The 226,854-nt window shown below is 69.2% G+C and carries 204 protein-coding genes, 3 tRNA genes, 9 pseudogenes and 1 riboswitch (2 of these 217 only partly in view); of the genes and pseudogenes, 127 read left to right on the top strand and 89 right to left on the bottom strand.

Annotation, left to right across the window (positions count from 1 at the left end):
• Positions 1–1,469, bottom strand: the 5' portion of a protein-coding gene (locus DK412_RS11480; RefSeq protein ID WP_109972053.1) for an acyl-CoA synthetase. 145 nt of this gene lie to the left of the window's left edge; only the first 1,469 of its 1,614 coding nucleotides appear in the window; its start codon is at positions 1,467–1,469; its stop codon lies off the left edge, out of view.
• Positions 1,470–1,667: 198 nt separating this feature from the next.
• On the opposite strand from DK412_RS11480, the gene DK412_RS11475 reads away from it, so the two are divergent.
• Positions 1,668–2,132 (top strand): NUDIX domain-containing protein, encoded by a 465-nt coding sequence (locus DK412_RS11475; RefSeq protein ID WP_109975205.1) that lies wholly within the window; start codon positions 1,668–1,670, stop codon positions 2,130–2,132.
• 26 nt (positions 2,133–2,158) lie between these two features.
• On the opposite strand, the gene DK412_RS11470 is transcribed toward DK412_RS11475, so the two are convergent.
• The 3 genes from DK412_RS11470 to DK412_RS11460 all read right to left on the bottom strand — a co-directional run bounded on the left by DK412_RS11470 (position 2,159) and on the right by DK412_RS11460 (position 3,131).
• The gene (locus tag DK412_RS11470) at positions 2,159–2,353 is read right to left on the bottom strand and encodes a hypothetical protein (RefSeq protein WP_109972052.1); all 195 of its coding nucleotides are present in this window, start codon (positions 2,351–2,353) and stop codon (positions 2,159–2,161) included.
• Positions 2,354–2,513: 160 nt separating this feature from the next.
• On the bottom strand, positions 2,514–2,807 hold the full coding sequence (locus DK412_RS11465) for a hypothetical protein (RefSeq protein WP_109972051.1): 294 nt from the start codon (positions 2,805–2,807) through the stop codon (positions 2,514–2,516).
• Between the two features lie 138 nt (positions 2,808–2,945).
• Positions 2,946–3,131 (bottom strand): DUF1508 domain-containing protein, encoded by a 186-nt coding sequence (locus DK412_RS11460; protein ID WP_093569369.1) that lies wholly within the window; start codon positions 3,129–3,131, stop codon positions 2,946–2,948.
• 243 nt (positions 3,132–3,374) lie between these two features.
• Between DK412_RS11460 and DK412_RS11455 the strand changes: the two genes are divergently transcribed.
• From DK412_RS11455 to DK412_RS11430, 6 genes are all read left to right on the top strand, one after another.
• On the top strand, positions 3,375–4,070 hold the full coding sequence (locus DK412_RS11455; protein WP_109972050.1) for a L,D-transpeptidase: 696 nt from the start codon (positions 3,375–3,377) through the stop codon (positions 4,068–4,070).
• A 111-nt stretch (positions 4,071–4,181) separates the two neighbouring features.
• Complete coding sequence (locus DK412_RS11450) at positions 4,182–4,931, top strand: SDR family oxidoreductase (protein ID WP_109972049.1); 750 nt, start codon at positions 4,182–4,184, stop codon at positions 4,929–4,931.
• A gap of 15 nt (positions 4,932–4,946) precedes the next feature.
• Positions 4,947–5,399 (top strand): cupin domain-containing protein, encoded by a 453-nt coding sequence (locus DK412_RS11445; RefSeq protein ID WP_109972048.1) that lies wholly within the window; start codon positions 4,947–4,949, stop codon positions 5,397–5,399.
• A gap of 59 nt (positions 5,400–5,458) precedes the next feature.
• Complete coding sequence (locus tag DK412_RS11440) at positions 5,459–6,358, top strand: sigma-70 family RNA polymerase sigma factor (RefSeq protein ID WP_109975204.1); 900 nt, start codon at positions 5,459–5,461, stop codon at positions 6,356–6,358.
• A gap of 195 nt (positions 6,359–6,553) precedes the next feature.
• The gene (locus tag DK412_RS11435; protein ID WP_109972047.1) at positions 6,554–6,955 is read left to right on the top strand and encodes an STAS/SEC14 domain-containing protein; all 402 of its coding nucleotides are present in this window, start codon (positions 6,554–6,556) and stop codon (positions 6,953–6,955) included.
• Between the two features lie 132 nt (positions 6,956–7,087).
• Positions 7,088–8,320 carry an ABC transporter substrate-binding protein gene (locus DK412_RS11430; RefSeq protein WP_109972046.1) on the top strand — a complete coding sequence of 411 codons (1,233 nt, stop codon included), beginning with the start codon at positions 7,088–7,090 and terminating at the stop codon, positions 8,318–8,320.
• An 11-nt stretch (positions 8,321–8,331) separates the two neighbouring features.
• Here the strand turns inward: DK412_RS11430 and DK412_RS11425 are convergent, their stop codons facing one another.
• Both DK412_RS11425 and phnF read right to left on the bottom strand, forming a co-directional pair.
• Positions 8,332–8,571, bottom strand: a complete 240-nt coding sequence (locus DK412_RS11425; protein ID WP_109972045.1) for a hypothetical protein — start codon at positions 8,569–8,571, stop codon at positions 8,332–8,334.
• A gap of 285 nt (positions 8,572–8,856) precedes the next feature.
• Entirely contained in the window at positions 8,857–9,621 is a 765-nt protein-coding gene (phnF, locus tag DK412_RS11420; protein ID WP_109972044.1) for a phosphonate metabolism transcriptional regulator PhnF, read from the bottom strand.
• A 100-nt stretch (positions 9,622–9,721) separates the two neighbouring features.
• On the opposite strand from phnF, the gene phnG reads away from it, so the two are divergent.
• From phnG to DK412_RS11370, 9 genes are all read left to right on the top strand, one after another.
• Positions 9,722–10,195, top strand: a complete 474-nt coding sequence (gene phnG / locus DK412_RS11415) for a phosphonate C-P lyase system protein PhnG (protein WP_109972043.1) — start codon at positions 9,722–9,724, stop codon at positions 10,193–10,195.
• Positions 10,195–10,782 (top strand): phosphonate C-P lyase system protein PhnH, encoded by a 588-nt coding sequence (gene phnH / locus DK412_RS11410; protein WP_109972042.1) that lies wholly within the window; start codon positions 10,195–10,197, stop codon positions 10,780–10,782. The genes phnG and phnH overlap by 1 nt, the downstream gene beginning before the upstream one ends.
• 5 nt (positions 10,783–10,787) lie before the next feature.
• Positions 10,788–11,900, top strand: a complete 1,113-nt coding sequence (locus tag DK412_RS11405; RefSeq protein ID WP_109972041.1) for a carbon-phosphorus lyase complex subunit PhnI — start codon at positions 10,788–10,790, stop codon at positions 11,898–11,900.
• On the top strand, positions 11,897–12,784 hold the full coding sequence (locus DK412_RS11400; RefSeq protein WP_109972040.1) for an alpha-D-ribose 1-methylphosphonate 5-phosphate C-P-lyase PhnJ: 888 nt from the start codon (positions 11,897–11,899) through the stop codon (positions 12,782–12,784). Before DK412_RS11405 ends, DK412_RS11400 begins: the two co-directional genes overlap by 4 nt.
• Positions 12,785–13,242: 458 nt before the next feature.
• Positions 13,243–14,016: a phosphonate C-P lyase system protein PhnK gene (gene phnK / locus DK412_RS11390; RefSeq protein WP_109972039.1), complete on the top strand. Its 774-nt coding sequence runs from the start codon at positions 13,243–13,245 to the stop codon at positions 14,014–14,016.
• Positions 14,016–14,732, top strand: coding sequence for a phosphonate C-P lyase system protein PhnL (phnL, locus tag DK412_RS11385; protein ID WP_109975203.1), 717 nt, complete (start codon positions 14,016–14,018; stop codon positions 14,730–14,732). Before phnK ends, phnL begins: the two co-directional genes overlap by 1 nt.
• A gap of 18 nt (positions 14,733–14,750) precedes the next feature.
• A complete protein-coding gene (locus tag DK412_RS11380; protein ID WP_109972038.1) occupies positions 14,751–15,887 on the top strand; it encodes an alpha-D-ribose 1-methylphosphonate 5-triphosphate diphosphatase in 1,137 nt (378 codons plus the stop codon).
• Positions 15,887–16,420 (top strand): phosphonate metabolism protein/1,5-bisphosphokinase (PRPP-forming) PhnN, encoded by a 534-nt coding sequence (gene phnN, locus DK412_RS11375; protein WP_109975202.1) that lies wholly within the window; start codon positions 15,887–15,889, stop codon positions 16,418–16,420. The genes DK412_RS11380 and phnN overlap by 1 nt, the downstream gene beginning before the upstream one ends.
• Before the next feature lie 148 nt (positions 16,421–16,568).
• A complete protein-coding gene (locus DK412_RS11370; RefSeq protein ID WP_109972037.1) occupies positions 16,569–18,107 on the top strand; it encodes a CHAD domain-containing protein in 1,539 nt (512 codons plus the stop codon).
• 30 nt (positions 18,108–18,137) lie between these two features.
• On the opposite strand, the gene rlmB is transcribed toward DK412_RS11370, so the two are convergent.
• On the bottom strand, positions 18,138–18,971 hold the full coding sequence (rlmB, locus tag DK412_RS11365; RefSeq protein ID WP_109972036.1) for a 23S rRNA (guanosine(2251)-2'-O)-methyltransferase RlmB: 834 nt from the start codon (positions 18,969–18,971) through the stop codon (positions 18,138–18,140).
• A gap of 128 nt (positions 18,972–19,099) precedes the next feature.
• On the opposite strand from rlmB, the gene DK412_RS11360 reads away from it, so the two are divergent.
• The 6 genes and pseudogenes from DK412_RS11360 to DK412_RS11340 all read left to right on the top strand — a co-directional run bounded on the left by DK412_RS11360 (position 19,100) and on the right by DK412_RS11340 (position 25,459).
• Positions 19,100–19,175 (top strand) — tRNA-Glu (locus DK412_RS11360).
• A gap of 96 nt (positions 19,176–19,271) precedes the next feature.
• Positions 19,272–21,092: a site-specific integrase gene (locus DK412_RS11355; protein ID WP_204165551.1), complete on the top strand. Its 1,821-nt coding sequence runs from the start codon at positions 19,272–19,274 to the stop codon at positions 21,090–21,092.
• Positions 21,093–21,524: 432 nt separating this feature from the next.
• A pseudogene (locus DK412_RS11350) lies at positions 21,525–22,094 on the top strand (transposase); the annotation flags it as partial.
• Between the two features lie 176 nt (positions 22,095–22,270).
• Positions 22,271–22,433: pseudogene (locus tag DK412_RS30935) on the top strand (IS66 family transposase); the annotation flags it as partial.
• Between the two features lie 1,001 nt (positions 22,434–23,434).
• Complete coding sequence (locus DK412_RS11345) at positions 23,435–23,872, top strand: hypothetical protein (RefSeq protein ID WP_109972034.1); 438 nt, start codon at positions 23,435–23,437, stop codon at positions 23,870–23,872.
• A gap of 372 nt (positions 23,873–24,244) precedes the next feature.
• Positions 24,245–25,459 carry an HNH endonuclease gene (locus tag DK412_RS11340; protein ID WP_109972033.1) on the top strand — a complete coding sequence of 405 codons (1,215 nt, stop codon included), beginning with the start codon at positions 24,245–24,247 and terminating at the stop codon, positions 25,457–25,459.
• Between the two features lie 1,016 nt (positions 25,460–26,475).
• On the opposite strand, the gene DK412_RS30175 is transcribed toward DK412_RS11340, so the two are convergent.
• The 3 genes from DK412_RS30175 to DK412_RS11330 form a co-directional block, all read right to left on the bottom strand.
• Entirely contained in the window at positions 26,476–27,864 is a 1,389-nt protein-coding gene (locus DK412_RS30175; RefSeq protein WP_162596185.1) for a hypothetical protein, read from the bottom strand.
• Between the two features lie 179 nt (positions 27,865–28,043).
• Positions 28,044–28,259 (bottom strand): hypothetical protein, encoded by a 216-nt coding sequence (locus tag DK412_RS30930; RefSeq protein WP_245447586.1) that lies wholly within the window; start codon positions 28,257–28,259, stop codon positions 28,044–28,046.
• Positions 28,260–28,941: 682 nt separating this feature from the next.
• Entirely contained in the window at positions 28,942–29,490 is a 549-nt protein-coding gene (locus DK412_RS11330) for a hypothetical protein (protein ID WP_109972031.1), read from the bottom strand.
• Positions 29,491–29,945: 455 nt separating this feature from the next.
• Here DK412_RS11330 and DK412_RS11325 point away from each other — a divergent pair, with 455 nt between their 5' ends.
• The 3 genes from DK412_RS11325 (at position 29,946) to DK412_RS11315 (ending at position 36,112) form a co-directional block, all read left to right on the top strand.
• Positions 29,946–31,880: a glycogen-binding domain-containing protein gene (locus tag DK412_RS11325; RefSeq protein ID WP_162596184.1), complete on the top strand. Its 1,935-nt coding sequence runs from the start codon at positions 29,946–29,948 to the stop codon at positions 31,878–31,880.
• A gap of 836 nt (positions 31,881–32,716) precedes the next feature.
• Positions 32,717–34,156 carry a lecithin--cholesterol acyltransferase gene (locus DK412_RS11320; RefSeq protein ID WP_109972030.1) on the top strand — a complete coding sequence of 480 codons (1,440 nt, stop codon included), beginning with the start codon at positions 32,717–32,719 and terminating at the stop codon, positions 34,154–34,156.
• Between the two features lie 3 nt (positions 34,157–34,159).
• A complete protein-coding gene (locus tag DK412_RS11315; RefSeq protein WP_109972029.1) occupies positions 34,160–36,112 on the top strand; it encodes an ATP-binding protein in 1,953 nt (650 codons plus the stop codon).
• Positions 36,113–36,124: 12 nt separating this feature from the next.
• On the opposite strand, the pseudogene DK412_RS11310 reads toward DK412_RS11315, so the two are convergent.
• Positions 36,125–36,585 (bottom strand): annotated as a pseudogene (locus DK412_RS11310) (IS630 family transposase); the annotation flags it as partial.
• Positions 36,586–36,676: 91 nt separating this feature from the next.
• Between DK412_RS11310 and DK412_RS11305 the strand changes: the two are divergent.
• Positions 36,677–37,960, top strand: a pseudogene (locus DK412_RS11305) (IS66 family transposase).
• Positions 37,961–38,805: 845 nt separating this feature from the next.
• On the opposite strand, the gene DK412_RS30170 reads toward DK412_RS11305, so the two are convergent.
• Positions 38,806–41,586, bottom strand: a complete 2,781-nt coding sequence (locus DK412_RS30170; RefSeq protein WP_162596183.1) for a hypothetical protein — start codon at positions 41,584–41,586, stop codon at positions 38,806–38,808.
• A 293-nt stretch (positions 41,587–41,879) separates the two neighbouring features.
• Between DK412_RS30170 and DK412_RS11295 the strand changes: the two are divergent.
• From DK412_RS11295 to DK412_RS11270, 6 genes and pseudogenes are all read left to right on the top strand, one after another.
• Positions 41,880–42,508, top strand: a pseudogene (locus tag DK412_RS11295) (helix-turn-helix domain-containing protein); the annotation flags it as partial.
• Positions 42,509–42,665: 157 nt separating this feature from the next.
• Positions 42,666–43,934 (top strand): annotated as a pseudogene (gene istA, locus DK412_RS11290) (IS21 family transposase).
• A pseudogene (gene istB / locus DK412_RS11285) lies at positions 43,931–44,665 on the top strand (IS21-like element helper ATPase IstB); the annotation flags it as partial. The pseudogenes istA and istB, both read left to right, overlap by 4 nt.
• Positions 44,666–45,055: 390 nt before the next feature.
• Positions 45,056–45,592 (top strand): hypothetical protein, encoded by a 537-nt coding sequence (locus tag DK412_RS11280; protein ID WP_109972027.1) that lies wholly within the window; start codon positions 45,056–45,058, stop codon positions 45,590–45,592.
• Positions 45,593–45,625: 33 nt separating this feature from the next.
• Positions 45,626–46,809 (top strand): IS3 family transposase gene (locus DK412_RS11275; protein WP_109970320.1). Its coding sequence is split into 2 segments (ribosomal slippage): positions 45,626–45,890 and positions 45,890–46,809, totalling 1,185 coding nucleotides; the frame shifts between segments, so codons are not numbered across the junction.
• Positions 46,810–47,079: 270 nt separating this feature from the next.
• The gene (locus DK412_RS11270; RefSeq protein WP_162596182.1) at positions 47,080–48,723 is read left to right on the top strand and encodes a pilus assembly protein TadG-related protein; all 1,644 of its coding nucleotides are present in this window, start codon (positions 47,080–47,082) and stop codon (positions 48,721–48,723) included.
• Between the two features lie 64 nt (positions 48,724–48,787).
• On the opposite strand, the gene DK412_RS11265 is transcribed toward DK412_RS11270, so the two are convergent.
• The 3 genes from DK412_RS11265 to DK412_RS11255 form a co-directional block, all read right to left on the bottom strand.
• Positions 48,788–49,297, bottom strand: a complete 510-nt coding sequence (locus DK412_RS11265) for a MucR family transcriptional regulator (protein ID WP_109972025.1) — start codon at positions 49,295–49,297, stop codon at positions 48,788–48,790.
• Positions 49,298–49,449: 152 nt separating this feature from the next.
• On the bottom strand, positions 49,450–49,914 hold the full coding sequence (locus tag DK412_RS11260) for a hypothetical protein (protein ID WP_245447584.1): 465 nt from the start codon (positions 49,912–49,914) through the stop codon (positions 49,450–49,452).
• A gap of 175 nt (positions 49,915–50,089) precedes the next feature.
• Positions 50,090–51,862, bottom strand: coding sequence for a flagellin (locus DK412_RS11255; protein ID WP_109972024.1), 1,773 nt, complete (start codon positions 51,860–51,862; stop codon positions 50,090–50,092).
• A 382-nt stretch (positions 51,863–52,244) separates the two neighbouring features.
• On the opposite strand from DK412_RS11255, the gene DK412_RS11250 reads away from it, so the two are divergent.
• Entirely contained in the window at positions 52,245–52,904 is a 660-nt protein-coding gene (locus tag DK412_RS11250; protein ID WP_204165549.1) for a hypothetical protein, read from the top strand.
• A gap of 254 nt (positions 52,905–53,158) precedes the next feature.
• Here the strand turns inward: DK412_RS11250 and DK412_RS11245 are convergent, their stop codons facing one another.
• The 5 genes from DK412_RS11245 to DK412_RS11230 all read right to left on the bottom strand — a co-directional run bounded on the left by DK412_RS11245 (position 53,159) and on the right by DK412_RS11230 (position 55,315).
• A complete protein-coding gene (locus DK412_RS11245) occupies positions 53,159–53,566 on the bottom strand; it encodes a MucR family transcriptional regulator (protein ID WP_109972023.1) in 408 nt (135 codons plus the stop codon).
• A gap of 207 nt (positions 53,567–53,773) precedes the next feature.
• A complete protein-coding gene (locus tag DK412_RS11240) occupies positions 53,774–54,040 on the bottom strand; it encodes a hypothetical protein (RefSeq protein ID WP_109972022.1) in 267 nt (88 codons plus the stop codon).
• Positions 54,037–54,297 (bottom strand): hypothetical protein, encoded by a 261-nt coding sequence (locus DK412_RS30165; RefSeq protein ID WP_162596181.1) that lies wholly within the window; start codon positions 54,295–54,297, stop codon positions 54,037–54,039. Before DK412_RS30165 ends, DK412_RS11240 begins: the two co-directional genes overlap by 4 nt.
• 133 nt (positions 54,298–54,430) lie before the next feature.
• Positions 54,431–54,661, bottom strand: coding sequence for a hypothetical protein (locus DK412_RS11235; RefSeq protein ID WP_109972021.1), 231 nt, complete (start codon positions 54,659–54,661; stop codon positions 54,431–54,433).
• A gap of 396 nt (positions 54,662–55,057) precedes the next feature.
• The gene (locus DK412_RS11230; RefSeq protein ID WP_109972020.1) at positions 55,058–55,315 is read right to left on the bottom strand and encodes a hypothetical protein; all 258 of its coding nucleotides are present in this window, start codon (positions 55,313–55,315) and stop codon (positions 55,058–55,060) included.
• 79 nt (positions 55,316–55,394) lie between these two features.
• Between DK412_RS11230 and DK412_RS11225 the strand changes: the two genes are divergently transcribed.
• From DK412_RS11225 to DK412_RS30160, 4 genes are all read left to right on the top strand, one after another.
• Positions 55,395–55,676 (top strand): helix-turn-helix transcriptional regulator, encoded by a 282-nt coding sequence (locus tag DK412_RS11225; protein WP_109972019.1) that lies wholly within the window; start codon positions 55,395–55,397, stop codon positions 55,674–55,676.
• 9 nt (positions 55,677–55,685) lie between these two features.
• Positions 55,686–55,919 (top strand): hypothetical protein, encoded by a 234-nt coding sequence (locus tag DK412_RS11220; RefSeq protein ID WP_093570756.1) that lies wholly within the window; start codon positions 55,686–55,688, stop codon positions 55,917–55,919.
• A gap of 571 nt (positions 55,920–56,490) precedes the next feature.
• Complete coding sequence (parA, locus tag DK412_RS11215) at positions 56,491–57,153, top strand: ParA family partition ATPase (protein WP_109972018.1); 663 nt, start codon at positions 56,491–56,493, stop codon at positions 57,151–57,153.
• Positions 57,150–57,464: a ribbon-helix-helix domain-containing protein gene (locus DK412_RS30160; RefSeq protein WP_162596180.1), complete on the top strand. Its 315-nt coding sequence runs from the start codon at positions 57,150–57,152 to the stop codon at positions 57,462–57,464. Before parA ends, DK412_RS30160 begins: the two co-directional genes overlap by 4 nt.
• 172 nt (positions 57,465–57,636) lie before the next feature.
• Here DK412_RS30160 and DK412_RS11210 read toward each other — a convergent pair whose 3' ends face one another.
• The gene (locus DK412_RS11210) at positions 57,637–58,407 is read right to left on the bottom strand and encodes an SDR family oxidoreductase (RefSeq protein WP_109972017.1); all 771 of its coding nucleotides are present in this window, start codon (positions 58,405–58,407) and stop codon (positions 57,637–57,639) included.
• A gap of 102 nt (positions 58,408–58,509) precedes the next feature.
• Here DK412_RS11210 and DK412_RS11205 point away from each other — a divergent pair, with 102 nt between their 5' ends.
• The 3 genes from DK412_RS11205 (at position 58,510) to DK412_RS11195 (ending at position 61,859) form a co-directional block, all read left to right on the top strand.
• Positions 58,510–58,944 carry a helix-turn-helix domain-containing protein gene (locus DK412_RS11205; protein WP_109972016.1) on the top strand — a complete coding sequence of 145 codons (435 nt, stop codon included), beginning with the start codon at positions 58,510–58,512 and terminating at the stop codon, positions 58,942–58,944.
• Between the two features lie 373 nt (positions 58,945–59,317).
• The gene (locus DK412_RS11200; protein ID WP_204165548.1) at positions 59,318–60,259 is read left to right on the top strand and encodes a DUF2971 domain-containing protein; all 942 of its coding nucleotides are present in this window, start codon (positions 59,318–59,320) and stop codon (positions 60,257–60,259) included.
• A 151-nt stretch (positions 60,260–60,410) separates the two neighbouring features.
• Positions 60,411–61,859 (top strand): IS1182 family transposase, encoded by a 1,449-nt coding sequence (locus tag DK412_RS11195; protein ID WP_109972015.1) that lies wholly within the window; start codon positions 60,411–60,413, stop codon positions 61,857–61,859.
• A gap of 772 nt (positions 61,860–62,631) precedes the next feature.
• Here the strand turns inward: DK412_RS11195 and DK412_RS30155 are convergent.
• From DK412_RS30155 to DK412_RS11175, 5 genes are all read right to left on the bottom strand, one after another.
• Positions 62,632–62,949 (bottom strand): hypothetical protein, encoded by a 318-nt coding sequence (locus DK412_RS30155; RefSeq protein WP_162596178.1) that lies wholly within the window; start codon positions 62,947–62,949, stop codon positions 62,632–62,634.
• A gap of 76 nt (positions 62,950–63,025) precedes the next feature.
• Positions 63,026–63,262 (bottom strand): hypothetical protein, encoded by a 237-nt coding sequence (locus DK412_RS11190; protein WP_109972014.1) that lies wholly within the window; start codon positions 63,260–63,262, stop codon positions 63,026–63,028.
• 305 nt (positions 63,263–63,567) lie between these two features.
• Positions 63,568–63,939 (bottom strand): DUF4145 domain-containing protein, encoded by a 372-nt coding sequence (locus DK412_RS11185; RefSeq protein WP_162596177.1) that lies wholly within the window; start codon positions 63,937–63,939, stop codon positions 63,568–63,570.
• A 797-nt stretch (positions 63,940–64,736) separates the two neighbouring features.
• Positions 64,737–65,282 carry a recombinase family protein gene (locus DK412_RS11180; RefSeq protein WP_109972012.1) on the bottom strand — a complete coding sequence of 182 codons (546 nt, stop codon included), beginning with the start codon at positions 65,280–65,282 and terminating at the stop codon, positions 64,737–64,739.
• A gap of 502 nt (positions 65,283–65,784) precedes the next feature.
• A complete protein-coding gene (locus DK412_RS11175) occupies positions 65,785–66,042 on the bottom strand; it encodes a hypothetical protein (protein ID WP_204165547.1) in 258 nt (85 codons plus the stop codon).
• 320 nt (positions 66,043–66,362) lie between these two features.
• On the opposite strand from DK412_RS11175, the gene DK412_RS11170 reads away from it, so the two are divergent.
• Both DK412_RS11170 and DK412_RS11165 read left to right on the top strand, forming a co-directional pair.
• Positions 66,363–67,565 (top strand): caspase family protein, encoded by a 1,203-nt coding sequence (locus DK412_RS11170; RefSeq protein ID WP_109972011.1) that lies wholly within the window; start codon positions 66,363–66,365, stop codon positions 67,563–67,565.
• Entirely contained in the window at positions 67,562–68,890 is a 1,329-nt protein-coding gene (locus tag DK412_RS11165; RefSeq protein ID WP_109972010.1) for a hypothetical protein, read from the top strand. Before DK412_RS11170 ends, DK412_RS11165 begins: the two co-directional genes overlap by 4 nt.
• Before the next feature lie 98 nt (positions 68,891–68,988).
• Here DK412_RS11165 and DK412_RS11160 read toward each other — a convergent pair whose 3' ends face one another.
• Together DK412_RS11160 and DK412_RS11155 are read right to left on the bottom strand one after the other, a co-directional pair.
• A complete protein-coding gene (locus DK412_RS11160) occupies positions 68,989–70,458 on the bottom strand; it encodes a C25 family cysteine peptidase (protein WP_109972009.1) in 1,470 nt (489 codons plus the stop codon).
• Between the two features lie 9 nt (positions 70,459–70,467).
• A complete protein-coding gene (locus tag DK412_RS11155; RefSeq protein WP_109972008.1) occupies positions 70,468–71,781 on the bottom strand; it encodes an alpha/beta hydrolase in 1,314 nt (437 codons plus the stop codon).
• 166 nt (positions 71,782–71,947) lie between these two features.
• Here DK412_RS11155 and DK412_RS11150 point away from each other — a divergent pair, with 166 nt between their 5' ends.
• The 3 genes from DK412_RS11150 to DK412_RS11130 all read left to right on the top strand — a co-directional run bounded on the left by DK412_RS11150 (position 71,948) and on the right by DK412_RS11130 (position 79,728).
• Positions 71,948–72,574, top strand: a complete 627-nt coding sequence (locus tag DK412_RS11150) for a hypothetical protein (RefSeq protein WP_204165546.1) — start codon at positions 71,948–71,950, stop codon at positions 72,572–72,574.
• 1,944 nt (positions 72,575–74,518) lie between these two features.
• Positions 74,519–79,369, top strand: coding sequence for a PAS domain S-box protein (locus DK412_RS11135; RefSeq protein ID WP_109972006.1), 4,851 nt, complete (start codon positions 74,519–74,521; stop codon positions 79,367–79,369).
• A complete protein-coding gene (locus DK412_RS11130) occupies positions 79,366–79,728 on the top strand; it encodes a response regulator (RefSeq protein WP_109972005.1) in 363 nt (120 codons plus the stop codon). The genes DK412_RS11135 and DK412_RS11130 overlap by 4 nt, the downstream gene beginning before the upstream one ends.
• Here the strand turns inward: DK412_RS11130 and DK412_RS11125 are convergent.
• Entirely contained in the window at positions 79,701–80,795 is a 1,095-nt protein-coding gene (locus tag DK412_RS11125; RefSeq protein ID WP_204165545.1) for an HWE histidine kinase domain-containing protein, read from the bottom strand. The genes DK412_RS11130 and DK412_RS11125 overlap by 28 nt on opposite strands.
• A 90-nt stretch (positions 80,796–80,885) precedes the next feature.
• A complete protein-coding gene (locus DK412_RS11120) occupies positions 80,886–81,605 on the bottom strand; it encodes a Crp/Fnr family transcriptional regulator (protein ID WP_109972003.1) in 720 nt (239 codons plus the stop codon).
• Positions 81,606–81,762: 157 nt separating this feature from the next.
• Here DK412_RS11120 and DK412_RS11115 point away from each other — a divergent pair, with 157 nt between their 5' ends.
• Positions 81,763–82,296, top strand: coding sequence for an EAL domain-containing protein (locus DK412_RS11115; protein WP_245447580.1), 534 nt, complete (start codon positions 81,763–81,765; stop codon positions 82,294–82,296).
• A gap of 173 nt (positions 82,297–82,469) precedes the next feature.
• Here the strand turns inward: DK412_RS11115 and DK412_RS11110 are convergent, their stop codons facing one another.
• From DK412_RS11110 to DK412_RS30925, 5 genes are all read right to left on the bottom strand, one after another.
• On the bottom strand, positions 82,470–83,984 hold the full coding sequence (locus DK412_RS11110; RefSeq protein ID WP_245447578.1) for a carboxypeptidase M32: 1,515 nt from the start codon (positions 83,982–83,984) through the stop codon (positions 82,470–82,472).
• Between the two features lie 22 nt (positions 83,985–84,006).
• Complete coding sequence (locus DK412_RS11105; RefSeq protein ID WP_109972002.1) at positions 84,007–84,573, bottom strand: ATP-dependent Clp protease proteolytic subunit; 567 nt, start codon at positions 84,571–84,573, stop codon at positions 84,007–84,009.
• An 87-nt stretch (positions 84,574–84,660) separates the two neighbouring features.
• A complete protein-coding gene (locus DK412_RS30150) occupies positions 84,661–84,954 on the bottom strand; it encodes a hypothetical protein (protein ID WP_204165544.1) in 294 nt (97 codons plus the stop codon).
• 163 nt (positions 84,955–85,117) lie between these two features.
• On the bottom strand, positions 85,118–85,243 hold the full coding sequence (locus DK412_RS31370) for a hypothetical protein (protein WP_280953981.1): 126 nt from the start codon (positions 85,241–85,243) through the stop codon (positions 85,118–85,120).
• 502 nt (positions 85,244–85,745) lie between these two features.
• On the bottom strand, positions 85,746–86,078 hold the full coding sequence (locus DK412_RS30925; protein ID WP_245447576.1) for a hypothetical protein: 333 nt from the start codon (positions 86,076–86,078) through the stop codon (positions 85,746–85,748).
• Between DK412_RS30925 and DK412_RS11090 the strand changes: the two are divergent.
• The 15 genes and pseudogenes from DK412_RS11090 to DK412_RS11020 form a co-directional block, all read left to right on the top strand.
• Positions 85,960–86,307: pseudogene (locus DK412_RS11090) on the top strand (hypothetical protein); the annotation flags it as partial. The gene DK412_RS30925 and the pseudogene DK412_RS11090 overlap by 119 nt on opposite strands.
• A 175-nt stretch (positions 86,308–86,482) precedes the next feature.
• Entirely contained in the window at positions 86,483–87,994 is a 1,512-nt protein-coding gene (locus DK412_RS11085) for a HAMP domain-containing sensor histidine kinase (RefSeq protein WP_109972000.1), read from the top strand.
• Positions 87,964–89,385 (top strand): sigma-54 dependent transcriptional regulator, encoded by a 1,422-nt coding sequence (locus DK412_RS11080; RefSeq protein ID WP_109971999.1) that lies wholly within the window; start codon positions 87,964–87,966, stop codon positions 89,383–89,385. Before DK412_RS11085 ends, DK412_RS11080 begins: the two co-directional genes overlap by 31 nt.
• Before the next feature lie 99 nt (positions 89,386–89,484).
• Entirely contained in the window at positions 89,485–90,255 is a 771-nt protein-coding gene (locus DK412_RS11075; RefSeq protein ID WP_109971998.1) for a hypothetical protein, read from the top strand.
• Positions 90,256–90,390: 135 nt separating this feature from the next.
• Positions 90,391–91,715: pseudogene (locus tag DK412_RS11070) on the top strand (MFS transporter).
• A 116-nt stretch (positions 91,716–91,831) separates the two neighbouring features.
• Positions 91,832–92,920 (top strand): metallophosphoesterase, encoded by a 1,089-nt coding sequence (locus tag DK412_RS11065; RefSeq protein WP_109971997.1) that lies wholly within the window; start codon positions 91,832–91,834, stop codon positions 92,918–92,920.
• 278 nt (positions 92,921–93,198) lie between these two features.
• On the top strand, positions 93,199–94,470 hold the full coding sequence (locus DK412_RS11060; RefSeq protein WP_109971996.1) for an arsenic transporter: 1,272 nt from the start codon (positions 93,199–93,201) through the stop codon (positions 94,468–94,470).
• A gap of 26 nt (positions 94,471–94,496) precedes the next feature.
• Positions 94,497–95,423 carry a DMT family transporter gene (locus DK412_RS11055; RefSeq protein WP_245447574.1) on the top strand — a complete coding sequence of 309 codons (927 nt, stop codon included), beginning with the start codon at positions 94,497–94,499 and terminating at the stop codon, positions 95,421–95,423.
• 20 nt (positions 95,424–95,443) lie between these two features.
• Positions 95,444–96,832: a TAXI family TRAP transporter solute-binding subunit gene (locus tag DK412_RS11050; RefSeq protein WP_109971995.1), complete on the top strand. Its 1,389-nt coding sequence runs from the start codon at positions 95,444–95,446 to the stop codon at positions 96,830–96,832.
• A gap of 224 nt (positions 96,833–97,056) precedes the next feature.
• Positions 97,057–98,049 carry a hypothetical protein gene (locus DK412_RS30145; protein ID WP_204165543.1) on the top strand — a complete coding sequence of 331 codons (993 nt, stop codon included), beginning with the start codon at positions 97,057–97,059 and terminating at the stop codon, positions 98,047–98,049.
• A gap of 286 nt (positions 98,050–98,335) precedes the next feature.
• On the top strand, positions 98,336–99,550 hold the full coding sequence (locus DK412_RS11040; RefSeq protein WP_109971993.1) for an ABC transporter substrate-binding protein: 1,215 nt from the start codon (positions 98,336–98,338) through the stop codon (positions 99,548–99,550).
• Between the two features lie 64 nt (positions 99,551–99,614).
• Positions 99,615–100,487: a branched-chain amino acid ABC transporter permease gene (locus DK412_RS11035; RefSeq protein ID WP_109971992.1), complete on the top strand. Its 873-nt coding sequence runs from the start codon at positions 99,615–99,617 to the stop codon at positions 100,485–100,487.
• 77 nt (positions 100,488–100,564) lie between these two features.
• A complete protein-coding gene (locus DK412_RS11030; protein ID WP_109971991.1) occupies positions 100,565–102,619 on the top strand; it encodes a branched-chain amino acid ABC transporter ATP-binding protein/permease in 2,055 nt (684 codons plus the stop codon).
• A 4-nt stretch (positions 102,620–102,623) separates the two neighbouring features.
• Positions 102,624–103,346, top strand: a complete 723-nt coding sequence (locus DK412_RS11025) for an ABC transporter ATP-binding protein (protein WP_093569400.1) — start codon at positions 102,624–102,626, stop codon at positions 103,344–103,346.
• Between the two features lie 90 nt (positions 103,347–103,436).
• Positions 103,437–103,655: a DUF333 domain-containing protein gene (locus DK412_RS11020; protein ID WP_109971990.1), complete on the top strand. Its 219-nt coding sequence runs from the start codon at positions 103,437–103,439 to the stop codon at positions 103,653–103,655.
• A 177-nt stretch (positions 103,656–103,832) separates the two neighbouring features.
• Here DK412_RS11020 and DK412_RS11015 read toward each other — a convergent pair whose 3' ends face one another.
• Positions 103,833–105,191: an esterase-like activity of phytase family protein gene (locus tag DK412_RS11015; protein WP_109971989.1), complete on the bottom strand. Its 1,359-nt coding sequence runs from the start codon at positions 105,189–105,191 to the stop codon at positions 103,833–103,835.
• A gap of 100 nt (positions 105,192–105,291) precedes the next feature.
• Positions 105,292–106,950 carry a histidine kinase famiy protein gene (locus DK412_RS11010; protein ID WP_245447572.1) on the bottom strand — a complete coding sequence of 553 codons (1,659 nt, stop codon included), beginning with the start codon at positions 106,948–106,950 and terminating at the stop codon, positions 105,292–105,294.
• Positions 106,951–107,268: 318 nt separating this feature from the next.
• On the opposite strand from DK412_RS11010, the gene DK412_RS11005 reads away from it, so the two are divergent.
• The 4 genes from DK412_RS11005 (at position 107,269) to DK412_RS10990 (ending at position 109,193) form a co-directional block, all read left to right on the top strand.
• A tRNA-Pro gene (locus DK412_RS11005) sits at positions 107,269–107,345 on the top strand.
• A gap of 88 nt (positions 107,346–107,433) precedes the next feature.
• Positions 107,434–107,510, top strand: a tRNA-Pro gene (locus DK412_RS11000).
• Between the two features lie 298 nt (positions 107,511–107,808).
• Entirely contained in the window at positions 107,809–108,291 is a 483-nt protein-coding gene (locus DK412_RS10995; RefSeq protein ID WP_109971988.1) for a MucR family transcriptional regulator, read from the top strand.
• Between the two features lie 71 nt (positions 108,292–108,362).
• The gene (locus DK412_RS10990) at positions 108,363–109,193 is read left to right on the top strand and encodes a class I SAM-dependent methyltransferase (protein ID WP_109971987.1); all 831 of its coding nucleotides are present in this window, start codon (positions 108,363–108,365) and stop codon (positions 109,191–109,193) included.
• Positions 109,194–109,227: 34 nt separating this feature from the next.
• Here DK412_RS10990 and DK412_RS10985 read toward each other — a convergent pair whose 3' ends face one another.
• Complete coding sequence (locus DK412_RS10985; RefSeq protein ID WP_109975193.1) at positions 109,228–109,812, bottom strand: HupE/UreJ family protein; 585 nt, start codon at positions 109,810–109,812, stop codon at positions 109,228–109,230.
• 383 nt (positions 109,813–110,195) lie between these two features.
• On the opposite strand from DK412_RS10985, the gene DK412_RS10980 reads away from it, so the two are divergent.
• Positions 110,196–112,253, top strand: a complete 2,058-nt coding sequence (locus tag DK412_RS10980; RefSeq protein ID WP_109975192.1) for a M23 family metallopeptidase — start codon at positions 110,196–110,198, stop codon at positions 112,251–112,253.
• A 366-nt stretch (positions 112,254–112,619) separates the two neighbouring features.
• On the opposite strand, the gene efeB is transcribed toward DK412_RS10980, so the two are convergent.
• Genes efeB through efeU form a run of 3 tightly spaced genes read right to left on the bottom strand, consistent with a single transcriptional unit; the run spans position 112,620 to position 115,883 of the window.
• Positions 112,620–113,897 carry an iron uptake transporter deferrochelatase/peroxidase subunit gene (efeB, locus tag DK412_RS10975; protein ID WP_109971986.1) on the bottom strand — a complete coding sequence of 426 codons (1,278 nt, stop codon included), beginning with the start codon at positions 113,895–113,897 and terminating at the stop codon, positions 112,620–112,622.
• 9 nt (positions 113,898–113,906) lie between these two features.
• Positions 113,907–115,031 carry an iron uptake system protein EfeO gene (gene efeO, locus DK412_RS10970; RefSeq protein ID WP_109971985.1) on the bottom strand — a complete coding sequence of 375 codons (1,125 nt, stop codon included), beginning with the start codon at positions 115,029–115,031 and terminating at the stop codon, positions 113,907–113,909.
• Positions 115,032–115,043: 12 nt separating this feature from the next.
• Positions 115,044–115,883 carry an iron uptake transporter permease EfeU gene (efeU, locus tag DK412_RS10965; RefSeq protein WP_109971984.1) on the bottom strand — a complete coding sequence of 280 codons (840 nt, stop codon included), beginning with the start codon at positions 115,881–115,883 and terminating at the stop codon, positions 115,044–115,046.
• Between the two features lie 322 nt (positions 115,884–116,205).
• Here efeU and DK412_RS10960 point away from each other — a divergent pair, with 322 nt between their 5' ends.
• The 3 genes from DK412_RS10960 (at position 116,206) to DK412_RS10950 (ending at position 119,503) form a co-directional block, all read left to right on the top strand.
• On the top strand, positions 116,206–116,859 hold the full coding sequence (locus DK412_RS10960; RefSeq protein WP_109971983.1) for an ABC transporter ATP-binding protein: 654 nt from the start codon (positions 116,206–116,208) through the stop codon (positions 116,857–116,859).
• 97 nt (positions 116,860–116,956) lie between these two features.
• Positions 116,957–118,198: a capsule biosynthesis protein gene (locus tag DK412_RS10955; protein WP_109971982.1), complete on the top strand. Its 1,242-nt coding sequence runs from the start codon at positions 116,957–116,959 to the stop codon at positions 118,196–118,198.
• 78 nt (positions 118,199–118,276) lie between these two features.
• On the top strand, positions 118,277–119,503 hold the full coding sequence (locus DK412_RS10950) for an MFS transporter (RefSeq protein WP_109971981.1): 1,227 nt from the start codon (positions 118,277–118,279) through the stop codon (positions 119,501–119,503).
• Between the two features lie 13 nt (positions 119,504–119,516).
• Here DK412_RS10950 and DK412_RS10945 read toward each other — a convergent pair whose 3' ends face one another.
• From DK412_RS10945 to DK412_RS10935, 3 genes are read right to left on the bottom strand one after another with little or no spacing between them, the layout of a single operon-like run.
• The gene (locus DK412_RS10945) at positions 119,517–119,861 is read right to left on the bottom strand and encodes a helix-turn-helix domain-containing protein (RefSeq protein ID WP_109971980.1); all 345 of its coding nucleotides are present in this window, start codon (positions 119,859–119,861) and stop codon (positions 119,517–119,519) included.
• Positions 119,834–120,112 (bottom strand): BrnT family toxin, encoded by a 279-nt coding sequence (locus DK412_RS10940; protein WP_109971979.1) that lies wholly within the window; start codon positions 120,110–120,112, stop codon positions 119,834–119,836. The genes DK412_RS10945 and DK412_RS10940 overlap by 28 nt, the downstream gene beginning before the upstream one ends.
• Positions 120,113–120,154: 42 nt before the next feature.
• Entirely contained in the window at positions 120,155–121,579 is a 1,425-nt protein-coding gene (locus DK412_RS10935; protein ID WP_109971978.1) for a TAXI family TRAP transporter solute-binding subunit, read from the bottom strand.
• Between the two features lie 99 nt (positions 121,580–121,678).
• Here DK412_RS10935 and DK412_RS10930 point away from each other — a divergent pair, with 99 nt between their 5' ends.
• Together DK412_RS10930 and DK412_RS10925 are read left to right on the top strand one after the other, a co-directional pair.
• A complete protein-coding gene (locus DK412_RS10930) occupies positions 121,679–122,221 on the top strand; it encodes a regulatory protein RecX (RefSeq protein WP_109975191.1) in 543 nt (180 codons plus the stop codon).
• 89 nt (positions 122,222–122,310) lie between these two features.
• Positions 122,311–122,736, top strand: coding sequence for an OsmC family protein (locus DK412_RS10925; protein WP_093567496.1), 426 nt, complete (start codon positions 122,311–122,313; stop codon positions 122,734–122,736).
• A 240-nt stretch (positions 122,737–122,976) separates the two neighbouring features.
• On the opposite strand, the gene DK412_RS10920 is transcribed toward DK412_RS10925, so the two are convergent.
• Positions 122,977–123,978 carry a D-glycerate dehydrogenase gene (locus DK412_RS10920; RefSeq protein WP_204165542.1) on the bottom strand — a complete coding sequence of 334 codons (1,002 nt, stop codon included), beginning with the start codon at positions 123,976–123,978 and terminating at the stop codon, positions 122,977–122,979.
• Between the two features lie 329 nt (positions 123,979–124,307).
• On the opposite strand from DK412_RS10920, the gene DK412_RS10915 reads away from it, so the two are divergent.
• Positions 124,308–124,835, top strand: coding sequence for an SH3 domain-containing protein (locus DK412_RS10915; RefSeq protein WP_245447742.1), 528 nt, complete (start codon positions 124,308–124,310; stop codon positions 124,833–124,835).
• 129 nt (positions 124,836–124,964) lie between these two features.
• Here the strand turns inward: DK412_RS10915 and DK412_RS10910 are convergent, their stop codons facing one another.
• The 4 genes from DK412_RS10910 to DK412_RS10895 all read right to left on the bottom strand — a co-directional run bounded on the left by DK412_RS10910 (position 124,965) and on the right by DK412_RS10895 (position 128,054).
• Positions 124,965–125,222 carry a hypothetical protein gene (locus tag DK412_RS10910; RefSeq protein ID WP_109971976.1) on the bottom strand — a complete coding sequence of 86 codons (258 nt, stop codon included), beginning with the start codon at positions 125,220–125,222 and terminating at the stop codon, positions 124,965–124,967.
• A gap of 161 nt (positions 125,223–125,383) precedes the next feature.
• A complete protein-coding gene (locus DK412_RS10905) occupies positions 125,384–126,178 on the bottom strand; it encodes a MetQ/NlpA family ABC transporter substrate-binding protein (protein WP_109971975.1) in 795 nt (264 codons plus the stop codon).
• 33 nt (positions 126,179–126,211) lie between these two features.
• A complete protein-coding gene (locus tag DK412_RS10900) occupies positions 126,212–126,877 on the bottom strand; it encodes a methionine ABC transporter permease (RefSeq protein ID WP_109971974.1) in 666 nt (221 codons plus the stop codon).
• Positions 126,867–128,054 (bottom strand): methionine ABC transporter ATP-binding protein, encoded by a 1,188-nt coding sequence (locus DK412_RS10895; protein ID WP_109971973.1) that lies wholly within the window; start codon positions 128,052–128,054, stop codon positions 126,867–126,869. Before DK412_RS10895 ends, DK412_RS10900 begins: the two co-directional genes overlap by 11 nt.
• 292 nt (positions 128,055–128,346) lie before the next feature.
• Between DK412_RS10895 and DK412_RS10890 the strand changes: the two genes are divergently transcribed.
• The gene (locus DK412_RS10890; protein WP_109971972.1) at positions 128,347–129,186 is read left to right on the top strand and encodes an aldo/keto reductase; all 840 of its coding nucleotides are present in this window, start codon (positions 128,347–128,349) and stop codon (positions 129,184–129,186) included.
• 105 nt (positions 129,187–129,291) lie between these two features.
• Here the strand turns inward: DK412_RS10890 and DK412_RS10885 are convergent, their stop codons facing one another.
• Complete coding sequence (locus tag DK412_RS10885) at positions 129,292–129,795, bottom strand: MarR family transcriptional regulator (RefSeq protein WP_109971971.1); 504 nt, start codon at positions 129,793–129,795, stop codon at positions 129,292–129,294.
• 213 nt (positions 129,796–130,008) lie between these two features.
• Here DK412_RS10885 and DK412_RS10880 point away from each other — a divergent pair, with 213 nt between their 5' ends.
• Complete coding sequence (locus tag DK412_RS10880; RefSeq protein WP_099954895.1) at positions 130,009–130,434, top strand: organic hydroperoxide resistance protein; 426 nt, start codon at positions 130,009–130,011, stop codon at positions 130,432–130,434.
• A gap of 91 nt (positions 130,435–130,525) precedes the next feature.
• On the opposite strand, the gene rdgB is transcribed toward DK412_RS10880, so the two are convergent.
• The 3 genes from rdgB to DK412_RS10865 form a co-directional block, all read right to left on the bottom strand.
• Positions 130,526–131,158 (bottom strand): RdgB/HAM1 family non-canonical purine NTP pyrophosphatase, encoded by a 633-nt coding sequence (gene rdgB / locus DK412_RS10875; RefSeq protein ID WP_109971970.1) that lies wholly within the window; start codon positions 131,156–131,158, stop codon positions 130,526–130,528.
• A complete protein-coding gene (gene rph / locus DK412_RS10870) occupies positions 131,158–131,871 on the bottom strand; it encodes a ribonuclease PH (protein WP_109971969.1) in 714 nt (237 codons plus the stop codon). The genes rdgB and rph overlap by 1 nt, the downstream gene beginning before the upstream one ends.
• 140 nt (positions 131,872–132,011) lie before the next feature.
• Positions 132,012–132,347, bottom strand: a complete 336-nt coding sequence (locus tag DK412_RS10865; protein ID WP_245447570.1) for a hypothetical protein — start codon at positions 132,345–132,347, stop codon at positions 132,012–132,014.
• 217 nt (positions 132,348–132,564) lie between these two features.
• Between DK412_RS10865 and hrcA the strand changes: the two genes are divergently transcribed.
• Together hrcA and DK412_RS10855 are read left to right on the top strand one after the other, a co-directional pair.
• Positions 132,565–133,668 carry a heat-inducible transcriptional repressor HrcA gene (gene hrcA / locus DK412_RS10860; protein ID WP_109971968.1) on the top strand — a complete coding sequence of 368 codons (1,104 nt, stop codon included), beginning with the start codon at positions 132,565–132,567 and terminating at the stop codon, positions 133,666–133,668.
• Positions 133,669–133,791: 123 nt separating this feature from the next.
• Positions 133,792–135,642 (top strand): DEAD/DEAH box helicase family protein, encoded by a 1,851-nt coding sequence (locus DK412_RS10855; RefSeq protein ID WP_109971967.1) that lies wholly within the window; start codon positions 133,792–133,794, stop codon positions 135,640–135,642.
• A gap of 235 nt (positions 135,643–135,877) precedes the next feature.
• Here the strand turns inward: DK412_RS10855 and DK412_RS10850 are convergent, their stop codons facing one another.
• From DK412_RS10850 to DK412_RS10840, 3 genes are all read right to left on the bottom strand, one after another.
• Positions 135,878–137,362, bottom strand: a complete 1,485-nt coding sequence (locus tag DK412_RS10850) for a heme biosynthesis HemY N-terminal domain-containing protein (RefSeq protein WP_109971966.1) — start codon at positions 137,360–137,362, stop codon at positions 135,878–135,880.
• Positions 137,363–137,509: 147 nt separating this feature from the next.
• Complete coding sequence (locus tag DK412_RS10845; RefSeq protein WP_109971965.1) at positions 137,510–139,882, bottom strand: hypothetical protein; 2,373 nt, start codon at positions 139,880–139,882, stop codon at positions 137,510–137,512.
• Positions 139,883–140,003: 121 nt separating this feature from the next.
• The gene (locus tag DK412_RS10840; protein WP_245447568.1) at positions 140,004–140,789 is read right to left on the bottom strand and encodes a uroporphyrinogen-III synthase; all 786 of its coding nucleotides are present in this window, start codon (positions 140,787–140,789) and stop codon (positions 140,004–140,006) included.
• Between the two features lie 133 nt (positions 140,790–140,922).
• Between DK412_RS10840 and tsaD the strand changes: the two genes are divergently transcribed.
• Genes tsaD through DK412_RS10825 form a run of 3 tightly spaced genes read left to right on the top strand, consistent with a single transcriptional unit; the run spans position 140,923 to position 143,917 of the window.
• On the top strand, positions 140,923–142,044 hold the full coding sequence (tsaD, locus tag DK412_RS10835) for a tRNA (adenosine(37)-N6)-threonylcarbamoyltransferase complex transferase subunit TsaD (protein ID WP_245447565.1): 1,122 nt from the start codon (positions 140,923–140,925) through the stop codon (positions 142,042–142,044).
• On the top strand, positions 142,041–142,925 hold the full coding sequence (locus DK412_RS10830; RefSeq protein WP_109971963.1) for a GNAT family N-acetyltransferase: 885 nt from the start codon (positions 142,041–142,043) through the stop codon (positions 142,923–142,925). The genes tsaD and DK412_RS10830 overlap by 4 nt, the downstream gene beginning before the upstream one ends.
• On the top strand, positions 142,922–143,917 hold the full coding sequence (locus DK412_RS10825; protein WP_109971962.1) for an NAD(P)H-dependent glycerol-3-phosphate dehydrogenase: 996 nt from the start codon (positions 142,922–142,924) through the stop codon (positions 143,915–143,917). Before DK412_RS10830 ends, DK412_RS10825 begins: the two co-directional genes overlap by 4 nt.
• A gap of 161 nt (positions 143,918–144,078) precedes the next feature.
• On the opposite strand, the gene DK412_RS10820 is transcribed toward DK412_RS10825, so the two are convergent.
• Positions 144,079–145,755, bottom strand: coding sequence for a formate--tetrahydrofolate ligase (locus tag DK412_RS10820; protein WP_109971961.1), 1,677 nt, complete (start codon positions 145,753–145,755; stop codon positions 144,079–144,081).
• A 275-nt stretch (positions 145,756–146,030) separates the two neighbouring features.
• On the opposite strand from DK412_RS10820, the gene DK412_RS10815 reads away from it, so the two are divergent.
• The 3 genes from DK412_RS10815 to DK412_RS30140 all read left to right on the top strand — a co-directional run bounded on the left by DK412_RS10815 (position 146,031) and on the right by DK412_RS30140 (position 147,645).
• Positions 146,031–146,369 (top strand): hypothetical protein, encoded by a 339-nt coding sequence (locus tag DK412_RS10815; RefSeq protein ID WP_109971960.1) that lies wholly within the window; start codon positions 146,031–146,033, stop codon positions 146,367–146,369.
• Positions 146,370–146,631: 262 nt separating this feature from the next.
• Entirely contained in the window at positions 146,632–146,862 is a 231-nt protein-coding gene (locus DK412_RS10810) for a hypothetical protein (RefSeq protein WP_109971959.1), read from the top strand.
• Positions 146,863–147,042: 180 nt separating this feature from the next.
• Positions 147,043–147,645 (top strand): hypothetical protein, encoded by a 603-nt coding sequence (locus tag DK412_RS30140; RefSeq protein WP_162596173.1) that lies wholly within the window; start codon positions 147,043–147,045, stop codon positions 147,643–147,645.
• A gap of 10 nt (positions 147,646–147,655) precedes the next feature.
• Here DK412_RS30140 and DK412_RS10795 read toward each other — a convergent pair whose 3' ends face one another.
• The 4 genes from DK412_RS10795 to dgcN form a co-directional block, all read right to left on the bottom strand.
• On the bottom strand, positions 147,656–147,937 hold the full coding sequence (locus DK412_RS10795; protein ID WP_109971957.1) for a hypothetical protein: 282 nt from the start codon (positions 147,935–147,937) through the stop codon (positions 147,656–147,658).
• A 111-nt stretch (positions 147,938–148,048) separates the two neighbouring features.
• The gene (locus tag DK412_RS10790) at positions 148,049–148,366 is read right to left on the bottom strand and encodes an EthD family reductase (protein ID WP_109971956.1); all 318 of its coding nucleotides are present in this window, start codon (positions 148,364–148,366) and stop codon (positions 148,049–148,051) included.
• A gap of 106 nt (positions 148,367–148,472) precedes the next feature.
• A complete protein-coding gene (dgcA, locus tag DK412_RS10785; protein ID WP_109971955.1) occupies positions 148,473–149,453 on the bottom strand; it encodes an N-acetyl-D-Glu racemase DgcA in 981 nt (326 codons plus the stop codon).
• Entirely contained in the window at positions 149,450–150,460 is a 1,011-nt protein-coding gene (gene dgcN / locus DK412_RS10780) for an N-acetyltransferase DgcN (protein WP_109971954.1), read from the bottom strand. Before dgcN ends, dgcA begins: the two co-directional genes overlap by 4 nt.
• Before the next feature lie 313 nt (positions 150,461–150,773).
• Between dgcN and DK412_RS10775 the strand changes: the two genes are divergently transcribed.
• From DK412_RS10775 to trpC, 10 genes are all read left to right on the top strand, one after another.
• Positions 150,774–151,703 (top strand): amino acid ABC transporter substrate-binding protein, encoded by a 930-nt coding sequence (locus DK412_RS10775; protein WP_109971953.1) that lies wholly within the window; start codon positions 150,774–150,776, stop codon positions 151,701–151,703.
• Positions 151,704–151,887: 184 nt separating this feature from the next.
• Positions 151,888–152,607, top strand: a complete 720-nt coding sequence (locus DK412_RS10770; protein WP_109971952.1) for an amino acid ABC transporter permease — start codon at positions 151,888–151,890, stop codon at positions 152,605–152,607.
• A gap of 28 nt (positions 152,608–152,635) precedes the next feature.
• Complete coding sequence (locus DK412_RS10765) at positions 152,636–153,328, top strand: ABC transporter permease subunit (RefSeq protein ID WP_093567525.1); 693 nt, start codon at positions 152,636–152,638, stop codon at positions 153,326–153,328.
• Between the two features lie 143 nt (positions 153,329–153,471).
• Positions 153,472–154,200 carry an amino acid ABC transporter ATP-binding protein gene (locus DK412_RS10760; protein WP_109975188.1) on the top strand — a complete coding sequence of 243 codons (729 nt, stop codon included), beginning with the start codon at positions 153,472–153,474 and terminating at the stop codon, positions 154,198–154,200.
• A 168-nt stretch (positions 154,201–154,368) separates the two neighbouring features.
• Positions 154,369–154,950, top strand: coding sequence for a sigma-70 family RNA polymerase sigma factor (locus DK412_RS10755; protein WP_109971951.1), 582 nt, complete (start codon positions 154,369–154,371; stop codon positions 154,948–154,950).
• 29 nt (positions 154,951–154,979) lie between these two features.
• Positions 154,980–155,759, top strand: coding sequence for a zf-HC2 domain-containing protein (locus DK412_RS10750; protein ID WP_109971950.1), 780 nt, complete (start codon positions 154,980–154,982; stop codon positions 155,757–155,759).
• 34 nt (positions 155,760–155,793) lie between these two features.
• Positions 155,794–156,504, top strand: a complete 711-nt coding sequence (locus tag DK412_RS10745; protein WP_099954738.1) for a Bax inhibitor-1/YccA family protein — start codon at positions 155,794–155,796, stop codon at positions 156,502–156,504.
• A gap of 156 nt (positions 156,505–156,660) precedes the next feature.
• Entirely contained in the window at positions 156,661–157,296 is a 636-nt protein-coding gene (locus tag DK412_RS10740) for an aminodeoxychorismate/anthranilate synthase component II (RefSeq protein ID WP_109971949.1), read from the top strand.
• A gap of 47 nt (positions 157,297–157,343) precedes the next feature.
• Positions 157,344–158,357, top strand: coding sequence for an anthranilate phosphoribosyltransferase (trpD, locus tag DK412_RS10735; protein ID WP_109971948.1), 1,014 nt, complete (start codon positions 157,344–157,346; stop codon positions 158,355–158,357).
• 183 nt (positions 158,358–158,540) lie between these two features.
• Complete coding sequence (trpC, locus tag DK412_RS10730) at positions 158,541–159,389, top strand: indole-3-glycerol phosphate synthase TrpC (protein ID WP_245447561.1); 849 nt, start codon at positions 158,541–158,543, stop codon at positions 159,387–159,389.
• Positions 159,390–159,498: 109 nt separating this feature from the next.
• Here trpC and DK412_RS10725 read toward each other — a convergent pair whose 3' ends face one another.
• On the bottom strand, positions 159,499–160,395 hold the full coding sequence (locus DK412_RS10725) for an alpha/beta fold hydrolase (RefSeq protein WP_109971946.1): 897 nt from the start codon (positions 160,393–160,395) through the stop codon (positions 159,499–159,501).
• Between the two features lie 633 nt (positions 160,396–161,028).
• Entirely contained in the window at positions 161,029–162,003 is a 975-nt protein-coding gene (locus tag DK412_RS10720) for a PfkB family carbohydrate kinase (protein ID WP_245447559.1), read from the bottom strand.
• A gap of 65 nt (positions 162,004–162,068) precedes the next feature.
• On the opposite strand from DK412_RS10720, the gene DK412_RS10715 reads away from it, so the two are divergent.
• A complete protein-coding gene (locus DK412_RS10715; RefSeq protein ID WP_109971945.1) occupies positions 162,069–162,848 on the top strand; it encodes a GntR family transcriptional regulator in 780 nt (259 codons plus the stop codon).
• Here the strand turns inward: DK412_RS10715 and DK412_RS10710 are convergent.
• From DK412_RS10710 to DK412_RS10695, 5 genes are all read right to left on the bottom strand, one after another.
• Complete coding sequence (locus DK412_RS10710; protein ID WP_162596172.1) at positions 162,824–163,519, bottom strand: helix-turn-helix transcriptional regulator; 696 nt, start codon at positions 163,517–163,519, stop codon at positions 162,824–162,826. The genes DK412_RS10715 and DK412_RS10710 overlap by 25 nt on opposite strands.
• A gap of 306 nt (positions 163,520–163,825) precedes the next feature.
• Entirely contained in the window at positions 163,826–163,957 is a 132-nt protein-coding gene (locus DK412_RS31365; RefSeq protein ID WP_280953980.1) for a hypothetical protein, read from the bottom strand.
• 127 nt (positions 163,958–164,084) lie between these two features.
• Positions 164,085–165,212, bottom strand: coding sequence for a hypothetical protein (locus DK412_RS10705; protein WP_109971943.1), 1,128 nt, complete (start codon positions 165,210–165,212; stop codon positions 164,085–164,087).
• Between the two features lie 2 nt (positions 165,213–165,214).
• Complete coding sequence (locus tag DK412_RS10700) at positions 165,215–166,870, bottom strand: acetolactate synthase large subunit (protein ID WP_109971942.1); 1,656 nt, start codon at positions 166,868–166,870, stop codon at positions 165,215–165,217.
• Positions 166,871–167,028: 158 nt separating this feature from the next.
• On the bottom strand, positions 167,029–168,252 hold the full coding sequence (locus DK412_RS10695) for a patatin-like phospholipase family protein (RefSeq protein WP_109971941.1): 1,224 nt from the start codon (positions 168,250–168,252) through the stop codon (positions 167,029–167,031).
• 487 nt (positions 168,253–168,739) lie between these two features.
• Here DK412_RS10695 and DK412_RS10690 point away from each other — a divergent pair, with 487 nt between their 5' ends.
• Positions 168,740–169,795 (top strand): CoA ester lyase, encoded by a 1,056-nt coding sequence (locus tag DK412_RS10690; protein WP_109971940.1) that lies wholly within the window; start codon positions 168,740–168,742, stop codon positions 169,793–169,795.
• Positions 169,796–169,930: 135 nt separating this feature from the next.
• Positions 169,931–170,296 (top strand): heat shock protein HspQ, encoded by a 366-nt coding sequence (gene hspQ / locus DK412_RS10685; RefSeq protein WP_109971939.1) that lies wholly within the window; start codon positions 169,931–169,933, stop codon positions 170,294–170,296.
• Positions 170,297–170,503: 207 nt separating this feature from the next.
• On the opposite strand, the gene DK412_RS10680 is transcribed toward hspQ, so the two are convergent.
• Entirely contained in the window at positions 170,504–171,250 is a 747-nt protein-coding gene (locus tag DK412_RS10680; RefSeq protein WP_109971938.1) for an invasion associated locus B family protein, read from the bottom strand.
• 304 nt (positions 171,251–171,554) lie between these two features.
• Between DK412_RS10680 and DK412_RS10675 the strand changes: the two genes are divergently transcribed.
• Together DK412_RS10675 and DK412_RS10670 are read left to right on the top strand one after the other, a co-directional pair.
• On the top strand, positions 171,555–172,931 hold the full coding sequence (locus DK412_RS10675) for an AMP-binding protein (protein WP_245447557.1): 1,377 nt from the start codon (positions 171,555–171,557) through the stop codon (positions 172,929–172,931).
• Between the two features lie 195 nt (positions 172,932–173,126).
• The gene (locus DK412_RS10670) at positions 173,127–173,471 is read left to right on the top strand and encodes a hypothetical protein (RefSeq protein WP_093567539.1); all 345 of its coding nucleotides are present in this window, start codon (positions 173,127–173,129) and stop codon (positions 173,469–173,471) included.
• Between the two features lie 98 nt (positions 173,472–173,569).
• Here the strand turns inward: DK412_RS10670 and recG are convergent, their stop codons facing one another.
• A complete protein-coding gene (gene recG / locus DK412_RS10665) occupies positions 173,570–175,684 on the bottom strand; it encodes an ATP-dependent DNA helicase RecG (protein WP_109971937.1) in 2,115 nt (704 codons plus the stop codon).
• A gap of 183 nt (positions 175,685–175,867) precedes the next feature.
• On the opposite strand from recG, the gene DK412_RS10660 reads away from it, so the two are divergent.
• Both DK412_RS10660 and mfd read left to right on the top strand, forming a co-directional pair.
• Positions 175,868–176,164 carry a succinate dehydrogenase assembly factor 2 gene (locus DK412_RS10660; protein ID WP_093567541.1) on the top strand — a complete coding sequence of 99 codons (297 nt, stop codon included), beginning with the start codon at positions 175,868–175,870 and terminating at the stop codon, positions 176,162–176,164.
• Between the two features lie 150 nt (positions 176,165–176,314).
• Positions 176,315–179,917 (top strand): transcription-repair coupling factor, encoded by a 3,603-nt coding sequence (gene mfd / locus DK412_RS10655; RefSeq protein ID WP_109971936.1) that lies wholly within the window; start codon positions 176,315–176,317, stop codon positions 179,915–179,917.
• A gap of 98 nt (positions 179,918–180,015) precedes the next feature.
• Here mfd and DK412_RS10650 read toward each other — a convergent pair whose 3' ends face one another.
• The 3 genes from DK412_RS10650 to DK412_RS10640 all read right to left on the bottom strand — a co-directional run bounded on the left by DK412_RS10650 (position 180,016) and on the right by DK412_RS10640 (position 184,637).
• Positions 180,016–181,092 carry a fatty acid desaturase gene (locus tag DK412_RS10650; RefSeq protein WP_245447555.1) on the bottom strand — a complete coding sequence of 359 codons (1,077 nt, stop codon included), beginning with the start codon at positions 181,090–181,092 and terminating at the stop codon, positions 180,016–180,018.
• 297 nt (positions 181,093–181,389) lie between these two features.
• A complete protein-coding gene (locus tag DK412_RS10645; protein ID WP_245447741.1) occupies positions 181,390–183,489 on the bottom strand; it encodes a TonB-dependent siderophore receptor in 2,100 nt (699 codons plus the stop codon).
• 368 nt (positions 183,490–183,857) lie between these two features.
• A complete protein-coding gene (locus DK412_RS10640) occupies positions 183,858–184,637 on the bottom strand; it encodes a DUF502 domain-containing protein (RefSeq protein ID WP_109971933.1) in 780 nt (259 codons plus the stop codon).
• A gap of 87 nt (positions 184,638–184,724) precedes the next feature.
• Between DK412_RS10640 and DK412_RS10635 the strand changes: the two genes are divergently transcribed.
• Positions 184,725–185,624 (top strand): hypothetical protein, encoded by a 900-nt coding sequence (locus tag DK412_RS10635; protein WP_109971932.1) that lies wholly within the window; start codon positions 184,725–184,727, stop codon positions 185,622–185,624.
• 90 nt (positions 185,625–185,714) lie between these two features.
• On the opposite strand, the gene DK412_RS10630 is transcribed toward DK412_RS10635, so the two are convergent.
• The 4 genes from DK412_RS10630 to serS all read right to left on the bottom strand — a co-directional run bounded on the left by DK412_RS10630 (position 185,715) and on the right by serS (position 190,301).
• Positions 185,715–187,355: a peptidoglycan DD-metalloendopeptidase family protein gene (locus tag DK412_RS10630; protein ID WP_245447553.1), complete on the bottom strand. Its 1,641-nt coding sequence runs from the start codon at positions 187,353–187,355 to the stop codon at positions 185,715–185,717.
• A 164-nt stretch (positions 187,356–187,519) separates the two neighbouring features.
• Positions 187,520–188,227: a protein-L-isoaspartate O-methyltransferase gene (locus tag DK412_RS10625; protein WP_348629384.1), complete on the bottom strand. Its 708-nt coding sequence runs from the start codon at positions 188,225–188,227 to the stop codon at positions 187,520–187,522.
• A complete protein-coding gene (gene surE / locus DK412_RS10620) occupies positions 188,224–188,985 on the bottom strand; it encodes a 5'/3'-nucleotidase SurE (protein WP_109971930.1) in 762 nt (253 codons plus the stop codon). The genes DK412_RS10625 and surE overlap by 4 nt, the downstream gene beginning before the upstream one ends.
• On the bottom strand, positions 188,985–190,301 hold the full coding sequence (gene serS, locus DK412_RS10615) for a serine--tRNA ligase (protein WP_109971929.1): 1,317 nt from the start codon (positions 190,299–190,301) through the stop codon (positions 188,985–188,987). The genes surE and serS overlap by 1 nt, the downstream gene beginning before the upstream one ends.
• Positions 190,302–190,514: 213 nt before the next feature.
• Between serS and argS the strand changes: the two genes are divergently transcribed.
• From argS to tatC, 8 genes are all read left to right on the top strand, one after another.
• Complete coding sequence (argS, locus tag DK412_RS10610) at positions 190,515–192,272, top strand: arginine--tRNA ligase (protein ID WP_109971928.1); 1,758 nt, start codon at positions 190,515–190,517, stop codon at positions 192,270–192,272.
• A gap of 182 nt (positions 192,273–192,454) precedes the next feature.
• On the top strand, positions 192,455–193,819 hold the full coding sequence (locus DK412_RS10605) for an SPOR domain-containing protein (RefSeq protein ID WP_109971927.1): 1,365 nt from the start codon (positions 192,455–192,457) through the stop codon (positions 193,817–193,819).
• 271 nt (positions 193,820–194,090) lie between these two features.
• Positions 194,091–195,101 carry a beta-N-acetylhexosaminidase gene (gene nagZ, locus DK412_RS10600; protein ID WP_109971926.1) on the top strand — a complete coding sequence of 337 codons (1,011 nt, stop codon included), beginning with the start codon at positions 194,091–194,093 and terminating at the stop codon, positions 195,099–195,101.
• Positions 195,102–195,114: 13 nt separating this feature from the next.
• Positions 195,115–195,885, top strand: a complete 771-nt coding sequence (locus tag DK412_RS10595; RefSeq protein WP_245447551.1) for a ScpA family protein — start codon at positions 195,115–195,117, stop codon at positions 195,883–195,885.
• Positions 195,886–195,902: 17 nt separating this feature from the next.
• Complete coding sequence (gene scpB, locus DK412_RS10590; protein ID WP_245447549.1) at positions 195,903–196,535, top strand: SMC-Scp complex subunit ScpB; 633 nt, start codon at positions 195,903–195,905, stop codon at positions 196,533–196,535.
• A gap of 187 nt (positions 196,536–196,722) precedes the next feature.
• Entirely contained in the window at positions 196,723–197,058 is a 336-nt protein-coding gene (locus DK412_RS30920) for a twin-arginine translocase TatA/TatE family subunit (protein ID WP_245447547.1), read from the top strand.
• A gap of 234 nt (positions 197,059–197,292) precedes the next feature.
• Positions 197,293–197,862: a Sec-independent protein translocase protein TatB gene (gene tatB / locus DK412_RS10580; protein WP_109971923.1), complete on the top strand. Its 570-nt coding sequence runs from the start codon at positions 197,293–197,295 to the stop codon at positions 197,860–197,862.
• On the top strand, positions 197,859–198,662 hold the full coding sequence (gene tatC / locus DK412_RS10575) for a twin-arginine translocase subunit TatC (RefSeq protein ID WP_109971922.1): 804 nt from the start codon (positions 197,859–197,861) through the stop codon (positions 198,660–198,662). The genes tatB and tatC overlap by 4 nt, the downstream gene beginning before the upstream one ends.
• A gap of 79 nt (positions 198,663–198,741) precedes the next feature.
• Here the strand turns inward: tatC and DK412_RS10570 are convergent, their stop codons facing one another.
• From DK412_RS10570 to cobU, 3 genes are all read right to left on the bottom strand, one after another.
• Positions 198,742–199,524, bottom strand: coding sequence for a prephenate dehydrogenase/arogenate dehydrogenase family protein (locus tag DK412_RS10570; RefSeq protein ID WP_204165541.1), 783 nt, complete (start codon positions 199,522–199,524; stop codon positions 198,742–198,744).
• Positions 199,525–199,736: 212 nt separating this feature from the next.
• Positions 199,737–200,342, bottom strand: a complete 606-nt coding sequence (gene cobO / locus DK412_RS10565; RefSeq protein WP_109971921.1) for a cob(I)yrinic acid a,c-diamide adenosyltransferase — start codon at positions 200,340–200,342, stop codon at positions 199,737–199,739.
• Positions 200,339–200,851, bottom strand: coding sequence for a bifunctional adenosylcobinamide kinase/adenosylcobinamide-phosphate guanylyltransferase (gene cobU / locus DK412_RS10560; protein ID WP_245447737.1), 513 nt, complete (start codon positions 200,849–200,851; stop codon positions 200,339–200,341). The genes cobO and cobU overlap by 4 nt, the downstream gene beginning before the upstream one ends.
• Positions 200,852–200,979: 128 nt before the next feature.
• A riboswitch (cobalamin riboswitch) is annotated at positions 200,980–201,181 on the top strand.
• A 29-nt stretch (positions 201,182–201,210) separates the two neighbouring features.
• Between cobU and DK412_RS10555 the strand changes: the two genes are divergently transcribed.
• The 10 genes from DK412_RS10555 to cobJ all read left to right on the top strand — a co-directional run bounded on the left by DK412_RS10555 (position 201,211) and on the right by cobJ (position 211,580).
• A complete protein-coding gene (locus DK412_RS10555; protein WP_109975183.1) occupies positions 201,211–201,387 on the top strand; it encodes a CbtB domain-containing protein in 177 nt (58 codons plus the stop codon).
• Between the two features lie 88 nt (positions 201,388–201,475).
• Entirely contained in the window at positions 201,476–202,222 is a 747-nt protein-coding gene (locus DK412_RS10550) for a CbtA family protein (RefSeq protein ID WP_109971919.1), read from the top strand.
• Positions 202,219–202,596, top strand: coding sequence for a DUF1636 domain-containing protein (locus DK412_RS10545; RefSeq protein WP_109971918.1), 378 nt, complete (start codon positions 202,219–202,221; stop codon positions 202,594–202,596). Before DK412_RS10550 ends, DK412_RS10545 begins: the two co-directional genes overlap by 4 nt.
• Positions 202,593–203,627: a cobalamin biosynthesis protein CobW gene (gene cobW, locus DK412_RS10540; RefSeq protein WP_109971917.1), complete on the top strand. Its 1,035-nt coding sequence runs from the start codon at positions 202,593–202,595 to the stop codon at positions 203,625–203,627. Before DK412_RS10545 ends, cobW begins: the two co-directional genes overlap by 4 nt.
• Before the next feature lie 352 nt (positions 203,628–203,979).
• Complete coding sequence (locus tag DK412_RS10535; RefSeq protein WP_109971916.1) at positions 203,980–204,570, top strand: Uma2 family endonuclease; 591 nt, start codon at positions 203,980–203,982, stop codon at positions 204,568–204,570.
• Between the two features lie 6 nt (positions 204,571–204,576).
• Positions 204,577–207,861: a cobaltochelatase subunit CobN gene (cobN, locus tag DK412_RS10530; protein ID WP_109971915.1), complete on the top strand. Its 3,285-nt coding sequence runs from the start codon at positions 204,577–204,579 to the stop codon at positions 207,859–207,861.
• Positions 207,858–209,408, top strand: a complete 1,551-nt coding sequence (locus tag DK412_RS10525) for a nitrite reductase (RefSeq protein ID WP_109971914.1) — start codon at positions 207,858–207,860, stop codon at positions 209,406–209,408. The genes cobN and DK412_RS10525 overlap by 4 nt, the downstream gene beginning before the upstream one ends.
• The gene (locus tag DK412_RS10520; protein WP_109971913.1) at positions 209,405–210,037 is read left to right on the top strand and encodes a precorrin-8X methylmutase; all 633 of its coding nucleotides are present in this window, start codon (positions 209,405–209,407) and stop codon (positions 210,035–210,037) included. Before DK412_RS10525 ends, DK412_RS10520 begins: the two co-directional genes overlap by 4 nt.
• Positions 210,037–210,828: a precorrin-2 C(20)-methyltransferase gene (locus tag DK412_RS10515; protein ID WP_109971912.1), complete on the top strand. Its 792-nt coding sequence runs from the start codon at positions 210,037–210,039 to the stop codon at positions 210,826–210,828. Before DK412_RS10520 ends, DK412_RS10515 begins: the two co-directional genes overlap by 1 nt.
• On the top strand, positions 210,825–211,580 hold the full coding sequence (gene cobJ / locus DK412_RS10510; RefSeq protein WP_109971911.1) for a precorrin-3B C(17)-methyltransferase: 756 nt from the start codon (positions 210,825–210,827) through the stop codon (positions 211,578–211,580). The genes DK412_RS10515 and cobJ overlap by 4 nt, the downstream gene beginning before the upstream one ends.
• On the opposite strand, the gene DK412_RS10505 is transcribed toward cobJ, so the two are convergent.
• Entirely contained in the window at positions 211,553–212,308 is a 756-nt protein-coding gene (locus DK412_RS10505; protein WP_109971910.1) for a cobalt-precorrin-6A reductase, read from the bottom strand. The genes cobJ and DK412_RS10505 overlap by 28 nt on opposite strands.
• Between DK412_RS10505 and cbiE the strand changes: the two genes are divergently transcribed.
• From cbiE to cobM, 3 genes are read left to right on the top strand one after another with little or no spacing between them, the layout of a single operon-like run.
• Positions 212,307–213,551 (top strand): precorrin-6y C5,15-methyltransferase (decarboxylating) subunit CbiE, encoded by a 1,245-nt coding sequence (cbiE, locus tag DK412_RS10500; RefSeq protein ID WP_109971909.1) that lies wholly within the window; start codon positions 212,307–212,309, stop codon positions 213,549–213,551. The two genes, DK412_RS10505 and cbiE, sit on opposite strands and share 2 nt — an antisense overlap.
• Positions 213,530–214,039, top strand: coding sequence for a cobalamin biosynthesis protein (locus DK412_RS10495; RefSeq protein ID WP_109971908.1), 510 nt, complete (start codon positions 213,530–213,532; stop codon positions 214,037–214,039). Before cbiE ends, DK412_RS10495 begins: the two co-directional genes overlap by 22 nt.
• Positions 214,036–214,839, top strand: coding sequence for a precorrin-4 C(11)-methyltransferase (gene cobM, locus DK412_RS10490; RefSeq protein WP_109971907.1), 804 nt, complete (start codon positions 214,036–214,038; stop codon positions 214,837–214,839). The genes DK412_RS10495 and cobM overlap by 4 nt, the downstream gene beginning before the upstream one ends.
• Before the next feature lie 37 nt (positions 214,840–214,876).
• On the opposite strand, the gene DK412_RS10485 is transcribed toward cobM, so the two are convergent.
• A complete protein-coding gene (locus DK412_RS10485) occupies positions 214,877–215,695 on the bottom strand; it encodes a transglutaminase family protein (protein ID WP_109971906.1) in 819 nt (272 codons plus the stop codon).
• A 245-nt stretch (positions 215,696–215,940) separates the two neighbouring features.
• Positions 215,941–217,044, bottom strand: a complete 1,104-nt coding sequence (locus DK412_RS10480) for a cobalt-precorrin-5B (C(1))-methyltransferase (RefSeq protein ID WP_109971905.1) — start codon at positions 217,042–217,044, stop codon at positions 215,941–215,943.
• A 68-nt stretch (positions 217,045–217,112) separates the two neighbouring features.
• Here DK412_RS10480 and DK412_RS10475 point away from each other — a divergent pair, with 68 nt between their 5' ends.
• On the top strand, positions 217,113–218,438 hold the full coding sequence (locus DK412_RS10475) for a cobyrinate a,c-diamide synthase (protein ID WP_245447545.1): 1,326 nt from the start codon (positions 217,113–217,115) through the stop codon (positions 218,436–218,438).
• Positions 218,439–218,453: 15 nt separating this feature from the next.
• Here the strand turns inward: DK412_RS10475 and DK412_RS10470 are convergent, their stop codons facing one another.
• Positions 218,454–218,870, bottom strand: a complete 417-nt coding sequence (locus DK412_RS10470) for a helix-turn-helix transcriptional regulator (RefSeq protein ID WP_109971903.1) — start codon at positions 218,868–218,870, stop codon at positions 218,454–218,456.
• Between the two features lie 657 nt (positions 218,871–219,527).
• Between DK412_RS10470 and DK412_RS10465 the strand changes: the two genes are divergently transcribed.
• Positions 219,528–219,848: an antibiotic biosynthesis monooxygenase gene (locus tag DK412_RS10465; RefSeq protein WP_109971902.1), complete on the top strand. Its 321-nt coding sequence runs from the start codon at positions 219,528–219,530 to the stop codon at positions 219,846–219,848.
• An 84-nt stretch (positions 219,849–219,932) separates the two neighbouring features.
• Here the strand turns inward: DK412_RS10465 and DK412_RS10460 are convergent, their stop codons facing one another.
• Complete coding sequence (locus tag DK412_RS10460; protein WP_109971901.1) at positions 219,933–221,210, bottom strand: MFS transporter; 1,278 nt, start codon at positions 221,208–221,210, stop codon at positions 219,933–219,935.
• Between the two features lie 282 nt (positions 221,211–221,492).
• Here DK412_RS10460 and DK412_RS10455 point away from each other — a divergent pair, with 282 nt between their 5' ends.
• Complete coding sequence (locus DK412_RS10455) at positions 221,493–223,004, top strand: undecaprenyl-phosphate glucose phosphotransferase (RefSeq protein WP_109971900.1); 1,512 nt, start codon at positions 221,493–221,495, stop codon at positions 223,002–223,004.
• 70 nt (positions 223,005–223,074) lie between these two features.
• Here DK412_RS10455 and DK412_RS10450 read toward each other — a convergent pair whose 3' ends face one another.
• Both DK412_RS10450 and DK412_RS10445 read right to left on the bottom strand, forming a co-directional pair.
• Entirely contained in the window at positions 223,075–223,527 is a 453-nt protein-coding gene (locus DK412_RS10450) for a BLUF domain-containing protein (protein WP_109971899.1), read from the bottom strand.
• Positions 223,528–223,683: 156 nt separating this feature from the next.
• Positions 223,684–224,214, bottom strand: coding sequence for a Fur family transcriptional regulator (locus DK412_RS10445; RefSeq protein ID WP_109971898.1), 531 nt, complete (start codon positions 224,212–224,214; stop codon positions 223,684–223,686).
• Between the two features lie 167 nt (positions 224,215–224,381).
• Here DK412_RS10445 and DK412_RS30135 point away from each other — a divergent pair, with 167 nt between their 5' ends.
• From DK412_RS30135 to DK412_RS10435, 3 genes are read left to right on the top strand one after another with little or no spacing between them, the layout of a single operon-like run.
• Positions 224,382–224,540: a hypothetical protein gene (locus tag DK412_RS30135; protein WP_162596053.1), complete on the top strand. Its 159-nt coding sequence runs from the start codon at positions 224,382–224,384 to the stop codon at positions 224,538–224,540.
• On the top strand, positions 224,537–225,418 hold the full coding sequence (gene aztA / locus DK412_RS10440; RefSeq protein ID WP_245447543.1) for a zinc ABC transporter ATP-binding protein AztA: 882 nt from the start codon (positions 224,537–224,539) through the stop codon (positions 225,416–225,418). Before DK412_RS30135 ends, aztA begins: the two co-directional genes overlap by 4 nt.
• Before the next feature lie 38 nt (positions 225,419–225,456).
• Positions 225,457–226,281: a metal ABC transporter permease gene (locus DK412_RS10435; RefSeq protein WP_177303147.1), complete on the top strand. Its 825-nt coding sequence runs from the start codon at positions 225,457–225,459 to the stop codon at positions 226,279–226,281.
• Between the two features lies 1 nt (position 226,282).
• Here the strand turns inward: DK412_RS10435 and DK412_RS10430 are convergent, their stop codons facing one another.
• A complete protein-coding gene (locus DK412_RS10430) occupies positions 226,283–226,468 on the bottom strand; it encodes a DUF2256 domain-containing protein (RefSeq protein WP_204165540.1) in 186 nt (61 codons plus the stop codon).
• A 4-nt stretch (positions 226,469–226,472) separates the two neighbouring features.
• Positions 226,473–226,854, bottom strand: the 3' end of a protein-coding gene (locus DK412_RS10425; protein WP_109971897.1) for a formyltransferase family protein. Its footprint extends 485 nt past the window's final position; the window shows 382 of its 867 coding nt (coding positions 486–867); its start codon lies beyond the right edge, outside the window; it ends in the stop codon at positions 226,473–226,475.

Here is a 226,854-nt window from a genome sequence, read left to right as displayed (position 1 = left end):
TCCGGCGTGCCCGCGACCCCGCCCTTCAGCACGATGAAGGCCTTCACCGTCTCGGTCCGCACCGGGTCCGGCACGCCGACGACGCCGCACATCGCCACCGCCGGGTGGCGCAGCAGGCAATCCTCGATCTCGCCTGGGCCGATCCGGTAGCCGGCCGAGGTGATCACGTCGTCGTCGCGGCCGACGAACCACAGGAAGCCGTCCGGGTCGCGCCGGCCGAGATCGCCGGTGATCAGCCACTCGCCGATGAATTTCCGCTCCGTCGCCTCCGGGTTCTGCCAGTAGCCGAGGAACATCACCGGGTCGGGCCGGCGCACCGCGATGTGGCCGGTGGTGCCGTCGGGGACCTCCTGCCCGTCGCCGTCGACGATGCGCACGTCGTGGCCGGGCACCGGCCGGCCCATCGCGCCGGGGCGGGCGGGAAACAGGTCGGCGCAGGAGGAGACGACGAGGTTGCACTCGGTCTGGCCGTAGAACTCGTTGATCGGCACACGGAGCACCGCCTCGCCCCAGGCCAGCATCTCCGCCCCCAGGCTCTCGCCGCCGCTGCCGACCGAGCGCAGATTCAGGCCCGGATAGGGCGTGGTGCGGGCCTGGCGCATCAGCTTCATGGCGGTGGGCGGCAGGAAGACGTTGCGCACCTCGTGCTCGGCCATCAGCCGGAACGCCGCCTCGGGATCGAATTTCCTGGCCCGGTGCGAGACCACCGGCACGCCGTGGTGCAGGGCCGGCAGCAGCACGTCGAGGAGGCCGCCGATCCAGGCCCAGTCGGCCGGGGTCCAGAACCGGTCGCCCGCTTGCGGCAGGAAGCGCTGGGGCATCTCGACCCCCGGCAGGTGGCCGAGCAGCACCCGGTGGGCGTGCAAGGCTCCCTTCGGGTCGCCGGTGGTGCCCGAGGTGTAGATGATGACCGCCGGGTCGTCGGCGGCCGTGTCGACCGGCGCGAAGGCGTCCGAGGCCCGGGCGCACAGGGCGTGGAAATCCTCCGCCCCGTCCGCCGGTCCGTCGATGCAGTAGACCCGCTCCAGGGCGGGGAGCCCCTCGCGGATTCCGGAGAGCAGCGCGGCCCCGGCCCGGTCGGTCACCACCGCCTTCGCGCCGCTGTTGCCGAGGCGGTAGGCCAGCGCGTCGGGCCCGAACAGCACGAAGAGCGGGATGGTGATGAGCCCGGCGCGAAAGCCCGTGATGTGGGCGACCGCCGTCTCGGGCGATTGCGGCAGCAGCACGCCGATCCGGTCGCCGCGCGCGAGGCCGTGCGCCGCCAGCACGTTGGCGAAGCGGTTCGACAGCCGGCGCAGGTCGTCGAAGCCGTATCGCCGGACCGAGCCGTCGGGCTCGAGATGGATCAGCGCCAGGGGATTGCCCGGGGCGCGCCGGTCGCAGACGTCGGTGCCGATGTTGTAGCGGACCGGAATCCGCCAGCGGAATTGCGCCACGAGGTCGGCGTAGCTGTCCGCACGCTGCAGCATCGGCGGTTCCACCCGTGATCGTTCGTGGACCGTCGGGCGGTCCTTCGATTGAAACGATCGTTCATTCGTTTTCAGGTGTCAACACGGGTCGTGGCGGCCCGTGGTGCGGCCTTTCCCGAAACCCGTTAAGGCGTCCGCTCCAGCTCTCCCATGCGAGGTCGTGCGATGGACGGACGTGACACGGGATCGACGGTGCCCTTGCGCGAACGCCCTGCCGCCCGCCTCCTGGTGCTCGACGGCGATGACCGGCTGCTGCTGTTCCGCTTCGCCTTCCGCACCGGCGCGCTCGCCGGGGAGGTGTACTGGGCGACGCCGGGCGGCGGCGTCGAGCCGGGCGAGAGTTTTGCTGAAGCCGCCGTCCGGGAGCTGCGCGAGGAGACAGGCCTCCCCTGCCCTGCGACGGCGCCGATGCTCGGCGAGCGCCGTTTCGCGATGAGGATGCCCGACGGCGAATGGGTCCGGGCGCGGGAGCGCTTCTTCGCCGTGCGGGCCGGGAGCGATCCCCTCTCCCGCGACGGCTGGACGCCGCACGAGGTCGAGGTCCTGGCCGAGCACCGCTGGTGGCCGCGGGCCGAGCTCGCGGCGCCGGGCGTGCAGATCTACCCGGAGGACATCGTCGCGTTCTACGACGCGGCGCGCGACGCCCTGAAGGGTCCCGCGTGACGCCGCGGGACCGGGATCGATTGCCGTTAGAGGTTGGCCAGCGCGGCGTCGAGCGACGCCAGTTCGGTGCGCGCGTCCGAGATCAGACGGGCGTGCTGGAGCTGGAGGGCGCGGCTGTTGGCGCCGAGGCCCGCCGAGGAGCGGATCTCCGCCAGGATCCGCTCGTAGTCCTGAAGCTGCGCTTCGACGCGCCGGCGACGCTCCGCGATGGTGTGCGGCATTCCGGTTCCCCTTGGTTGTGGGGCGGGGCCGCCGCTTGAGCGGACCCGCCATGAGCCAAGCCCGGCCGCCGGAACGGCCAGGCCCTTACAGCCAAGGTCATAGATGCGGCGAGATTGCGGCACGGCCGCCCCGGATGGGGCGGCCGGCCGTCGAAGCGGGTCAGAACCCGCGATAATAGCCGCGCGGGCCGTGGCCGAAGCCGCGGGGACCATAGTGGCGGCGGAAGCCGTAGGCGCGGCCGTAGGGCGGGCCGAAATGGCGGCGATAGCCATAGCCGTAGCGAGGGCCGAAGTGGCGGCGATGGCCGTAATAGCCATATTGCGCCCAGGTCGTCGGCAGAGCGTCCGTCGCCGAAGCAGCGGTCTCGGTCAGCGGAGCGGCGGTGGCGCCCTGCGGCAGAGCGGCGGCGCCGCCCAGGATCAGGCCAGCGGCCAGCATCACGGTCTTCAGCACGTGGTCGGTTCCTCACTCGTGCGGGCCTCCGGAGGGAGGCATGGACCGCGGAAACGCACGGAGTCGGGAAACCGTTGCGCGTCGTACGTCACAGGGTGAACGAGGCGTGTCGAAGGCGCAGGGGGCGAGTGCCGTCTGTCACGCCATCTTGAGCGTCATGTCGACCACCCGGGCGTTGGCGGCGCCCTTCACCAGGGCGATGCCGTGCTCGCAATCCTCGCGGCGGACGTAGCCCTCGCCCGAATCGGCCACCACCTCGCCGTTCTCGGCCCGCAGGCGCCAGCGCCACTCGCCCTTGCCGTCCCGGTAGAGTTCGAAGCGCATCGCGAATTCTCCTGCAGTGTTGCTCTCCGACGACAGATGGGGCCGCGCGCGAGGGCGGCAACGCCCGCGGAGCCCGCCCCTAGCCGGGACACCTCCATCCGCGACGCGTCGGACGGGCCGGACGGGCCCTTGCCAGCTCGGCCATGGGGCGGCAGGGTCCGCCGGGCGATCACGACGGTCGGTGGCCTTCGGGCAGCAATACCGTCTCCTCGTCCGGCAACGGGATACGGGAAGTCCGAGATCATGATCGTGAGGACGGGAAGCGCCGGGGCCGGCGCGCGTGAGGACGGCGTACCAGGGCAACTGCACCGCCGGTCGTTCCTGCTCGGCTCGGCCGCGTGCCTGGGCGGCCTCGGTCTCGCCGGCTGCGCGACCACCGACGGGATGAGCCTCGCCGACGCCTCGGCCCTCTACGGGCCGGTGCCGACGGAGAAATTTCCGATCCCGGCGGTCGACGTCAGCAAGGTCAACCCGAAATACTACCGCCGGACCGTGCAATACGCCTCCAAGGAGGCGCCCGGCACGATCGTGGTCGATCCGGCGAACTATTACGTCTACCGGATCGAGGAGGGCGGCCGCGCGACCCGCTACGGCGCCAATGTCGGCCGCGACGGGTTCCGGTGGAGCGGCGACGCCTATGTCGGGCGCAAGAGCGAGTGGGCGACCTGGACCCCGCCCAAGGAGATGATCCGGCGCCAGCCGGAGGCGGCGAAATACGCCCGCGGCATGCCGGGCGGCCTCGACAACCCGCTCGGCGCCCGCACCCTGCACCTCTACCAGAACGGCGCCTACACGCTCTACACGATCTACGCCAGCAGCGACCCGGAATCGATCGGCTCGGGCATCACCAGCGGCTGCGTCGGCCTGCTGAGCCAGGACATGATCCACCTCTACAACCAGACGCCGGTGAAGACGAAGGTGGTGGTGCTGCCGGCCTGAGGCCGGCGCCGGCCGGACTTTTTTTCCCGGCCGCGTGTCACGATCCCTACCCCCTGCCTCGTCCTGTCGTCGAACGGGTGATCGCCCGTTCCACGCGAGGAGACGGGTGTCATGAAGATCGTTGTGATCGGGGGAAGCGGGCTCATCGGCAGGCAGGTGACCGCGAAGCTTCGGGACGAGGGGCACGAGACGGTCGCCGCCTCGCCGAGCACGGGGGTGAACGCGCTCACGGGGGACGGCCTCGCGGAGGCGCTCGCCGGGGCCGCGGTGGTGGTCGACGTGGCGAACGCGCCGTCCTTCGAGCCCGCTTCGGTGCTCGACTTCTTCGAGCGGTCGAGCCGCAACCTGCTCGAGGCCGGACGGCGGGCGGGCATCCGCCACCACGTCGCCCTCTCGATCGTCGGCACCGACCGCCTGGAGGAGAACGGGTACTTCCGGGCGAAGCTCGCGCAGGAGCGGCTGATCGCGGCCGCCGGCCTGCCCTACACGATCGTGCGCGCGACGCAGTTCTACGAGTTCGTCGCCACCATCGCCGAGGCGGCGGTCGCGGGCGACCGGCTCGTCGTGCCCGACGCCGATTTCCAGCCGATCGCCGCGGCCGACGTCGCGGCCGCCCTCGCCCAGGTGGCGGTCGCGGCGCCCGCGAACGGGACGGTCGAGATCGCCGGGCCGGACCGGGCGCCGTTCCGCGACTTCGTCGCCCGCCGCATCGCCGCCGCCGGCGACGGCCGGACGGTGTCGGCCGACCGGGCGGCGCGCTATTTCGGCGCCAGGCTGGAGCGCGGATCCCTCGTTCCCGCCGACCCGGCCGCCTCGCGCCTCGGGCCGACGCGGTTCGAGACCTGGCTGGCGGCGGCCTGACCGACGGAGGATCCCATGCGCCGGACGCTCATCGGTTTCCATCTTCTCGCCGGGCTCTTCGCCGGTTCCCTGGCCGGCATTCCCGCCGGGGCCGCTGCCCCGGCCGCCGCGGCGGAGTTGCGGGCGGGCGAGGCCCGCGTCACGACGGTCTTCGACCATCCCCTGCCGACCGTGCCCGGCAAGAGCCTGCGCGGCGTCCTCGTCGAATACGGGCCGGGCGGGTCCTCCCCCGCCCACCGGCACGCGGCCTCGGCCTTCATCACCGCGACGGTGGTCGAGGGCGCGATCCGCAGCCGCGTCAATGACGGGCCGGAGCGGGTCTACCGGGCCGGCGAGAGCTTCGTCGAGCAGCCGGGCGACCATCACGCCGTCAGCGCCAATGCCAGCGCCACGGACACGTCCCGGCTGCTCGCGGTCTTCGTCGTCGACACGGAGGATCGCGCGCTGACGGTGCCGGACCGGCCGTGACCGCCCCCTCGCCCCCGTGCGAGGATCCCGCCGTCGCGGGATCGCGCCGCCCCCGCGCCCTGTCGCAGGCCGACACGGCGACCGCCACCTTCGAGGCTCACCGGTCCCGGCTCCTGCGCATCGCCTACCGCATGCTCGGCGCGCGCAGCGAGGCCGAGGACGTGGTGCAGGAGGCCTGGCTGCGCTGGGTCGCCGCCGACCGGAGCGCGGTCGCGGCGCCCTACCCGTTCCTCGCCCGCATCGTGACCCGGCTCTGCCTCGACCAGATGAAGTCGGCCCGCGCCCGGCGGGAGACCTATGTGGGCGCCTGGCTGCCCGAGCCGCTGATCGAGCCGGAGGCGGAGGGCGTGGACGAGGACGACCTCACCCTGACCCTGATGCTGGCGCTGGAGCGCCTGTCGCCGCTCGAGCGCGCGGCCTTCCTGCTCCACGACGTGTTCGACCTGCCGCTCGGCGCGGTGGCGGACGCCCTCGGCCGCGAGGCCGCCGCGGTGCGCCAGCTCGCGGTGCGGGCCCGCCGCCACGTGCGCGCGGCCCGGCCGCGCTTCCCGGTGGCACGGGAGGAGGGCGAGCGGATCGCCCGCGCCTTCTTCGACGCCTCGACGAGCGGCGACGTCGCGGCCCTGCGTAGCCTGCTGGCGCGGAACGCGGTGCTGCACTCCGACGGGGGCGGCAAGGTCCTGGCCTTCCGCAACCCGATCGCCGGGCTGGAGCGCCTGCTGCGCCTCTTCGCCGGGGTCCGGTGCAAGTGGGGCCCGGACCGGGCCGCACTGGTCGCTCCCCTCTGGATCGACGGGCTGCCGGGCTATGTCAGCCGCGAGCGCGGCGGCCTGGTCCAGACGACGGCGCTCGCCATCGAGGAAGGCCGGATCACCGCGATCTACGTCACCCGCAACCCCGACAAGCTGCGCCACGTCGCCTCCGGTCTCCCCGGGCCCGGCGCGGGCGCACCGACCTGATGCGGCGCAGGAGCGCGATCCCGTCGCGGCCGACCTCCCCCTGCGCGCCGGGCCGCCCCTCGCTAAGCCTCCGGGCGGCCGATCCGCGCGGATCGGGACCGCGGGTCGCGGGATCGAAACGCCCGAAAAACCGTTCTCCCGCCACGCGCCGCACTCGTCCCGATCGTCTCTTGCGCGCGGCGTCGCGAGGTCGTCATGAATGCAAGCCCCGACGGGTCGGTCGTCCGGCGCGAATCCCCGCGGCCCGACCTCATCGCCTTCGAGGTCATGGACCGGATCACCAAGCCGGACATCGAGTGGATGTCCTCGATCACCGACGACGCCATGAAGACGTACGGCACGATCGACATGCTGCTGGTCATGTCGAACTACGAGGGCTCGGATCTCGGCGCGCGCTTCGACGGCTACGCCACATCGGTGATGGCCCGCTCGGTGGCGCATATCCGCAAATACGTGGTGGTCGGCGCGCCGGCCTTCGCCCGCGCGATGATCAACCTGTCCGGGACGGTGCTGCCGGTGGACACGAAGACCTTCGACCTCGCCGACGAGGCGGCGGCCTGGGCCTACCTGGCCGAGGCGGGACCGGCCAAGGCCTGAGGAGGCTCGCGGGCGCAAGCCTGTCCGCTCGGTCCCGGGGCTTGCGCGCCGCCGCCCCGCACCCTCTCATGGCCCCCGGGCGCCACGATCCGCTCGCCGAGAAGCGGCACGCGCGCCCGGGAGAACGCCCTGATGCCCGCCATCCCTTTCCGCACCCTGCTCCTCGCCGCCGCGTCCCTGGCGGCGCTCGCCGGCCCCGTCCGCGCCGCCGAGCCGCGGCTCAGCGACGGCAAGGTCAAGCTCGCCGTGCTCAACGACATGTCGAGCGTCTACGCCGATTCCACCGGCCGCGGCTCGGTGATCGCCGCCGAGATGGCGGTGAAGGATTTTGGGGGCACCCTCGACGGCAAGCCGATCGAGGTCGTCTTCGCCGACCACCAGAACAAGCCCGACGTCGGCTCCAACATCGCCCGGCAATGGTACGACCGCGAGGGCGTCGACGTGATCCTCGACGTGCCGACCTCCTCGGTGGCGCTCGCGGTGCAGCAGGTCGCCAAGGAGAAGGGCCGGCTGCTGATCGTCTCGGGCGGCGGCACCTCGGACCTCACCGGGCCGCAATGCTCGCCCACCGGCATCCAGTGGACCTACGACACCTACGCGCTGTCGCACGTCTCCGGGAACGCCGCGGTGAAGAAGGGGCTCGACACCTGGGCCTTCGTCACCGCCGACTACGCCTTCGGCCACGCGCTGGAGCGCGACGCCATCGCGGAGGTGAAGCGCTCCGGCGGCAAGGTGGTCTCCACCGTCCGCGCGCCCTTCGCCACCGCCGACTTCTCGTCGTTCCTGCTCCAGGCGCAGGCCTCGGGCGCCAAGCTCGTCGCCTTCGCCAATGCCGGCGGCGACACCGTCAACGCCATCAAGCAGGCGCACGAATTCGGCATCGTCCAGGGCGGCCAGACCCTGCTGGCGCTCCTCATCAACATCGACGACGTCCACAGCCTCGGCATCGAGGTGGCGCAGGGCCTGCTCCTGACCACCGCCTTCTACTGGGATCGCACGCCCGAGACCCGCGCCTTCGGCACCCGCTTCAAGGAGAAGGCCGGGCTGATGCCGACGATGCACCAGGCCGGCGTCTATTCCTCGGTGCTGCACTACCTCAAGGCCGTGCAGGCCGCCGGCACCGACGACGCGAAGACCGTGATCGCCAAGATGCGCGAGACGCCGGTCAACGACATGTTCGCGACGAACGGCCGGATCCGCGAGGACGGCCGCATGGTCCACGACATGTACCTGATGCAGGTGAAGACGCCGAAGGAATCGACGGGCGAGTGGGACCTCTACAAGCTCGTCGCCACCGTGCCGGGCGACGAGGCGTTCCGGCCGCTCACCGAGGGGGGCTGCCCGCTGGTGACGGCGGTGAAGTAGGGCCGCGCCCGTCAGCGCACCATGTTGCGCAGGCGGCAATACCCGCCGTTGTCCTGGTAGCCCGCCGGGCAGCGCCGCACGCAGGCGCCGGCCGCGAATTTCAGCGGCGGCCGGCAAACCTGGCCCCGGCCGAGCTGCCGGCGCTGGTACTGGTAATCCTGCGCCGGCCCGGCCTGCGCGGAGGCGGGCCAGCCGAGCGGCACCGCGGCGGCGAGGAGGAGCAGGGCGGCGACGGTCGGGCGGGTGGGCATCGGGGGCTCCGGCGTGACGTTGCAGCGATAACCTCCGCTGCGGCAGGAGGTTCGGGACGGGTGCTCGTGCCCACCGGTCGCTTCTCCCGCGCTCCCCTTTCCCGGACGACTGAAGCGACAGCGGTAAGGAGATCCGGGATCCCGCATAAGAACTCGCGAAGCGACCGTTCGTCTGCAACGGTGCAGCGTATGGAGCCGCTTCGCGGCACCTCTCTCCTGGATCCCGGATCTCCTTCCACGTCGTTTCAGTCGTCCGGGAAAGGGGGCGGGCTCAAGGGTGGACGCCTACCCCTCGACCACCAGCTCCACCCGGTCCGCCGCGAACAGGCTCTGCGTCGCCTGGATCGGGACGCCCGCCGCATCGACGTTGACGCTCGAGAGCACGATCAGGACCCGGCCGGGCGCGAGGTCGAGGCGGGCGGCCTCGTCGGCGGCGGCCGGGCGGGCGGTGATGCGGGTGGACAGGCGGGTGTAGTCGGCGATGCCGAATTCCGCGTAGGCGCGGGTGAGCGAGCCGAGGGCCGCGTAGGCCGCCGCGAAACCGTCGAAGCGCGGCAGCGGCAGGCAGGTGCGGGCGGTCGAGAGCGGCGTGCCGTCGGCGCGGTGGATGGTCAGCAATGCGAGCATGGCCGAGCCGGGGGCTACCCCCAAGGCCTCCGCGGTACCGGGATCGGCCGGCACGCTGTCCGCCGCGATCAGGTCCCCCCAGGCCTCGCGGCCGGCCTTGCTGACGATCTCCGAGAAGCGGGTGCGCCGGCCGATCGGGTAGGCGAGCCGCGGCGTCTCCACGAAGGTGCCGCGCCCCTGCGTCGCCCGCACCAGCCCGCGCTCGGCGAGCGCCGCCAGCGCCCGGCGCACGGTGTGGCGGTTGACGCCGAACCGCGCCGCGAGCGCCGCCTCCGTCGGCAGCTGGCTGCCGGGGCCGAGGCGGCCGGCCTCGATGTCGGCAGTCAGCCCGTCCGCGATCTGGCGCCACGCCGCCAGGCCCTCGCCCCGCGCCAGGATCGTCACCGTGCCGTCCGTCACCGGACCGTCGCTCCCTGCGCTCATACCGTCATCCAAGTTTCATTTGCTCCTCGGTTGTCGGTTGTCTATACCATTAGACAACCGCGAGGCCATACGACAGCACGGAAGCCAGCAGGCAGACCCGATGCCCGACCATACCCCATCCCCCGATGAAACGCCCGATCTCGCCGCCCGCCGCGCCGTGATGGCTCTGTGCGGCGAGGCCCGCGCCGAGGAGCTGCGCGACGCTCTCTCCGTGCTGGGCGACGTCGAGCCGACCGAGGACCTGCGCCCGCCGGAGACCGGGTTGGTGATGACCCGCGGCCGCATCGGCGGCGACGGGCAGCCCTTCAACCTCGGCGAGGCGACGGTGACCCGGGCGGCGGTCCGCCTGGGGACCGGCGAGACCGGCTTCGCCTACCATCTCGGCCGCGACCGGGCGAAGGCGCGGCTCGCCGCGACCCTCGACGCGCTGTGGCAGGTCCGGGAGCGGCGCGCGGCGGTCGAGGCGGCGCTCCGCCCCGTCGCGACCCGCCGGGCGGAGGAGCGCTCGGCGGAAGCGCGCCGGACCGCGGCGACGCGGGTGAACTTCTTCACCATGGCTCGGGGAGAAGACTGATGCTCGCCCGCGGCTTTGCCGATCCGGTCCATGACGCCCAGGGCGTCTTCCGCGCCGTGATGGACGCCCTCGCGCGCCCCGGCACGATCCAGCCCCTCGTGACGGAGCTGGCACCCCCGGCGCCGCTGACGCCCGAACTCGCCGCCATCGCCCTGGCACTCACTGACGCCGACGCGCCGCTCTGGCTCGACGGGGCGCTCGCGAAAAACCCTGCCGTGGCGAGTTTTCTCCGCTTCCATACCGGCGCGCGCATCACCGCGGATCCGCTTGACGCCGCCTTCGCGCTGGTCTCCGACCCCGCCGCCTGCCCCGATTTCAACGCCTTCGCGCAAGGCACGCCGGCCTATCCCGACCGCTCCGCGACCCTGGTGCTGGCGGTCTCCGACCTCTCGGACCGCCCGGGCTGGCGCCTCGACGGGCCGGGCATCAAGGGCAGCGCGACGCTCTCCGCCGCGCCGTTGCCGGCGGACATGCGCGACCGGCTCGGCCGCAACCACGCCGGCTTCCCGCAAGGGATCGACCTGATCCTCGCCGCGCCCGGCCGCCTCGCGGCCCTGCCGCGCTCCACCCGCGTCACCGGAGGCTGATCGCCATGTACGTGGCCGTGAAGGGCGGCGAGGCCGCCATCGCCAACGCGCACCGGCTCCTCGCCGAGACCCGCCGGGGCGACGCGCGCGTCCCCGAGCTCTCGGTGGCGCAGATCCGCGAGCAGATGGCGCTCCTCGTCGACCGGGTGATGACCGAGGGCTCGCTGCACGATCCCGACCTCGCGGCGCTCGCCCTCAAGCAGGCGCGCGGCGACCTGATCGAGGCGGTGTTCCTGGTGCGGGCCTACCGCACCACCCTGCCCCGCTTCGGCGCCTCCGAGCCGGTCGAGACCGGCGCCATGACGTTGCGCCGCCGGATCTCCGCCACCTACAAGGACCTGCCCGGCGGCCAGGTGCTCGGCCCGACCTTCGACTACACCCACCGGCTGATCGATTTTTCGCTCGCCGCCGCGGGCGAGGCGCCGTTGGCCGAGGAGGCCGAGCCGCTGGCGGATGCCGCCCACGCCCCGCGGGTCACCGATCTGCTGGGCCAGGACGGCCTGATCGAGCCCTCCGCCCCCGACGACGGCACCCCACCCGGCGACCTCACCCGCGAGCCGCTCGATTTCCCGGCCGACCGGGCGCTCCGGCTCCAGGCGCTGGCGCGGGGCGACGAGGGCTTCGTCCTGGCGCTCGGCTACTCGACGCAGCGCGGCTACGGCCGCACCCACCCCTTCGTCGGCGAGATCCGGGTGGGCACCGTGGCGGTCGAGTTCGTGCCGGAGGAGCTGGGCTTTCCGGTGCCGCTGGGCGAGGTGGCGCTCACCGAGTGCCAGATGGTCAACCAGTTCCACGGCAGTGCCGAGGTGCCGCCCCAGTTCACCCGCGGCTACGGCCTCGCCTTCGGCCAGAGCGAGCGCAAGGCGATGGCGATGGCCCTGGTCGACCGGGCGCTCCGGGCGCAAGAACTCGGCGAGCCGGTCGGCGCCCCGGCCCAGGACCAGGAATTCGTGCTGGCCCATTGCGACGCGCTCCAGGCGACCGGCTTCGTCGAGCACCTGAAGCTGCCCCACTACGTCGACTTCCAGGCCGAGCTGGAGCTGGTGCGGCGCCTGCGCGCCGAGCACGCCGCGAAACGCGCGGCGCCCGAGACCGAGATGAAGGAGGCCGCGGAATGACGACCGCCGACCCCGAGACCGGCTACAACTTCGCCTATCTCGACGAGGGCACCAAGCGGATGATCCGCCGGGCGATCCTCAAGGCGATCGCGATCCCCGGCTACCAGGTGCCCTTCGCCTCGCGCGAGATGCCGATGCCCTACGGCTGGGGCACCGGCGGGGTGCAGGTCACCGCCGCGATCCTGGGGCGGGCCGACGTGCTCAAGGTCATCGACCAGGGCTCGGACGACACCACCAACGCGGTGTCGATCCGCGCCTTCTTCGCCCGCACGGCGAACGTCGCCGTCACCACCCACACCCGGGAGGCCACGGTGATCCAGACCCGCCACCGCATCCCGGAGGCGCCGCTGCATGAGGGCCAGGTCCTGGTCTACCAGGTGCCGATCCCCGAGCCCCTGCGCTTCCTCGAGCCGCGGGAGACCGAGACGCGCCAGCTCCACGCCCTGTCCGAGTACGGGCTGATGCACGTCAAGCTCTACGAGGACATCGCCCGCCACGGCCACATCGCCACCACCTACGCCTACCCGGTCGAGGTCGCGGGCCGCTACGTCATGGACCCCTCGCCGACCCCGAAATTCGACAACCCGAAGATGGACGACAGCCCGGCGCTGCAAGTGTTCGGCGCCGGCCGCGAGAAGCGGATCTACGCCGTGCCGCCCTACACGACGGTGCGCAGCCTCGATTTCGAGGACCATCCGTTCCGGGTCCAGCGCTTCGACAAGCCGTGCGCGCTCTGCGGCGCCGAGGGCGTCTACCTCGACGAGGTGCTGCTCGACGACGCCGGCGGGCGGATGTTCGTCTGCTCGGACACCGACCATTGCGAGGAGCGGCGCGCCGACGGGCATACCGGGACCGGCGGCGTCGAGGAGGCGGCGCGTGTCTGACTTCGTCGTCCGCCGGGCGGAAAAGCCCGACCTGCCGGCCGTGCTCGGCCTCTACTCCGAGCTGAATCACGGCCGGGTCGCCCCCCTGCCCCAGGCCGAGGCCCTGCTCGCCCGCCTCGACGCCTATCCCGATTACCGGCTCTACGTCGCGGAAACCGGGGGCCGGATCGTCGGCACCTTCTGCCTCGTGATCCTCGACAACATCGCCCATTGGGGCATGCCCTCCGCCCTCGTCGAGAGCGTGGTGGTGGCGGAGGTCGAGCGCGGCACCGGCCTCGGCCGGCGGATGATGCGGGAGGCCGGACGGCTCGCCGCCGAGAAGGGCTGCTACAAGCTCGCCCTGTCCTCGAACGTCGACGCCAAGCCGGCCCACCGCTTCTACGAGAGCCTCGGCTTCGAGGCTTATGGCTACAGCTTCCGGCTCGATCCCCCTTCACCCGCGACGCGGAGGAGACCGCATGAGCGACGCCCTGCTCCAGGCCCGCGGCCTGACCAAGCATTACGGTGCCCGCACGGCCTGCGCCGACGTCTCGTTCGACCTCGATCCCGGCGAGGTGCTGGCGATCGTCGGCGAGTCGGGCTCCGGCAAGTCGACGCTGCTCTCGCTCGTCGCCACGGAGCTTTCCCCGGATTCCGGCACCGTCTCCTACCGGATGCGCGACGGGGTCATGCGCGACCTTGGCGAGTTGAGCGAGGCCGAGCGCCGGGCCCTGATGCGGACCGATTGGGGCTTCGTGCGCCAGGACGCGGCCAAGGGCCTGCGCATGGCGGTCTCGGCCGGCGGCAATGTCGGCGAGCGGCTGATGGGGGCGGGTGCGCGCCATTACGGCCAGATCCGCGGCACGGCGCTCGACTGGCTCGCCAAGGTCGAGATCGCCGCCGACCGGGTCGACGACCCGCCGACGCGGTTCTCCGGCGGCATGCGCCAGCGGCTCCAGATCGCCCGCAACCTCGTCACCGGCCCACGCCTGGTGCTGATGGACGAGCCGACCTCGGGGCTCGACGTCTCGGTCCAGGCCCGCCTCCTCGACCTGATCCGCGGCCTCGTCGCCGAGCTCGGCCTCGCGGTGATCATCGTCACCCACGACCTCGCGGTGGCCCGCCTCCTGTCGCACCGGGTGATGGTGATGCGCGCCGGCCGGGTGATCGAGACCGGCCTCACCGACCAGGTGCTCGACGATCCCGCCGAGCCCTACACCCAGCTCCTCGTCTCCTCGGTGCTCGCCGCATGATGCCCGATCGAACCCTCCCCGCCCTCGAATTCCGCGACGTGGCCAAGACCTTCACCCTGCACCTGCGCGGCGGCGTGCAGCTGCCGGTGATGGCGGGCGCCGACCTCGCGGTGTATCCGGGCGAGTGCGTGGTGCTCGGCGGGCCCTCGGGCGCCGGCAAGTCCTCGCTCCTGAAGATGGCCTACGGCAACTATCGCTGCGACCGGGGCGAGATCCTGGTGCGCGACGGGAAGGAGCGCATCGACGTCGCCTCCGCCTCGCCCCGCGAGGTTCTGGTCCTGCGGCGCCGCACGATCTCCTACGTGTCGCAATTCCTGCGGGTGATCCCGCGGGTCGGCGCCCGCGAGGTGGTGGCCTCCGCCGGCCGCGAGGGCGGCCTCTCCGCCGATCTCGCGCTCGCCCGCGCAGAAGAGCTTTTGTCCCGCCTCAACCTGCCCGAGCGCCTGTGGGACCTGCCGCCCGCGACCTTCTCGGGCGGCGAGCAGCAGCGGGTCAACATCGCCCGCGGGCTGATCGCCGAGCGGCCGGTCCTGCTCCTCGACGAGCCGACCGCCTCCCTCGACGCGCGGAACCGCGCCGTGGTGGTGGAGCTGATCCGCGCCCGCCAGGCCGCCGGCGCGGCTTTGCTCGGCATCTTCCACGACACCGACGTGCGCGAGGCGGTGGCGACCCGGGTGGTCGACGTCACCGCCTTCGCGCAGAAGCGCGCGGCCTGATCAAGTAAGGGGACCTCCATGGAAGACCGGATCCTCGAGAACGCCACCCTGGTGCTGCCCGACTGGGTCCAGCGCGGCTGGCTCGCCATCGTGGATGGCCGCATCGCCGAGATCGGCGAGGGCCGCGCACCCGAGCGCGGCCTCGACCTTCACGGCGACCACTTGATCCCGGGCCTCGTCGAGCTGCACACCGACCATCTCGAGAGCCACTACGCCCCCCGCCCGAAGGTGCGCTGGCACCCGCTCGGCGCCGTGCTCGCCTACGACGCGCAGATCGCGGCCTCGGGCATCACCACGGTGTTCGATTCGCTGCGCGCCGGCAGCGATCCGGACGGCAGCGGGCTCGGCCCCGAGCTGATGCAGCTCGCCGGCGCGATCGCGACCGCCAAGGGCGCCGACCTCTTTCGCGCCGAGCACCTGACGCACTTGCGCTGCGAGATCCCCTCCGCCGACCTGATGGACACCGTGCGGGACTTCACCGCCCGCTACCCCGTCGGTCTGATCTCGCTGATGGACCACACGCCGGGCCAGCGCCAGTTCCGCGACATCGAGAAGTACTACACCTACGCCACCCGCGGCGGCCGCTCGATCGTCGAGATCCAGGCCAACACCGCGATGAAGATCCGCGACGGCGAGGCCTTCAACGCGATCAACCGCCCGGCCCTCGTCGCGCTCGCCCGCCAGCAGGGCATCGCGCTCGCCAGCCATGACGACACCACGCTGGCCGACGTCGCCATGGCGAGGGGCGAGGGCGTGCGGCTCGCCGAGTTCCCGACGACGATGGAGGCGGCGCGAGCCGCCCGCGAGGCCGGCATCACCGTGATGATGGGCGCGCCGAACCTCATCCGCGGCGGCTCGCATTCCGGCAACGTCGCGGCGGAGGACCTCGCCCGGGAGGGCCTGCTCGACGTGCTCTCCTCCGACTACGTCCCGGCGAGCCTGATGATGGCGGCGCTCAGCCTGCCCGAGCGCGTCGCGTCGATCACCCTGCCGGAGGCGGTCGCCACGGTGACCGCCAACCCGGCCCGGGCCACCGGCCTCGACGACCGCGGCGCCATCGCGAAAAACCTTCGCGCCGACCTCGTGCGGGTGCGCCTCGCCGAGGGCGTGCCGGTGGTGCGGCAGGTGTGGCGCCAGGGCAGGCGGGTGGCGTGATGGGCACCGGCGGCTTCGTCCTCGTCGTCGGCCCGAGCGGGGCCGGCAAGGACACCCTCCTGCGCCTCGCCCGCGAGGCCCTGGCGGGCGAGCCCCGCTACGTCTTCCCGCGCCGCCTCGTGACCCGCCCGCCCTCGGAGCACGAGGACAACGAGCCGATCGGCGAGGACGAGTTTCGCGCCGGCGAGGCGGCGGGCCGCTTCGCCCTGTCCTGGCGCGCCCACGGCCTCGGCTACGCGCTGCCGGAATCGACCGCTTCGCTCGCCCGCGCCGGGCACGTGGTGGTCTGCAACGTCTCGCGCCGGGTGGTGGCCGAGGCGCGAAGGCGCCTGCCCGGCGTCACCGTGGTCGAGGTCACGGCGCCGCCGGAGGTGCTGGCCGCCCGCCTCGCCGCCCGCGGCAGGCCGGAGGACGGCGACCTCGGGGCGCGGCTCTCGCGCTCGGCCCCGGTCACCGCCGACCTCGTGGTGATGAACGACGGATCGCCGGAAGCCGGAGCGGACAAGCTCCTCGCCCACCTGCGGGCGCGCTGACGGCTCCCGCCCGGGCGCGCTTTCGCGCCCCTGACCCACGGATAACGGGCGGTTTGCCGCGGCCTTTGCGAAACTTTTCGGCCTCGTCCATGATTTCCGCTGCACTCCCACCCGCTGGGAGTCCGAACGGGAGATCAGGACCGCCGTGATGAGCGAACCGCGCGAGACCGAGCTAAAGCTGGATGTCGAAGCCTCCGACATCGCGCGCCTGCGGGAGCATCCGCTGCTCGCCGGAGATTGGGCCGAGACCGAGCTGACCTCGACCTATTTCGACACGCCGGACGGCCGCCTGCGCGAGGCCGGCTACACCCTCCGGGTGCGCCAGGACGGCGACCGCCACATCCAGACCGTGAAGGCCCGGGGCAACGGCGCGGTCGGCCTGTTCGACCGGCCGGAATGGGAGAGCGCCGTCGCGGGGCCGAATCCTGAGCCTGCGGCCTTCGCCGGTACCCCGATCGCGAAGATCCTCGACGGCGCGACGGAGCTGGCCCCCCTCTACACCTCCACGGTGACCCGCAGCGTGCGCTGCCTGGCCGAGACCGGGCCGGCCGGCAGCCGCATCGAGGTCGCCCTCGACCGCGGTCGGGTCTGGGGTCCGGACGACCGCGTCTCCCCGGTGAGCGAGATCGAGTTCGAGCTGACCGGCGGCGCGCCCGGGGCCCTGTTCGACCTCGCCCGCGCGCTCGGCGCCGACGTGCCCCTGCGCCTCGGCGTGCTGAGCAAGTTCGAGCGCGGCGACTTCCTGATCGGGGGCCGGCTCGGGCGCGCCGTGAAGGCCGAGCCGGTGCCGCTCGATCCCGACATGAGTGCCGCCCAGGCGTTCCAGGCCGTGGCGCTCGCCTGCCTGCGCCAGACCCGCCTCAACGAGACCGTGCTGCTCGCCCGCCGCGACGTCGAGGCCCTGCACCAGCTTCGGGTATCCTTGCGCCGCCTGCGCTCGGCCTTCTCGCTGTTCGGCGGCGTGATCGAGGACCGGCGGGTGCCGGCGATCAAGGCGGAGCTGAAGCGCCTGAGCGAGCCCTTCGGGCATGCCCGCAACCTCGACGTCTATCTCGGCAAGACCCTGCCGCGGGAGCGCGAGCGGCGCCCTGACGAAAACGGTCTCCTGATCCTGGAACGCCACCTCGAGACCGAGAGGGCGGCGGCCCACGATGCGGTGCGGGCGGTGCTGGAGAGCCGCGAGTGGCGCGACTTCCTCCTCGACCTCGTCGCCTGGATCGAGGCCGGCCCCTGGCTCGGCCCCGACAACCCGCACGCGGCCCGCCGCGACGGCCCGGCCAAGGCCTTCGCCACCGAGGAGCTGGAGCGCCGCCGCCGCCAGGTGAAGAAGCGCGGCCGCCACCTCGCCGAACTCGATCCGGAGGCGCGCCACCGGGTGCGGATCGCCGCCAAGAAGCTGCGCTACGGCGCGGAGTTCTTCGCGGCTCTCTACGCGGGCAAGAAAGCGGGCAAGCGCCACGCCGCCTTCGTCGAGGCCCTGGCCGACCTGCAGGACCATCTCGGCGACCTCAACGACATCGCCACCGCCCACACCCTGGCGGCCGAACTCGCCAAGGGCGCGCCGGAGGGCGCGGTCTTCGCCGCCGGCCTCGCCACGGCCGACACCGAGGCCCGCACCGAGCACCTGCTCGCCGAGGCCGCGACGGCGCACGAGGCTCTGATCGACGTCCGTCCGTTCTGGCGCTGACGCCCGGGAGCGTCCCGCGCCTCTGGATTCTCAGGCGCGGGGCATCAGGGCGTAGAGGGTGATCGCGGCGGCGTTCGAGACGTTGAGGCTCTGGATCGCGCCGCGGAACGGGATCCGGGCCATCACGTCGCAGCACTCGCGGGTGCGCTGGCGCAGGCCCTTGCCCTCGGCCCCGAGCACCACCACCAGCGGCGTCTTCGGACCGACCGCGTCGAGGGTCTCGGGCGCCTCGGAATCGAGGCCGACCCGGGTGAAGCCGCGCTCGCCGAGCTCGATCAGGGCCTCGGCGAGGTTGCGCACCACCACGAACGGCACGTGCTCGAGCCCGCCCGAGGCGGATTTGGCGAGCACCCCGGTGACCGTCGGCGAGTGCCGGGCGGTGGTGACGATGGCGGTGACGCCGAAGGCCGCCGCCGTGCGCACGATGGCGCCGACATTGTGCGGATCGGTGATCTGATCGAGGGCGAGCAGCACCGCATCGTCGGGCAGCGCGTCGAAGGCCGGGCCGGCCAGGGGCTCGGCCTCGAGATAGAGGCCCTGATGCACCGCATCCGGCCCGAGCAGCCCCGTGATGGCGCCGGGCTTGACGATCTCGGGGGTGATGCGCAGCTCGCCCACCTCCTCCGCGAGGCGAACCGCCGCATTCTCGGTAGCGAGCAGCCGGCGAAACTCCCGCTTCGGGTTGCGCAGCGCCTCGGAGACCGGGTGCCAGCCGTACAGCACCGTCACATCCTCGCGGTCGTTCCGCGCCTCGTCCCCGGATCGGCGACCGGACCCGCCTTTGCCGAAGCCACCTTTACCCGGCCCGCCCTTGCCCTGGCTGCCCTTCCAACCGCCCCCGCGCGGCGCCTGCCTCGTCGTCATCCGTCGTCCCGCCCGCGTTCAAGGCCCAACCTAGCGCCGACAAGACCGAGCCCTCGCCCCCCGTCAAGTGCATCAATCCGGTTGCCCTGCCGACAGAACCCCACTATAGCTCCCTTCGCCCCGCACCGGCGCCCTTCGTCTAGCGGTCTAGGACGTCGCCCTTTCACGGCGAAAACACGGGTTCGAGTCCCGTAGGGCGCGCCATGCGGTGGCTAAGTCATTGCAATCCCAGAATCTGTTGATTTTCAGGTGCTTACCCTTCAGCGCGTGCTACACTCGCGTGCTACGGGACCAAGTACGATGGGCCGCATGAAGTTCGTTCAGCGCCGCGCCGGCCGTTACGAGTTTCGCTTTCCCCTCCCCGACGATCTCGCTGGCAAACCAGCCCCGCCTCTCTGGCCGGAGGCGCTGGCGGCTCTCGTCAATGCGCGGACCGGCCGCTTCAAGACCGAGGTCATCCGCTCCCTTCAGACCAATGACGGCCCGACGGCCGACCGGCGGGTGCTCACCCACATCGCCGAAGCGCACCGGCTCGTCGATCAAGCGCGGCGCTTGCTCAACGAGGGGCCGGAGGTAGGAATTAGCGCGGACCAGATCGCTGCTCTGGCGCGCGACCACGAGATCCATCTCCTCGGCACGGACGAGGTGATCCGCACGAGAGGCGTCGGGCTCGATATGGCTCGCGAGGACGGCCAGGGCCCTCACGACGGGCTCGGCATGACGCTCGACGATCTGCGGGCATACCGGATGCTTATCGAGGAATTGGACCGCTACACGCGTCAGCAAGTCGCGCAGATGCGACCGGGCGAGTCGACGAGTTCCTTCGTCAATCGCGCGGTCGAGGCTCGTGGTATCGCTCTGGCGCCCGATGATCCTGCCTGGCGGGAGCTCGAACTCGCCTTCGCCAAGGCTCAGCGTGATGCCCTCGCCGGCATCCGGGCCCGCCTCAAGGGCGACGATGTGGCGACCCCAGAGCGTCCGTCTGAGCAGCGCTCATCTGAGCCGGCTGGCTTGGCGCTGTCCGCCGCTCTGGGGCTATGGTCGGAAGCCGGTGGCACTGGTGCAAGAAGACCTCAGCCGTCCTCCATTGCCGAGGCCGAGCGGGCCGTGCGACGCTTCATCGAACTCATTGGCGACCTGCCAATCACCGCGATCTCTAAGAACCATACACGCGCCTTCCGTGATGCCTTGGTCCGCCTGCCGAAGGCGCTCCCCACCCGGCTCGGCCGCCTGCCTCTGCCCGAGTTGCTGAAACAGGATCTAAGCAGTTACCCACGGCGCAACGCGCAAACGGTCAACAAGACTTTGGCCCTTCTCAGCGGCGTGCTTGCCCGCGCTGAACGTGACGGGCACTTCGAGGCGCTGCCAGCTTGGTCGAACCCGTTCCACATCGGCTTCGACGTCGCGCCCGCCGAACGTGAACCCTACGAGCCATTCAGCGCGGCTGAGCTCCAACGGCTGTTCGCCTCGCCCGTTTACGCGCGCGGTGAGCGCCCCCTCGGCGGTCAGGGTGAAGCGGCATACTGGTTCCCACTGATTGCCCTCTTCAGCGGCGCGCGACGCACTGAGATTGCACAGCTCAAAATCGGGGATGTGCGCCAGGGCGAGAATGAGATTTGGTATCTCGACATCACCAACGAGGGAGCTGACCAAAACCTAAAGACCGCCTCATCGGCTCGATCAGTGCCAGTCCATCACGAGTTGATCCGGCTCGGTTTGTTAGAAGTTGTAGCAACTCAAGCGAAGCTGCATCCACTGACTGCGCCCCTATGGCCTGCATTTGCCCCGCCTATCGACGCGAAAGCTAAAGCGTGGACCAAGTGGTTCGGGCGCTATCTTGGGGTACATGTCGTGGATCACTCGGCTAAGACGTTTCACTCCTTCCGGCACACCTTCAAGCGAGCTTGCCGTGAGGCTGGCTTGAGTGAAGAGGTCCACAATGCATTAACTGGCCATGCGGGCGGCGGCGTCGGGCGTCGATACGGGCGCGAGCGACGAGTTGATGGAACGCTCGATTGCGGTATCCCGCTGGCTCGGCTGCACAAAGACATCGACAAAATCGCCTACCAAAACCTACAGCTTCCTGTTTTAAATGAGCAAAGCATCAAATATAAGATGTAGTTCATCTATTGGATATTTCAATTTGAATCATTATCATAGGAAAAACGTAATCATAGACGCAAGTCACTCTGAAGGGGTACGAGGCTGACGCTCGAATTTGCAACGATGCCTGGGAATGGGCCGCTGTGGGTTCGAATCCCTCCGTCTCCGCCAACATTGTCCCTAAGTGGCTGAAGCGTAAGGGAAATTAAGGTGGCGTTGGTTTAAGACCAACAATTCACCCAACATCAGCCAGCGGCATAGCCCGGAATTCTATGGACTGATCCAGGCCTGAGGGCGGCCACGCCGTGGGGGAGCAACACCTTATTGGGTGTGCACCAATCCGGCGCGCACCCGACGGCGTGCTGATGGGCATGCACGACCGTCACATCCACGAAGTGCAGATCCCAGTCGAGGTCGCCGACGCATCCGCCTGCGCCTGAAGACGCCGCCACCCCGACGCTGCGCCGGCACGTCACGGCGCTGGAGGCGAGCACGGCAGCCCGTCACGCCGCCCGACCCGATCAGAGTAAGCTGCGCCGCTACAAGGCGTTCTTCAACGGCGCGCGGAGTTGGTCCCGCGTCGAGCGCGTTATCGCCTACGTCGAGGCCGGACCGCAGGGCACGGACACCCGCTTCATCGTCACGAGCCTCACCGGTGGCGACCCGCGCAGGATCTACAAGGAGGTCTACTGCGGGCGTGGTCAGGCGGAGAACCACATCAAGGCGTGGAAGCGCCACCTCGCAGCCGACCGCACCTCGTGCATGAAGGCGACCGCCAACGCGTTCCGCCTGATGCTGCACACGGGCGCTTACTGGATCCTGTGGTCGCTGCGCAGCCTCATGCCGAAGCGCTCCACCTGGCGGGTCGCGCAGTTCGACACCCTCCGGCTGCGGCTCGTGAAGCTCGCCATGCGGGTTGTCACGTTGAAAACCCGCGTCACGCTTCATCTGCCCAGCGCCTGTCCCGATCAGGCGATCCTGCGCCTCGTTCTCGACCGCCTGCCGCGTCTCACCTGTTGAGCTGTGGGGCATCTGCCCCGGTCGAACCCCCGCGTTGCAACCCGCCAGACCCGCGATCAGCACCCGATCCCCGGCCAACAGCACGGGCGCCGATCTCGCGCGTTTGCACAACCACCCGGCGAGGCTTCGCCAGACGCAGAAAGCCCATCACCGCAGTCGTGAATGATCCGGGCTAGAGCCTTTCCGCCATGCGCAGGATGCTGGAGCCGCGGCTATCGAATCCTCGCCATCCCGAGCTCGTGCGACCTGACAAGCGCGTTGCAAAACAAAATTGGACGAGTCCGGGAACAGCTCTTGGCATTCATCGACCTTCCCGGCCGTGTGATGGTCACGAATAACGAGCGTGAGCCATTTGCGTCCCGCTGAAGTATTTACAAAGTGATAGACAACTATTAGGCAAGATGTACAGTTTACAACTAGGCTGCAAGCGTGATATCTCGACTCTACAGTCTGTCGAAATGTGCCATTCCTACCGCTAAACTGGACGATACCGAGACTGTGAACAACTTGTTATTTTCTGGATAAATTCCATTTACGCCTATTTATGTCCTAGAAAATGCTGCCGCGTTGGATTTTAAAATTGCTTGGAAGCGGCCATACCACGCATCTAGGGCTTGCGAAGCAAGTTCTATTCTAGAGCTTCTCGTATCAATTCCTAATTTGTTATTGATAAACACTATTTCTATTGCAGGCTCGTGAATATCATTAGTGTAAATTTTCAGGGAAAGCTTACACGTCCTCTCGATATGCCTTTTTGCGCCTGTCATGCCTCCTAACACGAGTCCAACGGGCCCGAGTAGCGCAGCGCCAACGACTGAGCCGGCAAATTGGCTGTTGCGATCTGTCTTCGTTAATGAGCAACCATTCCGCGATATCTCGACGGACATAACTTGTTCAAAGCCGTATAATTTTACACGTCCATCTCTTAACACTGCAAATCGAAATGAATGAGGATCAAGTGCAATCCCAGATCTTCTGAATTCCCAGAAATATGACACGACTGGCGAGAAACCAGTAATTTGATCCAGTCCAACTTTCTTTTTTCTTTTTGCGATCCTTTCTGCCGTCGTATCTATAAACCAAAATAATCCGATGACAGCTAAAATAGTTGAGATAACTAGCACTGACAACACCTATAAACGACGTTCGAGATGCGTAATAGTACATGCGCCGCTTTCATAATGTATGAAATAAAATGCTATATTTTTGATCAAAAACATACACGCAATTCGTCAGACATAACATTTTAGTGCTGGGCATGCAAGAGAATGTAATTAAATCGTTCGCGCGGACGGCAGAGCGCGTGCTAGTAACGCGAGTCTCAGAGGAAGACCGGCTACATGGGCAAACGAATACCACTCCCTGCGCCTGTCGCGCGAATCTATGACGCCGTTGCCGAGCTTGAGATGGCTTACCCAAGGCGGAAGTTCACCCCTGATGGACACCTAGTCGGCTCTATTGGTGAGGTGATCGCAGCGCAGGCGCTCGGATTGACACTGCACCCAGCGTCTTACCCAGGTCACGATGCATTTGATGAGCATGGAGACGTGCAAATCAAGATGACTGGCGAGAGGGGTAAAAGCATTGCTCTCTACGCTACCTGCGTCCGCCTCGTTGTGCTCAAAATTCTCTCTCGCTACGAAGCTGAGATCATCTATGATGGTCCTGGTGAGCCCGCATGGATGGCCGCAGGAGCCATGGGAAAGAACGGCCAGCGCGTCATCAGTCTTTCCCGCCTGCGGTCGCTCGCCTCTGCACAGGATGCGCAACCTACCTAATGCATGCACGAGGGCGGCTCTGCAAAGAGGTCGCACGTGCGAGATGAGCGCCCATTCATGTGGTCCTGATGCGACGCTTTGAACTGAACGACGCGCAATTAGAGCGGATCGCCCGGCTGCTACAGCCGCAGCAGGACGGGCAGCGCACCGCAAACCGCTGATGCTGGGTGACGATGGATGTCACATCGGACAACTCGATCCGCTCGCAGACGCTGATCGACACGCTCAAGCGGATCGGATGGGAGCCGCGAGCCAGCTGATTGGCATTGTCCCGGGTGCAATTCTCAACAGCGGTGGCTGCACCACTCCAAATTAAACCTTCAGGAAATGAAAATTATATAGCGCCTCAGAGGTACAGGCTGGAGGATCGCAGTGGTCGCTGAGACTGAATGGACGGATGCTGAGCTGCAAGCTACCGTCACAGCCTACCTGGACATGTTGCGCCTCGAGCGTGAGGGAGCTTCGTACTCGAAGGCTGAGATCCGCCGCCAGCTTCGTGCCGGCCCTCTGGCAAGTCGCAGCGATGGGTCAGTCGAGTACCGTATGCAGAATATTTCGCGAGTGATGGAAATGTTGGGCCGGCCCCGTATCGCCGGCTACAAACCAGCGAGCAACATCGGTTCTGCGAATGAGACCCGGCTGCGCCGCATGATCGAGGCAGCGGGTGGCATGCTCGAGTCTTCGCGCTCGAGAACGCAGCTCAGCGATGTCGCGCTATCCGCGGACGCGATTATGGGAGTCAAGGCCGTGTTCGGACCCCTTGGGTCTCACGTTCTATGCTTCGGCGCTCGCGGCAGCATCAACGAAAGGAGCTACTTTCAGATCGCGGCAGGTGCGGCGCGCCGAGCTGAGGCAAGCCCCTTCGTGGTCACCATTGGCGGTGGGCGCGACGTTCGCGATGGCTTCGAGGGCCGCGTGCTGAACGTCGCGAAGGTCGCACAGGTCTATGGGTTGACTAGAACCTTGGTCACCGATCCTGAGGAGGTCGCTCGCCTCACCCAATGGCCCGTAGCTATCGCGCTCCACGATGTTTGGCGCTTCGTTGGAGCGCCACACCTCGTTGGGGACCTGGGCTTTCCAGACCGTACCATCCTTGCTGGGTCGCAAGATGGAATCGTGCATCCAGATGCGGCTATGGAGCGCCTGTGGGAGGCGTTGCGCGAATGGCCGCTTGAGAGCGTAGCACTTCCGCTACCCGGCAACTTCTACGATCCCAGCAAGCCCACCTTGGTCACTGCGAAGCTTCCCAAGATCCCAGCCGCCAACGCCGACGAAGGCGAACGTGTGTTGCGGCTGCAGCTGGCGATCGAGCGGAAGGGGAAGGTCGCCAAGGAGGCTAAACGACTCAACAGGGAGCGGTATGGAGTGTTCACGTGCGAAGCGTGCAGCTTCGCTCACAGCGATGCTGGGATGTTCGATGCGCACCATCAAACGCCCTTGGCCGTCGGCAAACGGACAACTCTTCCAGAACACCTTCTCGTCCTTTGCCCAACCTGTCACCGACGTGCGCATCGGAACAGTTCGGACCCGCTTGATCCCTACACGCTTGAGGAGCTCAGGGCGTGGGCTGCAGGAGGTCGTACCTGAGCGAGGATGTCAGGTATCTTGGCCGACAGGGGTTCGGCACACGTCAAAGGAGAGCGGCGGGTTTGACGCCGTCGACGGCAAGTTCGACACAGGGCTATGGGATGCCCTGTAAGAATGGAGTACGACAAGCTGGAACAATCGGCTCCAAGAGCGCTCCGCCGTTATGATCCCGTCCACCGATCTTGAAATTCGTTCTCCGCTGTTCTTTTTCGCCCCATCTGTTTTCTCACATACTGAAGTTGCGGCGTTTTCCGGGACGGTGGATCACCGTCATCCCGCTTCATATCGGCCGATCCCAACGAGTTGGGTAGCAATTTCGGTAGTAGCGGAACGCGGTTTGTTCTCGCGTGTCGGCTGGCGCTCAGGCGGGCCGATCGTGGGTGGCCTCTTGGCCGGCACAGCCCTTCCGGGACGTCGGATCCGAGTCGCCCTCGTCGTCGAGCAGCATGAGGATATGATCCACGACATCGAGGGCGAGCCCGGTATCCCTTCTTCAAGGGAGACGGCCTGAATGATGTTTACCGGAACTTGAATAAGCAAATCAGCTAGTAATCTACTCAGATATCAGTGAATTGGGGCGGGCAATGACTTCCCCAATTTGTACAAGGCAGATTTTCTTCGGCGCAGCCGGCCAAAAATATCAAATATCTCTAAAATAATACCCTGAACTGATGGCGAGGGTATTATGGAACAAATTGAAGTTGAGCGCTTCAACGCTACGGACGAAGCGGGCGCAGTTTATATGATGGTAGTGTATCTGACAGTCAGCGAGTGCGGCGGCTTGCAGGGTACCAAGACGGTAAAAGGGCGTTTTGAGGTAAGAAAGTGATGGATACGGCGTTAACGAAAACAGAAATGGCACTTACACTATTGTGAGTACCGGGGAAATATTGCGCCGTATGCAATAGAAGCGTGGGCGCGCATCTAGCCCGCCCCGCTCCCTCCAGTGTCGTCGCCAACGCCCAGATTAGCAGTTAGCGGCCTTGAGCCTGCTGCTATTACGTGGGCACCAACAATCACCGCTCTGATGATGTCAGAGGGTAATTGCGGGAGGGGAAGTTAGGTGTTGCATAATCTGTGAAGCTTTCTGTAAATCCAATAACTGAGAATATTATGTGATACATTAGCACTGTTTCTCTGTAATATTGCGCTAATGTAATATGAACTTTTCTTGCTCCTTTATAGTAAGACTTCGAATATTTTGGATGAACAAACTTATTTCTGACGTCCGACCAAGCTCTTATGTCTGACGCATAAGCCTTATGGACATTAGCGAGATAATAGACTTTATCCTGAACTCTAGTATTAAATAACATTCCAAGTAAGTTATCAATTCTATCTTTGTAAATTCTCAATTCACAGTGCCCATCGATATGTGAAACAATCGAGTCTCTCAATTTTTCCAAATGTTCTCGCTGATTTTTGTCAAATGGTTTCTGTACAAGACTTGCCAGTCCTTCAATTGCTACACTCATACCAATAGCTGCTGCATCTAACGATGCTTGACTGGCTTCGAGCGCATTGTCGAGATGGTACGAGGAGTAATTTACAGCGCTACCTTTAGTACTATTTACAGTATAATCCAAGTATGGTACAAATAAAGGCCATGCGCTATTGTGCCAAGCCTCAGTATAAGGACAAACCGGTGGATACATCATACGGCGACCGCGATACATCTGCGGATCCGAATAAAGAGTTACCCGACGCTCGGTGTCGCCTTCTTCTATAACGATGCGAGGCCGATGTGGCATTGCTGTCAGGAAACGGATCGCTTCGGATACTCGCATTTCGAAATGATCTGGCAGCTGCTCGTCGGAGATTGCGCGAATAAGTAAATAATTCTCATATTTCCGTATCAAAAATTTTACCCCGACCGCTTCAAAACGACTTGTATTTCTGACATGTCTTTCCATATCGGGAGTGACGATCTTGGACATCTCAATTGATGGAACTTTTACATCATCCATGTATACTAAATCCATAGAATAACGATCGCTCAATTTCTCTGCGATTAGGTCCAATTTCCTTAAACCGCCGATTGCAAAAACGATGCTGCCATCAGCCCAGTCAAATTTAGGGAAAATATCAGTTGCAAGGAACAACTCGCCACCCATCGACCTTGCAGTTAATGAAAAGAAGACCCCTTCCGGAATCATCTCTCCAGATTTTACTCCCATCCATTCCTGCGATAATGCAATTTCATCCACATTTGTGTGTGTAGAAAATACTTGAAAAAGGTATTTGCCATCATCATCGCAGCGAATAAAGCCCGGACCTTCAAAAAATTCGGCATTGTTATTCTTATTTCTAAATAATCTGATTTTTGTACAATTGATATAAACGTTTTTTTCTGCGATAAAATCAACAATTTCAGCTATGTCGGTAGGAATTCGCCGAATATTCATTTTGAAATCCCATCAAGCGAGTCGTGCAAAACTAGATAGCACCGACCAGATTGGATGCATACTCGCAATGACGAATGAGAAGGTGTGGTTTGTCTTTCGCTGGTTAGAGCTGAGCCGCCAACGTGTAGTTTCGCAGCCTGGTCGCCTGCTGGATGCCTTTGGATCTATGTGGTGCGCCCTCAAGCCTGCCCATAGTTCGCCGCCGCCGCGAGTGAGCGCCTCTTCAAGGCATCCTCCATGTCCCGGGAGATGCCCTCGGCGTCTTTCGCGCCCGTGTGGACGTGCATGCTGCCGATGTAGGTGCTGTTCGTGGTGCTGGAATTGGATCGGTTGTAGTTCGAGATCCGCGCCATCTGCGCAGCCTGGGCATCGTGAGCCTGGGTTGCGTAGGCCATGGCGTTGGGAGAGCCGCGCCACCACGCTGTGCGCCCCGGGACGGCTCCGGCCTCCGGGATCGGCTTCGGCGCGATCGGCGACCGCGGCGCCAGCAGGGCTTTCGGGTTGATCAGCCCACCCTTCGCGTTGCGGGCCTCGAAGTGCAGGTGTGGTCCGGTCGCACCGGGGATCGTTCGCCCGGATATGCGCGATGATCTGCCCGGCCGCGACCTGGTCGCCCTCCTTAACGCTCGGCAGCACGTGCCTGTAGGTGGTCGAGGAGCCATCGGTGTGCCTGATGGTCACGTCGCCGCTGCGCTCGAGGCTGATTGCGCCAGGTGCTATGGCCTGAACATTGGTGCCAGCGGGCACCGCAAGGTCGATGCCCTTGTACATCCACTGGTCGCCATGGATCGGGTGCGTCCTGAACCCGAAGTCGGAAGTGAAGCGCCCGCCGCCGCCAAGCGGGTAGATGCCGCCCGCGACTTCCTTCGTTCCCGCGAAAGGGCCCGCAGGCGTGGCAGCGCTAACGCCAGCCCGCCCGCCGATTCCAGCCCAGTACGGGATGCCTTTGTTGCGCGCCCCGTGCCAGTTGCCCTAGTGCACTGACGCCTTCAAAAGATACACTGCGCGCGTCAAAATCCTTCGTGTTTGCAGATGGTTGACAGGGAAGTGCGTGGCACGTTCGTCGGTGTCAGTGCACTAGCCGTTCCTGGCGGCATGCTTCAGCGCGAAATCGACCTGCTCCTTCCACGTGCTCTTATCGCTGGCGTGCTTGCCGGTCGCCTTGGTGAAGTCATCACCCATGCCCGCGTTGGTCAGGCCGGGGATGTTCGAGCGGTAGTGCAGCTGGTAGGAGCCGAAGCTCGTGCCCTGGTCGCCGCCGCGATCGCGCTGCCTGTCGAGACGATAGCCGCGCAGGCCCTCCGTACTCGCCACGGCGATCGCGTTGCCTGGGTCGATCCGGAGCGCGGCGGCGCACCCGCGAATGTAAGAAACCACCTCCGGAGAGGCGCCACCGGAGTTGAGCAGCCCCGGCCGACCGCGCACCCCGGGGCTCACCCCCGCCGCCCGCGCCCGCAGGCCGGCCCGCTCGGGCCGGATCTGCCGTCGCTGAGAGCCGGCGTCCGAAAGCCTCCAGGGAAGGAAACCGCGGAACACCAGGCTGCATGTGCCGGACGAGCTATGGAGATTGAGCGCGGCGTCCGGGCTGCCGGCTACAGCGTGCATGACGCCGAAGCGGCGCCCCACTTCGGCCCCGCGCAGGCGTCACTCCGTGACCGAGCCCACACCCTGAGTAATTACCCGGATTCGGCTCTCAACGGAAAGTGCGTTGAGTACATGAACCGGGCGCACCGGCGGACGTGGCGCATATTGGCCGTTATGTCCGACCAAAACTGCGGATCTGATTTCAGCCTTGCCGGGCAGCCGGACAATTTATCTAAACCGAAGAAATGCCTTGTGAGCCAAGCCTAATAGGCATTAGATACTTATCGGTGCAATTTTTATAATCGCATGAGGCAAACGTGTCTTATCAAAAATCGGGCATAAAGGATTGCGGATCGCCATTGCATGCGTGGAGTAATCTCAGTTTTTACGAACGGCGATACGTAGTGTCGCATCTCGTTGAATTAGGTATGTTTAGACAAGCGCAGAGGCTGATTTTCGATCTCGGATTTTGCTGGATATTCATAAGAACAGTTGGTTTGACCGACTTTCTGTCGACCCTAAAGGATGTTGAAAATGCAGTCCCCGAAGAGGCAATATTCGCGACGCAGATTCGGCAAATTCGCCTCATTCTCCCGTATGAGGCTCAAGAGATTGAACGGGTTTGTGCTGCAAACAGTTATGGCGGATTCGTTAATCACTGGCATATCGCTTTGAGGCGATTAGGCGACAACTCTTTGCGAGATGCATTCCTCTCTTGCCGTGGTGATTTCGGCCAGGATGGGTGGATTTCAATGGAGGGAGTTTATGGCGCTAGCAAAATCAAGCAAGCGTTGCGATTCCACATGCCGGCGGAGCGTTCTGCACACGCCATAGACGACTATGGTGCTGGACCTATGGGTTCAGCATTCGCATTTCACGTCGATTTGGAAAATATGCGCGTCAAAGGTGAAAGCATAGACTATTATTCGCTGAGAGATAACGATGTATGGCCGTCTCGCTATCGTTGGAGAACATGGGATATTCGAACAGGCTCACTTCTGGACGAGCAAAGCCACAGCAATCGCGATGAAGTTCCTTATTTTGGTGACGCTCGGCCTGATTGCTTCAGAAAAGGGACTAATCTCGCGCTGTCTCAATCGTCACACCTCACGTGCATTAACGGTTCGCGAAAGATGAGTCATGAAGTTGCCAAAAAACTGGTTCCGCAATATGTTGAACCCATAAGATTGATGAATATTGACGGTCAATTAGCGATATTGGGATATGATGACAACGGAAATCTCTATCGCGTAGATGTTGCCGCAGATCATGCCGATACAAATCAGGGTGACGATATTAGATTTGTTGATTTTCCTGCGTTAGAATTTGTAAGATGGTTTAGTTTATCATGCAGGTACGAATATTCAATTCGGACAGGCGGTATATTTATATCGAATCTTCAGAGTAACGAATTTGATGTTAAGTGCAAGGAAGACAAATCACGTATATTTAGCAAGGCCAAGGTTACCCAAAAGGCGCTGAACGGAAGTAGTTATGAAAATACGGAATTCAAGCATCTCGCAACGGGTGAAAAAGAGTTATCTCCAAAAGGCGGCCTAGCAATCCTCCGTTCGCGAACAACTGTTGCTGTTTGGGATCACATGACGGGACGGTGTGTTGGCTTATGCAAATTAGATAATCATTGGGGGCTCATCAGATTCATCATTGTATCACCGAATGATAAACATGTCCTTGCAATTACGGGAAGTAACGAGTTCCTGGTGTGGAATTTAGAAGAGTTTCGCGGACCGGTCGTCCGCGTAGGACCACAGCCGCCACACTGGCGACTCTCAAATATCATAATTGATGACCCTGTAAGACAAGCTACTTTTCTTTTCGGTGGAGCATTGGTAGCAGTCATCACTGAACAAAACGAGTTGCTTGTCGTTAAATTTTGGCAAGCCTCATCGATTTGCGCCCGCCTCGGGCTAGATGAACGCACCGACTTTATTTTCGCGGCCGGCTGCGGGGACAGCATCTTCTGCCTTGGCGCCTCGGGTCGGTTGAGCCACTACCGATTTTCATATATTTGTTGGGAGAATGTCACGTATATGAGTGGCAACAGGCTGATAGTGCGGCTTCTTTGCCCTGGAGCACGTACCGTGGAGCTTGCGGGCAGCTTCACTGATTGGAGGCGGGTTAATCTTCGGCAGAATGACAATGGTGTTTGGTGTGGCGAATATTGCTTACCTTACGGTTTTCACGAATACAAATTTGTTGTAGACGAAAAAAAGTGGATTACTGATCCACATAATGCAACCATTCCTGGGCCATTCAGCGAGAACAGCTACGTAGTTGCATCGGAGGGCTTCTACGACACGGATCCTGTTCGTGGCCGCGGGTGGGTTATGCCCGGTATTGCGGGACAACTCGTCGGACGCATTTTAATTCATCAAGGCCAGAAGTCAGGCTTCGCCGTTGAGCCCGGTTAAGCCCGTTCTGAGCACAACGGCCGTAAGTCGAGATGCCTACTGGGGGTGTAAGCGCTGCCGGGTCGGGCTCGGCTACGAAGTCGGGATCGCTCGCCACTTCTACAGCGTGCCTTTTGCGCTGCTGCGGCAGGAGGTCGGGGCCCGAATTACCACGAGCACCGTCGAGCTGTTTCATCGCGGCAAGCACGTCGCCTGGCATCTGCACTCGACCCGTCCGCATCAGCAAACCACCCTGCCTGAGCACATGCCTGGTGCAGAGACGCCGACATTCGCATCAGGTGCCTGGTTGCTAAACTGCTGAACCTCAACTGGAAACCGATCCGCGCGGCGTACCATTTGAAGGCGTCAAAGCATTAGTTCACAACGGCGCTATCGCGCCTGGACGCTGGACCGGATCCCCTTGCGCGCGCCTGTCAATGCGCCTCAAATCTTCCGTAATTGTGGATCGTTCGACTCCCAAGCTGACGGGAGGGGACATGTCCGGTGATCAGCCAGTGGGCGTCGGTGGAGGGTTAATCAGCGCTTTCGGGCGAACATGCTCGGGATCCTCCTTGACCTCGTACCAGGCGTTGTGCTCCTGCTTCGTTTCGTGCGACAACTGCCGGTGGAGATATCGCACGCGCGATAAAGATACCAAATGCTTGCGCAAAGCTTGAGCTCATAATCGGAGAAGCACGGGGACGAGTTTGCCAGCATCTGAGCCTTGCTGTACCGATAGCTGCGACTGGTCGTTCGCAACACCTGCTGCCGTCAATGTGAAACAGTAATATTGACTTGCATCAGAGTTGCCGTAAATTCGCTGTTCTTTGTTTCGGGAACGCTGAGGAGACTCGGTTATGATCCGGAAGCCGCTTCGCGACATGGTCGTCCTGCTACCCGGGATAACCGGCAGCGTCCTGGAGACAAATGGCAAGGACATATGGGCCGTGTCGGGGCAGGCGGCATGGCGGGCACTCACCAGCCTTGGGGAGAGTCTTCAGGAGCTCCGGCTTGAGGGCGACGACCCGGGTGGGATCGTCGCTACGCGCGTGATGCAAGACGCGCACCTCGTCCCCGGGCTCGTGAAGATCGACGGATATTCTGTCGCGGCCCGGATGATCGCCGATGCTTTCGACGTCATCAAGGGCTCGGTGCACGACGAGCGTCCGGCTAACTATATCGAGTTTCCCTATGACTGGCGGCTGGACAATCGGGTCAGCGCGCGACAGCTCGAGGTTCTTGTGGATGATCGGCTGCGGCGGTGGCGCGAGTTCAGCGACAATCCGAACGCCCGTGTCATCTTCGTCGCCCACAGCATGGGGGGCCTCGTTGCGCGGTACTACCTCGAGGTGCTTGAGGGCTGGAGAAAGTGCCGGGCGTTGGTTACCTTCGGGACTCCCTACCGCGGGTCCGTGAGCGCCCTTGACTTCTTAGCCAACGGGTACAAGCGCCTCTTCGTCGATCTAACCGAGGTGATGCGTTCCTTCCCTTCGGTCCATCAGCTGCTGCCGATTTACCGCGCGCTGCGAATCGGTGACGAGTACATGCGCGTTGCAGAAGCCGGGCATGTGCCCGGAGTCGATGCAGCACTAGCGGCGGACGCGTTGGCGTTCCACCGGGAGATCGAGGACAAGGTCGAGGAACACCGCCGGGACGCGGACTACAGGGATAAAGGCTACGTTATTCTGCCAGTCGTTGGCACGAGGCAGCCCACCAGTCAGTCCGCCGTGCTCAAAGACAGGCGTGTGGCCGCCAGTCTCGAGGTGCCGTCATGGATGGATCCGACTCTCGCTGACGGTGACGGTACGGTCCCGCGCGCCTCGGCGATCCCGATTGAGCTGTCTGACGCCTACCGCGACAGCTTCGTACCTGAGCGGCACGGTTCCCTTCAGTGCAATCGGTCCGTGCTGGACGATCTGCGAGGTAGGCTCGAACAGACACAGGTCCGGGGCCTGCGCGAGATCCGCGCCCCGGTGGAGAGCTCGGTCGCAGCGGAGCGGCCGGGCCTCGCGCTCGAGCTGGACGACTTATACCTGGCCGACGAGCCCGTGACGTTCCGAGCGCGATTGGTCAACACTATGCAGCCGCTCGGGCCACTCCAGGCTATAATTGAGCCCGTAGATGCTCCGGCTATAGCTGCGAAGCAGACCCTCGACTTCGCGGAGGCGGCTGACAGCTGGACCCTCACCGTCGAGGGGCTGCCGCCCGGGCTCTATCGCTTGCGAGCCCGCACTACGAAGGGTGGCCCATTCGCTCCGCAGCCGGTGCATGACCTTTTTGAGATCGCGGGGAGATAGCCGATGCCGGAGATGACGGCGCACTTGCTGGCGTGGCCGCAATGGTCACGGAAGGACGATCGTGGGCTGGCCCGCTTCGCCACGCCGCTGGCGAGCCGCTGGCTTCCGCTTCCTGTGAGCCGGTTCGACCTGAGCAAAGAGGTCGGATGGCAGCTGCAAATCGTTAAGGCCATCTACGACGCGCTGAAGGAGCGCGGCATCCGCTACGCGCTCGAGGCGTACCACCCTTCACAGGCGATGCAGACCATCCGCACGCCCCCCGAGATCCTCGATTCGCCGCGCGAGGGGACCTGTCTCGATCTGTCCTTGCTATTCTGCGGCCTGTGCTTAGCCTACGAACTGCTCCCGATCTTGATCGTAATCGATGGCCACGCTCTTGCTGCCGTGTCGCTCACCCATGGACTTCGCGACTGGAACGGGTACAGGCCGGGCGCTGAACTGTTCGCCGACGGCCCTCTCGTCGAGGCAGCACCGCTGCGAGGCTGGATCGATGGCGGAGACTTCCTCGCCGTTGAATGCACTGGCTTCGCCCAGACCACCCAGCTCGGTGGAAGCTCCGCCGAGAAGCCGGAGGCGCGGCACCGCACCAACGGAGTGCTTTCCTTCGAGCAAGCCACAGCAGCGGGCCGCGAGCAGCTCGACAGGCCGGACCGCCCGTTCCGGTTCGCGCTGGATCTCGCCGTCGCCCACTACGGCTGGCGCGTCGAGCCCCACCCGTTAGAGCCACTTCCCGGCGCCTGGGTGACCAACATCTTCCGGCTGCTCGAGAAAGCCCCCGCACCTCTGTCGTCCAACCTGAAGGTCCTCGACTTCGAGCGTTTGGTCGAGAATCGCACACGTAACTTCGTCGGCCGGGACTTCATCTTCCGCGCGATCGACGGGCTGATCGCCGACACCGAGTTCGAGGCCGGCTACATCCTGATCCGCGGCGAGCCTGGGATCGGCAAGACCGCCCTGATGAGCCAGATGGTCAAGACGCGGGGGTACGTGCACCACTTCAACATCGCGCCTGAGAACATCCGGTCGACCCGCACCTTCCTGGAGAGCGTCTGCGCGCAGCTGATCATCCGCTACCAACTCAATCATAATGCCTTACCTCCAGAGGCCGCCCAGGACAGCGCGTTCCTCAGCCAACTCCTCGCCGAGGCCGCCCAGAAGGTGGACGGCAAGCCCATCGTCGTGCTGGTGGACGCGCTGGACGAGGCTGAGGACGCTGGGCTTACGCCCACCGCCAATCGCCTCTACCTACCTCAATCGCTCCCAAAGGGGGTATTCTTCGTGGTGACCTCGCGCGAGCAGTTGGACTACCGGCTCGACGTCCGCCCTCGCGAGGACCTCTACCTCCGGGACGACGACCCACAAAACCTCGACGACGTGCGGCAGTACATCCGGAATTTCCTGAATGTCCACCGGGACGACATGACGGGCTGTATAGCGACTTGGAACATTTCGGAGGCCGACTTCGTCGAGCTGCTCACGGCGAAGAGCCAGGGCAATTTCATGTACTTGGTCTTCGTCCTTGAGGATATCCGAACCGGCAGGCTCTCGCCCGAGACAGTTGACAACATCCGAGACCTCCCGAAAGGCCTGCGGGAGTACTACGAGCGCCATTGGCGCACGATGCGGAACCGCGATCAGGAGCGCTTCGAGCGCATCTACGAGCCAGTGCTGCGGATCCTCGCGACCGTGCGCGAGCCCGTGACCGTCTCCGCCGTGCAGGAGTGGACGAAAGTGGAACCGCCGAGGATACGCGACGTCGTCCGTGAGTGGCGGCAGTTCTTGAACGAGGAGCCATCACCTTCCGGCGAACCGGTGTACCGCGTTTACCACGCAAGCTTCCAGGACTTCCTCGCCGAGGAGGGTATGGGACTCAAGCCCATGCACCGGCGAATTGCCGAGACAGCGCTGGCCAAAATACCAGGATTTCTAACGCAAAACGAAGAATCAAGGGACTAGAGCAGGGCCCGATCAGTTTGAGGCACAAGCGTCATCGTCGTAGCCGGCGGACGTGAAGTAGTTGCCGCACTCCTCAGGCGAGAAGTGCGTGAAGGCGTGCCGGATGGCCGCCCACAGATCGGCGACCGTGCGAGCCGCCGCGCTGCGCAGCAAAGCTTTCAGTTTAGCGAAGGCGCGCTCAATGGGGTTGAACTCAGGCGAATACGCGGGAAGGTAGAGCAGTCGCCCCCAACCGCCTCAATGGCCTCGCGCACGCCCGCCACCTTGTGAGCGCCGAGGTTGTCCAGGATCAGCGTGTCGCCCGGCCACAAGGTCGGGACCAGCGTCTTTGCCACGTAAGCGCGGAAGCGCTCACCCGTCACAGGCCCGTCCAGCAGCGCGATCGCCTCAGGCCCGCTTGTCCTCAGCCCGGCGATGAAGGTGGTGGTTTTCCAATCACCAGCCGGCGCGGCGACGCGGCAGCGCGCGCCGCGCGTAATTACCTAGGGGGTGTCGGAACGGCGCGGCTCGGTCGCGTCGGGTGCCCCCCTTGCCGGAACGCGGTTTGGCTGATTCGTTATCGGGATGAGCCGCAGTGACCTCGAGCGCCTGAACAAGGAGGAACTGATCGAGCTGGTGTTGAAGCTGCACCGGCCGGAGAAGACGTCGCGTACCTCGTCCAAGCCGCCGGCGAGCGACCGCAAGGAGCGGCGTGAGAAGGCCCGGCCGGGCGGCGCCAAGCCCGGGCATGAGGGCCACAAGCGGGCGCTGACCGCCGATCCGGATCAGGTCGTGCAGCATCGGCCGGCCTCATGTTCGGCCTGCGGCGCGCCACTGCCCACCGACCTGCCGGCCGAGGTGATCAGCGTGCATGAGCGGATCGACCTGCCGCTCGTGCGTCCGGTGGTCGAGCAGCACCGGCGTCTGTGCGTGACCTGCCCGGCCTGCCGGACCCGGGTCGTCGCCCCGCGGCCGGCAGGGGCCGACGCGACACCCTTCGGGCCGCATCTGCACGCGGTGGCGACGTATCTGAAGACCTTCCAGGCGCTGTCCTACGAACGGTTGGAGGCCGTCCTGGCGGACCTGTTCGGGCTCAGGCTGAGCCAGGGCGGGCTGATGAACCTGCTGCGGCGTGCCCAAGGCTGCTTTGCCGAGGGTCGGGACGCGGCGCTGACGCGGCTGCGGCAAGCCCCTGTGGTGGCCTCGGACGAGACTGGGGTGCGCATCGAGGGCGCCAACAGCTACCACTGGGTGTTCCGCTGCGCAGACGCGGTGGTGCATCACGCCGCCCCGAGCCGGGCGGCGGCCGTGGTCGGCGAGGTGATGGCCGGGCACCGGCCGGCGGTATGGCTCTCCGACCGGTAATCGGCCCAGCAGGGGCACGGCGCGCGCCAGCAGACTTGCCTGGCGCACCTCGCCCGCGACGTGGCCTACGTGGTCGAGGCGGGCGACGACCTGCTCGCGCTGCGGCTCAAGTGGTGGCTCGACAAGGCCTTCGGGCTGGCCCGCGGGCTGACCGAGTTGGCCGCCTCGACCCTGGCGCGCAAGCGGCGCGAGTTGGAGCAGGATCTCGATGCCATCCTGAAGGCCCCGGCGGCTTGCGATCTGGCCCAGGCGCTCCAGACTCGGATGCGTCGGGCGCGCGATCAACTCCTGACCTTCTTGGCCTTCCCGGGGCAGGTGGACGTGACGAACAACGCCTGCGAGCGCGACCTGCGGCCGGCGGTAGTCCAACGCAAAATGACGAACGGCTACCGGGCGATGTGGGCGGCCAAGGGCGAGGCGGACGTGCGCACTGTCGTCGCCACCGCCGCACTCAGGACCAAGGCCACGCCCTTCGCCACCCTGCTCACCACCATCACCGCCTGATCACCACCCCCCCGCCATTCCGATCAGGGCGGGACGACGAACGCCCGTGCCAAAAACACCCCGTGGGTAATTACCACCGCCACCGCTGCTAAAATAAAGGAGCAACGAGGCAGAACTATCGGCCTTCCATGTCGTTATGTGTTGATTGCCTGAACAACAAGCACGGTTGGTGATAGGATGCCACGGCGTCTCGTGGAACACTTAGTAGGCAATGGATTATGGCCTGATCAACAAGCTCTCAGCTACATCCGGTAGTCGCCTGACCTGACCGGTATTTTGGACCGAGCCGATCTAGAGACTACTGCATGGTGGCGGCCATGGGTAGCCAGGGGGACAGATCCGGGATGGCAACGGGCGCGGGCGGCCGGTAACCTAGTGCACTGACGCCTTCAAAAGGTACAATACGTGCGTCGAATTCCTTTTTAAATGCAGGCGGTTAGCTGGGGGGCACGTGGCACGTTCGTCGGTGTCAGTGCACTAGCAACGAATGCGGCCGAACGCGGTTGTCGGTGTTCTGCCAAAGCCCGATCATGGCCACCGCCTCCCTCAACGAGTAGAAGATCTCCCGCCTCCGGCACTCGTCCCGATAACTCTGCTCGTAGATCTGCGCCTCCTTGCACGCGAGCGCCAAGCTCTTGCTGTGTGCCGTTTGTGCCTCGATCTAGCGCAGCTTCAGCACGACCTATTCTGCACTCGTTTTCTGATCTCGACGCATGACCCACTCCTCCGGTCCAGGCCGATCCTATCAGTCAGCCCGGTCCAAAGCCAGCGGATCAGGTCACTCCTCGATCGCCCAACGCACCTGACCCCAATAACGTTCCGCAACCAATCGGCTAGGTTCATGTCTATGAAACGCTGGTACGCCAATGATTGTAGATCTGACCACGACTCGCGATATTTGGCAGCGCTTTAAGAAGTTCGGTCGCAGATTTGCGATCGCCCTTTTCAGCATTCTCCTGTACGCGTTTTAAGTGCGCGGCGACGTTCAGGTATTCTTGCACAAGAAGGCCCGAGCTCCTGTCGGCAATCGTGTCGAGCGCCGCGAGGTCGCCAACGAGTTGATCATATCCCTCAATCTTCCACACATGTGCCTCACCGGAACGATCGACGACGCAGACGGCCCGTCCGTCTGCTAGAAATCCCGCGAATTTCGGCTCAACATCGATGAACGTCCTTAACAGCTGCTGACCGCTTAAATAGCGCCATACTATCAAGATGCCGTCGCGCGATACCGAACAGGCCAGCCCTTGTTGTTCAGCGCATCCGACAGCTATCACAGCTACTTCGTGCCGTATGGCTGCGATCTCTTGCCAGCTTCCATCGAACCGCCAGGCGCTGGCTTCGTTGTCATCCGTCCCGACAATAACTACGCCATTCCGCGTCGCACAAAGCGCGTGGACGGAGCCGCTGAATCTTTGCTCAATCGAGTGTTCGGCGGTTTCGCAATTCCATAGACAGAGCTTGCCGCTGATACGAGGATGATCTTCGGTATCTGCGTATCCGCAGAACAGTGCGGCGCCGCCAGGCGCGACAGCCGCCGATTCACAGGGCGCGCTCAGCATACCGATGCGCATCACTGTGATCTCCCTCTTCGGCACTGCTTCGCGGTCGTAAGGCAGTAGGAAGGGGCGGCCGTATGCCATGATAGGGGCGAAGAGTGGGTATTCAATCATCCCCCTGGGCGAACCGACCTGAAGGTGGACAGCACCTTCACTCACTCGTAGGAGAAGCCGGCTTAGGTAGTCTGATTGCTCGGAACCTGTTAAGGCACCTTGCGGAAGCGGAACCTCACCCGGGATGTTTTGAGTAAGGATGATTTTTCGGCTGTCCAAATCGACGATGTGGATGAAAAAATTTACCTCCCGTGCTTCGCCCAAGGCTCCCCCGGAGAGAACGACACCGAGTGAGCCGTGCGAATCAAAGTCGACTCCGATCTGTCCATCCGGCATATTGATATATTCTACAGCATCTTCTGCCCCATCGAGAGGCATAGCCATCAGGCGATCCCGATAAAGAAGCAACAGTTTGTTCCCGACGATGCGCGTCGCGCTCGGCTCCTCTCGGTGGCGACATTCGAAAACCAATGAAGAGCTATGCTGGTCGTAAACTGCGATTTGACCGGCAGCGTCGCCGACAGCGACCCGGTTGCCGGATTGCGAAAAACACATCGCGGTCACGGGATAGCTTCCCGTGTGGATCTGCTTCGGAGACCCGCCTCCTTCGGTCATCGTTATGAGTTCAGCCTCACCATGAGCGGTGCCAAAGGCCACGCGGTCGGAATCGCCTGGCTGAACGGCAAGGCAATTTACATGGAATCCCCGCTTCAAGGCCTCTGGATTAAACGCCAGGCGGCCGCTCCTTCCCCGATCAAAGTCGAAAAGATAGATGCCGTCCGGCACCATCCTGTGAAAATGAAACATTTCGGGAGGGACTGGTGGTTCGCCTAGAACGCAGATCGCGTTCCGGCCGATGGTTTGCGCTGCCTGAAAAAATCCGAACGTCCCTGTACAAGGCGCGCAAATCCTGGCTAGGATCGGACGCAGGGCGTCGATTCGGTCGTCGAATTCGATCATCCGGGCATGGGTTTGTTCCGGATCGTGCTCTCTTTCAAGATAGATTTCGGAAAAGATTTCGTTGGTCTTTTCACTGGTTATTGGGACGTGCTCTGGCGTCAGATAGCAAACGACACCATCCATGCTGAGCATCATGATGTGGTCGTCCCGGCCAGGAACGGGATCCCATGTAAGCACAAGGGGACGCGAGGCCAGTTGCTGGCCGATTTCGGTGTAGGTCCCGGCTGAAAGGCTCGCCAACCAAAGCGTACCGATTGCCTCCGAACCCGTGGGCAAGCCGGCTCCCAGGATCAGATGATCATTGGATCGCCAGCGGAGGTGATAGACAAATTGATCAAAGCCGTACGTTCTGTACATGCGTCCGGTTTGGCCCCATACGATCGCTCCGGATGCGTACGGTGTCGGTTCTGCTGCGCCGAAGCCGGCGGCAAGAAACCTGCCGTCCGGTGAGACCTCCAGCGATTTGGCCGCGGAAGGCGGCGTGTCGCAGCGTCGGGAAAGCTCCCCCCGGACCAAGTCCCAGATCCACACTTCACGTCCAAGGCTGGAGACCGCCAGGTATCGGTCCCCGCCCCAGAAGGCCATCGAGATCACCTGTCCGGTGTGCTGGGGGTGGCGTGCGCCCTTCGTCTTGAGCAACCACGGTCGTTGCGACGTCACGACTAATGGCAACAGAGCTGCGGCTTCTCGGATGGTTTCGTCGCTAGTGTTGGCGGCCTGCTGGTAGAGAGCTGCTGGCGCTGTCAGGAGAAAATGCGCTTCGCGCGAGACGAACCGGTCAAACGCCGCGGTCCGTTGATCTTCATGCCAGCGATTTCCGAGGGCTAGGCGGGTTATTGCGTAGTCCTGCAGCAAGCCATCAACCATTCCGGTTTCTGTTTTAGCGCCTAAGAAAAGAAGGTCGGTGAGAAGACGCTCAAGCGGCGTCCAGGCCTCTAGCATGCAGAGATGGTGCGAGAGATGAGCGAGTTCGTAGCTGGTCAACTGCTCGAAGGGATTGCGTCTCCCTTCACCATCACTCGCGTTGCGGACGAATGGACTGATTTCGGGCATGAAGTACCTCCAGCGACAGTCAGCCAACTACAGTTTTATTCCGTCGTCTTAGTCCATCACGACATTGCATCGGAGTGTTCATTCCAGTTTTCTCGGAAACAGAGCTTTCGTCAAAGCCAATTATGAATATATGCAACCATCAAGCGAGATCTAATTCCCTTTACAGTTCATATCTCCCGCAACTATATCGAAGAGAGCTGCCGAAAACCCCAGCTTGTGGATTAAGCTACAAATTTTGCGCCTTGACGCATACGGAGGACTCACGGGAGACATAGGGCGTGCGGGTCTGAGCTATGGCTCAAACTGTCTGTGTAATCCCGAGTGCCACCGACCGGATGCGCCTGTCCGCCATCATCACCGATCGGGCGCGTCCCCTCAAGCACATCCAGCGGGCCCGCAGCATCCTGCTCTCGGCCGAGTGCCACCCCGTCCTGGTCCTCGCCCAGCAGGCGGGGGTCAGCCGGCCGTCTGGCGCTGGCAGTTGCGCTTCGCTGAAGAAGGGGTCGACGGCCTGCTGCGCGACAAAACCCGTCCCCCCGGCAAGCCGCCCCACTCAACCAGCACCGTCGCCGGAGTGCTGGCCCTCACCTGTTCCGAGCCGCCCGGCGAAGTCACTCACTGGACCGGTCCCGCCGTTGCGGCCGCACCGGCATCTCGCTGCGCTCGGTCCAGCGCATCTGGTAGGAGTACCGCCTGCAGCCGCACCGAGTGCGCACCTTTAAGCGCTCCACCGACCCGGCCTTCGCCGAGAAGGTGGAAGACATCGAAGGCCTCTCCATGGAGCCGCCCCGCCATGTGGTGGTGTTGTCCGTCGACGATCCTTCGACAGGCCCAGGATGAGGAGAGCCAGATCCAGGCCCTCGAACGCACCCGGCCCGACCGTCCGCTCGCGTCAGGACGGCCGGCGACCCGCACCCACGACTATGTGTCAGCGGGCGTTGAATACTCCCTGATTGCGGGCATCGAAAAATCCCGGGTCGGTGCCCTGGCCCGCGGAGGCGGGACGCCCCCCGCACCCTCGGGCTTGTCCATCCTCAGCCACCATGCCCGCCGACGCGTATCGGTCGGGAGTGACGAGGATGGTCCTGCTGGGAGAACTCCTCATGATCCTGGACCTGCACCGACAGGGCCTGTCCGTCACCGCCATCGCCCGCCGGACCGGGCGCGACCCGAAGACAGTCCGCAAGTACATCGAGCGCGGCCTGGAACCGCCGGCCTACGGCCCTCGCCAAGCCGGACGTCCGAGCAAGCTCGCACCCTATCTCGACTACCTGCGCGAGCGCGTCGCGGCCTTCCCCGATCTGAGCGCGGTTCGCCTGACCCGCGAACTGCGTGAGCGCGGCTATACATGAGCCTACACCGCTGTGAAGCGGTTTGTGGCTGCGATCCGGCCGGCCGAGGCCAAGCCCTACGAGGTCCGCTTCGAGACGCCGGCCGGCCAGCAGGCTCAGGTCGACTTCGCGCGCTTCGTCGTCATCTTCACGGACGCACCGGATACGGCCTGCATCGTCTGGCTGTTCTCGCTGGTGCTCGGCCATTCCCGGCACATTGAGGCGCGCTTCGTCCTGCACCAGGATCTGCAGACCCTGCTGCGCTGTCACATGCAAGCGTTCGCCGCGATCGGCGGCGTGCCGATAGAGATCCTCTACGATCGCATGAAGACGGCGGTCACCGGCGAGGATGCGGGCGGCCACATCGTCTACAACCGATCTTTGCTAGCGCTGGCCAAGCACTACGGCTTCCTGCCCCGCGCCTGCCGGCCCTACAGGGCAAAGACGAAGGGTAAGGTCGAACGGCCATTCTCCTACATCCGCCAGGACTTCTTCCTGGCGCGCTCCTTCCGCGACCTCGACGACCTGAACGCCCAGCTGCGAACCTGGCTCGACTCCGTCGCCAACGTCCGCCTGCACGGCACCACGCAGCGGATCGTCTCGGAGACCTTCGCCGCCGAGAAGCCCGAGTTGCAGCCGCTGCCGGCCGTGCCCTTCGATGCCCTGCTCAAGCTGGAGCGGCGCGTCAGCCACGACGGCCTCGTCTCGATCGGCGGCAACTATTACAGCGTGCCTGATCGGACCCGGCGCGTGGTCGAGGTGCATCAGCTGCCCGACACGATCCGCATCCTCGACAGCGGCCGCCTCGTGGCGAGCCATCCGATTCTGGAGGGGCGGCGCCAGTACCGCGTCGATCCCGACCATCGTCAGGGGGCGGCGGCGCGGGCCATGCGCCACGGCCATCCCGACAGCCTGACGGTCGGCCGCCGCGGCGATCACGTCGCTCGGCGCTCGTTGGCCGTCTACCAGGCGATCGGCGAGCGGCTCGCCGGCACCGGGATCGGAGGCCGCTCATGACCCGCGCCGCCGCAGCCTGTGCCGCCGCCACCCTCGACAGCATCAAGCGCAGCCTAGTCGGCCTGCGGATGCCGCGCGCCCTGGAGGTGCTCGACGCCACGGTCCGGCGCATCGAGCAGGGCGAGATCGATGGCCTCTCTGCCCTCGACGAGATCCTGACCGAGGAACTGACGCTGCGCGAGAGCAGTCGCGTGAAGACCGCCTTGCTCGTGGCGCGCCTGACCACGGTCAAGACGCTCTCCGGCTTCGACTTCACCTTCCAGCCCTCGCTCGACCGGGAGCGCATCCTGGCGCTGGCCGAGCTGACCTTCATCGACCGATCCGAAGTGGTCCATCTGCTCGGCCCGCCCGGCACCGGCAAGAGCCATCTCGCTACCGCGCTCGCCCTCGAGGCGGTCAAGGCCGGGCGCAGCGTGGTGTTCTCGACGCTGGCCGATCTGATCGCCTCACTCGCCAAGGCTGAGCGCGACGGCACGTTGCGCGAGCGTATCCGCTATCTCTGCCGGGCCGCGCTCTTGGTCGTGGACGAGATCGGCTACCTGCCGGTCGTGCCCGGCGGCGGCAACCTGTTCTTCCAGCTCGTCAACGCCCGCTGCGAGCGGGGCGCGATGATCCGAAATACGAACCGCGGCTTTGCGGAGTGGGGTGAGGTGTTCGACGATCCGATGGTGGCTACGGCGCTCCTGGACCGACTCCTTCACTACGCCCTGGTGGTGCAGATCTACGGCTTATAATACCGTTTGCGCCAATGCACCGCGTTGTCGCTGGTTTCCCTACCAATCGCTACTATCTGATAAGAAACATTCCATTTTTTGGCTGCCATAGTAATTGGACAACGATGGATACGATGTTGAAATCTGCCTCACTGGAAGATTGACTGCGCCTCGTGAGACTGCGATTCTGTGTTGGGCGACGCTCACGTCCCGCCTCGTGACTCCGGTTGTCCAATGACGCACGCGCCCATGCAGCCTGTTGCCCGGCCACCTTCGGCAGCAGAAGCTGCCGCTATCGAACATGCCAAGGTACGTCACCGCCAACGGCCTAGGCGCCCAACGATCAGGGCTCAGCCTGCCGGTGCGCCGGCTCGCTTCGAGGCCGAGCACAACGATACCCGCGGCTTGATGGGCATGGTCCTCGATGCCTTCGCAACCACCTCCGACGACTTTGGGCAGCTCGGCATCAATCAGCTGCTTAACGCAATGTCGGATCCTACGAGGTCGGCAGTTCAGGGCCTGAACGCCGCTCTCGCCGTGGTCGCCGGCATTGAAGCTCGCAACGAAGCCGAAGCGCAGCTTGGCATCCAGATGGCTGCGACCCACGAGGCAGCGATGAAAATGCTTCGTGTTGCGGCCAGCGGTAGCGACCCGAAAACGACCGAGGTGTACGGTAATCTCGCGACGAAGCTGCTGCGGACGTACACGGCGCAGATTGAAGCGCTGGCGAAACTCAAGCGTGGTGGCGAGCAAACGGTGCGGGTGGAGCACGTTCACGTGCATGCTGGTGGCCAGGCCATCGTCGGCAACGTCAGCACCGGTCAGGGAGGGGGGGTGAGATATAGCGAAACCAACCCCATGCACTCCGTCGAGAGGCAGCCCCTCCCCTTTCGATCGGCTCTACGCTGCGGTGTGGTCAGCCCCCATCGGAGTGGTCCGCCCTGAAGTATGGCACTGAGCCGACGGAGGACGGACGCGATGGGAACGAAGAAACACAAGCCGGAAGAGGTCGTGGCCAAGCTGCGGCAGGTGGACGTGCTGGTCTCGCAGGGGCAGAGCGTGGCTGATGCGATCCGCGCCATCGGCGTGACGGAGGTCACGTACTACCGCTGGCGCAAGGAGTTCGGCGGGCTGAAGTCCGACCAGGTGCGCCGGATGAAGGAGCTGGAGACCGAGAACCAGCGGCTGCGCAAGGCGATCGCGGATCTCACCCTCGACAAGCTGATCCTGCAGGAGGCCGCCCGGGGAAACTTCTGAGCCCCGCGCGCCGGCGCGCCTGCATCGAGCATGTCCGGGACGTCCTGCACGTCTCTGAGCGCCGCGCCTGCCGGGCGCTTGGCCAGCATCGCTCGACGCAGCGCAAGGTGCCGCGGGGGAGAGACGACGAGGCGGCGCTCCTGGCCGACCTGGTCGAGCTGGCGCGCCGGTATGGCCGCTACGGCTACCGCAAGATCGCCGCCCTGCTGCGGGCGGCGGGCTGGCTGGTCAACGACAAGCGGGTCGAGCGGATCTGGCGGCGCGAAGGGCTGAAGGTTCCGGCCCGCCAGCCCAAGAAGGGCCGGTTGTGGGACGGGGATGGCTCCTGTGTCCGGCTGCGGCCCGAGCACCGCAACCACGTCTGGTCCTACGACTTCGTCGAGGCGCGCACGCATGACGGGCGCAAGGTCCGCCTGCTGAACGTCATCGACGAGTTCACCCGCGAGTGCCTGGCGATCCGGGTAGCGCGCAAGCTCAAGGCCCCGGACGTGATTGATGTGCTCTCGGACTTGTTCATCCTGCGTGGCGTACCTGCGCACGTTCGCTCTGACAATGGACCGGAGTTCATCGCCCAATCTGTGCAGAAGTGGATCACCGCCGTGGGCGCAAAGACGGCCTACATCACGCCTGGCTCACCGTGGGAGAACGGCTACATCGAGAGCTTCAACGCGAGATTGCGGGACGAGTTGCTGAATGGGGAGATCTTCTACTCTCTGCGGGAGGCGCAGATCCTGATCGAGAGCTGGAGGAGACACTACAATGGGGTTCGGCCGCACGCCTCACTCGGCTACCGCCCGCCGGCCCCGGAGGTGTTCGTCCCAGCCTTAACCGCTTGGCCGGCTGCGCTCACCCGACCGGCTCCGCCGGCCAAGCTACCCGTGGTGGAAAGGCCCACGGTCCACTAACATTCCACTCGGGCCACCTCGTGGGGGCTGATCAGATCCTAGCGAAAGGGTGTCGCTAGCTACCGTAGCGGCTCAACGTAACGTTGTGGCTAGTTCGTTGCTGAGCGCCAACGTGGTTGTTATCGAAGCGGGACCGGACATGGACGATCCTGATCTATTCGTTGTCACCCTGCGATACGATCTCAAGAAAACTTGGCTTAATTTGATCCCACGGGTAGCGGCCGTGCCACAAAACCTTTCGCGCTCTGCCAGCATCCGTCGGGGTGGGTTGTGAAAGGTAAGACCTTGCTCCGGCGCCTCTACACTGATGAGACTGGCGCGATCCTGCCTCTGGTTGCCATCATGATGACGGTCCTATGCGGCTTCGCTGGACTTGGGATCGATCTCGGTGCGGTCTACCTCGAAAAGCGTCGCGTTCAGACCGTTGTTGATTTAGCTGCTCTTGCGGCGGCTCGGTCTGGCAACAGTCCGAAAGCTGTGTACCGCTCACTATCGGATAACGGCTATCCCAATACAGATAGTTTTACTATAATTCCTGGTGTCTACACAGCCGATCGGAACATTCCTGCCATAAGCCGCTTCAATCCGAGCGGAAATACTCCCAACGCGACGCGTGTTCGCTTAGCCAGTACGGTCGGGACAGCCTTTATCCGGATAGTTGGCGGTCCAGCACGGTATGCGGTCTCCGGCGAGGCCACCGCCATGCGCGCCGACCTTGCCTCGTTCGGCCTTGGATCCCGGCTCTTCAACCTCGATGCGGGCATCGCGAACGCGCTGCTATCGCGCCTCCTTGGCACCCGTGTTTCGCTCACGCTCATGGATTACCGCGCCTTGGCTACCCTGCGGGTCGACGCCCTGGGATTTCTGCGCGGAGCGGCTCCTCAACTCGGCCTCCAGGCCGCCACATACGATGACGTCCTGAAGACCAGCCTGCCAGTGGCAGACGTCATGGCATTGATCAATCGGGCGTCCGAGCCGAGCAGTGCGAGTGCGTTATCCAGGTCGTCTCTGACTGCGCTAACGTCAGCTCTGAGCGGTGCTGGTTCCTCCGTCCGCTTGGCAGGGTTGTTGACCGCGGGCGAGTTAGGCGCATCCCCAGTTTCACAGACGGGCGAGGCACTCTGGGTCAATGCGCTCGACATGATCACTGGGGCCGCCTTCCTGGCGAACTCGGCCAACCAGGTCAGCCTAGACCTTGGCGCCTCCATACCGGGACTTGCCCGCGCCCGGATCACAATGCGCATTGGTGATGCGTGGCGTACCTCCGGCTTCTTGGGTGTCGGCGGCAGCCTGAGCACGGCTCAGCAGCGTATCCTAGTCGAGTTATGGGTTGCCGGTCCGGTCGGACTCGTCGACCTCTACCTGCCGATCTTCATAGAGCTAGCGCCAGCCAGGGCCGTACTGCGCTCGGTCGTCTGCCCGTGGAGCGCTACGAGCGAGCGGTTGGTAGGCCTCGATGTCACGACCGGTATCGCTGCTCTGTCGATCGGCGCCGTCCCGGCCAACGCGCTCGACCTTGGAACCCCGCGGCCAACCCCCACGCCGGTGACGATCCTCAAGGCGCCGCTTGTCGAGGTCGCCGGGGTCTCAGTTATGCAACTCGGCACAACGACTCGGTCCCTGACCTTCACCGATGCCGACATCCGGGCCGGGCGTCTGCAGACGGTATCGACCACCAACCTCGTCACCTCGGTGACAGCCTCGCTGCTGACCAATCTCGACCTGCAGGTGAACGGTCTCTCCCTTTCCGGTCTCATCGATCCGAAGAGCCTGATCGTCACGACCCTCGGCACCGCCGCAGGACCGATCGATAACTTGCTGTTCTCGATCCTGGGCCTAGCGGGCGTGAAGCTCGGCGCCGCCGACGTGGCCGTAACTGGCACGCACTGCGGCGGCGCCGTCCTGGTTCAATGACATCGCCATATCAGCCGGGCGGCGGCGCGAGTCACCGAGCGCTTTCCTGACACGCCAATTGCTGTCACTCCGCTGCGGTTTCAGCCTTCTTCGGCCGGCCGCGGCGCGCCGGTGCAGCAGGTTCACCCCCTTGCACTTCAGCGTCCGCCTTCCGCGCAGATGCCCGATCGCGCCGGATTTGGCCTAGGCCCAGGCTCTTGGCGAGCTCCGAGCGCTGAGCCGCATACGTCGCCGCGACCATTGGGTAATCGAATGGCAGACCAAATTTCTTGCGATACTCGTCCGGTGTGTAACCCTGCGAGTTGAGGTGACGCTTCAGCGACTTGTACGGCTTGCCGTCCAGGAAGCTCGTGATGTGGTCCGGCGTCACCGACTTGCGGATCTGCGCCGCGGTGACCTTGTGATCCTCCTCCGGCGCTGCCACCGGCTGGCCGAGGCTACTCAAAGACGCGTGCACGGATGCAATCAGTCCGGGTAGCTCGGATGCCGGAACGTTATTCCTCGTGACGTAGGCGCCAACGATATCGGCAGCAAGGCCGATCAGATCGGTGTCGTTCTGTGCGATGTCATCCATGTGTGAGGCCCAAATCACTTGTTATTCTGCAAGCGCAGGATAGCAGAAAGCGTGATAGATAGGTCAACCCTTATGACAGAGATAGAGCGCGCATATTTTCTGCGAACAAGTCTGCACGGGCCAGATATGTTCAGTGGTTGACGGAGCCTATGTCATGCAAGGCGGACTTCAAAAAAGTCGAGTTGCTGAGAGTTCGCACGCCGTCGGCCGGGTCTTCGAGGAGCGGGCTGAGGTCTGGTAAATGGTGGCAGCGCCTCGCGCGGCTTCCCGTGCAGCACGGCCCCGACGATCCGGCCGCTCTCGCCATGGTGGAGCAGGTAGAGGACGTGGGTCGGTGTTCGCAGGATCTCCTGGCGCAGCGGCACACCGGTCGGCAGACGCGCCAGGGCTGTCATCAGGCACGGCAGCCCGGCCGAGGCGACCTGCAGTGCCTCGAACTCGATTTCGCGGAGGCCCCAGCGCTGGCGGGCGGCGCCGGCCGTCGTGGACGGAAACGGGTTGGCGGCGACCGCGGTCGCCTCGTCGAGGATGAAGGCTGCGAGACGTTCGCGGTCGATGATGGTGCTGGCTCGCAGCCCATCGGCGAGCCGGCGCTTGTCCCCTGAGATGTCCAGCAATTCGATGGCCCTATGACAGGAAGTGGCTGTTCCAGACCGCTGGCTCGAAAGCGCGACCACATGGTGTCCGGCCTCCCTACCGTTGTGGGCGCCTCTACTCAACGATTTCAGATCTGGGCTTACGCGCACCCGAATGCGGGCTTGACCGCTTTTCTGCGCATGAGAGGGGCATGGCTTAGCGGAAGAGTGAGAGGAGGTTCTGGCTCGACGAGTTGGCGATCGAGAGCGCTTGCATGGCGAGCTGCTGCTGCGTCTGTAGTGCCTTCAGTTTCGTCGACTCCTCCTCAATATCAGCGTCCACCAAGACGCCGATTGCGCGGTCGTTCACCTTGATCAACGTAGCAACAAAATTCTTTTGACCTTCGATCTGCGTTTTATTAGCACCCAGCTTTGTTCCGATATCAGTAACGCTAGATATGGCTTTATCGATCTGAGAAATAAGATTTGCCATGACTTTGTCGCCGGCAATGCCGGAGAGCTGCGATATATCAATTGTTGCGATTGACATGCTTGTTGCTCCATCAATGGTATCTAAAATGCCTTTTCTAAGTGAAATTGCAGATGCGGTCCCGCTGCTCACATGTGGTATTGCAGTGCCAGCCGTAGCGGCAGTACCGTTCGCGGATTGCCCAGCTATAAAACCAAGCTGAGACACGTCGGCATCAACCCACACACTCGCAGATGATCCAACCTCAAATGTCGAAATAACAATTTTTCCTCCTATAAATGATGCTGACGAGTGGCTTATGCCCGTAGATGCGAGGCCTTTTGTTATAAGTGCTGCCATATCATTTCCATTTATGGCGCTTGGTCCAACAGATGTTTGCGGAGATAGATTATAATAGTCGTACGGAGTTATCGAAATATATACATCTGAGAAATTGTCATGCACACCCACAAATATTCCACTGGCTAGCAGATTAACATCAGAGTATTGCGATAATGCGCTCAACCTAGCCGGCCCAGGCGGGGTTGGGATAGGAACTCCGAACCCAACATCAACAAGCGTATTTCCGTTCAGAGATGATGTGCTCGCTAGTGCTAATGATATTCCCGGGCCGACGCCTACTGATTGGAATGTGACGCGCCCAGCGCTATCGAGAGATGCCACTATTTTGCCAGCGCCAAAACTATCTGCGATCTGATTGTTGATCACAGCCACCAAATCGTCGGTAGTAACCTTGGTCAGGTCATTGACTGCAGACTGCATGGTCACTTTGTTGATGACGATGTTGGCTGTTGATGTGGCGCCATCGACGAGAGTGAGGCTGAGCGACACCTCGTTGGTCCCGCTAAAATCTGCTTTGCCCGCGTTCGCCGTACCAGGCCGGAACGCTGCTGTGCTGGCCAATGCAGTCGAGCCGACGATCCGAGCACTTGTGGCGACAGCGGTAGCGCCATTTATGTTAGTGTCGTATAGTTTGATTGAATTGACATCGACGTCGACCGTCGAAAAAGCGATATCACCCTTGGTCCCGCGCGAGAAGCCAGCCACGATCTTTTGGATCGCTTGATAGTTGGTGTTAGTGGCGCTTGAGTCGACCGAGAGCCAGTTCTGGCCACTGGAGTTGGACGAGTCGGCGATCGCCTTCATCTTCGATTGAATGGCCGAGATCTCAGTCTGGATTTTGGCGCGGTCAACGCCAGGCGTCATCGCGCTCTGCAGCTTGGCGCGGATGTTCTGGAGGTCGGTGATGACCGAGCTGAGGCCGTTATAGGCGGTGTCGACCGCCGACGAGCCCAGGCCGAGAGCGTCCTTGACAGCTCCGAGCGAGGCGTTGTCGGTGCGCACGGTAGTGGCGATCGACCAGTAGGCGGCGTTGTCGGATGCGGCGGCAACGCGCTGACCGGTCGAGACGCGGTTGCTGACATTATCGAGTTCGCGACTGATGCTCTTGAGTGTGACAAGTGCCGTCATCGCAGAATTATTAGTGATTAGGCTAGTCATAATCTAGACATTTGCCTTCATACTAAGAAAATTACGTGTTATATTGCCGCATTCTCGTTGAATTTTGTAAGACATTGATGGTTAGTTTTTGGTTAATGATGTAAAAAATTTGGGATTACGATTGACGTTTATTCGGGAGGAACACTGACACGCAACCTCACGCTCTCTCTGCGCCGAGACATAGTCGTATTATTGGGTTGGTTCAGCATTGCGGAGCCTAGTAGGCAATCGGCATGTCGCGGATCTCCGTCACATGCCGCCCACTGGGCAGGTTATGAGAGAAATAAACCGATTTCTGTAGTGAGATGTGTGGTAGTTCTATATGAAATACGCCGTGATTATGCTATGCACGAGGTCCGATTTGCTCAGTCATGAGGCATCAATGACCCGGCGCCGGAAGTCTGGAGACGATCTCCTCGGCGTAGCCCGCATCAGGGCTGAGGAGAGAGGCGGAACATCTGGGATCGCTGATCGGTACGAGGAGGCTGCTCGTGCGCCCCTACCAGTCGACACGCGGCGCGCTGCCGGCGGCGAACTGCTGCCCGCCGAGGACTTCGCAGAGAACACCCTGCCGGCGATCCTCGACACCCTGGCGAACCCTGACGCCGTGGCGGCCGATGCCAGCCGCGACCGTCTCGACCTCGCCAAGAACGCCGGCTCCCTGGAGATGGCCCTCGACACGGCCGACAGCATCCAGGCTGCTGACGGGCTCGAACGGATGCTCGCCCACCAGCTCGCGACCGCCCACGTCGCGGCGATGACAGCGGCGGCGCTCATGCAGCAGCAGATGACCGAGGCCAGCCGCTCCCTCGGGGCCAGTCGGCAGGCGGCATGCGTCGAGGCCGAGCGCATGTCCCGGGCCTTCGTGCGCCTGACTGGCTCATATCAGGCCGGGATGCAGACCTTGCAGCGGATGCGATCGGGCGGGCGGCAGGTCGTCGTAGTCCAGCACAACCACATCGGCGAGGGCGCGCAGGCCGTGGTGGCAGGGAGCGTGACCGGGGGGCTCGGGCTCGCAAACGGGTCGGGGGGTAGAGGGTGAATTCAGCCGATGCGCCGCCCGGACCTCAAGCTCAATCAGCCGGCGGATCGCGTGCTCGGGGATCATCGCCTTCAAGCTGGCCGTGATGTTCTCGACGACGCGGGCCACGGCAGCGTCGATGACCTGCTGCCGGCTGTCAGTCGGCTGCGGCAGGACCTGGGGCGGACGACCAGGAGGACGATGCACGGTGGTGCTCCTCTAGGCTCAGGCGGTACATAATCGGCGCCGCCTGAGCCTGAGTAGCTACCCCGCCTTTAGGCTGCCTTCCGACCGAGACCGAAGCTTTTTGCCAGCTCGGAACGCTGGGCGGCGTAGTTGGCGGCGACCATCGGATAATCCGGCGGCAGGCCCCACTTAGTGCGGTACTGCTCAGGGGTGAGCCCACGCCCTGCCAAGTGGCGCTTCAGCGTCCGGTACTGGCGGCCATCCTCAAGGCTGATCAGATAGTCCGGGGTTACCGTCTTCTTGATCGGCATCAGCGGGGCGGGCCGCTCTTCCTTCGCGGGCTCAGCCGGCCCGCCGAGCTTGGTCAAGGCCGAGTGCGTCGAGGCGATCAGCGCGGGCAGCTCCCCGACCGGCACGCTGTTCCTCGTCACATAGGCGGACACGATGTCAGCGGCAAGGCTGACCAGCGATGAACTAAAATCGTTCTTTTTACTCACTTACTAATCTCCGACCAGACATTAAATGCTCATACGCTCCCGATGATATTTGCAAATCTATAATATGGCAAGCTTCATCGACCGTCTCTGGCGTTACAGTGCTGTAATTTTCGTTTTTGATCGCTGTGTCGCGAGTGGCCATTCGGCGCTGCGTGATAATCCCTATTTGCTGCGCCTTGGGCGGCCTGGGCTGATGAGCCTCGTATCTCAGGCAGGCCATCCCGGGATGGTCGACCATGCGGCATCGATCACGCTGGCGTGATCCGGCGAGGCGGCAACGGCAGCGGTACGGGCCTCGCGAAGGGCCTCGACGCCACCGGCGGCAGCCAGGTCTTCGCCACGGCGGCGAAGGGCGGCGGTATAGGCGGCACCGGCCGGCGAGCCCGGGGGCGTACCGTCCAGGGCCACGAGAAGGGATAAGACCCCAGCCTTGATGCTGGCGGCGTCCTGCGGCTTGCGGACCGAGGCTTTCATGCTTCACCTCCAACGGCGTGAAGGAGTCGGGAAAGAGCAAGCGCCCCCCATTTGCGTTCGGCCTCTTTGTCAGACCCGAGCATGCCGAGATGGTAGTTCACGAGCTGCCGATCGTGCTCCGTCGTCAGAACAGCCTGAAGCCGATCCCGCGTGATGCCGCGACGCTCGGCTTCAGCCAGCCCTGCCCGTAAGGCGGCATTCTGGAAGGTCTTGTCGATGGCGCGCACTCTCCCAGGGAACGCGATCACGTTGGGCATTTCAAAGGCGCTCAGCTGCAGGCGATGGACTTGTTGAGGGCAGCGTAAGAGGTCCAAATGTGCCGCTTGTCCATGGTCTGCATGGAGTTGACGGCCTTGGCAGACTCAGGGTGCGGCTGGCGAAGGACAGCTTTCACGGTGCGTCCTCAACAATCGAGAGAGCGGTGCGGCCAGACGTAGTGAGCGTCAGCGTACCGAGTGAGGGGTGGTGAGGGTCGATCGTCCCGAAACCGGCCTTCACGATCTCGTCGGCTCGGCGCCAGGACAGGTCGCTTGGCACCAAGCACTTGCCGGTGCGGATCAGCATCGACGGCGGGTCCCACGCGAACAGCCAGCGCGGCGCCGTATTGGTTTTAGCATTCATGGTCGAGCTTCATGTGAACGGGTGGGCGGTTGAGGCTGGCGAACGAGGTGAGAACCTGCCGGCGTTCGAGCGGCGCCAGAGCATCGAGAGCACGTAACGCGACGGGCAGATGACTTGGATCGCGCTCGGATCGGTGTAGGGCGCTGGCAAGATTGTTGCCGCGAGGCCCCAGGCAGAACCGCTGCGGCTGCGGATTTCGCGACCGGGGCAACGAAGGCCGCGATGCTCGCCACGAAGGCGCGACGGTGAGGAAGGACGGTGAGCAGGGCGAGCGTCAGCGATACCATGAGCGGAGCTCCTGATTGGAAGTCGTCGGGTTGTGGTGGGTGCGTGATCCGGGGTGCCGCCCCGGGCGGATCAGTGCGCCTTGGCGGCGCGGGCGGCCTTGGCGAGCGCCTAGGTGGCCTTGAGGGTGACGGACAGGGCCTCGCCCCAGGTCGAGCCGGTGCGGCCCTGATGGATGCGGGCGGCGGCGATGGCGGCCGACATGATGGCCGCGCGGTCGTACTCACCAGCGGCGACGAGAGGGCGGCGCTTAGCGGTGGTGGCGCGGATGAGACCCTGGGCGGCGAGCAGGCCCGCCGGGCGGTGGGTGCGGGCCGCAGCGATCTCCTTCATCGCGAGCGACCAGTGGAGGGAGCGGGTAGAAGCCATGGGGTGATCCGTTGACCGTGTGGCTCGTTGTGATACTTATGGATCACAGAACGCCATACGTCAACATCTTTGGATCGATATGAGCCAAAAAGATCATTCGGTTGTGACGGGGCGCCAGATCGCAGCCGCAAGAGTGCTTTTGGGCATAGGACAGGCCGAGCTTGCCGAAGCGGCTACCATCTCCGTTCCAACCTTGAAGCGAATGGAGGCAAGCGAAGGAGCTGCGGCCGGCATGGCAAACAACGTTCGCGCAGTCGTCTCTGCCCTTGAAGCAGCGGGTATCCAGTTCATCCCCGAGAACGGCGGCGGTGCGGGGATCCGCTTCCGCAATCGGGCGGATGGGACGCGCGATGAGCACTGAGGGCGCGCTGTGAGCCTGATCCACAACGAGCGGGCCAAGCTGTCTGCGACGTTCCTCAACAACATCGCTGTCGCAGTGATCGGTAGCGGCCTGATCGCCCCGTTCTTCGTCGCCCTCTATGGGCTCGGGAACCTGACGGCCGAGCAGATCCGTTTCTTCGGCCTAGCGGCCCCGGGTTGGGTTCTCCTCGGGGTGGGCCTACATTTCCTGGCGAGGGCCGTTTTAGGAGGGCTCAAGGAATGACGTGGTTCGAGCTCTACGCATTGGCCGGCGGCCCCCTGGTGATCATCGCCGTGGGCGCTTGGCTCGCTTATGACGCCAACCGCTGGCGGTGGCATCGGCAGTGACGGACATTCAGGTCCTGGCCTTCGTCGCCGTGCCGGTCGTGGCCGTCGCGTTTGGCTGGAGCGTCGCCTACTGGGCGCGGCACGCGGCATGAGCCCCGTAGGAAGCGCCCTGCCCCTATTCGTTGCCCCCGCCGTAGTCTGGGCCGTTGCGATCTTCGTCTTCTGGTTCACCGGCTGGTAGGACCAGAGGCACCCACCCGGCCGGTAGCCGACTCCGGAAGGAAGGAGCGCCATGCCTCTTCTCTCTCAGGAGCAAGCGCACCTGAAGACCTGCCTTGTTGCCACCTTGACGGCTTGTGGGCAAGCAATCTTGCCTTTGTGTGGTCCTGCCCTCCGGCCTGCTTGCCGGCAAAGCTCAACCGGATCTTAGGGCTTGCGGTCAAGGTTGTAGTCGTTGAGCATTATGGGGGCGAGTCGCCATGCGGGCCTGTGGGCAGGCCCGCGAGGTGTCATGCGGGAGAGCAGGCGTGCGGACCATCGCCATCATCAGTCAGAAAGGCGGCGTCGGGAAAACAACCATCGCCGTGCATCTCGCCACGGCGGGCGCGCTCGCCGGCTACCGCACGGCCTTGGTCGACCTCGACCCGCAGGCCAGCGCCCGGAAGTGGGGCGACAAGCGAGAGGCAGCCGAGCCAGAGGTGATCGGTGATCACGCCGAGCGGCTGCCGAACCTGATTGAGGCGGCCCAGGCGAACGGTGCGGATCTCCTCGTCATCGACACGGCCCCGAACGCGGACCGGGCTTCGCTCGCTGCCGCGCGAGCTGCGGACCTCATCCTGATCCCGTGCCGGCCTGCTGCGTTCGATCTCGACGCCATCGAGGCGACGCGGGATCTCGCGACGATCGCCAAGAAGCCGGCGTGGGTGGTGGTGTCGTCGGCGCCGGTGCGAAGCGCAATCGTGGACGAGGCCCGCAGCGGCCTTGAAGGGCAGGGCGCACAGGTCGCGTCTCAGGTGATCTACCAGCGCGTCGCCTACACGTACTCGGTCATAGACGGGCGCACAGCCGGGGAATACGAGCCCGGCGGCAAGGCGGCAGAAGAGATGGCATCCCTATTTGCGTGGGTCTGCAAACAGGTGGGCTTGCCAACAGGCAATCAGGACAACAGGACGGCAGGGGGACAAGCGTGACGAAGCGACCGAGCCTGTTCAGCGCGAAGACGGCGGCACCAGCTCAGGAAGCCGAGCCTCCGGCAGTGGCCGTTGCGTCTGCCCCCGAGCCCGAGAGCCGCGCGGCTCGACCGGATCCGGCGCCGGCTCCTGCCCGCTACCCGAAGGCCAGCACGCGCGAGGGCAAGCGGGTGGTAACCGCCTACATCTCGCCCGAGGCGTTCCGGCAGTTGAAGCGGATCGCGGCCGATGAGGACCGGCAGCAGCAGGATCTTCTCTTGGAGGGGATCAACGCCGTGTTCGAGAAGCGCGGCCTATCGCGGATAGCGTGAGGGGGAGCGGGCCTTACGGTCTCACCCCGGCTCTGGGGTTCAACCCTAACTGACCTGACCGCACGAAGGACTGCTCGGGGTGGGAAACAGTCCTTGCTGGCGCGGCCGAAAGAAGACCTCGCTTCGCCGGGACAAACGGTGGAGCATGGATCGTCGGCCGCGCCCTTCGTTCTTATTGCTGCGCCTCGCGGGCTTTGCGGGCCATCTCGTTGAGTGTGGTCACCGCGTCGTCGAAGCGGTGTTCGGCCTCGGCGTTGCGCTGGAAGCCGACCCGCTGCACCAGGATCTCGCGCGGGGTCGGCTGCTCTTGGAACAGTGACATCACCTCGTCGATGAAGTCGGCCAGCGGCAGGTACCCCTGGCGGGTCGCCTGTCCCGGGGTGAGGTCTGTCTGCACCGCTGGCGGCACCAGCTCGATGACCTCGACCTTGCCTTTGAGCGCCTCGCGCAGCGCGACCGTGTAGCTGTGCAGGGCTGCCTTGGTCGCCGAGTAGGTCGGGGCCGACACGAGCGGCACGAAGGCCAGGCCGGAGGTAACGTTCACTAGGGCAGCATCGGGCTGCCGGCCGAGATGCTCGATCAGGGCGTCGGTGAGCCGGATGGGACCGAGCAGATTGGTGGTGACCGTTGCCTCCGCGTCCGAGAGGTCGCGCGGCTGGTCCAGTGCCTCCAAGCGCATGATCCCGGCGTTGTTGATGACCACGTTGAGGGCCGGGTGCTCGGCCGTTACGCGTCGTGCAAAGTCGGCTACGTCCTTGGCGCTGTCCGCATCGAACGCCATGGCATGCATGTTCGGGCGTCCCGCAATCGTCCGCTGCAGCGCCTCCGTCCGCCTGCCGGCGACGATGATGGTATTGCCGAGGTCGTGGAAGCGTTGCGCGAGGGCTTGGCCGATGCCGGAGCCGCCGCCGGTGATGAGGATGGTGTTCCCTGACGTCTTCATGTGAGCGACCTTCGTTGTTGTCGCTCATGAGGTTATGGCTCATGCTCTCCGAACCGAAGTAGGCACCGAAAAGATTTATACGCACCAAACGGAGAGTGTCGCATGCGTCGTGCGGAGGCCGATCCACGGATCGAGGCGCGTCGGAAGGAACCGGTCCCAACCGAGACCGACCCGGCCATTGAGGCGTTGGTCCAAGACATCATCGGCAAGGTGGCCGACAAGTGGACCATGCTGATCCTCGAAGCCCTGCACGAGCGCGGTACGCTGCGTTTCACGCAACTCGGCAGGGTGGTCGGCCGCATCAGCCAGAAGATGCTGACCCAGACAGTTCGCCAGATGGAACAGGACGGCTTGGTGCGTCGGACGGTGCACCCGGTGATCCCGCCCCACGTGGACTACGCGCTCACGCCGCTCGGCGAGAGCCTAGGTGCCGCATTCTGCGGTGTGTGGATCTGGGCGGAGACGCACCATGCCGAAATTAAGCGGGCACGCGAGGCTTTCGCTTCGCGAGAGTGCCGACGACCCGTCCAGGCGTGACACGGTCTTACCCATAGGCTGACCGCAGCCCGCTGGGTCTGAATTAGAGCGCCTGCAAGCGGACCTTCCGAAGGTCTGTAGAGGGTCGGGAGCAGCGGTTCGGATGGCATCAGAGCAGCAGGTTCCATACGCGATCTTACGCGCCCGGTGGCGGGCGCGGCGACCTCGTGCAGGCCTGCGCGCTGATCGTCGCGGAAATCAAGCGACGCGACTGTTCCTATGCGAAGAGGTGAGATAAGGCCGGCGCGAGGGACGGCATGTGCGGCCGGAGCAATCCCGAAATTTCGACCATTCTTCATTGCTGAAAGCTTGTTGCGAGTCTCTGGGGTATATGACAACCTATTTTCAACATCATATACCCAAAGGTCGATCTATGTCATCCTATAGCTACAATGCATTTAATAATATATTTTCGTATTTGATTGATCGATTTAAAGAAGCACAACTTCTAAGATTTGTGCACTATACAAGCGCAGACGTTGCCATGCAGATAATAGGAAGCAGATCGGTTTGGATGCGCAATGCATTGACCATGAATGATTATTCCGAATTGGAATATGGTAGAAACTGTTTAATGGTTGCCCTATCTAGCTCAGGAGGCATTAAGCTTAAAAACATCATTGAAACCAAATTCGGCGAAAACGGAATTGGTCTTTTAGCTGATATACCCAGAATGATGGATAAACACAATGCAGCCACTTACATTTCATGCATGTCTGAGCATGATGCAAGCGAAGATCTGCATGGAAGATTGTCAATGTGGCGTGCCTACGGCGGTAATAGTGGCGTCGCAATCGTAGTAAATAATAGACCGTTTGTCGCGCACAATGACGAACTTGGAGCAAATACATACCCCGTACATTATTTACCCATTTCCGATTTCATGAGTCTTTTCAATAAACTTGTCTACAATATTGAAAATAACATTTCATACATTCAGAATAATGTTGGATTTTTGAACGACCTTTGGAGAAATTTGCAAGCATTGCAGTTTTGCATAAAGCATCCTGGCTTTAGGGAAGAAAGAGAATGGCGCGTTGTATATAGACCAAAGGATAAATCTACCGATCATATCTCAGGCGATATAGTATCTGTTCGCGGAACGCCACAACAGATATATAAGCTGAAGCTCGATGATATACCAGAAGCAAACTTCATGGGCGCCAGTCCTGCTGAATTCATTGATCTAATTATTATTGGTCCATGTTTATATCCTGAGATAGTACGCGAGGCTTTTGTTTTACAGCTTACAAATGTTGGAGTGATTGCGGCTGAAAACAAGGTAATAGTTTCAGATATCCCATTAAGAATATAAGCTCTATCAAGCTTTAAAGATGGCGATCGGCGCTGTGCGGGTACTAGGGTCAAAACCCAATCAGCTTGACCATGTGGGGGTCTGCTTTCGATCGAGGCTGTGTGAAAACGCCCTTATCTGCTAAGCTTGTCACCGATCTGAGGAGGTCGGGATGTCCCGCTTCATCGCCGGTGATGATCGTCGTCAGAGCACGCTCCTGCCTGATTGCCTCGATGATTACGTGACAGCGGATAACCCGGTCCGCCTCGTCGAGGTCTTTGTCGACGAACTCGATCTCGCCACCCTCGGTTTTGCCAGAGCCGTGCCCGAGGCGACCGGCCGTCCAGCCTACGACCCGGCGACACTTCTCAAGATCTACCTCTACGGCTACCTCAACCGCGTCCCGTCGAGCCGCCGTCTCGAACGCGAGACCCAGCGCAACATCGAGTTGATGTGGCTGAGCGGCCGGCTGATGCCCGACTTCAAGACCCTGGCCGACTTCCGCAAGAACAATGGACCTGCGATCCAGGCCACCTGCGCACAGTTCGTCGTCCTCTGCCGTCGCCTGAACCTGTTCAGCAAGGCGGTGGTCGCGATCGACGGCAGCAAGTTCAAGGCGGTCAACAATCGCGACAAGAACTTCACGGTCGCCAAGGTCGAGGCGCGTCTGGCGCAGGTTGAGGCGAGCGTCGCGCGCTATCTCGCGGCCCTGGACCGGGCCGACCGCCAGCCGAGTGACGTCGCCGAAGCACGAACGGCACGGCTCACTGAGAAGATCACCGCTCTGCGCGAGCAGATGAAGGACCTGCAGGCGATGCGCCAGCAGGTCGAGGAGGCCCCCGACCAGCAGGTCTCGTTGACCGACCCCGATGCTCGCTCGATGGCCACCCGCGGCAAGGGAACTGGCATCGTCGGCTACAACGTTCAGGCGGCGGTCGATGCCGAGCATCATCTGATCGTCGCCCACGCCGTGACTAACATCGGCAACGACCGCGTCCAGCTCGTTCCGATGGGTCTCCTGGCCCAAGAGGTGACGGGATGCGCCACGCTCACGGTGCTGGCTGACCGGGGCTACCTCAACGGCGATCAAGTTCTGGCGTGTGAAGGCACCGGCCTCCTGCCGTGCGTGCCCAAGACCCTCACCTCGAACCACGCCAAGCGAGGTCTCTTCACCGGACAAGACTTCATCTACGACGCCGAGAAAGATCACTACACCTGCCCCGCCGGCCAGCATCTGACCAAGGGGGCCGCCCGGTCCGACCGCCAGTCCGGAGATGACGCGATGGATCCCTACAGTAATCCCAAGGCTTGCTCGCGTTGTGAGCTCAAACCCCGCTGCACGCCGACGAAGGCGCGTCGGATCAAGCGCTGGGTGCATGAGGGCGTGCTCGATGCGATGCAGGAGCGGCTCGACCGGATGCCGGACGCGATGCTGATCCGTCGCCAGACCGTGGAGCATCCGTTCGGCACGATGAAGGCCTGGATGGGGGCGACGCACTTCCTGACGCGGACACTCGCGAAGGTCAGAACCGAGATGAGCCTGCAGGTTCTGGCCTACAACATGAAGCGCATGATCCAGATCGTCGGGGTTGGAGCGCTGATCACGGCAATCCAGGCGTAAGCCCCCTCTGCACGCGAGTTCGCTGCAAGGGCTCACTCAGCGACCCAGCTACCCAAACCGCCTTTTCACACAGCCTGGACCCTCAGCGGCCCCTCATGCGGTCAAGCTGATTGGGTTTTGACCCTAGGTGAGCGAGTTGGGCGCCCGGCCGATCGCCCTGGCGAGGAGCTGACGGCGCCTCGGCCCTGTTCCGCCTCCGTTCTCCGCGCTATGGTTCGAGATGGCCCGGCATGCGCTTCCCCCATCCTTCTCGGCGAGGCGCGCAAGGCCCGACTTACCCTCTCGTTCCACTGCCCGATCTGCAAGCAACTCGGCCGAGATGCCGGCGATGGAACTGCCGCTTCCCCACGACGTCAGCCTCGACCAGACCGGGGACCGCATGCGCTGCACCGGATGCGGCAGGCGCGGAGGGATCGAGGTCGTCCCTGACGGCGCCGCTTGGGTTCGCTACCTCCGGGCGACCAGGCAGCGCCACCGCTGGCCGTGGTACGCCGGCATGATCCGCGAGAACCCGGCCGACCGCCTCCTCGATCTCGCCCGCAGGCTCGGGATCGAGGACGAGGCGTTCGCGCGTGCTTTCCGAGGTCATAGCGAAGGCCGACGCCGATCCCGAGTGGGGCCAGCCGGACGAGGTGATCGGTGAGATGCGCGCCCGGCTGCTGGCCTTGGCGACGGGGCCGGGCGAGGTCTAGAAGGAAGAGGCTCGCCCACTCTCAGTTACGGCAAAGGGCCCGGCAAACGCTTCAGGTCTAAGCAGCGTCGCTGCCGGGCCTCACGGCTTCTCAAGGATTTCGAGATCGCGCTTAGCTCGCGCAATGCAAAGCTTGAGATAAGTAATCTCATAAGCCTCACGTATCCAAATTATGTTTTTTAGTTCTTCCTGTGATTGAATATTTCGGTAATTTACACCGAACGGTATCGATCCATCTGATGCATGCCTTGTATCAAGCTGCATTTGCACGCGGCAGTAGGTTATAACGGTGGATCCAAGTTTGAGGCGCGTTGCATAGTTGCTGATTTCAAAGTCGATGCGTTTCATCATCTCCATCTGCGGCCGCGCCGTATCGATTGCCTGGGCAAGAGCGCTCATGGGCGATAAGCACATCGCTCCCGCTGCAAGGCCCCTCGACGCACGAGCAATTGCCCTACGGGCCGGCTCGCAATTCTTAAATGTCATGATCACCAGCCCCGTCCCCGGCGTCCCTGACGAACCACACCGAGCGGAGCTCGGAATGATGCTCAACACGAAGACCGCGTGCCTTGGCATAGTCATAGGCCGCCCCCTTGGCGTCATCGCTCTGAACGCCGGGCGGGAACAGCATCTCGAATATCCCGTACGGGATGTCGGCATACTGACCCGGCCGGACCTTGCGGAATGCCGCGTCGCACTCATCCATGTCCATCAGATCCTCCGGGGCTTTTCCCCGACTTGTTGTGAAGTAAAATGTGCCGCCGCTCCGGCAAGCCGGGGCTTAAGGTTGGGGTGTCGCTTTGAGGACCCGGTAAGACGCTCGCCCGGCCGATCCCCAACTCACGAGCGATCGCCGAGGCGCCAGCCCCCTCCCTGCAAACTTACGCACAGCCTCCGGGTCGACCGTGCGCGCCCGCTTGCAAACGCCGGCCGCTTTCGCCTTGGCGATCCCTTCGGCCTGGCGCTCGCGTTGTTCATCGGGCGGGACGAGTAATTACTTAGGTTCTATGCCTGACATCATGTTTTATTTTTTCCTAGATCGGCCTCGAGCTGGCTGATTTGCGCTGGCAAAACATATAGGTAAGACACCAGATAGTTCAGCAACTCGACCATTTGCCTTGCGACATTCTCGTCAGGCTCATGCTCCTCATCAAAATGAGCACCTAAATTACCTCCTGTCCTAATAGCATGAGAAAGTGTCTTCAACGGGCCTGATAGATCCTTAGCTGCCGTAGCTTCTTCAATCAATTTATGCAAGGGACCATTTCTTTTACCTTCAGGAAGTAGATACTTAAATATTCCTTCTAGAGTTCTGCGTCCAGATACGGCTGCTGCCGAATAAATCCCAGCATTGTAGCATTCGATTGTTGAGATAAGTGCTTTCTTCAATGGCAAAGGTATTTCTTTGAGTTATCCTGGCGTTGGATAGTAGTTTTTAGGTGCAGGACTCATGTAAATCTCGGCCGATTCAAAAGATGATCCACCAGATGGGTTTAGAGACCAGAAACCAATTTCCTCTTTACATGATGGGCAAATAGCTGATCCCGAAATAGAGTTTTGAGGGCCGGGGGAAGAATACGAATGTAGCGTAAAAATTGCTCTCTGATTACAGTGTGGACAAAGTGATCTTATACCCGCGGGCTTCAAAATTTTACCGCTTATATCTCCACCATGCACAGCAGAACTATCTATTCTCTGCATATTTTCCTCCTATAAACTTAAAATTGCGCTGTGGCTAACGTTGTAGCTCCGGGCAGTCTTGGCCAGCACTTCGCCTCGGTTGGGCCACTCGATGGCCTCACGTTACTGGTGCGGTGTAAGCTTGGGCTTGCGGCTCATGCGGATGCCCTCCGCCTTCGCCCGTTCCCGACCTTCACTTGTGCGGGATCGGATCGGGTCGTGGCTATGCAGCTCCGACGATCTCGCGGGAGTCGCCCGGCCTGAGATTAAGATCGGCGGCTAACTTGCGCCTCGGATAGTCCCGCGACATCTCCATATGCCAGCCCTCCGGCGCGAGGGCTCGGACCACCTCGATCGCCTGGCCGTGCGGGACGGCTGCCGCCCATAGTTGGGCCGGGGCTGGGTTGTCCGGGTCTTTCGTCTCTCGAACGACAACCAGGTCGACTCCGGGGGCGATGTCTTTCATGCCGGCAGCATGTCACGCTCATCCGACCAGACCAAGCCGGCTAAGGCGTCGCTTTGAGCGCCCGGTAGACGCTAGCGCGGCCGATCCCGAGCTGTCGCGCGATCGCCGAGGCGCCCTTCCCCTCCCCTACTAGCGCCCGCACGGCCTCCGGATCGACCGTGCGCGCCCGCTTGTAGACGCCGAGCGCCTTCGCCTTGGCGATCCCTTCCGCTTGGCGCTCGCGCCTGAGGTTCGTCTCGAACTCGGCGAACACGCCCAGCATGTCGAGGAACGCCTTGCCGGCGGCGGTCGAGGTGTCGATCGGCTGCTCGGTCGCGAGCAGGCCCGCCCCCTTCCCTCTCAGCTCGCGCACGATGTCCTGGAGATCGCCGATCGAGCGCGCCAGCCGGTCGACGCGGGTGACGACCAGCGTATCGCCCGCGCGGATGAAGGCGAGCACGGTGCGCAACTCGTCGCGCCCGACGGTCGAGGATCCGGACACCTTCTCGGCCCGGACGATGTCGCAGCCGGCGGCCTTCAGGGCGGCGAGCTGCACGGTGAGGTCTTGGTCGAGGGTGGAGACGCGGGCGTAGCCGATCCGGGCCATAGAATGTCTCGCAGGGTCTAGACAATCCCTTGTAGCTGTCTCACAGGCCGCACGACAACCTTATGAGACAGGGCGTGGGCGTCTCACCGTGACTGCCTCACGGGGGTACTCATAGATGCACTTGAGTCGTGGGGACACTTAGGCCCATAGTTAGGCGAGTCGGCGAAAGGCAGAGATGCGCCATAAGCGGCTTTATGTACAGAGCCGCTGGAATAGCCGCTCAGCCTCTGAAACCCATGCCTTTTAAGGTGTTTTTTGCTACGTCTTATCTGAGAATAATCCTCTCAAGAGGCAGTATTTTCACTCTCTCGGCTTTCTGGCGTCCTGAGCATCTTCACCTCCACGGAAGCATCATCAAGCTTGGCTGCGCGATGGTCATTTTTTGCAACGTTTCCAAGTATTTAACACCTTAAAAGGCATGCCTCTGAAACCTGCCATTAGCACTGAATGACAGGTTACAGCGGCCACAATGTCCTCGGCGAATGCTCGCTGGGGTCCGGCCCTACGGAACGGCCGTGATGACGCCGACTAGCGCCTCGGCGTTCTCCCCGGGCACCCAGTGGTTTGCCCGCTCGATGGTCCCGAAAGTCACGTCCTCCGCCACCTCCCGCATCATAGCCTCGGTAAAAGGTGCGAACGCGCTGGCCGCGCCGGCCAACGCCAGTATCGGCATGGTCAGCTTCCCAGCCCGCTTCGGGTCGGCACGGTTGCAATCGGCGTCGAGGGGAAATGTGCGGAAGAGTTCGAAGCCCGCCCACATCGCGCCTAGCCTCAGCCGACATCCCGAGCTTCGCCTGCATCCCGAGCTTGGCCGCGGAGGGGGCTTTGGGGATGGACTTCTTCGATTTAAAATTCGGACACTCCAGGCTTTCAATTTTCTTACTCATTTTTGGGAGAACTACCTCTGTAACCACACTCCAACAGCGCGCTGCTCCAAAATCGTCGGAGGCGAGCGCTCCGGTGCGGGCGGTCTCGACCAGGGTGACGAGCTGACGAAGGCACTTGCTCTCGCCGGAGGCGGATGTTGTACTCTAGCATGCTCTGCGACCTGAGCTGGCCGGTGTTGATGGCAGTGCACACATGCGAAATGATCTGGGCCTCATATTCGATGAAAACCACATTGACCGACCCGGACTACATGCCATCCTTATCGGGGTCAGCTCCTACCCGTACTTGAATGGCAGTGATCATGCTGCGGACGAGACCTACGGCCTCGGCCAGCTTGCCTCGCCGGCCTTGACCGTCGTCGAACTGGCCGACGTCCTCCTGAAACAGGCGGCCTCAATGAGACCTGCCCTGAAGACCTTGCGGTTGCTCGCATCTCCCTCGTCTGATGAGCCAATCGGCCAGCAGGGAACGGCGTTTAAGAACCTGCCTGCGGCTCACCTGAAGAACGTGATGCGGGCAATATTCGATTGGCGGAACGACGCATCGTTCCGTATGGACGATGCAACCCTCTTCTACTTCGCCGGCCACGGCATCCAGCGCACTGGCGGCGACGTCGTGCTGCTGCTCGAAGACTTTCTGCAGAATGTGGGAGCCGTCCTCGGCAACACAGTCGATGTCATGAATCTCCGCGACTTTATGGCCAACGAATCAGCCCCGCAAATCGCTCGCAAACAACTCTACGTTATAGATGCATGCCGGAGTACGGTCGGCAAATTGAGAAAATACATCGTTGCCCCGGCTGCCGGGTTGTTCGACGTCGAGGCCCCCGTCGATGGCCGTACGGCTCCTATCCTCTATGCGGCGGGAGCCGGAGAGAAGACTTATGGCGCACCCGGTCAGATTTCCGTGTTCGGGAAGGACTTCAAGGCGTGCCTCGAAGGACGGGCTGGAGAGCGTCTCGTCGAGGGCACATCTTCCAGTTGGGTCCTCACCATGAACGAACTCGTGCGCGTCATCAGCAGCAATGTGCAGGATTTCAACAAGGCCGCCGGCGCGAAGCTCAGGTCGCTTGAGGTGGACAAGTTTAACGCAGCGGAGCGAACGGAAATACGCGGCCTGAACGGACCTCCTCTCGTGAGCTGCCAGTTCCACGTGAATCCCGAGGCGGCCCACAAGATCACCGCTCCGATCCTGCGCAGGCCAAACAACGCGGCAGCTCCCGGCTTTCCGGCACCACCCATTCAGTATCCCTACGCGTGCGACTTGCCTGCGGGCAGCTACCTCATCAGCGCGGTCGTGACCGATATGAACCAAAATCCAAAATTCGCCCATGTCGAGGAAATCGTGGAGATACGGCCGCCGTCGTTCAACTATACACTGGAGATGAGCCGATGAGAGAGTATTTCTCCAAGGCCGTTATGGCTGGGACCGATCTGCTGCGAACGCTCCCGCTCGAAATTCGCCGACAAGACGACACGCTCGTCGAGCGCACGACGGTGGCGAGGCTCGCGTCCACCTTGAACACGCTCTCCGCTGGAGATTACATCTTCAGCGTCGCCCTTCCAGTCGGGACCAGGATCAGCCAACAGGTCAGGATTGATGAACACGGGGCGGTCGATGTCACGAAGGTCGTCGAGGATCTGAAGGCGCTGCCCAGCGTGGACGCGTTCCTTAAGGACCATCTCGTCACGATGCTCGGCGAGACGGCGAGGAGCGGCTTCGACGACGCCATGCGGTTTGTGAGACGGCATTCTTCGTCGTTCAACGCTGCCGTGGTACGATTCGGCGTGCAGCTGGAGGAAATCCGCCACGCGCCGGACGACCACTTGGTCAAGGTGCGGGCCTTCGGGATCACGGACTCGGTCTGGTCCGAGGCGGCCTCCGGTGCCGTCTCCATCGAGGCTCGCGGCTCGGGCCAGCGCATACGGTCCGAGGCGGGCGTTCGGCTCGGGCTGCAGGTGCTGCGAGCGGGGCATGCGGCCCTCAACGTCGTGCTTCCCGCGGGTTCGGATCTCGTTCTGTCGGCACCCGTGGATGCCGACCGGTCGATCGCCGCCGCCGAGACGACGGTCGATCTCGGCGTTGGGCTGATCAACGAACTCCAGGCGCTGCGGATGGAGGGCCGCCTCGACGAGGTCGCGACCGTCTCGCAGGAACTCCACCTGTCGGAGATCGAAGGCTTCGAGGCGCAACGCGTCGGGGCGGCCACACTGGCCATGTACGTCCTGCTCAGGACCGGCGAGAGACAAGGGGCGGCGGAGTTGGCCGGCCGGCTCGTAGAGAAGGGCGCGTCCGCCGACGCTCATGTCGTCCTCGCCGAGACCGCGGCCTTGAGCGGACGTCATCGGCAGGCGCTGGCCGAGCTGAGGGCCGCCGGCGAGGTCGGGCTGCCCGACTTCAGCTACGGGTTGAACTACATGACCAATCGCATGCGGTTCTATATCCAGTGCCGGGCGAGCGGAACGCTGAACACGCTCGGGCTCGAACCCGGCGATCCGGACGGACTCGATAGTCTGTTCGAGCGCGCTCAAGGCGTCTCGCTCTTCACGGACTTCTCGGAGCCGACGCTGACCTTCACCGGATTGGATCCGTCCGACCCCGACGACGAGCGCCTGTCCGAAGAGGTCGTCGCTGCGCTGTCGGGGCAGACGGTTCGGCTCCGGCGCACCGCTCCCCCCGCCAAGACGCTTCCCTTGAAGGTCGAGGAGGCCAATCCCTAGACAATCGTCCTGGATATGAAATCCAGGGCAATTGTCTAAGTTGCTGTCCCATATTGGCTTTTTTCCGAAAGCCGGAAACCGCGTTTCGGACCGATGCGCTAGACGGACGGCCTCATATTCTCCACACGCAAGCGGACGGCGGGATCGCCGATGACGACGTAATTGCGCGCGTCGTCCCGTGCGATCCAGAGTTTCGCCAACTGCTGGGCGCTCGTCGTCCCGCGCTCGAAATCACGCATGGCATCGGCCAGCGGTGCGCTAAGCACGGCCCATTTCAGGTTGAAACGGTCCAAGGCGTTGCCGACGCGACGCCCCATGAGGATGAGATCGAGAACCTCCCGCATGCCGGTCGTCTGGATGCCGCCGGAGGCCGTCCTGAAGGAATAGGACCAAGCCCGATCGACGTGGGCGACGACGGCCAGGGCGCCGCCTTCGGGATGGGCGAGCATGGCCTGCGGAAGCCGGGCGATACGCGGAGCGTCGGCGATCTGAGGCGCGCGCCCGTTCTCGTCGCGGAACGTGTCGTACATCTCCCAGCCCCCGCCGTAGCAGGCGAACATGAAGTGGATCATGCCGCTGAGATTCATGTCCTTCACGTCGGATGCGCTGAAGTAGTCCGTCGGCTGGACGGGGTGACCGGGTTTCCAGTCCTGGCAGACCAGCGCGCCCTGGTGTTCGACCTGCAACTCGTGACCCCGGTCGAAGGCCATGCCGTGGCCTCCCGAGAACAGCAATGCGGGCGCGGCCTTGCCGTCGTCCCCGCCTCCGCGCAGCGCCGTCACCAGCTTTTCCTTCGTGGCGTCGTCCCCGATAAGCGGCTGGACGTGGAATTTCTGTCGGCGCCCGAGCGGCCTGGCGCCGCCTTCGTCCAAGAACGGCTTCGCGACGTCGCGCGTGAACATCCGCGTCGCGGCATCGAAGGCGTGCTCGGGCGCGAAGAGGACGGCTCGCTTGACGTACTGGGGCGGTCGTTCGGCCTCCTCGTAGGCGACCACGCTTCGCGCGTATTGCGCGTAGTCGTCGCAGGCCGGGAAGAAGATGCGTCCGACTGCCCAGTAGGTGTCCAGGACGTACTGGAACGACATCGGTATGGAGGCCGGCGAGCCGACGATCAGTAGGTAATAGGGGACACCCTTCTCCGGATCGACGATGTCCAGGCCGGGCTTGTAGCCCTGGCGCCCGAGCCACGCGACCGCGTCGTCGTCGGGCCGCACGTCCTCGAACGCGTGGTAATGCTTGCCCGCCTGTGCCTTTCGCTTCTCCAGCAACGGCGCAAGGGCGCGCTTGACGTCGTCGCCTATGTCGGCCGCGAAGATGACGCCCCATCCGGCCTGGGCAAGATCCTCCGGGTCTAGCGTGTGGTCGATCCCGAAGCTCTCCAGCTCGACGCCGTCGACCGTCACCGTCCTGGCCTTCTTGATCCGGTTATCGACGACAGTCAGCGACGCCGATCCCTCGCCCCGGATCAGGCGCTCGACCGCCGCCGGGTCGGGCTGAGGCAGCACCGCTCCGGTCGCCGCCGACACGCCGTTGGCGACCAGTTCCTCGTCCATCTCGTCTATGGGCATGTCGGATCCTCACGATGTCCGGGCGCCGGCCAGGGCGGCCTGCCAGACGGCGTGGGCGACCTCGGGGCCGTCGATGTCGTTGTGTGCGCCGGAGGAGCCTCCGCCATCCTTGATGAAGCGGTCGCCATCGAGGTTGTAGATGCGCCCGCGCTCGAAGCCGTACTGATGCGCGGCGTCCTCCAAGTCCGCCTCGACGGCCGCCTGCGTCAGCCCCTTGGCCCCGAACGTGCCGACCGCGCCGTAGCGGGGCAGCTCTCCGATGGTGGAGTAATCGACCTGATCCGCCACCCCCGCCCCCAGCGGATAGTAGCGGCCCAACGCGACGTCGTGCCGGCTTCGGGTGATGATGATCGGTCCGGTGACGAGCCCTTCGGCGATGAGGCGCTGGAAATAACCCGGCCGGCCGGGCGAGACGGGAATGTCATCGCAATACGACCAGAGCGACAGGGCGCCCTGCACCAGCGCCAGGGACGAGACGGCCTGACCCTTCCCGGCTCCGCTCGGCCCGCAGACCATGGCCGAGGCGACGATGGAGCCGAAGCTGTGGCCCATGATGTGAATCCGCGCGCCCGTTCCACGCCGAAGGTCCGCCAGGAAGGCGTTCAGGCCCGATTCGCCGAGCGCGCGCGCCCGCTCCTTCATCTTCCAGAACGAGAGCTGCCGCAGGGGGGCGAGGATGCCGCCCAACCCCTCGCTCCACCCGAAGCTCGCCTCCGCTTGGGCCGCATTGAAGTAGGTCTGCGGATCGAAGGGCTTGCGGTCGTCGCCAGGGGCGCCTGCCTCGCCCGCCGAGCCGATCTCGGTGAGCAGGGCGTCGATCTCACGATAGGCGTCCTCGGCATCGGGCGGAAGGCGGGCCGCGTCGGGCTCGCGCTCCGCCGCCGCGACGACCCGCTCCACCGCCTCACGCAGTCCCGGCCGTACGCCGAGCCGCTGCGTGTAGAGTTCGACGAGGTCGGTCCCCATGGAGAAGGAGGCCGCGGGCCCAAGCTCCTCGTCGCCCCAGGGCAGGCTCGGCCAGTGCACCCCGATCCGAAAGGGCCTGAACCCGGACGACAGCCGTGTCATGGCCTCCGCGTCCGGCGCGAGCGCCACCATCGCGCCGAACCAGCGGTCATACTGGTCGATGGCGGCTGGCACGTCGCCCTTCCAGCCATGGCACTGGATGAAGATGTCGGTCGCCCGCTCCTGCACGGCCCGCCGGATGATATGCGCCGAAAAGGGTCCGCCTTCGCCGACGGGGTCGTCCCGCTCGACGCCCTCGCGGTCGAAGGCTAGCAGCGCGTAGCCTTCGGGGCGACCCGGCAACGTTCTGTATGGCATCGTGTGTCCTCGACAGCGCAATCGAAGCGAAGACGTCGCGATCCATGCGACATTGCTCGCTTGCGGAAGAGTGAGCGCGATATTACGCTTCCGTCAAGGTGATGCGAGTTCGGGCAGTCGAGCCTTCGCCGACGGTCCAGGGCGTTCTTCAATCGTACGGAGGTAGGTGATCATGGAAGATGAGCGTCGAGCTGAAGCCGACGGCGCGGGCAGCAAAGTGCGGACCTTTGGGGACGCCGAGCCTGACGACTACGCAAAGGCGTTCTCGTTGGAGGGTGGCGAAGACTTCGACTTGCATGTCGATCTGGACGCGGAGCCCGAGCACGAGAGCGATGTCGATTTCGGCCCTGTGACGGGTTGGCGTCCCGCCAACTGCCTAGAGACATTGAAGACCCAGATCAACGCGAGATGGCCCAATCGGCGTAAGTCGAGCGACGGGATGATTGGGGACGACAGACATTGTGCGGTCGTCACCGACAAGCCGTCCGATCACTGCGCGCATGTGCGGGACGGTGGAGTCGGGGTGGTGACGGCCTACGACATAACCTTCGATGATCGTGCGGGTATGTGCGATGCGCACGCGGTAGTCGAGGCTATTCGGCGCAGCAAGGATCCCAGAGTTAAGTACATCATCTCGAATGGGAAGATCTGCAGCTCGTATGCGGTTGGCCAAGTCCAGCCCTGGGCTTGGCGGCCGTACAAGGGCTCGAACAAGCACACCAAGCATGCGCATCTCTCGGTCGTCGCCACCAAGGCCGCCTACGACTCGACGAAGCCGTGGGTGATCGAGTGAGACTGTCCTTGTGGTCTTTGACGTAGAGCCGTTTTCTTGGACGCTGATCGCTCAGAACATCGTCCCGAAAGGTGGCTTCTTACTTTGAGGAAAAGACGATGCAGCACGGCGGTCTAGAGAATGGTTCGAGTATAGAAACCAGAACGCCTCTCTATAGCCATGTTCGACGCGAGCGCATTGGGCAATTGTCTACAAGTTTTGGCTTGCTCTGCAGTTTCTCAACGAATCGGTGTCCGCTTCGGCGGAATGCGCTTGCTTTGAGGCCACGGGAGGAGCTCGCGACGACGTTTGATACGCACCAAACAGGGCCGCGCCTATCTTTCCCGGCGAGCAGCAGCAGGTCTGACTAGAACCCAGGGCCCCGCCACTGACGCCAGTTCCGTGCACCGTCAGGGTGGCTACGCCCTCCCTGGTGCCGTCCAAAGGAAGGTCCCGGCTACCGGGGATCGGGTGAAGCAGGCCACTGCCTTCTGAGGTCGTGACCGCCCCGGGGAGGTTCGCTTCTCCGCTCAGAGCAGACGCGTCATCCGGCAAGCCGCTAGGTCTGCAAGGGGTCAGGACCGGCGGTTCGGGTCGGGGTGAGCGCCAACCTCGCCCTACCGGGCCCGACGCTCGGCTCGAACAGTCATCGCCACAGTTGCGGAAGTGCGGGCAGGTGCGGGCACTGCCGGCTGCATCATCATCGGGGATGCTGGTCAGTGGCCTCGGCCGGCCAGTGCGATAGCGTCAGCTCCGGCGGGCAAGCGCATCGGACAGGCTGGGTTGGTTGCAGAGCGCCAAACCACCTCCGCCACGTCGATGGATCACGTCACCGCGGTCGCGGACTTCCCGTTGCCTAGTCGCAAAGGCTTTGCGAGCGAAGCCCGCGTATGGCCCTGAGGAGCATGTGGCGGGGTTCGTCGTCCGACGGCAACAATTAGGCGTCCACGACAGCGTGCTGCATCCCGAGATCGTGCTACACCGTCGCCACATAAGGGTGCTACACTGCTGCTACGCGTAACAGGAAAAACGCCTGATAAATCAATGTTCTGTGGTGACGTGCCCCGAATCCCGTAGGGCGCGCCAGCAATCTCAACGAGTTAGCTGGCGCTTTGCCACGGTGTGCAGTTTTCGTTGCCGAAATCGTTGCGAAGTGGGTCGCTCGATGACACGCCCCCGGCCAACGATCACCGCGCGTTGGCCCTCCGGCCGAAACGTGCTGCCGGCCGCGATGCTCAGGCATTCCTGAAGGATGAGGCAGAACGCCTCGGGTCCGATCCTCTCGCGATCGCCCGAAGCGTCGAGAGAAACGAGCAGTCGGGTTTGATGGTCCTGGCGCTGCTGGGCTCACGCGCGCGGCAGTTTGCCCACCCAACCGGCCGAGGGACGTTCCCCGCGCGCTGCTCGTCATGAACGTCGTTGATGACCTCGTCGACGCCGGATGTACGAAGGCTGAGGCCTTTTCCATGGCGGGCCGGTATCTCGCCGAGCCGAGTCTTCGGGCTCGCCGCCGCATAGCCGCAGGCTTCAGAGATGAGGTTGTCACCGGGAAGGGCCCGGCTCCTAGGCCTATGACGCCGAGTGCGGTCCGTTCAGCCTATAATTCAGCTCGAGACCTCGCCGCTGAACTCTGGTTTCAGGATCCTGCTGAACAGGATCGTCTGTCGCCGAACGCCGGTTGATGTGTAACCTTCATCAGCTTGGCGGTGCAGCTCGGCAACTGAACCTAAGCTGTTGACCCGTGTGCGGGGATCAGGCGTCAGCAATGCGCCATCTCCGGGCTTCGAGTGGGCAGGCGCCGAACCGCCGCTCTAATTCCTAAGCCGACGTCTGAGCAGCAGCCGATGACCGTCAGGAGGGAGCGGAAAGCCACTGTTGCGGCTCTGCCCTCGAGCGGACATGGTTTGCCCCCCATGAGCCAAGGGCGGAGGTGTCGTGTCAGAGTGGCCTCACGGCAGCGGCGAGATGGCCCGACGCATCCGCATGCACGATTGGGCTGCAACCCCGCTCGGACCGACAGAGGGTTGGGCGTCCTCTTTGCGAACAGCGGTCGACATAGTGCTGGCAATGCCAGGCCCCGCGACGATCCTGTGGGGTCCGCAGAACATCCAGATCTACAACGACGCCTATGTCAGCATCGCCAGGAGCCGGCACCCCGCGCTCCTCGGTCGCCCTGTGGCGGAAGGCTGGCCCGACGCCTACGAGACCGTGATCGCGCCGCTCATCCATAGCGCGCGTGCCGGACGTGCAACGCGGCTCACAAGGTTTGCGGTCGCTCTGCGCAGGCCCGACGGGCAGCTGGAGGAGCGCGTCTTCGATACCGACTGGTCGCCACTTCGCGATGAGACCGGTGAGGTCGCGGGTGCGCTTCAGACGCTGATCGATGCGACCGACAGGCACCACGCTGAGACGGCCTTGCGGGAGGGTCAAGCGCGGCAGGCATTCCTTCTGCGGCTCACCGATACGCTGCGCGCCGAACTGGACGCGGATACGATCGTGGACCGTGCCGTACACATGCTGGCAGAAGAGCTGGTGCTCGACCGCTGCTATGCGACCGCGATGTACCCGGACGAGAATCGGGTCGACGTCACCCATGAGTTCCGGCGCCCTAATCTTAATCCAATGCCTGCGCGGCTCCGTTTCTCCGACTTTCCGGAGGCGGGCAGACAAAGTTTTGACCGAACGCTGGTCTTCAACGACACGGCGAACGATCCTGAACTGACCAATGCCGACAAACAGGCGCTCGCGGCGATGAGCTTCGGGGCGTTCCTTTCTCGGCCGTTGCGCAGTGGAGCAGGCAACCCGATCTGGGCATTGGGGGCTGTAAGCTCGCGGCCGCGGCCCTGGACGCATGGTGAGATCGTCTTGATCGAAGAGGTCACCGAGCGCACGTGGGCAGCAGCCGAGCGTGCGCGGGCCGAGGCGGCGCTGCGCGAGAGTGAGGAGCGCAATGCGTTCTTGGTCCGGTTTTCCGACGCGGTGCGCGGCCTAGCCGACCCCGCGCTCGTCGCAAGAGAGACCTGCCGCATCCTCACCGAACAGCTCGGCACCGACCGCACGCTCTGGGCCGTGCTCGATTGGGAAAGACGAGAATACGTGGCGGATTGGGCGTTTCTCGCGAACGGCACCCCGGTTGAACCCTCACGATGGCCCTTCGACGAACGGGAGCCATTCGCCCGAGAGCACCTCGCCGGGCGCCCGGTCGTGTACGATGACGTTGCGGTTAATCCCCTCATTCCCGATCCGGTCAAGGCGGCCATGACCGAACGTGGTCTCCTCGCGGGCATTGCTGTGCCGGTCGTCGTGGCCGGAAAGCTCGTGGCAGTTCTGAACACGAGCCAGTGCAGAGCGCCTCGCCGCTGGCGGGCGGAGGAGATCGCCTTCGTGAAAGTGCTTGCTCAGCGCGCCTGGGGCGAGATCGAGCGTGCGCGGGCCGAGGCGGCGCTGCAAGAGAGTGAGGAGTTGCGCCGCATCGCGCTCGAGAGCGGCGGGATGGGGGCTTGGCAGTGGGATACGCGAAGTCGCTCGGTTCGGGCGGACGAACCGTTCCAGCGGCTCTGGGGGGTCTCATTCGGTGATCGGCCGCACCCTGTCTCGGTTTACACGGAACGGATGAGCCAGGAGGGTGCTGCCGCGCTCGATGCCGTAATGGCACGGGAGCCGGTGCAGGGGGAAGTGCTTCAGGATCAGGTGGAAGTAATCCACGGTCCCACGGCAGGCCGGTGGGTTCAGTGGCGCGGGCGCGCCGATCGCGACCGCCCCTGGATCATCAACGGTGTCAGCTTCGACATCACTGTGCAGCGAAGCGCGGAACAGAGACTGCGCGAAAGCGAGGCACGATTCCGTAGCCTCGTCATGGCTGGCACTTACCTGATGTACCGTATGAGCCCGGACTGGCGGCAGATGTACGAGCTGTCCGGCCAGAGCTTGCTGGCCGATACGGTAGAGCCCGCCGAGGACTGGGCCGACGTCTATCTCCTGCCCGAGGACAGGCCCGTGATCTTCGCGGCCATCAAAGAGGCGATCCGGACTAAGTCGCTCTTTGAGCTGGAGCATCGCGTTCGCCTTGCCGATGGCGGGGTCGGCTGGGTCCTCTCGCGGGCTGTCCCGATTCTCGGGGCCGATGGCGAGATCGTGGAGTGGTTCGGGGCGGGCAACGACGTCACCGCGCGAAACGAAGCACAACAGAGGCTGCGCCAAGTCGAGGAACGGCACCGGATCGACCTGGAGCAGCAGGTTCGCGAGCGAACGACCGAACTTCATGCGAACCGTGACCTGCTTCAGGCGACGATGGACGCGTCGACAGACATGATCCAGGTGTTTGCGGCGGTCCGCGACAAAGAGGGAAAGATCGTCGATTTTCGCTGGGTGCTTAACAATCACACCTCAGAAAGCCATTACGGCAAGGTTCATGGTGAAAGCCTACTCCAGCGCAATCCAGGCGTCGTTGTGGAGGGCATCTTCGACGCCTTCAAGCGTGTGACTGAGACCGGCGTGCCGGAACAGGCCGAGCGGCATTATGCGCACGAGCAGTTCAACGGCTGGTTCTACCAGTCGGTCGTGAAGCTCGGGGACGGAGTGGCGACGACGACGAAGGACATCACCGAATGGAAGGCGGCGCAGGAGGAACTGCTTCGGCTCCAGGCGCAGGTCGCGCAGGCGCGGATCGACGAGAGCGAGGAGCGCTTCCGCGGGCTGGTGCAGGGCATGGCGCAAGCCGTGTGGGAGACGGATGCAGACGGGTTGGTCGTTGCCGACAGCCCGAGCTGGCGCGCCTATACGGGCCAAACTCTGGACGAGTGGCTGGGCTATGGCTGGCTGGATGCGATCCATCCCGACGACCGTGCCTTCGCCGAGCGGCAGTGGCATACGGCCGTCGCCGCAGCTCGGACTGTCGATGCCGAGTTCCGCCTGAGGCATGCGGGCGGCGGCTGGCGCTGGACCAACGTGCGATCCGTCCCCCTCAAGGCTGGCGACGGATCGATCCGCCGCTGGTCCGGCATAAACCTCGACATCAGCGAGCGAAAAGCGGTGGAAGAGGCGCTGCGTCGGCGTGAAGAGGAACTGAGGGTCATCACCGACAACGTGCCGGCGATGATCGGCTTCTACGATCGCGAGTTTAGATACCGCGTTGTCAACGAGGAGTTCGCACGTTTCTTCAAGAAGCCAAAGGAGGAGATCCTCGGTCGCACCGTCGCTGAGGTCGCTGGTGAACGGATCTTCGCCAACTTGAAGCCGTGGATGGAGAGGGCGCTGGCGGGTGAGCAGGTCCGCTTTGAGGACGAGGGCTGGCGAGCCGCGGATCCGACGCTCTGGGGCTGGACGGAGGAAAACTACGTCCCGCATCGGAATGAGGCTGGCGAGGTCGACGGCTTCCACGCTCTCGTCTTCGACATCACAGATCGCAAGCGGCACGAGCGGGCTCTGCGCGAGAGCGAGGCACGGTTCCGGCTCCTGGTGAAGAGTGTGCGCGACTACGCGATTTTCACCACCGACCGAGATGGCATCATTACCTCATGGCCGGCCGGCGCCGCCGCTGTTTACGGTTGGTCGGAAGCCGAGATCCTGGGCCGCTCGGTCGAGTTGACCTTCGTGCCGGAAGACGTCGCCAACGGGCAGCCTCAGAAGGAGCGGGAAACAGCAATCCGCGAGGGGCTGGCGCCGAACGTCCGGGAACATCTGCGAAAGGACGGGACACGCATCTTCATCAACGGCTCCACGCAGCCTCTGATCGATGTGGACGGCCAGACCCGCGAGTTCATCAAGATCGGTCAGGACGTCACCGAGCCGCGGCGGATGCAGGAGGCGCTGGCGGAGAGTGAAAAGCGGCTGCGCACACTTACCGAAGGAATGCCGCAGCTCGTCTGGCGATCAGCGGATGGGGGCCGCTGGACCTGGTCGAGTCCGCAATGGCAGGCATTCACGGGGCAGAGCCTTGAGGCGAGCCTCGGGTTTGGCTGGCTCGAGGCTGTCCATGTTGACGACCGTGAGATCGCCACAGCTGCCTGGAGGCAGGCGGTCCTCACAGACTTGATTGGTGTTGAGTATCGAATTCGCAGAGCTTCGGACGGCGCTTATCTTTGGCACCACACTCGCTCTGTGCCGGTCCGCGACGGAAGCGATCACATCGTCGAGTGGCTCGGCACAACAACAGACGTTCAGCAGCTGAAAGAGTTGCAGGAACGTCAGGACGTGCTTGTCGCCGAGCTGCAGCATCGCACCCGCAATCTGCTCGGCGTGGTAAGAGCCCTGTTCCAGGAGACCATGAAGAGGAGCGGCTCGCTATCTTCCTTCAACGAGCAGTTCGGCGAGCGCTTGAACGCACTCGCCCGGGTCAATGCCATGCTCTCCCGCTCGGGCCAACCGCGCATCACGATCGGCGAGCTGGTTCGGACCACGCTCGATGCGTTGGGCGGGAGCGCCATGGGGGAGCGTATCCGGTTCGATGGGCCGGAGGTACGGCTGCGGAGCTCGATCGTGCAGACCCTCGCGCTGGCGCTGCACGAATTGGCCACCAACGCCCGCAAGTACGGCGCTCTCGCGGCCGAGCAGGGCCGACTGGAGGTAACCTGGTCGACGCAGCAGTCGGACGGCGAGGGGCAGCGCTTGGTCGTGGAATGGGTCGAGCACGGGCGCGCGCCAATTCAGGTTAAGGCAGAGACGTCCCGACGCGGCTATGGCCGGGAGCTGATCGAGCGGGCGCTGCCCTACGCCCTCAAGGCCCGGACGCATTACGAGCTGGGCGAGGATGGGGTGCGCTGCTCCCTTGACCTGCCGCTCACCCGAGCACCCCGACGGGAAAGGACCTCATCATGACCTCGACGGACCCCTCCGCCGGCTACCGCGTACTGCTGGTCGAGGACGAGTACTTCTTGGCGCAGGAAATGGCCGAGGTGTTCGAGAGCCGCGGCGCTGAGGTGGTCGGCCCGGTGCCGAGCGTGGAGGAGGCTCTCGACCTGATCACCGCGACGGCCCGCCTCGATGGAGCCGTGCTCGACATCAACTTGCAAGGTGAGATGGCCTACACCGTTGCCGACGCGCTGGAAGCGCGGGGGGTGCCGTTCGTGTTCGCCACCGGCTACGATCAGGAAACGATCCCGAAGCGCTACGCGCGGGCGCAGTTCTTCGGCAAGCCGCTCGTCGCGGCTCAGGTCGCCGAGGCGCTCCTCGCCTGAGCGGCGCCGAGCGGCAGGGCAATCACGCAACGCAGGCCGGTGGGCTCGACGTCCCAGCTCACCTCCGCCTTTATCTCGTAGGGCAGTGTCTTCAGGAGCAGCTCGGAGCCGAAGCCGGAACGCCGCGGCGCTCCCACCTGGGTCAGGCCGCCACTCTCCTTCCAGGTGAGGACGAGCCGCCGCGCAATCGCCTCGTCCACCCGCCAGCTGATTGCGATCCGCCCGGACGGCATGGCGAGCGCGCCGTACTTGATGGCGTTGGTGGCCAGCTCATGGATGGCCAGGCCCAGCCGCTCCCCCAGCCGCTGCGGCAGGCGGATGTCGGGCCCCGTGAGCGTCACTCGCTCATCCTCTCGGATCTGGAGGGCGAGCAGTTCCTCCGCCACCACCAGCGACAGGTCTGCATCGGCCGCCGAAGCACTGCTGAAGATGGACTGCACGCGGGCGATCGCGTCGAGGCGCCCGTCGAGGTGGAGAGCGAGGTCCTCCAGCGTGTCGCTCGTCTGGATGCTGCGTCTCACCACCGCTCGAGTCACTCCGAGGGTGTTGCGGATCTGGCGTCTCAGCTCGGAAACCCCTGCCTGATCTCGGTCGGACATCTGCGAGGTAGCCGGGCTGGCTTCACGCAGGATGATGAGCATACCTGCGGGACCGTCGCCCTCGTCGACGAGGGGGGAGCAGGCGAGGTCGAGCCGGGTTCGTGCCGGCCAGAGCGTGACGCCGGACAACTCGGTGGCCCGGCCTGCCAAAGCGGCCCCGAGCGGATCGGCCGCGTGTTCGACGAGCTCGGGCCAGACCTCCGCCAGCCTGGAACCGATCAAATCGGAAGGGTCCACCCCGGTCAGGGCTGAGGCCGCGTCGTTGCCCACCAGGAAGCCAGGAGGCTCCCAGCCAAGGACCATCGGGACCGACGCGCGCAGGATCAGGTCGACGGCACTCCGAAGGCCTCTCGGCCATGAGGTGGGAACGCCGAGCGGCGTGGTCGACCAGTCACGGGCACGGATCAGGGCTCCGGCTTGGCCGCCGTCCTGGGGCCAGGGTTGGCCTCGTCGATGCTCAACACTCACGCGGTGCTCCCTCGATCAAGGCAATCAGCGACCCAGGTGAACGACCGGCCACATAGGTAACGTTCCAACGGGTTGCGCGTGCGCATCGAGCTACCGGCCCCCCTGATCGAGATGGAGGTAGTTCGGGTTGAACAACCCGACGTCTTCGAGCGCAGGGAGGTTCAGAATGGTGATGCGCCCACCTTTCCAGGTCATCAGCTCCGCGGTGCGCAGCTCCTTGAGGGTGCGATTGACGTGGACCGAGGAGATCCCCAGGGCATCGGCCATCTCGGTCTGAGTGATCGGCATCTCGTAGCCGCGATCGCCAACCAGGCCGACGACGCTCAGGCGGTGGAAGAGTTCGCACACGAGGTGAGCGACACGCTCGAGGGCCGTGCGCCGGCCGACAGTGACGATCCGCTCGCGGTAATTGGCCGCCGTGACCAAGGTCTCCCACCAGAGAGCCTGGGTGAGGCGCAGGTTGCCGTCGAGCATCTGCCGCAGCTGTTCGGGCGAAATCTGTGCCAGTGTTACGGGCGAAAGGGCGCCGATGGAATGATCCATGTCGCGGAGAAGAAAGACGTTGAGGTCGCACAGGTCGCCCGGCAGGAGGAACGACACAATTTGGCGGCGACCGTCCTCGAACTGCTTGTAGCGACAGGCCCATCCCGAGAGGATGAGGTTGACGTGGCGCGGGGTCTCTCCCTCCGCGATGATGTCGCAGCGCGGCTCGACGTTGCGCAGCCGAGAGGAAGCTGCGTGCTGGAGGATGGATTTATCATCGTCGGACAGACAGGCAAAGCGCTCCAACTTTCTAGTGAGTGGGTTCATGGTGCCGGATCCGCGCCGTGACGCATCCGTATCAGCTCCAACCCGAGCTGTTCCTAACCTGCGATAAAAGCGAGGAGGCCATCTCCGCCGGCCTTCCCGTTACCGGGCGGCGCACGCTTCTGGTGCGCTCTACCGCGCAAAGGACGAGAGCCGGAACGTGCACCGCCGCTTCGAGCCCGCAATGGACGCGGCGGCGGAGGCGCGGCGTAGATTGCAACTTGACCTGCGACAGGCGCTCGCCCGCGGCGAGTTCGAGGTTCATTACTGGCCCATCGTATCGGCGTTGGCCGGGCTGCCGGTCGGCGCGGAGGCGCTCGTGCGGTGGCGCCACCCCGTGCGCGGGCTGGTCCCGCCGGGCGAGCTCATCTCGGTCGCCGAGGAAACGGGCCTGATCGTGCCGCTCGGAGAACCGGTGCTGCGAACCGCGGTGGCCGACGCGCTGCGCATGCCCCCGAACCTTCGCGTCGCGGTCAACCTTCCGGCGGTGCAGGTGCGTCGGGGAGACCTGCTGCAAGTGGTGCGCGGCGCTCTGGCGGCGGCGGGCCTGCCGGCGCGCCGCCTGGAGCTGGAAATAACCGAGAGCGTGCCGATGGACGACGGCTCGCGCATCCGCGAGATCCTGGATGATGTGTGTGGGCCCTCAGGGTCGGGCTGGCACTCGACGACTTCGAGACCGGCTACTCCTCGTTGAGCGGCGTCCGTGGTGCGGGCGGTCGTCGGTTTGGCCCGCGCTCGGCATGACGGTCACGGCGGAGGGCATCTGCGCGCGAAGGCGAGCGCCACACGCAGTAGGCTGCCTGTTCGAGGACAAGGCCCCCGGTAGCCTGCTTGCTAGCCGGCCTGGAGCCGCCGCATCCCCAGGCCTCAATGCGCCGCCTCGCCGAGGTAGCGTGCGCGCAGATGGTCAATGAAGACCTCCGGCTCCAGCGGACGCCCGGTCGCCGCCACCATCAGATCCTCGGCCTCCAGGAGGGACGCCCGGCCATGCACGTTGGCGCGCAGCCAGTGCCTCAGCCGTGTGAAGTCACCCCGCCCGAGGGCCGGGACGGTGTCCGAGTCCGCCTGCGCGGCCGCCTGAAACAACTGGGCCGCCGCCATCGCCCCCAGCGTGTAGGTTGGGAAGTAACCCCAGCTTCCGCCGGCCCAATGGACGTCTTGGAGGCAGCCCCGCGCGTCATCGGGCACGTCGAGGCCGAGCCAGTGCCGCATGCCCTCGTCGAAGGCGCCCGGCAGGTCCTCGACGGCGAGGTCCCCGGCGACCATCGCCCGCTCCAGGTCGAACCGCAGAAGGATGTGCGCCGGGTAGGTGACCTCGTCGGCGTCGACCCGGATCAGCCCCGGCTCGACCCGGGTCATCAGGCGGTGGAGGTTGGCCTCCTTCCAGGCCGGGTCGTCGACGCCGAAGGTCTCGGAGGCGCGTGGGCCGAGGTAGGATGCGAATGCCCGGTTTCGGCAAGCCTGCATCTCGATCAGCAGCGCCTGGCTCTCGTGGATGCTCATGGCGCGCGGGGCACCGACCGGCTGGTACAGCCATTCCTCCGGACGTCCCTGCTCGTAGAGCGCGTGCCCGCTCTCATGCATGACGGCGGACACGGAGCTGAGCGGATCGCGCTCGTCATAGCGCACCGCGACGCGCACGTCGTGGTTGGCGCCGCCGCTGAACGGATGCGGGCTGACGTCCAGGCGCCCGTGGTCGAAGTCGAAGCCGACCGCGTCGAGGAGCTGACGCGCGAGCCGTTTCTGGTCGCCGACCCGGTATGAACCTGAAAGGGGCGAGGGGGCGGGCCGGCGGCGCTGATGCTCGCAGGCCTCCTGGATCAGGCCGGGGAGCACCTTCCGAAGCCCCGCGAAGGTCGCCTCCAGCTTTGCCTCGGTGAGCCCCGGATCGAAGCCGTCGAGGAGCGCGTCGTAGGGTGACAGCCCGAGTGCGGCCCCTTTCGCCGCGCCGGTCTCGCGCTGCAGGGTCAGGACCTTCGCCAGCTTCGGCGCGAACGAGGCGAAGTCGTTGTTCTTGCGCGCTTCCTGCCAGGCCTGCTGTGCCTTCGACGTGGCCCGCGCGCTCGCTTCCGTGAGATCGGCCGGCACGGCCGAGGCTTCAGTGAAGGCGCGGCGCATCTCTCGCAGGTTGGCCTTCTGCCACTCCCCGAGGTCGCCGGAGGCTTCCTCGGCCTGGTCGAGGAGGTCGCGCGTGCGTGAGGTCACCAGCAGGTCGCGCGCGACCCGCTTCAGCGTCGCGAGTTGCTCGGACCGGTCGTCCGCCGCCCCGGCCGGCATCATCGTGTCGGCGTCCCACTCCAGCAGGCCGCCGATGTCCGTGAAGGTCGCCGCCCGGGCGAAGATCCGCTCCAAGGCGGGGTAGGGTTCCATCGGCTTCGTCATGGCGTGCCTGCCTCGCTCGTGACTACAGGAGACTCGCCACGAGCCTGCGTTCCAGTGCCTCGTCCGCCGTCAGGTACCAGTTCGTTTCGGCGCGCTCGCGGATCTCGTCCTCGGAAACATCCGTGTCCTTCACCAACTCCGCGAACCCTTGCATCTCCAGCTGCAAGCCCTTCTCCAGTTCCGCGACCTTCGAGCGGGCAACCTGCAGGGCGGCCGGCAACGGGCCGTCGACGGAGGTGTCGCCGCTTGTGCGCCGGCCGTGGATCAGCAGGGCGGTATCCCTGGCGAGATAGCGGCAGCAGCGGGGGAAGGCCGCCATGATGGTGATGCCGGCCGAGTAGACCGTCGTCATGCCGACGAAATGCATCTCCTTGTGCAGGTGCTCGCGGCACAGGCGGACCTGCTGCGCGATCCGCCGGCCGATGTCGGCGTCGCCGCCCGAGGTCATCAGCTCCACGACCAGGGGGCCATCCTCGTCCATGACCTCGTCGAGGCGCTTGAGGAAATCGCCCAGCATCGCCTCGTCGACGGGCCCGTAGAGACGGACGTGGGGGTGCAGGAGCCTGTCGATATCGTGCTGCTGTTCCATGAGCGGGCTCGCCTGTCGCGCGGCGGAGCGAGACCGTCTCCCGCTCCGCCCGGGTTGCCGGTTCGATGTCGATCGTCCGCACCGGCCCTACTGGCGCTCGTCCAAGCCTGCCTGCCGGTTCTTCTCGGATGCCTGCTCGTTCCTCTGGCCCGTTTGTCGGTTCTCCTGACCGGATTGCTGGTTGCGTTGTCCTGTCTGCTGGTTCGCTTGCCCCGATTGCTCGTTGCGCTGGCCGCTCTGGCGGTCGCGCTCCGAGGCTTGCTGGTTCTGCTGCCCGGTTTGCCGGTCTTGCTCAGATTGCTGACGTTCGTTGTCCATTGGTGTCACCGTCATCGAGAGAAACAGGCCCGCAAGCAGCGGGCCTGATCGAAAAATCCTCATTGTTATGCGTTGTTCCTTCCGATGGTTTTCTATGAGATGGAATTCAACATAAGATAAAACAGCACGGCACAGATATTAACATGAGCCAAAATTCAACGGACGTTACCTGATGGACATGTGGGCGGCGGACACCCTGAGGTAACGCCACGCTCGCCCTTCTGCCTCATGGCACGATGGAGGCCGGGGCCAGCGAGGCTCCGCGGGTCGGCTCGGCGACGAGCGGTGAGCCCGTGGCCGCCATGATGGCCCGGAGTTCGTAGATGCCGGCATCCACCTCCTGGTATGTCATGAGGCCGGTCCGCGGGATGACCCTGCCCGTCGGATGTCGGCCTGGGTAGAGCATCGGCTTGAAGGCATTGCGGTCGAGTTTGCCGCATCGCCTGCTGGGTGACCTGGGGCAACTACGCCCTTGTACGGACTAAACCGACTTACAGCCGGTCGCTGATGTGCCCCAACTTGCTGATGTCATGGCCGCCGCTTTCAGGTCCGCTCTTGCTGTCGGAGCGGACAGCAGAACAGGCGCGGAGGAAGGTCCGGAAGGGGTCAGGACCGGCGGTTCGGGTCGGGGTGAGCGCCAACCTCGCCCTACCGAGCCCGACGCTCGGCTCGAACAGTGATCGCCACAGTTGCGGAAGTGCGGGCAGGTGCAGGCACTGCCGCTCCATCATCAGCGGGCATGCCGGTCAATGGCCTCGGCCGGCCAATGCGATGGCGTCAACGTCGGTGGGCAACCGGATCGGACGGGCCGGGTTGGTTGCGGCGCGCCGAACCGCCTTCGCCACGTCGATGGATTACGCTACCGCGGTCATGGACTTCCCATTGCCAAGTCGCAAAGGCTTTCCGAGTGATGGCGAGTGCCGGACCTTCCTCCGCAAGCACGGGCTGCCGGTCGCGACCGAGATCGCGCGGGCGGGCACGACCGAGAGGAACACGCCCAGGGCCGACAGGAGGGCCATGCCGCGGTCGCGGTGGCGGATCGTCCGGGCGGCGGCCGTGTAGCGGAAGGTGAGATCCTCGGCGACGGGCGTCCCCTCCGCGAGGTGCCGCTGCAACAGGCGGGTGGCCGACCGCGTCGGGGCGAAGCCCGTGGTCGCCGCCTGCTTCCTCATCGGCGCGGCGGCCATCCGTCTCCTGACCGGCGGCTTCCCGATCGGTGTCCTCCTGGCGACGGTCGCCATCGTGGGCCTCGGCACCAGCGGACCGCAGACGCTGATCTACGGGCTGGTGGCGAACTCCTACCGCACCAACGTCCGCAGCGCGGGCGTCGCCTGGTGCGCCGGCTTCGGCCGCCTCGGCGGCGTGGACGGTCCGGTGCCGGGCGGCACCCTGGCCGGCGGCGGGTTCGCTCTCGAGACGATCTTCGTCATCCTGGCCGGCATCGCCGTCTTCGGCGGCCTCCTGGCCGTCGTCCTCCCGGCGGTTTGCGCGGGCGGAGGCGTGTGGGAGAAGAGCGGGCGCGCCCGGGAGGTCCACTCCCGGTCGTCTCCACTCCGGTCATCTCCGCGAGAGCCGCCCGCCCCGCCGTCCCATGCCCCCCCGCCTCCGCTCCCTCCGTGCCCATCTCCTCGCGCTCTGGATCCTGCTCCTCGCCTCGGCGGCGGCCACCGCCTACCTGCTCGTCGAGTTCTACACCCAGTCCGCTGCCGTGCAGGTCGCCCAGGCCGAGCTCCAGGTCGCCCGCGCCTGCCGCGAGATCGGCGACCGGTACGCGTTCTTCGGTGCCGGCTGGACCGGCAGCGTCACGGAGGTCGACGACGCCCTGAAGCGCCAGCTCACCGACGTGGTGGTGACGGCGCTCGCCAGCCATCCGGGGGTCGAGGGCGGGATCTGGACCGCCTCGGCCGGCTCGGCGGCCTACGCGTTCCCGACCTACGAGGGCACCGGTCCGAAGACCGACCTGCCCGCGGCCGAGATCGACACGATCCGTCGCGTCAACGCCGAATCCTTCAGCGCCGAGCGGCCGGTGGCGACGCGGCGCGCCTCCCGTACCCAGACCCTGGTGGTGCAGGGCTGCCCCCTGCGCGGCCCGATCCAGGGAGCGACGGCCTGGACCATGGCGCGGGTCTACACCGACCAGGGCCGGGCCTACGGCCAGCTCGTCGCCGGCTTCGGCTTCCTCGCCGCCACCGTCCTCGGCTCGGCCCTGCTTCTCGGGCGGCTCCTGCTGCTGCTCGGCCGGCGCATCGCCCGGCTGGAGAGCCAGCTCGGGCGCGACGCCGATGCCGACGGTGTCCCGCCAGACGGCGACCTGCCCCACCTGGCCCCGACCGGGCTGCGCGAGCTCGACCGGCTGGTCGAGGCGCTGAACGCCGCCGGCACCCGCCTCGCCGCCGCCCGCCACCGCGCCGCGGAGGCCGAGCGGCTCGCCGCGCTCGGCCAGCTCGCGGCCGGCATCGCCCACGAGATCCGCAACCCCCTGGCGGCGATCCGGCTCAAGGCCGAGAACGCGCTGGCCAGCGCCGATCCGGCGCGGGGCCGCGCCGCCCTCGACCTCGTGCTCGACCAGGTCGCCCGCCTGGACCGGCTGCTGCGCGACCTCCTGAGCCTGACCCAGCCGCGGCGCCCGGTCCTGGCCCCCACCGATCTCGGCCTCCTCTTGCACGACTGCGCCCATCTCCACGAGGATCTCGCCCGGGCGCGAGGGGCGGCGATCGCGGTGGCGGAGGTGACGACTGAGCGCCCGCTCGTCGATGCCGGCCAGATCCGCCGCGCCCTCGACAACCTCGTGCTCAACGCGGTCCAGCACAGCCCGGCGGGGAGCGTGGTGCGGCTGTGGGCCGGACGGGAGGGCGACCGGCTGCGGATCCGCGTGACGGACCAGGGGCCGGGCGTCCCCGATTCCCTCAGGGCCCGCCTGTTCGATCCCTTCGTCACCGGCCGCCCGGACGGGACCGGGCTCGGCCTCGCGATCGTGCGCGAGATCGCCCGCGCGCATGGTGGACAGGCGCGGCTCGCCGCCCCACCTCCTGACGCACCGGGTCCCGGCGCGACCTTCGAGCTCGATCTGCCATGGACCGCCTCACCCCCGCCCGCATCCTGATCGTCGACGACGACCCAGCCTTGCGCGAGGGGCTGGCCGAGACGGTGAGCGATCTCGGTCACCGCCCGGTCCTCGCGGCGTCGGGCGCCGAGGCGCTGGCGCGGGTGGCGGCCGATCCGGGGATCGCCGCGGTGCTCCTCGACCTGCGCATGCCCGGCGACCTCGACGGGATGGCGGTGCTCCAGCGCCTGCGCGCCGGGCCGCGTCCGCCGCCGGTCGCCGTGCTGACGGCCTTCGCCAGCGCCGAGAACACCATCGAGGCGATGCGGCTCGGCGCCTACGACCACCTGACGAAGCCGGTCGGCCGGGCCGAGCTCGCCGGGCTCATCGGCGGCATGCTGGCCCTCTCGGCCTCCGCGGCGGCGGACGTCCCGGTCCCGGCGGCGCCCTCGTCCCTGATCGGCTCCAGCGAGGCGATGCGGCGGGTCCAGAAGGCCGTGGGGCTCGCCGCCGACAGCGACGCGACGGTGCTGCTCCAGGGCGAGACCGGCACCGGCAAGGAGGTGGCGGCCCGTACCCTCCACGCCCATGGCCGGCGGCGCAACCGCCCCTTCGTGCCGGTGAACTGCGCGGCGATCCCCGCCGACCTCCTCGAGAGCGAGCTGTTCGGCCACCTGCGCGGCGCCTTCACGGGGGCGATCCAGGACCGGCCCGGCGCCTTCCGGGAGGCCGAGGGCGGCACGCTCTTCCTCGACGAGATCGGCGACATGCCCCCGTCGATGCAGGCCAAGATCCTGCGGGCGCTCCAGGAGCGGGTGGTGACGCCGGTCGGCGGCCGGCCCGCGCCGGTGAACGTCCGGGTGGTGGCGGCGACCCACCGCGACCTGCCGCGCCTCGTGGCGGAGGGCGGCTTCCGCCAGGACCTGTTCTACCGCCTCAACGTCGTGCCGATCACCCTGCCGCCCCTGCGCGAGCGCCTCGCCGACATCCTGGCGCTCGCCGAGCATTTCCTGTGCGCGAGCGGCGCCGGGCCGAAGCGCCTCGGGGCGGAGGCCGCTGCCGCGCTGATGCGGCATCCCTGGCCCGGCAACGTGCGCGAGTTGCGCAACGTGATCGAGCGGGCGGCGGTGCTGGCCCGCGGCGCGGTGATCGGAGCGAGCGATCTAGGCCTGTCGGATCCGGGTCTCCCGGGGGAGGCGCCGGGTTCGGACGCGGCCCTGCCGGCCTGGCTCGACGGCGACCTGCCGGGCGCGGTGGCGCGGCTCGAGGAGGCGATGATCCGCCGGGCCCTGCGCGCGAGCGGCGGCAACCGGGCGCAGGCCGCCAAGAGCCTCGGCATCCAGCGACAGCTCCTCTACGCCAAGATCGAACGCTACGGCCTGCGCGACGCCGAGGTGTCGGAATATCCGACGGCGGATGTCGCGAATCCCGACGGCCGCACCCTCGCATGACGCAGGGTTCTTGAGTTCCTGCAAGGGTTTGGCAGTTGGCACGGGAGTTGTCAGGGAGCGCCCGAGCCGGCCGGCCGCCGGCGCAGACGAGCGACATCCATGACGATGGCCAAGCACCGCGACCCGCACCGCGTTCTGGCGGCGGGGTTTGCGGCCGCGATCCTCGCATCCCTGCCGGCCGCGGCGCAGGACAATTCGGTCTGGGATCCCGGCACCCTGCCGGAGACGAAGGGAACGGTGAAGCAGTACACCCTCACCCCCCGGGGCGACGTCGACGGCCTGATCCTCGCCGACGGGACCGAGGTGAAGCTGCCGCCGCGGATGTCGGGGGCGGTGGTGTTCACGGTCCGGCCGGGCGACCCGGTCTCGGTGCGCGGCATGCGCGCCCGGGCGCTGCCCCTCGTCGACGGCGCCTCGCTCCGCAACGAGGCGACGGGGGCCGCCCTCGTCACCCTCGGGCCGCCGGAGCCCGCCGCCGACGAGACGGTGATGAGCGGCCGGATCGCGGCCCTGCTGCACGGGCGCCGGGGCGAGGTGAACGGCGCGCTCCTCGACGACGGCACCACCCTGCGGCTGCCGCCGCACGAGGCGGCGCGCCTGAACGCGACCCTGCGGGCCGGGCAGAGCGTCAGCCTGCGAGGGGCGGTGGCGAAGAGCCCGCTCGGCACGGTGGTGGAGGTGCGCGCCCTCGGGACGAGCCTCGACAATCTGGTCGAGGTCGGCGGGCGCCCGCCGCGTCCGCCGGGACCGCGCGGCGAGGCCGGCCCGCCCGGCGGTCCCGACGCGCCGCCCCCGCCGCCGAACCCCGGCGCCGCTCCCCCGCCTCCCCCCGCTGGCGCGCCGCCGCCTCCGCCGCCCCGCCGGTCCTGAACCGGACACTCGTCGAAGACCCCCGTGGCGGCACGGCGCCACGGGGCAGACTAATCCCTCTTGAGTAGCAACTTTTCGCGGTCTGGCCGGTTCTCGGCTCCGGATCGGCCGGTCCTTCCTCAAGGAGACATCACGGTGAGCACCGCAACCTCCGCCCCTGTCTCTGCGTCCGGTGCCCCCGACCGGCAGCCCTCGAAGCGGGCCCTGCGCGGGCTCGACGCGCTCAACTTCACCCTGGCGGACGTGCGCGACGGCCTCGGCCCCTACCTGGCCATCTACCTCATCGCCGTACGCGGCCCCGACCAGGGCTGGAACGAGGCGACCACCGGCATGATCATGACGATCGCCGGCATTGCCGGCCTGATCGCCCAGACCCCCGCCGGCGCCCTCATCGACCGCTCTCGGCACAAGCGCGTCATCGTGATCGCGGCGGCGCTCGCCGTCACCCTGAGCTGCCTCGCCCTGCCCTTCATCTCGAACTTCTACGCCGTGGCCGCGACGCAGTCGCTCGCCGGCATCGCCGGGGCGATCTTCCCGCCGGCGCTCGCCGCCATCACGCTGGGGTGGTCGGCCCGAAGCTGTTCTCCAAGCGCATCGGCCGCAACGAAGGGTTCAACCACGCCGGCAACGCCGTCTCGGCGGCGCTCGCCGGGGGGCTGGCCTACCTGTTCGGGCCGATCGTGGTGTTCTGGCTGATGGGCGTGCTCGCCGCCCTGTCGATCGGTGCGATGCTGATGGTGCCGGACGAGGCCATCGACAACGACCTCGCCCGGGGCCTCGACTGCGCCGAGGAGCAGTCCTGCGAGCAGCCCTCGGGCCTCACGGCGCTCCTGCAGAACAAGTACCTGATGCTGTTCGCGCTGCTCGCGGCGATCTTCCACCTCTCCAACGCCGCGATGCTGACCTCGGTCGGCCAGCTCCTCACCCATCTGTCGGGCAAGGAGAACGCCACCTCGCTCATCGCGATCTGCATCGTGGCGGCGCAATGCGTGATGGTGCCGGTGGCGATGTTCGTCGGCCACAAGGCCGATGCGATCGGCCGGAAGCCGATCTTCCTCGCCGCCTTCGGCGTGCTGACCCTGCGCGGCGTGCTCTACACCTTCTCCAACAACCCGTTCTACCTCGTGGCGGTGCAGCTCCTCGACGGCATCGGCGCCGGCGTCTACGGCGCGCTCTTCCCGATCGTGGTCGCGGACCTGACCCGGGGCACCGGCCGGTTCAACGTCAGCCAGGGCGCGGTGGCGACCGCCCAGGGCCTCGGCGCCTCGTTGAGTGCGACGCTCGCCGGCCTCATCATCGTGTCGGCCGGGTACTCGGCGGCGTTCCTGACGCTCGCCGGCATCGCGGGCTTGGGCTTCGCCCTCTACCTGACGATGATGCCCGAGACCCGCGGCTTCGAGCCGGCCCAGGCCGGCACGCCCTCGGACCCGACCGGCCGCCCGGCGCTCGCCACCGCCTGAGAGCGGCACCCGATCGCGTTGCGATCGGGTGCCGCTCTCAGGTCTTTGATTTTGCCGCATTTTCTTCGCCCAACCGGGGGCCACTTGGTCGGAAAATGCTCTGGAGGGACCGGACCATGACCGCCCCGCTCGCCTTCGCGCATATCGGCGATCTCCACCTGACCGGGGCGGAGGCGGAGAACGCCCGCGACTTCCGGGCGATCGTCGCGCAACTCGGCGAGGTCGACGGGCTCGACTTCGTCTTCGTCCCCGGGGACAACGCCGATAACGGTGCTCCCGAGCAATACGCCCTGGTGCGGGCGGGCCTCGACCGGCTGTCCCTGCCGGTCCACGTCATCACCGGCGACCACGACAGGGAAGGCGGCAGCCTCGACGCCTTCTATGCCGGGCTGGACGTCCCCCGCCTGCCCTACGCGGTCGACGTGCGGGGCGTGCGCTGCCTGTTCCTCGACATGTGCGGGCCGGGCAGCGGCGGGCCGGATTTCCGCCTCGGGCCCGATCAGGTCGCCTGGCTCGCGGCCGAGCTGGAGCGGGCGGACAAGGACTGCGTCCTGTTCATGCACAGCTACCCTGCCGACCTGAAAGGCGAGGGCGAGGCGGCGCGGGTCGCCGACCTCATCCATCGCGGGCCGGTGCGCCTCGTCGAGATGGGCCACACCCATTACAACGAGCTCGCCAATGACGGCCGCACCGTCTACGCGGCGACCCGCTCGACCGGCCAGATCGAGGAGGGCCCGGTCGGCTACGCGGTCGCGGCCCTCGATCGCGGCGTGGTGAGCTGGCGCTTCAAGGAACTCAGCCAACCCTGGCCGTTCGTGCTGATCACCTCCCCCGCCGACCGCCGCCTCGCCTTCGACGCCGGCCACGCGGTCGGCGAGCGCTTCACCGTGCGCGCCCTGGTGCTCGGACCGGCGGAGCGCGTCGAGCTGCGCATCGACGAGGGCCCCTGGCAGGCGATGGCGCGGGAGGACGGGGCCCGCTGCCACGCGGCCGAGGTGACCTGGCCGGCGGGCGCTCGCGCCGTCACGGTGCGGGCGGCGGGCCGGAATTCCGAGGATACCGACGCGATCGAGCCGGCGGCCGATCCGAACGGGCTGCCGACCTCCCGCGGCATCGGCAGCGACGCGGACGCGCTCGGGGCCTGGCCGGGGCGGGGGCTGCTCGGGACCCAGCTCGGGCCGAACCGCAACGGGCGGCAGTGGTGAGGGCCGGCTTGGAGACTCCCGGAGCCCATTGGTCCCCTGGCGGATCTTTTACCCTCCGCGTCATTCCGGGGCCGCGCAGCGGAGCCCGGAATCCAGAAACTCAGGTGGTCCAAGCTAAGGCGGCACGCACTTCGCTTCGTCCTGCATCTCCGGCGCTTCTGGATTCCGGGCTCCGCTGCGCGGCCCCGGAATGACGCGGAGGATGTCAGGTTCGTCGGCCTGGCTCACCAGACTCAGCGATTTTCTCCCTCGACAATGACGACAGGACTTCTCTCCCCATGGCCGCGCTGACGCTCAGCCCCAACCTCGCGACCTGGGCGATCGCCGCCCTCGCCACGCTCGGCGTGATCGTGCGCCCGTTCTCCTGGCCGGAGGCGATCTGGGCGGTGACGGGGGCGCTCGCCCTGGTGCTGCTCGGCCTGCTGCCGGCCGGCACCGCCTGGGAGGGCGTGCTCAAGGGCACCGACGTCTACCTCTTCCTCGTCGGCATGATGCTGATGTCCGAGGTCGCCCGGAAGGAGGGCCTGTTCGACTGGCTCGCCGGCATCGCGGTGCGCACCGCCAAGGGCTCGGCGACGCGGCTGTTCACCCTGGTCTACCTCGTCGGCACGGTGGTCACGGTCTTCCTCTCGAACGATGCCTGCGCGGTGGTGCTGACGCCGGCGGTCTACGCCGCGACCCGCGCCGCCAAGGTCGAGAACCCCCTGCCCTACCTGTTCATCTGCGCCTTCATCGCCAACGCCGCCTCGTTCGTGCTGCCGATCTCGAACCCGGCGAACCTGGTGGTCTTCGCCGAGCACATGCCGCCGCTGACGCGCTGGCTCGGCCTGTTCGCCCTGCCGTCGGCGCTGGCGATTCTGGCGACCTACCTCGTCCTGCGCCTGACCCAGAACGGCACCCTGCGCCGGCAGGAGGTCGCCACCGAGGTCGAGACCGCGTCCCTGTCCCGCACCGGCATCGTGGCGGGCCTCGGCATCGTGGCGACCGGCGCGGTGCTGATCGGCGCCTCGGCGCTGGGGCGCGATCTCGGCCTGCCGACCTTCGTCGCGGGGCTGGCCACCACCCTCATCGTGCTCGCGCTGAAGCGCGGCAGCGGCGCGGTCGAGGTGGTCAAGGACGTGTCCTGGAGCGTGCTGCCGCTGGTCGCCGGCCTGTTCGTGCTGGTCGAGGCGCTGGAGAAGACCGGCGTGCTCGCGATGATCGCCGCCGAGCTGCAGCGCGCCGCCAGTACCGCGCCGGCCGAGACCGCCTGGGGCGCCGGCGCGCTGATCGCCTTCGCCTGCAACCTCGTCAACAACCTGCCGGCCGGCCTGATCGCCGGCGCCGCGGTGCAGGCCGCCCACGTGCCCGAGAAGGTCGCGGGCGCGGTGCTGATCGGCGTCGATCTCGGGCCCAACCTCTCGGTCACCGGTTCGCTCGCCACCATCCTGTGGCTCACGGCGATCCGCCGCGAGGGCCAGGACGTGAGCTTCTGGAGCTTCCTCAAGCTCGGCGCCCTGGTGATGCCGCCGGCCCTCGCGCTGGCGCTCGCCGGCCTCCTCCTCGTCTGATCCCCCTCCTACAGGAAGGTTTTCCGGTGTCGATCGCCGCGCTCCTCTATCCCTTCATCCTGGCGGCCGGTGCGCTGCAGGCGCTCGGCAACGCGATGAACGCGCAGCTGCGCGGCCGCATGGTCAATCCGTGGCTCGCCGCCACGGTGTCGTTCCTGCCGATCGTGTTCGTCTTCATCACCCTGTTCCTGGTGATGCCGACGCCGCTGCCGAGCCTCGAGACCTTGGGGAAGATGCCCTGGTACGCCCCCCTCGGGGGTCTCGCCGGGGCGGTCGCGGTGTTCGGCGGCCTCGCCTTCATCGACAAGGTCGGGGCCGGGCCGTTCAACGGCCTGACGCTGACGGCCAACATCATCACCTCGCTCGCCCTCGACGCGTTCGGGCTGTTCGGGCTCCAGGCCTCCGGCTTCAAGCCGCTGCCCTGGCTCGGCGGCCTCATGATGGCGGCCGGCGTGGTGTTCATCGCCCGCACGGCCGGCAAGAAGGACGACGAGGAGAGTCACGGCGTCGGCGGCAAGCTGCTCTACCCGTTCATCCTCGTCGCCGGCGCGCTGATGGCGATCGGCGTGGTGTGGAACGCGCAGCTGCGCGGGGCGCTGGTCAATCCGTGGCTCGCCGCCACCGTGTCCTTCGTGCCCGTCGTCTTCGCCTTCGCGCTTGTGTTCCTGCTCAAGCCGACCCCGCTGCCGACCCGGGAGGACCTCGCCGGGGTGCGCTGGTGGATGCCGCTCGCCGGCATCACCGGGGCGGTGGCGGTGTTCGCGGGCCTGCTCTTCGTCGACAAGGTCGGGGCCGGCGCCCTCAACGGGCTTCTCATCACCGCGAACCTCCTGACCTCGGTGGCGCTCGACCATTTCGGCTGGCTCGGGATGCGCCAGGTCAAGGCCGGTCCGCCGCGCCTCATCGGCGCTGCCCTGATGGTCGGCGGGATCGTGCTGATCTCGGTGTTCTGATCGCTCCCGGCGGAGACCCCATGCCCACCCTCCCGGACTGGGTCCTGCGCCGCGAGACCTTCGCGGCCGTAATCGTCGTCGCACTCGCGGCGGCGATCGCGGCCGCCCTCTATTTCAGCCAGGCGACGACGCTCACCATCGCGGTCGCGCCGCGGGACGGGACCGAGCCGGCGCTGATCCGGGCCTATGCCGACGCGCTGAAGGAGGACAGCGCCAACATCCGGCTCAAGATCCTGTCCTTCGACGACGTGCGCGAGAGCGCGGCGGCGCTCCAGGACGGCCGGGCCGACCTCGCCGTGGTGCGGCCGGACGTGCTTCTGCCGAAGAACGGCCTGACGCTCGCCATCCTGCGCGACCAGGCGATGCTGATCGTCTCGCCGGAGGGATCCGGCATCACGAGCTTCCCGAAGCTCGCGGGGCGGCGCCTCGGCATCGCGGCCCATCGCAGCGCCGATTTCTGGCTGCTCAAGAACATCCTCGCCTACTACGCCCTGACGCTGGAGGGGCCGGACGGCACGGCCGCCGCCGCGCCGGTGCCGGGCAGCACGGTCCGCCTCGTCGCCATCGAGGGTGAGGAGGCGGCGGCCGCGATCCGCGACAAGCGCATCGACGCCTTCGTCAGCATCATCGCGGCCTCGGCCCCGAAGGCGCGCCAGCTCGTCGAGTCGGTGCGGGGCATCGGCCGCACCGGCAAGGTCGACCTCGTCGACGTGCAAGACAGCGACGCGGTGATCGAGCGCTTCCCCCGCCTCCAGGCGGTCACGGTGCCGGCCGGCCTGTTCGGCGGCCGGCCGAAGCTGCCGGCGGAGGACGTGAAGACGGTCGGCGCCTCCTACCGGCTGATGGCGCGCACCTCGCTGAGCCGCGCGGTCGCCGCGGACGTGACCCAGCACCTGTTCGAGATGCGCACCGCCGCCGCCGAGCAGACCGACGCGGCGGAATACGTCCAGGCTCCGGCCTACGAGACCACGGTGGCGGCGACGAGCGCCCGCATCCCGATCCATCCCGGCGCGATCGACTATTTCGAGCGCGAGCAGCACGGCTTCGTCGAGCGCTACGGCGACACGCTCTACCTCCTGGCGGCGCTCGCCGGCGGTCTCGCCTCGGCGGCGGCCTGGCTGCGCCAGCGCCTGGCGAGCCTGCGCCGCGAGCGCATCGACGAGGTGACCGACCGCCTGCTCGAGATCACCGACCAGGCCCGCTCCCTGCGCGACCCGGACGCCATCGCCGCCCTGGCGGTCGAGATCGACAAGCTCGCCATCGAGGTCGTGCGCGACATCCGTCGGCGGGAGCTCGACTCGCGCACGATGGCGGCGGTGTCGATCGCCATCGAGACCGCCCGGGCGACGGTCGCCGATTGCCGGGCAGCGGCGGGGGAGAAGGAGGGGGCCGCGGCGCCGGTGGCGTGAGAGGCCGACGAGGGCGGCGGGCCGACCCGTCGCCGGACGAGGCGCGGGGCTTGGGGATGGGCGATCTCGCTCGCCGGTTGATCCTGTCCCGAAAGACGGTTGCCGCGACGGCTGCGCTCCCGCAATCCCGCCTCAATCCCGGGGTTAACAGAACCTTGTCCGAGCACGAGGGGAATGCGGGGTGCACACCCGGCACGATCCCGGAAACAAGGGAATGCGGGACGATGACTGCACTGCCGTCGAAGACGGGACCGCGGTCCGTGACGGGCGCGGCCCTCCTGGCTGCGCTCGCCGCCACGCTGCTGGCGGGAGCCGTCGCCCCGGCGCGGGCGCAGGGCTACCGCGTCGTGATCGAGGACGAGGACGACGCGATCCTGCCGCCGCGGGCGGTGGTCTTCCGCCTCGGCCGGGCCGGCTTCACCGGCATGAGCCATCCGCGCTTCGACGGCGAGACCTACCGCGTCGAGGCCGACAGCCCGTGGGGCAACCGGGTGCAGCTCGTCGTCGATGCCCGCACCGGCCGCATCCTCGACCGCGAGCGCCTGGAGGCGCCGCTGATCCCTCCCGGCTCCATCCCCGGCGGCCGCCGCCCCGGCTACGGCTGGACCGAGACCGAGGCGCGCCCATCCTGGCCGCGCGAGGAGGCGTTCCGCGAGCGCGCGCCCAGCGACGGCGGCTGGCGCGACGGCGGGGCTTATGCCCCCGTGCCGCTCTCCCGCGGCGAGCCGCTGCCGCCGGTGGGCGAGCGCCCGGAGGAGCGCCGCGTCGCCGCGCGCCCGCTGCCGCAACCCGCACCCCCGCCGGGCGCACCGTCCACCGAGGCGCCCGTTCGCGCCGCGCCGGCTCCCCGCACCGCCGGGCCGAACCCGCTCGGCATGAACCCCGACAGCCCGGCCGCCCGCACCGGCGCCGCCCCCCGCCGCGAGACCGCGCCCGAGGGCGCGAAGCCCGAGGCGCCGCGGCGCACGGCCGCCCGCACCAAGCCGGCCGAGACCGAGACTCCCGCGGCCCTCGTCCCGCCCCTGGCGCCGAAGACCGAATCCAAGGCCGCGCCCGCCAAGGTGGTCCCGCCCGCCAAGGCGGCGGAGGTGGTGCCGCCGAAGGCCCCGGAGACCAAGGACGGCGGCTGGAAGACCCCGCCCGACGGCAACCGCCCGGTGCGGGTGATCGGCGGCATCACGCAGGTGCCCGGCAAGGACGAGCCGGCGAAGGATTGAGGCGGCCGTCTCACGGTCGGTTTCGTCGAGCTTCGGACGTGTTTCACACCCTCGATGTCATTCCGGGCTCCGCTGCGCGGCCCCGGAATGACATCGAGGGTGTGAGATCTGTGGGCTCCCTTGCCTGTCGAGCCATGCCGTCCCTGAGTACTCCGCCTCACCTCCGCCCCGCTCTCTAGATCGAAAGACGCGCTCGACAAGCGCTGCCAATCTCGGTTCTATCCGGCACCCCGATCCACGGCCGACAAGGTCGGGACGGCAAGAAACGGTCCCCGGAGGAATCCAGATGCGCTCATCCCTGACCGCGCTCGCGGCGGCGCTCGCCTGCGCGACCGCCTTCGCGGCCCCGGCCCTGGCGGCCGACCCGATCAAGATCGGGGTGACCGGCCCCTATACCGGCGGCTCCTCGTCGATGGGCGTGTCGATGCGCGACGGCGTGCGGCTGGCCGCCGACGAGATCAACAAGAGCGGCGGCGTGCTCGGGCGCCAGCTCCAGCTCGTCGAGCGCGACGACGAGGCCAAGAACGAGGTCGGCGCCCAGGTCGCCCAGGAGCTGATCAACAAGGAGAAGGTGGTCGCCACTCTCGGCTTCATCAACACCGGCGTGGCGCTCGCCGCCCAGCGCTTCTACCAGGAAGCCGAGATCCCGGTGATCAACAACGTCGCCACCGGCACGATCATCACCAACCAGTTCAACCCGCCGGACTACGACAACAACTACGTCTTCCGCACCTCGGCCTACGACGTGCTGCAGGCCGGCATGATGGCCGACGAGGCGGTCGCGCAGGGCTTCAAGAAGATCGCGATCCTGGCCGATTCGACCAATTACGGTCAGCTCGGCCGCGAGGACCTCGAGAAGTACCTCAAGGCCAAGGGCGTGAAGCCGGTCGCGGTGGAAAAATTCAACATCAAGGACGTCGACATGACGCCCCAGCTGTTGAAGTCGCAGGCCGCGGGTGCGGATGTGATCCTCGCTTACGGCATCGGACCGGAGCTGGCCCAGATCGCCAACGGCATGGCCAAGCTCGGCTGGAAGGTGCCGATGATCACCTCGTGGCCGGCCTCGATGCAGAGCTTCATCGACATCGCCGGTGCGAACGGCAACGGCGTGATCATGCCCCAGACCTTCATCGAGGATAAGACGCTCCCGAAGCGCAAGTCCTTCCTCGACGGTTACTACGCCACATTCAAGGTCAACAAGATCCCGACCCCGGTGGCGGGCGCGCAGGGCTACGATTCGGTCTACCTGCTCGCCGCCGCGATCAAGCAGGCCGGCTCGACCGACGGCGCCAAGGTACGCGCCGCCCTCGAGAACCTGAACACCAAGGTCGAGGGCGTGGTCACCACCTACGACAAGCCGTTCACACCGAAGGACCACAACGCGATCAGCCGCAACATGGTGGTGTTCGGGAAGGTCCAGGACGGCAAGATCGTCTACGCCAAGGACGAGGACGCCAAGAACGCCGGCGTCGTCCGCGTCAAGGAGAAGGCCTCGAACTGAGGTCGCATCTTAAAGCCCCGCGCATGATGCGCGGGGCCCGCCCGTCGAGACGAGCCTTCCTCCCATGCAGATCTTCCTTCAGCTCGTGGCGAGCGGCATCGCCGTCGGCATGATCTACGCTGCGATCGCCTTCGGCTACCAGCTCACCTTCGCGACCTCGAAGACCCTGAATTTCGGCCAGGGCGAGGCGCTGATGCTGGGCGCCCTGTTCGGCCTGACGCTGGTGCCGTTCACCGGCTACTGGCTGATGCTGCCGCTGGTCCTGGTCTTCGGCTTCGCGCTCGGCGCCGTCGTGGAGCGGCTCGGCGTGCGCCCGGCGGTCAAGATCAAGTCCGAGTACGGGTGGATCATGGCCACCATCGCGCTCGGCATCATCTTCAAGAACGTCGCCGAGAACATCTGGGGCCGCGACGACCTCAAGTTCCCCTCGCCGCTGCCCGAGACCGCCCTCACCTTCGGCGGCGTCCGGGTTCTGCCGATGGAGCTGATGATCGTCGCCGGCGCGCTCCTGATGATGCTCGCGGTCGAGCTGTTCAACCGCCGCTCGATCTGGGGCAAGGCGGTGGTGGCGACCTCGAACGACATCGACGCCGCCGGCCTGATGGGCATCAACACCCGCAAGGTCATCACCCTGTCCTACTCGATCAGCGCGATGACGGCGGCCTTCGCGGGCGTGCTCGTCGCCCCGGTGACGCTCACCGGCGCCACGATGGGCTCGGTGCTGGCGCTCAAGGCCTTCGCGGTCGCGATCATCGGCGGCCTCGAATCGGGGCTCGGCGTCATCGTCGGCGGGCTGATCCTCGGCATCGCGGAGACCCTGACCGGCTTCTACATCTCGACCGGGTACAAGGACGTGCCCGGCCTGATCCTGCTGCTCGCCGTGCTGGCGGTGCGCCCGGTCGGCCTGTTCGGCAAGGCCGTGATCAAGAAGGTCTGAATCTTTCTCGCCGCGCCGCTCCCGGATCGCGGGAGCGGCCTCCGTCGTCCCCGCTTCCTCCAAGGTTCCTCACGATCATGGCGCAGTCCGCCCCCGCGCCGGCGCTGGCCCGGCAAACCGCCCCGCCGGTCCCTCAAGCCGGGCTCGGCCGCTTCGTCGGCCTCCTCGGGGCCGTGTGCCTCGTCGTCTTCCTGGCGGCCTTCCCGCACGTCGTCACCAGCCAGTACTACATCCACCTGCTGATCGTGATCGCCATCTACGCGATCCTGATCCTCGGCCTCGACATCGTGGTCGGCTATACCGGCCAGGTGTCCCTGGGCCATGCCGGCCTGTTCGGCATCGGCGCCTACGCGGCGGCCGTGCTGTTCCTCAAGCTCAAGCTCGGGCTCTGGTTCGGGCTGCTCGCCGGCATCGGCGTCACCGCGGGTTTCGGCTTGCTGCTGGCGATCCCGGCGCTCCGGGTCAGCGGGCCCTATCTGGCGATGGTGACGCTCGCCTTCGGCACCATCATCCAGATCTTCATCAACGAGATGACGGACCTGACCAACGGCCCGCTCGGCATCACCCTGCCGCCAGCCCGCGTCCTCGACTTCTCGCTGATCGGCCTGCAGGCCCCCTGGGGTGCGGCCGGGCGGAAGCTCGAATTCTACTACCTCGTCTGCGCCTGCCTCCTGCTCACGATCCTGGTGGTCAACCGGGTGGTGCGCTCGCCCTTCGGCCGCGCCTTCGAGGCCCTGCGCGATTCGCCGATCGCCTGCGACTGCATGGGCGTCAGCGTCTACCGCTACAAGGTCTACGCCTTCGTGATCTCGGCGGCGCTCGCGGGCCTCGCCGGGGCGCTGTTCGCCTGGTCCGAGCGCTACGTCGCGCCGAACTCCTACGGCTTCGAGCTGACGGTCCTGTTCCTGCTCGCCGTCACCATGGGCGGGCGCAAGTCGCGCTCCGGGCCGCTGATCGGCGCGGCCATCATCGTGATGATGCCGAACATCCTGGCCGATATCGGCCTCGTGCGGATCATGGCCGGCCTCATCGCCGCCATCGCCGTCGTCGTGGTCGGCCTCGCCTTCCTGCGCAAGCGGGATGACCGCATGACCCTGCTCATCCCCGGCGTGCTCTGCCTTCTCTTCTTCCCGGCGACGCTGGCGATGGAATCGGTGACGGATTTCCGCCTCACCGTCTTCGGCCTGATGATCCTGTTCGTGGTCTACTACCTCCCCGAGGGCATCGTCGGCTTCCTGAGGGAGAAGCTGCCCTTCCTGCGCCCGGCCCATACGGGCGCGACGCAGGAGCTGTCGGCCTCCGGCGAGGCGCTGATCCGCCAGGGCGGCCGCTCCGGCGCCGACCCGCTGCTCAAGGTCGAGCGGGCGGTGATGCAGTTCGGCGGCCTGAAGGCCCTCAACGAGGTCGACCTCGCGGTGCGGCCGGGCACGATCCACGGGCTGATCGGCCCGAACGGCTCGGGCAAGAGCACGATGATGAACGTGCTCACCGGCATCTACAAGCCGACCGCCGGCGGCGTCTCCCTCGCCACCGGCACGGAGGCCGCCAAGCGTCTCGACGGCCGCACGCCGTCCGAGATCGCCCTGTCGGGCGTCGCCCGCACCTTCCAGAACGTCCAGCTCTTCCGCGAGATGACGGCTCTGGAGAACGTGCTCGTCGGCCTGCACCACAGCTTCCAGGGCACGTTGTTCGACGCGATCCTCGGCACGCCGCGGCGCCGGCGCGAGGAGCGGGAGGCGCGCGCCCGCGCCATGGCGATCCTCGACTTCGTGGGCCTCGGCCCGCTCGCCCAGGTCGAGGCGCGCAACCTGCCTTACGGCAAGCAGCGCCTCCTCGAGATCGGCCGGGCGCTGGCGCTCGATCCCGTTCTCCTCCTCCTCGACGAGCCGGCGGCGGGCCTCACCGCGCCCGACATCGCCGAACTCACGCTCATCATCCGCAAGATCCGCGACGCCGGCATCACGGTGATCCTGATCGAGCACCACATGGACGTGGTGATGGGCCTGTGCGACCGCGTCAGCGTGCTCGATTTCGGCCACAAGATCGCGGAGGGCGGCGCCCGCGAGGTCCAGTCCGACCCCAAGGTCATCGAAGCCTATCTCGGCAGCCCGGTTGCCGACGCCGCGGAGTAGAGAGATGCTCGACGTCAGCGGCCTGTCGGCCGGCTACGGCCAGATCGAGGTCCTGCACGGCCTCACCTTCACGGTGCCGAAGGGCCAGGTCGTCACCCTGATCGGCTCCAACGGCGCCGGCAAGACCACCACCATGCGGGCGCTCTCGGGCATGATCCGGCCGCGCGCCGGCTCGATCAAGCTCAACGGGCGCGAGATCGGCGGCCTCGACAGCCACGACGTCGCCCGCACCGGCCTCGCCCACTCGCCCGAGGGTAGGCGCGTCTTCCCGACCCTCTCGGTCGAGGACAACCTGACGCTCGGCGCCTTCCCGCGCCTCACCGGGTCGCGGCCGAAGGGCGACGTCAACGCCGACCGGGAGCGGGCCTACACCCTCTTTCCGCGGCTGAAGGAGCGCCGGACGCAGCTCGCCGGCACCCTGTCCGGCGGCGAGCAGCAGATGCTCGCCATGGGCCGGGCCCTGATGCTGCGGCCGGAGATCCTGCTCCTCGACGAGCCGTCGATGGGCCTCGCCCCGAAGCTGGTGGAGGAGGTGTTTCGCATCATCCGCCGGCTGAAGGAGGAGCAGGTGACGATGCTCTTGGTCGAGCAGTTCGCCATGGCGGCCCTCGGCGTCGCCGATCACGCCTACGTGCTGGAGAACGGCCGCATCCGCTTCCAGGGCCCGGCGGCGCAGCTGCGCAACGATCCGCAGGTGCGGGCGGCGTATCTGGGCGGGGGTCACTGACGCATCCGGGCCGGCGGGGCGACGTCGCATCGCCGCCGGTTCATCACGCGCGCCTCTTCTCCCGCCGGGTACGGAAGCGGGAGAAGAGTCGTGGAATCGTTGCTTGCCGCCGCCGCGTTGCTCGCCATCGCAGGCGCGTCACAGGCCTGGGCTTTGGGCAACCCCGCCTCGGCCCACTGCACCTCCGCCGGCGGGCGCCTGGAGATCCGGAAGGGTCCGCAGGGCGAGGCCGGCTACTGCCACCTGCCCGATGGGCGGGTCGTCGAGGAGTGGCAGCTGTTCCGGGAAGCGAACAAGGAGAAGGGGTGAGAGCCTGTTTGCTTTGGGCAGATCGGTTTGCAACCCCCCATCGTCATCCCGGGACTCGCCTGCGGCGAGTCCCGGGATGACGCCGGGGGGTGTCATAGTCGAACCAGATGAAACGGAGCTGAAGGCGATATCCAACGAGCAGCCCCGCACCCCTCCCAGGATGCGGGGTACCCTCCGTCACTTCGCCTTCAAGAACTCCCCCACCTCCAGGAGCACGAACTCGTTGTCGTCCACCTTGTGCGGGTCGCGGCTCGCCGAGAACGGCAGGTTGTTGTCGTTGCCGACGATGATGTGGGTGTCGTCGACTTTGTCGACGTTCTCGATCGTGAAGAACGGGAAGGCGAGCGCGCCGTCGGTCAGCGGCTTGCGCGCCTTCTTGCCGGGATCGGCGATGCGCATCAGGTCGATGGAGCCGATCTTGCGCACCGGGCCGCCCTGGTTGGCGTCGGTCATCTCGATCTTGAAGACGCGCTTGAACGTCGCCGGCACCGAGAAGCAGTCCGGCCCCTTCTGGCCCGCCGGGCAGGCCCGGTCGGCGGTGCCCTCGCCGTCGTCGCGCTCGATGATGAGGCCGGTCGTGGCGTCGATCAGGTTGAAGTCGCCGATGGCGTTGCCGGCCTGCTCCAGCGGGTAGAGCCACGAGCGACCGGTCCAGGTCTCCGCCTTGGTGTCGAATTCGAGGATGCGCAACACCTCGCGTCCGTCGCGGCTCTCGAACGTCTTCGCTTCGGCATCCCAGAGCGGGCCTTCGAGCAGGGCGTAGAGCCGGCTGCCGTCGGGCGAGGCGGCCATGCCCTCGAAGCCCTTGGAGCGGCGGGCGTTGAAGGCCACCGCGCCACCGGGCGCCGCCGGCGTCGTCACCGCCGGGTTGTCGGGGGAGCGGACCGGCTTGCCCGAGGCCAGGGTCTCGACCACCGCTTCGACCTTGCCGCTGCGGTCCGCCTTGATCAGGAACGGGCCGAACTCGTCGCCGATCCAGATCCGGTCGCCGACGAACTGGAAGCTCTCGGGGTCGAAGTCGCTGCCGGTGAGGTAGCGGCTCTCGGTCGCCTCGTTGGCGATGCGGAACGGCACCTTCCTGTCCGGATCGCGCAGGAAGACCGTCTCCAGCCGCTCGACGCCGCCCTTCGCGAAGTCGATCCGGTAGTGGTTGAGGTAGAGCATCGCGTCGGGCGAATTCGCCTTGGCGCCGAAGCCGTTGTCGGTCAGCACCCAGTAGGTGCCGTCGGGCATGTGCTTGATGCCGGAATGACCCTGGAGCGGCTGGCCCTTGAGCGGCAGCTTGAGGCTGGTGGCGCGGCCCATCGATTGCGCCTCGACGGTGCCCACCGCCTCGACCCGCCGGCCGGTGGTGAACTTGCCCGGGGTGGCCAGGTCCTTCGGCGCGTCCTCGGGGAGCGGCAGGGTGCTCTCCGCCGGCAGGACGGCGTGACCGGCGAGCGTCGCCGGGAAAGTCTGCGGCACCTGCGCTTGCGCCAGGGCGGCGGGTGCACCCGACAGGAGGAGCGTGAGGGCGAGCAGGGAATGGCGCGGCATAGGATCCTCGCGGAGATGAGCGCGGCCGTTCTGGCGCATCACCCATGTCAGCGAAGTGACGACATCGTCGTTTCCGCGGGATCCGTGCCCCGTGGCGGCCTCAGCCGTGATGCGGCTCGCCCGGGGCCGGCATCGGCCTGGCGCCGCGATCGAGGGCGGCGCGGATCCGGTCGGCAAGCTCGGCCTTGCGGTAGGGCTTGCCGAGCACGTCCATGGTCGGGGTCGCGGGGCCGTCCGCCACCAGGTCCTCGTTGTAGCCGGTGGTCAGCAGCACCGGCAGGTCCGGGCGCATCGTCTTGGCCCGGTCGGCCAGGATCAGGCCGTTGACGCCGCCCGGCATCACGATGTCGGAGAACAGGAGGTCGATGCCCGTCTCCCGCTCCAGGATGTCCAGAGCCTCCTCGCCGTCGCGGGCGGCGAGCACCTGGTAGCCGAGGCTCTCGAGGTATTCGCGGGCGAGCGCCCGCACGTCGTCGCTGTCCTCGACGACCAGCACGGTCTCGTCGCCGCGCCGCAGCACCGCCTTGCGCTCGGCGGGCTCCTCCGCGGCCGCCGCGCCGGGGCCGGCCGGGAACAGCATCGTGATGGTAGTCCCGCCGCTCGGCCGGCTGTCGATCTCCAGCCGCCCGCGCGACTGCTGCACGAAGCCGTGCGCCATCGCGAGGCCGAGGCCGGTGCCCTTGCCGGGGGCCTTGGTCGAGAAGAACGGCTCGGTCGCGCGCTCGGCGACGTGGGGCGGCATGCCCTCGCCCTCATCGCGGACCCGGAGCGCCACGTAGTCGCCGGGCGGCAGGCCGCGAGACTTGCCGTTGCCGTTGAGATGCACGGACGCCGTCGAGAGCGTCACGGTGCCGCCCGCCGGCATCGCGTCACGGGCGTTGATGAGCACGTTGAGGAGCGCCATCTCCAGGTTGGTGCGATCGATCGTGACCGCCGGCAGCCGCGGCGTCAGGTCGAGGCGCACCGAGACGGTGCTGCCGAGCGTGCTCTCCGCCACCTCCGCGAAGGCGAGGACCAGGGCGTTGAGGTTGAGCGAGCGCGGCTCCAGCCGCGCCTTGCGGGCGAAGGACAGGAGCTGCTTCGTCAGCTTCGCGCCCCGCTCGGCCGCGCCGGCGGCGTTGGCGAGCTGGCGCTGGGCCCGCTCGCTCGTCACGGCATTGCGCGCCAGTTCGAGGTTGCCGGAGACGACCTGGAGCAGGTTGTTGAAGTCGTGGGCGAGGCCGGCGGTGAGCTGGCCGATCGCCTCCATCTTCTGCGCCTGGCGAAACGCCTGCTCCGACACGCGCCTTCGCGTCACGTCGAGCTGCGAGGCGAAGAAATAGACGATCTCCCCGGCCTCGTCGAAGACCGGGCCGATGAAGATGCCGTTCCAGAAGGCTGAGCCGTCGCGCTTGTAGTTGAGGATCTCGGTCGCGATCGCCCGGCGCTCCTCCACGGCCTGGCGCAGCTCGGCCACGGTCTCGCGGCTGGTCTCGGGCCCCTGCAGGAAGCGGCAGTTGCGGCCGATCAGCTCTCCTTGCGTGTAGCCGGTGAGATCCTGGAATGCCCGGTTGGCGAACACGATCGGGTTGTCGGGCTGCCGCGGATCGGTCAGGATCATCGGCATCCGGGTCATCTCGATCGCCGCGAAGAAGACGCTGCCGCGGTCGTCGAGACCGGGCTCGCGGATCGTCGCGGATTTCAGATGCGCCAAGGACGGCGCCTCCGCGGAGTGGCTGGCTCCCGGCTCCGGGACCCCGACCTGATCGTCCTCGCTCACGCCACCACCCGGCTCGCCATACGCCACCCCGCCGGTGTCGGCTTTTCTGACGGTGGGACAATGGCGGGCGGGAGCGGATCACGCAAGGCCTTCACGCTCCCGAGACCTCCCCCCTTCCCCCGCACCGCCCCTCCGTCGCCTCCGTCCTCGCCGGAGGGCCGTCGCGGTCCGAAAACGGGGCAGCCGAGGGGCCGGGCCGAGGAACCTGCCGGCCCGGGAAAGCTGCCGGCTCAAGAAACTCGGCCATCGCGCATGAACGGCCTTGCGGCCCCCGGATGCCCTCGCTATAAGCCCCGTCGTCGGCCACGGCCGGCCGTTCGGAGTGTAGCGCAGTCTGGTAGCGCACCACGTTCGGGACGTGGGGGTCGCAGGTTCAAATCCTGCCACTCCGACCAGCTCTCTCACGAGGCTGAGTCTTCCCGAGACCATCAGGCATCTGCACAAGATGTTTGGTTTGTACGATACCCGTGCCTTCGGGCGCGTCGGAGTGTAGCGCAGTCTGGTAGCGCACCACGTTCGGGACGTGGGGGTCGCAGGTTCAAATCCTGCCACTCCGACCATTCAGCCGCCGCCGGGCGGATCCTCCTCAAGACTTATCCCCAGCCGTTTCTCAGCCGGCCGCGATGCTGCGTGTCGGCCCATGCGCCGCGTCCGATGGCCACGCTGCGGCCCCTCCGCAGCGTTCGCCTACATCGAAGAGCGTAGCCCTTCTCATAAACATAAGTTAGTTCTCCCTCCTCCCAAGTGACTGAGGAACACTGGTTACGCCCACAGGATTAACCTCGGTCGACGCGCCGTCTGTTTGACGTTCGATCGTCATCATGCATTCTTCATCACGAATGCAGACGGGGTTGGGCGATGAATGTCGAGGAGAATGGCTCTGGTGACCGCGTCGTCGATCTTTGCGCCGCGATCATTACGGCTTACGTGTCCAACAATGCGGTGCCGCCGAACGAGTTGCCGCCGATGATCGGCGCCGTCCACTCGACCTTGACCCAGCTGATGGCGCCGCCCGCGCCCGAGCCGCCGAAGCCCGAGCCGCCGATCCCGATCCGCCGGACGGTGACGCCGGACCACATCATCTCCCTCGAGGACGGCAAGCCCTACAAGACGCTCAAGCGCCACCTCGCCGGCCGCGGCCTCACGCCGGACCAGTACCGCGAGAAATGGGGATTGCCGCGCGACTACCCGATGGTCGCGTCCAACTACGCCTCGCAGCGCTCGGAGCTGGCCAAGAACAGCGGCCTCGGCCGGCGCCGCCTGCGCGGGGCCGAGGACGACGCCGGCGCGCCGGGCGGGGCGCCGCCCGCGCGGCGCGGACGGCCGCGCAAGACGACCTGAACTCCCCCTTGTCCCCGGTCTCGCGCAGGCTGTAGCGTCGGGCCGGGACCACGGGACGAGGGCGTGCGCCGATGCCGGAGCCGATCACCCAGGCCGAGTACTGGAACGGCGATGTCGGCACGCGCTGGGCCGACATGCAGGCGGAGCTCGACCGGGTCTTCGCGCCGCTGACCGCCGCCCTCATCGACGGTGCCGGCCCGCGGCCAGGCGAGCGGGTGCTCGATATCGGCTGCGGTTGCGGCGAGACCGCCCTCGTGGCCGCCGCGCGCGCCGGGTCCGGCGGCGCGGTGACGGCGGTGGACGTGTCCCGGCCGATGCTGGCCCGCGCCCGCGCCCGGCCGGCCATCGGCGCGCCGATCGCCTGGATCGAGGCCGATGCCCAGACCCATTCCTTCGCACCGGAGCACGATCTCGCGCTGTCGCGCTTCGGGGTGATGTTCTTCGAGGACTCGCGCGCGGCCTTCGCCAATATCCGGCGGGCCCTGCGGCCGGGGGGACGGCTCGCCGTCCTGTGCTGGCGCGCGCTCGCCGAGAATCCGTGGGTGAGCGTGCCGCGCGACGCGGTGCTGAGCGTGGTGCCCGAGCCCCCGCCCTCGCCCCCGGGCGGCCCGGGTCCGTTCCGCTTCGCCGACGGCGGGGCGCTGGTCGCCCTCCTCGGGCAGGCCGGCTTCGCGAAGCCTGAGGTCGCGCCCGTCGACCGTCCGCTGGAGATCGGCGCCGATGCGGCGGAGGCGGCGCGCTTCGCCGCCACCGTCGGGCCCATTGCCGGGCTCCTGCGCGAGATCGCGGATCCGGTCCTGCGCGAGCAAGCCTTGACGGCCCTGCGCGAGGCGATGCCGGCACAGGGGCCGGTGTACCTCGGCGCCGCCTGCTGGCTTGCGACGGCGGTCAATCCGGGGTGACCGGAGCCGCCGCGCGGCCCCGGTCGCTTTCTTGTCAGAGGCTTCCGGCCAGCACCGCCACGCCCGCCACCGCCACGGCGGCCCCGGCGAAGGGCAGCGCGCGTCCCTGCGCCACGCGGCCGGCGGCAAGGCCGAGCCCGATGCCGGCGAGGTGGAGCAGCGCGCTGGCCGTCAGGAAGCCGAGTCCGTAGGTCAGGCCGGAGGCGGTCTCGGGCATCTCGGCGCCGTGGGCGTAGCCGTGGAACACCGCGAAGGCGCCGACGAGGCCGAGGGCCGCGGCGAGCGGCAGGCCGGCGCCGAAAGCGGCCGCGAGGCCGAACGCCACCACCGACAGGCCGATCCCGACCTCGACGAAGGGAAGCGCGATCCCGGCGGCGCCGAGCGCCCCGCCGACCGCCATCATGCCGAGGAAGGCCAGCGGCACCGCCCAGAGCGCCCGCCCGCCCCGCGCCGCCGCCAGCAGGCCGACCGCCACCATGGCGAGCAGGTGGTCCGCACCGCTCAACGGGTGGGCGAAGCCCTGCGCGAGCCCGGCGGCCTCGCCGTGGCCCGGATGCGCGAAGGCGGCGTGCGAGGAGAGGAGCAGCAGGGCGGCGGCGAGGCCGGCGTGACGACGCATCATGGAGAACTCCCGGAAAGGGGCAGCGAACCGTAGCGTGGGAAACCGTAGTGCAAGAGGGGCGGCCGTGGAAACCGCCGCGGCGTGGGAAACGCCGCGGGGATCGACGTTTCGCGCCCTCACCGGAAGTGGTCCGGGTCCTGGTGCCGGCCATGCGGCAAATCGAGCGCCGCGCCGCGCCGAGCGGAGCCGACGCCTCAATCCTGACATGCTGGCGCCGGAGAGACAGCCTCGAGGATCCGGCGCGCGGACCGCGCGGCCGGCTGGGGATGCGCCTCCCGCCCACCGTTGATTTCCCTGCGTGAGCCACGCATGGTCGCGATGCCGTGCAGCGAAGCGTCCTCCTCGCCGTCGTGGTGCTGCCGCGTCGGCTGTCGGAACGGATGAGCGAAGGAGAGACGGTGAAGCGCGCGCGGCTCGACCCGGTCGGATCCCAGCAGGCGCCCCGCGGCCGGTCGGCCGATCCGGGCCGGGAGCCGCCGCTCGACCTCTCGGGCGCCGCCTCGCCGCGCTCCGACCGGCGCGACGTCAACCTGCGCTGGCTCACCGCCTGCGTCCTCACCGGCATGACCGGCGCCGGGCTGATCGGCTCGGCGATCTGGGTGTCGCTGCAGGGCGAGATCACCTTCGCGGAACTGCCGCAGGCCGTGACCGTGGCGCCCCGCCCGGTCGCCAGCGAGGGCGGCACTAACCTTGTCCGCAAGGGCGACCGGCTGGTGCGCAACCCGATGGTGGCGCTCGCCAAGCAGAGCTTCAAGGCCCCGGTGACCCTGCGGGCGGGCGAGCGCGAGATCATCAAGGTCCGGCCGTTCGTGCGGATCGCCACCGCGCTCTCGGCCACCGCCGGGATGGCGGCGACCGACATCCCCTCCTTCGACCCGATGCGGTTCTTCACCGATCCGGGGACCGACCGCGCCCCGGAGGCGCAAAGTCCCGCCGAGACGCCGGATGCCGAGGTGTCGGTGGTCAAGCGCGATCTCGGCGACCTCGCGGTGCCGGCCGGGGCGCCGGCCCTCTCCGACGAGGACGTGGCGGCGCAGATCGAGGAGGAGCGGCGGCTCGCGGCCGAGGCCGGGCGGCGCGCGGCGCTTCCGATCGCCCCGCAGCTGATGCTCTCGCGCACGCTGCGCAGCATGGCGGCCCTGCCGGGCCTCGACGGCGGCGGCGATTTCGGCGGTTCGTCCGGCCCGTTCAAGTCGATCGAGGTCCGGGTGATGCGCGAGAACGTCACCGACCTCGCCAAGATGGAGCGCGAGCGCGACGCCCCGCTGGTCGAGGAGCGCGACGTCGCGATCAAGCGCGGCGAGACCCTGGAGGGCGTGCTCCGGGCCAATGGCGGCCTCGACGAGCAGATCCGCCCGATCCTGGCGGCCCTCGGCACCCGGGTCCGGTCCGGCGCCGTCGGCGAGGGCCAGCAGATGCGGCTCCAGGTCGGTCCCGGGCCCCGGGCCGGCGATCCGCGCCAGCTCACCCGGGTGATCCTCTACGGCGAATCCGGCGTCGAGGCGATCGCCGCGATGAACGACCGCGGCGCCTTCGTGTCGGTCGCCCCGCCGGTGCCGGAGGGCGTCGCCCAGAAGCCGGCCGCGAAGCCGGAGGCCGACGACGACGACGAGGGCACCGGCGCGCGCCTCTATGCCAGCCTCTACGAGACCGCGGCGCGCTACGACCTGCCGCGCTCGACGGTCGAGGACCTGGTGCGGATCTTCGGCTACGACGTCGATTTCCAGCGCCGCGTCGCCACCGGCGACGGCATCGAGCTGTTCTACACCTACGACGAGGAATCCGGCGGCTCGGCCGAGCGGCCCGACATCCTGTTCGCGGCGCTCAACCTCGGCGGGGAATCGCGACGGATCTACCGCTTCCAGTCACCCGACGACGGCAGCGTCGACTATCTCGACGAGGCCGGCCGCTCGTTGAAGAAATTCCTGCTGCGCAAGCCGGTCGCCGACGGCAACATGAGCTCCGGCTTCGGCTATCGCCGCCACCCGGTGCTCGGCTACGCCAAGCTCCATACCGGCGTCGACTGGTCGATCCGCATCGGCACCCCGATCTTCGCGGCCGGCAACGGCACGGTGATCAAGGCGGAGTGGGATTCGGGCTACGGCCGCCGAGTCGAGATCCAGCACGCCAACGGCTACGTCACCACCTACAACCATATGTCCCGGTTCGGCCGCGGCGTCAGCGCCGGCGCCAAGGCGCGCCAGGGCCAGATCATCGGCTATGTCGGCTCCACCGGCCTCTCGACCGGCGCGCACCTGCACTACGAGGTGATCATCAACGGCCACTTCGTCGACCCGATGAAGATCCGCGTGCCCCGCGGCCGCGAGCTCGACGGCCGGCTCCTGGCCGAGTTCCGCCGCCAGCGCGACCAGATCGACGGGCTGATCCAGAAGTCGGGCGCCCCGACGACGCTGGCGCAGCGCGAGGCGATGCGCTGAGGGGGGCGCTGCCGCGGCGGGAATGCCTCACGCGCGCCGCAAGGGCTACCTGTTCTTCGTAAGCCACCGCCCCTTTCCCGGACGACTGCAGCGTCAGCGGAAGGAGATCCGGGATCCAGCAGAGAAAGTGCCGCGAAGCGGCTCTATCTTTTCAGCGTTGCGGAGAGACGGACGCTTCGCGACTCTTTGTGCTGGATCCCGGATCTCCTTCCGCTGACGCTGCATTCGTCCTGGAAAGGGGGAGAAGCGGAAAACGGGCTGTCTCGTGGGCGACGCTTAGCCGATCGGGCCCCGCTTCGCGGGCCCGGAACGACGCGGCGGTTGCAGAATCGGCAGAGGCTGAACAGACCGGCTTTCGGGGTCCGCTCACGCCCCGACCAAGAGCCCCTGCCCCAAAAACCCGCCCGGCTCCGGCACGCCCGGCAGGGCGTAGAAGTACCCGCCGCCGACCGGCTTGATGTACTCCTCCAGCGGCTCGCCGTTGAGCCGGTTCTGCACCGCCACGAAGCCGGCGTCGAGGTCGGACTGGAAGCAGACGAAGAGCAGGCCCATGTCGAGCTGGCCCGACGGGGTGATGCCGGCCGAGTAGTTGTAGCCCCGGCGCAGGATCAGGCTCGACGCGGTCTCGGGCGTGCGCGGGTTGGCGAGCCGGATATGCGCGTCCATCGGCGTGCGGGCGCCCGCCGGGTCCGAGGCGTAGTCCGGCAGGGCGTGCTCGTCGGTCCCGCCCAGCGGCGCGCCGCTGTCCTTGTGGCGGCCGAAGATCCGCTCCTGCTCGCGCAGGGGCGTGCGGTCCCAGCGCTCGACGAAGTTTCGGATGATCCGCACCACCTGGTAGGAGCCGCCCGACGCCCAGGCCGGCTCTTCCCTGCCCGGCTGCACCCAGACCTGGCGGCGCATCAGGGCGTCGTCGGCGGCGTCGAGGTTGGCGGTGCCGTCCTTGAAGCCGAGGAAGTTGCGGACCGTGTCCTTCCCCGGTCGCTTCACCACGTGGGGCGGCAGCATGCCCTCGAGCTTCCAGCGCAAGGACACGAGGCCCGGGGTGTGGCGGATCACGTCGCGCAGGGCGTGCAGGGTGGTCTCGGCGGTATTGGCGCAGAATTGCAGCAGCAGGTCGCCGTGGCAGAGCTTGGCGTCGAGGGAATCGTTAGGGAAGCGATCCATCGGGCGCAAGGCCTTCGGCTTCACGCCCTCCAGCCCGTAGCGGTCGTCGAACAGGCTGGCGCCGACGCTGAGCGTGGCGGTGAAGTTGTCGGGCAGAACCTGCGGCCCGAGGATGCCGGAATCGGCCGGCGGCAGCCGCGGGTCGAGGGGCGGCACCGGCCCGCCGGCGCTCAGGAAGGCGAAGCGCTCGGTCAGGATCCGAAAGAGCTTGGCGAGCTCGCCCCGGTCCTCGGCGAGAACGTCGAGGGCGACGACCAGGGCGGCGGCGGGTTGCGGCGTGACGATGCCGGCCTGGTGCGGGCCGTGGAACGGCTGGCGGTCGAGGGTGCCGTCGCTGGCGGACGAGGGCGTCGCGTCATGGTCCCGGACCGCATGGGCGCAAACCGGCGCCGAGGCCAGAGCGAGGGTGCCGGCGCCGGTGCCGGCGGCGAGCCCACGCAGCAGGGCGCGGCGGGAGGTGGAGAACGGGCAGGAGGCCATGACGACGCTTCAGTCCAGGCCGAGCTTGCCGCGCAGGGTCGAGAGGTCCTCGGCCAGCACGGTGATCGGGCCCTTGAGGGCGTTGCGGTCGCGGTCGCTCAAGGAGTCGTAGGGGGAAAATCCCCCGTCCTCGGTCCGGTACTTCGCCAGCAGCGCCTCCACGCGCGAAAAATTCTTCTCGGTGCGGGCGACGAAGTCGGGGTCGCGGGGCGCCACCAGGGGGCGCAGGAGGTCGAAGATCTTGCGCGAACCCTCGACATTGGCGTGGAAGTCCCACAGGTCGGTCCGGCTGTAGCGGTCCTCCTCGCCGGAGATCTTGGTCGCCGCGACCTCCTCGATCAGGCCGGCGGCCCCGCCCGCCATCCTGGCCGGCGGGATGGCGAGGTCGGCGACGCGCCGCTTCAGCTCGGTGGCGTCGCCGAGCAGCCGGTCGGCAGTGGGGCCAAGGCCCTCCGTGCTGGCGTCGGCCCACAGCCCCTTCTCGAGGCGGTGGAAGCCGGTGAAGCCGGGATCGGCCTCCTTCCGCTCGAAGTCGTCGGCCCGCACGTCCATGCTCTTGTCGAGGTCGTTGAACAGCGACGCCACCGGCTCGATCCGCTCGTAGTGGCGGCGCGCCACCGGATAGAGCGCCTTGGCCTCGGCGATCCTGCCCGCCTTCACCGCCGCGACGAAGGCGGCGGTCCGCGCGTGGAAGGCCTCGACCTCGCCCATCACGTAGAGCTTGTAGGCGGCGAGCGGCCCGACGAGGGCCATCGGATCGGGCGCGCCGGCGGCGGCCGCGGTGGCCGTCACCGTGAGCGTGCCCTTCGGGTTGCTGAGGAGCCCGCAGGTCATCTCGTAGGACCCGGGCTGGAGCGTCGCCGAGAGCGACTGCACGAAGCCCGGGATGATGTTCTCCCGCTCCTCGACGATCATCGTGCCCTGGAGGATCTCCCACTCCAGCACCCGGCGGCTCTTGTTGCTGATCTTGAACACCGACTTGCCGGCCGGAACCGTGAGCGCGGCGGGCTCGCAGCCCTTGTCGGTCACCGTGACGGCGACGGGCTCGGAGACTTGGGGCTCGGGCGCCTGCGCCGAGGCGGCGACCGTGGAGAGGAGGACAAGGGCGAGGGCGGCCGGCCGGTGGGCTTTCATCGTCGGGTGTCCTCAGGCGTGGCGGGGCCGGGCGGCGGGGCTCGGCCGGGCGCCCGCCAGGAAGGCCCACAGGGCCGGGATCAGGAAGCCGAGATAGACCAGCACCTCGCCCCAGGCCGGCGCCTCCTGGTAGCCGAAGATGCCGGTGAGGAGGGTGCCGAGCACCGTGTCGGCGGGGAGGACATGGCCGAGGTCGAAGGCGGTGGCCTGGAGGTGGTTCCAGAGGCCCGCCTCGTGGAAGGCCTTGAGCGCGCCGGCGAGCAGGCCCGCGGCGACGAACAGGATGAACACCCCGGTCCAGCGGAAGAAGCGGCGCAGGTCGAGGCGCACGGCGCCCCTGGCCAGCGCGATGCCGACCAGCACCGAGAGGGCGATGCCGAGGACCGCGCCCACGGGCACCCCCCAGCCGACATCCTGCTGCACCGTGGCGAGGAGGAAGAACACCGATTCGAGCCCCTCGCGGCCGACCGCCAGGAACGCCATCACCGCGAGGGCGAACCCTCCCCTCGCCTTACCGTGGCGGCTCAGCGCGTCGTCCACCGCCCCGTGCAGCTCGGCCCGCACCGAGCGGGCGGCCCTGCGCATCCAGAACACCATCGTGCACAGCATGACGGCGGCGAGCAGCGCGATCAGCCCTTCCGCCATCTCCTGCTGCTTCTGCGGAAACTCGGCGCCGATCGCCTGCAGCCCCAGGCCGAGGGCGAGGCAGAGCAGCGCGGCCAGCACGACGCCGCCCCACACGGCCGGCATCCAGGCCCGCCGCCCGGTCTGGGCGAGGTAGCCGGCGATGATGCCGACGATCAGGGCCGCCTCGATCCCTTCGCGCAGCATGATCAGGAACGCAATCAGCACGGGCGTCTTTCCGGAAGTGACACGAGAAAGGCCGCTGTTTAATCCAAAAGCCCGCGCGCTCATAGCGCCGCATCGCGCTTCTTCTTTATACTAACTTGAAACTGGCACGGGCTTATCGCAGGGCCCCGATACGGCCCGGCCGCGGGCCGCTTCTCAGATTCGCCGCTTTCTGCGGCTACGTCCGAGCCTGCCGGCCGCCGCGACCGGCCTCGTTAACCGTGCGGATGCCGGCTCGGCGCATGATCGGTGGGGCCCCCGGGCCAGACCGTCGCGCGTCTCCGCGAGGCGGCCGCACCCCTCTCGAGCGTGTCCTTATCCGCCGATGATCCGCCTCGACAACGTCACCAAGATCTACAAGACGGACGGGTACCGCCGTACCATCCTCGACCAGGCGTCGCTGACCCTGAAGCCCGGGGTGAGCTACGGCATCCTCGGCATCAACGGTGCCGGCAAGTCGACGACCTTGCGGCTGATCGCCGGCTGCGAGATGCCGACGAAGGGCCGGGTGATCCGCACCACCCGGATCTCCTGGCCGCTCGGCTTCGGCGGCGGCTTCCACCCGCTGATGACCGGGCGCGAGAACGTGATCTTCGTGGCCCGCATCCACGGCGAGGATCCGCGCCGGGTGCTGGCCTTCGTGGAGGATTTCGCCGAGCTCGGCGACTACATCAACGTGCCGATCCGCAACTACTCCTCGGGCATGGGCGCGCGCCTCGCCTTCGGCATGAGCATGGCGATCCCGTTCGACTGCTACATCGTCGACGAGATCACCGGCGTCGGCGACGCGCGCTTCGCCAAGCGCTGCGAGGAGGTGTGGAGCCAGCGGCGCAAGAATGCCGACATCATCATGTGCTCGCACTCGATGGACACGATCCGGGACTACGCCCAGCAGGGGATCGTGCTGGCGAACGGCCGCGCCGTGATCTATCCCGACATCAACGACGCGATCGAAGTCTACCAGCGCCTGAACCAGTGAGCGCGACGCTCCCCGTCGCCCTCCCCTGCCACGCCCTCCCCGTCTTGCCGGCCGGTGCCTCGCGCGCCCCGGCCCCGCCCCAGCCGGAACCCCCGCCATGACGATCGACGCCCGCAATCCGGAAGGCAAGGCGCTCAGCCCCGCCGACCGCTCCCGGATGATCGGCGAGGCCCTGCGGCAGGCGGCCCGGGTGTCGCGGTTCTCGAACCCGAACAAGTCGACGATCCGGACGATCCGGGCGCAGCGGCGCCGGGACGTCGTCACCCCGCTCCTGTGCCTGTTCCTGTTCGTGCTCCCCTCCTTGGGCAGCATCGTGTTCTTCGGCCTCTACCTCTCGGACCGCTACGTGACCGAGGCGCGCTTCGCCCTGCGGCCGGCGATCGGCGGCGCCGAGAAGGCGGCGCCGGACTCGGTCGGTACCACCTCGAGCATCCCGTCCCAGATGATCGCCCAGGATTCGATGATCGTCGGCGAGTACATCAAGAGCCGGACGATGGTCGAGACCCTCGAGCGCAGCCTGCCGCTGCGCAAGATGTTCTCCCGCGACGACATCGATCGCTATTCCCGCTTCGATCCCGAGAAGCCGATCGAGAAGCTCACCCGCTACTGGGGCGAGCGGGTGAAGGTCAGCGTCGAGTCGTCCGGCCTGATCGAGGTCGCGATCAACGCCTTCGACCCGGACGATTCCCTGACCCTGAGCCGGGCCGTGCTGACCGAGAGCGAGCGGGTGGTGAACCAGCTCACCGAGCGGGCCCGCAACGATGCCCTGGCGGAGAGCGAGCGCGAGATGAAGCGCGCCGAGGCACGCCTGACCAAGCTCCACCTCGCGGTGCGCGACCTGCGCAACCGGGACGGCGTGCTCGACGCCCAGAAGTCCAACGACACCAACCTGAAGATGATCGCCGAGATCCGCTCCCAGCGCATCGGACTCGCGGTCAAGCTCAGCCTGCTCCAGCGCGACCTGCGCGACGACAGCCGGAGCATCCAGGACCTCAAGGCGCAGATCGTCCAGCTCGACGAGACCATCGCCCGCATCGAGCGCGAGGCGGCCAACCAGGATCCCGAGCAGCGCCGGGTGCTCTCGGCCACGCTGACCAAGTTCGAGGAGCTCGACGCCGAGCGCAAGACCGCCGAGAAGTACTACGCGGCGACGATCGCCGCGCGGGAGCGCTCGCGGATGATCGCCGACCGGCAGATCGAGTTCTTCAGCATGATCGTCGAGCCGGTGCGGGCGGAATCGGCCCAGCAGCCGCGGCGCTCGCTCTACATCGCGATCTCCGTCGCCGTCTCGGCCCTGGCCTTCGGCCTGTCCGTCCTGATCCGCAAGGTTCTCGCCTGATCGTCATCAGGGCCCGCCCAAGGGCGGGCTTTACGCCGACCTCGAACCCCCGCCGCCCGGGCGGGGCACGGAACCGTCATGCTCTCCCCCGCGCCGTCCGGCTGGACCCTCTTTCGCAACCGCGACTTCCGGCTCTTCGGCAGCGCCCGCTTCCTCACCGGCCTCGCCTACCAGATGCAGGCGGTGGCGGTGGGGTGGTTCGTCTACGACCTGACCCGCAGCGCGCTCGCGCTCGGCTTCGTCGGCCTCGCGAGCTTCGCCCCCGCGATGCTCGGCGCCCTGGTCACCGGCCACGTCGCCGACACCTTCGACCGGCGCCGGGTCGCGGCGATCTCCTACGGTCTCCTGGCGCTCGCCGGCCTCGGCCTGATGGCGCTCGCCGCCTCGCATGCCACCCCGGTCTGGCCGGTCTACGCCCTGATGGTGCTGGTCGGCACCGCCCGTGCCTTCGCCAATCCGGCGAGCCAGGCGCTGCTGCCGACCCTGGTGCCGCGCGAGCAGTTCGGCAGCGCCATCGCGCTCAACTCGTCGCTGTGGCAGAGCGCGTCGGTGACCGGGCCGGCGCTCGGCGGCCTGCTCTACGCCCTCGGGCCGGCGGTGGTGTTCGGGCTGGCCGCCGCCTGCTTCGCCTTCGCGGCGTTCAGCATCATCGGCGTCCGGCCGCCGCCGGCGGCCGTCACGCAAAGGCCCGCCGTGACCTGGGCGACCCTGCTCGCCGGTCTGACCTACATCCGCTCGCAGCCGGTGGTGCTCGGCGCCATCACCCTCGACCTCGTGGCGGTGCTGCTCGGCGGCGCCACCGCGCTCCTGCCGATCTTCGCCCAGGAGGTGCTGTTCGTCGGCCCCCTCGGCCTCGGGCTCCTGCGCAGCATGCCGGCGCTGGGCTCGGTCGCGACCGCGATCCTGCTGGCCCACCGCCCGCTGACCCGCGGCGTCGGCCCGCGCCTCCTGATCGCGGTCGGCGTGTTCGGCCTCGCCACGATCGGCTTCGGCCTCTCGACCTCGCTGCCGCTCTCGATGGCCTGCCTGTTCGTGACCGGCGCGGCCGACATGGTCAGCGTCTACGTCCGCCAGAGCCTGGTTCAGGGCGAGACGCCGGACGCGATGCGCGGCCGGGTCGCGGCGGTCAACACCGTGTTCATCGGCGCCTCGAACGAACTCGGGGAGTTCGAATCCGGCACGCTCGCGGCCCTGGTCGGGGCGGTGCCGGCGGTGGTGATCGGCGGCGTCGCGACTGTGGCGGTGGCGGCCCTGTGGGGGCGGTTGTTCCCGGCCCTGCGGCGGCGGGACCAGCTCATCACTTGAGGCGGACCGGGGTCTACCGAACCACGCCGAGCGCCCGGAAGGCCGCGTCCGGTTCCGCGGCGACGATCGTCAGCAGCGAGCGGGCCGCCGGGTCCGGCTGCTTGCGCCTCTGCTCCCAATTGCGGACCGTCGCGACCGGGACACCGATGGCCTTCGCGAAGGCGATCTGTGTCATCCCGAGACGCTCGCGGATGGCGGTCACGGACAAGACCAGTCGGTATCCCACCGGTTCGGCATCGGGATCCTCACCGTCCTCGACCATGTGGCGGCGGATGTCCTCCTCCGTGGTCGCATCGATTTTAGCTCGATTGGCAGTCGGGCGGTTGGCCCTCAATTGGTCGAGAGAGATGCGAGCCATAGCTGGCACTCCTTCCTGTTGGCGCGGCGCGCTGAGATGATCCAGCAGACGCGTCCACGCTCCGTGTAAGTGACATTGTAGATGACGCCGTCAATCTCTCCGATCGCATTGAGCCGGACTTCGCCGTAATCCCGCCGATCATCGATGCGCGTCACGATGTGACCAAAGAACACCTGGGCAGCGTAATCGAAGCCGAAACCTCGCGCTTCGAGGTTCCAATCCGATTTCGCAGGATGCCAGTCGAACTCCATACGGCTTCATACGCTTGGGGCGCACAAAAATCCAGAGTGTCCTTACCCTCCGCCCCCCATTGGATGCAGCGACAGCAACCGCCCCGCCCGCTCTCGCACCGGCGCCCCGTCCCGCCGGCAATCCGCCACCGCGGCCCGCGCGGCATCGACCGCCAGGATCAGCGCGCTCATCGTGCGGATGTCGGTGGAATGCGCGCGGGCGTGGCGCACCACGTCGATCACGAGGCCGTCGATCTCGATCGCCAGGGCGTCGAGGGCGGCCGGCTCCTGCGTTGCCCTCGCCTCGATCAGGATGGCGAGCAGCCGGTCGAGGACGGCGTCGATGCGGGCGCGCTGCTCGCGGGCGAGGCGCTGGCCGAGCCAGGCCACCGCCGAGCCGAGTCCGCCGCCGAAGAACGCCACCAGGTAGACCCAGTCCTCGTAGCGCTGCAAGAAGGTCTGCTGCTCGCGCTCGTAGTAGTCGACCGCGCCGGGATGGATCGGCAGGCGGGCGCTCGTCGCCTCGGCGGCGCTGTCGAAATCCGGCGCCTTCATCAGGTTGGCGGTCGGCACCATCGCGGCGAGGCGCGAGCGCAGCTCGAACAGGTGCTGGGTCACGCTCGCGGCGGTGTCGCGGTTCAACGAGGCGCGGGCCATCAGCCGGTAGGAGGCGCCGACGGTCTTCACCTCGTCGTCCGGGCGCTTCGGGCGGCCGCCGAAGGTGCCGGCCGCGATGGTCACGGCCTGGAGCTCGGGCAGGCGCTGCACGATCGCCTCGCCGTCGGGGATCGCCACGATCGTCGCGCCGTGACCGGGCGAGGCCGCCTCCACCGCCTGCACCACCCGGGCGGCGGGCTTCGCCGACGGCGCGGCGATCACCGCGGCGGCGTCGATCCGGTGTTCGGAGAGCGCCGCCGCCACCTCGGAGGCCCGCAGGGGCACCAGGGCGACGCTGCCGGCGGCGGCCGGCAGCGTGCCGCCCGGATCGGCCGTGGCCGGCGCAGCGCCCACGGGCGCCGGCGTCAGGGCGTAATAGGCGAGCAGGCTCGCGACCAGCGGCTGGTCGGCGCCGTGATGGGCGACGAGGCCGAGGCGCTTGCCGGCGAGATCGGAGAAGGCCTGGATGCCGGAATCCGGGGGGGCCGCCACCACCAGGGCCTCGTCGTGCAGGACGGCGAGCGTCAGGCCGTTCTCGGGCAGGCGCACGTCGGGCCGCACCACCGCGAGGTCGGCCCGCCCGCTCTGGAGCGCCGCGGCGCTGTCGCGCACGTCGTCGTAAGGAACGACCTCGAGTCGTATATCCTCGCGGGCGCGGGCGAGCGCGTCGGCATAGGCCTGGATCAGGTGCGTCTCGACCCGATCCCGCGGGCCGACCGCGACGCGCAGGGTCGTCGGTCGCGACAGGTAGAGCACCACGCCGGCCACCGCCCCGAGGGCGAGGGCGACCAGGAGGAAGAAGGATTCACGCTTGTGCAGAAACGCCGGCATCACCCCTCGCACGGGCCGGACGCCCCCGCCGGGACGGAGGCGATCCGGGACGGGGCCGATGAACCCGGCCGCGATGGCGGATTGAGGGCGGCGCGGCCCATCACGCCGGCCTATCTCGAACGGGCGGCCCTGTACTACCTGGAGCGCTACGGCGCCTCCGCCGAGATGCTGCGCCGGGTGCTGCGGCGCCGGGTCGAGACCCGCTGCCGCCTGCGCGGCGAGGAGCCGGACGATTTTTCGGAGATGGTCGAGGCGGTGGTGGCGCGCGCGCTCGGCGCCGGCCTCGTCGACGACGCCGCCTTCGCGGCCGCCAAGGTGCGCTCCCTGCGCCGCCGCGGCGGCTCGGCCCGGGCGATCGGCGCCAAGCTCGCCGCCAAGGGCGTCGACCGCGACATCGTCGGTGCGGCTCTCGCCGAGGAAGACGCGGGCGGCGAGGACGAGGCCGCCTTCGCCTATGCCAGGCGCCGCCGCCTCGGGCCGTACCGCGCACCGGGTGCCCGGGTCGCCGCGCGCGAGCGCGACCTCGCCGCCATGGCCCGGGCAGGATTCCCGTTCGCCCTCGCCCGCCGGGTGATCGACGCGGAATCCGAGGATGACCTTGGGCAGGATGACGGTAGCAAGGATGACCTGGGGACGCGCTGACCTACCTGTGGGCGTGAGCGGCTGCCTGGAGGGCTCCGCCGAGATCGGGGCCGCCCGCGCGGCCTCCTCATGTGTCACGGGAGACGAGCATGAACCGCAAGGCGAACGCCGTTTGGCAGGGTAGCGGCAAGGACGGCAAGGGCCAGCTGACCACGCAGTCGGGCGTGCTGTCGAGCAACCCCTACGGCTTCAACACCCGCTTCGAGAACGAGCCGGGCACCAATCCCGAGGAGCTGATCGCCGCGGCGCATGCGGGCTGCTTCACCATGGCGCTGGCCTTCCAGCTCCAGGGCGCCGGCTTCACCGCCGACGAGCTGCGCACGGAAGCCGTGGTGAGCCTGGAGAAGGACGGCGACGGCTTCACCATCACGGCGTCGGCCCTGACCCTGACCGCGAAGATACCGGGGATCGATCAGGCGAAGTTCGACGAACTCGCCGGCATCGCCGAGAAGAACTGCCCGGTCTCGAAGGTGCTGAACGCCAAGATCAGCCTGAAGGCGACGTTGCAGGGCTGATTTGGGTGCGAGGCGTTCTGCCGGGTGACGGGCCGAGCGCCTCGGTCAGTGACACCCTCCGCGTCACCCCGGGGCCGCGAAGCGGAGCCCGGGACCCGGAGCCGCGGAGGGTTCAGGACGACGCGATGAGCGGTCCGCTCTGCCCTGCTCCACCTGCGCGTCTGGACGCCGGGCTCCGCTGCGCGGTCCCGGAGTGACGATCGAGGATGTCTGGACCCGGCGGCTGGAAGCCCCGGCCGGTCACAGCATGCTGGGCAGGATCCGGTCCGGCGGCCGGTGGCCGTCGAGGAAGGTCTTGATGTTGATGATGACCTTCTCGCCCATGTCGACGCGGCTCTCGTGGGTGGCCGAGCCCATATGGGGCAGGAGCACCACCTTGCCGGCCTTCGCGAGCTTGACGAGGCGCGGGCTCACCGCCGGCTCCTGCTCGAACACGTCGAGGCCCGCGCCCGCGATGTCGCCGGCCTCGATCAGGCGGGCGAGCGCGGTCTCGTCGATCACCTCGCCGCGGGCGGTGTTGACCACCACGGCCTCGGGCTTCAGCAGCTTCAGGCGCCGGGCCGAGAGCAGGTGGTAGGTCGCCGGCGTGTGCGGGCAGTTGACCGACACGATGTCGACCCGCGCCAGCATCTGGTCGAGGGATTCCCAGTAGGTCGCCTCGAGATCGGTCTCGATCCGGGCGCCGACCCGGCGGCGGTTGTGGTAGTGGATCGAGAGGCCGAAGGCCTTGGCGCGGCGGGCCAAAGCCTGGCCGATGCGGCCCATGCCGACGATGCCGAGACGCTTGCCGGTGATGCGGCGGCCCAGCATCCAGGTCGGCGACCAGCCGCCCGACCAGGCGTCGTCCGGGATGATCCGGGCGCCCTCGGTGACCCGGCGCGCCACCGAGAGGATCAGCGCCATCGTCATGTCGGCGGTGTCCTCGGTCAGCACGCCCGGCGTGTTGGTGACCGTGATGCCGCGCTGGAGCGCCACCCCGACGTCGATGTGGTCGACGCCGTTGCCGAAATTGGCGATCAGGCGCAGGTTCGGGCCGGCCTGGGCGAGGAGCGAGGCGTCGATCTCGTCCGTGACCGTCGGCACCAGCACGTCGGCCTCCTGGAGGGCCGTCGCCAGGGCGGCACCGGTGAGCGGCGTGTCCTCGTGGTTGAGGCGCGCGTCGAACAATTCGCGCATCCGCGTCTCCACGACGTCCGGCAGGCGCCGGGTGACCACCACGAGCGGCTTGCGCTTCAACGACATGATCCCTCCCCTGCCCCGGGCGGGCCTCCCGGCCTGCCCGTGCGGCCCCGACACGCGATATGGGCGCCCGCGCCGCCCTAAGAGTAAGCGACGCGGCGGCCCGGCGAAAAGCCCCGCCTTGGTGCGGACCACAGGCGTCGTTACGCCCCGTTAACCATGGCCCGGCGATAGGGGCCTTTATGCCCCTCGATCCGGCCGGGGCTCGATGCCCGGCGGCCTCTCTAGCAGAGGTGATCGGGAAGACAATCCGCGCCGCTTCCCTGAAGGGAGACCGACCGCCGATGCTCCACCCGCGCCTCCTCGTCGCCCTCGTGCTCTCCGCCCTGGCAATGCCTGCCGCCGCCGCGCCGCCGACCCCGGCCGTCAACCCCGCCCCCGGCGAGATCGGCGTCACCATCGGCCCGGCGACGAAGCTGCCGCTGCCGCGCTACGTCAGCCTGAAGACCGACCGGGTGAACCTGCGCGAGGGCCCGTCCAAGGACCATCGCACCCTGTGGGTGTTCCAGCGTGCCGGCCTGCCGGTGGAGATCATCGCCGAGTTCGAGACCTGGCGCCGCATCCGCGACTCGGAGGGCACCGAGGGCTGGGTGCTGCACTCGCTGCTCTCCGGCCGGCGCACCGCGGTGGTGCTGAGCCGCGGCACCGACAAGGGCGCCCCGGTGCCTCTCTACGACCGGGCCGACGCGGCGAGCGGCGTGGTGGCGCAGCTCCAGGCCGGGGTGATCGGCAGCGTCAAGACCTGCGACGGCTCCTGGTGCCGCCTCGTCGTGGCCCTGCCGCAGAAGCGCGGCGACGTCGACGGCTACATGCGCCAGGACCGGCTCTGGGGCGTCTACCCGAACGAGAAGGTGGACTGACGCGCATCACGGACCGTGCGCCGCCTCGTTGCGGCGGCGTACGGTCCACGACGCGCGAAGGCGCGCCCGCCGGGCGGCATGAGCCGCCGAACGAGCGCGCCGGGCGAGCCTGTGACCTTGCGGTCTGGCTCAGCGGGCGTGGTGGTGACGGTGCATGCGGCGGTGCTTCATCATGCGCTTCTTGCGCATCGTCGGCTGCATGGTGGCGCGGGGAGCCGCACCCACGGCCGGCGCGCCGCCGGGAGCGCCCATCTCGCGCTGCGTGCCGCCGAGCGGGCCGCCGGCCTGCGAGCCCGAGTTGTTGTAGGGCGAACCGCCCTGGGCGAAGGCCGGAACGGCGGCGACGGTGAGGACGGCGGCGACCAGGGCGGACGTGATGATCTTCATCGGGCACCTCGAAAGGTAAGGCCAGCCCGTCAGTCGGGCCGTGCAGAGAAGACGCGCCCAGCCTCGTTTGGTTTCACGGCCCCGCTTCATTCCGTCTCATCCCTGTGGATAAGGCGTGGCGCGGGGCCGCCGCATCGTTCGTGCCGCCTGGAGGGCAGGCCTCACCAGCTGGTGAGCACCGCGCCGCCGAACTTAGCGTCGATGAAGGCCTTCACCTCCGGCGAGCGGTAGGACTCGACCAGCGTCGCGACCCAGGGCTTGTCCTTGTCGGCACTGCGCACCGCGATCACGTTGACGTAGGGGCCCTTCGGCTCCTCCTTCAGGATCGCGTCGCCGGGCTTCAGGCCGGCCGCGGTGGCGTAGTTGGTGTTGACCGCCGCCGCGTCGACGTCGTCGAGCGAGCGCGGGGTCTGGGCCGCGTCGACCTCGATGATGCGCAGGCGCTTCGGGTTCTCGGTGATGTCGGCGACGCTCGGCTTGAAGCCGACATTCGCCTTCAGCTTCAAGAGGCCCTTGTCCTGCAGGAGCAGCAGGGCGCGGCCGCCATTGGTCGGGTCGTTCGGGATCGCCACCGTGCCGCCCGCCGGCACCGCGTCGAAGCTCTTGTGGCGCTTCGAGTAGACGCCCATCGGGAAGTTCACCGTCTGGGCCACGCTCTCGATCTTGTAGCCGCGATCGGCCTTCTGGTTGTCGAGATAGGGCTGGTGCTGGAACGAGTTGGCCTCGAGCTCGCCCGACGACAGCGCCTCGTTCGGCACGACGTAGTCCGAGAACTCGACCACCTGCAGGTCGAGGCCCTTCTTGGCGGCGATCGGCTTCACCACCTCGATGATCTGGGCGTGCGGGCCCGGCGTGACGCCGACGCGCACGCGCTGGCCTTGAGGGGAGGCTCCTTGGGCGAACGCCGGCAGGCTGGCGGTGGCGAGGAGGACCGCCAGGGTGAGGGTACGCAGCATCGTCTTACGCTCCGAGAGTAAAAGGGAAATGGATCAGCCGTGGCGCAGGCGCTTGTTCATGCGCCGCGCCAGCCGGTCGCCCAGGGTCTGGACCAGCTGCACCAGGACGATCAGCACCACCACCACGGCGAGCATCATCTCGGGCATGAAGCGCTGGTAGCCGTAGCGGATGCCGAGGTCGCCGAGGCCCCCGCCGCCGACGGCGCCGACCATCGCCGAGAAGCCGATCAGCGACACCACCGCCAGGGTGAGGCCGAGAACGATGCCGGGCAACGCCTCGGGGATCAGCACCTTGAGGACGATCTGCAGCGGGCTCGCCCCGAAGGCCCGGGCCGCCTCGACGAGGCCGCCATCGACCTCCCGCACCGCGCCCTCGACGAGGCGGGCGATGAAGGGGATCGCCGCCACGGTCAGCGGCACGGTGGCGGCGTTGGTGCCGATCGAGGTGCCGGCCAGCAGCCGGGTGAACGGGATGATCGCCACCACCAGGATGATGAACGGCGTCGAGCGGGTGGCGTTGACGACGAGTCCGAGCGCCCGGTTGAGCCAGGGGGCGGCCAGGAGCTCGCCGCGGCCGCTGGTGGCGAGAAACACGCCGAGCGGCAGGCCGACCAGCGTGCCGAGGGAGGCCGCCACCGCCACCATCTGCAGCGTGTCGAGGGTGGCCTGGACGAGGAGGCGGAGGAGTTCAGGCGACATGGCGAGCATCCGTGGAGCCGGGAGCGGCGGTCCGCTGCCAGCCGGCGAGGTCGAGGGTGCCGAGCATCTCGACGTCGAGGCCGCGCGCCGCGAGGAAGGTCCTGGCCCGCTCCACCGTGCCGGGATCGGCCGCAATGCCGACCACCAGGGTGCCGAAGGGACGGCCGGCGATCTCGTCGACGGTGCCCGAGAGGATGCCGGCCGGGATGCCGAGCTCGCTCGTGAGCTGGGCCAGCACCGGATCGGTGGCGTGCGGCCCCCGGAAGGTGATGCGCAGGACCGCCTGCTTTCCCTCTCCCTTCCCCTCTCCCTCCCCGGCCGTCAGGCCGGGGGTGAGGCGGGCGGCGAGTGCCGGCGGCAGGGTGCGGCCGGTCTCCTCGTCGAGGAAGGTGCGGGTGATCGCGGCGCGCGGCCGCGTGAACACCTCGAACACGTCGCCGCTCTCGGCGATGCGGCCGCCGTCGAGCACCGCGACCTCGTGGGCGATCGCCCGGATCACCGCCATCTCGTGGGTGATCAGCAGGATCGTCAGGCCGAGCTCCCGGTTGATCCGGCCGAGGAGGTCGAGGATCGAGCGGGTCGTCTCCGGGTCGAGGGCCGAGGTCGCCTCGTCGGAGAGCAGCACCTTCGGGTTGGTGGCTAGGGCCCGGGCGATGCCGACGCGCTGCTTCTGCCCGCCCGACAGTTCGGCCGGATAGCGGTCGGCCTGCGGCGCGAGCCCGACGAGGTCCAGAAGCTCGGCCACCCGCCTGCGGATCGCGGCCTTGTCGTAGCCCGCCACTTCGAGGGGCAGCGCGACGTTGCCGGCGGCGGTGCGGGCCGAGAGCAGGTTGAAGTGCTGGAAGATCATGCCGATGCCGCGGCGCTCGGCCCGCAGGGCCGATTCCGACAGGGCCGAGATCTCGGCGCGGTCGACGATCACCCGGCCGCGGCTCGGCCGCTCCAGCCCGTTGACCAGGCGGATCAGGGTCGACTTGCCGGCGCCCGAGCGGCCGATCACGCCGAGCACCCGGCCGCGGGACACCGAGAGGTCGATGTCCTCCAGGGCCGTCACGGCGCCGGCGCCGCGGCGCGCCGTGTAGGTCTTGGCGACGCTCTCCAATCGGACGAGCGCGTCGGGATCGCCGATCCGGTCGCTCAGGTCCGCCGGCACCGGCACGCGGACGGGGGCCGTCACGGCGCGCGGGTCCGGGCGGGCGGGAAGACGGGAGCGGTCATCGGGGTCCTTCAGCGGAATGTCTCAAAGCCGGGTGTGGGCCGGCACAGAACCCGGAAGCGGACTTTCTGTCAACCGGAATGTTCTTTTTGCAGAACGCGTCTGGGGAGAAGAGCGTTTTTCTCGCCCTTCTCCGTCGCGCCTAACCCTCCCGCCCCGCGACGATCCGCAGAAAACCGTGCATTCTCCGGGATCTGCCCTTGCCCTCCCGGCGCCGCACGGCCCAGGACGGCACAGATCGCAGGAGCGCGCGATGCGACGGCAACCCTTCGGACGCACCGGGCCCGCGGTGCCGGTGATCGGGCAGGGAACCTGGTACCTCGACGAGGGCGAGCCCACCGTGGCGGCCGCCGCCCTGCGACGGGGCCTCGATGTCGGGATGAGCCACGTCGACACCGCCGAGATGTACGGCGAGGCCGAGCCCCTGATCGCCGAGGCGATCGGCGACCGGCGCGACGAGGTCTTCCTGGTCTCGAAGGTCCTGCCCGGCAACGCCTCGCGCCGGGGCACGGTCGAGGCCTGCGAGCGCTCGCTCCGGCGCCTGCGCACGGACCGGCTCGACTGCTACCTGCTGCACTGGCGCGGGCCGCATCCCCTGGCGGAGACCTTCGCGGCCTTCGAGGACCTGGTGCGGGCGGGCAAGATCCTGTCCTGGGGGGTGAGCAACTTCGACGCCGACGACCTCGACGAGGCGTTGTCCGTGGCCGGTCCCGACCGCATCGCCTGCAACCAGGTGCTCTACCACCTGGAGGAGCGGGCGATCGAGCACTCGGTCCTGCCCTGGTGCCGGCAGAACGGCGTCGCGGTGGTGGCCTACAGCCCCTTCGGCCACGACAGCTTCCCGGGACCGGCGACCCCGGGCGGCCGGGTGCTGGCCGAAATTGCGCAGAGCCACGACGCCACGCCGCGGCAGGTCGCGCTCGCGGCGCTCACCCGCGGGGACGGCGTGCTGGCGATCCCGAAGGCGTCGAGCCCGGCCCACGCGGCCGAGAATGCCGGCGGCGGCAGCCTCACCCTGAACGAGGCCGAGCTCGCCCGGATCGACGCCGCGTTTCCGCGCGGGCGGGAGCCGCGGCATCTGCCGATGCTGTGACACCGGAAGCCGGGAGGTCACTTCCGGATTCGGTGTCACCAGCCAGCGCGGCGCTTGAGCGAAGCCGGTTTCCGTATTGCTCGGTCGGAAACCGCATGAGGCTCTTCACGCCACCCCGCGATCCGGTGCCGAACAGGCGTGCAGGCTGTCGCGCAGGGCCAGGATCTCGTCGCGCAGGGCCACCAGCCGCTCCGCCGGCTGGCCCGTGGCGCAGACGATCTCGTGCGGGAACGGCGTCGCCCTCTCGCGCAAGGACGCGCCGGCCTCGGTCAGGTTGATGCGCATCAGCCGCTCGTCCTGGACATCGCGGGCCCGGCTCACCAAACCCGCCGCCTCCAGCCGCTTGAGCAGCGGCGTCAGGGTGCCGGAATCGAGGTAGAGGCGCTGGCCGAGGGTCTTCATCGTCTGCCCGTCCTGCTCCCAGAGCAGGAGGAGCACCAGGTATTGCGGGTAGGTCAGGCCGATCCGGTCGAGGAGGGGCTTGTAGATCCGGTTGAACGCGTGCGCCGCCGAATAGACCGCGAAGCAGATCTGGCTGGAGAGCAGCAGGTCGTCGGCCCGTCCGTCCGCATGGTCGGGTGTGGGGCCGCGCGCGTCGATCTCGGACATGTCCCGCTCCTCAAGTCCCGATTCTCAAGGGGGCTCCGTCGCGCGGGGCCTGACCGTGACGCTCAGGAACGATCTGCGCCCGAGGCCGCTTCGATCATAGCTAAGACGGCGCGCAAAAACAAATTGCGCGCAATCGAAATTCCTCCTATGACAATGTCGCGGGTGGCCGGGAAGCGCTTCGGCGAGGCCGCCGCGATCTTTGAGGAGAGCCCGATGTCCGTCGACGTGAAGTACACCACCCAGGCCACGGCGAATGGCGGTCGCGACGGTCGCGCCCAGACCCAGGACGGCAGCCTCGACGTCAAGCTGTCGACCCCCAAGGAGCTCGGCGGGGCCGGTGGCGCCGGCAACAACCCCGAGCAGCTCTTCGCGGCCGGCTACGCCGCCTGCTTCCTCGGCGCGATGAAGTTCGTCGGCGGTCAGGAGAAGATCGCCGTCCCGGCCGACACCACCGTGACCGCCAAGGTCGGCATCGGCCCGCGCTCCGAGGGCGGCTTCGGCATCACCGCCGACCTGACCATCTCGCTGCCGGGCCTCGACAAGGCGACCGCCGAGACGCTGGTCGAGAAGGCCCACCAGGTGTGCCCCTACTCGAACGCCACCCGCGGCAACGTCGACGTGGGTCTCACTGTCGCATAACCCAACGTCACCCGGGACGGGGCGGCGCTCGCCGTCCCCGCTCCCGCTGCGACCGAGGCGCCCCTCCCCCGGAGCGGGCGCCTCGTCCCGCTCAATCCGGCCGGCGCAGGCAGGCCGCGGCGAGCGCCAGGAAGGCGCGGGCGCGGTGCGAGAGCGCCTCGCCCTTCGCCCAGTCGATGCCGTGCTTCTCGTCCGAACTCAGCTCGCCGAAGGTGAGCGGACTCTCGTCCGGCTTGAACATCGGGTCGTAGCCAAAACCCTTGTCGCCGCGGGGCGGCCAGACCAGCTCGCCGAAGACCCGGCCCTCGAACAGCTCCTCGTGCCCGTCCGGCCAGGTCAGGACCAGGGCCGAGACGAAGTGCGACCGGCGGTTCGTCGCCGCCCGGGTAGTCAGTTCGCGCTCGATGCGCGCCATCGCACCGGAAAAATCCTTCGAGCCGCCGGACCAGCGGGCCGAGAACAGGCCGGGCGCCCCGTCGAGGGCATCGACGCAGAGTCCCGAATCGTCGGCGAAGGCGGGCAGGCCCGTGGCCTGCGTCGCCGCCCGCGCCTTGATGGCGGCGTTCTCGGAGAACATCGTGCCGGTCTCGTCCGGCTCGGGCAGGTTCAACTCGCCGGCCGAGACCGCCTCGACGCCGAAGGGCGCCAGCAATTCGCGCATCTCGCGCAGCTTGCCGGCATTGTGGGTCGCGATCACAACCCGCCCGGTGAGGAGGCGCCCCATCAGGCGATCGCCTGCTTCTGGAGCGCCACCAGCTCGGCCACGCCCGCCTTGGCGAGGCGCAGGAGGCCCAGGAACTCCTCTTCCGAGAACGGCTTCACCTCCGCCGTGCCCTGCACCTCGACGATGCCGCCGCTGCCGGTGATGACGAAGTTGGCGTCGGTCTCGGCGCCGGAATCCTCGGCGTAATCGAGGTCGAGGACGGGGGTGCCCTTGTGGATGCCGCAGGAGATCGCCGCGACGTGGTCGCGCATCGGGTCGACCGAGATGATCGAGCGGCCGCGCATCCAGGTGAAGCACTCGTGCAGGGCGACCCAGGCGCCGGTGATCGCCGCCGTGCGGGTGCCGCCATCGGCCTGGAGCACGTCGCAATCGACCACGATCTGGCGCTCGCCCATCGCCGGCAGGTTGACGACGGCGCGCAGGGACCGGCCGATCAGGCGCTGGATCTCCTGGGTGCGGCCGGAGGGCTTGCCGGCATTGACCTCGCGCCGGTTGCGGTCGTGGGTCGCCCGCGGCAGCATGCTGTACTCGGCGGTGACCCAGCCCTTGCCGGAGCCGCGCAGCCAGGACGGCCCGCGCTCCTCGAGCGAGGCGGTGCACAGCACCTTGGTCTCGCCGAAGGTGACGAGGCACGAGCCCTCGGCGTAGCGCGAGACGCCCCGCTCCAGCGTGACCTTGCGCAGCTCGTCGGGGGCGCGCTTCGAGGGGCGCATGGGCAACTCCTGTCCAGGGCGCCGCGCGCTGACGGCGCGGCGCTTCGATCTGCTAAGGGCCGCGCGCTCTTAGGCGCTGGCGCCGGGGGCGGCAAGGGGAGCCCTCGGGGAGAACGGCCCGGGTCTCCCCCCCTCACCCGTCAGTAGTAGCCGTAACCCCGGTGATGGTGCCGGCCGTGATGGTGGCCCCAGTGCCGGTGGTGGTGATGGTGGCCCCAGTGCCCGTGATGGCGCCGGTGGTGGCCCCAGCCGCCGTGGTGGTGATGGCCGTGCCCCCATCCGTGGTGGTGACCGCGGCCCCCGCCGTGATGGTGGCCGTACTGGACCTGCAGCACCTCGGCCGCTGGCGCCGTCGCGGCGCCTGGCGCGAAGGGCGCCGCCTGGGCGGTGCCCGCCGTGAAGAGACCGCCCGCCACCAGAGCGGCCGCCGCCAGAAGCCGTGTGCCGGCCACCATCGGGTTTCGCATCGTCAGCATCCTCGCCTCCGGATCGTCTCGCCGCACGACGCGTGCGGCCATGGAGACGAGATTGGCGCCGGCGGGCTGAACGCGGTCTGAGACGCGAAGCCGGCTTCCGTTCAGGTGACGACACCCGTCGCGGCCGCGAAACCGGACCGCCGCGCGGCGTCGCGTCCGCTTGCACGGAGCGTCGGCTCGCATCACAGTAAGGGGTCGTTTGGCTCCCGTAGGGTTGATGAACACGCGCGACCTTCCACCCCTGCCCGGCGGCTCCGGACAGGCCCGTGCCATTGCCGAGCTCAACGAGCGCTCGCGGGAAATCTTTCGCCAGATCGTCGAGAGCTACCTCGCCACGGGGGAGCCGGTGGGGTCGCGCAACCTCGCCCGCATCCTGCCGATGGCGCTCTCGCCGGCCTCGATCCGCAACGTGATGTCGGACCTCGAGCAGGCCGGGCTGATCTACGCCCCCCATACCAGCGCCGGCCGGCTCCCCACCGAGCACGGCCTGCGCTTCTTCGTCGACGCGCTGCTCGAGCTCGGCGATGTCGGCCAGGAGGAGAAGGGCCGGATCGAGGCGCAGATGCGCGCCGCCGCCTCGCGCCACACCTTCGAGAGCGCGCTCACCGAGGCCTCGGTGCTGCTCTCGGGCATCTCGCGCGGCGCCGGCGTCGTCGTCACCGCCAAGCAGAACCCGCGGCTGCGCCACATCGAGTTCGTGCGGCTCGATCCCGGCCGCGCCCTGGTGGTGCTCGTCTCCGACGACGGCTCGGTCGAGAACCGCCTGCTCGACCTGCCGCAGGGCCTGCCGGCCGGTGCGCTGCAGGAGGCCTCGAACTTCCTCAACGCCCGGATCCGCGGCCGCACCCTTGGCGAGGTGCGGGGCGAGATCGAGGCCGCGCGGGCGGCGATGAAGCAGGAGCTCGACGAGATCACCGGGCGCCTGGTCGATGCGGGCCTCGCCCGCTCGGTCGGCCCGAGCGAGGAGCGCCAGCTGATCGTGCGCGGCCAGGCCAACCTCCTCGACGACCTGCGGGCGGCCGAGGACCTGGAGCGCATCCGCCTGCTCTTCAACGACCTGGAGAGCCAGAAGGACGTGATCGACCTTCTCTCCCGTGCCGAGGGCGGCGAGGGCGTGCGGATCTTCATCGGCTCGGAGAACAAGCTCTTCTCGCTCTCCGGCTCGTCGATGATCGCGGCGCCGTTCCGGGACGGCAGCCAGACCATCGTCGGCGTCGTCGGCGTCATCGGGCCGACCCGGCTCAACTACGCCCGCATCGTCCCGATGGTCGATTTCACCGCCCGGGTGGTGTCGCGGATGCTGGAGCGCGGGCGCGGCTGAGAGGTCAAGACCGGCGCAAGCGTTTTGTGATGTGGGGAACGCGGAAAAGCTGCTTGTCCCCCGGATTCACAAGGGAGGCGGGCTCCGGCATGGTCCGGGGATGGTTCGCGATTCCCTCCACCCGTGAGCGCCCCGTCCCGCCCCCTGCGCAGCCACCAGCGCAGCCTGTCCGAACTCGTGGGCGCGCTCGCCCGCGGCGAGGCGACGGGCATCACCGACATCCTGGCGGCGGTGACGCCCGGCGGCGGCAAGTCGCTGCTGCCGGTCATCGCGGCATCGAAGCTGATCGCGGCGGGCCTCGTCGACCGGGTGGTCTGGATCGTGCCGCGGGATTCCCTCCGGCTCCAGGCCGAGGAGGCCTTCGCCGATCCGGCCTGGCGGGCGGCTTTGGGCCACGCCCTCTCGGTGCGGGCGGCCGACAACTCGCCCGATCCGAGCCGGGGGCTGGCCGGCTACGTCACCACCTACCAGGCGGTGGCGGCGGCCCCCGCCCTGCACCTTTCCGAGATGCGGCGCCACCGCACCCTCCTCGTCGTCGACGAGGTCCACCACCTGCCGGCCATCGCCGACGGCGAGGCGGGGAGCGAGGCCGCGGCCTGGAGCAGCGCCCTGCTGCCGCTGTTCCGCGAGGCGAGCGTGCGCCTCCTCCTCTCCGGCACCCTGGAGCGGGCGGACGGCCGGCGCATCCTGTGGCTGCCCTACCGGACGGAGGGCGGCGCCCCGGTGCCGGACATCGAGGCCCCGGGCTGGGCCGTGATCGGCTATTCCCGCGCCGAGGCCCTCGCCGAGAAGGCGGTGCTGCCGGTCAATTTCGGGGCACTGGACGGCGAGGCGAGCTGGCTCGAGGGCGGGCGCACCAGCGGCCAGGCCCGGGTCGGCCCGCACCGGCTCTCGGGCTCGGGCCCGAGCGCGACGACGCGGCCGGCCCTGTTCACGGCGCTCCGCACCGGCTTCGCCCGCGACCTGTTGCGCGAGGCGTTCTTCGCCACCCGCCGTGTGCGGGCCGAGCGCCGGCGCAAGCGCGGCCTCAGCGCCACCGAGGCGGTCCGGGGCCTCGGCAAGCTCCTCGTCGTCGCCCCCGATCAGGCGAGCGCGCAGAGCTACCACGCCATGATCCAGGCCTGGATGCCGGAGGAGCAGGCGCGCCGCGACGTGCGCATCGCCACCTCGGCCGAGGCCGACGCCCATGCGGCGCTCGCCGCCTTCCGGCTCACGCCCGAGCCCGCCGTGCTGGTGACGGTGGCGATGGCCTATGAGGGGCTGGACGCGCCCGAGGTCGCGGTGGTGGCGGCCCTCACCCATATCCGCTCGCGGCCCTGGCTGGAGCAGATGATCGCCCGGGCGACCCGGGTCGATCCCCATGCGGGCGACTACGCCGACCAGCACGCCCTGGTCTTCCACCCCGACGACCCGCTCTTCGCGCAGTTCCGCGCCCGCATCGAGACCGAGCAGGCGACCGCGACCCGGCCGCGCAAGCGCCCGACGGGGGCCGCCTCGCCCGAGCCGCGGCCGCTGGCGCGCGAGACCGACGAGGGCATCGTGCCGCTGGAGAGCAACGCGCTCGGCCTGCGCTACGCGATGCTGCGGCCCGGCCCCTCGGTGGCGATGGCCCGACCGGAGGCACAGCGGGAGGCCGGGCAGCCCGGCACCGATGCGGGCCCGGTCCCGCCCTCGCGGGTCGAGCGGGCGCTCCGCGCCCGCGTCGCCGCCATGGTCACGGCGCAGGCGGTCGAGGACGAGGCCGAGCTGCGGCTGCCCCGCGGCGCGTCGCTCGCCCACCGCTACAATGCGGTGCTCAAGCGCCTCTTCAACAACAAGAGCCGCGCCGCGATGACGGCGGAGGAGCTGGAGGCGGCCCTCGCCTGGCTGGAGCGCAACCGGCTCCAGGACCACCTGCACCTGCTCGACGGCGACACGCGCTACGCCTGGAGCGTGCGGCGGCGCTGGGCGGGGGCGGAGAGGCGGCCGGGCTGAGCCTGCTTGAGCGGGCGGACCGAACTGAAACCCGCCTCGTCATCCCGGGCCCGCGCAGCGGAACCCGGGATCCATAACCGCCGACGGTGCAGGATAAGGCGGGAAGCGTTCCGACCTCTTCTGAGACGTCGGCGGCTATGGATCCCGGGTTCTCGCCTGCGGCGAGCCCCGGGATGACGTCGAGAGATGTGACGACCGGTGTCGTGCCGGTCCCGACTGTCCGGTCGTGTGGGCTTCAGCGCCCCGGCCCGACCACCTCCGGCACCTTCACCGGCACCGGCACCACCGGCGGGGTCACCGTGCCCGGCGGGATCGTGCCGACTGTGGCGGTGCCGTTCTTCGCGGCCGCTCCGCCGTTGAGCGAGCCCGGATTGTGCGTGGTGGCGGCCGCGGCGGGCTCGGGCTCGTGGGCGGGGCCGGAATGGGCGCGGCCCAGCAGGTCCGGCGGGGTCTGCCAGACGAAGGCGTCGAGGCGCCCGCTGACCGGGGAGATCGGCGCCCAACGGTCGGTGACGAGGCCGTCGGCGCACCAGGCCGGGTCGCGCGGGGCGCGGGTCGCCCGCGCCTGCCACTCGCGGGCCTTGCCGGACTGGGCGCCGTGCTCGGCCTCCTCGATCTCGGCCATCAGCTGGTAGGCATGCGCGGTCGGCTGGTCGGCGAGCAGCGGCGCCAGCACGTCGCGGGCGCGGCTGAACTCCCGGGCGTCGATCGCCGCGCGGGCGATGGCGAAGCGCGATTCCGGGTGCCAGGATGAGATCCGGGCCAGGGTCTCGGCGCGGGCGAGCCGGTCGCGGCTCGAATCGCCGGTGCGCAGGTCGAGATAGACTCGGGCGAGGTCCGGATGCGGGTTGGCACGCCAGGCCGCCTCGACCACCTTGGCGCCGCGCTTGAGGTCGCCGCGGCGGGCGAAGAGGCGGCCGGCCACGGCGGCGGCGGGCACCAGATCGGGGGCGAGCTTCACCGCCTCCCGGGCCTGCGCCAGGGCGCGCTCGGGGTCGCCCGCCTCGAGGTCGAGGGCGCTGGCTGTCAGCAGCACCGCGCGCTGGCGCCGCATCGCCGCCTTGTCGGAGAGGCCCAGGGCCGCGCGGCGCGAGACGGTGTCGAGGGCGCCCGACCAGTCGCGGTCGGCGCACTGGCTCTCCATCACCGCCTCGTTGGCCCAGGTCACGCTCGGGGCGAGGCGGGCGGCCTCGATCGCGTAGGCGCGGGCGGTGGTCTCGTCGTCCTGGCGCCGGGCCTCGACGAACAGGCCGCGCAGGCCGAGCACCCGGGTCTCGGGATCGTCGACCATGCGCTGGAAGGCGCGCTCGGCCCCGGCGCGGTCGCCGGAGATCTGAGCGGCCTGCGCGGTCAGCAGCAGGGCGAGCGGCTCGGGGCCGAGCAGGCGCTCGGCCTCGCCGGCGTGGCGGCGCGCCGCGATCGGATCGCCCGAGCCCACCGCCACCATGCCGCGCGAGAGCGCGTTGTAGCCCCGGGCCTGGCGCCGGCGACGGCTCGACAGGGTCAGCCGCTCGGGCAGGTTCAGGATGCCGCGGGCGAAGGCCCAGACGAAGCCGAGCACCACCGCCAGCACCATGACGCCGACGAGCGCGGCCGCGAGGCTGGTCGCCAGCTCATAGCCGCCCCAGGTCACGGTGACCACGCCGGGCCGGTCGGCGAGCCAGACCGCCCCGTAGGCGGCGAGGGCGAGGAGAGCCAGGAAGGCGAGTGCGCGCCACATCGGTCGATCAACTCCAGAAAGCCGCGCTGCCGCACCGGGCGCGCGAGGGGGCGTCGAGCGAGCCCCGGGATGTCACGGCGGCCGCCGTGGCGGCCGCACCGGAAACGGGCGCCGCTCCCATCCCGGAGGATGGAAGCGGGCGGAGCCTCAGCGGGTCGCCGGGCCCTGGAGGGCCGCGAAGGAGGCGGCGAGCCGCGCCCGGGCGGCCTCGCCGGCCGCCGCGCGGGCCTTCAGGCGCTTGCCGAAGTCGCCGGCCTCCTGACGGGCCTGCTCCGGCAGGGCGTCGAAGGCTTGCGCCGCCTCCGCCACCGCGCCGCGGGACAGGGCGTCCTGGATCTTGGCGACGCCCGCCTCGGTCGGGTCGGCGGCGGGGCTCGGCGCCGGGGCTGCCCCCTCGCTCCCGACCTTGCGCACCGAGACGATCGACTCGGCCATGCTGCTCAGTTTGTCGGTGATGCTGCCGCGCTCGGCCACCGCCCGCTGCCGGGCGGCGAGGGCCGCCGCGTTCAGCTTCGCGGCGACGGGCTGGAAGCTCTGGGCGAGCGCCGCCGCGGTCGGCGCGCCGCTCTGGGCGAAGGGCTCCAGCGGCGCCAGCGCCCCGGCCTGGCCGGGGTCGAGCTGCTTGAGCGTCGCGAGCGCGTCGGCGTAGGGGGCGCCGGTGGCGAGCGCGCTGGCGATCCGGTCGGACGCCACCACCCGGAGCGCCGCCTGGACGCTGCTCGCCTCGGCTCGTCCCTCCACCGCCTTGGCGAGGTCGGCCAGGCGCTGGTCTACGGTCTTGGTGCGGGCCTCGACGGATTGCTGGAGCGCGTCGAAGCGCTGGTCGGCGGCCTTGGCCCGGCCGTCAAGGGACTGGCGCAGCTCGTCGAGGCGCTGGCCGAGCGCCTTGCCGGCCTGCTCGTCGGCCGCCGCGCGGGTGCCGAGATCGGCCTGGAGCGCCTTCAGCCCCTTGTCGAGCCCGTCGATGCGCTGGCGCAGGCCCGCATCGCCCCCCGCGCGACCCTGGAGGTCGGCGAGCTGCTTCTCGATGCCCTGGAGGCGGGCCGGATCGATGCCCGCGGCGGCGGGCGGGGTCGCGGGCTGGCTCGGGACCTGGGCCGCGGGCACCGCCTGTGCGGGGGCCGCGGCGGGCGCGGCCTCCGCCTTGCGCAGGGCCTCGTCGGCGCGCTGCCCCGCACTCTTGGCCGCGGCGTCGGCGGCGCGCACCGCGTCCGGCAGCGGGCGCAGGGTCGATTCGAGCGAGCCGATGCGGCGGTCGAGGGCCTGGACGCTGTCGCGCGGCGCGAGGTCAGCCAGGCGCTGCTCCAGCGGCACGGTGCCGGCCGCATCGGTCTCGGGTGCCGCCGGCTTCGGCAGGTTGATGCCGTAGGCCGGGCCGTAGGTGGTCACGCCGTAGAGCAGGCCCGCCCCGACCACGCCGCCGAGGAGCGAGGCGGCGAGCAGCGAGCCGAATCCGGCGCCGGACTTGCTACCGGGGTTGGCGTTTGACTTGGCCTGCGGCGCCGTGGCTGCGGCCGGGATCGCGCTCGTCGTCCGTGTGGCCTCGGGCTTCGGTGCGTCCTTCGGCGGCGTCGTGCCGGTCCCGCTCGCCTGCGGGCCCGTCTTGGGCACCGCCGAGAGCGTCGCGCCGGCCGGGCTGGCCGGGTTCGGGCGCGAGCCCGCCGAGGCGGCCCCCGCCGTCGCGCCGGTGCCGGCCGCGGGCGACTTCGTGTCCAGGGGTTTCGAGTCGATGGGCTTCGAATCGAGGGGCTTCGCGTCCAGGGGCTTGCCCGATTCCGACGGCGTGCCGCCGGGAATGCCGGTCGCCGGCGCGCCGGGCTTCGCATCGCCCGGCTTTACATCGCCCGGCTTGGCGTCGCCGACCTTGAGCGGACCGCTGCCGGGGCCGGTGACGACGGTGCCGGTCGCGGGCTTCGGGGCGCCGCCCGCGGCGGACGGAGTCGTGGACGCGGCCGAAGCGGGACCCGTCGCGGAAGACGGCGTGCCGGGCTTGCCGTCCCCCGGCTTGGTCTCGCCCGGCTTCGCATCGGTCGGCTTGTTATCTGCGGGCTTGGCCTCGCCCGGCTTCGCGGGCGTGGTCGCCGTCGCACCAACGGTGGGCGTAGCGGAGCCCGCGGGCACAAAGCCGGCCGGCTTCGGCGCCGAGGCGCCGAGCGGCGCGGCCGGGCCGGACGCGGCACCGGTCGGGCCGGGCTTCGGGGCGTCGGCCGGCTTCACCTCGGGTGCCTTCGGCGGCTCGCCCGGCTTCACGGCCGCGGTCGCGGGAGCGGTCGTGCCGGGCTTCGGCGTCTCGGTCTTGGCGGCGTCCGGCTTGAACGCATCCTTGGCCGCGTCGGCCGGCTTGGCGGGCCCGGTGCTGCCCGGCCCGGTCTTGCCCGGCTCGGACTTGCCCGGCTCAGTCTTGGGCGCGTCGGGCACGCGGGTGGCCTTCAGGTCGATGATCGGCCCATCCGCCGGGTTGCCGCCGCGCCCGCCCGGGCGGTTGCGCGAATCCTTCTGGTCCTTGTCGGAGGGGGTCACGGCCGAAGATCCTCACCTGTGGGTCCGGGCCGGGGCGCGCCGGACGGCGGCCTGATCGGCGCGGCGTGAGCGCGACCGCGGGGCAGGATCCCGCCCGGGCCGCGCATGGGTTGATCGTCCCTTAGCATCGCTCCCGGCCCGGGCGAAGGGCCGCCGACGCCTCTGCGTCACTGTCCTGTCGAATGGGGTGCAGGCCGGCCAGCAGGGCCTCCTCGTCCGGCCGCGTCGCGACGACATGGGACAGGATCCCCGCCGCGACCAGAGGTGCGGCCACGTCCGCCGACAGGCAATGATGCGCCACGCGCGAAAAGGCCTCCTCGCGCCCCGCCGCCCGGGCGAGGCCGAGCGCCGTCGCGGCGCTGCGCCGGGAATAGTGCAGGGCCGCGTCGAGGCCGTCATGGCCGAGCGCCTCCGCCACCGGCTCCGGCAGGGCCGGCAAGGCCCGCGCCGCGTAGGCGACCCAGACCGTGAGCCGGTAGCCGCGGGCGGCCAGCGTGTCGCCCGGCTCGTCCTTGCGCTCGCGCCCGGCGGCGTGAAGGAGCCGCGCGCCCCGCGGCAGCGACCGGCCAATCAGGTCGGCGAGGGCGAGGGCGTCGCCCCCCGCCTCGTGGACGGGCGCGAGCCCCGCCGCCCGGGCGGCCTCCGCCGTGCGGGCGCCGACGCAGTAGGCCGGCAGCATGGCGAGGGGAGAGCCGGCCAGGGCCGGCACCGCGCTCGCGCTGGTCAGGACCAGGGCGTCGAACGGGCCCGCCGGGGCCGGCGCGCCGCTGGGCGCGAGATCGAGGACGGGGGCGACGAGCGGCCGGTGGCCGAGGGCCGCGACGCGTGCGGCCGTGCGCGCCCCGGCCGGCAGCGGCCGCGCGACCCAGACCCTGAGGGCGGTCCCGCACGCCGTCGCCGGCGTCACGCACCCTCCCCTCATGCGCCCTCCCTCATGCATCCGACCCCTTTGCCGACCTGGCGCCGGCGGGTTATCTGGAGGGCACCATACCGGCCGCCGCGCGGCGTGCCAGCCCCCCTCGCGAGACCATGCCCACACCATGAACGTCCTCGGGATCGAGACCACCTGCGACGAGACCGCGGCCGCGATCGTGACGGTGGAGGAGGACGGGCGCGGCGCGATCCGCTCCAACGAGGTGCTGAGCCAGATCGCCGAGCACGCCGCCTATGGGGGCGTGGTGCCGGAGATTGCCGCCCGCGCCCATGTCGAAGTGCTGGACCGGCTCGTCGCCCGGGCGCTCGACACGGCCGGCATGCGGCTGTCCGACCTCGACGGCATCGCGGTCGCGGCGGGGCCGGGGCTGATCGGCGGCGTGCTGGTCGGGCTCGTCACCGGCAAGACCCTGGCGCTGGTCTCGCGGAAGCCGCTCATCGCCGTCAACCACCTCGAGGCCCACGCCCTCACCGCCCGGCTCACCGACGGCCTCGCCTTCCCCTACCTGCTGCTGCTGGCCTCCGGCGGCCACACCCAGCTCGTGGCGGTCAAGGGCGTCGGCGAGTACGTGCGCCTCGGCGGCACCATCGACGACGCCATCGGCGAGGCCTTCGACAAGGTGGCGAAGCTCTTAGGGCTGTCCTATCCGGGCGGGCCGGAGGTCGAGCGTGCCGCCGAGGGCGGCAACCCGGAGCGCTTCGCCCTGCCGCGGCCGATGCTCGGCCGGCGCGAGCCGAATTTTTCGTTGTCGGGCCTCAAGACCGCCCTGCGGATCGAGGCCGAGCGCATCGCGCCCCTCACCAACCAGGACGTCGCCGACCTCTGCGCCAGCTTCCAGGCGGCGGTGGTCGACGTGGTAGTCGACCGGGTGCGGGTGGCGTTGCGCGATTTCGGCGCCGTCGCCGGCCATCCGACCGCGCTGGTGGCGGCCGGCGGCGTCGCGGCGAACGGCGCCCTGCGTCGCGCCCTCGCCCATCAGGCCGGCGAGGCCGGGCTGCCCCTCGTCGCCCCGCCCCTGCCGCTCTGCGGCGACAACGGCGCGATGATCGCCTGGGCCGGCATCGAGCGCCTGCGCCTCGGCCTCACCGACGACATCACCGCGCCGGCCCGGCCGCGCTGGCCCTTCGCCCAAGCCAAGGATCTTGCCAAGGATCTTGCCAAAGATCCTGCGAAGGACATGGCCAAGGATCCTGCCAAGGACTCCGCCCAGGCCGAGACCGCCGGATGACCCCCGCGGAGGCCGAGGCGCAGCAGCGCCGCTGGCGGGCCCTCGTCGACGAGCGCCTGCCCGAGGCGGCGGCCGCGCACCCGGACTGGCCGGTCTCGCGCAACCACTGCTTCGCCCGCATCCTGCTCGACAATGCCTGCGGCGGGCCCTGGCGCGAGAGCGTCGCCCCGCCCGCCTGGGCCAACATGCCGCCCGAGCGTCTGGCGGTCGCCCTCGGCCTCGGCGAGGCGGTGCTGGCCGGTCGGCAGGACCTCGCGGTGCTCAACCACCGCTCGCTGCTGTGGCGGCGCAAGGTCCGGCGGCCGCCGCCGCCCGCACGCCTGCCCGGCGACGATTTCACCTTGAGGCGCTGGCAGCTCGCCGACGACGAACCCTTCGCGGCGCTCTGCGCCGACCCGGAGGTGATGCGGTTCTTCCCCGCGCCCAAGACCGCCCGCGAGAGCCAGGCCGAGGCCCGGGCGCTGGCCCGGCGCTTCGACGAGGACGGGTTCGGCCCCTGGGTGGTCGAGGCGTCGGAGGGCTTCGTCGGCTTCGTCGGCTGCTGGCGCCCGGCCCGGCCGCTGCCCCTCGGACCCCTGATCGGTCAGGAGACGGGTCTCGTCGAGATCGGCTGGCGCCTCGCCTGGCCCGCCTGGGGCCGGGGCTTCGCGGTGCGCGGCGCCCGCCTGGCGCTCGCCGACGTCTTCTCCCGCTGCGCGATTCCCGAGGTCGTCGCCTACACCGCCGACGTGAACGCGCCGTCGCGCCGGGTGATGGAGCGCCTGGGCATGAGCGAGGTCGGTGGGTTCGCGCATCCGGGGCTGCCGGAGGGGCACGAACTCCGGCCGCACCGGCTGTACCGGTTGGTGGCGGCGGATTTCATGACAGGACAGCCAGAATGACCGCCATCGGCCCGGTCGCGGTCCTGGGCGGCGGCGCCTGGGGCACCGCTCTCGCCAACGCCGCCGCGGCGGCGGCGGAGCGGCCGGTGGTTCTGTGGATGCGCGACGCCGCGAGCGCCGCCGCCATGGCCCGCAGCCGCGAGAATGCCCGCCACCTCCCCGGCGTGGCGCTGCATCCGGGCGTGCGCCCGACCGCGTCCGCGGCGGACCTCGCCGCGGCCGAGGCGGTGCTGGTGGTGACGCCGGCCCAAACCCTGCGCGGCGTGCTGGGGATCCTGCATCCGCACCTGAAGCCGGACGCCGCCCTGGTCCTGTGCGCCAAGGGCATCGAGCGCGCCACCCACGCCTTCCTCACCGACGTCGCCGCCGCGGCCGCGCCGGGGGCCCCGATCGCGGTCCTGTCGGGCCCGAGCTTCGCGGCGGACGTCGCCCGCGGGCTGCCGACCGCCGTGACGCTGGCGAGCCGCGACGGCGCGCTGGCGGCGCGGCTCGCCGCCGCCCTCTCGGGGCCGAGCTTCCGGGTCTATCACGGCAGCGACCCGCGCGGGGTCGAGATCGGCGGGGCGGCCAAGAACGTGCTCGCCATCGCCTGCGGGGCGGCGATCGGCCGGGGCCTCGGCGAGAGCGCGCGGGCGGCCCTGGTCGCCCGCAGCTTCGCCGAACTGATGCGTTTCGCCCGCGCCTGGGACGCCCGGCCCGAGACCCTGATGGGCCTCTCCGGCCTCGGCGACCTCGTGCTCAGCGCCGCCTCGGCGCAGTCGCGCAACTTCGCCTTCGGCGAGCGGCTGGGACGGGGGGCGAGCCTGGAGGACGCCGCCGGCGGCAAGCTCGCCGAAGGCGCCCTCACCGCGCAGGGGCTCGTGGCGCTTGCCCGAGAGCGGGGCGTCGAGATGCCGGTGGCCGAGGCGGTGGCCGGGCTGCTCTCCGGGACGCTCAGCCTCGACGCGGCGATCGCGGACCTGCTCGGCCGGCCCCTGCGGGCCGAGATCTGAGCGGGCCGGACACTCATAGCCTCGCGCCCTGCCCTCGCGCCTCGGCATCGACACGTCGATGCCGAGGCGTCCGGCGCATCAGCGCCGACGCCCGTTCGGGCTCGCCTTGCGCCTCCGAACGGATCCGTTCGAAGGCGCGGCGGTAGCGGAGGTCTTCGGGCTCAGAACAGCCCCTCGATGCGTCCCTCGGGGTCGAGGTGGATGCCTTCCGCCGCCGGCACCTTCGGCAGGCCCGGCATGGTCATGATCTCCCCGCAGATCGCCACCACGAAGCCGGCCCCGGCCGAGAGGCGCACGTCGCGCACCGCCACCACGTGGCCGCTCGGCGCGCCCATCAGGGTCGGGTCGGTCGAGAACGAGTACTGGGTCTTGGCCATGCAGACCGGAAGGCCGCCGTGGCCGGCCTGCTCGAACGCCGCGAGCTTCCCCGCCGCCTTCGATTCCACCTGGATGTCGGCGGCGCCGTAGAGCGTCTGCGCCACCGTGCGGATCTTGTCCTCGAGCGGCATCGCGTCCGGGTAGACGAAGCGCGGCGCGGAAGCCGGGCCGGCATCGGCGAGGTTGGCGACGGCGTGGGCCAGGCCCTCGGCCCCGGCGCCGCCCTCGGCCCAGTGCCGGCAGGTGATCGCCTCGACGTCGAGGCGGTCGCGGCAGAGCGCCTTGAGGGCCGCGTGCTCGGCCTCCGTATCGGCGTGGAAGTGGTTGACCGCCACCACCACCGGCGCGCCGAAGCGGCGCACGTTCTCGACGTGGCGGGCAAGGTTGGCAAAACCCCGCTCCAGGGCCGGGACGTTCTCCGCGCCGAGCTCGGACTTGGCGACGCCGCCATGCATCTTGAGGGCGCGCACGGTGGCGACGATCACCACCGCGGAGGGGCTCAACCCCGCCTGCCGGCACTTGATGTCGAAGAATTTTTCCGCCCCGAGATCGGCGCCGAAGCCGGCCTCCGTCACCACGTAGTCGCCGAGCCTGAGGCCCGCCCGGGTCGCGATCACCGAGTTGCAGCCATGGGCGATGTTGGCGAAGGGGCCGCCATGGATCAGGGCCGGGCTGCCCTCGAGGGTCTGGACGAGGTTCGGCTGCAGCGCGTCCTTCAGCAGCACCGTCATCGCGCCGGTGGCCTTGAGGTCGGCGAGCGTCACGGGCCTGCGGTCGCGGGTCTCCGCCACGACGATCCGACCGAGGCGGGCCTCGAGGTCGGGAAGGTCGCGGGCGAGGCAGAACACCGCCATCACCTCGGAGGCCACCGTGATGTCGAATCCGTCCTCGCGCGGGTAGCCGTTCGCGACGCCGCCGAGGCTCTGGGTGATGCTGCGCAGGGCCCGGTCGTTCATGTCGACGACGCGCCGGAACGCCACCCGGCGCAGGTCGATGCCGAGCGGGTTGCCCCAGTAGACGTGGTTGTCGATCAGCGCCGCCGCGAGGCTGTGGGCCGAGGTGATGGCGTGGAAATCGCCGGTGAAATGGAGGTTGATCGCCTCCATCGGCACCACCTGCGCCTTTCCGCCGCCGGCCGCCCCGCCCTTCTGGCCGAAGCAGGGCCCGAGCGAGGGCTCGCGCAGGCAGATCACCGTCTTGCGGCCGATGCGGTTGAGGGCGTCGCCGAGGCCTACCGTGGTGGTGGTCTTGCCCTCGCCGGCCGGGGTCGGGCTGATCGCCGTCACCAGGATCAGCTTGCCCTCCGGTCGCGCGTCGAGGCTCCGGATATGGGCGTGGTCGATCTTGGCGATATGCCGGCCGTAGGGGTGCAGGGCCTCGTCGGGGATGCCGAGGCGCTCCGCAATCGCGGTGATCGGCTGCAGGGTGGCTGCGCGGGCGATCTCGATATCGGTCGGCATTGGGTCCCGATCGTTGTTCTGGAGCCGTGAGGGGGGCGGCTTGACGTGGCCAGGATTCTAGGCGGAGGCCGCCCTTGTCGAAAAGATCAAATCGCTTGAGCAGGATGCTCAGAAAAATTGAAGCCCCCCGCGCGGGTTGCGAACAGGATCGGGGTCCGCGCAAGGGCCGTCGCGGGGGCCGTTAGGCATGTCGGCAGATCGGCCGCTCCGGTCGGCAAACGCTTCACGATTGCCGCCCAGAGTGGCGCCGTCGTCGGGGTGAGCGGGGGAACGGGATGGCCTTCTGGCTGCGGGCCGGGCTGGTGATCGGCGCGATCTACTACCTGTCGCCGCTGCGCCTCGGCGAGGCGCCCGCCCCCGCCCGGACGGCACAGGCGACTCCAGTGCTCAAGGACGCTGCGCTCGGGCAGATCGCCGGGCCGGTCCTCGACGCGCTGCCCGGCGAGATGCGCGCCCGGGTGATCGAGGCCGCCGTGGCGGAGGCCGGGCGCGCCCTGGGGACGGGCCTGCGCTCCACTCTCCTGGAGGCGGGCCGGTCGCCCTCCCGCGACACCCTGACGGTCCACGACCGGCAGCCCGCCTGGCGCGGTGCCGCCGAGCGGGAGATCCATTGATGCCCCCGCGCGGTCCCGGGACGAATCGACAACCCTCGGGTGGCAAGCAGCCAGCGACATAGTCCTTTACTGGGCAAATTACTAGACCGAAAGGCTTATGCCTCGCCGCATGTCGCAAGCGGAACTTTGGCCGGCTCCCTCCGTTTCTGAACTGTGAACTAACAAGTGGTCATCGCAATTGCTGTGCGGCCTCCGCCTGGCGACCGGCAAAGCGGTGATTTTTCTTATCCGTGTCATGTTAGCACTTCGAGTCCGATCAGCCGTGCCGCGCTACTTCTTCGATATCATGGACTCGACACGGAGCGTGCCGGACGAGGCCGGGCTCGATTGCCGCGACCTCGGCGAGGCGCACAGCCAGGCGCGGATCCTGATCGCCGATGCGATGAACGGCCCGGAGGCGACGCGGATCGACTGGCGCGCCTGGCGCGTCGAGGTACGCGACGAGGCGCGGGACCTGGTCTTCACCGTGCCCTTCCCGCCCCGCTGCGACTGAGCCCTCGCGGAGCTCCCCTCGCTGTCTATCCCCAGGACGGCTCGCCTTCCCGGAATACAGGGGCTAACATCTGACAGCTCCATCCCTATACTCAATGGGAGTTCTGTGGGTCCGGCTACCCCTGGTGGCGGGATGCGACGGGTCGGAGCGCGTCTTCGGCCGCGCCGGGAAGGCCATTCGATGTTCGAGACCGAGGAGGAAGTTCCGGTCGGCCGCGTGGTCGAGACCCTGGAGATCCTTCTGCGTGCGCCACCCTTCCTGCGCTCGCCGAAGCTCGCGCGCTTCCTGCGCTTCGTCGTGGAGGAGGAACTGGCCGGGCACGGCGCGACCATCAAGGCCTATACCATCGCCACCCAGGCCCTCGGCCGGAACCCCGACTTCGACCCGAGCCTCGATCCCAGCGTGCGCGTCGAGGCCGGGCGCCTGCGGCGGGCGCTGGACGACGCCTATGCCCAGCACCCGGAGGGGCTGGACGTGCGCATCACCGTGCCGGTCGGCGGCTACCGGCCCCGGTTCGGCTTCACGGATGCGGCGGTGTCCGCCCCGGAGGACCCCGTCGAGGCGGAGCCCGGGGTGCCGCCCCCGCCGGTGGTGCAAGACTGGGCCGCAACGGAGGCGCCCCGCCCCGCGGTGGCCGGGTTCGGCCCCCGCGCCCAGGCGACCGTCATCGCGCTGCTCGCCGGCATCCTGCTGGTGCTCTGCATCGATCTCGGGCTGACCGTGAGCGCCCGCCTCGCCTCCGGCCCCGTGGTCCCGCGCGACGTCGCCGTGCGGGGCCGGTGATGCCGGACCCTCAGGTCCAGCGCGTCGCGAAGCGGGCGAGGTCCGCGGCGCTGCCGAAGGCGACGACACCCAGGGTGCGGGTCTCCTCCGGCCAGCCTGGGAACGGCGCGTAGGTCACCTCGCGCCGGCTGAACGCGGTACTCGGCGCCTCCGTCGCGGCCCAGTCCCGCACCTCCGACGCGAGCGCGTCGGGGTCGTCCGGCGCGACCAGCCCGGACCGCTCGCGCAGGGCCAGGACGTAGGGGCCGAGATCCGGGTGCTGCTCGCGCAGGACCTTGACGATGTCGATCATCGTTCGAGCATTTTCGAAGAAGGGGATGCCGGCTCGGCGCAGACGACGCAGCGGGATTGATGGTCTGGAGCCGTGTTCGATCGTAGGGCGATCGAACACGGCTCCACAGCCTCAGAAGCTCTGCGGCTCGTTGATCTGCACGACCGGCTGGCCCTTGAAGAAGTTCGGGATGTCCCCGAAGATCTCCTTGCCGTGGGCCGCGCCCGCCTGCTTGAAATCGTCGAGGGAGCGGAAGGTTAGGAGCGCGATCACCTGGAACGGCGCCGGGCTGCCGTCGGGCGTGCCGCTCGCCCTGACCACCTCGGCCTTCTCCAGGCCCATCGGGGACCAGCGCTCGCGCACCAGCGGCATATGGTGCTTGAGGTAGTAATCGAGGTCGAAGGACTGGGCGTCGGCGCCGCCCGGATACATCACGCTGACCAGGATCATGGCGTTCTCGTCTCTCCCGGAGGCGGGACCCGTTCCCGGTCCCTGGCCGTCAGAGAGCACCCTTTGCCGGCCCGGCGCAAGCGCGCCGGGCCTGCCCAAAGGTCGCTCATCCCCAAAGCGCCGGCTCCGGCGGGTGGATCAGGCTGCCCTCGAACGACAATCCGGGCTCGCGGTCGCGGGCCAGCAGCAGCGGGCCGTCGAGGTCGACGAAGTCGGCGAAGCCGGAGAGCAGCATCGCCGGCGCCATGGCGAGCGACGTGCCGAGCATGCAGCCGACCATGATCGACAGCCCCCGCGCCTTCGCGGCTTCCGCCAGCCGCAACGCCTCGGTGAGGCCGCCGGCCTTGTCGAGCTTGATGTTGATTGCGTCGTAGCGATCCCTGAGGGCGTCGAGGTCGACGTCGCCGTGCAGGCTCTCGTCGGCGCAGATCGGGATCGGCCGGGCGATCCGGGCGAGCAGCCCGTCGTCGCCCGCCGGCAAGGGCTGCTCGATCAGCTCGACGCCGGCCGCCGCGCAGGCCGCGAGGTTGGCCTCCAGCGTCTCGGCCGACCACGCCTCGTTGGCGTCGACCACGAGGCGCGAAGCCGGCGCGCCCCGTCGCACCGCCGCGATCCGCTCCGGGTCGCCGGCGCCGCCGAGCTTCACCTTCAGGAGCGGGCGGGCCGCCGCCACATGGGCCGCCGCCGCCATCTCCTCGGGGCTGCCGAGGCTCAGCGTGTAGCAGGTCGTGACCGGCACCGGCGCCGGGATCCCGGCGAGCGCGTGGGCGGGCCGTCCGGCGCGTTTGGCCTCGAAATCCCACAGGGCGCAATCGAGGGCGTTGCGGGCGGCGCCCGCCGGCATCCGGCCGGCGAGCTCCCGCCGGGTGAGGCCGGAGGCCAGCGCCTCGGCCTGCCGGTCGATCAGGTCGCGCACGCCCTCCACGGTCTCGCCGTAGCGGGCATAAGGAACGCACTCGCCCCGGCCGGTGACGGTGCCGTCGGTGACCGTGGCGGTCACCACCACGGCCTCCGTCCGGCTGCCGCGCGAGATGGTGAAGGTGCCGGCGATCGGCCAGCGCTCAACGGCGGTCGCGAGCCGGATCACGCCGGGAACTCCGACACGAGGCGGTCGACCAGCCCCTCGACCCCGAACCGCACCGGATCGGTCGCCGGCAGGCCGTGCTCGGCGGCGAGCGTGTCGAGGAGCGCCCGCGCCTCCCCCTCCGCCAGGGCCTGGGTGTTGACCGCGATGCCGGCCGGCCGGATGTCCGGGTTGGTGAGCCGGCCGAGCTGCACCGTGAGGTCGATCACCTGCTGAATGGTCGGCAGCGGGTGCTTGACCCCGCGCATCGTCGTGCGGGTCGGCTCGTGGCAGACCACGAAGGCGTCGGCCTGCGCCCCGTGCAGCAGGCCGAGGCTGACGCCGGCGAAGCTCGGGTGGAACAGCGAGCCCTGGCCCTCGATCAGGTCCCAGTGGTTCGGCGCGGCGGCCGGCGCGATCCACTCGACGGCGCCGGAGATGAAGTCGGCCACCACCGCGTCGATGGCGACGCCGCGGCCGGAGATGAACACCCCGGTCTGGCCGGTGGCGCGGAAATCGGCGTCGAGGCCGCGGTCCCGCATGCCCTTCTCGAGCGCCAGAACGGTGTACTTCTTGCCCACCGAGCAGTCGGTGCCGACGGTGAGGAGCCGCCGGCCCGGACGCCGCGTGCCCTTGCCGGTGTCGAAGCGCTGGTCGGAATGGCGCACGTCGTGGAGCTGGCGCCCGTGGCGGGAGGCGGCCTCGGCGATCTCCGGCACCGAGCCGAGGCGGGTGTGCAGGCCGCTCGCCACGTCGAGACCGGCCTCCAGCGCCGCGACGATGGTGGCGACCCAGTGCGGCGGCAGCACGCCGCCGGCATTGACCACGCCGACGATCAGCGTGCGGGCGCCCTTGGCGACGCCGTCCGCGATCGTCAGGTCCGGGATGCCGAGATCGGCGGCGCAACCGGGCAGGCGCAGTTGCCCGACGCACCATTCGGGCCGCCAGTCGACGATGCCGTAGGCGGTCTTGGCGGCGAGCCGGTCGGGCACGTCGCCGAGGAACATCAGGTAGGGGGTGGCGATCTGCATCGGTCTCGTCGGTCCGTCGTCGCGGGGGCGTCACGGGTGCCGGGCAAGAGTCGAGCCGCGAAGGCCCTCGTCCTCGGCGGCGGCATCGTCGCGCGGGCGGCTCCAGGGTGCAACAGCCCGTCGCGAAGGACTGCCAGGACGACGCCATGCCGGAGAGCGGCCACGGTTGGCCCGCGCCTTGCCAGGGCGAAGCGGGCACAACCTCCAGCCTGCGCAATTCGGCCCCGTCCGGGCGCCCCGTTCATCCCCAGGCCAGCCCTTGACGCCAACAACGCCGTGACGGACTAGGTCTGTGCCCAAAAGGAGAGCACGAATGCGTTTGAGAAGCCTGCTTCCTGTCCTGCTCGCCGGCCTGGCGGCCTCCGCCGGCGCCGCTTCGGCCCAAGGTACCGCCTCTGCACAAGACCTGACCGGGACGCTGAAGAAGATCAAGGAGACCGGGCAGATCACGCTGGGCACCCGCGACGCGTCGGTGCCGTTCTCCTACCTCGACAACAACCAGAAGCCGGTCGGCTTCGCGATGGACATCTGCTACAAGATCGTCGACGCGGTGAAGTCCGAGCTGAAGCTCGACAAGCTCGAGGTCAAGCTCAACCCGGTGACCTCGGCGACGCGCATCCCGCTGATCGCCAACGGCACCGTGGATCTCGAGTGCGGCTCGACCACCAACAACGCCGACCGGCAGAAGCAGGTCGCCTTCACCAACACCCACTTCCTCACCGCCAACCGCTTCGTCACCAAGAAGTCGAGCGGCCTGACGAAGTTCGAGGACCTGAAGGGCAAGACCGTCGTGTCGACCTCGGGCACCACGAACATCAAGATGATCAACGAGTACAATGCCGAGAAGAAGCTCGGCATCACGATCCTGCCGGCCAAGGACCACGCCGAGGCGTTCCTGATGGTCGAGACCGGTCGCGCCGCCGCCTTCGTGATGGACGACGTGCTGCTCGCCTCGCTCGCCGCCGGCTCGAAGGAGCCGGGCGCCTACGTGATCTCGACCGACGCCCTGTCGAAGCCCGAGCCCTACGGCATCATGCTGCGCAAGGACGACGCGCCGTTCAAGAAGGTCGCGGACGCCGCCACCGCCGCCTTCTACAAGAGCCCCGAGGCTAAAGTGACCTACGACAAGTGGTTCATGAAGCCGATTCCGCCGCGGGACATCAACCTGAACCTGCCGATGAGCGACGCGCTGAAGAGCGCCTTCGCCAAGCCGAGCGACAGCCCGGACCCGGCCGCCTACTGACCTGACGCCGGGCGCCGCCCCGATCACGGGGCGGCGCCTCCCCGAATCCTCGTCCCCCGGCACTTTTTCCCTGTGCCTCGACCGCGCCCACCCTCGCCCGGGCCGGAAAACCGTATACCATCGCCGCAGAGATCGCCTCGACCAAGCCGAACAGACTCGGCCGAACGCACCCGGAAGACAGGGCATGAACTACAACTGGAACTGGGGCATCTTCTTCGAGGCGTCGCCCGAGGGGACCGGCACCTACGCCGACATGCTGCTGTCGGGTCTGGTCTGGACCATCGTCACGGCGCTCTGCGCCTGGGTCATCGCCTTCGCGGTCGGCTCGGTGATCGGCGTGCTGCGCACCCTGCCGAGCCGCGGCGCGCAAGCTGTCGGCAACGCCTATGTCGAGCTCTTCCGCAACATCCCGCTCCTCGTGCAGATGTTCCTGTGGTTCTTCGTGCTGCCCGAGGTGCTGCCGGAATCCTGGGGCACCTGGCTGAAGCAGCTGCCGAACGCGCCGTTCTACACCGCGGTGGTCTGCCTCGGCTTCTTCACCGCCTCGCGCGTCGCCGAGCAGGTGCGGGCCGGCATCCAGGCCCTGCCGCGGGGCCAGCGCATGGCCGGCACGGCGCTCGGGCTCACCACCGCCCAGACCTACCGCTACGTGCTCCTGCCCAACGCCTACCGCATCATCCTGCCGCCGCTGACCTCCGAGTTCCTCAACAACCTGAAGAACACGTCGGTGGCGCTGACCATCGGGCTCCTGGAGCTGACCGCCCGGGCTCGCGCGATGCAGGAATTCTCGTTCCAGGTCTTCGAGGCCTTCACCGCCGCGACGATCATCTACATCCTCATCAACCTGCTGGTGGTGACCGCTGCCGGGCTGATCGAGCGCCGCGTCGCGGTGCCGGGCCGCTGATCCCCTCAAGCTCGGGCAAGATCCTGCGATGTTCTCGAATTTCGACTTCGGCGTCATCCTCAATTCCTGGCGCTACCTGTTCTTCGACGGGATGACGTTCACGCTGACGCTGACCGCCTTGGCGGCGGTCGGCGGCGTGATCCTCGGCACGCTGATCGCCATGATGCGGCTCTCCGGCCTGCCGGTGCTGCCGCAGGTCGCCAAGGCCTACGTCAACTTCATGCGCTCGCTGCCGCTGGTGCTGGTGATCTTCTGGTTCTACTTCCTGGTGCCGTATATCGGGCAGTGGATCATCGGGGCCGAGCGGCCGATCCAGGTCGGCGCCTTCTCGTCCTCGCTCATCACCTTCACGCTGTTCGAGGCGGCCTACTTCTCCGAGATCATGCGGGCGGGCATCCAGTCGATCCCGAAGGGACAGGCGGCGGCGGCCTCCGCGCTCGGCCTCACCTACTGGCAATCGATGAGCAACGTCATCCTGCCCCAGGCCTTCCGCAACATGCTGCCGGTGCTGCTGACCCAGACCATCGTGCTGTTCCAGGACACCTCGCTGGTCTACGTCCTCTCGATCACCGACTTCCTCGGCGCGGCGTCCAAGGTGGCGCAGCGCGACGGCCGCCTCGTCGAGATGTACCTGTTCGCGGCGGTCGTCTACTTCGCCGTCTGCTTCATCGCCTCGCTCCTGGTGCGCCGCCTGCAGCGCCGGGTCGCCATCATCCGATAGGGTTTGCCGCCATGACCTCTTCCGCGATGCCGCCCGTCAGCCCCGCGTCGGAGCCGCAGGCCACGTCCGCGGCGGCGCCGGCCTCCGGCCCCGTCGGCACCCTGCTCACCGATCCGCCGCCGGTGGCGGCGACCGGCGCGCCGATGATCACCATCGAGGGCGTCTCGAAGTGGTACGGCGACTTCCAGGTGCTGACGGACTGCACCACGGCGATCCGCAAGGGCGAGGTGGTGGTGGTCTGCGGCCCCTCGGGCTCCGGCAAGTCGACGCTGATCAAGTGCGTCAACGCCCTCGAGCCGTTCCAGAAGGGCCAGATCACCGTCGACGGGACGCAGATCGCCAACAAGAAGACCAACCTGCCCAAGCTCCGCTCGCGGGTCGGCATGGTGTTCCAGCACTTCGAGCTCTTTCCGCACCTGTCGATCACCGACAACCTGAACCTCGCCCAGCGCAAGGTGCTCGGCCGGTCGAAGGACGAGGCGCAGGCCAAGGGCCTCGCTCTCCTGGAGCGGGTCGGCCTCAAGGCCCACGCCCACAAGTATCCGGGCCAGCTCTCCGGCGGCCAGCAGCAGCGCGTCGCCATCGCCCGGGCGCTCGCCATGAACCCGATCGTGATGCTGTTCGACGAGCCGACCTCGGCGCTGGACCCCGAGATGGTCGGCGAGGTGCTGGACGTGATGGTCGAGCTCGCCCGCGAGGGCATGACCATGATGGTCGTGACCCACGAGATGGGCTTCGCCCGCAAGGTCGCGCACCGGGTGATCTTCATGGACAAGGGCGAGATCGTCGAGGACGCGCAGAAGGAGGACTTCTTCGGCAGCCCCCGCAGCGAGCGCGCCCAGACCTTCCTGTCGCGGATCCTGTCGCACTGAGCCGACACCCGATCCGGATGTGAGCGAGGGGCCCCGTTGCGGGCCCCTCGTCGTTCCGGCCCTCCCTCCCCTCGCGATCACGCGGATGTGAACGGGCGCGACGCGGTGAGGGCACCGCGCGGCGGAACGCGGAGGGATTAGGAACCGGCCGCCGGACGTTTACCCGGTATGATGCTTCGCAAGCGCCCCGACGTCCTCGACCTTCTGGTGCCGCTCCGGCGCTACGCCCGGTCCCTGACGCGCGATCCCGCGCAGGCCGACGACCTCGTGCACGACACCCTCGTGCGCGCCCTCGAGCGCCAGGGCACCCTGCGCCCGGGGACCAACCTGCGCACCTGGCTGATGACGGTGCTGCACAACGCCTTCATCGACGACCAGCGCCGCCGGAAGGTCGAGGCGCGCTACGCCGACGCCCTCGGCCACATCGTCGAGGAGGCGACGCCGCCGGCGCAAGAAGGGCACGTGCGCCTCGCCCAGGTGCGCGAGGCGTTCCAGCGCCTGCCGGCGGAGCAGCGCGAGGCCCTGCACCTCGTGACCATTGAAGGGCTGGCCTACCAGGAGGCCGCCGACGTGCTCGGCATCCCGATCGGCACGCTGATGTCGCGCCTCGGGCGGGCCCGGGCCGCCCTGCGCACCATCGAGAGCGGCGCCGGCTCGCGCCTGCCGGCCCCGGAGGACGCGCCGGAGCGACCGCGCCTGCGCGTGGTCCAAGGTAGCCTCCAAGACGGCAACACCGCGAGGGCGTCGTGATGCGTGGCGAGCAGTCACCGGAGGCGACCATGGATCCGATCACCGAGGCCGACCTGAACGCCTATATCGACGGCCAGCTCGATCTCGGCCGACGGATCGAGGTCGAGGAGCACCTGGCGGCGCGGCCGGAGGTGGCGGCCCGGGTGATGGCCGACCTCCACACCCGCGATGCGCTGCGCGCCGCGTTCGGGCCGGTCGAGGGCGTGGCCGTGCGGCCCGGCCCGGCCCCCGAGCGCCTCGCTTCCGCGGCCCGCCGCCTCGACCGGGCGCTGACCTGGCGCCGCATCGGCGCGCGGCTCCAGCGCGCCGCGGTGATCGCCATGCTGGTCGGGACCGGCTGGCTCCTTCACAACGAGACCGGCGATTTCGGCGTGCAGAACACCATCGCGTCGACGCACTCGCCGGCCTTCGTCGAGGAGGCGCTCCAGGCCCGCCAGGCCGCCCTGGTCCGCGCCCGGGTGACCTCGCAGCGCCCGACCCCGGCCTATGACCGGCGCGAGGTGGAGGCGGCGACCGGTATCGCCCTGCCCGACCTGCCGTCGGACTGGCGCGTCGACGACATGCAGATCTTCCCCTCGCGCAGCGGTGCGGGCGTCGAGGTCGCGATCGATGCCGGCACCCTCGGCAAGGTCGCGCTCTTCGCCACCCGCAGCGCGGATGCGGAGGCGAGCGCCCCCGCCATCGTCCGCTCGCCGGAGGCCGTCACGGTCTACTGGAAGGTCGGACGCGGCGCCTACGCGCTCAGCGGCTCGGGGAACGAGCCCGATCTCGGCCGCGCCGCCGCCACCCTGGCGGCTTTGCACCACTGACGTCACCCGCCACCATCCCGGAGCACTCTCCCCGATGAACACCCCCTACGCCTGGCAGACCCACGCGGCCCCCGCCGGTGCGGTCTTCGACGAGGGCCTGCGGCGGCACATGCTGCGGGTCTACAACACGATGGGCCTCGGCCTGGCCCTGACCGGCCTGGTCGCCCTCGGCGTGTCCTCGACCCCGGCGCTCTACAAGCCGCTCTTCGGCACGCCGCTGAAATACGTCGTGATGCTGGCGCCCCTCGCCTTCATCATGGTGCTGTCGTTCCGCGCCGACCGGATCTCGGCCGCCACCGCCCACACCCTGTTCTGGACCTTCTGCGGAGTGATGGGGCTGTCGCTGGCCTCGATCTTCCTGGTCTTCACCGGCACCAGCATCGCCCGCACCTTCTTCATCACCGCGGCGATGTTCGGGGCGACGAGCCTCTACGGCTACACCACCAAGCGCGACCTGTCGCGGATGGGCTCGTTCCTGGTGATGGGCCTGATCGGCCTCGTCATCGCCAGCCTGGTCAACATCTTCCTGGCGTCGAGCGCGCTGCAATTCGCCATCTCGCTCATCGGCGTCGTGATCTTCACCGGGCTCACCGCCTACGACACGCAGTCGATCAAGGAGCAATACGCCGAGAACTGGGGCGAGGAAGCCAATTCCAAGCTCGCGGTGTTCGGGGCCCTGTCGCTCTACCTGAACTTCATCAACCTGTTCCAGATGCTGCTGAGCCTCACCGGCGAGCGGGAATAGCAGACTCCCTCCACCACGGACGGACCCTCGACTTCACCCGCCTGTCCCGCAAGGGATGGGCGGGTTTTTCATGTCGCCCTGGGCCGGAGGCGGCGCGAACTGCCCCTTGACCTCCCGCCGCCCCAAGCCCCACACCGCGCGGCTAAGAGGCGCCCCATGTCCGACATCCTGGTCATCGACAACTACGATTCCTTCACCTGGAACCTCGTCCACTTGATCGGCCCGCTCGCCGGTTCGGTCGAGGTGGTGCGCAACGACGCGATCACCGTCGAGGAGATCCGCCGCCGCGCGCCCGACGCCCTGGTGCTCTCGCCCGGGCCCTGCACGCCGAGCGAGGCGGGCGTATGCCTCGACGTGGTGCGGGATTTGAGCGACGAGATCCCGATGCTCGGCGTCTGCCTCGGCCTCCAGGCGATCGGCCAGGCCTTCGGCGGCGACGTGGTGCGGGCGCCGGCGCCGATGCACGGCAAGGTCTCGCAGGTCCAGCACCGGGCGACCGGGCTGTTTCGCGGCATCAACGGCCCGTTCGCGGCGACGCGCTACCACTCGCTGATCGTCGAGCGGGCGACCTGCCCGCAGGACCTCGTGGTGACGGCGGAGGCCGACGGCCTCATCATGGCGCTGGAGCACGCGGAGCGGCCGGTGCACGGGGTGCAGTTCCACCCCGAGAGCATCCTGTCGCAGCACGGAGAGACCATGGTGCGCAATTTCCTCGACCTCGCCGCGGCCTGGAATGCCAAGGCTCCGAATGTGAAGCCCCGGGGTGACAAGCGCGGCCCAGATGTGCATTGACGGGGTCGGGCGCGTAAGCCCGCGCTGAGATCAGGCCCGTACTCGTCATGGACTCGTTCAAGCCCTACCTGGCGAAGGTCGCCACGGGCGCCGCGCTGACGCGCGAGGAGGCCCGCCGCGCCTTCGACCACCTGCTCTCCGGCGAGGTGACGCACGCCCAGGCCGGCGCCTTCCTGATGGCTTTGCACGTCCGCGGCGAGGCTCTGGACGAGATCACCGGTGCGGCCGGGGCGCTGCGCGAGCGCATGACCCGCGTCGCGGCGCCCGACGGAGCGATCGACATCGTCGGCACCGGCGGCGACCATTCGGGCAGCTACAACGTCTCGACGCTGGCGGCGATCGTCACCGCCGCCTGCGGCGTGCCGGTGGCCAAGCACGGCAACCGCGCCGCCTCGTCGCGCTCCGGCGCCGCCGACGTGCTCTCGGCGCTGGGCGTCGGCATCGGCCTCGCCCCCGACCACCTCGCCCGCTGCCTCGCCCAAGCGGGCCTGTGCTTCATGTTCGCCCAGTCCCACCACGCCTCGATGCGCCACGTCGCGCCGGTGCGGGTCGAGATCGGCACGCGGACGCTGTTCAACGTGCTGGGACCGCTCTGCAACCCGGCCGGGGTCTCGGCGCAGCTGCTGGGCGTCTACGCGGCCTCGCTCGCCGAGCCGATGACCCGGGTGCTGGCCGAGCTCGGCAGCCGCCGGGTCTGGACCGTGCACGGCTCGGACGGTCTCGACGAGATCACCACCACCGGCCCGACCGCCGTGGTGGCGCTGGAGGACGGCGCGATCCGCCGCTTCACCATCGATCCGCGGGAGCTGGGCCTGCGCCTCGCCCAACCCGAGGAACTGCGCGGCGGCGACCCGGCGCACAATGCCGGGGCGCTCCGCGACGTGCTCGACGGCGCCCGCACGCCCTACCGCGACATCGGCGTGCTCAACGCCGCGGCGGCCCTGATGGTCGCCGGGCGCGTCGACAGCCTGCAGGACGGCGTGACGCGCGCCGCCCAGGCGATCGACACCGGCGCGGCGCGGGCGGTCCTGGAGCGCCTGGCGGCCGTCTCCCACGCGTGAGCCACCCGCCGTTGCGGCGGAACCCGACACTCGCTCAGCGGAGTTGCCCGGTGCAACTCTGCTCACGTCTTGGTTTTGCATCATGTGAGTCCCCGAACCGGTGACTCCTTTGGCACCGGGCGGTCACGACCGGCAGAGTGATGCATGACATCCCCGATACGCTCCCGAGGGGAGGATACGGCCTTGTCCGACACCGATACGACGTCTCCCGACGGCGAGGACCGGCCGCGCCCGGCCGACGTTCTCGCCCATATCGAGGCCTACAAGCGGCGGGAGATCGCCGCCGCGAAGCTGCGCGTGCCGCTCGCGGAGCTGGAGAAGCGCGCCGCGAAGGCCGCCCCGCCGCGCGGCTTCGCCGATGCGATCGCCGCGCATGTCGCGCAGGATCGCTTCGCGCTGATCGCCGAGATCAAGAAGGCCTCGCCGTCCCGCGGCCTGATCCGCGAGGATTTCGATCCGCCGGCGCTCGCCCGCGCCTACGAGGCGGGCGGCGCCACCTGCCTGTCGGTGCTCACCGACGAGCCCTCGTTCAAGGGCAAGCCCGAATACCTGACGGCGGCCCGCGACGCCTGCACCCTGCCGGTCCTGCGCAAGGACTTTTTGTTCGAGCCCTACCAGGTGGTCGAGGCCCGGGCCTGGGGCGCCGATTGCGTCCTGGTCATCATGGCGAGCCTCGACGACGAGGAGGCGACGGCGCTCGTCGAGACGGCCCACGACCTCGGCATGGACGTGCTGGTCGAGGTGCATGACGAGGCCGAACTCGCCCGCGCCCTGCCGCTGGGCACCCGGCTCATCGGCGTCAACAACCGCTCCTTACGCACCTTCGAGGTCTCCCTCGACAACGCCGTGCGCCTGAGCCCGCTGGTGCCGGCGGACCGGATCCTGGTCGGCGAGAGCGGCATCGGCAGCCATGCCGACGCGCAGGTGCTGGGCAAGGCCGGCATCCGCGCGCTGCTCGTCGGCGAGAGCCTGATGCGGCAGGACGACGTGACGGCGGCGACGAAGCGGCTGCTGTTCGGCGATCAGGCCTGATGCGGTTTCCGGAAGGTTCCTTCCGGAAATCGCATCACCAGTCCGCGCGGCGCTTGAGCGAAGCCGACTTCCGCATCGCGAACGCGATTGCGCAGCAATCGCCGAGCGATCAATCGGAAGTCGTATGAGCCGAGAGGCCCGCGCTCCCGGCGGTCAGGAAGCCGATCAGGGCTTCGTTGACCGCCTGCGCCTCCTCGTGCTGGAGCCAGTGTGTGGCGGCGGGGAAATACCGCACCGCCCCGTCCGTGCAGAGGCGCAGGCTCTCGGCGGCAAGGCCGCGTTCGAGCGCGGTGTCGCGCTCGCCCCACAGCACCAGGACGGGCAGCCGGATCGGCCCCGTCGCCGCATCCCGGGGCAGGCGCAGGGCGCGATACCAGTTCAGCATCGCCGTGATCGCGCCGGGCCGGCGCCAGGCGGCGGCGTAGAGGTCGAGGTCGTGGGGCGAGAAGGCGCCGGGCCGGCTCGACCGGGTCAGGGCGCGGCGCAGCGCAGCGCAGTCGCCGGCGCGCAGCAGCGCCTCGGGCAGGCCTGGGAGCTGGAACAGCCCGACATAGAAGCTCCGCAGCACCTGGCTCGGATGCCGGCGGGCATAGGCGCCGAAGACGTCGGGGTGCGGCGCGTTGAGGATCGCCACCCGCTCCACGCGATCGGGATACCGCGAGGCCACCCACCAGGCGACGAGGCCGCCCCAATCGTGCCCGACGAGGCGGAACCGGTCGTATCCCAGGGCGTCCGCGAGCCCGATCACGTCCTCGGCGAGGCGGTCGAGATGGTAGGCGGGGATGCCCTCGGGCCGGCTCGACTGGCCGTAGCCGCGCTGGTCCGGCGCCACCACCCGCAGGCCCGCCGCCGCCAGCGGGCCGATCTGGTGCCGCCACGCCCACCAGGTCTCGGGAAAGCCGTGCAGCAGCAGGGTGGGCGGCCCGTCCGCCGGTCCGGATTCGGCGATGTTGAGGGTCAGGCCGCGGACCGGGATGCGGCGCGTCGTCGGGTCGGTCGGCGTCATCGCGGTGGCTCCTTACGTGTCCCGCCACGCGTCTCGACGGGCGAGAGCGAAACGCGGCGGTCGCGGATCCCGGTGCTTGACGCTGCGTGAGGCGTTGCGTTGCGGCATCACCTGCGTCGCGGATGCCACAAAACGCGAGCGAACCCTTGCCAGCGAAGCGGGCAGGGCTTAGCTATTGAGTGGCAACGCGGCGATGGCGTCGCAGCGTTGCTGCCCTCTTTGGGCGTTTCCTCCCTAGACTTGGGCCACACCTCGCGTGTGGCCTTTTTTCTTAGGTGCGAGAGCATCTGTCAACGGCCAAGCCGCCGCGATCACGCCTCATTTCACGCGGTTCCGCCTGACCAATCGGGCCCTCGCATCGGGCTGGCGCGAGGCCCGGCAGTGCCGGGCGGGCTCCGTTCACCATTCGTCAAGCACAGGTGCGAATGCGCACTGCGCCGGGGTGCCTCCGGCCCTACACGTCGCCTTGTCTCGCGGTGCAGGAGGTTCGGCGATGATCAGGGAAAAACTCGACGACATCCGGTTCCTCGTGACCCTCGCGACCGTCGCGATGCTCGGCAGCCTGCTCGCCGGCCTGTTCGCGTAAGGCGAAGTCTCCGCATCTCTGAAAAACATCTTCCCACGGGTGGTGCCTCACGCGGCACCCGCGAGCAGGGCCGCGACCGCGGCCCGGTCCGGCAGGGCGTCGAACACGCCCTTGTGGCGGACCACGCAGGCGCCGCACGCCGCGGCGAGGCGCAGGGCCTCGGGCAGCGGGCGCCCCGAGGCCAAGCCGACGGCGAGGCCCGCCGTGAAGGCGTCGCCGGCGCCGAGCGTGTCGACCGCCGCCACCGGAAAGGCCGGCTGCACCAGCGCCGGACGGCCGGCCTCGAAGGCGATCGCCCCGGATGCCCCGAGGGTGATGACGACGAGGTCCGGCCCGCGGGCGCGGAGCGCTCCGGCCAGGGTCTCGAAGGCCGCCGGCTCCGTCGTCCCCTCTGACACCGGCACGTCGAGGGCCGCACCGAACGCTGCCGCCTCGACCGCGTTGACGACCAGGATCGCGGTGTCCGCCAGAATCTCCGGCGCCGGCATCCGGAACGGGGACGGGTTGAGCAGGGTGCGCCGGCCCGCCGCGCGGGCGATCCGAAATGTCTCCGCCACTGCCTCGTCGCCGGCCTCGAACTGCGCCAGGACGAGGGTGCTGCGGGCGATCCTTTCCGCGGCCGCCCGCACCTCTGCCGCCCCGAGCCGGGCATTGGCGCCGGGATGGACCGCGAGGCAGTTCTCGCCCGCGGCGTCGGTGAAGCCGATGCCGGCCCCGGTCGGGCCGGAGAAGCGGTGGAGCATGCCGGCCGGCAGGCCGGCGCGGTCGAGGGCCGGCCCGGCGAGGGCCGCCAGGGGGTCGTCCCCGATCGCCAGCAGGCCGTCCACGGCGCCGCCGAGGCGCCGGGCCCCGACCGCGAGGTTGAGCCCCTTGCCCCCCGGCTCGACCAGGAAAGCCTGTGCCCTCAGTGATTCGCCCGCTCGCGGCAGGCGGTCAACCGTGGCAGAACAGGCAATCACGAAGCTCCCGAGCACGAAGAGAGCCGGATCGGCCACCATGTCGACGCTACCCTCGACGCTCATGTCCCCTCTCCGTCCCGTCGCTTCCGCCGCCCCGGCGCGCGCCTCCCGCATCGGCTGATCCGCCGATGCCCGAGCACCCGTCCGGGCCCGGCCCGGGCCCCCCCGCCCTGACGAGCCTGGTGCGGCTGCGGCACGATACCGCGAAGCCGCTCTACCAGCAGCTGGAAGAGCAGCTGCGCGCGCTGATCGAGGATGGGACGGTGGCGGGCGGCACCACGCTGCCGGCCGAGCGCCCCTTCGCGGAGGCGCTGGGCGTCAGCCGCACGACGGTGCAGCGCTGCTACGATTCCCTGCGCCGCCAGCACTACCTGACGGCGCATGGCCGGCACGGCTTCATCGTCGCGCCCGGCCGCACCCGCCTCAGCCCGGGCATGGACCGGCTCAAGGGCTTCACCGAGGAGATGCGCGAGCTCGGCCGGGTGCCCTCGACGCAGGTCGTCGAGCGCCGGGTTGTCCAGGACCGCTCGATCGCCTCGCTGTTCGGCCTGCCCTCGACCGCGCCGTTCCTGAAGCTCGTCCGCATCCGTTGCGGCGACGGCATGCCGCTGTCGCGGGAGGTGGCGTGGTACGACCTCACGGCGGTGCCGGCCCTCGCCGAGGGTGAGCTCGACGGCTCGGTCTACGCCTTCCTCGGGGCGCACGGGGCGGCCCTGGTGCGCTGCCGCCAGACCATCGAGGCGGCGACGCCGGACGAGGCCGAGTGCGCGGTGTTCGGCTTCACGCAGGCCCTCCCCTGCCTCCTGATCAAGCGCCGCTCCTACGACCGGGACGACCGGATGATCGAGTACGTCGAGGGCCTTTTTCGCGGCGACGCCTACGCCTACCGGCTCGATCTCAGGGCGTGAGTCGGGGCCTGCGCGGCCTCCGCGCAGGCGACCGGCAACTGCACCGCCGCCACCAGGGCGACGAGCTGGCTCTGCTGCTTCGTGCCGGTCTTGAGGAAGATGCGGGCGACGTGGGTGCGCGCCGTGGTGACGCTGATGCCGAGCTCCGCGGCGATCTCGGCGAGGCAGCCGCCGCGGGCGAGCGCTGCGCCGACCTGCGCCTCGGCCCGGGTGAGGCCGAACAAGGTGCGCAACTGCACCTCGATCCGCCCCTGCGCCCGCAGCAGGCGCGCCACCACCACCGCCCGGCCCGGTGTCTCGGGTGCCTTGGCCTCGGCCTCGGCGAGGGGCGAGACGCAGACCGAGACGCCCGGCTCGTCCGGGCTGCCGCTCTCGAGCTGCAGGAAGCCGCCGGCCTCGCCGGAGCGCCCGTCGCAGGCCGCCTGGATCAGGGCATGGAGTCGGGAGCGGCCCTCCGCCTGTCGCGCCCCGAGATGCTTGAACCCCTGAGGCTTGGATCCAGGAGAGCCGTGGCCCCCGGCGGGCTGGCCCGACAAGGCCCCGTCGGGGCGATCGAGCAGGTCCGTCGCCTCCCGGTTGGCGTGGAGGATGTGCCCCTGCCGGTCGACCACCAGCACCGCGAGGGCGAGCGCGTCGAGGGCGGCCGCCGCCGCCGGCTGCCAGGCGGTCACGGCGCGGTGGTCCCGGTGACGCGGCTGCGCCGCCGCCCGTCGCCCGCCCGCGCAGATTCGGCCAGACCGCGTTCGCCCCATCTGCACGCGTGCATCGTCGCCCCCCGGCAAACCTCAGCGATCGAGCGGGCCGCGACCCGTCCGAATCCATATAAGTACCAAAACCTCTGCGGCACAAGATTGTTCATCGCGGTTTCGGCGCCGAGACTAAGTCTGACATGATTGATGCGGCCTAGGCCGGATGCTTGCGTCCGGACTCGATCGCCGCCTCGTGGTCGGGATTGGTATCATCCTTTTGGAGGGGGATCAGCGCCGCTCGCAGGTCGAGCGCCGGGTCTCGGTGTGGCCGCGATGGTCGAGGCGCGGGGAGAACGGGCCGATGCTCGCGATGTTCGAGGCGAAACTCGGCGCCCGGGAGGACGATGACCGGCGGTCCACGCAGTCGATCTTCGGCGAACGCTGCGGAATGGTGCAGTCTTCCCAATGCCGGCCTCGGCGACGGAGTTTCAGCCGTCGCGGCACTGCGACGAGACGACGATGCGGTGCAGCAGCCTGTACGATGGGATCAGGCGGACGCGTCCGCGCGGCGGCGCACCCCCGGCGCCCGGCGCGGCCGCCGCCAGATCAGGCGGCCGAGCGCCGTGCCGGCGCGGCGGCAGAACAGGGCGGCGGCGAGGAACCAGGCGAGGCCGAGCCACAGGCCCTGCAGGACGACCAGCAGGCCCGAGCCCAGCACCAGGGCGCCGCGGCCGAGCAGCGCCAGGACCGCGCGGGTGCGCCCGCCCAAGCGCTCGGACAGGCGGGCGACCCGGCGCAGGTCGTCGGCGTTCTCCGCCACCGCGAGGGCCTGGAGGGTGCCGCGGGCGCCGAGCCGGGCCTGGATCCGGACCGATTGCTCGCCGACGCTGCGGATCTCCCGCAGCGCCCCCGGCCGCAGCACGCTCCTGGCGCCCTGGCGCAGGGCCGCGAGGTCGAGCCGACCGGCCGCCGCGGTGGCGACCGCCAGGGCCTCGCGGTCCAGGGCGGCTCCGGCGCTGCGGGTGAGCCGGGCGGCCAGCGGCCGCGACAGCTTGCCGGTGCGGGCGGCGAGCTTCAGGGTCGTGGTGCCGGCATGGACCGGCACGCTGGTGCCGAGGGACACGATGGTGGCGCCGGTGAGCGCCAGACCGGCGGTGGCGAGGCCGAGGAGCAGCGGGTCGTAGGCCTCGCCCCGGGCGAGCCGCCCGCCCTCGCGCCACAGGTCGCGCAGGTCGCCGTAGCCGACGAGGTCGCCCGCCACCGCGCCGGCGAGCCCGGCCATGCCGGCCCCCTCGCCGCTGACGAAGCCTGTCGCGGCCTCCGCGAGCGCCCGGCGCGGCGCGCCCTCCGCGAGCGCCGCCACGGCGGCCCGCCGCTCGGGCGAGACTGGGACATTCCGCTCCTCGGCCAGCGCCAGGAAGCTTCGGGCGAGGTCCTCGTCGCCCGCCGCGACCGCCGCGTCGAGGCCGGTGCCGATCCGCTCGGAATCCGCGACCGCGGCCAGGCGCACCGTGGCGAGCGCCGCCGGATCGTCGGCCGCCGCGTGCAGGCGCCAAGCCCGCCCGGCCTCCGGCAGGACGAACGGGGCAGCGGCGGCGACACCGGCGGCCCCGAGCAGCAGCAGGCCCCCGGACGCGCGCCGGCGCCAGCGCGGATCCGCCGTCGGACCCTCCACGGCTAGCCCGGCTCGACCTGCGGCGCGTGCCCGCCGAGCTCGTCCACCAGCACCCTCGTGTTCTCGGAGTAATCGACTGGCACCGCCACGAGATGCACCCCGCCCGCCGCGAAGGCGGCCTCGAGGGTCGGCGCTAACGCCTCGGCCGAGTCCACCCGGTGGCCCTTGGCGCCGTAGGCTTCGGCGTAAGCCACGAAGTCCGGGTTGCCGAAGGTCATGCCGTAATCGGGGAATTTGTCGACCGCCTGCTTCCAGCGGATCATGCCGTAGGCGCGGTCGTCGAGCACCAGCACCACGAGGTCGAGGTTCAGGCGCACCGCCGTCTCGAGCTCCTGGCTGTTCATCATGAACCCGCCGTCGCCGCACACCGCCATGACCCGACGCTCCGGATGGACGAGCTTGGCCATCATCGCCGAGGGCAGGCCGGCGCCCATCGTGGCGAGCGCGTTGTCGAGGAGCAGCGTGTTGGCGACGTGGGTGCGGTAGTTGCGGGCGAACCAGATCTTGTACATGCCGTTGTCGAGGCAGACGATGCCGTCCTCCGGCATCACCGTCCGCACGTCGTGGACGAGGCGCTGGGGCGTCACCGGGAAGCGGTCCTCCTCGGCGCGGTCGTTGATGCGGGCGAGGATGCGCTGGCGCATGTCGAGCAGGGCCGGCTCGGGATCGAGCCGTCCGCCGAGCCGGTCGGCGAGCGCCGTGACGGTGGCGCCGATATCGCCCACCACCTCGGCGTCGGGGTGGAAGACCTGCTCGACGCTGGCCGAGACGTAGCCGACATGGATCACCCGCGGCCCGCCCGCGACCCGGCCCATCAGGAAGGGCGGCTTCTCGATCGTGTCGTGGCCGATCGAGAGGATCAGGTCGGCGCTGTCGATCGCCTCGTGGACGTAGTCGCGCTCCGACAGGGCCGCGGTGCCGACATAGAGGTTCGAGCCGCCGGTGACCGCGCCCTTGCCCATCTGGGTGTTGAAGAACGGGATCCGGGTGCGACGCACGAAGTCGGACAGGGGCTCGACGAGCCGCGGGCGGTTGCCGGCGGCGCCGATCATGATCAGCGGGCGCCTGGCCTGCAGGATCATCGCGGCGGCACGCTCGATCGCCGCGGGGTTGGCCACCGGCCGGTCGATCGGGTGCGAGGGCACCAGGGCGACGTCGGCCTCCTCGGCGGCGATGTCCTCGGGCAGTTCGAGGTGGACCGGTCCGGGCCGCTCCTCGGTGGCGACCCGGAACGCGTCGCGCACGATGGTCGGGATCGAGGCGGCGGACACGATCTGGCGCGTCATCTTGGTGAGCGGGCGCATCGCCGCGATCACGTCGACGATCTGGAACCGCGCCTGGCGGGCGCTCATGATCGGCTTCTGGCCGGTGAGCATCAGCATCGGCATCGCGCCGAGATGGGCGTAGGCGGCGCCGGTGGTGAAGTTGAGGGCGCCGGGCCCGAGCGTCGAGATGCACACGCCGGGCCGGCCGGTGAGCCGCCCGTGGGTCCCGGCCATGAAGGCGGCGGCCTGCTCGTGGCGGGTCAGCACCAGCTCGATCTTCGAGGAGCGCAGGGACTCGACGACGTCGAGATTCTCCTCCCCCGGGATGCCGAAGATCCGATCCACGCCCTCGTTCTCGAGGGCGGCTACCAGCAGGTCGGACCCCTTGGCCATCCGGCGCTCCTCCGCGTCCCTGATCGTTGCACCGATCATAGAGGCAAACGGGGCTCCACGACACGTGGAAAAGACTCGTGGAAAAGGCCCGTGCCGTCGTCCCGTGATCGCGCGGCGTCGGGATCCTCTGCGTCACCGCGAGGGCCCGGCCGCCGATGTTACGGCGCGTTGCTGGCGCTGCGCCCCGTCGCGCTGGTGGTGATGGCGTCGGGCGACCAGTCGAAGGCGGTGCCGGCCTTCCCCAGCCGCTCGCCATGGGCGAAGAGCGCCCGCATGTAGCCCTGCTCGAACGGGGCCTGCGAGACCTGGGGGAAGCGCTGGTCGATGGTGGCGACGTGGAGGACCGTCCCCGTGCGCGCCGCGAAAGCCTTGGTCACCGCGATGGCGCCGGTGGTCTGGGCCTTGATCATCGCCGAGAGCGAGCGGCCGAGGATGCTCAGCATCGAGCGCTGGGCGACCTGGAAATCCGGTGCCTGCGAGGTGTTGACGACGACGTAGACCGCCGGTGCCGGCAGGTGATCGTCCCCGGCGGGGGCGTCCGCCAGGGGTTCGAGCAGCATGCGCCCGGGGGCGACGAAGAACGGCGCCGTGGCGCCGCCATCGGCGTGCATCTCCTGGAAGCGCTTGCCCCCGGGGCCGGTGGAGTCGATCATCACCGGCGGGAAGATGCCGGGAATCGCCGCCGAGGCCAGCATTACCTCGCGGAAGAGCTTGAGCGCCGCGGGCCCGCCGATTGCGGCGATGGCGCCCATGTCCCACAGGGTCGGGCGTAAGGAGTCGAGCTCGGTCGTGACGACGAGGAGCCGCCGGCCCTTGCGGTGCTCGGCCGCCACCGCCTCGAGCAGGGCGGGGGTGACGCTGCGTTCAATGCCGCGCTTGAGCGGCCAGGTGTCGGTGAGGCTCTCCTGGCCGCCGCCGAACTCGAACACGTCCGCCGCGGAGGTCTCGGTATAGGCTTTCTCCAAAGCCGCGTCCTGCGAGGCGCCGACGAAGGCGAAGGGGGCGATGAGCGCGCCGGTGGAGACGCCGGTGACGACGCCGAAATCCGGCCGGTTGCCGGCCCGGGTCCAGCCCTTCAGCAGGCCGGCGGCGAAGGCGCCGTTCTCGCCGCCGCCGGACAGGGCGAGCCAGGGCTCGCGCGAGGCCATGGCGGCGCCGTCGAGGAAGGCCCGGAAGGCCACCGGATCGTCGCCCGGCAGCCGCACCGAGGCGGGCAGCCCCTCGGGCCGGGCCGCCGCGAGGTCCCCCGCCGTGAAGCTCGCCCGCACGGTCGAGCGCTGCCGATCCGCCACCGTTCCGGCCTGCGCCGGCAGGGCTGGTCCCAGGGCGAGCGCGATCATCGCGGCGCCGGCAAGCCCGCGCCGATTCATCTCTCGGGACATGGTTCTTGTCCTCCGCCGCCCGCCTCGGCCGTTGAACGCCGGGGGTCCGTGCGCGTTCCCTCCCGCATGTGCGAAAAGGCACCTGCGCACAGGTTTTCCATTGTGCCCGCCAGGTCGTGGCGCGGTGGTCCTCGGCCGACGATCAATCCGGCCGCCGCGCCGGTCGGGATCTGCTGTCCCCTGCCGGCACTCCCGATGATAGCTTCGAAATCAAGCGCCGCAAGTCGACACGCGATGACTTGAGGAAATGAATCTGCAACAAGTCGGAGGACGTCGTGCCCGCCTCCCGGCGGGCGCCGGCGCGGTCCACCTCCTCGAAAGAAGGTCGCTCCCCCGCCGGAAGTGGCGCCCCTCCGGTGCCGGCTCTCCCCCGTCCCGACCATCTGCCGATGCCGGGCCTCTTTACGGCCGCGCCGGGCCTGCACTAACCCTCCGTCACGGCCGGACCTCCGCGAGACCGGCCGCGACGGAGGCTGGAGAGACCCCCATGAAACTGCCGCGCCGCTTCTTCCAGCCCCTGGCTTCCGGGGCCCCGGCCCCGTTCCGCGAGCTGCCGGTGCGCCTGGAGCGCATGATCCACTTCGTGCCGCCGCACAACGACAAGGTGCGGGCCCGGGTGCCGGAGCTGGCGACCCAGGTCGACGTGGTGCTGGGCAACCTCGAGGACGCGGTCCCGGCCGACCAGAAGCTGAACGCCCGCAAGGGCTTCATCGCCATGGCCCGGGACGCCGACTTCGCCGCTCACGGCACCGGCCTGTGGACCCGCGTCAACGCCCTCAACTCGCCGTGGCTGCTCGACGACCTGATCGAGATCGTGGCCGAGGTCGGGGACAAGCTCGACGTCGTGATGGTGCCGAAGGTCGAGGGGCCGTGGGACATCCACTACGTCGACCAGCTGCTGGCGCAGCTCGAGGCGAAGGCCGGCATCGGAAAGCCGATCCTGATCCACGCCATCCTCGAGACGGCGGAGGGCGTCGCCAACGTCGACGCCATCGCCTGCGCCTCGCCGCGCATGCACGGGATGAGCCTGGGGCCGGCCGATCTCGCGGCCTCGCGCGGCATGAAGACCACCCGGGTCGGCGGCGGCCACCCGGATTACCGTGTCATCGCCGATCCGGCGCCGGGCTCGGCCGAGCGGACGAGCGTGCAGCAGGATCTCTGGCACTACACCATCGCCCGGATGGTCGATGCCTGCCAGGCCAACGGCATCAAGGCGTTCTACGGCCCGTTCGGCGATTTCTCGGATGCGGCGGCCTGCGAGGTGCAGTTCCGCAACTCCTTCCTGATGGGCTGCGCCGGCGCCTGGACCCTGCATCCGAGCCAGGTCGCGATCGCGAAACGCGTCTTCGCGCCGGATCCGGGCGAGGTCGCCTTCGCCAAGCGCATCCTGGAGGCGATGCCCGACGGCACCGGCGCGGTGATGCTCGACGGCAAGATGCAGGACGACGCCACCTGGAAGCAGGCCAGCGTGATCGTGAACCTCGCCCGCCTCGTCGCCGCCAAGGATCCCGACCTCGCCCGGGCCTACGGCCTGGAGGCCTAGATCGGGATCGTCGGCTCCCGGTATCGTGAGACCTTCGGGGGTGGGGGCTACCTTGTGCGCAGACCCTGCGCCGGTGCATTCCCGCCCCCGTGATCCTATGTGACGCCCATGCCTTCCGGACAGACCTCCTCCGCCATGCCCGCCCCGCAGCCCGACGCCGTGCCGTCCGGTGCGGTCATCCGCTTCGCCAAGTTCAACATCGGCGACGTCGTGCGCCACCGGATCTACCCGTTCCGCGGCATCATCTTCGACGTCGACCCGGTCTTCGCCAACACCGAGGAATGGTGGCAGGCGATCCCCGAGGAGGTGCGGCCGTCCAAGGACCAGCCGTTCTACCACCTGCTGGCCGAGAACCAGGACACCGAGTACGTCGCCTACGTCTCGGAGCAGAACCTCGTGCCCGACCGCTCCGGCGAGGCCTTGCGCCACGCCCGCATCGCCGAGATGTTCGAGCGCGACGACGAGGGCGCCTACCGCCTGCGGAGCGACGCGGCGAATTGAGCCTCGTGCCGGCGTCGCCGGCACGTCGAACCGCCCGCTCTCCAAACGATCCTCCGCGTCATTCCGGGGCTCGCTGCAAGCGAGAATCCGGGATGACGCGGACAGCGTGAGTCGGGTCGGCCAGGATGCAAGAAGGGCCGGGCGTCACCGCCCGGCCCTTCTTGCATCCGGTCGCGGGCCGTCCGGCCCGCGACGATGGCGTAACCCTTACTTCGCCGGAGCCGCAGCCGCCGGGGCGCCGCCCTTCTGCTCGAGCTGCTTGCGCATCTCCTCGGAGCGCTTCTCCAGCTCGGCCTGGAGCTTCTTCTGCTGCTCCTCGAGCACCTTCGGGTCGATCGGGGCGCCGTCGAAGGCCTTGCCGAAGCCGGTCAGCGGCACCGCGAAGGTGACCTCGCGCTGCATCTGGTTCTGCACGCTGACGTTCAGGGTCGTGCCCTTCTTCATCGCGTTGACCACGTCGTCCTTCAGGCCCGGCGCCTCGGCGAAGCAGCCGTTCGGGAAGCAGACGGCGTAGCGGCCGGGGGTCGCCTGGCCGGTATCGACCGCGAAGCGGATGCCAGGCTGCAGCAGCAGGCCGAGCGGCATCAGGAAGCGCACCACCTTGGCGCCCTGCGGGCCCTTCATGTCGTAGACGGCCACGGCCAGCACCGCCTGGCCCTGGTCGGAGACGAAGTCGCGGGTGGTGTAGCAGACCTCGTTGCCGCTGCCCTGGTCCTTGCCGCAGACCTTGGTCCAGTCGGCTTGGGACGGCTCGGGCTTCACCTGCACGACCATCGGGCCGGTCTGCTGGGCCTGGCCGGCGGGCGCCGCCGGGGCGGGCGCGGCCGGCGCCGGGGCGGCGGGCTTCTTGGGCTGGGCGAGCGCCGGGGCGGTCGCGAGACCGAGCCCGAGGCCGGCCAGGGCGAAGGCAATGGCGGCCTGGTTCGGGCGCGCGGGACGATTCGCGAAGAACATCAGGAGTGGACCCCTCAAACGGCAGGACGTCGGTGGCCTTGTGGCGCGCGAGACCCGCTCGGATGCGGGTGCGCCGGCAGCAAGCGGAGCGCGGCCGAAGGGCTCCGCCCGGCCTCCGGGGCGCCTGCTTTCCCCCGGATTGAGGCGAAGGCAAGGCCTCGGCCGCCGACCGCAGCGCCCCTTAGCCGATCCCTTCGCGGACCGCGAGGGGGCCGGCACGGTTAAAACGCCCTTAACCATGCGCGGGCAGGATGCCCGGTGCGGCAGGCGGACGAAGGTGGCGACGGTGGCGGCTCAGGCGACGATGAGACGAGACGACGCGTCGTCCCTCCCCGGTCCGGCGCGACCGGTCCTTGCCGATCCGGCGCGGGCGGCCCTCGCGGCCGCGGCACCGGCCTCCGAGGCTTCCCTCTCCATGGGGCTGGGCGCGCTGCTCGCCGCCGTCGCCGACCGGCACCCCGCCCGCATCGCCCTCGTCGACCAGGCGAGCAAGCCCGCCTGGTGCGGCCGCCCGGCCATCGCCTGGACCTACGCCGCCGCCCGCGAGATCGTCGCGCGGCTGGCCGAGGGGCTCCAGATGCTGCGGCTGCCGCCGCGGAGCCCCGTCGGCCTGTGCATGGCCGGCATGGCCGAGGCGCATCTCGCCTTCCTCGCCATCGAGCAGGCCGGCCACGTCCCCTGCCCGCTGCCGGTCACCTGGGACGAGGACCGCCTGCTCCAGGCCGTCGAGGCGGCGCAGATCCTCGCCGTCCTGACCCAGGGCGTCCTCGGCGCGGAGCGGCCGGCGGAGAAGATGTGCCGGGTCGCACTGCGCTACTTCCCCTTGCGCTTCGTCGCCGCCTTCGGGCCCTACGTGCCCGACGGGGTGCTCAGCCTCGACCAGGTCGTGCTCGACCACCGGGGCGACGCTGCGTCGCTCGGCACCGGACCGGCCGGCGGCCTCGTCACCTTCGCGGTCCCGGGGAGATCCCCGGGCTCCGCATCGGCCCGCCCGGCGGGTCCCCCGCCCGAGCCCGAGGGCCTCCCCCTGGCGGTGCGGCGCGAGGCCGAGGCGCTGACGGCCGCAGCCGCCGGCTGCCTGGTGCCGCTGCGGGTCGAGCCGGGCGAGCGGATCCTCAGCCTGCTGCCGCCGAGCGACCTCAAGGGCCTCGCCACCGGCCTCGCCGCCGCGCTGCTCGCCGGCGCGACCCTCGAATGCCATCCGGTCTTCGACGCGGGCGCCCTCTCGGCCGCCCTCGACCAGCCGGTGCCGACCCATCTCGTCGCCCCGGCCTGGATGGAGGCGGGGTTCGCCCGCACCACCGTGCCGGGCCGGCTGCGCACCCTCGCCTACGTTCACCGGGCGCCCTGCCGCCTCAGCTCCCGCCTGCCGGGCCGCTCCGGCGTGGTCGACATCGTGGCCTTCGACGAGGTCGCCCTGCTTTGCGGCCGGCGCGACGCCCAGGATGTCGGCCTCGTCCTGGCGGCCCCGGAGCGGGCCGCGCTCGCCACCGAACGCGGCGGCCTGATCCAGCTGCGTCGCGACCCGGACGGGCGCCTGAGCTTCCGCGGGCGGGCCTGCGCCGCCCGCATGTTGCGGCGCGGCATCACCCAGGACGAAAATCCCGACGGCTGGATGGAGTCGCGGTTCCGCGCCTCGCTCTTCGCCGGGGTCGCCACCGCCGTCGCGGAGATCGCGTAGCACTCGATAAATTTTCCAGCCCGTTTCGCATCTGCGAAAACATCAGGCGCGCCAGTCGTTTGACGGCTCATGGCGGGGTCCGTGCCGGGGACGTCGGGCGGCTTTGCCGGTGTGGGAGCGGTGAACCTTCGTCGGCTCACAGCGTTACTGCCCCGGTGCCTTCACGAGAGGCACGCGATCGGCTAACGCTTGACCATGGGTGCGCTGCAAAAAGTTCTCGTCGTCGACGATGGCCACCGCGCCGTCGACCGGGCCCTCTCCGCCGAGCTGGCCGAGCTGGGCTATGCCAGCGTCACCGCCTCCCTGGAGGCGGCGGACGACGTGCTGGCGATGATGCCGCGTCCGGCGGCGGTGCTTCTGCACGTCCCGCCCCGCGATACCGGCGGCGCGTTCCGGATGCTGTCGGAGCGCCTGCGCGAGCAGATGCGCGGCGCCGGCGTCCCGGTGATCGAGGTCGACGCCGCCGGCCAGCAGACCGGCGCTCCGATCGACCTGCAGAGCCGCATCGGCACGCGGGTGCTGAACGAGCCGGAATTCTGAAACAGGGCTGCCGGGATCCCGGGTTCCCTCGACCTCGCCCTGAGGTCGTGTTCGGGACCACGGCATTCTCCGGCCGGCCGTAGGCCGGCCGCGCGCCCTCACCCCGCCTGCAACAGCTTCACCGCCGCATCGCGCTCGAACAGGTAGAGCAGCGCCCGCAGGGCGTGGCCCCGCTCCGTCTTGAGCCCGGGATCGCGCTCGACGATCAGCCGGGCGTCGTCGCGGGCCGCCACGAGCAGGTCGCCGTCCGCCTCCGGCCGGGCGAGGCGGAAGGCGGCCAGCCCCGACTGGCGGGTGCCCAGCACCTCGCCCTCGCCGCGCAGGCGCAGGTCCTCCTCGGCGATGCGAAAGCCGTCCTCGGTCTCGCGCATCATCTCGAGCCGGGCCCGGGCGACCTGGCCGAGCGGTCCCTTGAACAGGAGCAGGCAGGTCGAGGCGCCGGATCCCCGGCCGACCCGGCCGCGCAGCTGGTGCAATTGCGCCAAGCCGAAGCGCTCGGCATGCTCGATCACCATGACGGTGGCCTGCGGCACGTCCACGCCGACCTCGACCACCGTGGTCGAGACCAGGATCTTGGTCTCGCCGCTGACGAAGCGCTCCATCGCCTCGTCCTTGTCCTTGCCCGGCATCTTGCCGTGGACGAGGCCGACCGCCTCGCCGAAGCGCTCGCGCAGGGCCGAGAACCGCTCCTCGGCGGCGGCGAGATCGACGTATTCGGATTCGGCGACGAGGGGACAGATCCAGTAGACCCGGTCGCCCTTGGCGAGCGCCCGTTCCAGGCCCAGGGTCACCTCCTCGATGCGGTCGGTCGAGACCAGCACCGTCTTGATCGGCTGGCGCCCGGCCGGCTTCTCGTCGAGGACCGAGACCTCCATGTCGCCGAAATAGGTCAGCGCCAGGGTGCGGGGGATCGGCGTCGCGGTCATCACCAGGATGTCGACCGCCTCGCCCTTCCCCCCCAGCGCCAGGCGCTGGTGCACGCCGAAGCGGTGCTGCTCGTCCACCACCGCGAGGCCGAGGTCGTGGAAGGCCACGTCGTCCTGGAACAGCGCGTGGGTGCCGACCACGATATGAATGCTGCCGTCGGCGAGGCCGGCCAGCGTCGCGCGCCGTTCCGCCGCCCGGTCGCGGCCGGTGAGCAGCGCGAGCCTGAGGCCCGCCTCCTCCACCATCGGCCGCAGGCGCTCGGCGTGCTGGCGGGCCAGGATCTCGGTCGGCGCCATCATCGCCGCCTGACGCCCGGCCTCGATCGCCGAGGCCATCGCGAGCAAAGCCACCGCGGTCTTGCCCGAGCCGACATCGCCCTGGAGCAGGCGCAGCATCCGCCGGTCGGAGCCCATGTCGCCGCGGATCTCGGCGAGCGCCCGGGTCTGCGCGCCCGTCAGGCCGAACGGCAGGGCCGCCTCGATCCGCCGCGACAGCGTCCCGTCGCCGACATTGGTGCGGCCCGCCGGACGGTGCATCCGGCTGCGCACCAGCGCCAGGGCGAGCTGCGAGGCGAGCAACTCGTCATAGGCGAGGCGCCGGCGGGTCGGGGTCTTCAGGTCCTCCTCGGTCTCGGCAGCCTCCGCCGGGCGGTGCTCGGTGCGGAGCGCGTCGGCGAAGGCCGGCCAGTCCTGGCGGTCGAGCCACGACCGGTCCTGCCATTCCGGCAGGGTCGGCAGCCGGTCGAGGGCCGCGACCGCGAGCTTGCCGATCGCCCGCGAGGTCAGACCTTCCGTGGCGCCGTAGATCGGCTCCACCGCCGGCAGGTCGGCGAGCCCCTTCTCGTCGAGGATGCGGGAGGGATGCACCATCTGGCGAAAGCCGTCCCACAGCTCGATCCGGCCGGAGACGTAGCGATGGCTGCCGAGCGGCAGCATCTTCTCGATGCGGGCGCGGGGCAGGTTGAAGAACACCAGGGTGATGTCGCCGGTCTGGTCCTCGACCAGCACGCGGAACGGTTTTCGCCCGCCCATGGCCTGCGGCGGGCGGTGGGCGACCACGGTCACGCCGAGCGTCACCGGCTCGCCGGGCGGCGCCTCGGCGATCGAGCCGCGCAGCTGCCGGGCGATGCCGCGCTGGGGCAGGTGAAACAGCAGGTCGACCACCCGGGCCGGCCGCTCCGGCGTGCCGACGAGCTTGTCGATCAGCACGGCGACCTTGGGACCGGCCCCCGGCAGCACGGTGGCGGGGGCGAACAGGGGATCGAGCAGGGAGGGACGCAGCGACATCGGGGCGGGAGCGGATGGGGATCGGGGGCTCTATACACCACGGCGCCGGATCTGCGGGCCTAAGGATGCCGCATCCGACAGGGTCGCATGATACGCCTCACGCCCCATATCCGGGCGAAGGGTTTCGCACCCGCGCCCCGGACGGTAAAGCCGCACCGGACCAGCCCGAGGAATTGTCTCGCGATGACCGGCACCACCCGCACCAGCGCCGACCTCGATCCGCGCCGCCGCCGCACCCTCTACCGCTCCTGGCACCGGGGCACCCGGGAGATGGACCTGATCATGGGCCGCTTCGCGGATGCCGAGATCGGCACGCTGACGGAGGAGGAGCTCGACGATTTCGAACTCCTGATCGAGGTGCCGGATCGCGACCTCTTCCGGTGGATCACCGACGAGGTCGAGGCGCCGTCGAACTACGATACGCCGGTCTATCGCCGGATGAAGGCGTTCCACCAGCACGGGGCGCCGGTGGATCTGTGAGACCGGTTTCAAGGTGAGGCGCCGGCCCTGAACCCTCCCCCGCAGAGGGGGGAGGGTTTTGCCCGCCCCTTGTCCTGAGGCGCTGCGCGACACACGAAAAAAATCTCCTGCGCGAGCAGACCCTGCTGAAGACTTGAACAACAAGACCCGATGGCCAAGCCTGCTCCCAAGCCTCCCGCCCCGCCCGCCACTCCCAAAAAGCCCCCGGCCGCCCGCTTCGCCCTGCCGAAATCCGCGGCCCTGACGAGAGCCGTGGAGGCGCTGAAGGCCGGCGACAGCGCGACGCTGGCGCGCGTGCCGGACGGGTTCGACGCCCTGGTGGTGGCCGACCTCGCCCGGGCGCTGTCGCAGGTCTCGGAAGGGCCGGCGGTGCTGGTCCACGTCGCCCGCGACGGCACCCGCTCGGCCGCCTTCGCCAGCGCGCTCGCCTTCGTGGCCCCCGAGATCGAGGTGATGAGCGTCCCGGCCTGGGACTGCCAGCCCTACGACCGGATCTCGCCGAATCCGGCAATCGCGGCGCAGCGCATGACGGCGCTCTCGCGGCTCGCCCGCACCCGCTCCTCGGCCGAGAAGCCGCGCATCCTCACCACCACGGTCAACGCCCTGGTGCAAAGGGTGCCGCCGAAGTCGCGCATCGCCGTCGAGACGTTCTCCGCCGCCCCCGGCAATGCGCTGGACACCGACCAGATCGTCGCGTGGCTCGAAGCGAACGGCTTCCTGCGCACCGGCACCGTGCGCGATACCGGCGAATACGCGGTGCGCGGCGGCATCATCGACCTCTCCCCGCCCGGCCTGGCCAACCCGGTCCGCCTCGACTTCTTCGGCGACACCCTCGAGTCGATCCGTGCCTTCGATCCCGAGACCCAGCGCACCATCGGGCAGCTCCGCTCCCTCGATCTCGTTCCGATGAGCGAGGTGCAACTCACCACCGAGACGATCCGGCGCTTTCGCCAGGGCTACGTCACCACCTTCGGGGCCGCGACCCGTGACGACCGGCTCTACGAGACGATCAGCGAGGGGCGGCGCTACGCCGGCCTCGAACACTGGATGCCGCTGTTCTACGACCACCTCGACACGCTGTTCGACTACGTCGCCGGCGTGCCGCTGATCCTCGACCATCAGGTCGACGACGCGGTGGCCGAGCGCCTGTCCCAGGTGCAGGAATACTACGACGCTCGCTGCGAGGCCCTGAAGGAGCGCCAGAGCGGCACCGCGCCGTACAAGCCGCTGAAGCCCGACGCGCTCTACCTCTCACCGAACGAGTGGGCGAAGCGCATCGACGGGGCGACCGTCGCCCGCCTCGCCCCCTTCGACGTGCCGGAAGTGACCGGCCGCCGGCTGATCGATTGCGAGGGCGTGCCCGGCCGCAGCTTCGCGCCGGAGCGGGCGCAGGAGGGCGTCAACGTCTTCGACGCGGCGGTGACCCATGTCCGCGACCTGCAGGGCGCGGGTCACCACGTCGTCCTGGCGGCGTGGTCGGAGGGGTCTCGCGACCGGCTCTGCGGCGTGCTGACCGAGCACGGCCTGCCGAAGCCGAAGAGCATCACGCGCCTCTCCGACATCCTGGCGATGAGGCGCGGCCAGGATATCGGCGTCGCGGTCTGGGGCCTGGAGGCGGGCTTCTCCGCCGGCCAGCTCGCCGTGGTGGCGGAGGGCGACATCCTCGGCGACCGGCTGGTGCGGCCCAAGCGCAAGGCGAAGCGGCCCCAGGACGTGATCCTGGAGGTGCAGGCGCTCGCCCCCGGCGACCTCGTGGTCCACGCCGATCACGGCATCGGCCGCTTCGTCGGCCTCAAGACCGTGACGGCGGCGGGTGCCCCGCATGACTGCCTGGAGATCCAGTACAGCGGCGGCCTGCTGCTCTTGCCGGTCGAGAACATCGAGCTCCTGACCCGCTACGGCTCGGAGGATGCCGAGGTCGCCCTCGACAAGCTCGGCGGCGGGGCCTGGCAGGCGCGCAAGGCCAAGCTGAAGCGCCGGATCATGGAGATGGCCGGCGCCCTCATCAAGGTCGCGGCCGAGCGCTTCCTCAAGTCGGCGCCGAAGATGGCGCCGCCGGAAGGGACCTACGGCGAGTTCGCCGCCCGCTTCCCCTACGAGGAGACCGAGGATCAGGAGGCGGCCATCGCCGCGACGCTGGGCGACCTCACCTCCGGCCGGCCGATGGACCGGCTGGTCTGCGGCGATGTCGGCTTCGGCAAGACCGAGGTGGCGCTCCGCGCCGCCTTCGTCACGGCGCTCTCCGGCAAGCAGGTGGCGGTGGTGGTGCCGACCACCCTGCTCGCGCGCCAGCACGCCCGCACCTTCGAGGCCCGGTTCAAGGGCCTGCCGGTCAACGTCGCCCAGGCCTCCCGCTTCGTCGGCAATGCCGACCTGAAGAAGGTCCGCGAGGGGCTGGCCGACGGATCGGTCGACATCGTGGTCGGCACCCACGCCCTGCTCGCGAAGAACATCGCCTTCAAGGATCTCGGCCTCATCATCGTCGACGAGGAGCAGCATTTCGGCGTCGCCCACAAGGAGCGGCTGAAGGCGCTGAAGGCGGAAGTGCACGTGCTGACCCTGTCGGCGACGCCGATCCCGCGCACGCTGCAGCTCGCGATGACCGGGGTGCGCGAGCTCTCGATCATCGCGACGCCGCCGGTCGACCGCCTGGCGGTGCGCACCTTCGTGATGCCGTTCGATCCGCTCTCGATCCGCGAGGCGCTGCTGCGCGAGCGCTACCGCGGTGGCCAGGCCTTCTACGTCGTGCCGCGCATCGAGCACCTGGAGGAGGTCAAGCGCTTCCTCGACCGCGAGGTGCCCGAGGCCAAGGTCGCGGTGGCCCACGGCCAGATGGCGGCGGGCCAGCTCGAGGACGTGATGACGGCCTTCTACGAGGGCCAGTACGACATCCTGCTCGCCACCACGATCGTCGAATCCGGCCTCGACATCCCGACCGCCAACACGCTGATCGTCCACCGCGCCGACATGTTCGGCCTCGCCCAGCTCTACCAGCTGCGCGGCCGGGTCGGCCGCTCCAAGGCCCGGGCCTACGCGCTGTTCACGACGCCCGAGGGCAAGACCCTGACGGTACAGGCGGAGCGGCGCCTCTCGGTGCTGCAATCCCTCGACACGCTGGGGGCCGGCTTCCAGCTCGCCAGCCACGACCTCGACATCCGCGGCGCCGGCAACCTGCTCGGCGACGAGCAATCCGGCCACGTCAAGGAGGTCGGCTACGAGCTCTACCAGCAGATGCTGGAGAGCGCGGTGGCGGCGCTCAAATCCGGCAACGCGCTGCCGACCGACGAGCAATGGTCGCCGACGATCGCGCTGGGCGCTCCCGTCACGATGCCGGAGGATTACGTCGCGGATCTCTCGGTGCGCCTCGGCCTCTACCGCCGCCTCGCGACGCTGGAGAGCGACGGGGAGCTGGAGAGCTTCGGCGCCGAGCTGATCGACCGCTTCGGCCCGATGCCGCCGGAGGTCGAGCAGCTCCTGAAGATCGTGACGATCAAGATCCTGTGCCGCGAGACCAACGTCGAGAAGGTCGAGGCCGGCCCGAAGGGCATCGTCATGCATTTTCGCGATCGCGCCTTCGCCAACCCGGCCAAGCTCGCCGGCTACATCGCCGACCAGCGCTCCTTCGCCAAGGTGCGGCCGGACATGAGCGTGGTGTTCATCCGTGACCTCGCCACGGTGGCCGAGCGGCTGAAGGAGACCACCGCCATCCTGCGGGACCTGGTGAAGCTGATCACGAGGAAGAAGGCGGCGTGACGAAAAAGGGGACGGACCCGAGGCCGTCCCCTTCCGAATTGCAAAGTGCCGTACGAGCGTGGCTCCATTCGGGAGCCGCTTATCGAATGAAGCCCGTGTCAGGCGGCCTGGAGCGTCCGCAGGCCCGAGAACCCGATCAGCTTGCGGGCATCCTCGTCCCAGAGGGCCAGCCCGAGGCAGCGCAGGCTGTCGCGCAAAGTCAGCCGGCCGACCTCGCCGAGGGTCGCGTGGCCGTCCAGGCATTCCTGGAGGCGGTAGTTCGGGATGCGGCTGTTCACGTGGTGGATGTGGTGCAGGCCGACATTGCCGGTGAACCATTGCAGGATCGCCGGCAGGACGTAGTACGAGCTGCCGCCGAGCGCCGCGCGGTGGAAGTCCCAGGCTTCCGGCCCCTCCCAGACGGTCTCCTCGTACTGGTGCTGGACGTAGAACAGCCAGCCGCCGATCCAGGCGGCGACGCTGACCACCGGCAGGAGCACCCAGAGCACCGGCCCGATCCCGCCGACCGCGACGGCGAGAGCGGCCACCATCGCGGCGAGCGCGAGGTCGAGGGCCAGCACGTCCCGCCACGCGGTCCGCCAGGGCAGGCCGGCGCCGAAGGGAAACCGGTGCAGCACCAGGAAGTTGAGCGGCGAACCGAGGACGATCAGGATGAACGGGTTGCGGTAGAGCCGGTAGCGCAGCCGCTGCCAGCGCGACAGGGCGAGGTATTCGCGCACGGTCAGCGTGTGGATGTCGCCCGTGCCGCGGCGGCTGAGATCGCCGGTGGAGGCATGGTGGAGGGCGTGCGCCCGCTTCCAGCTGTCGTAGGGGGTCACCGTCAGGAGGCTCAGGCACCGACCGAGGGCATCATTGGCACTGCGCGAGGGCAGGAACGAGCCGTGTCCGCAATCGTGCTGGATGATGAACAGCCGGACCAGCAGGCCGCCGGCCGGAACGGCGAGCGGAAGAACCCAGAGTTCATGGCTCTCTGCCGCCGCCCAGAGCATGAGCGCGCAGACCGCCAGGTACGGCAGGAGGGTGTTGGCTAGCTGCCGGAGGGCGAGCCGCGGAACGGGGTCCCGATAGGCCGCGCAGTGGCGGGCGACCTCGCGCGCGAGCGCCGCGACGTCGATCCGGGACGCCTCTGTCTCGGTCCGGCTCGGGGCGGCAGGGTTCGTCGTGCTGTCTGTCACGGTGAGTCGGCAATCCTGTCTGCTAATCAGTCGCGCGCGATGGATCTCGACCCGGTGTGACATCCGTGCGCCGCGGACGGATGGTCTCCGGCAGCGCCGAACCCGGGTGGGGTGATCCACGATCGAGGAAGAGGGGCAGAGGCCGGCCGGGCCGCTGCTGGGTGGGGCGATCCCCATAGCATCAATCGCGCCGGCAGGGAGGCCTGACCGCGCGACGGATGCCGCGGCATGGTCGTCCCGGCCGGCCCGCGCTTGGCCGGCCGACGGGGCGGAGGCCCCGCCCTCAGAACCGCGCGATCACCACCGCGCGATCACCTGCACCCGCACCGTGCGCGAGGCACCCGGCGTGATGTTGTTGTTGGCATCCGCCGTCGCGATGTAGCGCCGGTCGAACAGGTTCTCGATGTTGACCTGCGCCCGCACCCCCTCCGACACCTGGTAGAACAGGCCGAGATCGAAGCGGGTGACGCTCGGCAGGCGCACGGTGTTGTCGGACGACGCGAAGGTGTGGGTCTGGTTGATGACGCCGATGCCGACCGCGAGCTCGGGCGTGATCGCGAACTTGTTCCACAGGGTGATGGCGTTGAACGGCACCAGCGCCACCGTGTTGCCGGCGCGGATCGCGGTCGAGCCTGAGCTGAAGTTGCTGACGATCCGGGCGTCGGTGAAGGCGTAGCCGCCGGCGATCTGCCACCAGTCGGTGACGAAGCCGTTGGCGCCGATCTCGGCGCCCTTGGTGTTGGTCTGTCCCGTCGTCAGGAAGTAGCCGGGCCGGTTCGGATCGGCGAAGCGCTGGTTGTAGCGGTCGAGGTCGTAGAGCGCGGCGGTGAGCTGGAGCACCGGCGACACGTCCCACTTCGCGCCGATCTCGCGGTTCTCGAACCGCTCCGGCACCGCGATCGAGAGGCCCGGAGTCAGGGAGGAGAACTGGTCGCCGGCCGAGGGCAGGTAGGAGACGCTGTAGCTGCCGTAGAAGGAGAGGTTCTCCCACGGCTTGACCACGAAGCCGGCCCGCGGCGAGACCAGGTCGTCGATTCGCGCGGTCGTCACCTGCGTGCCGCGGTCGGTCGCCGAGAAGTCGAAATGGTCGTAGCGCAGGCCGGCGATCAGCTGGAGGTGCGGCGAGATCTCGATCTGGTCCTGCACATAGGCTGCGGCGAGGCCGAGGTCGTAGCGGCTGTTGTTGCCGCCGTTGTAGCGGAAATTCACCGGCACCCGGGAGACCGGCGAGAGCGGGTTCACCACCAGCGAGGTCGTGCCGGTGGTCGAGAAGAAGCCGTCCTGCCGGAAGGCGAGGCCGGTCTGGTAGCCGAGCTCGAACCCGCCGAGCAGGGTGTGGCCGAGCGGGCCGGTGGCGAACTTGTAGGTGAAGTCGTTCTGGCTGAAGTAGTTCGTGCGCGGCGTGGCGTTGTTGTAGGCGCTCAACGTCATGCTGTTGCCGGCGGCGTTGACGGCGCTGCCGGGAAAGACGTTCTGGTAGAACTTGTCGTAGTCGGCGAAGCGCAGCTGGCTGTGCAGCTGCACACCGGATTCGAAGCGGTGGTCGAGGGTCGCGGTGGCGATGTTCGCGTCGACCCGGGCGTAGCTGAGGTCCGGATTGCCGAAGAAGGTCCGGGTGTTGTCGCGGTAGCGGTAGGGCCGCCCGAACTGCGAGGGGATGCCGCGATCGGTGACGCGGTCATCGTGGAAGTACTCGTAGGAGAGCTTGAGCGTGGTGTCGGGCCCGAGCACCAGCGTGCCGGTCGGGTTGATGCCGTAGCGCCGGATATGGCCGAAGTCGCGGTAGGTGCCAGTATCCTCCACCACGCCGTTGAGGCGGAAGAAGGCGCTGTCGGAGAACCGGTCGCCGATGTCGAGGGCGAGGCGCTTGTTGTCGAAGGCGCCGCCTTGCGCGACGATCTCGCGGACCGGCACGCCGTCGGCCTCCTTCAGCACCCGGTTGATGACGCCGCCGCCGCCGCCGCGGCCGAAGATCATCGCGTTGGGGCCCTTCAGGACCTCGATCCGCTCGATATTGTAGAGATCGCGAAAGTACTGGACGTCGTCGCGGATGCCGTTGACGTAGAAATCGGCGTTGGAGCGCTGGCCGCGAATGACCACGTCGTCGCGGTTGCCCTCGCCCTGGTGCGGGATCACGCCGGGGACGTAGCGGATCGCCTCGGTGAGGCTCTGGAAGCCCTGGTCGCGAATCTGCTCGCGCGTCACCACGGTGACCGATTGCGGCGTGTCGATCAGCGGCGTGTCGGTGCGGGTCGCCGAGGCGGTGCGCCGGGTGAGGTAGCCGACCGTGTCGCCGCGCCCTGCGGTCCTCGCTCCGGCGACGTCGATGGTCTCGAGGGCGACCTCGCCCTCGGGCGGGGCGGGCTGCTGCGCGAGGGACGTGGCGGGAGCCAGCATCGTGGTGGCGAGCAACAGGGTGGCGCGGGCATGCGCGGCCGGCTTCGTCATGGCGGATCGTCCGAGAGATAGAGCTGTCGCTTCGCGAGGGGCGCCCTGTTCTCGCGAGACCTTGCCGCCTTGGCAGCCGCACACCGCCTGCGCAACGGCGTGACTGTTGGAAACAAACAGCCCTTGTTTTTATCTGTTATAAGATGAAGTCGTGATCCGTCGCCGAAGCGCTTGAACCTGCTGTGTTAGCGCCAGCGACTTGCAATCGTTCAAAGAAGCGTGGCCGTACCGAACCAGCCTGAATGTTGCCGAAATGCATCATGCCGGGTCCGCCTTCGTATCCGGCGGATTACCATGCGTGTCCCTGACGTGGAGGTTCAGGCGTCCAGGCGGTCCCGCGCCGGCATCGTTGCCGCGCCGGCCGGGGTGGGTCCGACTTGCGCGGCTCGCAGGCCGGCGGCCATCGCCTGCAGGCGGGTCTGCGGGTCCTCGGGCTGGATCACGCCGGCCGACATCACCAGCTTGGCGGCGTCGTCGACGCTGATCGACAATTCGATCACCTCGGCGCGGGGCAGGTAGAAGAAGAAGCCGGTGGTCGGGTTCGGGGCGCAGGGCAGGAACACGCCGACGTGGTCGTGCCCGGATCCGAGCGCCGTCTGCACGTCGGGCCCGGCCGGGGCCGACAGGAACACGATCGACCAGGTGCCCTTCACCGGGAACTCGACGAGGCCGACGGTGCGGAACGAGGTCCCGCTGGTGGAAAAAAGCGTCTCGAACACCTGCCGCAGGCCGCGATACAGCCCGGAGATGACCGGGGTTCGGGCGAGCAGCACCTCGCCGAACTCGACCACCGAGCGGCCGACGAGGTTGGCGGTCAGCGCGCCGAGGGTGGTCAGCGCCACGAAGGCGATGACGAGGCCAAGGCCCGGCACGCTGAACGGGAGGTAATGGTCCGGCAGGTAGGCCGAGGGCACCAGCGGCTTGACCCAGCCGTCGATCAGGCTGATGCACCACCAGGTGATGTAGATCGTGATCGCCAGGGGGCCGGCGACGATCACGCCGGTGAAGAAGTAGTTCCGCAAGCGACCGCGGACGCTGACCCGCTTGCGGGTGCCCGGCGGGTCCGGATCGGGGATCAACGGCGAGGTTTCCGACACGATCTGCGATTCTCGACCCGGGCAGGCGCCCCCTGCCCCCGAAGAGGTAGCGGTTTGCTGCGCTGCGCTCAAGGCGGGGAAGACCCTTTGTCGGTCCGGCCTTCGACGGATCCGGCCGCCCTCCGGGCGGTCCTGGCACGGGCGCTCGCCGATCCGGCGGTGACCTGGAGCCTCGGCGGCTACGGGGCGGGCGCCACCTTCCGGCGCGATTCCGATGAGGCGGCGGAGCCCCCGCACGGCGGGCGCCCCGGCCTCGTCACGCCCCGCGGTGCCCTGATCCTGGCGGGGGCCGACACCCTCGTGCCGGTGGCCTACGAGACGGCCTTCGATGACGAGTCCTGGAGCCAGGCCCTCGCGCTGTGCCGGCCGCTTCCCGACCTGCCGCCCTGCCCTGCCCCGGGCGTGAGCGAGTGCGGCCCCGACGACGCGGCGGCGCGGTCCGAGGATCGCGATCGCGTGCTGTTCTGCCTCGGACTGCCGTCGCGCCAGGTCCGGCTCCTCGCCCGGGTGCGCGGCGCCGCCATCCCGATCTTGCGCGCCGCCTGCGGCCGCCCGGCCGACGCCGCCCTCTGGGAGCGCCTGTCGGCGCTCGGGGCGACGCTCGTGGCGGCCTCGGACCGCGTCCGCATCGAGGTCCGCCTGCCCGACGCGCATCCGGGGCCGCGGGCGCAGTGGTTCGACAAGCTCCTGCGCCAGGGCCGCCTGCACGCCGCCACCGCCCCGATCCCGGCGGGCCTCGCCCCGGTGATCCACCTACACCCGCCCCATCCGCTGACGGAGGGCGGCTACGACCGGGACCGCCACGCCGCGTTCCAGGACTGGCTGGCGCGCTGGGGGGATCCGGCGCTGGTCGCGCTCAAGGCCCGCATCCTCGCCGGGGAGACCGTGGCTCTGCCCGGGACGCGGGCGGCGCGGGCCGCGGTCCGGGTTGGGTTGGCGCAGCGGCGGTGTCTCGCCGCGGACCGGCCCGCGCCGACGCCTCCCTGAACGCGAGAAGGCGGGACGCTCGCGCGCCCCGCCTCCCCTCCTCGATCGGTTCGAACTCGGTTGCTCGCCAGGTTCAGTTGCTCGCCAAGTTCAGTTGCTCGCCAGGTGCGGCACCGGATCGACCGGCGTGGCCCCTTTCCGGATCTCGAAATGGAGCTGCGGCGAGGTGACGTTGCCCGACGCGCCGGACTTGGCGATGGTCTGGCCGCGCTTCACCTTCTCGCCGGGCCGCACGTCGATCTCGCCGTTATGGGCGTAGGCCGAGACGTAGCCGTTGGAGTGACGCACCAGGACCAGCTTGCCGTAGCCCTTCACGTCGCTGCCGGCATAGGCCACGGTGCCCTCCTCGGCGGCCTTCACCGGGGTGCCCTCGGGCACCGCGATGTTGATGCCCTCGTTGCCGCTCGAGCCGTAGCCCGAGATCACCCGGCCGCGGGCCGGCCAGCGGAAGCTCGATTGCGGATCGGGCGCGGGCGCCGCCGGGGCGACGGCCGGAGCCGGGGCCGGCTCGGGCGCCTTCTCGGGCAGGGCCGCGACCTTCACCGGCTTGACCGGCTCGGGCTTCGGCGCGGGCGCGGGCTTCACCTCGGCGACCTTCTTGACCTCGGGCTTCGGCGCCTCGGCCTGCTTCGGCTCCGGCTTCTTCACCTCGGCCTTGGCCTCGACCTTGGTCTCAGCCTTCTTCGGCTCGACCTTGTGGATCTCCGGCTTCTTGGGCTCGACCTTCGCCTCGGCGACCTTCCGGACCTCGGGCTTCGCCTTCTCGACGACCTTCGGCTCCGGCTTCTTCTCGGGCGCCTTGGCGGCCTTCGGCTCGGGCTTCTTGGCCGCGACGGTCTCCTCCTCGTCGTCCTGCTGGCGCACCGCCACCTTGGCGACGGACTTGGATTCCGGCTTGGCCTCGAACTTGGCGGCGACCTTCGGCTCGGGCCGCTGCGGCTTGGCGGCGACCTTCTCCTCGTCCTCCTCGCGCGGCTCGGGCTTGCGGTGGTTCAGCTTGGCGGCGCGCTCGGCGGCGGCGGGCGCCACCGGTTTCGCCTCGGCCTGGCCGGGGCGGGCATGGGGCTTGCGGACCGGCTCGGGGGCCGGTTCCGGCTCCGGCTCGCGGCGCGGAGGCTCGCGGCGCACCGGCTCGGGGCGGGGCGCGACCTCGGCGACCCGGCGCACCGGCTCGGCAGGGCGCGTCTCGGCGACCGGCATCCGCGGCGCGGGCGCCGCCGGGACGGTCCGGGCGCTCATCGCGGGGGCGCCGCCGGCGTGGTAGACCGGGATCACGATCTGGCGGCCGGCGGTGACCTGCGAGGCGCTCGACAGGCCGTTGGCCTGGAGGATCGCCGCCGAGGGCACGCCGAAGCGGGTCGACATCTGGTTCAGGCTGTCATTGGCGCCGACCGTGATGGTGGTGCCGCCGGCGGCCGACCAGCCGGCCGGACCGCCGGTCACCGGGGCCGCCGCGGCGACCCGCGGCGTCTGCACCGGGGTCGAGACCTGACGGTTCGAGAGCGGTGCGGCGGCCAGCGGGGCCGAGAGCGGCCGCGACTGGATCGGCGTCGAGCGTACCGCCGGCGCCACCGCCCCGCCCTCGGGCAGGCTGCCGGTGGCCCCCGGATCCCCGCTCGCACTCGATGAGAACGGGTTCGAGAACGGGTCGAGCCGCACCGCATCGGTGCTGCAGGCCGCCGAAGCGCCCCCGATCAGCCCGATGAGGGCGAAGCGCGACAGCGCCCGCATCCCCTTGCCTGTCCCGCGTTCCGGCATCGACGCACCCGTACATCCACGCAACCGTATGATGTGGATTCAAAGCGGATTCAGGTTAAGCTTCCGTTGCGGGGCGGTTGTTTGCCTTCACGCTGAGGGCTGGATTCCGGCCTAGGCGGGGTGGAGTGGCGGCCCGGTCAGAGAGTGGCCGCGAGGCCGGGCGTCAGCGGGCCGATGCGCAGCGGCGTCTCGCGCACCTGCCGCCAGGGGCCGTCGGCCTCCTGCGCGATGGCGACGAGGCGGGGCCCGGCGGGGGTGCCGAGCGCCCCGACGAGGCGCCCGCCCGGGTTGAGGCGCGCGATGAGGGCCTGGGGCAGGTCGACGAGCCGGCCGTTCACGAGGATGCGGTCGAAGCTGCCGGCCTCCTCGGGCGGTGCGCAGCCGTCGGCGAGCCCGACCATCGCGGCGCCGAAGCCGAGCGCGTCGAGGCGCGAGCGGGCGTTGCGGGCGAGCGTCGCGTAGCGCTCCAGGCTGACCACCTCGGCGGCGCCGAGACGCAGCAGCAGCGCCGTGGCGTAGCCCGAGCCGGTGCCGACCTCGAGCACCCGCGCCCCTTGCGGGTTCAGCGCCGCCAGCATCGTGGCGATGACGCTCGGCGCCGTCATGGTCTGGCCGCAGGGCAGCGGCAGGGCGAGGTCGCGGCGGGCGAGATCGCGGAAGGCGAGCGGCGCGAAGGCCTCCCGCGGCACCCGCTCCATCGCGCCGAGCACCGCGGCGTCGCGCACCCCGCGGGCGCGCAGGCCCAGCACGAAGGCCGCGGTCTCGACCGCGCCGGACGCCGCCTCGGCGTCCTCCCGTCCGGACCCGTCCGGCGCCTCCTCGTGGGTCACATCGACTTGGGTCACGCCAGGGCCTGGGCGAAGCGCGTCAGCGTCGGCTCGTCGGTGAGGTCGAGGCGCAAGGGGGTCACCGAGATCTTGCCGTCGGCGATCGCCTTCAGGTCGGTGCCGTGGCCCGGCTCGAACCGTGCCTTGGCGAAGGCGAGCCAGAAATACGGGTTGCCGCGCCCGTCGACCCGCTCGTCGATCGCGAGCAGCGCCTGGTTGCGCACGCCTTGCGCCGCCACCGCGATGCCCTTGACGTCGTCGGGCTCGCAATCCGGAAAATTGACGTTGACGAGGATGCCGGGCTCGATCCCGGCCTCCAGGATGCGCCGCACCACCGCGGCGCCGTGCTTCGCCGCCGTGTGCCACTTCACGTTGGCCCGCCTGCCGATGCCGTAGGCCTGGCTCAGCGCGACCGCCTTCACGCCGAGGATCGTCGCCTCCATGGCGCCCGCGATGGTGCCCGAATAGGTCACGTCCTCGGCGACGTTCTGGCCGCGGTTCACGCCCGAGAGCACGAGGTCGGGCCCGTGCTCCTTCAGGATGTGGCGGATGCCCATGATGATGCAGTCGGAGGGCGTGCCCTTCACCGCGAAGCGCTTCTCGCCGGCCTGGCGCAGGCGCAGGGGGTCGTTCAGCGACAGCGAGTGCGACACGCCGCTCTGGTCGGTCTCCGGCGCGACGACCCAGACGTCGTCCGAGAGCTCACGGGCGATCTCCTCCAGGCAGCGCAGGCCCGGCGCGTGGATGCCGTCGTCGTTGGTGACGAGAATGCGCATCACCGGTGTCCTTCGATGCGGTTGAGCCCGCCCATGTAGGGCGCGAGGGCCGACGGGATCGTGACGCTGCCGTCGGGGTTCTGGTAGTTCTCCATCACGGCGATCAGCGCGCGACCGACCGCGACGCCCGAGCCGTTGAGGGTGTGGACGTAAGCGACGCCCTTGCCCTCCTTCGGGCGGTAGCGCGCCTCCATCCGGCGGGCCTGGAAGTCGCCGCAGACCGAGCAGGACGAGATCTCGCGATAGGTCTTCTGGCCCGGCAGCCAGGCCTCGATGTCGTAGGTCTTGGCCGAGGCGAAGCCCATGTCGCCGGTGCAGAGCGTGACGACCCGGAACGGGATGTCGAGGCGCTTCAGCACGGCCTCGGCGCAGGCCAGCATCCGCTCGTGCTCCTCGGTCGAGCGCTCCGGCGCCGTGACCGAGACGAGCTCGACCTTGCTGAACTGGTGCTGGCGCAGCATGCCGCGGGTGTCGCGGCCCGCCGCCCCGGCCTCGGCCCGGAAGCAGGGGGTGAGGGCCGTGAAGCGCAAGGGCAGCTCGTCCTCGGCGAGGATCGACTCGCGCACGAGGTTGGTGAGCGGGACTTCCGCCGTCGGGATCAGCCAGCGGTTCGGTGCGCCGCTCTCCTGCGCCATCTCGGGCGAGCCCTGGACCGCCGCGAACTGATCGTCGCGGAACTTCGGCAGCTGGGCGGTGCCGAACATCGCCTCGTCGCGCACCAGGAGCGGCGGGACCACCTCGGTATAGCCGTGCTCAGCCGTGTGGAGGTCGAGCATGAACTGGCCGAGCGCCCGCTCCAGCCGGGCGATCTGGCCCTTCAGCACCACGAAGCGCGAGCCGGAGAGCTTCGAGGCGGTCTCGAAGTCCATCAGGCCCATGGCCTCGCCGAGCTCGAAATGCTGGCGGCCCTCCTGGGAGAGCCCGCGCCCCCCGAAGCGGCTCCTCTCGACGTTGTCGTGCTCGTCGCGGCCCTCCGGCACGTCCGGACCCGGAATGTTCGGGATCGCCGCCAGGCGCTCGGCCAGGGCCTTGCCGGCAGCGTCCGCCGCGGCGTCGAGCGCCGGCGCCTCCTCCTTCAGCCGGGCGACCTCCGCCATCAGCGCTTGGGCCCGCCCCTCGTCCTTCGCCTTCTTGGCCGCGCCGATCTCCTTCGACAGGGCGTTGCGCTTCTCCTGGGCCGCTTGCGCCGCCGAGATCGCCGCCTTGCGATCGTCGTCGAGGCCGATCAGCGCCGAGGCGAGCGGCTCCAGCCCGCGGCGCGTCAGGCCCTTGTCGAAGGCGGCCGGGTTGTCGCGGATGGCCCGGATGTCGTGCATGGCGCGGTCCGAATCGTATTTCTCAGGGCGCCGGAGGGTCCGGCGATGACGCCAGGACGCTTTGCAGCATCGGCCCGGCGGCGACAAGGGAGGAGCGGAACGCCCGCTCGAACCGCCCCGCTTGCAGCCGCCCGCCCCGCCGTGAGAAGAGCCCCGCGCCTGAGCGCGGCTCACCCCCGCCTCCGGCCCGAACTTTGCAGAACTGGTCAACGCATGAACATCTTCGCCGCCTTCGAGGCCCGCATCGGCGAGGCGCTCGAGACGCTCACCCGCGCCGGCACCCTGCCGGAGGGGCTGGACCGCGCCCGCGTCGTCGTCGAGCCGCCGCGCGATCCGAGCCACGGCGACCTCGCCACCAACGCCGCCCTAGTGCTGGCGAAGGAGGCGCGCACCAACCCGAAGGCCCTGGCCGAGGCGCTCGCCGCCGAGCTGCGCCAGGATCCTCGCGTGACCGACGCCGCGGTCGCCGGGCCGGGCTTCATCAACCTGCGGCTCGATCCAAAAATCTACGCCGAGGTGGTGCGGGCGGTCCTGCGCGAGGGCGAGGCCTACGGTCGCGGCGCGCCCATGCCGGGCGGCGTCAACGTCGAGTACGTCTCGGCCAACCCGACCGGGCCGATGCATGTCGGCCACGGCCGCGGCGCGGTGTTCGGCGACGCCTTGGCGAACCTCCTGGTCGCCGCCGGCCGCGACGTGACGCGCGAGTACTACATCAACGATGCCGGCGCGCAGGTCGACGTGCTCGCCCGCTCGGCCTTCCTGCGCTACCGCGAGGCGCTCGGCGAGACGGTGACGATCCCGGAAGGCCTCTATCCGGGCGACTATCTCGTGCCGGTCGGGCAGGCGCTGAAGGAGAAATACGGCGACACGCTCCTCGGCCAGCCCGAGAGCGAGTGGCTGGCGCCGGTGCGCGACTTCGCCATCGACCGGATGATGGACCGCATCCGCGAGGACCTCGCGGCGATCGGGATCCACCACGACGTGTTCTTCTCCGAGCGCACGCTCCAGGAGGGTGGCAACGGCGGCGCGGTGGCGGCGCTGATCGCGGACCTGCGTGCCAAGGGCCTCGTCTACGAGGGCCGGCTGCCGCCGCCCAAGGGCCAGCTGCCGGAGGACTGGGAGGATCGCGAGCAGACCCTGTTCCGCGCCACCGCCTTCGGCGACGACATCGACCGGCCGCTGCTCAAATCCGACGGCAGCTTCACCTACTTCGCCTCGGACATCGCCTATCACCGCGCGAAGGTTGAGCGCGGCGCCGTCGAGCTGATCGACGTGCTCGGCGCCGACCATGGCGGCTACGTCAAGCGCATGCAGGCGGCGGTGAAGGCGGTCTCGGACGGAAAGGCGGTCCTCGACGTCAAGCTGTGCCAGCTGGTGCGGCTCCTGCGCGGCGGCGAGCCGGTGAAGATGTCGAAGCGGGCGGGCGAGTTCGTCACCCTGCGCGAGGTGATCGACGAGGTCGGGCGCGACCCCGTGCGGTTCATGATGCTCTACCGCAAGAACGACGCGACGCTCGATTTCGACCTCGCCAAGGTGGTGGAGCAGTCGAAGGACAACCCGGTCTTCTACGTCCAGTACGCGCATGCCCGCGCGGCCTCGGTGTTCCGCCAGGCTCGCGAGGCGTTCCCCGACCTCGACCTGTCGCCGGCCGCGCTCGCGGGCGCCGACCTCTCGGGCCTGACCGATCCGGGCGAGCTCGAGATGATGCGCCTGATCGCCCAGGTGCCGCGGGTGATCGAGGCGGCCGCCGCCGCCCACGAGCCGCACCGCGTCGCCTTCCACCTCTACGAGCTGGCCAGCGCGTTCCATAGTTTCTGGAACAAGGGCAAAGACTTGCCGCAATTACGGTTTGTTAATCAAACCGACAGAAAGTCCACCGAGGCGAGGCTGGCCCTCGTCGCTGCCCTGAAGGGTGTGGTCGCGTCCAATCTCGGGATCCTCGGCGTCGGTGCGCCCGACGAGATGCGCTGAGGCTTCGCCCCGGGGACCGGAGCGCGACCGGACGTCGCGGTATGCCGCAAGGTGATGCCGCGGCGTGACGCGAGCGATGGGATCTGACGGCCGCCCTTCCCATATCGGGAGCGGCGGCCGGTGCCGCCGAGCCGGGCCCGAGCGCGGTGAGGTGACGCGAGGGTGAACAGGATGGTGCTGCCATGACGACCAATGCTTCCCGGGTTCCCGTCGATTACGACGGCTACGAGCAGGATCGGCAGCCGGCTCCCACCCGCCAGGGTCATCCGGGCTCCCGGCCCGACCCCCTCGCCGAGCTCGCCCGCATCGTCGGCCAGGACGATCCGTTCCGCGCCCTGCTCGAGGCCAAGGAAGCCAAGGAGGCGACCCGCGCCGCCGAGCCGCCGCGCGGCCGCGTCGAGCCGGTGATGCCGAGCTACGGCGAGGCGCCCTCGCCCGAATCCGGGCTGTCCGCCACCCGCGCCGAGCCGACCCTCGGGGCGCCGATGCCGGCGCATACCCCGGCTTCCGCCTTCAACCAGTACCTCGCCGCGGTCGAGCGCGAGACGGATTCCGAGCCGGCGCCCGCCGCCGAGCCGGAGACGAACCCCGAGCCGCGGCCGCGGGGCCGTCGGCGCATCGCCCTCGTCGGCACGGCGCTCGGCATCGTCGCGGCCTCGATCGGCGGGGCGCTGACCTGGAAGGCCTTCCACCACAGCCGCTCCGGCGCGCCGATCCTGGTGGTGGCCGACCAGACGCCCCTCAAGGTGGCGCCGCAGAATGCCGGCGGCGTCGAGATCCCGGACCAGAACAAGCAGATCTACGAGCGCACCGCGACCGCGCCGGCCAAGGACGGGCAGATCCGCATCGTCAACCGCGAGGAGCAGCCCCTCGACGTCAAGCAGGCGGCCCGCTCGCTCGCCGCCGAGGCCGGCGCATCGGCGACGCCCGCAACCCCGGGCAACGCCCTGACCGAATCCCTCGGCGAGCCGCGCCGGGTGCGCACCGTCTCGGTCCGGCCCGAGCCCTCGCCGGCCGAGGCCCAGCGCGCGGCCCAGGCCGCCGCGCAGGCCGCCCAGGCCCCCGCGGCCTCGCCGATCCCGACCATGACCCTGCCGAGCGAGGCGACGGGCTCGACCCCGGCGCCGGTCACCCCGCGCGGCCCGCGCACCGTCGCGACCGCCCCCGCGTCCCGCACCCCGATCGCCGAGGCGCCCGCCGCCGAGACCCCGGTCCCCGAGCCGCGGCCGAAGCCGGTGCAGCGCGTCGCTTCCGCCGAGGCGCCGACCACCACCCAGGCGGTGCCGACGCCCCAGGCGCCGGTCGGCGGCTTCTCGGTGCAGCTCTCGGTGCGCGCCACCGAGAAGGAGGCCGAGGTGGCGTTCCGCCAGGCCCAGGAGCGCTACGGCGCCGTGCTCGGCGGGCAGTCGCCGCTGATCCGTCAGGCCGAGGTCAACGGCAAGTCGATCTACCGCGTCCGCGTCGGGCCGATGGCGAAGGACAGCGCCGACAGCCTGTGCGGCAAGCTCAAGGCCGCGGGCGCCGCCTGCTTCGTCGCCAAGAACTGACGTCGAAAATCGACGTCGAGAACTGACGTCGAGACCCGGGCCGCAGGGGGCCTCGCGCGTCGAGGCACCTCCGGTCGCGGACTTGGCGGTCGCGGACCTGGCGTCGGAAAACCGTCCGGCTGTGGCGCATCGCCGACAGCCGGGGCCGGCGAATCGCCTAAATTACCCGTTCTTTGCGCCGTGCGTTTCCCGAATCGTCGGCGCCCGCCAGGGGCACCGGACGGGACCGCGCGATCGTTCCCCTCCTCTCAACCGCCGAGAGCCGCCGTCGATGACCCTTGCCCTGATCCTCGGTTGCGCCGGCCCGACCTTGAGCCCCGAGGAGGCCGCCTTCTTCCGCGCGGTGCGGCCCTGGGGCTTCATCCTGTTCAAGCGCAACGTCGAGACGCCCGAGCAGGTCCGCGCCCTGACGGCGGCGCTCCGCGACACCGTCGGCCGGGCCGATGCGCCGATCCTGATCGACCAGGAGGGCGGCCGGGTGCAGCGCATGACGCGGCCGCACTGGCCGGTTTATCCGTCCGGGCGGGCTTATCTCCGTGCCGGCGGCCCGGAGGCCGGGCCGATGCTGGCCCGTCTCGGCGCCCGCCTGATGGCGCACGACCTCGCCGAGGTCGGCATCAACGTCGATTGCGCGCCGGTCCTCGACGTGCCGGTGCCGGGCGCCCACGACGTCATCGGCGACCGGGCCTACGGCACCGATCCGGCGGTGGTCGCGGCCTTCGGGCGGGCGGTGGCCGAGGGGCTGATGGCCGGCGGCGTGCTGCCGGTGATGAAGCACATGCCCGGCCACGGCCGCGCCGGGGCCGACAGCCACCACGCCCTGCCGGTGGTCGAGGCGAGCCTCGACGACCTCGACGCCCACGACTTCCGGCCCTTCCGGGCGCTGGCCGACCTGCCGATGGCGATGTCGGCCCACGTGGTGTTCCGCGCCCTCGACCCGGAGAATCCCGCCACCACCGCGGCGACGGTGATCCGCGAGATCGTGCGCGGCCGCATCGGGTTCGACGGCCTCCTGATGACCGACGACCTGTCGATGAACGCCCTCTCCGGCAGCTTCCGGGATCGCACCGCCGCCGCCTTCCGGGCCGGCTGCGACATCGGCCTGCACTGCAACGGCGTCCGGGCCGAGATGGAGGAGGTGGCGGCCGCCGCTCCCGTCCTCGCCGGCGAGGCCCTGCGCCGGGCGGAAGCCGCGCTCGCCCGCCTGACCCCCGCCGCCCCGGCCTTCGACCCGGCCGAGGCCCGCGCCCGCCTCGATGCCGGGCTCGCCGCCGCGGCCTGAGGTGGCGGCCGCGTTGGCCGACGACTTTACGGAGGCCGGGGACGCCGCCGACGGCGCGGCCTTCGTGGTCGACGTCGACGGCTTCGAGGGGCCCCTCGACCTGCTGCTCGAACTGGCCCGGCGCCAGAAGGTCGACCTCGCCCGGATCTCGATCCTGGCCCTGGTCGAGCAGTACCTCGCCTTCATCGACGAGGCGCGCCGCCTGCGGCTGGAACTGGCGGCGGATTACCTGGTGATGGCGGCCTGGCTCGCCTACCTGAAGTCGCGCCTGCTGCTGCCGGCGCCGCCCCGCGGCCCCGAACCCGCCGCCGGCGACCTCGCCGAGGCCCTGAGCCTGCGGCTGCGCCGCCTCGAGGCGATCCGCGCCGCCGCCGCGATGCTCTCCGGCCGGGCCCAGCTCGGGCGCGACGTCTTCGGCCGCGGCGCCGCTCCGCCGGATCCCGCCGTCGCCGCGCCGGGCGGTTTCGCCGTCACCCTGCACGACCTGATCGCGGCCTATGCCCGCCAGCGCCAGGAGCAGGCAAGGGCGCAGGTGACGCTGCCGCCGCGCAGCGTGTGGTCCCTGGTCGATGCCCGCGCCGCGCTGGAGCGGCTGATCGGCCCGCGGGACGACTGGACCGACCTCGAGTCCTGCCTCGCCCAGTACCTCGCCGACCCGAAGCGCCGCGCCACCGTGCGCGCCTCCTCGCTCTCGGCGGTGCTAGAGCTCGCCCGCGAGGGCCAGATCCTGCTGCGCCAGGACGGGCCCTTCGCGCCGATCCAGATCCGCGCCGCCGGACCGTGAGCCGGGTGACGAAAACCTTGGCGAGGACCGACACCCCGCCTCCCCCCTCCGAGGCCGCCCGGCTCGCCGAGGCGCTGATCTTCTGCGCGTCCGCACCCCTCTCCGAAGCCGACCTCGCCGCCCGGCTGCCGCCCGGCACCGAGATTCGGGCCGTGCTCGCCGAGATCGCGAACGCCTACGCGCTCCGGGGCATCACCCTCGCGCGGGTGGCCGGCGGCTACGCCTTCCGCACCGCGCCCGACCTCGCCCCCGCCCTGCGGGGCGGCGTCCCGGAGGCGCGCAAGCTGTCGCGGGCCGCCCTCGAGACGCTCGCCATCGTCGCCTATCACCAGCCGGTGACCCGGGCCGAGATCGAGGAGATCCGCGGTGTCAGCACCTCAAAGGGCTCCCTCGACCTGCTGCTCGAGACCGGCTGGGTGCGCCTGCGCGGCCGCCGCCGCACGCCGGGGCGGCCGGTGACCTACGGCACCACCCCGGCCTTCCTCGACCATTTCGGCCTCGACGCCGTCTCCGACCTGCCCGGCCTCGACGAGCTGAAGGGCCTCGGCCTGATCGAGGGCCGGCTGCCGGCCGGCTTCCGGGTGCCGCAGCCGGGTGTGGCCGGGCCCGACGAGGATCCACTGGCCCCCGGCGACGCCGCGGCGGACTGAATTCCCGGGTGGGGCATTCCGCCAACCCCCGAGGAAACGCTTGTTTTCGCCTCCTGCCGTCCTTACGTTCCGGCCGCACCGCAGGCGCTCGGATCGCCGTTGGGCCTGCGGGAACAGAGGTTTGGGGCGTCCGCACGACGCCCCGCGAGAGTGCCGCGGCGACGTGAACGCCGCGCGGGAGAGAACCATGGGCGGCGCGAGTATCTGGCACTGGATCGTCGTCGGCGTGATCATCATGCTGCTGTTCGGGCGCGGCAAGGTGTCCGACCTGATGGGCGACGTCGCCAAGGGCATCAAGGCCTTCAAGAAGGGCATGGCCGACGAGGACCAGGCCCCGGCCACGACGGCGCAGGTGCCCCACGCGCAGGTCCCGCCTGTGCCGGTGGCGCCCCCGGTCGTGCAGCCGACCTCGGTCCAGCCGGTCCACGTGCAGCCGACCCCGGTTCAACCGACCCACGTCCCGACCGCGCAGATGCCGCCGGTCGGCACCACCGAGCCGACCGTCGACCGCAAGGTCGGCTGAGCGGTCCGTCACCATTCTCCGCGCGGGAGCGCGCGGCCGCCGGCCCGCCTCCGCGCCTTGCGCGCTCCTTGCAGGTCCTCCCGACAGGTGCCCCCAGCCCTGCGCTCCCGCAGGGACGTCTCCTGGCGGGAACCTGCGCGACGGTGACTGGCGCCGGCGCACCGGCGTGCTAGACAGCCCGCGCGAGGCGCCCGCTCAAGAGTCGCGCCGCGCGAGTAGCAGGGCCGTCACGCCATGTTCGATATGAGTTGGGGCGAGGTGATGCTGATCGGCGGCGTCGCGCTCGTCGTCATCGGCCCCAAGGACCTGCCCAAGGCCCTGCGCACCGTCGGCCAGGTCACCGCCCGGCTCAAGCGCATGGCCGGCGAGTTCCAGAGCCAGTTCAGCGAGGCGATGCGCGAGGCGGAGCTCGACGAGGTCCGCCGCGAGGTCGAGGGCATCAACCGCAGCGTCTCCTCCGCGACGTCGACCGGCTTCAACCCGGTCCAGACCATCCGCAACGAGATCAAGGGCGCCGTCGACGGCGTGCCGAAGCCCGCGACGACGGCGATGCCGGGGACCGATCCCCTCGTCGCCGACCCGTACGCGGCGCTGCCGGAGCCGCCTTCTCCGATCGATCCTGCGCCGATCGACCCGGAACCGGTCGATCCCGCCGCCCCTCCGGCCTACGCGCTTCCGGAGCCCGCGGCCGAGAAGCCGTCGGTCTCGGCCCTCGCCGCGGCGACCGCGCAGCTCAAGGCCGACGCGGCCCGCGCCGCCCCCGATTCGCCTCACCCCACCGCCAGCACGAGCCCGACCGCATGATGACCGAGGCCGATGAAGCCGAGATCGAGGCCTCGCGCGCACCCCTGATCGAGCACCTGATCGAGCTGCGCTCGCGGCTGATCAAGTCGCTGCTCGCCTTCGGGGTGATGTTCTTCGTCTGCTTCTTCTTCGCGCAGCACATCTACAATATCCTGGTCCACCCCTACGTGACCGTGGTGGGGGCCGAGAAGGCGCGGCTGATCGCGACCCACTTCCTCGAGCAGGTGTTCACCAACATCAAGCTCAGCGTGTTCGGCGCCGGCTTCCTGTCCTTTCCGGTCGTGGCGACCCAGCTCTACGCCTTCGTGGCGCCGGGCCTGTACCGCAACGAGCGCCGGGCCTTCCTGCCCTACCTCGTCGCCACGCCGGTCTTCTTCCTGCTCGGCGCCCTCGTCGTCTACTTCCTGGCGATGCCGCTGCTGATCAAGTTCTCGGTCAGCCTGCAGCAGATCGGCCAGCCCGGTGAGGCCACGATCGAACTCCTGCCGAAGGTGGACGAGTACCTCTCGCTCATCATGACGCTGATCTTCGCCTTCGGAATCGCGTTCCAGCTGCCGGTGATCCTGACCCTGCTCGGCCAGATCGGGCTGATCGATTCGAAGTTCCTGAAGGATCGCCGGCGCTACGCGATCGTGCTGGTCTTCGTCGCCGCCGCGGTGCTGACCCCGCCGGACGTGATCAGCCAGCTCTCGCTCGCGATCCCGATGCTGCTCCTCTACGAGGCGTCCATCTTCTCGGTGCGGGCGATGGAGAAGCGCCGCGAGCGGGCCCGGGCGGCGGAAGAGGCTGCGGGGGAGTAGGGTATTCGCCCTAATCCACATTCACCCCGACGACGAGAAGCCGCGGGATCCCCTCTCCCCCTCAGGAGAGGGGGACGTGCTATACTTGGACACGCCGTTCCAAGGCACCGTCAACCTCCCCCAACTCCCCCTCCATCTGCGCCGCCAGCGCGAAGAACCGCCGCCTGACCTCGCCCGCGAAAGGGTTCTCGCGCTCGATGGCGTGGTAGACCTCCGGCGCGTCGTGCCGGACCATGCCGACGGCCTGCATCACCAGGTCGAAGCTGCGGGTGGTCATCCGGGTCGGCAGCGGCTCCATCGCCACCAGCACCTTGGCGATCAGGTGGGTCAGGCCCTGCACCGCCGCCGCCTCGCGGTCATGCGCCTCCGGCGTGGTCATGATCACGGTGAGCCCGAGCGCCCGCCGCAGGAAGGCGCCGACCCGTCGGGCGCGGTCGCCCCGCACCGAGCAGACCGCGATCTTGAGGCCGCGCAGGCCGTCCCGCGCGCTCTGCGGCCCGAACAGCGGATGGGTCGCGACGATGTCGACGCAAGGCGGCAGGCCGGCCCGCATGATCTGCGCCGGCCGCACCTTCACCGACCCGACATCGAGGACGAGGGCGCCCGGCCGCAGGTGCGGGGCGATGTCCCGGACCACCCCGGCCAGGGTCGGGACTGGCGTCGCCAGGATCACCATCGGGCAGGCCGCGGCGTCTTCCAGGCTGCAGGGTTCGATTCCCGCCGCCGCGAAGGCCGAAGCGGGTGCGAAGGGATCGTGGACGCGCAGCGAGAACAGCGGCGCCAGATGCGTGGCGACGAGGCGGCCGAAGGCGCCGAAGCCGATCAGGCCGAGGGCGGGGAGCGGGATGGGAGAGGACGGCACGGGAGACCTCGGATCTGGGGCGAGGTCGGCGGGCCGGAAAATCCTGAAAGCCTCAACCGCCGACACGTCGCAGCGGTTGAGAGATGACGAGCACTCCGCCGCTAGGTGCGCGGCGAATAATAGAATCCGGTCGGGCGGGCGCTGGTCATGGCCGAGCCTGTAGCCCCGTGCCGCCGTCGCAGTCAATCAGAACTCGCAACCAGAACTCGCAATCAGAACTCGATGCCCTCCTGCGCCTTCACCCCGGCCGCGAAGTGGTGCTTCACCGAGCCCATCTCGGTGACGAGGTCGGCCGCCGCGATCAGCTCCGGCTTGGCGTTGCGCCCCGTCACCACGACGTGCAGGTCCGGCCGGCGCCGGCTCAATGCCTCCACTACCTCGGCGAGCGGCAGGTAATCGTAGCGCAGGGCGATGTTGAGCTCGTCGAGGATCAGGAGCCGGATCGCCGGATCGGCCATCAGCGCCTCGGTCTTCGCCCAGGCGGCGCGGGCCGCCGCCACGTCGCGGTCGCGGTCCTGGGTCTCCCAGGTGAAGCCCTCTCCCATCGTGTGCCACGCGACCTGATCCTGGAACCGCTCCAGCGCGAAGCGCTCGCCGGTCTCCCAGGCGCCCTTGATGTACTGCACCACCCCGACCCGCCAGCCGCGGCCGAGCGCCCGCAGCATCAGCCCGAAGGCGGCGGTCGACTTGCCCTTGCCGGGGCCGGTATGGACGATCAGCAGGCCCTTCTCGATCGTCTTGCCCGCGACCTCGGCGTCCTGCACCGCCTTGCGCTTCTCCATCTTGGCGCGATGGCGCGCCGCCTCGTCGTCGCTCATTGCACGTCTCCCTTGATGATCATCGGCAGGCCGGCCACCACCAGCACCACCCGGTCGGCAATCGCCCCGAGGCGCTGATGCAGGCGCCCGGCCTCGTCGCGGAACCGGCGGGCCAGCGCGTTCTCCGGCACGATGCCGTAACCGACCTCGTTCGAGACCAGCACCAGCGGCCCCGCCACCGCCCGGCAGGCCTCGACCAGCGCGTCGGTCTCCGCCGCGAGGTCGGCCGCCTCGTCCAGCATCGCGTTGGTCAGCCACAGGGTCAGGCAATCGACCAGCACCGGCCGGCCGGCGGGCGCCCGGGCGATCGCCGCCGGCAGATCGCGCGGCGCATCCACCGTCTCCCAGGGCGGAGGCCGGCGGGCGCGGTGCTCGGCGATGCGCGCGCGCATCTCGTCGTCGAAAGGCTGCGCCGTCGCGACGTAGCGCCAGGGCCCTGGCCGCGCCTCGATCAGCCCTTCCGCGTAGCGGCTCTTGCCTGAGCGGGCGCCGCCCAGCACCAGGGTCAGGCGCGGGGCGGCGCGGTCCGGATCCGGCACGGACATCTCCTCATCTGGCGGACAACGCGGGGCCGCGAAAAACTCGGGGGCGGAGGTGTCGCGGCAGGCCGCGCCGATTGCAAGCCCGCAGGCGACCGGCTAGGGTCGCGCACGACGGTGCCTCGGCGACGAGGTGAAAAGGGAACGCGGGAGCCGGGCTTCTTCCGGTATGCCGCGGCTGCCCCCGCAACTGTGAGCGGTCGCACACGGTCCGCCATCGGCCACTGGAGCGATCCGGGAAGGCGGTGGGCCGGCAAGACACCGCGAGCCAGGAGACCTGCCGTCACCCCTTTCTCTCGACGCCGCCGGTGGGGCGGCAGGAGTTCGTCATGGTCGCGATCACCCGGTCCCTCTCCCCCGCCCTCGCCGGCGAGCGCCTGAGCGCCGTCCTCCTGGCTGCCACGCTCGGCATCGGGCTCCTGTTCGTCTCCGGCTTCGCGCCGGTGGTCGCCCTGCACAACGCCGCGCACGACTGGCGCCACGCCCACAACTTCCCCTGCCACTGACCAGGGCCCGACCCTCTTAAAAGCCGCGCGGCCTGCGCCCCGAGGGGCCGCGGGCCCGCGGCCCTTTGGTCGTGCAGGTGATCCCACGATGACGAAACGTCTGCTCGCCGCGGCCCTGGTCGCCGGCTTCCTCGCCGCGTGCGTGACCTCGGTTCTGCAATTCGCCCTCACCTCTCCGCTGATCCTGGCGGCGGAGAAGTACGAGACGGCGGAGAGCGCCGTGCCGGCTCCCCACGCCTTCGCCAACCCGTTGATCGTGCTGGCTCATGCGGGCCACGACCATGGGGCCGAGGCGCAATGGCAGCCCGCGCCCGGCCTGCCGCGCCTCGCCTTCACGGCCCTCGCGACGCTGGTGAGCGGCGTCGGCTACGCGCTCTTGCTCGGCGCGGTGCTGGTCGCGACCGGCCGCGAGGTGACGCCGTCCGAGGCGCTGACATTCGGCATCGGCGGCTTCCTCGCCGCCAGCCTCGCGCCGGCGGTGGGGCTGCCGCCGGAACTGCCCGGTGCCGCGGCCGCCGCCCTCGAATCGCGCCAGCTCTGGTGGGTGGCGACGGCGCTCGCCACCGCGATCGGCCTCTACCTGGTGGCGATCCGCCGCCGGCCCGCCGCGATCGCGATCGGCCTCGCCCTCATCGTCGCGCCGCACCTCTGGGGCGCCCCGCACGGGCCGGAAGAGATCTCCGCGATGCCGCCGGTCTACGCGGCGCAGTTCGCCGCCCGGTCGCTGGCGGTCGCCTTCGCGTTCTGGGCGGTGCTCGGCCTCGCCTTCGGCTGGGCCTGGGGTGCCGTCGCCGGGACGAAGAGCGTGGCGCGTCGGAGCGAGGTGGCCGCGTGAGCGATCCCGTGACGCTCTACGTCTGCACCACCTGCCGCGACGCTGCCGATCCGGCGGACGGCCCCCGCGCCGGTGCCCGCCTGCACGACGCGCTCGCCGAAGCGCTCGCGGCCCGGCCCGGCGCGCCCGTGCGGATCGAGCCGGTGGAATGCCTCTCGGTCTGCAAGCGGCCCTGCACGGTCGCGGTCGCGAGCCCCGGCCGCTGGACCTACATCTACGGCGACCTCGACCCGGCGATCTCCGCCGACATCATCCTCGACGGCGTCGGCCTCTATGCCGGGACCCCGGACGGCATCGTGCCCTGGCGCGAGCGTCCGCAGGAATTCCGCAAGGGCGTCGTCGCCCGCATCCCTCCCGCGCCGGTTGAGCCATGACCATCCTCAAGAAGATTCCCTGCACCATCGTCACGGGCTTCCTCGGCGCCGGCAAGACGACGCTGGTGCGCCACGCCATCGAGCACAACGACGGCCGGCGCCTCGCGATCATCGTCAACGAGTTCGGCGATGTCGGCTTCGACGGCTCGCTGCTGGCCGAGTGCGGCATCCCGGGCTGCGACGCCGACGCGGTGGTGGAACTGCCGAACGGCTGCATCTGCTGCACCGTCGCCGATGACTTCGTGCCGGCCCTGAACAAGCTCCTCGACCGTCCGGAGCCGCCCGAGCACATCCTGATCGAGACCTCCGGCCTCGCCCTGCCGAAGCCCCTGGTCCAGGCCTTCAACTGGCCGGCGATCCGCTCGCGGGTGACCGTCGACGGCGTGGTGGCGGTGGTGGACGGCCCGGCAGTGGCCTCGGGCGCCTTCGCGGACGACCCGGAGGCGCTGGCCGCCCAACGCGCGGCCGATGCCAGCGTCGAGCACGAGAACCCGCTCGAGGAGGTGTTCGAGGACCAGCTCCTCTGCGCCGACCTCGTGGTGATGAACAAGTCGGACCTCCTCGACGAGGGCGAGCGGGCCCGGGTCCGCGCCGAGGTGGAGGCGCACCTGCCCCGCGCGGTCAAGCTCGTCGAGACCGCCCACGGCGCCCTCGATTCCCGCGTGCTGCTCGGCCTCAACGCGGCCGCCGAGGACGACCTCGCCGCCCGGCCCTCGCACCACGAGACGGAAGAGGACCACGACCACGACGATTTCGAGAGCGTCGCGCTCCCCGTGACGGCCGCCGGGTCGCCCGACGACTTGGCCGCCCGCGTCTCGAAGGCCGCCGAGGTGGCGGGGGTGTTGCGGATCAAGGGCTTCTGCGCCGTCGCCGACAAGCCGATGCGCCTCGTCGTCCAGGGCGTCGGCCGCCGCGTCGCCCACCATTACGACCGGCCCTGGCGCCCGGGCGAGCACCGGGACGGGACGCTGGTGGTGATCGGGCTCACCGGGTTCGACAAGGCGGCGGTGGCGGCGGCGTTGCGGGGGTGAGGACGGCTTCCGTTCTCGCCAACGTTCAAGAATAGCGCCGACTCCCCTCTCCCGTGTGGGAGAGGGGCTGTGGGGATCGAAGATCCCGCGTGAGGGTGGCTCGGTTTCAGGATCACGCACTGAACGTCAAGCTGCGCATCTCCACGGTTGGAGCTTTATTCTGAGCCCGAGCCACCCTCGCGCGATCTCCGATCGCCCCTACCCCTCTCCCAAACCTTGCAGCGATACCGGGCAAGCCCGGTATCGCCTGGAGAGGGGATCCCGCGCTTATTTTTGATCGCAAAGAGCAGACGTTTTACCATCGAGATTGCCAGCCTTCATTTCGAAACCCCTAAGCCCGGGAGGGCATCGCATGTCGGAGCCCGCGCCGCGGCACTGGAGCGTGCAGGAGTTCTTCGCCTGGCAGGAGCGCCAGGACGAGCGCTACGAGCTGGTCGGCGGGGTGCCGGTCCGCCTGAGGCTAAGTGCGCGCAACGTCCACGACGACATCGTGGTCAACCTCGTGGTCGAGTTCCGTACCCGGCTGCGCGGGACGCCGTGCCGGCCCTTCACCGGTGACGGCAGCGTCGAGACCTTGCCGGGCCAGATCCGCCGTCCAGACCTCGGTGTCGATCGCGGCGCCCGCGACCCGAACGGGCTGACGGCAGCGGAACCGCGGCTGGTCGTCGAGGTCCTGTCGCCCTCGACCCGTGACTTCGATGCCTTCGACAGGTTGGAAGAATACAGGACGGTCGCGAGCCTCGCGGTGATCCTGCTGGTCGAGCCGAACGCCCCCGAGATCGCGCTCTGGCGCCGGGACGCGGACAGGGCTTGGCAGCGCCAACTCGTCGCCGGGCTCGACCAGACGATCGAGCTGCCAGAGTTCGGCATGACCCTGGCGTTGGCGGACCTGTACGACGGCGTCGCATTCCCGCCGCGGCCTCGCTTGGTGTCGGGGACCTGAGGGCCGATGCACCTCCTGCGCATCGATTCGGTCTCCCTCGACGAGGGCGAGGCAGCGGTCGATCTGGGCCAGGCGCCCGGTGACATCGTCGCCCTGTCCTTCACCGATTCCGACCTCGCCGGTCTGGCGAACGCCTATGCGGGCCTGCCCGGAGAATGGCCGAGCCTGCGTCTCGCCAAGCTCGCGCAGCTGCGCCACCCGCTCTCGGTCGACCTCTACGCCGACGCGGTGATCGCCCGCGCCCGCTTCGTGCTGGTGCGCTGCCTCGGCGGGCTCGATTACTGGCGCTACGGCATCGAGCGGCTCTCCGAGACCTGCCGGGCGCACGGCATCCCGCTCGCGGTGCTGCCGGGAGACGACCGTCCGGATCCGCGCCTCGACGCGGTCTCGACGGTGGCGCCGGAGCTGCGCGACACCCTCGACGGCTATTTCCGCGCCGGCGGCCTTGAGAACCTGCGCGGGCTCCTCACGCGGGTCGCCGCCGAGCTCGGCCGGCCGGTCGCGGCCGAGCCGCCTCGCGCCCTGCCGCGGGGCTTTGCCTGGTGCCCGGGCTGCGGCGTGCGCGACCGGCCCGATCCCGCCTCCGCCCTGCCGCGGGCGCTCGTCCTCGTCTACCGCTCGGCGATCCTCGGCGGCGACACCGCGCCGGTCACCGCCCTCGCGGCCGCCCTGTGGCAGCGGGGCCTCGGGCCCGCCATCGTCGCGGTGGCGAGCCTCAAGGACCCGGAGGCGGCGGCGGCGGTACGCACGGCCGTCGCGACCCAGCGCCCCGCCGTGATCGTGGCCGCCACCGCCTTCTCGGCCCGCGAGGAGGCCGGCTTCGTCCTCGACGCGGCGGATTGCCCGGTGATCCAGGCCTTCACGGTCGGCGCGGGCCGGGAGGCCTGGGCGGCGTCCAGCCGGGGGCTCGGGGCGGCCGACCTCGCCATGCAGGTGGCTTTGCCGGAATTCGACGGGCGGCTCGCCGGCTTCCCGATCTCGCACAAGGAGGAGGCGCCGGAGGTCGAGGGATTTCGCGAGCGCCGCGCCGTGCCGGATCTTTCCGGCATCGCCGCCACCGCCGACCGCGCCGCCGCCTGGGCCCGCCTCGCCGCCAAACCCCGATCCGAGCGCCGCCTCGCCCTCGTCCTGTCCGATTACCCGGCCCGGGGCGGCCGGGCCGGATTCGCGGTCGGGCTCGACACCCCGGCGAGCACCCGGGCCATCCTCGACCACCTGGCGGCCGAGGGCTACGCCGTCTCCGACATTCCGGAGCCGGACGCCCTGATGCGCCGCCTCACCGAAGAGGCTCCGGGCCTCGCGGTGCCGCTTGCGGCCTACGAGGCCTGGCGCGCCCGACTCCCGGCGGAGGCCCGCGCCGCCCTCGCGGCCGAATGGGGCGAGCCCGCCGACGATCCGGCTCTCCGAGACGGGGCCTTCCGGTTCCGGGCTGTGCGGGCCGGCTGCGTGCTGGTGGCGCTCCAGCCGGACCGCGGCCACAAGGGCGACCGCAAGGCGGGCTACCACGATCCCGACGCGGTGCCCTGCCACGCCTCCCTCGCCTTCCACTTGGCCCTCCGGGAGGGGTGCGACGCGCTGATCCATCTCGGCACCCACGGCACCACCGAGTGGCTGCCCGGCAAGGCGGTGGCGCTGTCCCCCGCCTGCTGGCCGGCGCTCGCGGTCGGGGCGCTGCCGGTGATCTATCCCTTCATCGTCGACGATCCCGGCGAGGCGGCGCCGGCCAAGCGCCGGATCGGTGCCGTCACGATCGGGCACCTGCCGCCGGAGACCGCCGAGGCCGGCCTCGATCCCGAGGCCGGCGCCTTACGCGATCTGGTGGAGGAGTATTCCGCCGCGACCGTGCTCGACCCGCGCCGGGCGTCCCTCATCGCCCGCGGCATTCTGGAGCGGGCCGAGGATGCGGGGCTCCTCGCGGCGGCCGGGATCGATCGCGCAACCCCGATGCCCGACGCGCTCGCCGCCCTCGACGCGCATCTGTGCGACCTCGCCGAGGTGACGATGCGCGACGGGCTGCACGTCTTCGGCAAGGGCCCGGACGCCCATCCCGCCTGCGGCCCGGCCGAGCGGGCGGGGCTGCTGAAGGCCCTCGACGGCCGCTTCGTGGAGCCGGGCCCCGCCGGCTCGCCGGCCCGAGGCCGGGCCGACGTGCTGCCGACCGGGCGCAACCTCACGACGCTCGATCCCCGGGCGCTCCCGACCCGGGCCGCCGCGATGCTCGGCGAAAAAGCCGCCGCGGAGGTGGTGCGGCGCTACCTCCAGGACGAGGGCGAGTATCCGGCCCGCCTCGTCATGGACCTCTGGGCCTCGCCGACCCTGCGCACCGGCGGCGAGGACGTGGCGCAGGCCCTGGCGCTCATGGGCGTGCGCCCGGTCTGGGACCACGCCTCGACCCGGGTGACCGGCTTCGAGGTGCTGCCGCTCGCCCTCCTCGACCGACCGCGGATCGACGTGACGGTCCGGGTCTCCGGCGCGTTCCGCGATACCTTCCCGGAGACGCTGGCGCTCCTCGACCGCGCCGCCCGGGCGGTCGCGGCGCGGGAGGAGGAGGACACCGACAACCCGCTCGCGGCCAGCCGCCGCCGCGGCGAGGCGCCGGCGCGGGTGTTCGGAGCGGCGCCCGGCCGCTACGGCGCCGGCACCGCGGCGCTCGCCCTCGACGGCGCATGGAGCGGGCGCGGCGACCTCGCACGGGCCTATCTCGACGCCACCGCCGAGGCGGCCGGCGCATCGGAGGCCGGAGGCGATCCGGACGCCGATTTCGCCGCCCGGATCGCGGCGGCGGATGCCTATCTCCACGCCTTCGACGTCGCCGAGCGCGACCTCCTCGACGGCGACGCCGCCGCCGACGCCATGGGGGGCTTCTCCGCCGCCGCCGCGTCCTTGGGTGCGACGCCCGTCCTCTACAGCCTCGATACCAGCCGCCCCGAGGCGCCCCGCGCCCGCACCGCCCGCGAGGACGTGGCGCGGCTGGTGCGCGGCCGCCTCGCCCATCCGCGCTGGATCGCCGCGCAGCTGCGCCACGGTTGGCGCGGCGCGCAGGAACTGGCGCAGGGGTTGGATGCGGTGTTCGTCATGGCGGCTGCCACCGACGCGGTCGCGGATGCCGACATCGACCGGCTCTACGACGCCTATCTGGGCGATCCGGATGTGCTCGCGGCGATCGAGGCGGCCAATCCGGGCGTCGCGCAGGCCTTGCGCGACCGCTTCGCCGCCATGCGCGACCGCGGCCTGTGGCGCAGCCGGCGCAACTCGCTCGCCGCCCTCGACGCACGGGAGGCGGCCGAATGAGCCCCGCTCCCGTCGCCCCGGCGCCCGTGAATCCTGCCCCTCGCCGCGGCTGGTGCCCGGGCCTCGCCCGGCCGATGCCGACCGGCGACGGCCTCCTCGTGCGCCTCCACCCGGTCGCCGGCCGGCTCGGCGCCGATCAGGTGCGGGCCGCCGCGCGCGCGGCGCGGGAGGGCGGCAACGGCCTCCTCGACGCGACCGCCCGGGGCAACCTGCAGATCCGCGGGGTGACGGCGGAGAGCCACGGACGCGTCGTCGCGATCCTGGGCGAGGCGGGTCTCGGCGACCTGCGCCACGATGGCGGGCCGCAGCGATTGACCTTGAATGCGCCGCTCGCCGGGGCGGACGGCCTCGCCGTCGTCGCGGCGGTGGAGGCGATCGGGCGCGAGATCGCCGGGCTGCCGGCGAAGACGCTGGTGGCGGTGGAGGATCCGGCGGGCGGGCTCGGGCCGGTCGAGGCGGATGTCTGGGTGCGGCTGATTCCAGGATCATCCGGCATTACTGAAGCCCGCGGGATCCCCTCTCCCGAGTGGGAGATGGGTAGGGGCGATCGAAGATCGCGCGAGGGTGGCGCGCTTCAGGACAAGCCGCCACGCGTCGAGCTGCGCAGCTCGACGTCTTCAGCATTGTTCGGAAGCCGAGCCACCCTCGCGCGATCTTCGATCGCCCCTACTCCTCTCCCACTCGGGAGAGGGGATCCCGCGCCTATTCCTGGGACCGACACGCAACTGAGCGGCGATGTCGACGTGAGACGGGAATCACTGCCCGCGCTCCAACTCGCCGTCGCTACCCCCGACGGCCCGTATTGGCTCGCGCCGCTCCCCGCTCCCGTCGCCCTCGCCACCCTGCGCACCCTCCTCGACGGCCTCGCCGCCTCCGGTGCCCGCCGGATGCGCGCGCTCTCGCCGCCGCAGCGCGACGCCCTCCTGGCCGATCTCACGCCGGGCGAGGCCCCCCCGGCGACCACCGCCCTTCCCGCCGGCCTGCACGGCCGCACCCTCCTCGCGGAACTCCCCTTCGGCCGCTGCGACGCCGCCCTGCTCGACCGCATCGCCGGCTGGAGCGAATCGCACGGCGACGGCCACCTCGCCCTCACGCCGGGCCGCGGCATCGCTCTCACCGCCTACGACGAACCCACCGCCGACACCCTGCGCAACGAGGTCGAGGCCGTCGGCCTGATCGTCGATCCCGCCGACTCGCGCCGGTCCGTCGCCGCCTGCCCGGGCGCGCCGGCCTGCGCCTCCGGCGGCACGCCGGCGCAAGCCGATGCGCATCGCCTCGCCGCCGCCTTCGCGCCCCTCGCGGGGCTGAGCGCCACCGCCCACGTCTCCGGCTGCCCGAAGGGCTGCGCCCTGCCCGGTCCCGCTACCCTCACGCTGGTCGGCCGGGCGGATGGCCGCTACGGGGTGGTGCTGGAGGGCAACGCCGGGGCCGAGACCGACCTCGTCCTCACTTTCGGTGCCGTGCTGGAGCGGCTAGAGAGCGTGCGAGTCCGACCTGCCCCTGATGTCGCTTCGGACCTGAGAGACGCATTCCGGGAGCCCGCATGAACCCGCGCCTCGACTATATCCGCGACGGCGCCGCCATCTACGCGCGCTCCTTCGCGATGATTCGCGCCGAATCCGACCTCGCGCGCTTCCACGGCGCCGCCGAGCGGGTGGCGGTGCGGATGATCCACGCCTGCGGCATGACCGACCTGCCCGCCGACATCGATCTGTCGCCGGATTTCGCCGAAGCGGCGGAGAATGCGCTGCGCCGGGGCGCCCCGATCCTGTGCGACGCCCGCATGGTCGCCGACGGCGTCACCCGGGCGCGGCTGCCTGCGGCCAACGAGGTGATCTGCACCCTCTCCGATCCCCGGGTGCCGGATCTGGCAAAAACCCTCGACACCACCCGCACCGCCGCCGCGATGGAATTGTGGCGCGACCGGCTCGCCGGGTCGGTGGTGGCCGTCGGCAACGCGCCGACCGCCCTCTTTCGCCTGCTCGAGATGCTGGACGAGGGCGTGGCGCCGCCCGCCGCCGTGATCGGCGTGCCGGTCGGCTTCGTCGGCGCGGCCGAATCGAAGGATGCGCTCGCCGCGGACGGGCGGGTGCCGTTCCTGGTGGTGCGCGGCCGGCGCGGCGGCAGCGCCATGGCGGCGGCGGCCGTCAACGCGCTCGCCAACGAGGTCGAGTGATGGACGGTCCTTCCGGCTTTCCGCCCCCCGAGACCGCCGAGATCCCCTCCGCTCCGGCTGCGGCGGTGACCGGCACGCTCTACGGCGTCGGCATGGGTCCGGGCGATCCGGACTACCTCACCGTGCGGGCGGTGCGGGTGCTGGAGCGCGCCCACCACCTCGTGCATTTCTGTAAATCGGGTAAGCGCGGCAACGCCCGCACCATCGCCGACGCGGTGGTGCAGGACGCCGCCCGCGAATGGCCGCTGCCCTACCCTTACACCACCGAGCTGCACCCCGAGGATCCGGCCTACGTGGCGGCGCTCGCCGCCTTCTACGACGAGGCCGCCGCGCGCCTCGCCGAGGTGCTGGGCGCCGGCCGCGACGTGGCGATCCTGTCGGAGGGCGACCCCTTCTTCTACGGCTCGTTCATGCATCTGTGGCGCCGCCTGAAGGACCGGTTCCCGGTCGAGGTGGTGCCGGGCGTCACCGGCATGTCGGGCTGCTGGACCCGGGCCAACACCCCGATCACCTGGGGCGACGACGTGCTGACGGTGCTGCCCGCCACCCTCCCCCACGCGACGCTCGTCGCGCGCCTCAAGACGACCGACGCCGCCGTGGTGATGAAGCTCGGCCGCCACCTGCCGAAGGTGCGCGCGGCGCTGACCGAGGCCGGGCTGATCGGCCGCGCGGTCTATGTCGAGCGCGGCACCATGACGGGCGAGAGCGTGACGCCGCTCAGCCAGAAGCCGGACGACCGCGCGCCCTATTTCTCGATGGTGCTGGTGCCGGGCGAGGGCCGCCGGCCGTGAGCGGCTCCGTTACGGTGATCGGCCTCGGGCCCGGCGACCCGCGCTACCTGACGCCGGCCGCCTCCGCGGCGCTCGACGCGGCGCAGGACCTGATCGGGTATTTCCCCTACGTCGCCCGGGTACCGGAGCGGCCGGACCTCGTGCGCCACGCCAGCGACAACCGGGTCGAGATCGACCGCGCCCGCCACGCCCTGGAGCTCGCCGCGGCGGGCCGCCGGGTCGCGGTGGTGTCGGGGGGCGATCCGGGCGTCTTCGCCATGGCGGCGGCGGTCTTCGAGGCGCTGGAGGCCGGCGATCCGGCCTGGCGGACGCTCGCCATCACGGTCGAGCCCGGCATCACCGCGATGCTGGCGGCGGCCGCCCGGGTCGGCGCCCCGCTCGGCGGCGATTTCTGCGCGATCTCGCTGTCGGACAACCTGAAGCCCTGGGAGGTCATCACCGCCCGGCTGAACGCCGTGTTCGCCGCCGACCTCGTGGTGGCGCTCTACAACCCGATCTCGCGGGCGCGACCCTGGCAGCTCGGCGCGGCGTTGGGCCTCGCGGCCGAGCATCGCGCGCCCGACACCCCGGTGATCCTCGCCCGCGCCGTCGGCCGGCCCGACGAGGCGATCCGCATCCTGTCCCTGGCCGAGGCCCGCGACGCATCCGCCGACATGGCGACCCTGGTGATGGTCGGGGCGAGCGCGACCCGGCTGATTCCACGGGACGGCGGGACGCCGTTCGTCTACACGCCGCGGTCCGTCGCCCGATGAGCCTCCAGCCAGGCCAGGGCGTCACGGGCCTCCCCCACCTCCGCGACCTCTGGCAGGCGGGGCTGCCGCACGATCACCACCGGCAGGCCCAAGGACCGCGCGGCCGCGATCTTGCCGTAGGTCGCCGCCCCGCCGGAATTCTTGGTCGCCAGCACCTCGACGCCGTGGCGGCGCATCAGATCCTCCTCCTCCGCCGCGCCGAAGGGGCCGCGGGCCTCGATCGCCGTGACGTCGAGTCCCGGCAGCGCGTCGCCGATCGGCTCGATGGTGCGCACGAGGTAGCGGTGCTGGGGCGCCGCCGCGAAGGCGGCGAGTTCGAGCCGGCCGACCGTCAGGAACACGCCGCGTGGGGTCTCGCCGAGGGCCGGCACGGCCTCCGCCACGCTGTCGACCTCGCGCCACTCGTCGCCGGGCTCCCGCGTCCAGGCCGGCCGCCGGACCGCGAGGAGCGGCACGCCCGTTGCCCGGCTGGCCTCCGCGGCGTTGCGGGAGATGAGTCTGGCGAAGGGATGCGTGACGTCGACCAAAGCCGCGATGGCGTGGTCTCTCAGATAGGCCGCCAATCCCTCCGCCCCGCCGAAGCCGCCGATGCGGGTGCGCGCCGGCAGGGCGAGGGGCGCCGCCGTGCGCCCGGCGAGCGACAGGGTGACGTCGAAATCGGGCCGGCCGGCGAGCAGCCGGACCAGCCCCGCGGCCTCGGTGGTACCGCCCAGGATGAGGATGCGCATGGCCGCCTTCTCGCCTGAGGCTTCCCCCGAGTCGAGCCTGTCACCGTGGCTGTTCATCGTCGGCATCGGCGAGGACGGGCGGGCCGGGCTGTCGCTGGCGGCAACGGCCGCCCTCGATCGCGCCGGGCTGGTGATCGGCGGGCGCCGCCACCTCGACCTCGCCGCGCCGCTGTCCGCCGAGACCCTGGCCTGGCCGAGCCCGCTCTCCGACGCCTATCCGGCGATCCTCGCCCGGCGCGGGCGACCGACCTGCGTCCTCGCCACCGGCGATCCTTTTCACTACGGCGTCGGCGCCGAACTGGCGCGGCTGGTGCCGGCGGGGGAGATCGCCGCCTTCCCGCAGGCCTCCGCCTTCAGCCTCGCGGCCGCCCGCCTCGGCTGGCCGCTGGCCGAGACCGTCTGCCTGACCCTGCACGGGCGGGCGCCGGAGCGGGTGATCCCGCATCTCCAGCCCGGGGCCCGGCTCCTCGTCCTGTCCTGGGACGGGACGACGCCGGCGAGGCTGGCGGGCCTTCTCACCGAGCGCGGCTTCCCGCGCTCGCGCCTGACCGTGCTCGAGGCGATGGGCGGTCCCCGCGAGCACCGCCGCGCCGGCCTCGCCGCGGACTTCTCGGAGAACGGGATCGACCCGCTCAACACGGTCGCGATCGAGGTGGCGGCGGAGGCCGACGCGCGGGTGATCCCGCTCAGCCCCGGCCTCGACGATGCCTGGTTCGAGAACGACGGCCAGCTCACCAAGGCCGAGATCCGCGCCGTCACCCTCGCGGCGTTGCGGCCCCGCGCCGGCCAGCTCCTGTGGGATGTCGGCGCCGGCTCCGGGTCGATCGGCATCGAATGGTGCCTGCGCCATGCCGCCAACCGCGCGGTCGCGGTCGAGGCCAGGGAGGAGCGCGCCGCCCGCATCCGCCGCAACGCGCTGAACCTCGGCGTGCCGGACCTCCGGGTGGTGGTCGGGCGGGCGCCAAAAAGCCTCACCGGGCTGCCGGCGCCGGACGCGGCCTTCCTCGGCGGCGGGGTCTCCGATCCGGCCCTGGTCGAGGCGGTGCTGGAGGCTCTGCCGACGGGCGGGCGTCTCGTGGCCAACGCGGTGACGCTGGAGAGCGAGGCGCTGCTGCTGCGCCTGCATTCCGAGCGCGGCGGCAGCTTGCGGCGCCTCTCGGTCGCGCGGGCCGAGCCGGTCGGCCACCTCACCGGCTGGCGCCCTGCGATGCCGGTGACGCAATGGGCGCTGACGAAGCCGTGACGCCCGCGATCATCCAGGCACGGGTTCCAGGCAGCGCCCCGCCGCCACCTCTCCTGCACGGCCTCGCCCGCACCCCCGGGACCGACGCGCCCCGTGCGCTGATCGCCGGCATCGGCTTCCGCCACGCCACCACGGCCGACGAGATCCTTGCGCTGGTGGCCGACGCCTTGCGCCAGGCCGACCTGCCGGGCGCGCGGCTCGCCGCGCTCGCCACCGCCGCGGACCGGGCCGGCGACCGGGCCATCGTCGAGGCGGCCGAGTCCCTGGGCGTGCCCCTCGTCGCCATCGGGGTCGAGGCCCTGCGCGAGGCCGGCCGCCGCGTCGTCACCCGCTCGGTCCGCATCGAGGCCCTGCGCGGCGTCGGGTCGCTGGCCGAAGCGGCGGCCCTCGCGGCCGCCGGCCCCGATGGCCGCCTCGTCCTGCCCCGCATCGCCTCGGCGGGCGCCACCTGCGCGCTCGCCGCCAGCGGAGACGCCCTTTCGTCATGATCCACTTCATCGGCGCCGGCCCGGGCGCGGCCGACCTCATCACCGTGCGCGGCCGCGACCTCATCGCCCGCTGCCCGGTCTGCCTGCATGCCGGCTCGCTCGTGGCGCCGGAGATCCTGTCCTGGTGCCCCGAAGGCGCCCGGATCGTCGACACCGCGCCCCTCTCCCTCGACGCGATCGTCGCCGAGATGGCGGCGGCCCACGCGGCCGGTCTCGAGGTGGCGCGGCTGCATTCCGGCGACCTGTCGATCTGGAGCGCGGTGGCCGAGCAGACCCGGCGCCTCGATCGCCTCGGCATCCCCTACGATCTCACCCCCGGAGTGCCCTCCTTCGCGGCGGCAGCGGCCGTGCTGGGACGCGAGCTGACGGTGCCGGAGGTGGCGCAGTCGGTGGTGCTCACCCGCACCAGCGGCCGCGCCTCGGCGATGCCGGAGACCGAGCGCCTCGACGCCTTCGCGGCGACCCGCGCGACGCTCGCCGTGCACCTGTCGATCCACGTCATCGAGGCTGTGGTGGCCGAGCTGATCCCGCATTACGGCCCGGACTGCCCGGCCGCCGTGGTCTTTCGCGCCACCTGGCCGGACGAGCGGGTCCTGCGCGGGACCCTGGCCGATATCGGGGGCCAAGTCGCTGCGGCGGGGCTGGAGCGCACGGCGCTGATCCTGGTCGGCCCGGCGCTCGGGGCGACGACGTTTCGCGAGAGCGCGTTGTACGCGGCGGATTACGACCGGCGGTTCCGGCCGGGCGGGGCCGTCGCCGCTCCGACCGGTCCCGGCGAACACACGACCACGCGAGGATGAGCGCGTGGCCGGTCACGGGCCACGGTCCTGAAACTCGTCACGTAGCGATCGGTTGTGCCTCCTGGGTCGTCACCGTGAAGTTCACGAGGGTGTTCGGCCCGAATGTCAGCGTCAGGGGGACGTCGGCCGCGTCGCGTCCGTAGGCGATCAGGATCCGGCCGATGCGCGGGCTGTTGTTGCGTGGATCGAACGTATGCCAGCGGCCGCCCAGATAGACCTCCATCCAGGCCGCGAAATCGCCCGGGGAATGCGGCGGCGGCAGGCCGATGTCGCTGATGTAGCCCGTGCAGTAGCGGGCCGGGATGTTGAGGCAGCGGCAGAAGGCGATCGCGAGGTGGGCGTAGTCGCGGCACACGCCGCGCCGCTCCTCGAAGGCGTCCAACGCCGTGCGGGTGGATCGCGAATGCTCGTAGCCGAAGCCGATGCGGTCGTGCACGTAGTCGCAGATCGCCTGCACCCGCGCCCATCCCGGCTCCGTGGTCCCGAACAGGTCCCAGGCGGTCTGCGACAGGCGGTCGGTCTCGCAGTACCGGCTGCCGAGAAGGTAGAGCAGCGTCTCCGCGGGCAGGCTTTGCACGGCCTCCTGTCGCGCCGCCGTGTCGGTCATGTCCCAGTTGCCGTGGTCGCGCACGATCGTGTCCGTCCTGAGCGTGAAGCGCCCGGTCGGAGCGACGAAGCGATTACACCAGTTCCCGAACGTGTCCCGATAGCCTTCCAGGGGGACGGCCGGCACCGTGAGCAGGTAATCCGGCTTCTCGAGATCGGAGAACCGGGAGGCGTGGACGTTCAGCATCGCGACGACCGGCGTGTCGTGCGCGAAGTCGTAGGTCATTTCACAGCCGACGTGGATGCGCATGAGGGTCCCCAGCGGAACCGGCCGGGCGCGCGCCCTCCCCGGCGGATGCAGGGCGGGTCACGCCGCCGGATCGCGTGGCCGCATCGGGATCGGGTATGGCATGAACCTGCGGTCTTTTGCAGCCCGGTTATGGTGACGTTGGGAACCGACGATCCTCATTTCGGCGCAGACTTGAATCTGGGGCAGACTTGGGGGCTGGCCGCGACCGGGCGGGCGTCGGCCATGTCGCTGCGAGGCCAAGCCGCTCACCCCACCGGATGGAACGGCGCCCGCCCGACCAGCCCCCCGTCCCGGTCGAACACCACCACCTCCAGCGAGCTGCCCGAGCCCGAGAGCGCCTTCGCCGCCGTCGCCCAGGCGTAGCGGGCGACGAGATCGGCGAGCGGCAGGTCGCTGCCTTGCGCCAGTTGCAGCACCTCCAGCGCCGTGTTCGCCCCCGCCGCCCGCCGGGCGAGGTCGGGCGCGCCGCCGGCCTCCACCACCCGCTCCGACAGCCAAGCGAGGTCGACCGGGCCGGAGCGGGAATGCAGGTCGAGGAGGCCGTGGCCGAGCTTCGCCATCTTGGCGATGCCGCCGGCCACCGTGACCCGCGGGACGGGATGGCGGCGCAGGTATTTCAGCATGCCGCCGGCGAAGTCGCCCATGTCGATCAAGGCCTGGGGCGGCAGATCGTAGAGGCGGGCCACCGCCTCCTCCGAGGTCGATCCGGTGGCGCCCGCGACGTGGTCGAGGGCGCCGGCGCGGGCGACGTCGATGCCGCGGTGGATGCTGTCGATCCAGGCGGCGCAGGAATAGGGCACCACCACCCCGGTGGTGCCGAGCACCGACAGGCCGCCGAGGATGCCGAGCCGCGGGTTCAGGGTTTTCTGCGCCAGCGCCTCGCCGCCGGGGATCGCGATCTCCACCACCACGTCCGCCGGACCGCCGAGGCCGGTCGCCGCCTCCATGATCGCCGCAGCGATCATGCGCCGGGGCATCGGATTGATCGCCGGCTCGCCGACCGGCAGCGGCAGGCCGGCCCGGGTCACGGTGCCGACGCCGGGCCCGGCCCGGAACGCGACGCCGGAGCCCGGCACGCCGCGCCGGACGGTCGCCAGGACCAGGACCCCGTGGGTCACGTCCGGGTCGTCGCCCGCATCCTTCACCACCCCGGCGAGGGCGCCGTCCTCGATCGTGCCGGTCCGCGCCAGGGCGAAGGCCGGGCGGGCGCCGCTCGGCAGCGGGATCTCGACCGGGTCCGGGAAAACACCGGTGACGAGGCCCGCATAGGCCGCCTTGGCGGCGGCGGCCGCGCAGGCGCCGGTGGTCCAGCCGCGGCGCAGGGTCTCCCGTGGTCGTGTCGCATCCATGCGGCGTGGTATCACCGCGGGCCGGCGCGGTGAATGCGCGCCGTTCGCGCGAGACAATGGAACCCGTCGTGACCGCACGCCCCGCCCGTGGCCTCCTCGTCGCCGCCGCCCGCTCCGGCTCCGGCAAGACCACCGTGACCCTCGCCCTGCTGCGGGCCCTGCGCCGCCGGGGGCTCTCGGTCGCCGGGGCGAAATGCGGGCCGGACTACATCGACCCGGCCTTCCACGCCGCCGCCACCGGCCGGCCGAGCTACAACCTCGACAGCTTCGCCATGGACGGCGCCCTCCTCGACGCGGTGGCGGGCCGGGCCGGCGCGGACTCCGATCTCCTGATCGCCGAGGGCTCGATGGGCCTGTTCGACGGCGTGGTGGCGGAAGAGGGCCGCAGCGGCGCCAATGCCGACATCGCCGCCCGCTACGGCTGGCCGGTGGTGCTGGTTCTCGACGTTTCGGGCGCGGCGCAATCGGCCGCCGCCACCGCCCTCGGGGTCCGGGCCTACGACCCGCGCCTGCGGCTGGCCGGCGTGATCCTCAACAAGGTGGCAAGCCCGCGCCATCGCCGCCTCGTCGAGGTGGGGCTGACCCGGGTCGGGATCCCGGTCCTCGGCGCGGTACCGCGGGAGGCCGCGCTGGTTCTCCCCGAGCGCCATCTCGGGCTGATCCAGGCCGGCGAGACCGCGGACCTCGACGCCCGCCTCGACCGCCTCGCCGATCTGGCGGAGGCCTCGATCGACCTCGACGCGGTGGTGGCCGCCGCCGCCGGGCGCGTCCCGGAGCCGGCGATCGGTCACCTGCCGCCGCCGCCCGGCCAGCGCCTCGCGGTCGCGCGCGACGCGGCGTTCTCGTTCGTCTACCCGCATCTCGAGGCCGGCTGGCGCGCCGCCGGGGCCGAGATCGTGCCTTTCTCGCCGCTGGCCGACGAGGCGCCGCCGGCCGGTTGCGACGCCTGCTGGCTGCCCGGCGGCTATCCGGAGCTGCATGCCGGCCGGATCGCCGCCGCGTCGCGCTTCCTCGACGGGCTGCGCGCCTTCGCGCAAACCCGGGCGGTCCACGGCGAGTGCGGCGGCTACATGGTGCTGGGAGAGAGCCTGGAGGATGCGGAGGGCACGACCCACCGCATGGCCGGCCTGCTGCCGGTCGCGACCTCCTACGCGAAGCGCCGCCTGCATCTCGGCTACCGGATCGCGACGCTCGTCGGCGGCGGCGCCCTCGGGACCGCCGGGCAGGGCCTCGTCGGCCACGAGTTCCACTACGCGAGCGAACTCACCCCGCCCCCGGGGCCCGACGAGGCCCTGGCCGAGGTGACGGACGCGGAAGGCCGCAGCCCGGGCCTCGCCGGGCACCGGCGCGGCCGGGTCAGCGGCAGCTTCTTCCACCTCGTCGGGCTGCGTTGAAAAGCAGCCCCGCCTCTACTCGGCGGCGGCGCTGTCCTCGCCGTTCACCGCCGCGGCGTGGCGACCGAGGCGGGCGGCGGAGCGGACGATCGCCAGCACCTCGCGGCGCAGCTGCTCGTCCTCGATCTGCACGTAGGCGCGCAGGAGCTCGATCGCGCCCTGGGCGCTCAGGAAGCCGAACACGTTGTCGTCGCCGGTCTCGCCGCCGGTCTGGTCCTCGAAGAAGGCCGAGACCGGCACTTCGAGCAACCGGGCGATCTCGCGCAGGCGGCCGGCGCCGACGCGGTTCTGCCCCTTCTCGTATTTCTGCACCTGCTGGAAGGTCACGCCGACGGCGTTGCCCAGGGCTGTCTGGCTCAGCCCCTTGGCCTTGCGCAGGGCCGTGATGCGGACTCCGACGAGACGGTCGACCTCAGTGGTTTGCTTGGGCATCGGTCCTCGACATCTCACGTGCTGGCTTGCCGGAAGCCCCCTCCCCGATTCCAGAGGGCCGCCGTCCCGCGTCGTCCATGCCCGCGCCGGCCGGCGCTCCCCGCTCCGGCCCCCTCGCTGACGTTCGTCACCGGGCCGGCAGCGAAGACGCCTCGCATCCGGTCCGCTCACTCCCCCGTTCGCCCGTCCCGATCCTGGCTCGCCCGCCCCGCCGGAGCGTTCGCTCCGGACCGGGTGCGGGAAAACCACTCGTCCCCGTCCGCTCGAGGCTACCCTGTCGCCAAGCTGACGACGCGGATGCGGGTCTGCCATGCAACCCAACTCACGTCTACACGCTCCGAGCGAATTCCCCAAGGGAACAAAGGTGAAAAAAATACTGAGGAGGACCGCTCGCGCAGGTGGCCCTCCGGTGGGTTCCGGCTGCCCCCGCCGGGTCACCTTGTCGATCGCGCAACGGTTCCCATCTCACCGGCCGGGCCCGCAAGACCACAGGCCGTCGACGACGACCTGTGGTTCCATCCCCGCATTGTCGCCGAACCCGGTCTTCCGGTTGTTCGGGCTCGGCATCGACGATGTCGAGTGGGTCCGACGGCCCGATGCGGGAGCATCCCGGGCCGTTAGTATGGGGCCGTGCGAACGCCGAGAGGGACGCCCGTCATGTTCATCGCCATGAACCGGTTCAAGGTCTACAAGGACGCCGCCCAGGACTTCGAGCAAGTCTGGCTCGGGCGCGACAGCCATCTGGGGGAGATGCCGGGCTTCGTCGAGTTCCACCTGCTGCGCGGGCCGGAAGCCGAGGATCACATCCTCTACGCCTCGCACACGATCTGGTCCTCGAAGGCCGATTTCGAGGCCTGGACCCGCTCCGAGCAGTTCCGCAAGGCACATAGCCGTGCCCCGGGGACGAAGCCGCTCTATCTCGGCCACCCGCAATTCGAGGGGTTCGAGACGATCCAGACCGTCGCCAAGACCGGGTAACGAAGGACCGGGTAACGAAGGACCGGGTGACGCGAAGCGGCAGGGGCGGCCGATGCCGCCCCTGCGAGGTGCATTGAGGCTCGCTTAGGCCGGCTTGGGCGCTTCGAGCCGCGGCAGGAACGCCGCGAGCAGGCCCACCGCCGGCAGGAAGGCGCAGATCCGGTAGACGAACTCGATGCTGGTGTGGTCGGCGACCTCGCCCAGGATCGCGGCGCCCAGGCCCCCCATCCCGAAGGCGAAGCCGAAGAACAGGCCGCCCACAAGCCCGACCCGCCCGGGCAGCAACTCCTGGGCGTAGACCAGGATCGCCGGCATCGCCGAGGCCAGGATCAGGCCGATCGGCACGGTCAGCGCCACGGTCCAGAACAGGTTGGCGTGCGGCAGCGCCAGGGTGAAGGGCAGGACGCCGAGGATCGAGCCCCAGATCACCACCTTGCGGCCGAACCGGTCGCCGATCGGCCCGCCCACCACCGTGCCGGCCGCGACCGCGCCGAGGAACACGAACAGGTAGAGCTGCGACTGCTGCACCGACACGCCGAAGCGGTGGATCAGGTAGAAGGTGAAGTACGAGCTGAGGCTCGCCATGTAGAAATACTTGGAGAAGATCAGCACCAGCAGCACCGCGATGGTGCCGACCACCTTCGCGCGCGGCAGCGCTCGGGCGCCCGAAGCTCCCTTCTTGCCCCGCGCGGCCCCGGCCCGGAGCCGGTCGCGGTACCAGCGCCCGACGAGGCTCAGCACCACGAACCCGGCGAGCGCCGCGACCGCGAACAGGGCGACGCTCGGCTGGCCGAAGGGCACCACGATGAAGGCGGCGAGCACCGGGCCGAGCGCCGTGCCGGCATTGCCGCCGACCTGGAACACCGACTGCGCGAGGCCGTAGCGCCCGCCCGAGGCGAGGCGGGCGACCCGCGAGGCCTCCGGGTGGAAGATCGCCGAGCCGAGGCCGACGAGGCAGGCGGCCGTCACCAGGAGGCCGTACGAGCCGGCATGGGACAGGAGCAGCAGGCCGCAGAGCGACAGCAGCATGCCGGCGGCGAGCGAGAACGGCATCGGCCGCTTGTCGGTGAACAGCCCGACCACCGGCTGCAGCAGCGAGGCGGTGAGCTGGAAGGCCAGGGTCAGGAAGCCGATCTGGCCGAAATCCAGGCTGTAGGCCTGCTTCAGGAGAGGATAGATCGCCGGCAGCAGCGACTGAATCATGTCGTTGAGGAGGTGCGACAGGCTCAAGCCCCCGAGCACCACAGCCGCGGGACCGGCCGCCGCTGCGGCCGGCGGCACGGCCCTGGTCACGACCTCCACCGGCGGCCCGGTCACCGACGCTTCCACGGCCACGCCGCCCTCGCCCGCTCGCGCATCCATTGCCCGCTTCGCTCCCCTGGCGGTCCTCGCGCGGACCGCTCCCGCCGCGTGTCCCGTCGAGGATCGGCCATCGACGATCCGGCGGGTGTGCGGCGAGCCTCCCATACACCCGCAGCAGCCGGCCGTCCCGTCCGTCCGCCGCAGGGCTGGGATGCCCCCGGTCCCGGGCTTGCTGACTGAACGGCAACCAGCCGGCGACGGCCCGGGGGACGTGCGGAAACGGCACGGTCCCGCCCGGTCCGTCCCATGCCGGCACAGACAGCGGCCACGGGTCTTCTCGCCATGCGACACGAACGGTTCCCCGGGGACGGCGACGCCCACCTCGCCGACAGCCAGCTCGCCTCGTCGGAGGCGCGCGCGGTCTGGAACGCGCTCCTGCCCCGCCGCGGCCGGGCGGCCCTGCGCGTCGCGATCGCCGGCGGGGCAGCGGCCGCCGAGCTCGCGGCAGTGGCCGTCACCGGGCTCGCCTGCGAGACGATCTACCACCTCGTCTCCTACGAGCGGGAACCCGATCTCGGCCCGCCGCTGGCGGTGGGCCTGTTCCTCGGCCTGTTCGTGGTGCTGCCGAACGTCGCCCGGGGCGAGTACAGCATCGAGAACTACCTCGCCCGCGCGCCCCGGTTCCGCCGGACGGTCAGCCTCTGGCTCTGCGCCTGGGCGGTGGTGCTGGTCCTCGGCTTCCTCAGCAAGACCACCGGCGACCATTCCCGCGTGGCGACGCTCACGACCTTCCTCGCCGGACTGCCGGTCCTCGTCGCCACCCGCCTCGCCACCGTGGCCCTGGTGCGCCGGCTCATCACCCCCCGTTCCGATTCCGCCCGCCGCATCCACCTGATCGGCTACGAGGAGGACGTGGCGAGCTTCTACGCCACCCACGACACCGCGGCGCTCGGCCTGCGGGTGATCGGCGTCAGTACGCTCCGCAGCGCGGCCCCGGGCACCGAGCCGGAGGCGCGGAAGGTCCAGCTCGCCGAGGACCTCGACCTGAGCGTGTCGGTCGTCCGCTTCCTGCGGCCCGACGACGTGTTCGTGCTGGTGCCCTGGGCCGAGGTCGAGGACCTGGAGGCCTGCGTCGACGCCTTCCTGCGGGTGCCGGTCGCCCTGCACCTGCGCCCGGGCCGGGTGATGGACCGGTTCAGCGACGTGCGCCTCGGCCGGGTCGGCCTGCTAACCGGCATCAATGTCGGCCGCGCGCCCCTCACGACGTTCGAGATCGCCGCCAAGCGCACCTTCGACCTCCTGGTGGCGTCGCTCGCCCTCGTCGCGCTCTCGCCGCTGCTGCTCCTGATCGCGGCCCTGATCCGGCTCGACAGCCGCGGCCCGAGCCTGTTTCGCCAGAAGCGCTACGGCTTCAACCAGGAGGCGTTCTGGGTGTTCAAGTTCCGCAGCATGCGCTCCGATGCCGGCGCCGTCTTCCGCCAGGCGACCCGGGACGACGACCGCATCACCCGGATCGGCCGCTTCCTGCGCCGCACCAACCTCGACGAGTTGCCCCAGCTCCTCAACGTCATCCGGGGCGACATGTCGCTGGTCGGCCCCCGCCCCCACGCGGTCGCCCATGACCGCAGCTTCGAGCGGCGCATCGCGCTCTACGCCCGCCGCCACAACGTGCGGCCGGGGATCACCGGCTGGGCGCAGGTGAACGGCCTGCGGGGCGAGACCCTGACCGATGCCGACATGCAGCGCAGGGTGGAGCACGACCTGTTCTACATCGACAATTGGTCGTTGTGGTTCGACCTGCGGATCCTGGTGATGACGGTGGTGGCGCGGAGCGCGTTCCGGAACGCGTATTGAGGAGGGCGCCACGGCCCCCTCCTCCGTTTCGGACCTGCCCACCATCGGAGCAGGCGCCTGCGCGCGCTGATCAGCCCGCGAGCTTCTGCGCCTGCCGGCGGCCTGCTTCGAAAGCCTGGAGATCCAGCGCGAGACTGACGACCTGGTCGGATTTGAGCCGGGTCGCGTCCAGCGGACCGCCGAAGCCGTGCTGAAGATACACTTCCTGCACGTCCGGCGTGCGCATGGCGCCGCCCATCGTCCAGTTCGGGAAGAGCCGCCCCGGCACGTCCCGTACGTCGATGACCGTCGCGGCGGCGTGGCGCGGGTCCCGCGCGATCCGGTCGTAGGTCCCCGTCACCTTGGCGCGCTCACCCTCCAGGATCTGGACGAACCAGGTCTTGTCGAAGATGAGAAAGCCCGTGATGCCATCACGGCTATTATTGCGCTGCGAAATGGAAAGGATCTCGCGCATGTTGGTCAACATGGCACGATCGCCGCCTTGAACGGTGTTGCGACTGTAGTAGACGAGCTGGTGGATCATGGGTGTCCCGACTCCTTGGACCGCGAGCCGCGCTCGGATGCGCGCCCGCCATCGTCATCGGATACACCGTAGGGGTACCACCCTAATGATGCTCTAACACGAACGTCTCGAGGATGCCGCGCAAGGACGCCTCGTCGCGCACCGTCGGCGATTGCTTCAACCAGCGTCCTCCCGCCCCTGGCACGCCCCGCACTCCCCCTCGATCTCGACGATCCGGCTCGCCGGCTTGAACCCCGCCTGGGCCAGGGTCCGGTCCAGGCTGCGCTCGATCTCGGCCGAGATGGTCTCGTCGACGCTGCCGCAGCTGCGGCAGATCAGGAAGACCGCGCTCTCGCCGGCGCCGTGGCCGTGCTCGCAGGGGACGAAGGCGTTGCGGCTGGCGATGCGGTGGACGAGGCCGTGCTCGGTCAGGAAGTCGAGGGCGCGGTAGACCGAGACTGCGGCGACGCGCTTGCCCGGGGCGCTCAGGCGCTCGGCGATGTCGTAGGCGCCGAGCGGGCGGCCCTCCTCGGCCACCACCTCCAGGGTGCGGCGGCGCAGGGCCGTGAATTGCAGGCCGAGATCCTGTGCCAGCCGCTCGGCCCGCGCGACGAGGTCGGCCGTCCGGGCGGGGCCGTGGGCCTCCTCTCCGTGGGCGTGAGAGTCCTGCCCATGCCCGTGATGCCCGCAGGTTCCGTGCTCGTCCATCCGCCACCCTCCCGGCGCCGTCCTACCCCAACCCGGCGGCGGTTGACAGGCCCTGTCTGTTACAGTGTAACGATCCGCGTCGGGGCAGCAGCCGGCCGCCCCTCATATGGGGTCCGTGCGCCCGCCCGCGTAAGGGCGCGAGCCGGACCCGAGCGAACGATTCGCCGATGCCGCATTCCCACGCCGATGCCCCGCGGGCCGACGCCGCCCCGCGCCCCCAGGCCGCGCCGTTCTCCCTGCTGCGGGTCGGGGTCGGGCCGCGCCTCGCCGTCGCCGCGCTCCTGTCGGCGGCTGTGTGGGCCCTGATCGGCTGGGCCATGGCGTGACGGCACCGGTCAAGCACTCTGCGCCCGGCAGCGCCCTGTCTTCCGTGCCCCGCGGCGCCTTGTCCTTTCGCGGCCTCACCCTCGGCTATGCCCGCCACCCGGCGGTCCACCACCTCGACGGCACGATCCTGCCGGGATCGCTCACCGCGGTGGTCGGGCCGAACGGCGCCGGCAAGTCGACCCTGCTCAAGGGCATCATGGGCGAGATCGCGCCGCTGGAGGGCGAGGTCGCCCGCGCGGGGCTGGCGCGGCAGGACATCGCCTACCTGCCGCAGGCCGCCGAGATCGACCGCGCCTTCCCGATCGGGGTGTTCGACCTCGTGGCGATGGGGCTGTGGCGCCGGGTCGGGCCGTGGCGCGCCCTGAAGCCGCACCGGGCCGCCGTCGAGGCGGCGCTCGCGGCGGTGGGGCTCACCGGCTTCGAGCGCCGGCCGATCGGCACGCTGTCGGGCGGGCAGCTGCGTCGCGCCCTGTTCGCCCGCGTCCTGCTCCAGGACGCGCGGGTGATCCTGCTCGACGAGCCCTTCGCGGCGATCGACGCCCGCACCACCGACGAGCTCCTGGGGCTGGTCCACGGCTGGCACGCCGAAGGGCGGACCGTGGTGGCGGTGCTGCACGACCTCGATCAGGTCGCCCGGCACTTCCCCTCGACCCTGCTCCTCGCCCGCGAGGCGGTGGCCTGGGGCGCGACGCCGGAGGTGCTCACCGCCGACAACCTGCGCCGCGCCCGCCGGCTCTGCGAGGCCTGGGACGAGGACGCGCCGGTGTGCCGCGCCGCGGCCAAGCATGATCATCAGCCCCACGATCATCAGCCCCACGACCACGGGTCGCGCGACGACCACGCGCATCACGACCATACCCACGGGCACGCCGCGTGATCGACTTCCTGACGGCGCCCTTCGTCGAGTTCTCGTTCATGCGCCGGGCGCTCGCCGGCTGCGTCGCCCTGTCGGTCGGCGCCGCCCCGGTCGGCGTCTTCCTCACCCTGCGCCGCATGAGCCTGATGAGCGAGGCGATGAGCCACGCCATCCTGCCCGGCGCCGCGGTCGGCTTCCTGTGGGCCGGGCTGTCGCTGCCGGCGATGACGCTCGGCGGCCTCGTCGCCGGGCTGGCGGTGGCGCTCTTGTCGGGCCTCATCGCCCGCTCGACGGTGCTGCGCGAGGATGCGAGCCTGGCGGCGTTCTACCTGATCTCGCTCGCCGCCGGCGTGCTGCTGATCTCGGCCCGGGGCTCGTCGATCGACCTCCTGCACATCCTGTTCGGCACGGTGCTGGCCCTCGACGACGACGCCCTGGTGCTGCTCGGCGGCATCGCCACCGTGACGCTCGCGGGCCTCGCCGTCGCCTACCGGCCGCTGGTGATGGAATGCGTCGATCCGCTGTTCCTGCGCTCGGTCGGCCGGGCGAGCGGGCCGGTGCACTACGCCTTCCTGGCCCTGGTGGTCCTCAACCTCGTCGGCGGCTTCGCGGCCCTCGGCACCCTGCTCGCCGTCGGGCTGATGCTGCTGCCGGCGATCACCGCCCGGTTCTGGGCCCTCGACCTGAGCGGCCTGATGCCGGCGGCGGTGATCCTGGCGCTCGTCGCGAGCGTGGCGGGGCTGCTCGTCTCGTACTATGCCAGCCTGCCGACCGGCCCGGCGATCGTGCTCGCCGCCGGCACCCTCTACGTGGCCTCGATGCTGCTCGGGCCCCGCGGCGGACTGGTCTGGCGGCTGATCCCGGCCCGCCACCTCGAGGCGTAGGCTATCGGGAAGGGTGAGCCTCGGGCGACCTTGGCGGCTCGCCCCGGTGCGCCGCCCGCCGGCAGGCATCCGAGCAGTAGCGCACCTCGTCCCAGACCCGCTCCCACTTCTTGCGCCAGGCGAAGGGCCGTCCGCACTGGGCGCAGATCTTCTGCGGCAGGTCGCCCTTGCGGCGCATCTTCGGCATCGGGTCAGCGCCCCGTCTTGCCCGCGTCGGCGAGCGGGATGCTGCTCCAGCGGGTGATCTGCACGTAGCCGTCCCGGGCCGCCACCAGGATCTGGCGGCGATAGGCATGCACCACCGCGCCGGGGGCGTGGCGGTGGGCCTCCGTCCAGCCATGGGCCTCCTGCACGAAGATGCGGTTGTCGTTGACCCGCGCCAGGGTCTCGATCGACCCGAAGGCCCGGACCCGGCGCAGGATCGCCGCGACCGGCTGGCGGAAGTCGAGGGTGCGGTCGAGGTCGGTGACCCGCGGCCAGTAGGCGCCGTCGCCCTGCGGCTCGGCCTTGCGCCACAGGGCGGGCAGGTCGCGGGCGATCGGCCCGCGGGCGAGCCGTGCCGCCGCCATCTGG

Source organism: Methylobacterium sp. 17Sr1-1, from assembly GCF_003173775.1.
Lineage (GTDB): Bacteria > Pseudomonadota > Alphaproteobacteria > Rhizobiales > Beijerinckiaceae > Methylobacterium.
This window is presented reverse-complemented; position numbering and strand designations above follow the sequence as displayed.

Excerpts from the sequence above, each read along its gene's own strand:
- DK412_RS10815 (WP_109971960.1), top strand. The coding sequence starts at position 146,031 with ATGGCCTTCTGGCTGCGGGCCGGGCTGGTGATCGGCGCGATCTACTAC.
- DK412_RS10775 (WP_109971953.1), top strand. The coding sequence starts at position 150,774 with ATGCGTTTGAGAAGCCTGCTTCCTGTCCTGCTCGCCGGCCTGGCGGCC.
- DK412_RS11235 (WP_109972021.1), bottom strand. The coding sequence starts at position 54,661 with ATGAATGCTAAAACCAATACGGCGCCGCGCTGGCTGTTCGCGTGGGAC.
- DK412_RS10960 (WP_109971983.1), top strand. The coding sequence starts at position 116,206 with ATGATCCGCCTCGACAACGTCACCAAGATCTACAAGACGGACGGGTAC.
- trpD (WP_109971948.1), top strand. The coding sequence starts at position 157,344 with ATGGACTCGTTCAAGCCCTACCTGGCGAAGGTCGCCACGGGCGCCGCG.
- phnG (WP_109972043.1), top strand. The coding sequence starts at position 9,722 with ATGCCCGACCATACCCCATCCCCCGATGAAACGCCCGATCTCGCCGCC.
- DK412_RS30930 (WP_245447586.1), bottom strand. The coding sequence starts at position 28,259 with ATGGCCTACGCAACCCAGGCTCACGATGCCCAGGCTGCGCAGATGGCG.
- DK412_RS10885 (WP_109971971.1), bottom strand. The coding sequence starts at position 129,795 with ATGTCCGAGATCGACGCGCGCGGCCCCACACCCGACCATGCGGACGGA.
- efeO (WP_109971985.1), bottom strand. The coding sequence starts at position 115,031 with ATGAAAGCCCACCGGCCGGCCGCCCTCGCCCTTGTCCTCCTCTCCACG.
- DK412_RS11315 (WP_109972029.1), top strand. The coding sequence starts at position 34,160 with ATGCCGGAGATGACGGCGCACTTGCTGGCGTGGCCGCAATGGTCACGG.
- DK412_RS11135 (WP_109972006.1), top strand. The coding sequence starts at position 74,519 with ATGGCCCGACGCATCCGCATGCACGATTGGGCTGCAACCCCGCTCGGA.
- DK412_RS10450 (WP_109971899.1), bottom strand. The coding sequence starts at position 223,527 with ATGATCCACCAGCTCGTCTACTACAGTCGCAACACCGTTCAAGGCGGC.
- DK412_RS11165 (WP_109972010.1), top strand. The coding sequence starts at position 67,562 with ATGAGAGAGTATTTCTCCAAGGCCGTTATGGCTGGGACCGATCTGCTG.
- DK412_RS10525 (WP_109971914.1), top strand. The coding sequence starts at position 207,858 with ATGAGCCCCGCTCCCGTCGCCCCGGCGCCCGTGAATCCTGCCCCTCGC.
- DK412_RS10750 (WP_109971950.1), top strand. The coding sequence starts at position 154,980 with ATGGATCCGATCACCGAGGCCGACCTGAACGCCTATATCGACGGCCAG.
- DK412_RS10725 (WP_109971946.1), bottom strand. The coding sequence starts at position 160,395 with ATGACGCCGACCGACCCGACGACGCGCCGCATCCCGGTCCGCGGCCTG.
- cobO (WP_109971921.1), bottom strand. The coding sequence starts at position 200,342 with ATGAGCGACGACGAGGCGGCGCGCCATCGCGCCAAGATGGAGAAGCGC.
- DK412_RS10790 (WP_109971956.1), bottom strand. The coding sequence starts at position 148,366 with ATGATCCTGGTCAGCGTGATGTATCCGGGCGGCGCCGACGCCCAGTCC.
- DK412_RS10445 (WP_109971898.1), bottom strand. The coding sequence starts at position 224,214 with ATGGACGAGCACGGAACCTGCGGGCATCACGGGCATGGGCAGGACTCT.
- DK412_RS10435 (WP_177303147.1), top strand. The coding sequence starts at position 225,457 with ATGCGCCGGGCGCTCGCCGGCTGCGTCGCCCTGTCGGTCGGCGCCGCC.
- DK412_RS30920 (WP_245447547.1), top strand. The coding sequence starts at position 196,723 with ATGGGCGGCGCGAGTATCTGGCACTGGATCGTCGTCGGCGTGATCATC.
- DK412_RS10935 (WP_109971978.1), bottom strand. The coding sequence starts at position 121,579 with ATGCCGGCGTTTCTGCACAAGCGTGAATCCTTCTTCCTCCTGGTCGCC.
- DK412_RS10915 (WP_245447742.1), top strand. The coding sequence starts at position 124,308 with ATGCCTGCCGCCGCCGCGCCGCCGACCCCGGCCGTCAACCCCGCCCCC.
- DK412_RS11025 (WP_093569400.1), top strand. The coding sequence starts at position 102,624 with ATGCTCGACGTCAGCGGCCTGTCGGCCGGCTACGGCCAGATCGAGGTC.
- DK412_RS11160 (WP_109972009.1), bottom strand. The coding sequence starts at position 70,458 with ATGCCCATAGACGAGATGGACGAGGAACTGGTCGCCAACGGCGTGTCG.
- DK412_RS31370 (WP_280953981.1), bottom strand. The coding sequence starts at position 85,243 with ATGACATACCAGGAGGTGGATGCCGGCATCTACGAACTCCGGGCCATC.
- DK412_RS10550 (WP_109971919.1), top strand. The coding sequence starts at position 201,476 with ATGACGAAACGTCTGCTCGCCGCGGCCCTGGTCGCCGGCTTCCTCGCC.
- tatB (WP_109971923.1), top strand. The coding sequence starts at position 197,293 with ATGTTCGATATGAGTTGGGGCGAGGTGATGCTGATCGGCGGCGTCGCG.
- rlmB (WP_109972036.1), bottom strand. The coding sequence starts at position 18,971 with ATGACGACGAGGCAGGCGCCGCGCGGGGGCGGTTGGAAGGGCAGCCAG.
- DK412_RS10740 (WP_109971949.1), top strand. The coding sequence starts at position 156,661 with ATGTCCGACATCCTGGTCATCGACAACTACGATTCCTTCACCTGGAAC.
- DK412_RS11355 (WP_204165551.1), top strand. The coding sequence starts at position 19,272 with ATGGGCCGCATGAAGTTCGTTCAGCGCCGCGCCGGCCGTTACGAGTTT.
- hspQ (WP_109971939.1), top strand. The coding sequence starts at position 169,931 with ATGCCCGCCCCGCAGCCCGACGCCGTGCCGTCCGGTGCGGTCATCCGC.
- DK412_RS11035 (WP_109971992.1), top strand. The coding sequence starts at position 99,615 with ATGCAGATCTTCCTTCAGCTCGTGGCGAGCGGCATCGCCGTCGGCATG.
- rdgB (WP_109971970.1), bottom strand. The coding sequence starts at position 131,158 with ATGGGGCGCCTCCTCACCGGGCGGGTTGTGATCGCGACCCACAATGCC.
- DK412_RS10940 (WP_109971979.1), bottom strand. The coding sequence starts at position 120,112 with ATGGAGTTCGACTGGCATCCTGCGAAATCGGATTGGAACCTCGAAGCG.
- DK412_RS11040 (WP_109971993.1), top strand. The coding sequence starts at position 98,336 with ATGCGCTCATCCCTGACCGCGCTCGCGGCGGCGCTCGCCTGCGCGACC.
- cobM (WP_109971907.1), top strand. The coding sequence starts at position 214,036 with ATGATCCACTTCATCGGCGCCGGCCCGGGCGCGGCCGACCTCATCACC.
- DK412_RS10460 (WP_109971901.1), bottom strand. The coding sequence starts at position 221,210 with ATGGATGCGCGAGCGGGCGAGGGCGGCGTGGCCGTGGAAGCGTCGGTG.
- DK412_RS11430 (WP_109972046.1), top strand. The coding sequence starts at position 7,088 with ATGCCCGCCATCCCTTTCCGCACCCTGCTCCTCGCCGCCGCGTCCCTG.
- DK412_RS10465 (WP_109971902.1), top strand. The coding sequence starts at position 219,528 with ATGTTCATCGCCATGAACCGGTTCAAGGTCTACAAGGACGCCGCCCAG.
- DK412_RS11030 (WP_109971991.1), top strand. The coding sequence starts at position 100,565 with ATGGCGCAGTCCGCCCCCGCGCCGGCGCTGGCCCGGCAAACCGCCCCG.
- DK412_RS11170 (WP_109972011.1), top strand. The coding sequence starts at position 66,363 with ATGCGAAATGATCTGGGCCTCATATTCGATGAAAACCACATTGACCGA.
- DK412_RS10455 (WP_109971900.1), top strand. The coding sequence starts at position 221,493 with ATGCGACACGAACGGTTCCCCGGGGACGGCGACGCCCACCTCGCCGAC.
- DK412_RS10760 (WP_109975188.1), top strand. The coding sequence starts at position 153,472 with ATGATCACCATCGAGGGCGTCTCGAAGTGGTACGGCGACTTCCAGGTG.
- DK412_RS11455 (WP_109972050.1), top strand. The coding sequence starts at position 3,375 with ATGATCGTGAGGACGGGAAGCGCCGGGGCCGGCGCGCGTGAGGACGGC.
- phnK (WP_109972039.1), top strand. The coding sequence starts at position 13,243 with ATGAGCGACGCCCTGCTCCAGGCCCGCGGCCTGACCAAGCATTACGGT.
- surE (WP_109971930.1), bottom strand. The coding sequence starts at position 188,985 with ATGCGCATTCTCGTCACCAACGACGACGGCATCCACGCGCCGGGCCTG.
- DK412_RS11460 (WP_093569369.1), bottom strand. The coding sequence starts at position 3,131 with ATGCGCTTCGAACTCTACCGGGACGGCAAGGGCGAGTGGCGCTGGCGC.
- DK412_RS10680 (WP_109971938.1), bottom strand. The coding sequence starts at position 171,250 with ATGTTCTTCGCGAATCGTCCCGCGCGCCCGAACCAGGCCGCCATTGCC.
- DK412_RS10920 (WP_204165542.1), bottom strand. The coding sequence starts at position 123,978 with ATGTCGTTGAAGCGCAAGCCGCTCGTGGTGGTCACCCGGCGCCTGCCG.
- nagZ (WP_109971926.1), top strand. The coding sequence starts at position 194,091 with ATGACCCTTGCCCTGATCCTCGGTTGCGCCGGCCCGACCTTGAGCCCC.
- DK412_RS10630 (WP_245447553.1), bottom strand. The coding sequence starts at position 187,355 with ATGCGGGCGCTGTCGCGCTTCGCCCTCATCGGGCTGATCGGGGGCGCT.
- DK412_RS11425 (WP_109972045.1), bottom strand. The coding sequence starts at position 8,571 with ATGCCCACCCGCCCGACCGTCGCCGCCCTGCTCCTCCTCGCCGCCGCG.
- DK412_RS10890 (WP_109971972.1), top strand. The coding sequence starts at position 128,347 with ATGCGACGGCAACCCTTCGGACGCACCGGGCCCGCGGTGCCGGTGATC.
- DK412_RS11200 (WP_204165548.1), top strand. The coding sequence starts at position 59,318 with ATGTCATCCTATAGCTACAATGCATTTAATAATATATTTTCGTATTTG.
- DK412_RS30165 (WP_162596181.1), bottom strand. The coding sequence starts at position 54,297 with ATGCCCAACGTGATCGCGTTCCCTGGGAGAGTGCGCGCCATCGACAAG.
- DK412_RS11240 (WP_109972022.1), bottom strand. The coding sequence starts at position 54,040 with ATGAAAGCCTCGGTCCGCAAGCCGCAGGACGCCGCCAGCATCAAGGCT.
- DK412_RS10905 (WP_109971975.1), bottom strand. The coding sequence starts at position 126,178 with ATGCTGCGTACCCTCACCCTGGCGGTCCTCCTCGCCACCGCCAGCCTG.
- DK412_RS30135 (WP_162596053.1), top strand. The coding sequence starts at position 224,382 with ATGCCGCATTCCCACGCCGATGCCCCGCGGGCCGACGCCGCCCCGCGC.
- DK412_RS11195 (WP_109972015.1), top strand. The coding sequence starts at position 60,411 with ATGTCCCGCTTCATCGCCGGTGATGATCGTCGTCAGAGCACGCTCCTG.
- DK412_RS11065 (WP_109971997.1), top strand. The coding sequence starts at position 91,832 with ATGACCGCCCCGCTCGCCTTCGCGCATATCGGCGATCTCCACCTGACC.
- DK412_RS30170 (WP_162596183.1), bottom strand. The coding sequence starts at position 41,586 with ATGCCCGAAATCAGTCCATTCGTCCGCAACGCGAGTGATGGTGAAGGG.
- phnL (WP_109975203.1), top strand. The coding sequence starts at position 14,016 with ATGCCCGATCGAACCCTCCCCGCCCTCGAATTCCGCGACGTGGCCAAG.
- DK412_RS11230 (WP_109972020.1), bottom strand. The coding sequence starts at position 55,315 with ATGGCTTCTACCCGCTCCCTCCACTGGTCGCTCGCGATGAAGGAGATC.
- DK412_RS10830 (WP_109971963.1), top strand. The coding sequence starts at position 142,041 with ATGACCCCCGCGGAGGCCGAGGCGCAGCAGCGCCGCTGGCGGGCCCTC.
- phnN (WP_109975202.1), top strand. The coding sequence starts at position 15,887 with ATGGGCACCGGCGGCTTCGTCCTCGTCGTCGGCCCGAGCGGGGCCGGC.
- tsaD (WP_245447565.1), top strand. The coding sequence starts at position 140,923 with ATGAACGTCCTCGGGATCGAGACCACCTGCGACGAGACCGCGGCCGCG.
- DK412_RS10535 (WP_109971916.1), top strand. The coding sequence starts at position 203,980 with ATGTCGGAGCCCGCGCCGCGGCACTGGAGCGTGCAGGAGTTCTTCGCC.
- DK412_RS30145 (WP_204165543.1), top strand. The coding sequence starts at position 97,057 with ATGACTGCACTGCCGTCGAAGACGGGACCGCGGTCCGTGACGGGCGCG.
- DK412_RS11205 (WP_109972016.1), top strand. The coding sequence starts at position 58,510 with ATGCGTCGTGCGGAGGCCGATCCACGGATCGAGGCGCGTCGGAAGGAA.
- phnF (WP_109972044.1), bottom strand. The coding sequence starts at position 9,621 with ATGAGCGCAGGGAGCGACGGTCCGGTGACGGACGGCACGGTGACGATC.
- DK412_RS11130 (WP_109972005.1), top strand. The coding sequence starts at position 79,366 with ATGACCTCGACGGACCCCTCCGCCGGCTACCGCGTACTGCTGGTCGAG.
- DK412_RS10690 (WP_109971940.1), top strand. The coding sequence starts at position 168,740 with ATGAAACTGCCGCGCCGCTTCTTCCAGCCCCTGGCTTCCGGGGCCCCG.
- DK412_RS11120 (WP_109972003.1), bottom strand. The coding sequence starts at position 81,605 with ATGAACCCACTCACTAGAAAGTTGGAGCGCTTTGCCTGTCTGTCCGAC.
- DK412_RS10985 (WP_109975193.1), bottom strand. The coding sequence starts at position 109,812 with ATGCGTCGTCACGCCGGCCTCGCCGCCGCCCTGCTGCTCCTCTCCTCG.
- efeB (WP_109971986.1), bottom strand. The coding sequence starts at position 113,897 with ATGGCCTCCTGCCCGTTCTCCACCTCCCGCCGCGCCCTGCTGCGTGGG.
- DK412_RS10990 (WP_109971987.1), top strand. The coding sequence starts at position 108,363 with ATGCCGGAGCCGATCACCCAGGCCGAGTACTGGAACGGCGATGTCGGC.
- DK412_RS11060 (WP_109971996.1), top strand. The coding sequence starts at position 93,199 with ATGGCCGCGCTGACGCTCAGCCCCAACCTCGCGACCTGGGCGATCGCC.
- DK412_RS10945 (WP_109971980.1), bottom strand. The coding sequence starts at position 119,861 with ATGGCTCGCATCTCTCTCGACCAATTGAGGGCCAACCGCCCGACTGCC.
- rph (WP_109971969.1), bottom strand. The coding sequence starts at position 131,871 with ATGCGCCCCTCGAAGCGCGCCCCCGACGAGCTGCGCAAGGTCACGCTG.
- DK412_RS10995 (WP_109971988.1), top strand. The coding sequence starts at position 107,809 with ATGAATGTCGAGGAGAATGGCTCTGGTGACCGCGTCGTCGATCTTTGC.
- DK412_RS10695 (WP_109971941.1), bottom strand. The coding sequence starts at position 168,252 with ATGTCCCGAGAGATGAATCGGCGCGGGCTTGCCGGCGCCGCGATGATC.
- DK412_RS30175 (WP_162596185.1), bottom strand. The coding sequence starts at position 27,864 with ATGAATATTCGGCGAATTCCTACCGACATAGCTGAAATTGTTGATTTT.
- mfd (WP_109971936.1), top strand. The coding sequence starts at position 176,315 with ATGGCCAAGCCTGCTCCCAAGCCTCCCGCCCCGCCCGCCACTCCCAAA.
- tatC (WP_109971922.1), top strand. The coding sequence starts at position 197,859 with ATGATGACCGAGGCCGATGAAGCCGAGATCGAGGCCTCGCGCGCACCC.
- DK412_RS11280 (WP_109972027.1), top strand. The coding sequence starts at position 45,056 with ATGGGCATGGTCCTCGATGCCTTCGCAACCACCTCCGACGACTTTGGG.
- DK412_RS11265 (WP_109972025.1), bottom strand. The coding sequence starts at position 49,297 with ATGGATGACATCGCACAGAACGACACCGATCTGATCGGCCTTGCTGCC.
- DK412_RS10980 (WP_109975192.1), top strand. The coding sequence starts at position 110,196 with ATGAGCGAAGGAGAGACGGTGAAGCGCGCGCGGCTCGACCCGGTCGGA.
- serS (WP_109971929.1), bottom strand. The coding sequence starts at position 190,301 with ATGCACGACATCCGGGCCATCCGCGACAACCCGGCCGCCTTCGACAAG.
- DK412_RS11450 (WP_109972049.1), top strand. The coding sequence starts at position 4,182 with ATGAAGATCGTTGTGATCGGGGGAAGCGGGCTCATCGGCAGGCAGGTG.
- DK412_RS11445 (WP_109972048.1), top strand. The coding sequence starts at position 4,947 with ATGCGCCGGACGCTCATCGGTTTCCATCTTCTCGCCGGGCTCTTCGCC.
- argS (WP_109971928.1), top strand. The coding sequence starts at position 190,515 with ATGAACATCTTCGCCGCCTTCGAGGCCCGCATCGGCGAGGCGCTCGAG.
- DK412_RS11400 (WP_109972040.1), top strand. The coding sequence starts at position 11,897 with ATGACGACCGCCGACCCCGAGACCGGCTACAACTTCGCCTATCTCGAC.
- DK412_RS11110 (WP_245447578.1), bottom strand. The coding sequence starts at position 83,984 with ATGACGAAGCCGATGGAACCCTACCCCGCCTTGGAGCGGATCTTCGCC.
- DK412_RS10910 (WP_109971976.1), bottom strand. The coding sequence starts at position 125,222 with ATGAAGATCATCACGTCCGCCCTGGTCGCCGCCGTCCTCACCGTCGCC.
- DK412_RS10880 (WP_099954895.1), top strand. The coding sequence starts at position 130,009 with ATGTCCGTCGACGTGAAGTACACCACCCAGGCCACGGCGAATGGCGGT.
- phnH (WP_109972042.1), top strand. The coding sequence starts at position 10,195 with ATGCTCGCCCGCGGCTTTGCCGATCCGGTCCATGACGCCCAGGGCGTC.
- recG (WP_109971937.1), bottom strand. The coding sequence starts at position 175,684 with ATGTCGCTGCGTCCCTCCCTGCTCGATCCCCTGTTCGCCCCCGCCACC.
- DK412_RS10485 (WP_109971906.1), bottom strand. The coding sequence starts at position 215,695 with ATGCGCATCCACGTCGGCTGTGAAATGACCTACGACTTCGCGCACGAC.
- DK412_RS11190 (WP_109972014.1), bottom strand. The coding sequence starts at position 63,262 with ATGGACATGGATGAGTGCGACGCGGCATTCCGCAAGGTCCGGCCGGGT.
- DK412_RS10865 (WP_245447570.1), bottom strand. The coding sequence starts at position 132,347 with ATGCTGACGATGCGAAACCCGATGGTGGCCGGCACACGGCTTCTGGCG.
- DK412_RS11050 (WP_109971995.1), top strand. The coding sequence starts at position 95,444 with ATGCCCACCCTCCCGGACTGGGTCCTGCGCCGCGAGACCTTCGCGGCC.
- DK412_RS10820 (WP_109971961.1), bottom strand. The coding sequence starts at position 145,755 with ATGCCGACCGATATCGAGATCGCCCGCGCAGCCACCCTGCAGCCGATC.
- hrcA (WP_109971968.1), top strand. The coding sequence starts at position 132,565 with ATGAACACGCGCGACCTTCCACCCCTGCCCGGCGGCTCCGGACAGGCC.
- DK412_RS10675 (WP_245447557.1), top strand. The coding sequence starts at position 171,555 with ATGAGACGAGACGACGCGTCGTCCCTCCCCGGTCCGGCGCGACCGGTC.
- cbiE (WP_109971909.1), top strand. The coding sequence starts at position 212,307 with ATGGCCGCCTTCTCGCCTGAGGCTTCCCCCGAGTCGAGCCTGTCACCG.
- DK412_RS11380 (WP_109972038.1), top strand. The coding sequence starts at position 14,751 with ATGGAAGACCGGATCCTCGAGAACGCCACCCTGGTGCTGCCCGACTGG.
- cobN (WP_109971915.1), top strand. The coding sequence starts at position 204,577 with ATGCACCTCCTGCGCATCGATTCGGTCTCCCTCGACGAGGGCGAGGCA.
- DK412_RS10745 (WP_099954738.1), top strand. The coding sequence starts at position 155,794 with ATGAACACCCCCTACGCCTGGCAGACCCACGCGGCCCCCGCCGGTGCG.
- DK412_RS11345 (WP_109972034.1), top strand. The coding sequence starts at position 23,435 with ATGGGCAAACGAATACCACTCCCTGCGCCTGTCGCGCGAATCTATGAC.
- DK412_RS10430 (WP_204165540.1), bottom strand. The coding sequence starts at position 226,468 with ATGCCGAAGATGCGCCGCAAGGGCGACCTGCCGCAGAAGATCTGCGCC.
- DK412_RS30925 (WP_245447576.1), bottom strand. The coding sequence starts at position 86,078 with ATGGCCGCCGCGCCGATGAGGAAGCAGGCGGCGACCACGGGCTTCGCC.
- DK412_RS10480 (WP_109971905.1), bottom strand. The coding sequence starts at position 217,044 with ATGGATGCGACACGACCACGGGAGACCCTGCGCCGCGGCTGGACCACC.
- DK412_RS30150 (WP_204165544.1), bottom strand. The coding sequence starts at position 84,954 with ATGAGGATTTTTCGATCAGGCCCGCTGCTTGCGGGCCTGTTTCTCTCG.
- DK412_RS11015 (WP_109971989.1), bottom strand. The coding sequence starts at position 105,191 with ATGCCGCGCCATTCCCTGCTCGCCCTCACGCTCCTCCTGTCGGGTGCA.
- DK412_RS11155 (WP_109972008.1), bottom strand. The coding sequence starts at position 71,781 with ATGCCATACAGAACGTTGCCGGGTCGCCCCGAAGGCTACGCGCTGCTA.
- DK412_RS10520 (WP_109971913.1), top strand. The coding sequence starts at position 209,405 with ATGAACCCGCGCCTCGACTATATCCGCGACGGCGCCGCCATCTACGCG.
- DK412_RS11085 (WP_109972000.1), top strand. The coding sequence starts at position 86,483 with ATGCCCCCCCGCCTCCGCTCCCTCCGTGCCCATCTCCTCGCGCTCTGG.
- DK412_RS11225 (WP_109972019.1), top strand. The coding sequence starts at position 55,395 with ATGAGCCAAAAAGATCATTCGGTTGTGACGGGGCGCCAGATCGCAGCC.
- DK412_RS11255 (WP_109972024.1), bottom strand. The coding sequence starts at position 51,862 with ATGACTAGCCTAATCACTAATAATTCTGCGATGACGGCACTTGTCACA.
- DK412_RS10950 (WP_109971981.1), top strand. The coding sequence starts at position 118,277 with ATGCTCTCCCCCGCGCCGTCCGGCTGGACCCTCTTTCGCAACCGCGAC.
- DK412_RS10470 (WP_109971903.1), bottom strand. The coding sequence starts at position 218,870 with ATGCCCAAGCAAACCACTGAGGTCGACCGTCTCGTCGGAGTCCGCATC.
- DK412_RS10825 (WP_109971962.1), top strand. The coding sequence starts at position 142,922 with ATGACCGCCATCGGCCCGGTCGCGGTCCTGGGCGGCGGCGCCTGGGGC.
- DK412_RS11105 (WP_109972002.1), bottom strand. The coding sequence starts at position 84,573 with ATGGAACAGCAGCACGATATCGACAGGCTCCTGCACCCCCACGTCCGT.
- DK412_RS10900 (WP_109971974.1), bottom strand. The coding sequence starts at position 126,877 with ATGTCGCCTGAACTCCTCCGCCTCCTCGTCCAGGCCACCCTCGACACG.
- DK412_RS10700 (WP_109971942.1), bottom strand. The coding sequence starts at position 166,870 with ATGGCCAAGGGGTCCGACCTGCTGGTAGCCGCCCTCGAGAACGAGGGC.
- DK412_RS10515 (WP_109971912.1), top strand. The coding sequence starts at position 210,037 with ATGGACGGTCCTTCCGGCTTTCCGCCCCCCGAGACCGCCGAGATCCCC.
- DK412_RS11405 (WP_109972041.1), top strand. The coding sequence starts at position 10,788 with ATGTACGTGGCCGTGAAGGGCGGCGAGGCCGCCATCGCCAACGCGCAC.
- DK412_RS11210 (WP_109972017.1), bottom strand. The coding sequence starts at position 58,407 with ATGAAGACGTCAGGGAACACCATCCTCATCACCGGCGGCGGCTCCGGC.
- DK412_RS11075 (WP_109971998.1), top strand. The coding sequence starts at position 89,485 with ATGACGATGGCCAAGCACCGCGACCCGCACCGCGTTCTGGCGGCGGGG.
- cobW (WP_109971917.1), top strand. The coding sequence starts at position 202,593 with ATGACCATCCTCAAGAAGATTCCCTGCACCATCGTCACGGGCTTCCTC.
- DK412_RS10955 (WP_109971982.1), top strand. The coding sequence starts at position 116,957 with ATGACGATCGACGCCCGCAATCCGGAAGGCAAGGCGCTCAGCCCCGCC.
- DK412_RS11175 (WP_204165547.1), bottom strand. The coding sequence starts at position 66,042 with ATGTGGGCGGGCTTCGAACTCTTCCGCACATTTCCCCTCGACGCCGAT.
- DK412_RS10605 (WP_109971927.1), top strand. The coding sequence starts at position 192,455 with ATGACGACCAATGCTTCCCGGGTTCCCGTCGATTACGACGGCTACGAG.
- DK412_RS30155 (WP_162596178.1), bottom strand. The coding sequence starts at position 62,949 with ATGAGCGCTCTTGCCCAGGCAATCGATACGGCGCGGCCGCAGATGGAG.
- DK412_RS10795 (WP_109971957.1), bottom strand. The coding sequence starts at position 147,937 with ATGATCGACATCGTCAAGGTCCTGCGCGAGCAGCACCCGGATCTCGGC.
- DK412_RS10770 (WP_109971952.1), top strand. The coding sequence starts at position 151,888 with ATGAACTACAACTGGAACTGGGGCATCTTCTTCGAGGCGTCGCCCGAG.
- DK412_RS10495 (WP_109971908.1), top strand. The coding sequence starts at position 213,530 with ATGGGCGCTGACGAAGCCGTGACGCCCGCGATCATCCAGGCACGGGTT.
- DK412_RS11320 (WP_109972030.1), top strand. The coding sequence starts at position 32,717 with ATGATCCGGAAGCCGCTTCGCGACATGGTCGTCCTGCTACCCGGGATA.
- DK412_RS10555 (WP_109975183.1), top strand. The coding sequence starts at position 201,211 with ATGGTCGCGATCACCCGGTCCCTCTCCCCCGCCCTCGCCGGCGAGCGC.
- DK412_RS10720 (WP_245447559.1), bottom strand. The coding sequence starts at position 162,003 with ATGAGCGTCGAGGGTAGCGTCGACATGGTGGCCGATCCGGCTCTCTTC.
- DK412_RS10925 (WP_093567496.1), top strand. The coding sequence starts at position 122,311 with ATGAACCGCAAGGCGAACGCCGTTTGGCAGGGTAGCGGCAAGGACGGC.
- DK412_RS11080 (WP_109971999.1), top strand. The coding sequence starts at position 87,964 with ATGGACCGCCTCACCCCCGCCCGCATCCTGATCGTCGACGACGACCCA.
- DK412_RS10645 (WP_245447741.1), bottom strand. The coding sequence starts at position 183,489 with ATGCTGGCTCCCGCCACGTCCCTCGCGCAGCAGCCCGCCCCGCCCGAG.
- DK412_RS10850 (WP_109971966.1), bottom strand. The coding sequence starts at position 137,362 with ATGTGGCGCGCACTCGCCTTCCTGGCTCTCCTCGCCCTCGCCGCCTAC.
- DK412_RS10755 (WP_109971951.1), top strand. The coding sequence starts at position 154,369 with ATGATGCTTCGCAAGCGCCCCGACGTCCTCGACCTTCTGGTGCCGCTC.
- DK412_RS11470 (WP_109972052.1), bottom strand. The coding sequence starts at position 2,353 with ATGCCGCACACCATCGCGGAGCGTCGCCGGCGCGTCGAAGCGCAGCTT.
- DK412_RS10715 (WP_109971945.1), top strand. The coding sequence starts at position 162,069 with ATGCCCGAGCACCCGTCCGGGCCCGGCCCGGGCCCCCCCGCCCTGACG.
- DK412_RS11180 (WP_109972012.1), bottom strand. The coding sequence starts at position 65,282 with ATGGCCCGGATCGGCTACGCCCGCGTCTCCACCCTCGACCAAGACCTC.
- DK412_RS11370 (WP_109972037.1), top strand. The coding sequence starts at position 16,569 with ATGAGCGAACCGCGCGAGACCGAGCTAAAGCTGGATGTCGAAGCCTCC.
- DK412_RS10765 (WP_093567525.1), top strand. The coding sequence starts at position 152,636 with ATGTTCTCGAATTTCGACTTCGGCGTCATCCTCAATTCCTGGCGCTAC.
- dgcN (WP_109971954.1), bottom strand. The coding sequence starts at position 150,460 with ATGCAGATCGCCACCCCCTACCTGATGTTCCTCGGCGACGTGCCCGAC.
- DK412_RS10660 (WP_093567541.1), top strand. The coding sequence starts at position 175,868 with ATGACCGGCACCACCCGCACCAGCGCCGACCTCGATCCGCGCCGCCGC.
- DK412_RS11435 (WP_109972047.1), top strand. The coding sequence starts at position 6,554 with ATGAATGCAAGCCCCGACGGGTCGGTCGTCCGGCGCGAATCCCCGCGG.
- DK412_RS11250 (WP_204165549.1), top strand. The coding sequence starts at position 52,245 with ATGACCCGGCGCCGGAAGTCTGGAGACGATCTCCTCGGCGTAGCCCGC.
- DK412_RS10670 (WP_093567539.1), top strand. The coding sequence starts at position 173,127 with ATGGGTGCGCTGCAAAAAGTTCTCGTCGTCGACGATGGCCACCGCGCC.
- DK412_RS10505 (WP_109971910.1), bottom strand. The coding sequence starts at position 212,308 with ATGCGCATCCTCATCCTGGGCGGTACCACCGAGGCCGCGGGGCTGGTC.
- DK412_RS30140 (WP_162596173.1), top strand. The coding sequence starts at position 147,043 with ATGTTCGAGACCGAGGAGGAAGTTCCGGTCGGCCGCGTGGTCGAGACC.